174 protein-coding genes and 15 pseudogenes are annotated in these 219,597 nt (G+C 69.9%); 119 read left to right on the plus strand and 70 right to left on the minus strand.

What is annotated here, in order from left to right; translation table 11 throughout:
- Positions 1 to 151: 151 nt before the first annotated feature.
- The 5 genes from ABT232_RS12085 to ABT232_RS12105 form a co-directional block, all read right to left on the minus strand.
- Positions 152 to 1,171, minus strand: a complete 1,020-nt coding sequence (locus ABT232_RS12085) for a pectate lyase family protein (protein ID WP_351839263.1) — start codon at positions 1,169 to 1,171, stop codon at positions 152 to 154.
- Positions 1,172 to 1,186: 15 nt separating this feature from the next.
- Positions 1,187 to 2,224, minus strand: coding sequence for a pectate lyase family protein (locus ABT232_RS12090; RefSeq protein ID WP_351839265.1), 1,038 nt, complete (start codon positions 2,222 to 2,224; stop codon positions 1,187 to 1,189).
- Between the two features lie 11 nt (positions 2,225 to 2,235).
- Positions 2,236 to 3,252: a pectate lyase family protein gene (locus tag ABT232_RS12095; RefSeq protein WP_351839267.1), complete on the minus strand. Its 1,017-nt coding sequence runs from the start codon at positions 3,250 to 3,252 to the stop codon at positions 2,236 to 2,238.
- Between the two features lie 15 nt (positions 3,253 to 3,267).
- Positions 3,268 to 4,311 carry a pectate lyase family protein gene (locus ABT232_RS12100; RefSeq protein ID WP_351839269.1) on the minus strand — a complete coding sequence of 348 codons (1,044 nt, stop codon included), beginning with the start codon at positions 4,309 to 4,311 and terminating at the stop codon, positions 3,268 to 3,270.
- Positions 4,312 to 4,556: 245 nt separating this feature from the next.
- Entirely contained in the window at positions 4,557 to 6,137 is a 1,581-nt protein-coding gene (locus ABT232_RS12105; protein WP_351839271.1) for an FAD-dependent monooxygenase, read from the minus strand.
- Positions 6,138 to 6,729: 592 nt separating this feature from the next.
- Between ABT232_RS12105 and ABT232_RS12110 the strand changes: the two are divergent.
- The 3 genes and pseudogenes from ABT232_RS12110 to ABT232_RS12120 form a co-directional block, all read left to right on the plus strand.
- Positions 6,730 to 7,083 (plus strand): annotated as a pseudogene (locus ABT232_RS12110) (transposase); the annotation flags it as partial.
- A 405-nt stretch (positions 7,084 to 7,488) separates the two neighbouring features.
- Positions 7,489 to 9,087 (plus strand): phospholipase A2, encoded by a 1,599-nt coding sequence (locus tag ABT232_RS12115; protein ID WP_351839273.1) that lies wholly within the window; start codon positions 7,489 to 7,491, stop codon positions 9,085 to 9,087.
- A gap of 271 nt (positions 9,088 to 9,358) precedes the next feature.
- Positions 9,359 to 11,716, plus strand: coding sequence for a proprotein convertase P-domain-containing protein (locus ABT232_RS12120; RefSeq protein WP_351839275.1), 2,358 nt, complete (start codon positions 9,359 to 9,361; stop codon positions 11,714 to 11,716).
- A 444-nt stretch (positions 11,717 to 12,160) separates the two neighbouring features.
- Here ABT232_RS12120 and ABT232_RS12125 read toward each other — a convergent pair whose 3' ends face one another.
- Positions 12,161 to 12,988: a DUF6585 family protein gene (locus ABT232_RS12125; protein ID WP_351839277.1), complete on the minus strand. Its 828-nt coding sequence runs from the start codon at positions 12,986 to 12,988 to the stop codon at positions 12,161 to 12,163.
- A gap of 49 nt (positions 12,989 to 13,037) precedes the next feature.
- Here ABT232_RS12125 and ABT232_RS12130 point away from each other — a divergent pair.
- Positions 13,038 to 13,182, plus strand: a pseudogene (locus ABT232_RS12130) (HNH endonuclease); the annotation flags it as partial.
- On the opposite strand, the pseudogene ABT232_RS12135 reads toward ABT232_RS12130, so the two are convergent.
- Positions 13,171 to 13,643 (minus strand): annotated as a pseudogene (locus ABT232_RS12135) (transposase); the annotation flags it as partial. The pseudogenes ABT232_RS12130 and ABT232_RS12135 overlap by 12 nt on opposite strands.
- A 77-nt stretch (positions 13,644 to 13,720) precedes the next feature.
- Here ABT232_RS12135 and ABT232_RS12140 point away from each other — a divergent pair.
- Both ABT232_RS12140 and ABT232_RS12145 read left to right on the plus strand, forming a co-directional pair.
- Positions 13,721 to 14,872: an SMI1/KNR4 family protein gene (locus ABT232_RS12140; RefSeq protein WP_351839279.1), complete on the plus strand. Its 1,152-nt coding sequence runs from the start codon at positions 13,721 to 13,723 to the stop codon at positions 14,870 to 14,872.
- Positions 14,873 to 15,263: 391 nt separating this feature from the next.
- A complete protein-coding gene (locus ABT232_RS12145; protein WP_351839281.1) occupies positions 15,264 to 15,752 on the plus strand; it encodes a DUF6882 domain-containing protein in 489 nt (162 codons plus the stop codon).
- A gap of 514 nt (positions 15,753 to 16,266) precedes the next feature.
- Here the strand turns inward: ABT232_RS12145 and ABT232_RS12150 are convergent.
- From ABT232_RS12150 to ABT232_RS12160, 3 genes and pseudogenes are all read right to left on the minus strand, one after another.
- Positions 16,267 to 16,353, minus strand: a pseudogene (locus ABT232_RS12150) (hypothetical protein); the annotation flags it as partial.
- A 92-nt stretch (positions 16,354 to 16,445) separates the two neighbouring features.
- Positions 16,446 to 16,502 (minus strand): annotated as a pseudogene (locus ABT232_RS12155) (hypothetical protein); the annotation flags it as partial.
- 347 nt (positions 16,503 to 16,849) lie between these two features.
- A complete protein-coding gene (locus tag ABT232_RS12160) occupies positions 16,850 to 17,608 on the minus strand; it encodes an SCO4225 family membrane protein (protein ID WP_351839283.1) in 759 nt (252 codons plus the stop codon).
- 406 nt (positions 17,609 to 18,014) lie between these two features.
- On the opposite strand from ABT232_RS12160, the gene ABT232_RS12165 reads away from it, so the two are divergent.
- Positions 18,015 to 18,737, plus strand: a complete 723-nt coding sequence (locus ABT232_RS12165) for a hypothetical protein (protein ID WP_351839285.1) — start codon at positions 18,015 to 18,017, stop codon at positions 18,735 to 18,737.
- A gap of 1,051 nt (positions 18,738 to 19,788) precedes the next feature.
- On the plus strand, positions 19,789 to 20,325 hold the full coding sequence (locus ABT232_RS12170; protein WP_351839572.1) for a relaxase domain-containing protein: 537 nt from the start codon (positions 19,789 to 19,791) through the stop codon (positions 20,323 to 20,325).
- A 41-nt stretch (positions 20,326 to 20,366) separates the two neighbouring features.
- On the opposite strand, the gene ABT232_RS12175 is transcribed toward ABT232_RS12170, so the two are convergent.
- The gene (locus ABT232_RS12175; protein WP_351839286.1) at positions 20,367 to 20,924 is read right to left on the minus strand and encodes a TetR/AcrR family transcriptional regulator; all 558 of its coding nucleotides are present in this window, start codon (positions 20,922 to 20,924) and stop codon (positions 20,367 to 20,369) included.
- A gap of 73 nt (positions 20,925 to 20,997) precedes the next feature.
- On the opposite strand from ABT232_RS12175, the gene ABT232_RS12180 reads away from it, so the two are divergent.
- Complete coding sequence (locus ABT232_RS12180; protein WP_351839288.1) at positions 20,998 to 22,185, plus strand: FAD-dependent monooxygenase; 1,188 nt, start codon at positions 20,998 to 21,000, stop codon at positions 22,183 to 22,185.
- Between the two features lie 120 nt (positions 22,186 to 22,305).
- Here the strand turns inward: ABT232_RS12180 and ABT232_RS12185 are convergent, their stop codons facing one another.
- The 3 genes from ABT232_RS12185 to ABT232_RS12195 form a co-directional block, all read right to left on the minus strand.
- The gene (locus tag ABT232_RS12185; RefSeq protein WP_351839290.1) at positions 22,306 to 22,686 is read right to left on the minus strand and encodes a hypothetical protein; all 381 of its coding nucleotides are present in this window, start codon (positions 22,684 to 22,686) and stop codon (positions 22,306 to 22,308) included.
- Between the two features lie 1,057 nt (positions 22,687 to 23,743).
- Entirely contained in the window at positions 23,744 to 24,427 is a 684-nt protein-coding gene (locus tag ABT232_RS12190; RefSeq protein WP_351839292.1) for an HAD family hydrolase, read from the minus strand.
- Positions 24,424 to 25,356 (minus strand): FkbM family methyltransferase, encoded by a 933-nt coding sequence (locus tag ABT232_RS12195; RefSeq protein ID WP_351839294.1) that lies wholly within the window; start codon positions 25,354 to 25,356, stop codon positions 24,424 to 24,426. Before ABT232_RS12195 ends, ABT232_RS12190 begins: the two co-directional genes overlap by 4 nt.
- Positions 25,357 to 26,278: 922 nt before the next feature.
- On the opposite strand from ABT232_RS12195, the gene ABT232_RS12200 reads away from it, so the two are divergent.
- The 7 genes from ABT232_RS12200 (at position 26,279) to ABT232_RS12230 (ending at position 32,976) form a co-directional block, all read left to right on the plus strand.
- A complete protein-coding gene (locus ABT232_RS12200) occupies positions 26,279 to 26,857 on the plus strand; it encodes a TetR/AcrR family transcriptional regulator (RefSeq protein ID WP_351839296.1) in 579 nt (192 codons plus the stop codon).
- A 47-nt stretch (positions 26,858 to 26,904) separates the two neighbouring features.
- Positions 26,905 to 27,576: an enoyl-CoA hydratase-related protein gene (locus tag ABT232_RS12205; RefSeq protein WP_351839298.1), complete on the plus strand. Its 672-nt coding sequence runs from the start codon at positions 26,905 to 26,907 to the stop codon at positions 27,574 to 27,576.
- A gap of 448 nt (positions 27,577 to 28,024) precedes the next feature.
- Positions 28,025 to 28,507: a hypothetical protein gene (locus ABT232_RS12210; RefSeq protein WP_351839300.1), complete on the plus strand. Its 483-nt coding sequence runs from the start codon at positions 28,025 to 28,027 to the stop codon at positions 28,505 to 28,507.
- A 148-nt stretch (positions 28,508 to 28,655) separates the two neighbouring features.
- Positions 28,656 to 29,930 carry a M23 family metallopeptidase gene (locus ABT232_RS12215; RefSeq protein WP_351839302.1) on the plus strand — a complete coding sequence of 425 codons (1,275 nt, stop codon included), beginning with the start codon at positions 28,656 to 28,658 and terminating at the stop codon, positions 29,928 to 29,930.
- 836 nt (positions 29,931 to 30,766) lie between these two features.
- Positions 30,767 to 31,558 (plus strand): GNAT family N-acetyltransferase, encoded by a 792-nt coding sequence (locus tag ABT232_RS12220; protein ID WP_351839304.1) that lies wholly within the window; start codon positions 30,767 to 30,769, stop codon positions 31,556 to 31,558.
- Positions 31,555 to 31,779, plus strand: a complete 225-nt coding sequence (infA, locus tag ABT232_RS12225; protein WP_351839306.1) for a translation initiation factor IF-1 — start codon at positions 31,555 to 31,557, stop codon at positions 31,777 to 31,779. Before ABT232_RS12220 ends, infA begins: the two co-directional genes overlap by 4 nt.
- Before the next feature lie 642 nt (positions 31,780 to 32,421).
- A complete protein-coding gene (locus ABT232_RS12230) occupies positions 32,422 to 32,976 on the plus strand; it encodes a DEAD/DEAH box helicase family protein (RefSeq protein WP_351839308.1) in 555 nt (184 codons plus the stop codon).
- Here the strand turns inward: ABT232_RS12230 and ABT232_RS12235 are convergent.
- Complete coding sequence (locus ABT232_RS12235; protein ID WP_351839310.1) at positions 32,971 to 33,414, minus strand: hypothetical protein; 444 nt, start codon at positions 33,412 to 33,414, stop codon at positions 32,971 to 32,973. The two genes, ABT232_RS12230 and ABT232_RS12235, sit on opposite strands and share 6 nt — an antisense overlap.
- Before the next feature lie 725 nt (positions 33,415 to 34,139).
- On the opposite strand from ABT232_RS12235, the gene ABT232_RS12240 reads away from it, so the two are divergent.
- The 5 genes from ABT232_RS12240 (at position 34,140) to ABT232_RS12260 (ending at position 39,602) form a co-directional block, all read left to right on the plus strand.
- Entirely contained in the window at positions 34,140 to 35,552 is a 1,413-nt protein-coding gene (locus ABT232_RS12240; RefSeq protein ID WP_351839312.1) for a family 2B encapsulin nanocompartment shell protein, read from the plus strand.
- A gap of 77 nt (positions 35,553 to 35,629) precedes the next feature.
- Positions 35,630 to 36,940 (plus strand): 2-methylisoborneol synthase, encoded by a 1,311-nt coding sequence (gene tcp / locus ABT232_RS12245; protein ID WP_351839314.1) that lies wholly within the window; start codon positions 35,630 to 35,632, stop codon positions 36,938 to 36,940.
- Positions 36,941 to 36,954: 14 nt separating this feature from the next.
- Positions 36,955 to 37,830: a geranyl diphosphate 2-C-methyltransferase gene (locus ABT232_RS12250; protein WP_351839316.1), complete on the plus strand. Its 876-nt coding sequence runs from the start codon at positions 36,955 to 36,957 to the stop codon at positions 37,828 to 37,830.
- 996 nt (positions 37,831 to 38,826) lie between these two features.
- Positions 38,827 to 39,120: a hypothetical protein gene (locus ABT232_RS12255; protein ID WP_351839318.1), complete on the plus strand. Its 294-nt coding sequence runs from the start codon at positions 38,827 to 38,829 to the stop codon at positions 39,118 to 39,120.
- A gap of 197 nt (positions 39,121 to 39,317) precedes the next feature.
- On the plus strand, positions 39,318 to 39,602 hold the full coding sequence (locus tag ABT232_RS12260; RefSeq protein ID WP_351839320.1) for a hypothetical protein: 285 nt from the start codon (positions 39,318 to 39,320) through the stop codon (positions 39,600 to 39,602).
- Positions 39,603 to 40,156: 554 nt separating this feature from the next.
- Here ABT232_RS12260 and ABT232_RS12265 read toward each other — a convergent pair.
- The 4 genes from ABT232_RS12265 to ABT232_RS12280 form a co-directional block, all read right to left on the minus strand.
- Entirely contained in the window at positions 40,157 to 40,984 is an 828-nt protein-coding gene (locus ABT232_RS12265) for a tetratricopeptide repeat-containing protein (RefSeq protein WP_351839322.1), read from the minus strand.
- Between the two features lie 809 nt (positions 40,985 to 41,793).
- Complete coding sequence (locus ABT232_RS12270) at positions 41,794 to 42,261, minus strand: IS701 family transposase (protein WP_450871974.1); 468 nt, start codon at positions 42,259 to 42,261, stop codon at positions 41,794 to 41,796.
- Between the two features lie 650 nt (positions 42,262 to 42,911).
- A complete protein-coding gene (locus tag ABT232_RS12275; protein ID WP_351839324.1) occupies positions 42,912 to 44,261 on the minus strand; it encodes a glycoside hydrolase family 6 protein in 1,350 nt (449 codons plus the stop codon).
- 153 nt (positions 44,262 to 44,414) lie between these two features.
- Positions 44,415 to 45,380, minus strand: a complete 966-nt coding sequence (locus ABT232_RS12280) for a glycoside hydrolase family 6 protein (protein ID WP_351839326.1) — start codon at positions 45,378 to 45,380, stop codon at positions 44,415 to 44,417.
- Between the two features lie 427 nt (positions 45,381 to 45,807).
- Between ABT232_RS12280 and ABT232_RS12285 the strand changes: the two genes are divergently transcribed.
- The 6 genes and pseudogenes from ABT232_RS12285 to ABT232_RS12315 all read left to right on the plus strand — a co-directional run.
- Positions 45,808 to 46,821, plus strand: coding sequence for a LacI family DNA-binding transcriptional regulator (locus ABT232_RS12285; protein ID WP_351839327.1), 1,014 nt, complete (start codon positions 45,808 to 45,810; stop codon positions 46,819 to 46,821).
- Between the two features lie 674 nt (positions 46,822 to 47,495).
- On the plus strand, positions 47,496 to 47,891 hold the full coding sequence (locus ABT232_RS12295; protein ID WP_351839582.1) for a hypothetical protein: 396 nt from the start codon (positions 47,496 to 47,498) through the stop codon (positions 47,889 to 47,891).
- Between the two features lie 1,496 nt (positions 47,892 to 49,387).
- Positions 49,388 to 49,909 carry a hypothetical protein gene (locus tag ABT232_RS12300; protein WP_351839329.1) on the plus strand — a complete coding sequence of 174 codons (522 nt, stop codon included), beginning with the start codon at positions 49,388 to 49,390 and terminating at the stop codon, positions 49,907 to 49,909.
- A gap of 313 nt (positions 49,910 to 50,222) precedes the next feature.
- Complete coding sequence (locus tag ABT232_RS12305) at positions 50,223 to 51,551, plus strand: helix-turn-helix domain-containing protein (RefSeq protein ID WP_351839331.1); 1,329 nt, start codon at positions 50,223 to 50,225, stop codon at positions 51,549 to 51,551.
- A 38-nt stretch (positions 51,552 to 51,589) separates the two neighbouring features.
- Positions 51,590 to 51,850 carry a transposase gene (locus ABT232_RS12310; protein ID WP_351839333.1) on the plus strand — a complete coding sequence of 87 codons (261 nt, stop codon included), beginning with the start codon at positions 51,590 to 51,592 and terminating at the stop codon, positions 51,848 to 51,850.
- A gap of 323 nt (positions 51,851 to 52,173) precedes the next feature.
- Positions 52,174 to 52,272 (plus strand): annotated as a pseudogene (locus tag ABT232_RS12315) (IS5/IS1182 family transposase); the annotation flags it as partial.
- Positions 52,273 to 53,270: 998 nt separating this feature from the next.
- On the opposite strand, the gene ABT232_RS12320 reads toward ABT232_RS12315, so the two are convergent.
- The gene (locus ABT232_RS12320) at positions 53,271 to 53,699 is read right to left on the minus strand and encodes a hypothetical protein (RefSeq protein WP_351839335.1); all 429 of its coding nucleotides are present in this window, start codon (positions 53,697 to 53,699) and stop codon (positions 53,271 to 53,273) included.
- Positions 53,700 to 53,886: 187 nt separating this feature from the next.
- On the opposite strand from ABT232_RS12320, the pseudogene mobF (ABT232_RS12325) reads away from it, so the two are divergent.
- Positions 53,887 to 54,684: pseudogene (gene mobF / locus ABT232_RS12325) on the plus strand (MobF family relaxase); the annotation flags it as partial.
- A 12-nt stretch (positions 54,685 to 54,696) separates the two neighbouring features.
- On the opposite strand, the gene ABT232_RS12330 reads toward mobF (ABT232_RS12325), so the two are convergent.
- Positions 54,697 to 54,900 carry a cold-shock protein gene (locus ABT232_RS12330; protein ID WP_351839574.1) on the minus strand — a complete coding sequence of 68 codons (204 nt, stop codon included), beginning with the start codon at positions 54,898 to 54,900 and terminating at the stop codon, positions 54,697 to 54,699.
- Between the two features lie 350 nt (positions 54,901 to 55,250).
- On the opposite strand from ABT232_RS12330, the gene ABT232_RS12335 reads away from it, so the two are divergent.
- On the plus strand, positions 55,251 to 55,937 hold the full coding sequence (locus ABT232_RS12335; protein ID WP_351839337.1) for a hypothetical protein: 687 nt from the start codon (positions 55,251 to 55,253) through the stop codon (positions 55,935 to 55,937).
- Between the two features lie 182 nt (positions 55,938 to 56,119).
- Positions 56,120 to 56,629 (plus strand): AlbA family DNA-binding domain-containing protein, encoded by a 510-nt coding sequence (locus tag ABT232_RS12340; protein WP_351839339.1) that lies wholly within the window; start codon positions 56,120 to 56,122, stop codon positions 56,627 to 56,629.
- Between the two features lie 747 nt (positions 56,630 to 57,376).
- Here ABT232_RS12340 and ABT232_RS12345 read toward each other — a convergent pair.
- Both ABT232_RS12345 and ABT232_RS12350 read right to left on the minus strand, forming a co-directional pair.
- Complete coding sequence (locus tag ABT232_RS12345) at positions 57,377 to 57,877, minus strand: GNAT family N-acetyltransferase (RefSeq protein ID WP_351839341.1); 501 nt, start codon at positions 57,875 to 57,877, stop codon at positions 57,377 to 57,379.
- Positions 57,878 to 57,995: 118 nt separating this feature from the next.
- On the minus strand, positions 57,996 to 58,217 hold the full coding sequence (locus ABT232_RS12350) for a hypothetical protein (protein WP_351839343.1): 222 nt from the start codon (positions 58,215 to 58,217) through the stop codon (positions 57,996 to 57,998).
- 257 nt (positions 58,218 to 58,474) lie between these two features.
- On the opposite strand from ABT232_RS12350, the pseudogene ABT232_RS12355 reads away from it, so the two are divergent.
- From ABT232_RS12355 to ABT232_RS12365, 3 genes and pseudogenes are all read left to right on the plus strand, one after another.
- Positions 58,475 to 58,858 (plus strand): annotated as a pseudogene (locus tag ABT232_RS12355) (DUF4265 domain-containing protein); the annotation flags it as partial.
- Entirely contained in the window at positions 58,858 to 59,187 is a 330-nt protein-coding gene (locus ABT232_RS12360) for a hypothetical protein (RefSeq protein ID WP_351839584.1), read from the plus strand. The pseudogene ABT232_RS12355 and the gene ABT232_RS12360, both read left to right, overlap by 1 nt.
- A gap of 22 nt (positions 59,188 to 59,209) precedes the next feature.
- A complete protein-coding gene (locus ABT232_RS12365; protein WP_351839345.1) occupies positions 59,210 to 59,857 on the plus strand; it encodes a histidine phosphatase family protein in 648 nt (215 codons plus the stop codon).
- Positions 59,858 to 59,894: 37 nt separating this feature from the next.
- On the opposite strand, the gene ABT232_RS12370 is transcribed toward ABT232_RS12365, so the two are convergent.
- Positions 59,895 to 60,509 (minus strand): TetR/AcrR family transcriptional regulator, encoded by a 615-nt coding sequence (locus ABT232_RS12370; RefSeq protein ID WP_351839347.1) that lies wholly within the window; start codon positions 60,507 to 60,509, stop codon positions 59,895 to 59,897.
- Positions 60,510 to 60,605: 96 nt separating this feature from the next.
- On the opposite strand from ABT232_RS12370, the gene ABT232_RS12375 reads away from it, so the two are divergent.
- Positions 60,606 to 61,856: an NADH:flavin oxidoreductase/NADH oxidase family protein gene (locus ABT232_RS12375; RefSeq protein ID WP_351839349.1), complete on the plus strand. Its 1,251-nt coding sequence runs from the start codon at positions 60,606 to 60,608 to the stop codon at positions 61,854 to 61,856.
- A gap of 175 nt (positions 61,857 to 62,031) precedes the next feature.
- Here ABT232_RS12375 and ABT232_RS12380 read toward each other — a convergent pair whose 3' ends face one another.
- From ABT232_RS12380 to ABT232_RS12395, 4 genes are all read right to left on the minus strand, one after another.
- Positions 62,032 to 63,630 carry a succinic semialdehyde dehydrogenase gene (locus ABT232_RS12380; RefSeq protein WP_351839351.1) on the minus strand — a complete coding sequence of 533 codons (1,599 nt, stop codon included), beginning with the start codon at positions 63,628 to 63,630 and terminating at the stop codon, positions 62,032 to 62,034.
- A gap of 15 nt (positions 63,631 to 63,645) precedes the next feature.
- Positions 63,646 to 64,566 (minus strand): acetoacetate decarboxylase family protein, encoded by a 921-nt coding sequence (locus ABT232_RS12385; RefSeq protein ID WP_351839353.1) that lies wholly within the window; start codon positions 64,564 to 64,566, stop codon positions 63,646 to 63,648.
- Positions 64,567 to 65,202: 636 nt separating this feature from the next.
- On the minus strand, positions 65,203 to 66,447 hold the full coding sequence (locus tag ABT232_RS12390) for an NADH:flavin oxidoreductase/NADH oxidase family protein (RefSeq protein WP_351839355.1): 1,245 nt from the start codon (positions 66,445 to 66,447) through the stop codon (positions 65,203 to 65,205).
- Between the two features lie 226 nt (positions 66,448 to 66,673).
- Positions 66,674 to 67,276 (minus strand): TetR family transcriptional regulator, encoded by a 603-nt coding sequence (locus tag ABT232_RS12395; RefSeq protein WP_351839357.1) that lies wholly within the window; start codon positions 67,274 to 67,276, stop codon positions 66,674 to 66,676.
- A 210-nt stretch (positions 67,277 to 67,486) separates the two neighbouring features.
- Here ABT232_RS12395 and ABT232_RS12400 point away from each other — a divergent pair, with 210 nt between their 5' ends.
- The 8 genes from ABT232_RS12400 (at position 67,487) to ABT232_RS12435 (ending at position 72,772) form a co-directional block, all read left to right on the plus strand.
- Positions 67,487 to 68,203 (plus strand): type 1 glutamine amidotransferase domain-containing protein, encoded by a 717-nt coding sequence (locus ABT232_RS12400; protein WP_351839359.1) that lies wholly within the window; start codon positions 67,487 to 67,489, stop codon positions 68,201 to 68,203.
- A 57-nt stretch (positions 68,204 to 68,260) separates the two neighbouring features.
- Positions 68,261 to 69,697, plus strand: coding sequence for an aldehyde dehydrogenase family protein (locus ABT232_RS12405; protein WP_351839361.1), 1,437 nt, complete (start codon positions 68,261 to 68,263; stop codon positions 69,695 to 69,697).
- Positions 69,694 to 69,879 (plus strand): hypothetical protein, encoded by a 186-nt coding sequence (locus ABT232_RS12410; protein ID WP_351839363.1) that lies wholly within the window; start codon positions 69,694 to 69,696, stop codon positions 69,877 to 69,879. Before ABT232_RS12405 ends, ABT232_RS12410 begins: the two co-directional genes overlap by 4 nt.
- 182 nt (positions 69,880 to 70,061) lie before the next feature.
- Entirely contained in the window at positions 70,062 to 70,799 is a 738-nt protein-coding gene (locus tag ABT232_RS12415) for a saccharopine dehydrogenase family protein (protein WP_351839365.1), read from the plus strand.
- A 182-nt stretch (positions 70,800 to 70,981) separates the two neighbouring features.
- Positions 70,982 to 71,149 (plus strand): hypothetical protein, encoded by a 168-nt coding sequence (locus tag ABT232_RS12420; RefSeq protein WP_351839367.1) that lies wholly within the window; start codon positions 70,982 to 70,984, stop codon positions 71,147 to 71,149.
- Positions 71,150 to 71,153: 4 nt separating this feature from the next.
- On the plus strand, positions 71,154 to 71,753 hold the full coding sequence (locus tag ABT232_RS12425; RefSeq protein WP_351839369.1) for a sulfite oxidase-like oxidoreductase: 600 nt from the start codon (positions 71,154 to 71,156) through the stop codon (positions 71,751 to 71,753).
- Positions 71,753 to 72,454 (plus strand): FAD-binding oxidoreductase, encoded by a 702-nt coding sequence (locus tag ABT232_RS12430; protein WP_351839371.1) that lies wholly within the window; start codon positions 71,753 to 71,755, stop codon positions 72,452 to 72,454. Before ABT232_RS12425 ends, ABT232_RS12430 begins: the two co-directional genes overlap by 1 nt.
- Before the next feature lie 33 nt (positions 72,455 to 72,487).
- Complete coding sequence (locus ABT232_RS12435) at positions 72,488 to 72,772, plus strand: DUF6510 family protein (RefSeq protein ID WP_351839373.1); 285 nt, start codon at positions 72,488 to 72,490, stop codon at positions 72,770 to 72,772.
- Between the two features lie 87 nt (positions 72,773 to 72,859).
- Here ABT232_RS12435 and ABT232_RS12440 read toward each other — a convergent pair whose 3' ends face one another.
- The 4 genes and pseudogenes from ABT232_RS12440 to ABT232_RS12455 form a co-directional block, all read right to left on the minus strand.
- Positions 72,860 to 73,027, minus strand: a complete 168-nt coding sequence (locus ABT232_RS12440; RefSeq protein WP_351839375.1) for a hypothetical protein — start codon at positions 73,025 to 73,027, stop codon at positions 72,860 to 72,862.
- Positions 73,028 to 73,112: 85 nt separating this feature from the next.
- Positions 73,113 to 73,997 (minus strand): annotated as a pseudogene (locus tag ABT232_RS12445) (MFS transporter); the annotation flags it as partial.
- A gap of 244 nt (positions 73,998 to 74,241) precedes the next feature.
- On the minus strand, positions 74,242 to 75,342 hold the full coding sequence (locus tag ABT232_RS12450) for a phosphotransferase family protein (RefSeq protein ID WP_351839377.1): 1,101 nt from the start codon (positions 75,340 to 75,342) through the stop codon (positions 74,242 to 74,244).
- Entirely contained in the window at positions 75,342 to 76,472 is a 1,131-nt protein-coding gene (locus ABT232_RS12455; protein ID WP_351839379.1) for an acyl-CoA dehydrogenase family protein, read from the minus strand. Before ABT232_RS12455 ends, ABT232_RS12450 begins: the two co-directional genes overlap by 1 nt.
- Before the next feature lie 170 nt (positions 76,473 to 76,642).
- On the opposite strand from ABT232_RS12455, the gene ABT232_RS12460 reads away from it, so the two are divergent.
- The 5 genes from ABT232_RS12460 to ABT232_RS12480 all read left to right on the plus strand — a co-directional run bounded on the left by ABT232_RS12460 (position 76,643) and on the right by ABT232_RS12480 (position 84,475).
- A complete protein-coding gene (locus ABT232_RS12460) occupies positions 76,643 to 78,331 on the plus strand; it encodes an MMPL family transporter (RefSeq protein WP_351839381.1) in 1,689 nt (562 codons plus the stop codon).
- Positions 78,332 to 78,742: 411 nt separating this feature from the next.
- Positions 78,743 to 79,711 carry an NAD(P)H-quinone oxidoreductase gene (locus tag ABT232_RS12465; RefSeq protein WP_351839382.1) on the plus strand — a complete coding sequence of 323 codons (969 nt, stop codon included), beginning with the start codon at positions 78,743 to 78,745 and terminating at the stop codon, positions 79,709 to 79,711.
- Between the two features lie 359 nt (positions 79,712 to 80,070).
- The gene (locus tag ABT232_RS12470) at positions 80,071 to 81,558 is read left to right on the plus strand and encodes a long-chain-fatty-acid--CoA ligase (protein ID WP_351839384.1); all 1,488 of its coding nucleotides are present in this window, start codon (positions 80,071 to 80,073) and stop codon (positions 81,556 to 81,558) included.
- Positions 81,559 to 81,713: 155 nt separating this feature from the next.
- Positions 81,714 to 82,685 carry an alpha/beta hydrolase gene (locus ABT232_RS12475; RefSeq protein ID WP_351839386.1) on the plus strand — a complete coding sequence of 324 codons (972 nt, stop codon included), beginning with the start codon at positions 81,714 to 81,716 and terminating at the stop codon, positions 82,683 to 82,685.
- Positions 82,686 to 83,647: 962 nt separating this feature from the next.
- A complete protein-coding gene (locus ABT232_RS12480) occupies positions 83,648 to 84,475 on the plus strand; it encodes a glycoside hydrolase domain-containing protein (RefSeq protein ID WP_351839388.1) in 828 nt (275 codons plus the stop codon).
- A gap of 108 nt (positions 84,476 to 84,583) precedes the next feature.
- On the opposite strand, the gene ABT232_RS12485 is transcribed toward ABT232_RS12480, so the two are convergent.
- Positions 84,584 to 85,258, minus strand: coding sequence for a GNAT family N-acetyltransferase (locus tag ABT232_RS12485; RefSeq protein ID WP_351839390.1), 675 nt, complete (start codon positions 85,256 to 85,258; stop codon positions 84,584 to 84,586).
- Positions 85,259 to 85,489: 231 nt separating this feature from the next.
- On the opposite strand from ABT232_RS12485, the gene ABT232_RS12490 reads away from it, so the two are divergent.
- Both ABT232_RS12490 and ABT232_RS12495 read left to right on the plus strand, forming a co-directional pair.
- Positions 85,490 to 86,755: a glycosyltransferase family 4 protein gene (locus ABT232_RS12490; protein ID WP_351839392.1), complete on the plus strand. Its 1,266-nt coding sequence runs from the start codon at positions 85,490 to 85,492 to the stop codon at positions 86,753 to 86,755.
- Between the two features lie 62 nt (positions 86,756 to 86,817).
- Positions 86,818 to 87,675 (plus strand): transferase, encoded by an 858-nt coding sequence (locus tag ABT232_RS12495; RefSeq protein WP_351839394.1) that lies wholly within the window; start codon positions 86,818 to 86,820, stop codon positions 87,673 to 87,675.
- Between the two features lie 386 nt (positions 87,676 to 88,061).
- Here ABT232_RS12495 and ABT232_RS12500 read toward each other — a convergent pair whose 3' ends face one another.
- On the minus strand, positions 88,062 to 88,964 hold the full coding sequence (locus ABT232_RS12500; protein ID WP_351839396.1) for a helix-turn-helix transcriptional regulator: 903 nt from the start codon (positions 88,962 to 88,964) through the stop codon (positions 88,062 to 88,064).
- Positions 88,965 to 89,174: 210 nt separating this feature from the next.
- Between ABT232_RS12500 and ABT232_RS12505 the strand changes: the two genes are divergently transcribed.
- The gene (locus tag ABT232_RS12505) at positions 89,175 to 90,578 is read left to right on the plus strand and encodes an amidohydrolase family protein (RefSeq protein ID WP_351839398.1); all 1,404 of its coding nucleotides are present in this window, start codon (positions 89,175 to 89,177) and stop codon (positions 90,576 to 90,578) included.
- A 351-nt stretch (positions 90,579 to 90,929) separates the two neighbouring features.
- On the opposite strand, the pseudogene ABT232_RS12510 reads toward ABT232_RS12505, so the two are convergent.
- Both ABT232_RS12510 and ABT232_RS12515 read right to left on the minus strand, forming a co-directional pair.
- A pseudogene (locus tag ABT232_RS12510) lies at positions 90,930 to 91,897 on the minus strand (pirin family protein).
- Between the two features lie 4 nt (positions 91,898 to 91,901).
- Entirely contained in the window at positions 91,902 to 92,207 is a 306-nt protein-coding gene (locus ABT232_RS12515; protein ID WP_351839400.1) for a GNAT family N-acetyltransferase, read from the minus strand.
- A gap of 655 nt (positions 92,208 to 92,862) precedes the next feature.
- Between ABT232_RS12515 and ABT232_RS12520 the strand changes: the two genes are divergently transcribed.
- The 3 genes from ABT232_RS12520 (at position 92,863) to ABT232_RS12530 (ending at position 97,173) form a co-directional block, all read left to right on the plus strand.
- Positions 92,863 to 93,150, plus strand: coding sequence for an Atu4866 domain-containing protein (locus ABT232_RS12520; RefSeq protein WP_351839402.1), 288 nt, complete (start codon positions 92,863 to 92,865; stop codon positions 93,148 to 93,150).
- A 338-nt stretch (positions 93,151 to 93,488) separates the two neighbouring features.
- Positions 93,489 to 93,995: a hypothetical protein gene (locus tag ABT232_RS12525; protein WP_351839404.1), complete on the plus strand. Its 507-nt coding sequence runs from the start codon at positions 93,489 to 93,491 to the stop codon at positions 93,993 to 93,995.
- A 250-nt stretch (positions 93,996 to 94,245) separates the two neighbouring features.
- Complete coding sequence (locus ABT232_RS12530; protein WP_351839406.1) at positions 94,246 to 97,173, plus strand: AfsR/SARP family transcriptional regulator; 2,928 nt, start codon at positions 94,246 to 94,248, stop codon at positions 97,171 to 97,173.
- A gap of 264 nt (positions 97,174 to 97,437) precedes the next feature.
- Here ABT232_RS12530 and ABT232_RS12535 read toward each other — a convergent pair whose 3' ends face one another.
- The 10 genes and pseudogenes from ABT232_RS12535 to ABT232_RS12580 all read right to left on the minus strand — a co-directional run.
- Positions 97,438 to 97,725, minus strand: coding sequence for a DUF1330 domain-containing protein (locus ABT232_RS12535; RefSeq protein WP_351839408.1), 288 nt, complete (start codon positions 97,723 to 97,725; stop codon positions 97,438 to 97,440).
- A gap of 209 nt (positions 97,726 to 97,934) precedes the next feature.
- A complete protein-coding gene (locus ABT232_RS12540; protein WP_450871730.1) occupies positions 97,935 to 98,714 on the minus strand; it encodes an SDR family oxidoreductase in 780 nt (259 codons plus the stop codon).
- Between the two features lie 135 nt (positions 98,715 to 98,849).
- Positions 98,850 to 99,689, minus strand: coding sequence for an SDR family NAD(P)-dependent oxidoreductase (locus ABT232_RS12545; RefSeq protein WP_351839410.1), 840 nt, complete (start codon positions 99,687 to 99,689; stop codon positions 98,850 to 98,852).
- Between the two features lie 541 nt (positions 99,690 to 100,230).
- Entirely contained in the window at positions 100,231 to 100,872 is a 642-nt protein-coding gene (locus ABT232_RS12550) for a hypothetical protein (RefSeq protein ID WP_351839412.1), read from the minus strand.
- Positions 100,873 to 100,968: 96 nt separating this feature from the next.
- Positions 100,969 to 101,400 carry an ester cyclase gene (locus tag ABT232_RS12555; RefSeq protein WP_351839414.1) on the minus strand — a complete coding sequence of 144 codons (432 nt, stop codon included), beginning with the start codon at positions 101,398 to 101,400 and terminating at the stop codon, positions 100,969 to 100,971.
- 41 nt (positions 101,401 to 101,441) lie between these two features.
- Positions 101,442 to 102,233, minus strand: a complete 792-nt coding sequence (locus ABT232_RS12560; RefSeq protein WP_351839415.1) for an SDR family NAD(P)-dependent oxidoreductase — start codon at positions 102,231 to 102,233, stop codon at positions 101,442 to 101,444.
- Entirely contained in the window at positions 102,230 to 102,793 is a 564-nt protein-coding gene (locus ABT232_RS12565) for an NADPH-dependent FMN reductase (protein ID WP_351839417.1), read from the minus strand. The genes ABT232_RS12560 and ABT232_RS12565 overlap by 4 nt, the downstream gene beginning before the upstream one ends.
- Positions 102,794 to 102,882: 89 nt before the next feature.
- On the minus strand, positions 102,883 to 103,431 hold the full coding sequence (locus ABT232_RS12570; protein WP_351839419.1) for an NADPH-dependent F420 reductase: 549 nt from the start codon (positions 103,429 to 103,431) through the stop codon (positions 102,883 to 102,885).
- Positions 103,432 to 103,504: 73 nt separating this feature from the next.
- Entirely contained in the window at positions 103,505 to 103,681 is a 177-nt protein-coding gene (locus tag ABT232_RS12575; RefSeq protein ID WP_351839421.1) for a hypothetical protein, read from the minus strand.
- Positions 103,682 to 103,711: 30 nt separating this feature from the next.
- A pseudogene (locus tag ABT232_RS12580) lies at positions 103,712 to 103,795 on the minus strand (hydrolase); the annotation flags it as partial.
- Positions 103,796 to 104,562: 767 nt separating this feature from the next.
- On the opposite strand from ABT232_RS12580, the gene ABT232_RS12585 reads away from it, so the two are divergent.
- The 5 genes from ABT232_RS12585 (at position 104,563) to ABT232_RS12605 (ending at position 111,175) form a co-directional block, all read left to right on the plus strand.
- Positions 104,563 to 107,469: a helix-turn-helix transcriptional regulator gene (locus ABT232_RS12585; protein WP_351839423.1), complete on the plus strand. Its 2,907-nt coding sequence runs from the start codon at positions 104,563 to 104,565 to the stop codon at positions 107,467 to 107,469.
- 463 nt (positions 107,470 to 107,932) lie between these two features.
- Positions 107,933 to 108,502 (plus strand): DUF3152 domain-containing protein, encoded by a 570-nt coding sequence (locus ABT232_RS12590; protein WP_351839424.1) that lies wholly within the window; start codon positions 107,933 to 107,935, stop codon positions 108,500 to 108,502.
- 78 nt (positions 108,503 to 108,580) lie between these two features.
- Entirely contained in the window at positions 108,581 to 109,057 is a 477-nt protein-coding gene (locus ABT232_RS12595; RefSeq protein ID WP_351839425.1) for a MarR family winged helix-turn-helix transcriptional regulator, read from the plus strand.
- Between the two features lie 196 nt (positions 109,058 to 109,253).
- Positions 109,254 to 109,544 carry an Atu4866 domain-containing protein gene (locus ABT232_RS12600; protein WP_351839427.1) on the plus strand — a complete coding sequence of 97 codons (291 nt, stop codon included), beginning with the start codon at positions 109,254 to 109,256 and terminating at the stop codon, positions 109,542 to 109,544.
- A 14-nt stretch (positions 109,545 to 109,558) separates the two neighbouring features.
- A complete protein-coding gene (locus ABT232_RS12605) occupies positions 109,559 to 111,175 on the plus strand; it encodes a Na+/H+ antiporter (RefSeq protein WP_351839429.1) in 1,617 nt (538 codons plus the stop codon).
- Positions 111,176 to 111,798: 623 nt separating this feature from the next.
- Here ABT232_RS12605 and ABT232_RS12610 read toward each other — a convergent pair.
- From ABT232_RS12610 to ABT232_RS12620, 3 genes are all read right to left on the minus strand, one after another.
- Positions 111,799 to 112,716 (minus strand): CU044_5270 family protein, encoded by a 918-nt coding sequence (locus ABT232_RS12610; protein ID WP_351839431.1) that lies wholly within the window; start codon positions 112,714 to 112,716, stop codon positions 111,799 to 111,801.
- A complete protein-coding gene (locus ABT232_RS12615; protein ID WP_351839433.1) occupies positions 112,716 to 113,432 on the minus strand; it encodes an RNA polymerase sigma factor in 717 nt (238 codons plus the stop codon). Before ABT232_RS12615 ends, ABT232_RS12610 begins: the two co-directional genes overlap by 1 nt.
- Before the next feature lie 63 nt (positions 113,433 to 113,495).
- Positions 113,496 to 114,383: an acyl-CoA dehydrogenase family protein gene (locus ABT232_RS12620; RefSeq protein WP_351839435.1), complete on the minus strand. Its 888-nt coding sequence runs from the start codon at positions 114,381 to 114,383 to the stop codon at positions 113,496 to 113,498.
- Positions 114,384 to 115,138: 755 nt separating this feature from the next.
- On the opposite strand from ABT232_RS12620, the gene ABT232_RS12625 reads away from it, so the two are divergent.
- The 3 genes from ABT232_RS12625 to ABT232_RS12635 all read left to right on the plus strand — a co-directional run bounded on the left by ABT232_RS12625 (position 115,139) and on the right by ABT232_RS12635 (position 121,459).
- Positions 115,139 to 118,057, plus strand: coding sequence for an AfsR/SARP family transcriptional regulator (locus ABT232_RS12625; protein WP_351839437.1), 2,919 nt, complete (start codon positions 115,139 to 115,141; stop codon positions 118,055 to 118,057).
- Between the two features lie 42 nt (positions 118,058 to 118,099).
- Positions 118,100 to 120,832 carry an ATP-binding protein gene (locus tag ABT232_RS12630; RefSeq protein ID WP_351839439.1) on the plus strand — a complete coding sequence of 911 codons (2,733 nt, stop codon included), beginning with the start codon at positions 118,100 to 118,102 and terminating at the stop codon, positions 120,830 to 120,832.
- 459 nt (positions 120,833 to 121,291) lie between these two features.
- Positions 121,292 to 121,459, plus strand: a complete 168-nt coding sequence (locus tag ABT232_RS12635; RefSeq protein WP_450871901.1) for a hypothetical protein — start codon at positions 121,292 to 121,294, stop codon at positions 121,457 to 121,459.
- Between the two features lie 99 nt (positions 121,460 to 121,558).
- Here ABT232_RS12635 and ABT232_RS12640 read toward each other — a convergent pair whose 3' ends face one another.
- Positions 121,559 to 121,954, minus strand: a complete 396-nt coding sequence (locus ABT232_RS12640) for a DUF2255 family protein (RefSeq protein ID WP_351839441.1) — start codon at positions 121,952 to 121,954, stop codon at positions 121,559 to 121,561.
- 245 nt (positions 121,955 to 122,199) lie between these two features.
- On the opposite strand from ABT232_RS12640, the gene ABT232_RS12645 reads away from it, so the two are divergent.
- The 9 genes and pseudogenes from ABT232_RS12645 to ABT232_RS38445 all read left to right on the plus strand — a co-directional run bounded on the left by ABT232_RS12645 (position 122,200) and on the right by ABT232_RS38445 (position 127,859).
- Positions 122,200 to 122,541, plus strand: coding sequence for an ArsR/SmtB family transcription factor (locus ABT232_RS12645; RefSeq protein WP_351839443.1), 342 nt, complete (start codon positions 122,200 to 122,202; stop codon positions 122,539 to 122,541).
- A gap of 258 nt (positions 122,542 to 122,799) precedes the next feature.
- Entirely contained in the window at positions 122,800 to 122,970 is a 171-nt protein-coding gene (locus ABT232_RS12650; RefSeq protein WP_351839444.1) for a hypothetical protein, read from the plus strand.
- A gap of 511 nt (positions 122,971 to 123,481) precedes the next feature.
- A complete protein-coding gene (locus tag ABT232_RS12655) occupies positions 123,482 to 124,240 on the plus strand; it encodes a DUF3592 domain-containing protein (protein ID WP_351839446.1) in 759 nt (252 codons plus the stop codon).
- A gap of 90 nt (positions 124,241 to 124,330) precedes the next feature.
- Positions 124,331 to 124,594, plus strand: a pseudogene (locus ABT232_RS12660) (IS5/IS1182 family transposase); the annotation flags it as partial.
- A gap of 262 nt (positions 124,595 to 124,856) precedes the next feature.
- Positions 124,857 to 125,174 (plus strand): GNAT family N-acetyltransferase, encoded by a 318-nt coding sequence (locus tag ABT232_RS12665; protein WP_351839448.1) that lies wholly within the window; start codon positions 124,857 to 124,859, stop codon positions 125,172 to 125,174.
- A gap of 143 nt (positions 125,175 to 125,317) precedes the next feature.
- Entirely contained in the window at positions 125,318 to 126,250 is a 933-nt protein-coding gene (locus ABT232_RS12670) for an NADP-dependent oxidoreductase (RefSeq protein ID WP_351839450.1), read from the plus strand.
- Positions 126,251 to 126,355: 105 nt separating this feature from the next.
- On the plus strand, positions 126,356 to 127,120 hold the full coding sequence (locus ABT232_RS12675; protein ID WP_351839452.1) for an SDR family NAD(P)-dependent oxidoreductase: 765 nt from the start codon (positions 126,356 to 126,358) through the stop codon (positions 127,118 to 127,120).
- Positions 127,121 to 127,301: 181 nt separating this feature from the next.
- A pseudogene (locus ABT232_RS38440) lies at positions 127,302 to 127,478 on the plus strand (antibiotic biosynthesis monooxygenase); the annotation flags it as partial.
- 60 nt (positions 127,479 to 127,538) lie between these two features.
- Complete coding sequence (locus tag ABT232_RS38445) at positions 127,539 to 127,859, plus strand: hypothetical protein (RefSeq protein WP_502975386.1); 321 nt, start codon at positions 127,539 to 127,541, stop codon at positions 127,857 to 127,859.
- 145 nt (positions 127,860 to 128,004) lie between these two features.
- On the opposite strand, the gene ABT232_RS12685 is transcribed toward ABT232_RS38445, so the two are convergent.
- The 3 genes from ABT232_RS12685 to ABT232_RS12695 all read right to left on the minus strand — a co-directional run bounded on the left by ABT232_RS12685 (position 128,005) and on the right by ABT232_RS12695 (position 130,471).
- Positions 128,005 to 128,271, minus strand: a complete 267-nt coding sequence (locus ABT232_RS12685) for a hypothetical protein (RefSeq protein WP_351839454.1) — start codon at positions 128,269 to 128,271, stop codon at positions 128,005 to 128,007.
- 454 nt (positions 128,272 to 128,725) lie between these two features.
- A complete protein-coding gene (locus ABT232_RS12690; protein WP_351839456.1) occupies positions 128,726 to 129,712 on the minus strand; it encodes an alpha/beta hydrolase in 987 nt (328 codons plus the stop codon).
- 105 nt (positions 129,713 to 129,817) lie between these two features.
- Positions 129,818 to 130,471, minus strand: coding sequence for a hydrolase (locus ABT232_RS12695; protein ID WP_351839458.1), 654 nt, complete (start codon positions 130,469 to 130,471; stop codon positions 129,818 to 129,820).
- 354 nt (positions 130,472 to 130,825) lie between these two features.
- Between ABT232_RS12695 and ABT232_RS12700 the strand changes: the two genes are divergently transcribed.
- The gene (locus ABT232_RS12700) at positions 130,826 to 132,244 is read left to right on the plus strand and encodes an FAD-dependent oxidoreductase (RefSeq protein ID WP_351839460.1); all 1,419 of its coding nucleotides are present in this window, start codon (positions 130,826 to 130,828) and stop codon (positions 132,242 to 132,244) included.
- A 409-nt stretch (positions 132,245 to 132,653) separates the two neighbouring features.
- Here the strand turns inward: ABT232_RS12700 and ABT232_RS12705 are convergent, their stop codons facing one another.
- Entirely contained in the window at positions 132,654 to 133,529 is an 876-nt protein-coding gene (locus ABT232_RS12705; RefSeq protein WP_351839462.1) for a helix-turn-helix transcriptional regulator, read from the minus strand.
- A 257-nt stretch (positions 133,530 to 133,786) separates the two neighbouring features.
- Between ABT232_RS12705 and ABT232_RS12710 the strand changes: the two genes are divergently transcribed.
- The 14 genes from ABT232_RS12710 (at position 133,787) to dpgD (ending at position 156,071) form a co-directional block, all read left to right on the plus strand.
- Positions 133,787 to 134,659 carry a helix-turn-helix transcriptional regulator gene (locus tag ABT232_RS12710; protein ID WP_351839464.1) on the plus strand — a complete coding sequence of 291 codons (873 nt, stop codon included), beginning with the start codon at positions 133,787 to 133,789 and terminating at the stop codon, positions 134,657 to 134,659.
- Positions 134,660 to 134,877: 218 nt separating this feature from the next.
- Positions 134,878 to 135,444, plus strand: coding sequence for a flavin reductase family protein (locus ABT232_RS12715; RefSeq protein WP_351839466.1), 567 nt, complete (start codon positions 134,878 to 134,880; stop codon positions 135,442 to 135,444).
- An 86-nt stretch (positions 135,445 to 135,530) separates the two neighbouring features.
- Positions 135,531 to 136,499 (plus strand): NADP-dependent oxidoreductase, encoded by a 969-nt coding sequence (locus ABT232_RS12720; protein ID WP_351839468.1) that lies wholly within the window; start codon positions 135,531 to 135,533, stop codon positions 136,497 to 136,499.
- A 275-nt stretch (positions 136,500 to 136,774) separates the two neighbouring features.
- The gene (locus tag ABT232_RS12725; RefSeq protein ID WP_351839470.1) at positions 136,775 to 137,560 is read left to right on the plus strand and encodes an Atu4866 domain-containing protein; all 786 of its coding nucleotides are present in this window, start codon (positions 136,775 to 136,777) and stop codon (positions 137,558 to 137,560) included.
- Positions 137,561 to 137,976: 416 nt separating this feature from the next.
- Positions 137,977 to 139,983: an acyltransferase family protein gene (locus ABT232_RS12730; protein ID WP_351839471.1), complete on the plus strand. Its 2,007-nt coding sequence runs from the start codon at positions 137,977 to 137,979 to the stop codon at positions 139,981 to 139,983.
- A gap of 64 nt (positions 139,984 to 140,047) precedes the next feature.
- The gene (locus tag ABT232_RS12735; protein ID WP_351839473.1) at positions 140,048 to 141,076 is read left to right on the plus strand and encodes an LLM class flavin-dependent oxidoreductase; all 1,029 of its coding nucleotides are present in this window, start codon (positions 140,048 to 140,050) and stop codon (positions 141,074 to 141,076) included.
- Between the two features lie 18 nt (positions 141,077 to 141,094).
- Positions 141,095 to 141,547 carry an HAD-IA family hydrolase gene (locus ABT232_RS12740; protein WP_351839578.1) on the plus strand — a complete coding sequence of 151 codons (453 nt, stop codon included), beginning with the start codon at positions 141,095 to 141,097 and terminating at the stop codon, positions 141,545 to 141,547.
- Between the two features lie 137 nt (positions 141,548 to 141,684).
- Positions 141,685 to 141,903, plus strand: a complete 219-nt coding sequence (locus ABT232_RS12745) for a hypothetical protein (RefSeq protein ID WP_351839475.1) — start codon at positions 141,685 to 141,687, stop codon at positions 141,901 to 141,903.
- Positions 141,904 to 142,036: 133 nt separating this feature from the next.
- Positions 142,037 to 142,243 carry a hypothetical protein gene (locus ABT232_RS12750; RefSeq protein WP_351839477.1) on the plus strand — a complete coding sequence of 69 codons (207 nt, stop codon included), beginning with the start codon at positions 142,037 to 142,039 and terminating at the stop codon, positions 142,241 to 142,243.
- 226 nt (positions 142,244 to 142,469) lie between these two features.
- Complete coding sequence (locus ABT232_RS12755) at positions 142,470 to 142,706, plus strand: MbtH family protein (protein ID WP_351839479.1); 237 nt, start codon at positions 142,470 to 142,472, stop codon at positions 142,704 to 142,706.
- Between the two features lie 96 nt (positions 142,707 to 142,802).
- Positions 142,803 to 148,490 (plus strand): non-ribosomal peptide synthetase, encoded by a 5,688-nt coding sequence (locus tag ABT232_RS12760; RefSeq protein ID WP_351839480.1) that lies wholly within the window; start codon positions 142,803 to 142,805, stop codon positions 148,488 to 148,490.
- A 114-nt stretch (positions 148,491 to 148,604) separates the two neighbouring features.
- Positions 148,605 to 152,321: a non-ribosomal peptide synthetase gene (locus ABT232_RS12765; protein ID WP_351839482.1), complete on the plus strand. Its 3,717-nt coding sequence runs from the start codon at positions 148,605 to 148,607 to the stop codon at positions 152,319 to 152,321.
- A gap of 135 nt (positions 152,322 to 152,456) precedes the next feature.
- Positions 152,457 to 155,036: an amino acid adenylation domain-containing protein gene (locus ABT232_RS12770; RefSeq protein ID WP_351839484.1), complete on the plus strand. Its 2,580-nt coding sequence runs from the start codon at positions 152,457 to 152,459 to the stop codon at positions 155,034 to 155,036.
- Between the two features lie 213 nt (positions 155,037 to 155,249).
- The gene (dpgD, locus tag ABT232_RS12775) at positions 155,250 to 156,071 is read left to right on the plus strand and encodes an enoyl-CoA-hydratase DpgD (RefSeq protein ID WP_351839486.1); all 822 of its coding nucleotides are present in this window, start codon (positions 155,250 to 155,252) and stop codon (positions 156,069 to 156,071) included.
- A gap of 34 nt (positions 156,072 to 156,105) precedes the next feature.
- Here dpgD and ABT232_RS12780 read toward each other — a convergent pair whose 3' ends face one another.
- Positions 156,106 to 157,389 (minus strand): amidohydrolase family protein, encoded by a 1,284-nt coding sequence (locus ABT232_RS12780; protein WP_351839487.1) that lies wholly within the window; start codon positions 157,387 to 157,389, stop codon positions 156,106 to 156,108.
- 671 nt (positions 157,390 to 158,060) lie between these two features.
- Between ABT232_RS12780 and ABT232_RS12785 the strand changes: the two genes are divergently transcribed.
- The 15 genes from ABT232_RS12785 to ABT232_RS12855 all read left to right on the plus strand — a co-directional run bounded on the left by ABT232_RS12785 (position 158,061) and on the right by ABT232_RS12855 (position 178,338).
- Positions 158,061 to 159,377 (plus strand): helix-turn-helix domain-containing protein, encoded by a 1,317-nt coding sequence (locus ABT232_RS12785; RefSeq protein ID WP_351839489.1) that lies wholly within the window; start codon positions 158,061 to 158,063, stop codon positions 159,375 to 159,377.
- Positions 159,378 to 159,429: 52 nt separating this feature from the next.
- Positions 159,430 to 160,539 carry a 3,5-dihydroxyphenylacetyl-CoA synthase DpgA gene (gene dpgA, locus ABT232_RS12790; RefSeq protein WP_351839491.1) on the plus strand — a complete coding sequence of 370 codons (1,110 nt, stop codon included), beginning with the start codon at positions 159,430 to 159,432 and terminating at the stop codon, positions 160,537 to 160,539.
- Between the two features lie 20 nt (positions 160,540 to 160,559).
- Entirely contained in the window at positions 160,560 to 161,294 is a 735-nt protein-coding gene (gene dpgB, locus ABT232_RS12795) for an enoyl-CoA-hydratase DpgB (protein WP_351839493.1), read from the plus strand.
- The gene (gene dpgC / locus ABT232_RS12800) at positions 161,291 to 162,649 is read left to right on the plus strand and encodes a (3,5-dihydroxyphenyl)acetyl-CoA 1,2-dioxygenase DpgC (protein WP_351839495.1); all 1,359 of its coding nucleotides are present in this window, start codon (positions 161,291 to 161,293) and stop codon (positions 162,647 to 162,649) included. The genes dpgB and dpgC overlap by 4 nt, the downstream gene beginning before the upstream one ends.
- A gap of 13 nt (positions 162,650 to 162,662) precedes the next feature.
- On the plus strand, positions 162,663 to 163,976 hold the full coding sequence (locus tag ABT232_RS12805; RefSeq protein ID WP_351839497.1) for an aminotransferase-like domain-containing protein: 1,314 nt from the start codon (positions 162,663 to 162,665) through the stop codon (positions 163,974 to 163,976).
- 116 nt (positions 163,977 to 164,092) lie between these two features.
- The gene (locus ABT232_RS12810) at positions 164,093 to 169,255 is read left to right on the plus strand and encodes a non-ribosomal peptide synthetase (protein ID WP_351839499.1); all 5,163 of its coding nucleotides are present in this window, start codon (positions 164,093 to 164,095) and stop codon (positions 169,253 to 169,255) included.
- Positions 169,256 to 169,563: 308 nt separating this feature from the next.
- Positions 169,564 to 170,418, plus strand: coding sequence for an aspartyl/asparaginyl beta-hydroxylase domain-containing protein (locus tag ABT232_RS12815; protein WP_351839501.1), 855 nt, complete (start codon positions 169,564 to 169,566; stop codon positions 170,416 to 170,418).
- Between the two features lie 131 nt (positions 170,419 to 170,549).
- On the plus strand, positions 170,550 to 170,999 hold the full coding sequence (locus ABT232_RS12820; RefSeq protein WP_351839503.1) for a VOC family protein: 450 nt from the start codon (positions 170,550 to 170,552) through the stop codon (positions 170,997 to 170,999).
- Positions 170,996 to 171,976, plus strand: a complete 981-nt coding sequence (locus tag ABT232_RS12825) for a 3-methyl-L-tyrosine peroxygenase-related protein (RefSeq protein WP_351839505.1) — start codon at positions 170,996 to 170,998, stop codon at positions 171,974 to 171,976. The genes ABT232_RS12820 and ABT232_RS12825 overlap by 4 nt, the downstream gene beginning before the upstream one ends.
- A 14-nt stretch (positions 171,977 to 171,990) precedes the next feature.
- Positions 171,991 to 172,875: an LLM class flavin-dependent oxidoreductase gene (locus tag ABT232_RS12830; RefSeq protein WP_351839507.1), complete on the plus strand. Its 885-nt coding sequence runs from the start codon at positions 171,991 to 171,993 to the stop codon at positions 172,873 to 172,875.
- A gap of 72 nt (positions 172,876 to 172,947) precedes the next feature.
- Entirely contained in the window at positions 172,948 to 174,273 is a 1,326-nt protein-coding gene (locus ABT232_RS12835) for an MFS transporter (protein ID WP_351839509.1), read from the plus strand.
- Positions 174,274 to 174,339: 66 nt separating this feature from the next.
- Positions 174,340 to 174,762, plus strand: coding sequence for a cobalamin B12-binding domain-containing protein (locus ABT232_RS12840; RefSeq protein WP_351839511.1), 423 nt, complete (start codon positions 174,340 to 174,342; stop codon positions 174,760 to 174,762).
- The gene (locus ABT232_RS12845) at positions 174,759 to 176,069 is read left to right on the plus strand and encodes a methylaspartate mutase (protein WP_351839513.1); all 1,311 of its coding nucleotides are present in this window, start codon (positions 174,759 to 174,761) and stop codon (positions 176,067 to 176,069) included. Before ABT232_RS12840 ends, ABT232_RS12845 begins: the two co-directional genes overlap by 4 nt.
- The gene (locus tag ABT232_RS12850) at positions 176,066 to 177,046 is read left to right on the plus strand and encodes an asparagine synthetase A (protein ID WP_351839515.1); all 981 of its coding nucleotides are present in this window, start codon (positions 176,066 to 176,068) and stop codon (positions 177,044 to 177,046) included. The genes ABT232_RS12845 and ABT232_RS12850 overlap by 4 nt, the downstream gene beginning before the upstream one ends.
- The gene (locus tag ABT232_RS12855; protein ID WP_351839517.1) at positions 177,043 to 178,338 is read left to right on the plus strand and encodes a glutamate synthase-related protein; all 1,296 of its coding nucleotides are present in this window, start codon (positions 177,043 to 177,045) and stop codon (positions 178,336 to 178,338) included. The genes ABT232_RS12850 and ABT232_RS12855 overlap by 4 nt, the downstream gene beginning before the upstream one ends.
- A 103-nt stretch (positions 178,339 to 178,441) precedes the next feature.
- Here the strand turns inward: ABT232_RS12855 and ABT232_RS12860 are convergent, their stop codons facing one another.
- The 5 genes from ABT232_RS12860 to ABT232_RS12880 all read right to left on the minus strand — a co-directional run bounded on the left by ABT232_RS12860 (position 178,442) and on the right by ABT232_RS12880 (position 184,024).
- Entirely contained in the window at positions 178,442 to 180,364 is a 1,923-nt protein-coding gene (locus tag ABT232_RS12860) for an FAD/NAD(P)-binding protein (RefSeq protein WP_351839519.1), read from the minus strand.
- 96 nt (positions 180,365 to 180,460) lie between these two features.
- The gene (locus ABT232_RS12865; protein WP_351839521.1) at positions 180,461 to 181,381 is read right to left on the minus strand and encodes an MBL fold metallo-hydrolase; all 921 of its coding nucleotides are present in this window, start codon (positions 181,379 to 181,381) and stop codon (positions 180,461 to 180,463) included.
- The gene (locus tag ABT232_RS12870) at positions 181,378 to 182,382 is read right to left on the minus strand and encodes an ornithine cyclodeaminase family protein (protein WP_351839523.1); all 1,005 of its coding nucleotides are present in this window, start codon (positions 182,380 to 182,382) and stop codon (positions 181,378 to 181,380) included. Before ABT232_RS12870 ends, ABT232_RS12865 begins: the two co-directional genes overlap by 4 nt.
- 18 nt (positions 182,383 to 182,400) lie before the next feature.
- Positions 182,401 to 183,225: a thioesterase II family protein gene (locus tag ABT232_RS12875; RefSeq protein ID WP_351839525.1), complete on the minus strand. Its 825-nt coding sequence runs from the start codon at positions 183,223 to 183,225 to the stop codon at positions 182,401 to 182,403.
- A gap of 1 nt (position 183,226) precedes the next feature.
- Complete coding sequence (locus ABT232_RS12880) at positions 183,227 to 184,024, minus strand: FkbM family methyltransferase (protein WP_351839527.1); 798 nt, start codon at positions 184,022 to 184,024, stop codon at positions 183,227 to 183,229.
- A 232-nt stretch (positions 184,025 to 184,256) separates the two neighbouring features.
- Between ABT232_RS12880 and ABT232_RS12885 the strand changes: the two genes are divergently transcribed.
- From ABT232_RS12885 to ABT232_RS12905, 5 genes are all read left to right on the plus strand, one after another.
- Positions 184,257 to 186,980, plus strand: a complete 2,724-nt coding sequence (locus ABT232_RS12885) for a non-ribosomal peptide synthetase (RefSeq protein WP_351839529.1) — start codon at positions 184,257 to 184,259, stop codon at positions 186,978 to 186,980.
- Positions 186,981 to 187,858: 878 nt separating this feature from the next.
- The gene (locus ABT232_RS12890; protein ID WP_351839531.1) at positions 187,859 to 188,221 is read left to right on the plus strand and encodes a hypothetical protein; all 363 of its coding nucleotides are present in this window, start codon (positions 187,859 to 187,861) and stop codon (positions 188,219 to 188,221) included.
- A gap of 336 nt (positions 188,222 to 188,557) precedes the next feature.
- Positions 188,558 to 188,791, plus strand: coding sequence for a helix-turn-helix domain-containing protein (locus ABT232_RS12895; protein ID WP_351839533.1), 234 nt, complete (start codon positions 188,558 to 188,560; stop codon positions 188,789 to 188,791).
- A 603-nt stretch (positions 188,792 to 189,394) separates the two neighbouring features.
- Entirely contained in the window at positions 189,395 to 189,712 is a 318-nt protein-coding gene (locus ABT232_RS12900) for a hypothetical protein (protein ID WP_351839535.1), read from the plus strand.
- 90 nt (positions 189,713 to 189,802) lie between these two features.
- On the plus strand, positions 189,803 to 190,177 hold the full coding sequence (locus ABT232_RS12905) for a hypothetical protein (RefSeq protein WP_351839537.1): 375 nt from the start codon (positions 189,803 to 189,805) through the stop codon (positions 190,175 to 190,177).
- On the opposite strand, the gene ABT232_RS12910 is transcribed toward ABT232_RS12905, so the two are convergent.
- A complete protein-coding gene (locus ABT232_RS12910) occupies positions 190,174 to 190,362 on the minus strand; it encodes a hypothetical protein (protein WP_351839539.1) in 189 nt (62 codons plus the stop codon). The two genes, ABT232_RS12905 and ABT232_RS12910, sit on opposite strands and share 4 nt — an antisense overlap.
- A gap of 375 nt (positions 190,363 to 190,737) precedes the next feature.
- Here ABT232_RS12910 and ABT232_RS12915 point away from each other — a divergent pair, with 375 nt between their 5' ends.
- Both ABT232_RS12915 and ABT232_RS12920 read left to right on the plus strand, forming a co-directional pair.
- Positions 190,738 to 191,310: a GmrSD restriction endonuclease domain-containing protein gene (locus tag ABT232_RS12915; RefSeq protein ID WP_351839540.1), complete on the plus strand. Its 573-nt coding sequence runs from the start codon at positions 190,738 to 190,740 to the stop codon at positions 191,308 to 191,310.
- Positions 191,199 to 191,438, plus strand: a pseudogene (locus tag ABT232_RS12920) (transposase); the annotation flags it as partial. The gene ABT232_RS12915 and the pseudogene ABT232_RS12920, both read left to right, overlap by 112 nt.
- A 16-nt stretch (positions 191,439 to 191,454) precedes the next feature.
- Here ABT232_RS12920 and ABT232_RS12925 read toward each other — a convergent pair.
- Both ABT232_RS12925 and ABT232_RS12930 read right to left on the minus strand, forming a co-directional pair.
- Positions 191,455 to 192,087, minus strand: coding sequence for a chloramphenicol phosphotransferase CPT family protein (locus tag ABT232_RS12925; protein ID WP_351839542.1), 633 nt, complete (start codon positions 192,085 to 192,087; stop codon positions 191,455 to 191,457).
- Between the two features lie 310 nt (positions 192,088 to 192,397).
- The gene (locus ABT232_RS12930; RefSeq protein ID WP_351839544.1) at positions 192,398 to 192,604 is read right to left on the minus strand and encodes a hypothetical protein; all 207 of its coding nucleotides are present in this window, start codon (positions 192,602 to 192,604) and stop codon (positions 192,398 to 192,400) included.
- A gap of 338 nt (positions 192,605 to 192,942) precedes the next feature.
- Between ABT232_RS12930 and mobF (ABT232_RS12935) the strand changes: the two are divergent.
- Both mobF (ABT232_RS12935) and ABT232_RS12940 read left to right on the plus strand, forming a co-directional pair.
- A pseudogene (gene mobF / locus ABT232_RS12935) lies at positions 192,943 to 193,857 on the plus strand (MobF family relaxase); the annotation flags it as partial.
- A gap of 70 nt (positions 193,858 to 193,927) precedes the next feature.
- The gene (locus ABT232_RS12940) at positions 193,928 to 194,836 is read left to right on the plus strand and encodes a hypothetical protein (RefSeq protein WP_351839546.1); all 909 of its coding nucleotides are present in this window, start codon (positions 193,928 to 193,930) and stop codon (positions 194,834 to 194,836) included.
- Between the two features lie 483 nt (positions 194,837 to 195,319).
- Here ABT232_RS12940 and ABT232_RS12945 read toward each other — a convergent pair whose 3' ends face one another.
- A complete protein-coding gene (locus tag ABT232_RS12945; RefSeq protein WP_351839548.1) occupies positions 195,320 to 195,754 on the minus strand; it encodes a hypothetical protein in 435 nt (144 codons plus the stop codon).
- A gap of 665 nt (positions 195,755 to 196,419) precedes the next feature.
- Here ABT232_RS12945 and ABT232_RS12950 point away from each other — a divergent pair.
- The 4 genes from ABT232_RS12950 (at position 196,420) to ABT232_RS12965 (ending at position 200,631) form a co-directional block, all read left to right on the plus strand.
- On the plus strand, positions 196,420 to 197,817 hold the full coding sequence (locus ABT232_RS12950) for a replication-relaxation family protein (RefSeq protein WP_351839550.1): 1,398 nt from the start codon (positions 196,420 to 196,422) through the stop codon (positions 197,815 to 197,817).
- A gap of 210 nt (positions 197,818 to 198,027) precedes the next feature.
- Positions 198,028 to 199,167, plus strand: a complete 1,140-nt coding sequence (locus tag ABT232_RS12955) for a hypothetical protein (protein WP_351839551.1) — start codon at positions 198,028 to 198,030, stop codon at positions 199,165 to 199,167.
- A 28-nt stretch (positions 199,168 to 199,195) separates the two neighbouring features.
- Entirely contained in the window at positions 199,196 to 199,444 is a 249-nt protein-coding gene (locus tag ABT232_RS12960) for a hypothetical protein (RefSeq protein WP_030793427.1), read from the plus strand.
- 119 nt (positions 199,445 to 199,563) lie between these two features.
- A complete protein-coding gene (locus tag ABT232_RS12965) occupies positions 199,564 to 200,631 on the plus strand; it encodes a hypothetical protein (protein ID WP_351839553.1) in 1,068 nt (355 codons plus the stop codon).
- A 108-nt stretch (positions 200,632 to 200,739) separates the two neighbouring features.
- Here ABT232_RS12965 and ABT232_RS12970 read toward each other — a convergent pair whose 3' ends face one another.
- Entirely contained in the window at positions 200,740 to 200,931 is a 192-nt protein-coding gene (locus tag ABT232_RS12970; protein ID WP_351839555.1) for a hypothetical protein, read from the minus strand.
- A gap of 885 nt (positions 200,932 to 201,816) precedes the next feature.
- On the minus strand, positions 201,817 to 203,211 hold the full coding sequence (locus tag ABT232_RS12975) for a helicase associated domain-containing protein (protein WP_450872098.1): 1,395 nt from the start codon (positions 203,209 to 203,211) through the stop codon (positions 201,817 to 201,819).
- Between the two features lie 270 nt (positions 203,212 to 203,481).
- Between ABT232_RS12975 and ABT232_RS12980 the strand changes: the two genes are divergently transcribed.
- Both ABT232_RS12980 and ABT232_RS12985 read left to right on the plus strand, forming a co-directional pair.
- The gene (locus ABT232_RS12980; RefSeq protein WP_351839557.1) at positions 203,482 to 203,682 is read left to right on the plus strand and encodes a hypothetical protein; all 201 of its coding nucleotides are present in this window, start codon (positions 203,482 to 203,484) and stop codon (positions 203,680 to 203,682) included.
- Between the two features lie 94 nt (positions 203,683 to 203,776).
- Positions 203,777 to 204,268 carry a hypothetical protein gene (locus ABT232_RS12985; protein WP_351839559.1) on the plus strand — a complete coding sequence of 164 codons (492 nt, stop codon included), beginning with the start codon at positions 203,777 to 203,779 and terminating at the stop codon, positions 204,266 to 204,268.
- Between the two features lie 343 nt (positions 204,269 to 204,611).
- On the opposite strand, the gene ABT232_RS12990 is transcribed toward ABT232_RS12985, so the two are convergent.
- The 3 genes from ABT232_RS12990 to ABT232_RS13000 all read right to left on the minus strand — a co-directional run bounded on the left by ABT232_RS12990 (position 204,612) and on the right by ABT232_RS13000 (position 211,279).
- Positions 204,612 to 206,969: a hypothetical protein gene (locus ABT232_RS12990; RefSeq protein WP_351839561.1), complete on the minus strand. Its 2,358-nt coding sequence runs from the start codon at positions 206,967 to 206,969 to the stop codon at positions 204,612 to 204,614.
- Between the two features lie 162 nt (positions 206,970 to 207,131).
- The gene (locus ABT232_RS12995) at positions 207,132 to 210,443 is read right to left on the minus strand and encodes a hypothetical protein (protein ID WP_351839563.1); all 3,312 of its coding nucleotides are present in this window, start codon (positions 210,441 to 210,443) and stop codon (positions 207,132 to 207,134) included.
- Positions 210,440 to 211,279 carry a hypothetical protein gene (locus ABT232_RS13000; protein ID WP_351839565.1) on the minus strand — a complete coding sequence of 280 codons (840 nt, stop codon included), beginning with the start codon at positions 211,277 to 211,279 and terminating at the stop codon, positions 210,440 to 210,442. Before ABT232_RS13000 ends, ABT232_RS12995 begins: the two co-directional genes overlap by 4 nt.
- Before the next feature lie 344 nt (positions 211,280 to 211,623).
- Between ABT232_RS13000 and ABT232_RS13005 the strand changes: the two genes are divergently transcribed.
- The 3 genes from ABT232_RS13005 to ABT232_RS13015 all read left to right on the plus strand — a co-directional run bounded on the left by ABT232_RS13005 (position 211,624) and on the right by ABT232_RS13015 (position 215,773).
- The gene (locus tag ABT232_RS13005) at positions 211,624 to 212,721 is read left to right on the plus strand and encodes a tyrosine-type recombinase/integrase (protein WP_351839567.1); all 1,098 of its coding nucleotides are present in this window, start codon (positions 211,624 to 211,626) and stop codon (positions 212,719 to 212,721) included.
- A gap of 590 nt (positions 212,722 to 213,311) precedes the next feature.
- Complete coding sequence (locus tag ABT232_RS13010; RefSeq protein ID WP_351839568.1) at positions 213,312 to 215,213, plus strand: tyrosine-type recombinase/integrase; 1,902 nt, start codon at positions 213,312 to 213,314, stop codon at positions 215,211 to 215,213.
- Positions 215,210 to 215,773 (plus strand): hypothetical protein, encoded by a 564-nt coding sequence (locus ABT232_RS13015; protein ID WP_351839570.1) that lies wholly within the window; start codon positions 215,210 to 215,212, stop codon positions 215,771 to 215,773. Before ABT232_RS13010 ends, ABT232_RS13015 begins: the two co-directional genes overlap by 4 nt.
- Positions 215,774 to 215,807: 34 nt before the next feature.
- Here ABT232_RS13015 and ABT232_RS13020 read toward each other — a convergent pair whose 3' ends face one another.
- Entirely contained in the window at positions 215,808 to 218,327 is a 2,520-nt protein-coding gene (locus tag ABT232_RS13020) for a DEAD/DEAH box helicase (protein ID WP_351839580.1), read from the minus strand.
- 679 nt (positions 218,328 to 219,006) lie between these two features.
- Between ABT232_RS13020 and ABT232_RS13025 the strand changes: the two genes are divergently transcribed.
- Positions 219,007 to 219,174, plus strand: coding sequence for a hypothetical protein (locus tag ABT232_RS13025; protein ID WP_167551655.1), 168 nt, complete (start codon positions 219,007 to 219,009; stop codon positions 219,172 to 219,174).
- The last annotated feature ends 423 nt before the right edge of the window (positions 219,175 to 219,597 follow it).

The following is a 219,597-nucleotide window of genomic DNA, read 5'->3' on the forward strand; positions in this document are numbered from 1 at the left end:
CCCTCCCCGCGCCCCCGGGCCTCACCCCCGTGCCGGGGGGGGGGGGGGGGGCCGGCCCGGCGGGCCCGCCCCCCCCCCCCCCCGCCCCGGACGGAACATGGCAGTGGCGCGGCCGCTCAGCAGGGCGTGCCTGCCGGCTGCGCGCCGATCGTCACAGGCCGATGGTGCCCGGACCGGCCCCGCGCATCACGGTGTCCTTGACCGCCTGCGGATCGTCGACCACGTAGTCGTAGTAGTCCGCCGGGTCTTCGACGCTTCCGCCCGTGACGGGTTCGCCGGTGTCACCGACGAAGACGTTGTTGCGTTCGACGAGGTTGCCCTCCGGGCCCGAGTAGCTGTTGGTCATGGGCTCTTCGACGTCGTCGAAGTAGTTGCCCTCGACGAAGCAGCCGGAGTCCGCGTTGCAGGCCGGGCCGGTGTCGCTGTTGTCGAGGAAGTAGTTGTTGTAGATGTGCACCGGGTCGCCGAAGCGGGTGCGCGGATTGCGCTGCGGGGTGCGGTCGTACCAGTTGTGGTGGTAGGTCACCTTCAGCCGGCCGATGTCCTGGGCTCCGTTCTTGTCGGAGTGGCCCAGCAGCATGTTCTTGGTGTGGTGGTGGGTGTGGTTCCAGGACACGGTGATGTAGCTGGATCCCCGCTTGATGTCGATCAGGCCGTCGTAGCCGGCGGACAGGTCGTTGTGATCGATCCAGATGTGGTGCGAGAACATCTGGACGTTGATGGAGTCGTCACTGGCGTTCTTGAACGTCAGGTTGCGGATGATCACGTTGTGCACGGCGTTCGCGGGCGGCGAGGTCACGCTGTCGCTCGCGGGGAGGCCGATGTTCAGGCCGCCGCCGGAGATGCCGGACGCCGCGCCGACCCCGACGATCGTCTTGTCCGAGCTGACGTCGTACATCCCGGCGGGCAGGGTGATCATGCCGTTGACGCGTACGGTCCTCGGGCCCTCCGCCTTGATGGCGGCGATGAGGTCGGCGGCGGTGGAGACGGTCACGGTCGGACCTCCCGCGCCGCCGGTCGTGCCGTTCTGGCCCCACGCGTCGACGCTCGCGAAACCGGTGGGCGCCGACTCGACCAGTGCGGCCGGCACGGCCGGGGCGGGAGCGGGGGCGGCGGCCGTGACGGACAGCGCGGCCAGGGCCGTGAGGAGCAGGGTGTGTGAGCGGTGCATCCAGGCCTCCGGGGCTCAGGCGATCCTGCCGACGCCGACGCCGGCCGCAACGGTGGTGGGGACGGTCGACGGGGCGTCGAGCGTGTACGCGTAGTAGGTGCGCGGCTCGATCACCGTGCCCAGGGTCTGCGGCGCCCCGGAGTTGACGTACAGGTTGTCGCGTTCGACCACCCGGCCGGGTCCGCTGTCGTCGTAGCCGGAGTAGATCGGGTGGGCGACGTTCTCGAAGTAGTTGCCCTCCACGAGCACGCCCGCGTTCTCCGTGGAGGCCACGCCGTAGAGCCGGTTGTTCCGGTAGTGGTTGTTGTAGACGTGCACCGGCTCGGCGAACCGGACACGGGGGTGGCGCTGGTCGGTGCCGTCGAAGAAGTTGTGGTGGTACGTCACGCGCAGTTTGCCCCGGTCGGCGGTGTAGCTGTCGCTGTGGCCGAGCAGGCACGTCTTGCTGTGGTCGTGGAAGTGGTTCCAGGAGACGGTGACGTAGTCCGACTCCCGCTTGATGTCGAGCAGTCCGTCATAGCCCTGCGAGAAGTCGCAGTGGTCGATCCACACGTGGTGGGCGCGGTTGGTGACGCTGACGGAGTCGTCCGAGGCCCGAGTGAAGCGGAGATTGCGGATGATGACGTTGTTGCCGGGCCTGGTCGTGGAGCCGAGCTGGAGTCCGCCGCCGGTGATCTCGGCGGTGGAGCCGACGCCGAGGATCGACTTGTCCGCCACCACGGTGATCATGCCGCCGAGCTGGAGGCGGCCGGAGACGAGGATGACGTACGGCGAGTTGCGGCCGGCGTAGTCGGCGAGCTGTGCGCCGGTGGTCACCGTCACGGTCGGCCCGGCGACACCGCCCGTGGTGCCGTTCAGGTCGAGCGCGCTGACGGACGCGAAGCCGTCGGCGCTCTGCGCGGCCACCGCGGCGGCGCGCTGGACCTGGGAGGCGACGGCCCGGGCGCGCGGGGCCGCGCCGACGGTCAGGGAGGCGGCGGCCACGGTCGCGGCGGTGCCCGCCAGCAGGCTCCGGCGGGTGACGGGGGGAATTCTGGGGGGAACTTCGGTCACGGGAGGCTCCTTCAGATCCGGCCGGCTCCGGCACCGGCGGGAACGGTGACGGGCAGGCTCGCGGGGGCGTCGAGGGTGTACGCGTAGAAGACGCGTGGTTCGATGACCGTGCCGAGCGTCTCGGGCTTGCCGCAGTTCACGTAGACGTTGTCGCGTTCGATCACCCGGCCGGGTCCGCTCTCGTCGTAGCCGGAGTAGATCGGGTGGGCGACCTTCTCGAAGTAGTTGCCCTCCACGAGCACGCCCGCGTCCTCGGTCGACGCCACGCCGTAGAGGGTGTTGTTCCGGTAGTAGTTGTTGTAGACGTGCACGGGCTCGCCGAAGCGGACACGGGGGTGGCGCTGGGCCGTGCCGTCGAAGAAGTTGTGGTGGAAGCTCACCCGCAGCCTGCCGCGGTCCTGGCTGCCGTTGGCGTCCGAGTGGCCGATCAGCATGGTCTTGCTGTGGTCGCGGAAGTGGTTCCAGGAGACGGTGACGTAGTCCGCGCCGCGCACGATGTCGATCAGGCCGTCCGCGCCCGTGCTGAAGGTGCAGTGGTCGATCCAGATGTGGTGCGAGGACTGCTGGATGCTGATCGAGTCGTCCTCGGCGTCCGTGAACCGCAGGTTCCTTATGATCACATTCTGTCTGCGGTACATGTCGAGTCCGCCGCCGGTGATCTCCGCGTCGGTGCCCAGTCCGAGGATCGTCTTGTTGGAGCGCACCCCCTGCTTGCTGGTGATGCGCAGGGTGCCCGAGACCTGGATGACGTAGGGCTCGTCACGGTCGCAGTAGTCCAGGAACGTCTCGGCGTCGGTGACGGTGACCACGGGGCCGCCGGCGCCGCCGGTGGTGCCGGACAGACCCAGTGCGGGCACGGACGCGAAGCCGTCGGCGGGCTGCGCGGCCGCCGCGGCGGCCGGCTGGGCCGGGGAGGCGGCGGCCCGGGCCTGCGGGGCCGGGCCGATGGCCGGCAGGGTGGCGGCGGCCACGGTCGCGGCGCTGCCCGCGAGCAGCCCGCGCCGGGTGACGGAGGGGAAATTCCTCATCGTCGTCTCGTCTCCTCAGATCTTCCCGACGCCGGCTCCGGCCGGGACCACGGCAGGGATGTCGGCCGCCCGGTGCGGGGCGTAGGCGTAGTACGTACGCGGGTCGACGACCGAACCCCGGGTCTCGATGGCGTGGTTGCACTCGACGAGGACGTTGTCGCGTGCGACCAGGCGGCCGAGGTCGCCGCTGAAGTCCACGCGGGCGGGGTTGTTGACGCTGTGGAAGTAGTTGTCCTCCAGCACCACTCCGGCGTCCATGGCGGAGGCGACGCCGTAACTGTTGTCCCGGTAGTAGTTGTTGTAGACGTGCACCGGCTCGGCGAACCGGACCCGCGGATTGCGCTGGTCGGAGGCGTCGAAGTAGTTGTGGTGGTAGGTGACGCGCAGCCGCCCGCGGTCCTGTGCGGCGTTGTCGTCGTCGTGCCCCAGGAGCAGGGTCTTGTCGTGGTCGTGGAAGCGGTTCCAGGACACGGTGACGAAGTCCGAGCCCCGCTTGATGTCCACGGCGCCGTCGTCCCCGTTGGAGAAGTCGTTGTGGTCGATCCAGATGTGGTGCGAGAACATCTGGATGTTGATCAGGTCGTCCGTGGCCCCGTCGAGCGACAGGTTGCGGATGATGATGTTGTGCACCGCGTCAGCGGGCGGGGCGGTGACGTCCTCACGCACCGGGAGACCGATGTGCAGCCCGCCGCCGGTCAGCCGCGCGGTGCTGCCCAGACCGACGATGGTCTTGTCGGAGGCGACGGGGTGCATGCCGTCGCTGGACCCGGTGGGCAGTGCGATCGTGCCGCTGACCTGGACGATCAAGGGCCCGGGCCGGGAGATGTAGTCCAGGAACTGCGCGGTGGTGGAAGCGGTGACCACCGGCCCTCCGGCCCCACCGGTGGTGCCGTTCTGCCCGAGCGCGTCGACCGAGGCGAAGCCGTCGGCGATCACGGCGGAAGCCGAGGGGGAGGGGGACGGGGAGGGGGCGGTACGAGGCGTGGCGGCTGGTGTCGGAGATGCGGAGAACAGGAAGGCGGCGAGCAGCGCCGTGGTCATCGCCGCTGCTCGTGACACGCGGTGTCTGTGTAATCGCATGTGGGAGAGCCCTTTCTCTATCTGCGTACAGGCATGACGAAGAGGGTCTCTTGCGGGGCGCTGTACTGAGCGAATGGAGTCCCGGTTGGTCAGCAAGCGCTTTCTGCCGAAAGTAGGAGCGTGCCGCGGACACGTCAACAGGGATCTCTTGACGAAAAGCAAGGCTTTTCAACAGAAGCGAACAGTGGCTGCGCCCGCGGTCAGTCAGCAGAGTGAGTTGGGGATCAGCCAGGCGTCACCGCGCCCTCCGGCAGTCCGAACCACTCCTCCAGCGCCTCCGCCAGCCCGGCCGCCGACGCCGGCGTCGACGCCGGCCACTGCGCTCCCGCGTCCGCCGCCCAGGCCGTGAAGCCGTCCGGACGGACGAGGACCGCGGCAAGTTCCGGGCGGGACGGGCAGCCGAGCCTCAGGACGTCGACGCGGCCGGCATACCTCGCCGCGAGGGCCCGGAGGTGCGGGTCGTCGGTGAGGTCGAGCAGGAGCGCCCGGCCGGCGTGGAGGTGGTCCGCGAGGCGACTGCCGTCGGCGAGTTCGAGGTCCGGGGCGCTGCGGCCGGTCAGCGCGTGCTCGCCCGGCAGCTCGTAGCGCACCCCGGCGCTGTTGAGCCGCGCGGTGAGGTACGTGGTGCCCGCGACCGTCTCCGCCAGGCCGCTGACGATCTCGCGCAGGGCCCGGGACTGCGGGTCCGGGCGCATGGCCGCGACCTGGGAACGGGTCCAGTCGAGAATCCCCGCGCCGACCGGGTGCCGTTCGGCGGTGTAGGTGTCCAGCAGCCCTTCCGGCGCCCGGCCGCCGATCACCGCGGCGAGCTTCCAGCCGAGGTTCATGGCGTCCCCGATCCCCAGGCTCAGCCCTTGGCTGCCGAACGCGGAGTGCACGTGCGCCGCGTCGCCCGCCAGCAGCACCCGGCCCTTGCGGTACTCGGTGACCTGGCGGGCGTGGTCGGTGAAGCGGGTTGCGGTCTGCACTCCGGTGATCGTGACGTCCACGCCGGAGACGCGGCGCAGCCTCGCCTGGAGGTCCTCCGCGGTGACCGGCGCGTCCCGGTCGGCCGGCGGGCCGTCGAACTCCACGGTGACGATGCGGCCCGGCATCGGTCCGTGGGCGTAGACCCCGGTGTCCGTGGCGGCCCAGCCGACCGCCAGGTCCTCGGCGCCGGTCATCTCCACGACCGCCTGGTGACAGGTGATCTCCGGGTCCGTGCCGGGGAACGCGAACCCCGCGAGCTTGCGGACCGTGCTGCGGCCGCCGTCACAGCCCACGAGCCAGCCGGCGCGTATGGCCCCGTGGCTGGTCCGCACCGTGACGGCCCCGTCGTCCGCGTCGAATCCGGTCAGCTCCACTCCCCGGCGCACGTCGACGCCGAGTTCGTCCGCCCGCTCGCCGAGCAGCCGCTCGATGTCCTGCTGCGCGACGAAAGCGATCTCGGCTGCGGGTCCGGCGTCGCCGAGGCCCGGCTCCGTACGGTCGACCAGGTCGGCGCGCAGCATGATCCCGGCGAAGTGCCCGACGTAACCGAGCCCTTGGCCCGCGGCCCCGCCTGCGCCCCCGCCGTTTCGTTCGCGGACGAATGCCTGGAAGCGTTCCATCGCCTGCCGCTGCACCTCGGCCAGCGCGGGCAGCATGCCCCGGCGGTAAAGTGCCTCGGCGCTGGGCGTGGTGATCGCCCCGCCCTTGATCGTCGGGTCCACTTCGGCGAGGCGTTCCAGGACGGCCACCCGCGCGCCTCCGAGCCGCAGCTCGCAGGCCAGCATCAGCCCGACCGGGCCGCCTCCGGCCACCACTGCGTCTTCGTCATAGTTCATGGCGCCGACTATGAACGAGGGCCGAGAAGGCCAAAAAGGCGCCGCGGTGTCAAGGAGCCGGCCCCGCGAGGAGGGACGGGAAGCGGGTCGGCTCGGCACCGCCTGGACGGAGGTGGGCCATACCTGGCCGGGCACGACCTGGTGCATCGGCGAGGCATCGGAGATCGGGTTCGTACTGCCGCAGTGGAAGGAGCGGGTGCAGGGGCTGTGGCGGTCACTGCCGGCTGAGCGGGCCGCGTCGTCTCAGTTCCACCCTGTATCGACGGCAGTGCCGGGACCCCAGTCGCACCGGTCGGCGATCTCTTCGAGGGTGAGCGTGCCGTCCGTGTGGCCGAGCAGAGCAAGCTGCCGGATCGACGGGCTGTGACGCCCGTCCAGGACGACTGACGTTGGCGTTGATGTACTCCGGGTCGGCCGGCAGACGGCCGGAGGAGGTCATGTCCACCACCAGATGCGCTTGGCGGCTTGGTACAGGGCGGTGAGTTCGGGGCGGCGAACTCGCCGGTGCCGATGAACAGTTGGTCCAGGCGCGATCCGGACAGGCAGTCCAGTGCTTCTTCGGGACGTTCGATCAGGGGCATCCCGCGGACACACCCGGCTCGTCGTCACCGGCTGCCGGACACTGCCCGGTAACCGCAACGACTGCGAGGCATCGGAGCTCTCCGGTGCCAAGGCCGCCGTCGGCAGAACCACAGTGATCGCCGACGGCGGCTACCGGGGCACCAGCCTGGTCATCCCACACCGCCGCGAACCCGGCCAGGCCGAACTCCCGGCCTGGAAACAGAAACACAATGCCTCCCACCGCAAAGTCCGCGCCCGCGTCGAGCACGCCTTCGCCCGCATGAAGACCTGGAAGATCCTCCGTGACTGCCGCCTCAAGGGAGACGGCGTACACCACGCCATGCTCGGCATCGCCCGCCTGCACAGCCTCACCCTCGCCGGGTGACGAAGAAGCGGGCAGGTCAACGAGCGCGTAGTAGATCATTTACGGGACAACGCTTATAGGGTGGCAGCCGCAAGGACGCGCTTGCGATGCGCGAAAGCACCGAGCGAGGCGGGAATACGCGTCATGCGCGTATTCTCCGGTCCGCGCACTCCATCCCGCACGAGTACGCGTAATCATGTGCGGCGGCGCCAGGGAAGTAGCTGGTCGGCCTTTTTCTGCCGCGCGAAAACGGGTGTATACCTTCCGTTTTCCGGGTCTTGTGCGGGAGATCAGGCGTGACCTAATCTCCGTGCGGTTCCATAAAAGGGTATTCCATAATTCCGGCATAAGGGGGAACTCGTGCGCAGAATTGCGCTGCCCGTGTTAACCGCATTGTCCTTATCCCTGCTGCTTTCACCGCAGGCGATGGCGGGGGTGGCCCCCACGGACGCAACGCTCGCCGGGACGGCCACTACCGTCGATCCACCGCTGGCGGACGGCGAGATCCAGCAGGTCGGCCCCGGTCTGTACTCGACAGCGGACAACTCCTTCAAGATCTACGAGACCGATGTGGCCGAAGGCCTCATGAGCCGCAGCCACACGGTCAGTGCCCTGCCGGGCGATGTCGCCAAACCGGAGTCCGCACCCGCGTCCCGCGCGGACATGGGTGTCTTCGGGCCCGGCTGGGAAGCCGAGTTCGTCGGCGGCCGGCTCAACCGCAAGCTGGAACAGAAGGCCGGCTCCGTCGTCGTCACCGACCTCACCACGAACGTCCCGGTCACCTACACCCTGAAGAGCAGCGTCGACTACCCGAGCGGTGGCGGCGTCCGCAAGTACGCGACCGCCGAGGGCGACACGCTCACCGAGACCACCAGGTTCGACGAGGCGACCGGCACGTGGGTGTCCACGGCCGTCGAGAGCGTCAGCGTGGCCGCGTCGGCCGCGGACGCGGACCAGTCCGCCGACACCGACGCCGACGCCTCCGTCGGCATCGACAAGCTGACCCCCACCTACACCTGGAAGCAGGTCGTCCCGGGTGCCGACACCTGGCGCGTCACCGCCGTCGGCACCGCTGCCGACAGCAGCCTCACCACCGTCGGCTACGACACCCAGGGCCGGGTCTCCACCGTCACGGAGGCCACCGTCGGAGAGACACCGGCACGGTCGCTCCAGGTGAGCTACTCGACCGCCACCACGGCCACCGGGACGACCCTCGGTGCGTTCGAGGGCCGGGCCAAGGAGATCAGCGTCACCACCGGTGCGACGACGCAGACGCTCGCACGGTACTCCTACGACACGTCAGGCCTGCTGCGTTCGGTCACCAACCCGGTCGAGGGGACCGAACTGGTCTCCTCGTACGCCTACGACTCCATCGGACGCGTCTCCGACGTCAGCTCGCCGTCGAACGGCGACTGGGACCTGTCGTTCACGGCCGACTCGGCCGCCCCGGACGTCGAGCCTGTCGGCCCCGCGCCGCCCACCGCGGAGTCGCCCCTCACGGGTGCGGCCGGCATCTCCGACGGTGCCGCCACCGCCCCGCCCGCGACGGACTTCGTCAACGGCGAGATCACCGACCCGCAGGCCTATCCCCGCCAGTGCGCCAGCGCGGTGGACTGGCTGCTGTACCTCAAGACCGGCTGCGCCGCGTGGGCCGCGCACTACGGCTGGCACCAGCCGTGGTTCAAGACCACGAAGAGCAACCACCGGGTCGTGGGCATCAACAACGACGGTTGCAGCACCCCCGGCCCCAACATCAGCCGTCCGCAAGGTTTCGACTTCCGACCCGCGTGCGACATGCACGACTACGGCTATGGCCTGATCGGCAACACCTACAAGGGATACAAGTACTACCTTGACCGCAGCCAGAAGGCGAACGTCGACTCCACCTTCTACGCCGTGCTGAAGGCGTACGTCTGCAAGGCGTACTCCATCTGGAGACAGGGCTCGTGCCTCAGCATCGCCTACACCTACTACAAGGCCGTGGGTCTGGCGGGCAACCCGAAGAACGGCGCCAACGCGACCTGACGGCGGCAGCGGCGCCCACTTCAGGCCGCGCAGCGCGACATCACGACCGATGATCCCGACGGGCACGTCAGGGCCGGGTGATGCGGACCGCTCGCCGCCCGGCCCTCCCCCCCCCGCAGGCCCGTACCGCACATCTCAGCACCACGCCGCTGCTCCCCACACATCGCTCCGGGCTGAGTCGCGTCCGCCTCCCCACGGGCCGATCCGAGACAAGCCCCCGGCACACCGAGGCATTATGAAGAGAACGAGCCGGATGACAGTCGTCACCTTGATGACGGCCATCTCCCTCGGCGCTGCGATACCGGCCCAGGCGTCCGCGCCACCGGACCCCGTGACAGCCATGGAGGCCACCTCCGGCGCCATCGATCCACCGCTCTACGACAAGACCGCGAACGGAGCGAAAGTCCGCGTCAACGTCCTCACCAAGCAGCGTGCTGACCTGTCCGCCGCGGCCGGGGCCGGCAAGACACTCCAGAGCTTCGACACCCTGCCGCTGGTCACGGTCAAGGTGGACAAGGCAGGCCTGGACGAACTGGCCGCCCAGAGCAATGTCATCAGCGTCACCGAGGACATCCCGGTGCCGCCGTCACTGGACCAGAGCGTCCCCCTCATCGGCGCGGACGCGCCCGCGGCAGCGGGCCTGACCGGTGCGGGCACGGCGATCGCCGTCCTGGACACGGGGGTGGCCACCCAACACCCGTTCCTCAAGGGGCGGGTCGTCGCCGAGGCGTGCTTCTCACCGATCGACGCCGACTACTCCGCCACCAGTCTGTGCCCCGACGGCACCGCGGAGCAGGAGGGCACCGGCACGGCCGACTCCGAGACCGGGCCGTGCGCGACCATCGCCGGATGCGACCACGGGACCCATGTGGCCGGCATCGCCGCGGGCAACGGCAAGGGCATCGCCGGAGCACCCGCTCGCGGTGTCGCTCCCGGTGCGGACATCGTCGCCATCCAGATCTTCAGCAAGTTCTCCTCGGAGGACTACTGCGGGGCGGGCGCCGCGCCGTGCGTCCTGAGCTTCGCGAGCGCCCAGCTCTCGGCGCTCGAGAAAGTACAGCAACTCGCGCAGTCCGGAATCCCGCTCGTCGCGGCCAACCTCAGCCTCGGCGGCGGCCGGTACACCAGCGCCTGCGAGGACGACCCACGCAAGGTGGTGATCGACGGCCTGCTCGACGCCGGTGTCGCCACCGTGGTCGCGGCCGGGAACAACGGGAACACCGACGCGGTCAGCTCACCCGCCTGTATCTCCTCCGCTGTCACAGTGGGCGCCACGACCGACGACGATCAACTGTCCGCCTTCACCAACCGCGGCCCGCTGCTCGACGTCCTCGCACCCGGCACCGGCATCACCTCTTCCGTCGCGGGCGGCGGTTACTCCGCCAAGAACGGAACGTCCATGGCCGCCCCGCACGTGGCCGGCGCCCTCTCGCTCCTCCGGCAGGCGTTCCCCGCGAAAAGCATCGCGTCTCTCGAATCGCTCCTGGAGGCCACGGGCAAGACCCTCACGTACACCGGTGCCAGCACCCCGCGTATCGACGTCGGGAAGGCGATCGGCGATTCGGCCCCCGACCCCGATCCGGTGGCGAAGCCCCGTCCGTCCAGGATCATCAACGACACCGTCCTCGGCATCCCCGACCCGGGATCGGTCCATTCACCGATCACGGTGTCCGGTGTCTCCGGCAACGCCCCCGAGGCGCTGCGGGTCTCGGTGCTCGTCAAGCACGGCTGGCTCGGTGACGTACAGGTCGACCTCATCGACCCGAACGGCAGGGAGTACACGCTGAAACTGCCCAACGACACCGACTCCGGCGGCACGTTGAACAGGACGTACACGGTGGACGCGAGCGGTTCCCCGGCCGAGGGCACCTGGCTGCTGGAGGTCGAGGACCAGTGGGTGGGCAATACCGGCACCCTCGACTCCTGGTCCCTGACGTTCCCCACGGCGTTCGAGAGGTCCGGTGCCTTCCCGATCCCCGACCCCGGCACGCTCACCTCCGACATCGCGGTCTCCGGCGTCTCCGGCTACGCGCCGGGCGCGCTGCAGGTCGCGGTGAACCTCACCCACGGCTGGCTCGGTGACGTGCAGCTCGATCTCCTCGGCCCGGACGGCAAGGTGTACGCGTTGAAAGCGGTCAACGAGACCGGGATCGAACCCTCCGGCACGTTGAACAAGACGTACACGGTGGATGCGAGCGGTTCCCCGGCCGGCGGCACCTGGAAACTGAGGGTCGACGATCAGTGGGTGGGCAGTACCGGCACCCTCAACTCGTGGTCCCTGACGTTCCCGTCGTTCGAGAACCAGACCACGTACACCGTGCCCGACCCGGGCTCCGTCCAGTCGCTGATCCCGGTGTCCGGTGTCTCCGGCAACGCCCCCAAGGCGCTGCGGGTCTCCGTGGACGTCACCCACGGCTGGTTCGGCGACGTGCAGGTCGAGCTCGTCGACCCGAACGGCAAGGTGTACGTGCTGTATGAGGTCAACGGCGCCGATCCCGGCGGCACGCTGCGAGAGACGTACACGGTGGATGCGAGCGGTTCCCCGGCCGGCGGCACATGGAAGCTGAGGGTCGAAGACCTGTGGGTGGGGAGTTCCGGCACCATCAACTCCTGGACGCTGACGTACTGAGATTACGCCTTCCTCGCCTGCGCGACCCGTCTTGCCGACGCCCGGCTCGCAGGCACTTGTAGCCCTGGACCACCGGGGATGCCGCCGACCGGCATCGGTGGCATCCCCGTCCGGAGTGCTGTCCCCGCTACCCGGCCGAGCCGCTGTTCCGCTCCTGAGCGTGTGATTCTGGTGTTGGCCGGTTTCTGGAAAATCCCAGGAGCCGGCCCGCGCGATCAAGGAGCAATTCGCCGGAAAGGCGTCTTCTGCGGGAATCGGTGGGTCTGTACTGCGCCGGGTTGCCGGGTTCCTTCCCTTCCAGGGCCTCCCGTCTCGTTGAGATTCACCGGTTCGTAGCCGATCGACAACGCACGCCCCGGCGCACCCGGCATCCCCGAACACACCCTGAATGGCCGGCGCGGTGATCGGGGAGCGCCGGCGCCTCTCCACCGCGCGCAGTTACTCCTAGATCCGCCGGTGACCGGGGTCGCCCGCCGCCGGGCCACCCTCCAGTACCGGGCGCTGGCGCAGGCGTACGGCGTTCAGTATGTGCTCACCCAGTGGATCGGATTCCAGGCTGGGATGGGCGTCGATGCGCAGCCGGTGCCCGTCACGGGTGATCACGTGGTAGGCGACCACCTTGCCGCCGAAGAGATTGGCCCCGTGGGCCTGTCGTGAGAGCACTAGGCGGTCGACGTCGTCCCAGGTGACGGCGCGAGGGCGGCCGTAGGAGGTGTACACCAGCCCGCCCGCGTACAGATGCGTGCGAACGAATCCCTTGGGCATTCTCCACAACAGCACCGGAAGCGCGATGATCACCAGGACGAGCGCCGCGAGCAGACAGAGCACCACCGTGGTCACCAGCTTCTTCAGGCCGGGGATGTCGCTCCCGGTCTCGCCGAGAACCCAGTTCACGCCCCACAGGGCTCCCACGATCACAGCGCCGATGGTCACTGTGCCGGCCACGATCTCCAGCGGGCTGGTGTTCTTGCGGGTGAAGACGTGCTCGCCCAGCGAACGCTCGGCCGCCAGGCGGGTGACGCGTGCCGACGGGGCGTATCCCTTCATCTGCACGGCATTGGGGAATCGCTTGATGACGGCGACACCCAGGACCGAGGCGGCCAGCCCCGCGAGGAGGACGGTGATGGCGGACGAGGCCGGGGTGTCGCCGAAGATCAGCACTCCCAGGCCGTACAGCATCGTCGCCAGGCCGCCGAAGACCACCAGCAACATCAGGCAGCCCCAGTTCAACAGCGGCCCGGGCTCGGCGTGTTGCTGCGGTTCATCTGTCATGGCGTCCCCCAGGAGTCGTGGTTGGCGACGCCGAATCTAGCCGTTTCGAATCACCGTCACTACTCCCGCCCACGCCGTGGAGACGCTCCCTCTCGACGAGGCCGTCAGCCGGCTGCCGGTGGGCACCGAGTCCCGTGACGGCTACCACCGGGGACGCCTTCCGCCACTGGAATGCCGGGGACGATCCGGCTGACGACGACCCAGCGGAAGGTGCCCGGACCGGTGCCGTGCGGCTGGCCGCATTCGGCGATCAGCGGGCGGATGCCCCGCACGCGAAGAAGCCGACGGCACTTGTCGTGATCGTAGCCGCGGTCCGCGAAGAGCATGTCCGGGCGATGCAGGGGCCGGCCGACCACCCCGGCGACCGCTGGGAACTTGTCGAGCAGTGGGAGCGGTTGGGTGACGTCGTTGCGGTCGCCGCCGGTCAGGCACACCGCGAGCGGGATGCCCTGGCCGTCGGTGAGCACATGGTGCTTGCTGCCCGGACGTGCGCGGTCGACCGGGCTGGGCCCGCTGTCGGGCCTCGCCGAGCTGCTCTGACGTGCGAGGAGTCGATCACCGCCAGCTACCAGTCCAGCTGGTTCTTCGACCGCGGCTTGTTCAGCAACTGCTGGTGCAGCCGGCCCCAGACGCCGGTCTCGTTCCAGGCCGCCAGGTGCGGCCGGCCCGAGCGACCAAGCGGACAGTCACATGATCAACCCGCTGTTCTCGGGGCCAGTTAGGGTCGGCCCCATGACAGAAGACCTGGTCCAGGATTCGTGGAACCGTATCGACGAGTGGCTGCGCGAGCACGCCCCTCGTACCTTCGCAACGCTCGGACCGCCCGCGAGGCATGAGGAGATAGCTGCGGCGCAGGAGGAACTGGGCCTCACCTTCCCTCCGGACCTGGTCGCGTCACTGCTGCGGCACAACGGGGCGATGGACGGGGCGGAGGCTTTCCGGTTCAGCACGCACGACCGGCTGCTCGAAGTGGCGGGGATCCTCGAGGACACCAGGTTCATGCGCAACATCGCCGAAGACCTCGACGAGGATGAGGCCGAGTCCTACTGGCACCACGGCTACGTGAAGTTCGGCTCCTACGGGGTGACGTCCGACGGTCTCGTGATCGACTGCCGCCCCGAGCAGGACTCCTTCGGCGCGATCGGACGGTTCTTCGACGAGACCGGCACCGCCTTCGGGAAGGCCGACTCACTGGGCGGATACCTGGCAGAGCTGGCTGGCTTGCTCGAGCGCGGCCGGGACGCTGGTGTCGTCACCTTCAACGGCCGACTGCTCTGGGAGTGGGCTGTGCCCGCCTGCCCGGAGTGGGGCAGTGCCGACGATCCTCTTCCCGCACCGCATGAGCAGCTGCCGGAGCTGGACCTCTCCTGCAGTCCCACCGACCTCCTCCATGCGAGCCACCTGGACGGACTGGAGGAGCTCGGTGCCCTGCTCGCGGTCCTGCCGCGGGAGCGGGTGGCTGAGGCCGCCCGGAAGCAGCTGCGCAGACTGGCGGTCGAAACGGGCCTGGACAAGTACCCGGAGATCAAGTCGGCCCTGGACGCGCTGGAGCGGGGTGAAGCCCCCTCAAGGCCGGGCCCGACCCACCCGCTCGTGCTGCGACTGCGCGCGGTGCTCGTGCAGGCGGACGCACACCGAGACCACACTCGCAGGTGGGCCGCGGAGAAGATGGCACACGGGATCTGGGGCTCGCCCTACAGGTCCGTGTGCGAGAGCGCGGGGATCCGGAGTCGCCTCACTGTCGACTGGCGCGCGGATCTGCACGCGGATCTGGGCAACCCGCCACTGCCACCGATACCTGACGATCGCTTCTGGGGGACCCTGCGCAACCCCGCCATCGACTCCAGCTGGTACGCGGCCCAGCACGCCCAAGAACAGGGCTGACCCCGGGGCTCCCCTTCCGCGTGAGCGCTTCGTCTGACGGACCCCGCCGGATGAAGCGCTCGATCACACTGGGGCCGACGGCCAACACGGGGTGCAGGATCGATCGCGCGGGGCGCTGGGTGGCTCAAGCGGCTGCGGAGCCTCGAGAACGGGTGTCATCGACCCTGCTTCACTCAGGGGCAATGACAGGCAGCGTGCCGCATCGGCGACAACCGCCATGCTTCGTCCAGCTGAAGTTCGTATCCGGTCGGCCCGAGACGGGCTGGGGTGCTGGTCTTCGCCCGCGGGTTCCCGAACCCACGACGGACCCAGGCAGGCAAGTCCAGGCCGGGCAGTCCTGGCCACAGGCGGGTGGCAGGATCTTGCCGACAGTTCTGCACGAGGAGGCGACGTGGACGACCGATCACAGCATGACCACTCCGGCTGGGAGGCAGTCGTGCTCGCGGCTCGGGAACGTGCCCGCTCGCGGCAAGCACTCATGGTCGAGCGCTTCGGCCTGTCCGGAGACGTGCAATACGACTGGTCGATGGACGACGCGCGGATCACGTGGTCGCGCGACGGCAAGGTGTTCCTCACCGGCCGACTCACAGTGATCGGCAGCGTCAGCGTTGCCCAGCAGACCTGGCTGTGGTCCTGGGCGAACGAGTCACTCCCGCACGCCGCCCTGGGCGAGATGGAGAGAGTGCGGCAGTTCGGCGAGGAGAACGACTACCCCGTCCTTCCTTGGCCGGGCTTCAAGTACGACCCTGAGCTCGTCGCTGAGGCACGGATGGTCGCGGCTGCCGTGCTCGACGCCGAGGGACTGTGGGCGGAGTCGACGGACGACGTGCAACTCCACTTCATGATCCATGACCTGGCGCTCGCTGCCGAGCGACAGTGACGGTTGCACGGATTCCCAGGCTGCTGCTGGCCGCTGGCCGCTGACCGCTGGACGTTGAACGGCAAGCTGAGTGCCTGCTCTCGATCCCTGCCGGTGAAACGCCTGGCGGCTCCTGCCGTGAGGCACGTGACAAAGTCACAGTCCGCTTTGGCAGGGCGGGGAGAACACGATGGTACGGCGCGCGATCAACAATGCTTGATTCATGGCAATCTACGGACCGGCAGGATGACTTGGAGCCCGGAGGCGGCACGGACCTGCTCGGCGGGGGCCACCGCGGGCGGGATCTCCAGATGGTCGACCGCGCAGACGAGGGTGCGGGTGCGCACTGTTGTCATCTGGGAGGGCAGCAGTTCAACCATCTGGTGCTCGGGTGCGGGCTGTTCGTGGGTGGGGCTGGGGCGTAGGCGACGATGTCGTGGCCACTCGGGGTGAGACGGCAGGCCCACCGCCCGCCAGCACGGCCTTCGATCAGTACCGGATGCCCGCAGAGGAAACGGTCGCGGGGCACGCTTGGTCATTCGGCAGGTGCCTGCTCGGTGCGGAGTTGCTGGTGCAGGTCGTGGTAGAGGCGCAGTCGTATCCCGAGCTGGCCGGGTTCGAGGGTGGTGCGGTCGGCTGGCGCGGTCGCCCAGCGCGCGGCGACCGCGTCCTGGAGACGAGCGCCGTCTCGTCGTCGGCGGCCGCGGCCTCCACCACGACGAGCCCTGGCTCGGCCACGTGCAGTGCGTTGACCGGCCCGGTGCCGGGCATGACGTGCTGACCGGCGTCGGTGTTTCCCGGCCGCGGCGGATTCGCCCGGTTGTGTTCACCTCAGCCACGCTGTGGTCCGGCCGTTGATGAGGATCTGTGACGGTCAGCCAGCGGCGCTCTGTGTTCCACGGGCGGTTGCGGTCGGCAACGAGAAGCCTCCCAGCGGCATTCATCCGACGAAAGGGAGCTTGCGAGGTGACGGAGTGCACTGACAGGGTCGGGGCCGGGCGGCTGCCGCGGGTTCGTCGGCATTCGCGCACTGCTCGTGGATCCCCCGGACTCCGCGGCGGTATGCGCCTCTTCAGCCGGCACGCCTTGGGGCTCGGCCGGCTGATCCGGCGCTTCCCTCAGGTTGCCGGGTGCGGTCTGCTCGCCCGCAGCCTGCGGGCGAGCAGACCGAGCAGCACAGCGTTGACCAGGGCGGACAGCGCCACCCCGATGGAGAAGACCAACGGGCTCAGCCAGGCGGTCGAGGAGTGGTACGCAACGGGCGACGACACCGCCATCGCGAGGATGCTGAACGGCGCTGTGGTCATGAGCGGCCAGATCCCGGCGAACCCGGGGTCGGGCAGCACGAATTCGGCGTACAGGAAGAAGCCCAGCGCCACCGCGACCACGGCGAGGTATCCACGCGCGAGCCAGTTGTCCACCGCGGGCGTCAGCAAGGCCCGAACTCGCCGCGGGCGGGTGCGCGCAGGCGCCGTCATGTCTGTTCTCTTCTGCTCAGCCGGGTCCGCGACGTGGGGGAGGGGTTCACGTGCGCCGGTCGGTGTGGCAGTCGCGGTCCTCGTCACGAGGGCGCCGAGCGCGGCAGCGTTCACCAGGGCGCACAGGAGGAGCCACACGGCGAAGACCATGACCGCTGTCACGTCGGCCGTCCCGTGGATGTCGGTGCCGGGGTCGAGAGGGAGGAACACGCACAGGAAGGAGAGGGGCGCCGTCAGCAGCAGAGGACTCCCGGCGAGGGCGTTCTCCGGGAAGAGCAGCATGAGCGTGAAGGAGACGGCGAATACCGCCAGATAGCCCCGGGCGGGCCAGCTGCCCGAAGCAAGCGCAAGGAGCCGGCGCAGGCGCGGGACGCGGCGGGGGTGGGACGCAGTCGGCATCGGTTGTTTCCTCGGGTCGCTCCGTTGTTGATCTCCACGGTGGACCATGCGTCGCGCCCGGACATGAGTACGGGTACTCATCGGCAGGGCCGCAGGATGCGCACGTGTCCGCGCAGGATGCTCACTCTTCGGTGGCCGGGTCTCAGCAGGTCCGCGGGTTCCGTTGCCGGTGCTGTACATGGCGGAGAAGCTGCGCTCGAAGGGCACGGAAGAGGAACTGAGCCATCTGCGGGGCAAGTCCGCTGTCACTCGCTCGCACACGGCGTCCCTGGGCTTCGGGTGGTGCACCATCCCCGGCCCGGCCGCACCCCCCGGCGCCTGGCTTTGCCGTTCTCGCCCCGAATGTCAGTGTCAGACCGCACCATAGACCCAAGAAAACGCCCAACACCGGCTTCGGAGGCCAGTAGTGGACGAACCCAACCTCGACAACCTCGACGATCGCCAGTTCGAACAGCTCGCCGTGAGCCACGCCCACCCCAAGCATCGCGACCCCGACACGTGGGCGCTCCTCAGCAGCCCCCAGCACATCGACCGCACCCGTGCCGCCCTCACCAACGTCCACCAGCGCACCGCCGCGGCACTCCGCCGCCGCAAGACCGAACGAGACGCCTTCCAGCAGGAGTGCCACGCCCGCGGCGCCGCCGGCAAGAAGGAATGGTTCGAGTCCCGGCCTGAGTACGAGCGCTGGCGCCGCGGCACGGCCGGCTTCCATCAGATGGTGCAGTCCGCGATCTCCGAGCTCAGCAGGACCAAGCGCGTCCAGAACCACCGGATGACGACCCAGCAGAGCGGCCAGGCCGCCCGCGAGGCCCTGCGGAAGCTCTCCATCGCCGTGCAACGCCACCAAGCCATGCACGCCAAGACCGGCACGATCGCCGCCCAGGAGGACTACGAGCTGTGGCAACTCCTGGACCAACTCACCGTCCCCTGCGGCCCGAACCAGGAAGCCACCACTCTGCGCACGATGCTCGACTTCTACTGGACCGACGTCGACGTCGTCGCGGACGCGGACGAGGCTCGCGCCCAAGCGGAACGGGCGATGCGGCAGGCGCCGGCCGGTAGGTCCTCTGAGTACGCCGGTATCCCGAGGGCCCGCCACGTCGGCAACGACAAGGGCCTGGCGAATTGAGGTCGCGCCGACAGTTCACGCCCGGACGCCGATCTCGGTCTCGGGACCACCGGGGACGCTACGCGCGGTCTCTGCCGTCCCGAGCACCGAGGTGGGCGCCAGCCGTCGTCCTTGCTGCCGCCGTCCCTCTCGTGGCCCTTTCGAACCTCTGAACCGTCAGCGTCACTCGCCCGGCCGCACCCTTCGGCCGGGCGTCCCTTGTCCGGGCGGAGCGCTCCGAAACACCCGCTTCCATACCGGTAGATCGACTCTTTCCCCTATGCCTTCTATCAACTGCACCGTCCAGCCCTACTCGCAGGCACCCGCAGGCAACCGCAGGCACCCGATTGGCCATCACTGGCCGCCACGGCCACACACAGACCGAGGAACTGGTCTTGGACGCCGAGCCCACGAACAATGGCCGGACCTGTACCGGCGGGGTGAGGTCACCGTCCTTTGGGCCGTCACCACACCGGCTCTCATGAGCATTTCCGTGGCCGCTCCCTTCACGAGCCCTGCCACGGGACCCGCAGCTGCTGAAACTGTTCGCTCCCACGAGCAGGAGGCCTTCCTCACGCACTACAAGACCCCGTCGACGCCGACACTGGGGAGCCGATCAACTGGCTGCGCCGTCAGGTGCTGGATCGCGGATGGAACAGCGAGCGGGCTGACAAGGGCGGTTTCATCCAGGAAGCCACGGGCTGGAAGCCGTGCCCTTTGCAGCACACGATGGACGTCATATAGGTCGGGCGGGCCACCGGCTTGCACATGCCCAGTCTCCCTTGACGGCGCCGTCCGGCACCTGACATCGCCGCCTGCGCGCGCCGGGCCCTGCCAGCGCTTCCGCCGCGTGCTCAGGCGGTTGTCGTCCTCATTCGACCTCGCCGGGGTCTCCCATCGGCCGTGTCAGGCCGTCTTCCGCGGCTGTGCGTCGGTCGCGCTCGGTCTCGTCCAGCTCAAAGTGGTGCCGACACTCCTCACGTCGCACCCCGTCCACCGTAGGCGGAACGCCTGGCGGTGCTACGCACGTGGGGTGGCCTTCGGAGACGGCCACCGCCCGGCCGGCGTGTCGATGAAGCCCGGCCTGGAGCAGGCCGCCCGCCCGACGTGTGGATGGGGCCGCGGTCCGGCCGCACTCGGGCTCACCACCGGGGGAGACGGTGAGCCGGCGGCAGGGGGAGCCGGTGTTCGGGCATGGCCGGCATCCGGACGCCGACCGCACCGAGCGCGAGCTCTTGGACGACGGCGCCGATGCGGAGACGGCACGGCTGGCCACCGTCCTCGGCCAGCCGATCGAGGAGATCGAGAAACGCATGCTGGTCCGGCTGCTCGCACTCGACTTCACCTTCCGGCCCAAGGCGTCCCTGATCGTGCGGTGGGCACTGGGGGACGACAGGAGGCACGTCGGATCATCGAGCCGGCACACAAGCGGGCCGTCGCCACCGTGCTGCGTCGGCTGGATGACGAGGTCGCGGAGACCCGGTGGCAATCCGGCCGCCAGCGCGCGAAGACCCCAACCCTGGTCGTCGCGGCGTTCCGGCACATGGACAACCGGGACGGCTTACCCCTACTCCATGACCACCTCCCTGGGGGCGGCAGATGCGGATGAGGCCGCGGGCCGGTTCGAAGTGGCTCGTGGATGCCCGGGATCTAACGCAGGGCGGCGGCGACCAAGCCTTCGAGGGCCTCGCGCGGTACTTCGCCGCCGCTCACCAGCCGGTCGAAGACCAGTCCGTCGATGCAGGTCAGCAGAGTGTGACTGCGATTCTCGACGTCCGTCACGCCGTGCGCCGCGAGGAACAGCCGGACGGCGTCGCGGCCGGCGTTCTCACGGGGTACGAGGATCTCGCGCAGCTCACGGTCACGCACGCTCTCGACGGCGCAGGCGTAGCGAGCGAGCGAGCGGCGGCGGCCCTCGCCGGTGAGTCGCTGTCGGGCGAGCAGCATCATGCCGTCCACCAGTTCCTCGACGGTGCGCAGAGGTGACAGCTCTTCGGCCATTGTCTGAAGTTCCGCCTGGTCGAGTTGGACCAGGCGTGTGACCAGTCCGGTGAGCAGCGCGGCTCGGGTGCGGAAGTAGGCCGATGTGGTGCCGGGCGGCATGGCCGCTCTGCGGTCCACCGCACGGTGGGTCAGGCCGCGGACCCCTTCGTCGGCGAGTACGTCGAGAGCCGCGTCCGCGAGGAGAGTGCGCCGATCGGTAGCCATAACTCCTTTCTACACCTGTAGAGCCTCGGGTAAGGTAATCCTTCTACATCTGTAGAAAGGCGAGGGCTTCGGCATGGGCAACACGGCAGTGGTGGTCGGAGGGGGCATCGGCGGGCTGGCCGCCGCGATCGGACTGCGCCGCATCGGATGGGAAGTAACGGTCGTCGAGCGTGCCTCCACGCTCGAGGATGCGGGGGCGGGCATCTCACTCGCCGCCAACGGCCTGCGGGCACTGGATGAACTCGGCGTCGGCGACGCCGTACGGGCTGCCTCGCGAGGCCAGTACAACGGCGGCACTCGCACACCACCGGGCGGTTGGCTGGCCCGGATGGACGGCGCGGCACTGGAGAAGGCGATGGGCACACCGATCATGGGCATCCCTCGCTCCACCTTGCACCGACTGCTTCGCGACGCCCTGCCCGCCGAGGCACTGCTGACCGGCTCCGAGGCGGACCGGGTCGAGCAGCCCGGCCCTGGGACGGTGCGAGTCGGCTGCGGCGAGACGGTCCTGGACGCCGATCTGGTAGTGGCGGCCGACGGCATAGGCAGCAAAGTGCGCAGCCGTCTCTTCCCAACCCACCCCGGTCCGGTCTACAGCGGCTCGACGGTGCTGCGCGCCATCACCGAGCACGCGGTCGACCTGCGCACCGACTTCGAGCTGACCTGGGGGCACGGCGCCGAGTTCGGGCACATCGCCTTCCGCGACGGGCGGGCCGAGTGGCACGCCGTTCTCAACCTCCCCGTCGGGACACGGTTCCTCGACCCACTGGACGAACTGCGCAGGCGATTCCACACCTGGCACGACCCGATCCCCGCCCTGCTCGACGCGACCCGGCCCGCCGCCGTGCTGCACCACGACGTCAACGAACTCCGCACACCGCTCCCCTCGTACACGATCGGCCGGACCGCGCTGCTCGGCGACGCCGCACACGCGATGACCCCCAACCTCGGACAGGGCGCCTGCCAGGCGCTGGAGGACGCGGTCACCCTGGCCGCCGCGCTCGCCACCGAGCCCACCGTGGAGGCCGCGCTCGCCACCGAGCCCACCGTGGAGGCCGCGCTCGCCCGCTACGACGCCGAGCGCCGTCCGCGCAGCCAGGCCGTAGCGAGGGCCGCCCGGCAGGCCGGGCGGATGGGCCAACAGCTCTCCCACCCACTGGCCGTCGCCCTGCGGAACACGGCGATGCGGCTGACACCCTCCCGCGCCGCAACGCACATGCTCCTTCGGCACCACGCCTGGATCCCGCCACAACTGAGCTGATCCGATTCGACGACGCCAGCGGCTGGTACCACGACGGGCCCATGCTCGACCCCGAGTTTCCGCTCCTCTACAAGCGCGACCCGTGCGCGACCCGTGGTGCTGGTCACCCGAGCGGGGCCTTCATCGCTCGCACACCTCAGGCGTCCCGCACCGCCTGACGGGCCTCACGGGCGCGAAGTTCGCCGCAACAAGGGCATGCAGATATGCCAGGCCCTCCGGCCCGGCGCGCGCTTGGGCATCAGCGGCGAACCGCGCGACGACGGCCACTGGACCGAACAGACCTGGCGTGCCTTCGAAGCCGTCGACCACCTGTGGAGAGAAGACCTGGAGCCGGTCGCTCGGCTCGGCCGACTGGTCGGCCGCGACGTCGACGGCGGCGGCCAGACCCGCAGCGCCGACAACGACGCCGTCCTCACCGGACGGTTCCGTGACACAGTCCTCGCGTTCCTGCCCCACCCCGGCCTCGGCGAAGGCAACGACGTCCTGCTGCGCGCCTGCCACGGCCAAGGAAGCACCACCGTCGGGTGGTCCGGCTACCGGACCGCGAGCCGTTTCGCCTCCACGAGAGCCGCCTCGGCCGCGGCCTCCTGCCCCGCGATTTCGCGGATGCGCTCCCGTCGCTGCTCGGCGTTCAGCTCTTCCACGCCATGCGGGGGAACTGCTTGACGATGCCGGTGATGGTCTTCCGGCTGACCCTGTCGCGGCCGATCGCCTCGGCCACCGTCCGGTACGCCTCGGCAGGGGCGTCGTCCCCGTAGTCCTCGCGGACGGGGGCAGACTCTCGGCCGCGCGCTGGCTGATCACGTAGGCCCGCACGCGGTCCGAGTTCCGTATGCGGGACGGATCGCTCGAACGAAAGAGAACGGTGAGTCCCGTATGCGGGACTCACCGTTCTGGAAGAGAGAGCTCGGTGGCTGCTACAGGAGGCCGACGGCAAGGGGGAGTGGTGCCACGACGGAGCGGCCGGCGGGGAGGAAATGGCTGTTGCCGCGGGCCTCGCCCGGCATTGCCGAGGAGTTGGCGGCCAACGCCGAGGCCCAGGCCGTGCAGGATGCTGTTGAGATCGGTCCCGTCGGCCGGAACGGTCCCGTTGTGGCTGTTGGCCGTCGCGGCCTCGGCGTGGGCATCTCCTGACTCATGGCCAGACTGTCAGCGCGGCATCCGCGGCGGTGCGCACCAGGGGGACCACCCTGTGGCAGAGCACCGTTCAGCATTGAGGCCGACATTGTGGTCACCCGGGACCGGGCCGGATGCCGTCATCCTTGGGGCAGCGGTGGACCCAGGCGGGAGCTGGCCGTAGCAGCGGCTGCGGATCCGGATTCTCTGCGCGGGGCACGAAGTCGGTCAGAAGACCGGCGAAGTGTCGGGGAGCATCGGTGGGCGCTGGCTCTTGACCCCCTGGCACGGGAGTCTCGGCGCCGGCGACCTTCGTGCCCAGCGGCAACGGACCGGTCAATGGCTCCGGGCATGCACAGCCCCGTTGCCGCATTCGGCATTGCCCCCAGGTGCAGGCGCCGGGTGAGGAGGAACGACACGTCGTCGACCACGCGAGCCCGGGTCAGCGTACGGTGATCGGAGCTGGGGCCAGGCGGGTCCGCGTCAGGTCCTGCACCCACCAGTGCACCTGTTCAGCAGGGACGCCGGGTCCGACACCGAGGACCGGCAGTCCGGCTGCGAGCGCGGCTCGTACGCCGGGGAGGGAGTCCTCCACGGCGAGGGCGTCCTCGGGGCTCACGTCGAGGGCCGCGCAGGCCGCCAGATACAGGTCGGGCGCTGGTTTCGGCGAGGCCACCTCGTCGGCGGCGACGCTGACGTGTGCCAGGCCTTCCATCCCGCCGTGAGAGAGGGTGACCTGAAGCAGAGCCCGGTCGGAATTGCTGGCGATGGCTACGGGAAGGCGGGCGGCCGTCGCGCGCAGCAGCTCCAGAGCGCCGGGCAGTGGTCGCGCCACAAGTGGTACGGCACCGACGAGGGCGGTGAGCAGTTCGTCGGCGACAGCTCCGGCGGATTCGCCCCACAGATCGCCGAGGAGAGCGGCTTGGTCAGAGCGGGCGAGCCCGGTGACCCGCGCGTACACGGACGGGTCGTAGGGACGGTCACGCGCGGCGAACAGGGCCCGGAGCGCATGGTCGACGCACGGGTGCGTATCCATCAGGGTGCCGTCGCAGTCGAAGACCACAGCACGCACCTGACGGTCCGGGACCGGGAGTCGGCTGGGGGCGGGCGAGGGTGTGCCGGTCATGGGGCGCCCTGGCCTCGGACGTACAGTTCGACCGGGTTGAAGCCCGCCGGCTGCGGAACCCGCGGCGGTACCTGCCGGAAGCCGGCGGATCGAAGAGTGCGGCGGACCAGGCCGCCGTCGATGTACTTGTCGTGGACCTCGAGGACGATGCGGTCCACCTGCTGCATCCATGGTTGTGGCGCGGCGAAGATGTCGCGTTCGCTGCCTTCCACGTCCACCTTCAGCAGGTCGACGTGCTCGATCCCGTGGTCGCTGAGGAGCTGGTTCACGGTGGTGGCGGGGAGGCTTCGGTGTGGCAGGGCCAGGTGGTTCTCCAGCCGGTACGGGCGGGTGCGGCGCAGCTCTTCCACCTCACGTACGGCGGTGCAGGTGTCCCAGAAACCACTGACGGCGAACTCCATGTCCTCCTCGCCGCCGGAGACGGCACGAGGGTCGATCAGCCAGCCTGTGCCGGCCAGCGCCGCGTTGCGTTCGAGGACGGCGCGGCTCTCGGCGATCGGCTCCACGGTGAGCAGGGTCCGTGGCCGGTAACGGGCGTCGAGGTAGGCGGCGGCGAGACCGGTGTTACCTCCGAGGTCGACGATCGTGTCGAGAGTGCCGACCGCGCGGTCGAGGTGGTAGACCACGTCGAGCTCGTAGAAGCGGCACAGGAAGATCTGCCAAAGGATCAGCAGGTCCGACTGATTCTTGCGGACGCATACCTTCGCCGGCCGGTCGAGCGTGCCGAAGGTGAAGTGCACCAGAGCGCTGTCGTCCAGGGGGCGTCCGGCCGCGCCGGCGAAGCGGCGGGCCATCCAGTACGGGGCGAGCAGCCGGCTGCTGCCCCTGCCCCGCCGGGCGGCGACCGTCATGTCCCGGATCGCGCCGGCCGTCTCCCGCAGCAGCACCGTCGGCCAGCCGGTACCGAACGTACGGTCAGCGTCAGACATCAGGTAGGCAAGTGGCACCGCTCAACGTCTCCTTCGCCACAGAGGGCCTTCACCGCAGACGGACAGATGCGTCCGCGGCTCGTAAACGAGCACAGTGCGGGACGGTAACGGCGCCGCACGAGACTCGGCGGCGCCTGGACGACCCGGCGGCTCACGCCGGCACTGGGGGTACACGCGCTCCGCCGACTCAGGGGCACTGGGCCACTCAACTCGTAGCGATGGGGGCGAATGACGAAGTACTTCGGTGTCCCGACGGCATCCGCGGTCGGCGACGGCGCCCTCTCCGTCCTGGCGTCGGCCGATCCCGCGCCGGAGGCACTGTTCTGACCGGCGCCGCGCTCTGCGGTGCTCGACGCATGGCTGACGGCCCTGTCCACGTGGGCACGCGTCGGCACAGCGTGGGCGGAGCCGGGAACGCGCTCGGCGGAGCGTAGCGTCGCGACGAACCGCTCGCCCGCCACCACCAGCGTGGTGCCCGCTCACCCTGTGGCCGCCTCCTTCTCGCGTTGTGCGGCCTTGGCCTCGGCGGCGAGCGCCGGCCTTGCACCGGAGGCGCAGTGCCTGTCGGTCGAGCTGGGTGCCGTCACCGGCCGGCCCTGACGCTCGCCACATCGACGGCCACCTCCCTCACCGCCGCAGGTCCCACCAGGACGACATCGAGGGTGCGTTGCGTTCCCCAGCCCACGGATTCTCTGTCGAGTGCAGCGAGTTGTGCCGAGCGAACTCAGAGGCACCGCCACAGCTGTCGCGCAGATCGGCAGGCGGTGCCATCCCTGCCGATCCGACGACCGCTCGCACTCCCTCTTGCATGCTCTATGGCATATCCCATAAGTTACTCGCAGGTAGCTCGCTCTGAGGGCTGTAACGCCATGGGGAAGGTGGTGAGGGAATGAGCCCGCGCAGAAGTGAAAGCCGTGACCGGATGATTCTCAGTGCTGCCGCTCTGCTGCGTGAGTACGGTGCGAGCGCGACCAGCATCGACCGGGTGCTCGCCCACAGCGGGGCCCCTCGGGGCTCGGTGTACCACCACTTCCCCGGCGGTCGGGCGCAGCTCATCGACGAGGCGGTGGCGCTGGCGGGAGACTTCATCGCGGGGCTGATCGACGCTGCCATGCAGGCGGATGACCCGGTGGAGGCGGTAGACGCGTTCTTCATGCTGTGGCGTGACCGGCTGGAGGAGAGCGGCTTCCGGGCCGGCTGCCCGATCGTGGCGGTGGCCGTCGAGACCAACGACGACGCACCCCAGCTCGCACGCTCCGCCGCAGCGGTCTTCGCGCGCTGGCAGGAGGCCCTCGCGGCCCTCCTCCTGAGACACGGCCTGCCCGAGGAACGCAGTCGAAGGCTCGGTGCCTTCATCATCGCCGCGGTGGAAGGCGCGGTGATCATGTGCCGGGCCGAGCGGAGCACCGCCCCGATCGAGGCCGCCGCTGCCGAGATCCACGGCCTGCTCCTCTACGCCCTGCGTGACCGTCCCGGTGCCGAATCCGGTCCCCGGCCGTAGCCCGCAGCCGCCCAGCCGCTTCATCCACGTAGCTCGAAGGAGTCGCCATGCCCTCGCTCGACCGTCAGGACAACGTCTTCGTCCTCGACCTCGGAGACGGTGAGAACCGCTTCCACCCCGACTGGCTCGCCGCCGTCGGCGCCGCCCTCGACGAGGTGGAGAAGGCGGAAGGTCCCCGCGCCCTGGTCACCGCCGCCACGGGGAAGTTCTACTCCAACGGCCTCGACCTGGACTGGCTGTTCGCCCACGCCGACCAGCACCAGGACTACGTCGTCTCCGTCCACGAGCTGTTCGCGCGGATGCTGTCGCTGCCGGTCGTCACGGTGGCCGCCTTGCAGGGGCACACCTTCGCGGCCGGCGCGATGTTCTCCCTCGCCCACGACTTCCGTGTCATGCGCGCCGACCGCGGCTTCTGGTGCCTGCCCGAGGCGGACATCAACATCCCCTTCACCCCCGGCATGGCCGCGCTCATCCAGTCCCGGCTTGCTCCCGAGACCGCCCACGAGGCCATGGTCACCGCCCGCCGCTACGGCGGCACCGACGCCGCGGCCACCGGCATCGTCGACCACGCGGTCGCCGAGGACCTCGTACGCTCCACCGCGATCGAGATCGCCCAGGCCCAGGTGAACAAGGCCGGCGACACCCTCGGCACCATCAAGGCCCGCATGTACGCCCCGGCCCTGTCCACCCTGCGCGAGACCACCGCCCCGCTCGGCTGACCAGCACCTCACCGACCGCACATCCCGCGCCCCGGACGCTTTCACCCGAGGCGCGGCATTGCTTGCCAGCCGCCCACCGCACAAGGAGACACGGTTCGACGACGACCGCCACCACCTGGCACAAGAGCGCCTGCATCCTGTGCGAGAACAACTGAGGCATCCAGATCCGGACCGGCGGCCGCCGCATCGCCAAGAACCGTGGCGGGCAAGGAGCACAGGCCAGTGCGGCGGGAGACGGACGGCAGCTTCACCCCCGTCGGCACGACCGCCGGTGAGATGGGCGTCGACGTGTCCCTCGCCGGTCTTCTCCTGGGCGAGGGGATTGGAGCGGTAGCAGGCTCCTAGGGTGCGCAGCGGGGCGCCGCTTCAGGCGCTGCCGAGGTGGTTGCCCTGGCCGCTGCCGTAGACACACCACCGCCTTCGCCGTCTCGCGTACGAGGACCTGGGGGTGCAGCAGGGCCCCCACAGCACGCTGGTGTCCTGCCTCAACAAGCTGACGTGGCTGTTGACCGGGAACTTTGCCAAGCCCGGCGCCATGCAGCCGCACTTATGGATCGCGCCGCTGGCCCGCTACTCCACCAGCCCGCGCCGCACCCCCGTCACCGGCGCGCGGATGCCCGGTGGCCTGGTGCCCTGCAACGTCATCACCGGCGGACTGGAACTGACCGGCCGAGGCGATCCTCTCGGCGCCGGCCTGCTCCGCACACTGGCCCGGACCCGGGCCCGAGCCGGCGCGCTCGACGACGAGCTCCGTCTCGAGGCAGCCGACGACCTGACCGACATGCACGATCCGCGCGGAGCCGACCTGCTCCACGCACTCGCACGCGCCCCGGGTCCAGGTCTCTTCACCCGCACCACCTCGCACCGTGCGAGCAGCCTCGTATCCTCCGCCAGTGCCTCACCAGGCCTCCGTTGGGGGAGGACCCGGTAGCCGATAGGGCTGGACGGGTGCAGTTCGGCACCTGACTCCGGCGCCCTGCGCCCGGAGCGGCCCGCCGCCGGATTACATGGGCCTGCGCCTCGGCGCGGGGCGTGCCGGCGCCCTTCGCGGCGCCGGACCCGACGAATGAAAGAGCGCAATGGCAAAGCGCGATCCCCGCAACCGCACCGGCCGCAACCCGCTCCTCCGCGGGCTCGCCGCTGCCGTGCTCGCGGCGGGCATGCTGGTGGTCTCAGCGGGATCCGGACACGGTACCGACGCCGCCACTCCGGCACCCGGTGCACAGTTCACGCCGCTGACGGCGGCGGTGATGACCGAACCGGCGCCGTTCGTCGCCACGGACGTCAAGACACACCTCTCGTACGAACTGCTCGTCACGAGTGCCCTGCCCACCAGCACCCCGTTGCGGCTCGACCGTGTCGACGTCCAGGACGCCCGCACGCACCGGGTCGTCGGCTCGCTGAGCGGGCAGGCGCTGGCCGAGGCCGCCCATCCGGTGGGCGACCCCCTGCCGGGTGCGGACGCGTACACACCGGCGCCACCGGCACCGACGCCGACCGTCATCCAGGGCTCCCAGCAGTGGATCATCTGGCTCGACCTGGTTCTCGACCGCGGTCGGCCGGCGCCCAAGGCCCTCGAACACCATCTCGAGGGTGCTGTCCTGGCACCTTCCGGCCCCTCCGCCTTCGAAGAGACGGTGCAGGTCACCCGGACGTCCGGCATCCCGCCGTTGAACCTGAACCCGCCCGTCCGCCCCGGCACCTGGTACTCCAGCGAGTCGTGCTGCGGCAACACACACCACCGGCGCGGCCTCGCCCCGATCAACGGCCGCTTCTACGTGCCGCAGCGCTTCGCGATCGACTGGTACCGGGTCGGCAAGCGGGGGCAGACCTGGGAGGGCAACCCCGCACGTCTCTCCAGCTACCTGAGCTACCGTCAGCCGGTCGTGGCCTCGGCCGGCGGCAGGGTGGTGGAGGTCCAGGACGGTATCCCGGACAACGCGCCGCCGGTCGCACCGCCCGTCCCGCCGATCGAGGAGACCGTGGGCAACCACGTCACCGTGGAAGTCGCGCCGGGGCGCTATCTCCTCTACGCCCACCTGAAGCCCGGCTCGCTCAAGGTCCGGGAGGGCGACCGCGTGGAATCCGGAGATGTCCTCGGGTTGATCGGCAACAGCGGCAACTCGACCACGCCGCACTTGCACTTCCAGGTGATGACCACGCCCCAGTTCTTCCCGACGGACAGCCCGCCGTTCACCTTCCGGCGGTTCCGCGTCGTCGGGCAGGTGGAACCCCGGATCTGGGACGACAACCTGGGCCTGCAGCCGACGGGCGTGCTGCCGATCACGCCCTCGCCGTACGACGGCCCTCACCGGGCCCGGTATCCCCTCGACCGCGAGGTGCTGGAGTTCTGACCGGAACCGGAACCGGAACCGGGCTCCGGACAGGCCGTTGTCCTGGCCTCTGTCCGGTGCGTGGACACGCACCACAGTGCACGCCCGTTCAGGCGAGCCGCCTGAACGGGCGCGTGAACATCCACGGATGGCCCGGAACGGCCCTGCGAACAGCCGGGAAGCGGGTTGAGTCCCGAGTTCCCGAGCACAGAGCCCCTGACATGTGGCCGCCGGACGCACGACAGTCGTCGGCCTGACCTACCTCTGGCCGAAGGCAGCATACGGACGACGGTCACTTCCCGCGGCCAGGATCCGCCACCGGACGGCATCGCAACGCCCGCGTTCACCTCGACGCCCGACGACCACCGATGACGCGCGGGTGGTCCCCGCCCTCCGAACCCGGCCACACCTACCTCGGCCGTCCCCGGCGACAGGCCGGTGTACGCCCTGGAACTCACCGTCGGTACCCTCACCACCCGCCCGGGAGCGCCCTGGCACCTGCTGCTTCAGCCGCCGGAGCGACCTCCGACCCGGTGACGCCAGAAGCTGTCGGCGAGGACTTCAAGGACTTACTGGCAGGACCGGTCTTCAGGGGCGGCTTCGCCGCTACCGGACCGTTACGGCACCGGCGTTGGCCGAGGTGACTTCCGGGCGACGAGGCGAGCCGTGAAAAAAGGGATGGAGCGAGGCGGCGGCCCGCTGTTACTTTCATGCCGGACCGTGAAGTCGTCGTGTGGAGGTGAGTCCCGTGAACACAGTCACCCATGGGTGCTCCCTCGATCCGTCACGGTCCGGCGGCTGACCTTCGGTGTCGCCAGGAGCGCCTGTGATCGAGGCACTCCTGGAAAGAGACTCCGATGAACACAAAGCCTCTCCCGTCCGGTCCGAGCGAGTTCGCGGTGATGATCACACGCGTGGCGGCCCGGCAATGGCATGCACTGGATGACGATCTGGTCGTCGGCCGCGGGCACGCGGAACACCGGCCCGACGGACGCCTGTTCGTCTGCATCGACGCCTGGCACGACGCCGCCTTCGACCGGCTCGCCGAGGCGATGCTGGCCGATCTGCCGACGCCGCTGTACACGGTGGTCGATGAAGCCGACATCGAGCTGACGGCCGGCTGGCGGCGGGCCGGGTTCACGATCCGGCGCCGCGAGGGGGAGTACGTCGTACCGACCGACCCGCGAGAGAGGGGGCTCGACGCGGTGCGGCCGCCTTCGGGCGTGACGATCGTGCCCGCCGGTCAGGCGGACGAGAGTCTGCTGCGTGTGGTGGACCGTGCGATCCGCGACGAGGTCCAGACGACCGCCGGATGGCGGTCGATGCCCGCGGAGCTGATCGTCCGCCCCGAAGGCGACACCGTCGTCGACCCGTCGAAGTACGCGGTGGCCGCGGCGCAGGACCGCTACCTGGGGCTGGTCCGCGTCGTGACGGCGAAGCGGCCGCGCATCGGGCTGGTCGCCGTGCGGGCCGGCGAACAGCGTCGCGGCATCGCTCGGGCGCTGTTGGCCCACGCGCTGGTGACACTGCACCGCTCCGGCTACTCCGCGGCCTGGGCCGAGATCCACGAGTCCAACCGAGCGGCCTCGGCGCTGTTCGAGGGCATCGGCGCCCGACCGGTGGGCAGCAACCTGGAGCTGGTGCGATGACGAAGAACAAGAACGTGATCGAAGTCGAGGGCACGGTGGTCGAGTGCCTGCGCAGCGCCATGTTCACCGTGGAACTGGAGAACGGCCACAAGGTGCTCGCGCACATCAGCGGGAAGATCCGCAAGAACTACATCAAGATCGTGCTTCAGGACCGGGTGCTGGTGGAGCTCCCGCCGTACGACCTGACGCGCGGCCGGATCGTGTTCCGGTACCGGAACTAGCGGAGCCCGGCACCCTCCGCGGTAGTTGATGCCCGGTCTCGGTCACGGCGTTTGTCATGACCGAGATCGAGACCGAGACCGGGCCCGTAACAGCTCATGGCCGCAAGCCGCGGGGCCGGCACCCTCCGCCCCCGTCTCAGTCTGGGTCTCGGTCTGGGTCTCGGTCTGTCCCGCATACGGTCCAGCCAGCGTTCGTACCAGGAACTCCTCCAGCGGCAGCAGACCGCAGAAGGGGCCGGCACCGCTGTCCCCGAGCTCGACCAGGAACGCGCGGTCCTCTCCTCTCGTCCGCGGCCAGGTCGTGCGGCGCATTCCACTGGCCCCCGCATGGGACGTCACCTGATGTCTCCCGCCGGGACACCCATGACGTGATCGTGATCGGCGCCTACGCCTCCGGACCGGCCGGGGCCACCGCCCTGCTGCCCGTCGGCCTCGACATGCTCTGGGACGAGGTGTCCGCACATGCCGACGATCAGAGAGGCGACGGTGTACCGGCGGAACCGGCGACGTTCCTGCGGCATCCCTCTATTGCTCCGCGGACTCGGAGCTCAGGCAGCACTGCAAGGATGGCCGGGGCCGGAATGTGGTGACCGGATCGATATGGGATCGCGTGAGGTGGGTGGATGCTGGCAGGCTGCCTTCATGGTTGACGCGGAGGTGCTGCTCATCGGAGGGCGGGCTGGTGTCGGCAAGACGACGGTGGGGTGGGAGGTTTCGGCGCTGCTGCGCACCGGGGCGGTCGCTCACGCGGTCATCGACGGTGACTTCATGGGGCAGGTACATCCGGCTCCGGAGGGAGACCCTGACCGCGCGGAGATCACCGAGGCCAATCTGACGGCTGTCTGGGCGAACTTCGCCCGGCGCGGCTACCGGCGTCTGGTCTATACGAACACGGTGAGTGTGCTGCCGGAGGCGACGGGCATGTTCGAGCGTGCCATGGGGGCCGGAGTGGGGATCGTGCGAGTCCTGCTCATCGCCTCCGACGAGACCGCGCGCGATCGGCTGGTGAGGCGAGAACTCGGCTCGGAGCTGGCGCGGGAGCTGGAAGGAAGTGCCCGCAAGGCACGGCTTCTGGACGAGCGGGCGCCAGGGGAGACTGTGCGTGTGGCGACGGACGGACGGCTCGTCGTCGACATCGCGCGGGAGGTGGTTGCCGCCACCGGTTGGATGGAACCTCACTCCGCTGACAGATCATGACCGTGCTGACGGTGGATTGTCAGCGTGTGAGGAGACCGACACCGCCTGGATGTTTCCACCCGCTGACCGACACTCCTCGCTGAGAGGAACCCTGGCCGTACGCCGGCCCGGGTTCTTCTCAGGCCGGCTGCCGCCATGGCGGCTCAGCGCCTTCTCGGATGTGCCATCGGGTGGCGAGACGCGGGACGTCGCAAAGCTGTCATCGGTTCTGTCGACAGAGGTGATGCGTGTCGTTCTCGTCGGGTGCTGCACAGAGCCGTGACCGCAGCGCATGCCAGGTGCGCGCGCCCTCTGCTCGGGGGCGACGCGGGTGAAGACCGCGATGTCCTCGACGTGGTCCGCGATCTCCGGCTCGTCCATCCGGGCCAGTTCGGCGCCGGTGACGACCTCGCCGGTGATGTCCAGCTCGCGGGCGATGGGGAGCGGCGGTGTCGGCATGATCCCCCGTGATCATCTGTACTCGCATACCGTCGGGCGGTTCTCGGGAGCGGTTCGCCTGCGACGAACTCATCGCGCCGTTCACTCTGTGCCTCGGCACCACCGATCGGGCAGCGGCGCAGGAGTGGCTGGCCGGCTTGGGGCGCGGCCGGCATGGAGGGGGCATGGGCAAGGCCATGGACCTGCCCGACCTGTCGGGCAGAAGGGCATGGATCAAGGTCCGTTCCTGCGCAGCGCTGCGCAGCGTTGCGCTGCGCTTGGGCGGCTGTTCGGCTCGGTGGCCAACGCCAGTCCGGGCAGAGGGCTTCCGCTCGACGACACGGCTTCGGGGCGTGGCGGCAGCACCGGCCAGAACGGCGGCGCGCATCAGAATGGGATCAGCGGTGCGCATCGCGTGGGCCCCACTCCGGACGCACCATCCAGTGGGGGAGTACCGGTCCCCTGACATTCGGTGCTCTCGGTGCGGTTCATCGGGTGCACCGGTTCGGTGCCGACGATGCCGTCCGGGTATCACCTGACGGGCTGTTAAACCGTCGGCGACCCATTGTCACCGCTTCGAGGTAAGCCTCGCATCCATCCTGTGGATGTGTGCCCTTCGGCCGCTAACTTGCTGGTGGTGGGCGAAGTCCCTCACCCCTACCGCTCGTGGCCCACTCCTCCCTGTCTCCCGGTCGGCGCATCTTTGTGTGCCGGGCGCCCCGTCGTGCAAGGAGAAGCTCCTCTCGATGACCGTCGACAGCAGTCCGGAAACTCAGACCACAGCACCGCAGCAGTCCCTGAGTACCGCCGCGGCCCGCAACCTCGCCACGACCACCAAGTCCGTCCCGCAGATGCAGGAGATCACCTCCCGGTGGCTGCTGCGGATGCTTCCCTGGGTCGAGACAACGGGAGGCGCTTACCGGGTGAACCGACGGCTGCGCCATACCGTCGGCGACGGACGCATCGAGTTCGTGCAGGAGGGCGCCACGGTCCGGGTGATCCCGAGGGAGCTCGGCGAACTGGCCCTGCTGCGCGGATTCGATGACACCGACGTCCTCACCGCCCTGGCCGAGCGCTGCACGCAGCACGATTTCGCGGCAGGCGATGTCCTCGCCGAGCGCGGCAGCGCCGCCGACCGGATCCACCTGATCGCTCACGGCCGTATCAGCCAGACCGCCGTGGGAAAGTACGGCGAGGAGACCGCCATCGCGGTGCTCGCCGACGGCGAGCACTTCGGGGCGGGCGCCTCCCTGCTGGACCCCGACGCTCGCCACGACTGCACCTTCACCGCACAGACCGCAGGCACCTTGCTCACGCTCGCGCGCACCGACTTCGCCGCCGTTCACGCCTCCGCGCCCCAGCTGCAGAGGCACGTCGAGGAGTTCCGCTCGCGCGGTCGGCAGCGGCAGAACAAGCACGGTGAGGCCGAGATCGCCGTGTCGGCCGGCCATGCCGGCGAAGTCGATCTGCCGGGCACCTTCGTCGATTACGAGCTGCAGCCGCGCGAGTACGAACTCTCCGTCGCCCAGACCGTGCTGAGGATTCACACGCGCGTCGCCGATCTCTACAACGGGCCGATGGACCAGACCGAGCAGCAACTGCGGCTGACCGTCCAGGCCCTGCGTGAGCGACAGGAACACGAACTGGTCAACAACCGCGAGTTCGGGCTGCTGCACAACGCCGACTTCAAGCAGCGCATTCAGCCCCGCTCCGGTCGGCCGACGCCGGACGACATGGACGACCTGCTCTGCCGCCGGCGCGGCACCAAGCTCTTCCTCGCGCACCCCAGGACCATCGCGGCCATCGGCCGTGGTTTCAACGCCTGCGGTCTGTACCCGGACCATGTCGACCTCGGCGGGCAACAGGTCCCGGCCTGGCGCGGGGTCCCCATCCTGCCGTGCAACAAGATCCCGATCAGCAAGGAACAGACCAGCTCCATCATCGCCATGCGTACGGGTGAGGAGAACCAGGGCGTCATCGGTCTGCGGCAAACCGGCCTGACCGACGAGTACGAACCGGGCTTGTCCGTGCGGTTCGCGGGCATCAACGAGCAGGCGATCATCTCCTACCTCGTCACCACCTACTACTCCGCCGCGGTCCTCCTGCCCGACGCCCTCGGCGTCATGGAGAACGTGCAGATCGCCGCCCAGCCGCACTGAATCCGGCATCGCGCGACCCCGCGCGCCCTCGGCCGACCGCATTCCAGCGCCCGCCTCACCGCACCAAGGAGCCGCCGATGCCCGACTCCGGGCCCCTCGGACCGATCCCTCGCCCACAGCGGCCGACACCGCCGACAGCCGTGTCGGACGCCGAAGCCCTCACAGCCGCACACCCGGCCCGGCCGTCCGCCTCCGACTTCCTGGCGGCATTGCATCCGCCCGTCGCGGTCCCCACGCCGTCATCGTCCCCGGCGGCCGTCCCCGGCGGCACGTCCGAGGCCACGCCCTCAGCGCTGCAGCGGATCCTGCGCGGGCCGACCGGACTCGGCACGAGCGCCCTGTCCCCGATCCCAAGAGGCGAACCCCCGCTGCCGGATCCGGCACTCCCGGGGGCCGTGCCACCCGCCGAGGGACAAGCCGTCCCCGGCCTCTACCACCACCCCATCCCGGAGCCCGACCCCGTACGAGTCGAGGAGGTGAGCCGACGGATCAAGCGCTGGGCCGAGGACGAAGTTCAGCTCTACCCCGAGGAATGGGAAGGGCAGTTCGACGGCTTCTCCGTGGGCCGCTACATGGTCGGCTGCCACCCCGACGCACCCACGGTCGACCACCTGATGCTCGCCACCCGGCTGATGGTCGCCGAGAACGCCCTGGACGACTGCTACTGCGAGGACCACGGGGGATCACCCGTCGGTCTCGGCGGGCGCATCCTCCTGGCTCACACCGCGATCGACCACCTCCACACCACGGCCGAGTACACGCCGGCCTGGCAGGAGTCCCTCACCTCGGATGCCCCGCGTCGGGCCTACCGCAGCGCGATGGACTACTTCGTCGGTACCGCCACGCCCTCCCAGGCCGATCGTTACCGGCACGACATGGCCCGGCTGCACATGGGATACCTCGCCGAGGCGGCGTGGGCGGAAACGGATCACGTCCCGGAGGTGTGGGAGTACCTGGCGATGCGCCAGTTCAACAACTTCCGGCCCTGCCCCACGATCACCGACGCCGTCGGTGGCTACGAACTGCCCGCCGATCTGCACGCCCGCCCCGACCTGCAGCGCGTCATCGCGCTCGCCGGCAACGCCACCACCATCGTCAACGACCTCTACTCGTACACCAAGGAACTCAACAGCCCTGGCCGACATCTGAACCTGCCGGTGGTCATCGCGGAACGTGAGCAGCTCTCCGACCGCGATGCCTATCTGAAGGCCGTCGAGGTCCACAACGAACTGATGCATGCCTTCGAGGCCGCCGCGGACGACCTTGCCAGGGCATGTCCCGTGCCCACCGTGCTGCGCTTCCTCAGAGGCGTGGCCGCCTGGGTCGACGGCAACCACGACTGGCACCGCACCAATACCTACCGCTACAGCCTGCCCGACTTCTGGTAAGGAACGGACGACCTGTGACCACTGAAACCACCAGCACTGCCGCTCCGAAGATCCCGGCCCCGGCGACGCCCTACCAAAGGGACATCGCCCGCTACTGGAACAACGAGGCGCGACCGGTCAATCTCCGCCTCGGTGACGTCGACGGGCTCTACCACCACCACTACGGCATCGGTGCCGTGGACCACGACGCACTCGGCGACCCGGCTCACAGCGCGTACGAGAAGAAGCTCGTCGCGGAGCTGCACCGGTTGGAGTCCGCGCAGGCAGAGCTGCTTCTGGACCACCTGGGTCCCCTTCAGTCCGGTGACACCCTCGTCGACGCCGGCTGCGGGCGCGGCGGAACCATGGTGATGGCCCACCACCGCTTCGGCTGCAAGGTCGAGGGCGTCACCCTGTCCACCGCCCAGGCCGACTTCGGCAACCGGCGCGCGCGGGAACTGGGCATCGCAGACCGCGTCCGCTCTCGCGTGTGCAACATGCTCGACACACCGTTCGACAAGGGCAGCGTCGCCGCCTCGTGGAACAACGAGTCGACCATGTACGTCGACCTGCACGACCTGTTCGCCGAGCACTCCCGCTTCCTGAGGGTGGGGGGCCGCTACGTGACGATCACCGGCTGCTGGAACCCCCGCTACGGCCAGCCGTCCAAGTGGGTGTCCCAGATCAACGCCCACTTCGAGTGCAACATCCACTCGCGCCGCGAGTACCTGCGGGCCATGGCCGACAACCGGCTCGTCCCGCAGGCCATCGTCGACCTCACCCCCGACACACTGCCCTATTGGGAGCTCCGGGCCACGTCATCGCTGGTCACGGGGATCGAGGAGGCGTTCATCGAGTCGTACCGGGACGGCTCCTTCCAGTACGTGCTGATCGCGGCCGACCGCGTGTGATCCGGGACCACGGAGCCGCTGTCCATCCCGGCCACGGCCGGGCCGGTGGTCGACGGGCACAGCGTGAGCGGCGCCCCCAGACAGGTGGTGCGAGATCAGCGGCTCAACGGCCGCGCGCCGCCGCTCGCATGGCCAGCCGGTCAGGTCACTTTCGCCTTCGTGGCTCAGGCTGAACACCACGTACGCTCGGCCGTTCCCGCTCGCTCCTCGCCGCGCCGGCACCGCCGGGCGCGGGGAGCAGGAATCGGGGTTCTCGTGGCGACGGCGGCGACCACCGGGGGCGCCGGCAGCACATGGGGATCAGCCTCGCACCTCGTGCCGGTCGATCACGGCAACCCGTTCCGATCCGGACGGCCACCTTCAGTCCGCGCGGATACCGAGGAACGCCGATGCCGCACGGCGGCCCATGATGTCCCAGCGCTCCACAGGCCCGACTCGGGCCCAGGTCGTCGGTGCGGTCCGGCGGCCCGAGTGCATGTCCCGCAAGGTGGCCTCATGCGTGCGGGTGCCTGGGGAAGGTGGACGAGGAACTCGCGCCGCTGGTCGAGAAGGCCCGATGAGACAGCGAGGTCGTACCAGTCGTCAGCCAGGTCTTACCAGTCGTCGTCGAGACTTTCGACGAGCCGTGAGATCTCGTACCGGTGAGTGAAGCCACCGACAACATCCTCGGGACCGTATCCGTGGACGAGCGGCAACGTGCCGTTCGGCACCGGGTCTGAGACACGACGGCGGTGGGTCCCGTCATCCCCGGTTCGCCGCCGACGGCAACGGACCGGGCAAGTTTCACGCATCCACCCGCGCCGCACCCACAGCAACCTGAGCCGCGCTGAAGTCACGCCCCGCGGTCAAGCCGCCGGGGAGCCGTTCGTCAAGGCGTGCCGAAGCCAGCGCGACGGGACTTCGAAGGACGCACGCGGCAGCAGGAGCAGAAGTGAGGGAACGTCAGGAAGAGAACACGCGCTGCTAAACCGTATGCCCCGGGGTACACGGGGCGCCATGACACCCAAGACTGATCGCGTCACGCCCCTGCGGGCCGTGCGTCAGCTGCGCCGGGTCCGCGCCTTCTACCTGGGAGGCGTCCTGCTGTGGGCGGTCCTGACAGCATGGACAGGCTGGCAGTCGCCCGGCAGCCGGCAGATGTGGGTCTCCGCCCTCCTCCTGACCGTCTTCAGCGGCCTCCTGCTCACAGCCTCCCTGTGGTTGCAACGCCTCCAAGCCGACGGCACCCGCGGCCCCGCGCACCATGCCGCACCACGGAACGCCACCGCTGCGCGTCACGTGCACGCCTGACCCGCCGCCAGCAGGCCGCACCACCCGTCGGCCGGAACCCCGTCTCATCACGTTCTCTGCTCCTCGACATCCAGCCGTAAGTCATGCCCCCTCCCGGCCCTCCCCCGGAGCGCCTGCGAAGCCGGTGAAGACGTCCGTTTTCAGCCTTCTGCCAGAAGCCGGAAGGCAGGGGGTGGGGAGGGGGTAGGCGGATAGTCATGGATGGCACACGATTCCGGCAGGGCGAGCACAGTTCACAGGAAACCCGCGCCCAGGGAACGATGCGGATCTGGCAGTGGGCCCGATGGGCGGCACTTGTTCTCGCGGTTGGCTGGGCGGTCAGCTGGGTCGGCAGTCTCATCGAGGGCGAGGGAGGATGGGACCTGTGGTGGCCTCTGGTCAGTGCCGTCATCTGGACCGGACTGGCCGTGAACGGCTTCGCGACCTACCGCCGGATCAAGACGACGACCCCGCCCACCCGTGTCGGCCGCCCGTCTGCCTGACCGCCTCGGCCGGCCCATTCTCCAGCACCCCCTCGGCTTCTGGACCGAGAATCCCGTCGTGCATGGCTCCATGGCCACGTCGGTGTTCGGGCGTGCCCGGCGAGACCTCCAAGTGGGTGCCGTCTGTAACCATCCGTACCCGCCTCATGTCAGACGGAGGATGAGGACCAAGCCGAGCCGATCGTCCGCTGCACCCGTGCCGCGATCGAAGGCGTACAGACCGGCCGTGTCTTCAGGGAACGGGGGCGCTGACCGGCGCGGTGCGGACGGCTGCCGCGGTGGCCCCAGGACGTCCCAGCCGTCGATCCGCCCACAACGGGTCCCGCCCGAGCCGCAGACGCGCGCTCAGCAGACCTCCGTCCGACTGGTTCTCGGCCCCCGGCGGGCGCCGCCCTGCGGTAGAACGGGCCGGGCGGATTCCTGAGCTGGCGCCGGATCAGTCCCGCCGCGCAGGGATACGTGCGGCGGCCGGTCGGAGTCCGGTCGGAGTCCGGGCCTGTGCTGGTCGCTGGAGTCTTCCCGGTGCATCGGTGACAGGGCCGTTCGGCAGCGGCTCAGCCAGTGGGGGGCAGCGGCGGGTCGGCCCGGCCCCTCCACTGGCCGAGCAGACGCTGGGTGTTTGCGGTTGTCGGATGGTCAGCGCCCAGGGCGCGCTCCATGTCCGCCGCGACGGAAATCAGTTCGTCCATCGCGGCGGCCTTGTCAGCGGGGGTGCCGCCCGGGCGTTCGTGGCGCAATATCGCGAGGGAGCTGCGGGCGATGAGGGTGATGTCGCGGTCGCGGCCGACATGCTCAGTGGCTTTGGCGACGAGCTCGGTGAACGCCGTTTCGGCTTCGTCGGTGCGGCCGTCCTGGGAGAGCCATTCCGCGCGGGTGTACTGGGCGGCGAGAGTGTCGGGGTGGCCCGCGCCAAGGACCTGGGTCACGTCCTCGATCAGGTTTGTCACCTCCGCATGACGGTCCATCAGGTCGCCGTGCTCACCGCGTATCTGCAGATTCAAGCTCCGTGCCGCGAGGGTGTCGGGGTGCTGCGCGCCCAGGACCCGTGTCAGGTCGGGCAGCGCGCTCTTGAGCCGGTGGACGGCCAGGCCCGGCTGCCCCTGCTGGAGTGCCATCGCGGCTGACATGACCCGGGCGCGCAGCACATCCGGGTGGTCGCCGCCGAGCCTCCACTGCGCCAGGGCTACCGGGAAGGGTGTTTCGCGGTGCGCCATGCGCAGGAGTGTGACCACCGCGCCCAGCGCCAGGAGGAGGTGCAGCCACAACAGCCCGCCGATCGGTACGAACAGGGCGCCCACGGTGGAGATCACCAACCCCCATACGGGCCAGCGCCATGCCGTGGAGAGTCGCCGTGCGCGCTTCACATTCTGCACATCACTCATACGAACATCATCGTGCCGGGGTGATCGGAGGGGAAGGCTTGTCAACTACCCCTCCGGCTCCGCCCGTTGTGGGATCGCAGGTTGTCGGGAGGAGGTGGTCACGGCGGCGCTCTGCTGGACGCAATTCGGGCCGGCAGAGGCACGGTCGGGCAGTCGGAGGTGGACGGCTCGCCGGAGAGCCGGTTGGCCGCCGCAGTCGGCGACCGGGCCCGTGAGGCACCGACGAGGGCGTGCCGATCGCTGCCCGGCCTGCGCCAGTGAGCATTGCGGCGCGTGCTGACCCGAGCGGCCGTGGTCACGCCACGTGCCGGTGCTTGCAGGGCGGCAATGAACTCGCGGCGCTGACGGGTGAGACGGCGGGGGCGGCAGCGGGCTGGTGCCGTTCGGCCCGGTCGGGCGGATCCGCGGTCGGTCGATGAGGCGTTCGGCTGACCCAGCCCGGTGTGCGGTCGGCGGACCACCGGAAAGCGCACGTGACAGTCGGCACTCTCACGGGGCGGCGAAGGGAGGTACGAACCTGCTCGGGCCACTCGGCGCGGGCGGAGGCGCACGCGGGTCAGGGGAGGGTGGACCGAACCTCCGCGTCCGCGGTGAGGAAGAACGTCAGTTGCGGACGGTCCCAGGGCACGGCGGGCGGCCGTGCGGGTGCCGTGCCGCTCGGCACCGCCCTGACGCTGCGGTAGCCATGGCCAGGGTCATGTGGCGGTGCCAGCCGGGATAGCGACGGACCTGGTAGTCGTCCAGGCCGAACTCCTGCTTCGCGGTCTGGAAACACTCCTCAACAGCTCATCGGCTGCCCGCGATGCGGATCAGCTCGTCCAGCGTGGTGCCGGCGGGGCAGTAAGCGATGTAGTGACGTTTTCCGCTTCGGCCGCGGCAGGCCGGGAAACAGGTCGTGGAGGGGTGGTCAAGTGCCCTGCGGCTGACGACTGTGTCGTGCCGGTGGTGGCCATGACGTGGAAGACATCCGCCTGCTCCTGCTCGAAGCGCCAACCCCTGCTGAAGCCGTAAGCGGCGTCCGCCATCACCCACCTGAACGGAATCCGGTCGGCGATCGCCCGGCGGACCATCGTCTTGGCCATGGCCACCTTCGTCTCAAAGGGGACGGTGTCGTCGATGCCCGCCCGCCGGCACCGTTCCCGGTCGTCCGTCCAGGACGTGGGCAGATACAGACGGCGGTCTACCAGCGTGCGTCCGCGGTCGGAGGCGTAGGCGAGGAACACGCCGATCTGGCAGTTCTCCGTGCGTCCCGCGGTGCCCGAGTACTGCCGCTGCACCCGGCCGAACGACGCCCTTCTTCAAGAAGCCGGTGTATGGCTCTTCCCCGGCCGCCGGTCCGGACCGGCGAAGCTGGGAGCCCTGCGGTTCCGAGAGCCTGAGCGCGCATGAGTGCTTGCTCCGGGGCCCCGGGGAGGGCCGCCTCTGGCGGAAGAATTCCTGCACGTCGGCAGCGACAGCCGCCAGCTCGGCCGCCGGCGGCCTCCGGTGATGTGGTCATCAGGGGAATACCGATGGACGTACCGCACGCCGCACCACAGCCTCGTCGGACTCCCGCAGCCTGCGGACCGTCGCCGGCGAACTGATCATTGCCGGGTGCGGGCGTTCCGCTCGGTCCCCTGGGCAGGTCCATCAGCGGCGCCTTGGCGTCCCGGTCGGCCGTGACAGCAGGTGCGTCCCCAGCCGGAGAGCCCCCATCAGCACCGGATCGCGGCGCCTGGGAGGGGCCGGCACCGAAGCGCCTCACTGCTCCCCTGCACCTGCTCAGGGGGCGCAGTCGTGTGACGGTGCTGTCCCGGCAGGTGAGGAGGAGCCGCCCCCGCCCGCATGGAGCCCGCCGAGGTTCACGCCGATGGTCGAGATGCGGTGGTGCCGTACGACGCGACGCGCAGGGTGCGGGTGCTGCGGGTGCTGCGGGTTCAAGCCGGCCTCAGTGGTTGAACGTCAGGCGAGGGGCCGCGTTGCGGGCGAGGCCGTGGACGTAGTCGGGCCACCAGGTGCCGGCGGGCGGGTCGACGATGCCGTACTCGGGGTCGATGGTGCCGCCGGTGCTGCGGGTGCAGCTGCCGTCGGACTCACCGGGGACCTTGATCCAGAGATAGGCGTCGACGAGCGGGGTCCCGGTGTCGGAGGTGGGCCGGGGGCCGATGCCGCGGCCGGGAGCGTTGCACCAGGGCTCCGCGTCGCCGCTGTACTTGCCGGGCGGAGGGGTCCAGGCGCCCAGGCCGTTGCGGCTGGTGTCGATGACGACGTGCTCGAGTTCGTCGGCCGGGGCGTTGCCGGCGTTCTGGTCGAACCAGGCGTCGGTCCAGCGCCAGGTGGAGGGGTCGGTGGAGGAGACGGAGCCGCCGGGGGTGCCGTCGTTGGGGGCGGCGGAGGAGTAGTACTGGTTGGCGCACGAGTCGGCGTGCCCGCGCGCCCAGTCGGGGCCCTTGGTGGCGAACCACATGCACTTGGATATCCAGGCGCCGTAGCGGGCGTTGTGGTCGGTGGGGTGGGTGTTGGACACGTTGAGGGCGAAGCCGTCGCTCTGCTGGACGCCGGCGTCGAGCAGACGCTGTGCCATGTCGCCGACGAGGCGCCACTGGACGTTGCCGGCGTCGAGGTAGACAGCGGTGCGGGGCTTGGCCTTGAGGGCCTTGACCGCATATTCGAGATCGGCGATCCGGGCGGCGGTCAGTTCGCCGGTGGGGTCGGTCGTGGGCCCGCAGTCGCTGGGCAGGAGGGCCAGGCCGTCGGGTTCGACGATGACGACGGCCTCGCTGTTGCCGATACCGGCGGCGAAGGCGTCGATCCACTGCCGGTAGGCGGCCGACGAGGCCGCACCGCCGCTGGAGTACTGCGTGCAGTCCCGGCCGGGCACGTTGTAGGCCACCATGACGGGGGTGGTGCCTACGGCCCGGGCCCTGCGCGCGAGCTTGTTCACCTCGGCACGCACCTGGGTGGGTGTCCCTTCGGTGAACCACTGCGCCTGGGGCCAGCTGGCGAGCTTGGCCATGTCGGCGGCGTTCGCGAGGTCGCCGTTGCGCAGGTCGGTGACGGCCTGAGCGGCGGCCTTGCTGTGCGGGTCCACGTAGAAGTCGGTGGTCGGAGTGATCATGCTTGGTGTGATCACGTCCGTCGCCGTCGCCGTCGCCGTCGCCGTCGCCGTCGCCGTTGCCGTTGCCGTCGTCGGCTCAGGCCCGGGGGTGGCCTGTGCCTGGGTCGAGGTGAGGGCGGCGCAGACGCCGAATGCGGCGATGGCGGCGCCGGTGCGGCGCATGAGGAGGAGTGATTCCATTGCTGCTCCTAGCCGAGGGAGGGGTCGAGGAGGGTCCGCCGAAGGGCGGGCCGACGGGGTGTGGTGAACGGATGCGAGGCCCGGGTGGCGGGCAGCGCGTGGGGCCCGGTCGCGGGGCGTGGGCCGGCCGGGCCCCGTACTCTGAGTCCGGGGTCAGTAGCCGTAGATCATCTTGTAGGCCACTTCGGGGAGGAACTGTCCGGCCGAGGAGCCGGAGCCGACGCCGCAGTTGCCGTCGGACTCTCCAGGAGTCTTGATCCACAGGAGCATCTCGGCGCCTCCCCCCTTCTGGGTGGGGGTGCCGGTGCGGCGGCCCGCCGGGTTGCACCACTGGCCGTTGGAGCCGTTGCCGTTGCGGCTGGTGTCGACGACGAACGGCCTGGTGTAGCCGTAGCGGGCGCTGAGCTCGGCGTTGACGGCGTTGCCGAAGGCGGTGTTCTCGGCGGTCGTGTAGTAGTTGGAGACGTTCAGCGAGAAGCCGCGGGCCTGCCTCAGGCCGGCGCCGTGCAGACGCTGGGCGGTGGTTGCCGGACTGCCCCAGCCGGGGTTGCCGGCGTCGAGATAGACCCATGTGTTCGGCGCCTGGCGGCTGAATTCCGCGAGGGCGCCGGTGATCATGCCCTCGCGCTCACGGATCTGCGTCTGGTTCATGCAGTCGTAGTCACCCAACGAGTCGGGTTCGAGGATGACGACGGCCGGCCGCTGGCCGATCCCGCCGGCGAACCCGGCGATCCAGGTCGCGTAGGCGGAGGGCGAGGCGGCGCCACCGGCGGAGTGCCCGCCGCAGTAGTCGCGGTGGTAGATGTTGTACGCGACGAGCACGGGCAGCTTGTCCCAGTAATCGGCCGCTCCCGCATACGCGCCGGTTGCGGTGCCGATCGTGCCGCTCCAGGAGCCGAACCACCGAGCCATCGGCGTGTTGGCTATGGACGCGCTGATCGCGGGGGCGCGGCCGTCGGCGGGGTTCGCCGCGACCCATTGCCTCGCGCTGGAGTTCGGGTCGACGTAGAACCCGCTGGTCATTGTCGTGGGGTCGGCGGCGTGCGCGGGCGGGGCGATGGCGAGCGCCAGCGGCAGCGAGCACAGGGCTGCCGTGAGGGCGCGGATCTGGCGGCGCATCGTTGTACCTCGGTTTCCTGGCGGGGGTACGCCGCACGCTCTCGTCCAGAGCGTGCGGCGCGCGGAGGAAGTGCGGTCGTACGCGTCCCCGGCAACCGGGGCCTCCCGGCGGGGGACGAACACCTCAAGCGAAGGGATGGGTATGGGAGCGCTCCCATTGGAAGCGCTCCCAGTCGGCTGCGGACACTTTGGGGTTGGCCGGTATCGTGTGGCCAGCAGTGCAGGCTGTCAAGTGGTGCTGCACAATCGGCAGTTCACATCACTTCATGCCACTTCACATCGAGGCCATGAGGCTTTACAGTCCTGAAACTGGAAGCGCTCCCAGTCCGGATACCACGGTTCGTGCCCACTGCTCAGGAGGCAGGGGGAGTGCGGTCCGGGTGGTGCGATGGCGCTCCCGCTCGACGCGAGGAAAGGCCCAGGGTCCATGGCGAAGAATGTGGCGCGCCGGCAGCTCACGCTCGACGAGGTGGCCGAGCGCGCCGGTGTCTCCCGTTCCGTGGCGTCCCGTGTGCTCAACAACGCCCCGCACGTCAGCCGGGCCAAGCGAGAGGCGGTCGAACGGGCCGTTCTCCAGCTCGGATACGTCCCCAATCCGACCGCCCGCGCGCTGGCCACACGGCAGACCGGGGCGGCGGCCCTGATCGTCTCGGGGGAGGATCCGTCGATCTTCGCGGACCCCTTCTTCGCCCAGGTGATCGTGGGGGCGACCAGCGCTCTGGAGGAGGCCGACCTGCATCTGATGCTGTGCCTGGCCGCCTCCGACCGGGGCCGCGAGCGCGTGCAACAGCTCCTGCGGTCCAAGGGGGCCGACGGCGTCATGCTCATGGCCCTGCGCGAGGACGACCCACTGGCCCGCATGGCCCAGGAAGCGGAGATGCCGGTCGTCTTCGGCGGGCGGCCCGTCGGTCTGGACCCGCGGTGGTACGTGGACGTCGACAACGTCGGCGGTGCCCGCGAGGCGACCGAGTACCTGATCGCGAAGGGCCGGACACGCATAGCCACGATCTGCGGACGCCTGGACACCGAGGTCGGGCGTGCCCGTCACCGCGGTTACCGTGACGCCATGCTCGCGGCGGGCCTCGAACCGTACCCGCCGCACGAGGGGGACTTCACCGAGCCCAGCGGAGCCACCGCCATGGCCGCACTGCTGGACGACCACCCCGACCTCGACGGAGTGTTCGCCGCCAACGACAACATGGGAGCCGGAGCACTCCGCGCCCTGCGCCGGGCCGGTCGGGGCGTCCCGGCCGACGTCGCCGTGATCGGCTTCGACGACCTGGTCGTCGCCCAGATCGCCGATCCGCCGCTCACCACCGTTCACCAGCCCATACAGGCGCTCGGACGCGAGATGGCGCGGATGCTCGCCGCGCTCATCGACGGGCAGGACCCGAGCCCGCTGATCCTGCCGACCCGCCTGGTCACCCGCTCCACGGCCTGAAGGAGCCGCCGGCCGGGAAACTCCTGGCGGACGCCGCCCTCACCAGCCGCCGAGCCCGACGACAACGACACCCCGACGCGTTCGGCGGCCGCGACACGCACGACGCGGCCGGCACGTCCACCACTCGGTGCGCACCACCGTGCGCATCATCGCGATCGCGTCTCTTCCCGGCCTGGCGCGCCGCCGTGCCGCAGACACCACGGCGCCACGCGAGCGGAACCCGCCCTCGCCGGAAATCACCGAGGAAACTCACCGCGGCGCCCGCCGACCGCCTCGGACTGACGCGCGGCCGATGGGCGGTGCCCACCGGTGTTGCTGCCGCGTCAGCGGGACTGACTGACCGCCGGTGAGATGGCCCGCCGGCCGTCGGCCGGAGGTATCCACCCCGTCGTGGTGAGCGGCACCGGGGCGACAACCATGGCCGTCGCCCCGGTGCCGCTCCGAGCGCGGTCGGCCCGGCGCGTTCGCGCTGTTGCCAGGCTTCCGTACCGAGTTCGCCGGGCCCGACCACGACGAGGACCTGGCCTTGCCGAGGCGCTGCCCTCACCAGCGGCACCGGCGGCCGGGACTGGACCTGCGAGCAAGCCTTCGCAAGCGGCCGGCCGTGGTGGCGTGGGCCCGGTGCCGGCCGGAGAATCGTAAGTGGACGGACTCCTCTGTCCTGCGGAGGTGCCATGACCGACCCGCGAACGATTCTGTGGCAGGCCCGCCGGGGGCCGGTGCCGCCGGACTGGCGGGTGTTCACCACGAGGCGGGGCAAGCTGACCGGCTTCTTCCACGGAGCGTCGGACGATCCGGACCCGCTGCTGGTGCTCACACCTGACGTCGCCGTCGAGTACGTCAGTGAACGCAAACCGCTGACCACCGTCGTCTTCCATGATCTGGCCGGCATGAAGCTGCGCGTGGCGAGTTCCAGTTCGTCGGCCGCCGTCTCCACCTGGGTGGACCTGCGCTACCGCGACGGCAGCAAGGCGAAGTGGCGGTCCGCGACCTTCTCCAACGACTTGGAGGCGATACAAGGCTTCCTCGAGGCCTACGGTGCCCACAAAGCGCTTCGCGGCCATGTGTAGGAGACGAGCGAGCAGGCCGCGGTGGGCTCGACCGCGGGATCAGTCCCAGACGTTGCCGTACATCTTCCCGAAGACGGCTCCGGGCAGGCACCGTGATCGTGCCTTGGACGATGGGGCTGAGCGTCTCTGACGGCTCGTCCGAGAGTCTGCTGACGGCAAGGTCGCGATGCCGACGATCGGCATGCCCAATCAGGGCTCGGTATCGGCGACCGCCCCGGATAGCAGGGGCTTTTACGTCTTCTTACGTCAACCGCGTCCCCGTCGGCGCAGGTTGTCTCGTGCGACTCAGGGGTCTTCCTCCGGTGGGATCAGGAAGTGACGTTCACGGACCGTGGGCGTCTCTTCCTCCGGTGGATCCAGAAGTCACGTTCACGGACCGTGGGTGAAGATCGTGCGATCCCGTGCCGCAGTCGACTCCGATCATCCATAACGGTGAAACACTGCCGAACGGCGGCCTCGGCGTCGAAGCGGCCACCGAGCTCCGGCTCCTCGCCATCGGGCGCGCACCGCTCGACGAGCCACGAGGGCAGCGGGCGCCCCACCGCTCGTGCGCTTGCCGGTCGTCCTCCCGCCCGGTCACACGATTCAGCACGGCACGCGCTTCGACGACGACCCGAACGGTCGCCCCTGCGGTGCACCGCATTGCGCCGGTGTCTTCGTGAGCGCCGCCGTCGGAGTGTGGGCGGGCGGCCGGCGACGAGGCGGTCGTCCCCGTACGTCGAGCCCCACATCCGCTCGCTCCGCTTCCAGTTCCTGGCTCTGCCTCCCGAGACCGCGCCGCGTCGTACGCCCCAGCCATGACCTGGGCGCCACGATCCCCGACGCAGCGCCTCGTCAGGAGCAACGCATCGAGCGGGACCGCTGAGACAGGCGGTGGTGCGGGCCCGGACACCGGGGGAGGGGCACTCCAACCGACGCGTGAGCGATTCGGTGGCGCCGAGATCCGGTGGCGCCCGACCACACGGCATCACACCCAGCGATGCGCCTCGTCGGCGACGCCGGTTCGGTTGGCAAGCCGGTTCGGCGAGCCCGGTCGGCGAGCCCGGTCGGCGAGCCCGGTCGGCGAGCCTGGCCGGTAAGCCGCGACGAGGGCCACGGGGTCAGGAGGCCGCCGCGGCGGTCTCGTGGAAGGCCCGCGCGAAAAGTGGCGCGGCGGCATCCCAGTGCATCCCAGACACCATCGTTTCCGCAGCTCACCATGGGTGGAACCGTTCCGCCGTCGCACAGGTGGCGGCAGCCGTTGCGTGGCTTCCCCGCTGTCCTCGAAGCTCTGGTCGTCGCACCGGCCGGGGTCGAACAGTCGCCCGGCTGCAACATGGCGACGACCCCCGTCCTGACCCGAGTACCGGGACACCCGCGTACGCGGCCATCCGAAACCGCGGCGTTCGGCGAGTCCCGGCGCACGCGGTCGCGGCGGCGACACGGCAGGCCCCTTCGGCTCCGACGCCAGGACCCGCCGAGAGCAACCACATACCGATCAGAGAAGGAACACGCTCATGAGCAGCAAGTCCACCGCACACCGTCGTCCGGGCCTCCGCGCGGCGGCCGTCGGCCTGGTCCTGGCCGTCGGACTGGGTGTGCCGGCGCAGGTGTCGGCACAGGCGTCCGTCACGTCTGCCGCGAAGGCGTCCAGCGCCGCGTCGCAGCCGGTCACCGGCACGCCCGGCCAGGCGGTGACCCGGGTCGCCGACTTCTACGGCGCGTACATCGACGCCAAGGGCGACTACGCCGACCCGGACGCCACGCTGGCCGCGGCGCTCCGCGCGCACTACCTGACGCCCGACTTCGCCGAGCTGCTTGCGGACTGGGAGGAGGAGAACGGGACGGACGGCGTCCTGCGTGCCCAGAACGTCCCGGCGCGGTGGACGGTGTCCGACAACGGCATCGAGGGGCACAGCCGCAGGGTCACCGTCACCCTGATCTTCGGCAGCGGGAAGACAGCGCAGAAGACCGAACTTGCCGTGCTGGTGGAGCGGTACAACCGCATCGCCGACATCGACACGACGAACATCGGCTGACGAGGGAACCGCTCCGGGGTTGCCGTGGGCGAGGAGTTCGCGGAGCACCTCGCCCGCGCCTACACCGTCCGGCCGCTCTCCTCGCCTTCCGGCCGGGCGGAGCGGCCGGACCCGCGCGCGGGGTGCCGTTCGCGGGGGTGCCGTTCGGGGAGCGGACAGGCGTGGGCGGTGGGCTCCGCCGGGGAACTGCCCGGACTGTCGATGTGCCTGCCGCCTGCGATGGAACCATTCCAGCGCACCTGGCGTGAGGAATACCGTCCGGTACAGATCCTGGGATACCCGATCGCAGGCGGACGACAGGGGACTGGTGTCGATGCGGGACGAGGTCGAGGAACTGGCGGTGCGACTGCGCCGGCTGAAGGACCGCACCGACCGTAGCTACGGCTCCCTGGCGCGCCGCCTCAACATGAACACCTCCACACTGCACCGCTACTGCGCGGGCGAGGCGGTGCCGCAGGACTTCGCCCCCGTCGAGCGGCTCGCGGCGTTCTGCGGGGCGACACCGCAGGAGCGGCTCGAACTGCACCGGCTGTGGCTGTCGGCAGTGGCGGCCCGGCAGCGGGTGGGTACGGCCGATACAGCGCAGGGACCGACCACGACACCGACCCCGACCCCGACCTCGGCCCCGATCCCGACCTCGGTCCCAGCCCCGACCCCGGCCCTGGCCCCGGCCCCGGCCCCGGCACCAGGCACGGGCCGGGCGCGCGTCGAGGAGAGCGGCGGTTCCGAGGTGGTGTCCGGCGACGGTCCCGACCCGGGCGAAGTCCCTCCCCGTTGCTCTCCCCGCTCCGTTCGACGCCCCTGGTACCGCCGCCGAAGCATCCTGGCGTCCACCGCGGTCGCCTGCGTGCTGCTCGCCGCCTTCGGTGGAATGTCCGCCCTGCCTGACCACCGTTCCGCCGGCGCGGACGCCGCCCGCTCCGCGGCGCGCGGCCGAACCGCCGCCGAGTCGCCGGACCGCTCCGCGACCGCGCCGGCCGTCGGCAGTGCTCCCACATCGGCCGCGCAACCAGCCGCCGGCCCGCCCCTCGCCTGGAGCGTCGACTCCTTGGTCTGGGACAACGGATGCGACCACGACTACGTCATCGACAAGCCCCCTGCGCGAGTGCCTGCGCCGCCGTCGGAGCAGGACGCCGGGGCGTGGGCGGCGGCGCAGGGCGCGGTACACGGGCGGCAGACGAAGGTGCGGATCGCGGTGCAGGGGCGGTCTTCCACGGCCGTAGTCCTGGAAGCGCTCCGCGTCCGCGTCGTCAGCCGCGGCACCCCGCGTGCCGGAAGCGCGTACGCCATGGGCCAAGGCTGCGGCAGCGATCTCACTCCCCGCCGCTTCGCGGTGAACCTCGACCGGGACCGCCCCGTCGCACACCCGAAGGACGGTGCCGACGGCGAACGCACCGTTCCGGCCGTGCACTTCCCGTACCGCGTCTCAGCCGAGGACCCCGAGGTGCTGCTTGTCGACGCGACGACGCAGAGCCACGACACCCGTTGGTACCTCGAACTCGACTGGTCCTCTCAGGGACGCACCGGCACGGTTCGTATCGACGACCACGGCCGCCCGTTCCGCACCACCGGTATCAAGGGGATGCCGTACTACTGGTACGGCACGAACGACGCCGGAGCGCGCGCCTGGGTCACGCCCTAAGAGGGCATAGGATCTGAGTAGTTGATGCTCTGGGCTGTTTGTGTGACTGCCGCCGTTGGCGGTCGTCGCATGACGAGATCGTCAACGGGATCCTCTACGTCAACCGCACAGGCAAGCCGTGGGAGTACCTGCCACACGACTTCCCGCCCTACGAGACCGTCTACGACTACTGCGCGAAGTGGGAAACAGACGGCAGGCACCCCTTAGCAGGTCCACGAGCTGTTACGCGACAAGACCCGCCAGGCCCCACGGCCGCAGCGCAGAGCCCACAGTTGCCGGTGCCGACGCGCAAAGCGTGAAGGCCTCGGCAAACGATGCCTAGACCAGCCGGGGCATCGAAGCCGCTGGAAGACACCTCGGACTACTCCAACTCACCAACAGGATCATCTGCTTGCGACGACTCCGAACCTCATTCTGAAATGATCAGTTGGAGAGATCCGCGGTGGACCAGGGGAATCGCGTCCAGCAGGGACATGAGCTGGGTGACATCGTGACGGCCTCCGCTGGTCAACGACACCGCAAGGAGCCTTCCGCGCCGGTCGTCGCAGTCGTGGCCGCGGTCGGCGAAGAGTCGCCCGCAATCGGTGACGTGACCTGCCCACCAGGCCTCGGATGCGGCAAGTACCGACTGCTCCTCCGCGCTCGCGGCATCACGCCGAAGATCGCCCCCGAGGGAACCGCCCACGGCTCCGGCCTGGACGAGACCCGCTGGGTCGTCGAGGGAGCCGTGAGCTCGGTTCGCATCAGGAGATCGCGATCGTTTTGACCGCGAGTCCCGTGGTTCCCGTGATGCGCGGTGGCGCGAGAACGAGCTGGCAGAGGTTTTCGGGGCACGATCGCTATCACCGCGCGAATCTTCTGCTGTATGGCGACGTGCTCTTCGTAATGTTCGGGGCGGCACTGCCGTCTCTTTGGTGGCGCTCATGGCCATCTGCGGCCTGGTACGCGATCGGTTTGTATCTCCTGCTCATCGGGACCGGCGCACTCCGCCGCAGGCGGCATCGTCGGAAGCAGAGGAGCCAAGTGAGAGAAAGCACTGCTCGCGGCAGCCTCTGATCGGCTATCGCGACGGTCAGGACGGCACCTGCACCGGCAGCGGGCTGCTGCGGGAGGTGCGGGGACGGGCGGCTGGCCGCGCGCGGGAACGTTGTCCCGGGTCATGATGCTGCTCCCTTGAGCAGAAGAACGGGGACTGAGGCCACCTGTCGTGTCGTCCGCGTGGGGGCGGTGAGGGCCTCGCGGTCGCCGGTCCTGCGGCTCTCTGCAGAAGAGCGTCCCTGTGGGGTTTCGGCCCTGGCTCAGGGTGGCGTGCTCAGCGCAGCGGCGATTGACGCGTTTGTTGCCCTGGGCGTCTGGCGGGTGGTCATCGGTACGACGTCTGCCGTGAGTTCGACATGGCGAGCGGGACAGTGACAGGACTGAGGATCTTGCGTCCCGTCCTGGCGGGCGCGGCTCCCCGCCCCCTAGGAAGCGGTCGGAGATCGTCGCTGGCGAGGACGACGCCCAACGGCGTGGTGGCAGCTTCTTTAACCGGCTGATTGTCACAGCAGGCGGGCGGGAGGACCAAGGGGTCTTGAGACTGGGCGGGCGGCCGCATCCGCAGGTTGGTTCGCCCTAAGCCCGCTGGCGCACAGCACGTTTGTGACGGTGCAGACCGCGACCGGCTGCCGGTCACAGGGATCGGCAGCCGACGCTCGCCACGGCCGGCGGGCGGACGGGTCAGGAGGCGCTTTCGTGCAACCAGCCCGAGCACCCGTTCATGTCGTATGTTTTGGTGCCGTATTCACCGAGGCAGACCCGGTACTCGACCCAACCCGACTCCGGAAGGTTCATGTTGATGTCGAGCCGGGATCCCTGCCCATAATGGTTCCAGTCCTTGATCAGCGTGTCGCTGTTGTCGGACCGGTAGTACATGACCATCACCGATTTGCCGTCGGCGTTGTTGTCCCAGACCAGCAGGTGGTCGCCGTCACGGACGAACGACGCCGACCCGTCACAGTAATTCGGCTCATCAGTGCACAGGTCGCCGGCGTGGAGGCCGGGGTAGGTGACGGTGTAGGTGGAGGCGGAGGCGGGGGCGGCCACCGCGAGTACGGCCAGCGTGCCTGCGGCAGCGGCGCCTATGAGCTTGGAGTGCTTCTTCATCATGGTGACCTTCGGATTGACGTGCCACACCTGCGGCCGGCGCGTGCAGCATCGACGGCCGCAGGTGAAGCGGGAGTGAACGGATGCTAGCGAACAGGTTGATCTTGGGCCAGGGGTCCGGAGCCGCTTCCTGATCAGCATGTCGCCAGTTCGCCCGGGGGCCGGGTGGCGCTACCTCTTCCGCGGTGTGATGGTCGGCGACGGCCACCGCCCTGCGGGCATGGCGTCGCGAGCCGCCCAGGACGAAGCTGGTGTCCCGCCCGGTGTGTGGAAGGGCCGGGGCCTGTCCGCGCTCGGCCTGACGGTCGGGGACGTGGTGAGCGAGCGGCAGGCCGACTGCTCCTGGGGAGGGCGGGCACCCGGATGCCGACCGGATCGAGCGCGAGCTCCTGGCGCAGGGCAAGAGCCCGGCGCACGCGAGGCGGGCGACCGTGCTGGACAGGCCCTGCGAGCACAACCGCTCACCGAAGACCGACAAGGCCGGGGAGCGCACCCCCTGGCTGGCCTTCGACCTGGTCTTCCGGCCCCCGCCGACGGTGCACCTCGCGTGCGCTCTGATGGACGACCGGCACCGCCGGGTGCTGGAGCTGTGCGACGACGTCGCTCGCGACAAGACGCTGGTGCGGCTGAAGGAGTCGGTCGCACAGGTCCGCTCGAAGGCCGGCGGCAAGCAGCGCGCCCGGGTCAAGGGGGGGGGGCTGATCGTCGCGGTGTTCCGGCACTACGAGTCCAGGGCCACAGAATCGTGGCCCCTTCTTCACGCCCACGCGGTCCTGTCAGTCCGTGCCCGGCGGCCGCACGATGGGAAGTGGGACAACCTGTCGGCGGACTCATGCTCGCCAACATCGTCGCCGCCGACACCCTCTACACCCTCCTGTTCATGGAGGAGGTGACGGCGCGGTTCGGGTGGGCGTGGGAGCCGCGTGAGGTGACGCCCGGCCGCCGCCCGGTCATGGACATCGCGGGGATCGACCGGCGGCTGATCGGGCCTCGTGCTGTTCTACAGGGGAACGACGTCGCCCGCCTCCGGCCCCTTTTGCCCCTGGGTGACGATGTACTCGACCTTCTGGCCTTCCATCAGGCTCTTGAAGCCGTTCCCCTTGATCGACCGGAAGTGGACGAACACGTCCGGACCACCATCGTCCTGCTGGATGAAGCCGAAACCCTTCGCGTCGTTGAACCACTTCACAGTGCCGGTTGCCATGCACTTCTCCTACAAGATCCGAATGCCGCCAGGTCAGCCGAGAACAGCCCCTGCACAGCACACATACGGACGGTACGAACTGGCCGAGCTGGGGCGGACCAAGTCGATTGTGGCAACCAGGATGTGCATCCTGTAGATGATCTGCCCCTGGTAAGGACAGGTTCACACTGTGTCGGTGAGTTCGCGATTACCTGATCCAGCTTCACTCTTCACTGACAAGCGATCCGACTTCATTGACACGGGACACGACTGCCCTGCGACGTTGGATGACCAATTCTGTCACTCGTATGGGGGGGTGATGCCTGTCGGAAGCGCCTCGGCTGCTGTCGGACAGCCGATACTGCCCCGCTGTGACTACTTCACCGACACCTCCGGGCCGACGCCAGGTGCTTCGCCAGGCGGCCGCTGCCGCCCTTGCCGGCACGGGACTGCTGCTGACCAGCGGGCCGAACGCCCAAGCGACTCAGCGCCGAGCCGCCGCGCTGCTGCCGGCCATCGGGCAGACCTTCACCATGGCGATGAGTGCCTTCGGCACCACTTTGGTGGTGCCGCTGCCTCCGCCCCTTCCCCATTTGGACCTCATCGGCGGAATCTCGGTCAAGGTCCTTGCGGGAGGCGCGGACTTCGTCCGACTGCAGACCCTGGACTTCAGCATGGTGGCCGAGCACACGCTGTTCGGGAGGGTCCGGCTCACCCTTCCCGCCCTAGAAGTTTCGCCCCCGAGCACCCTGCAGGAGGGGCCGGGCGGCCTTGTGCACACGTGGCTGCAGTCGATGACCATGACCTTCGATCGGTGGGGTGACCTGACCGGTCCGTTCACCTTGGAGACGTCGCAGCCGGTGAAGGCAAGCGGCGATCTACCTCAGTTCCCGCCCCCGCCCTTGAGTGCCAACCCCAACGGGTCGCCTACCGGCGGAGCCTTCCTGACAGCGGCGGGGCCCATCCACTTCACGGGCGGTCCGCCTGAAGACGGCCTGCCGGACCTGTCTGCCGTCCAGTTGCAGTGGGACGGCATCTACGAAGGACAGCCCACCTAGCGACCGGCCGCCCGGCCACACGAAGAACTGCCCGCACTGCAACCGTGGGTGCGGGCAGTTCGGGATACAGGCGACCGGCAGCGGAGCGCCCTCTTCGAACCCTGAGCATCGCCTTCGGCCGGCCGGCGTTGTCAGTGCCACACCCTAGGGTGCCGGCATGGCTCGTCCCTGGACACGACTGCATGAGCACCTCGGGGGCTGCGCCCGGCCCGTTGGGCGTCGACATAGTTGCCAAGGCTGCTGGCGACCGGCTGGCGGAGTCCGACGACCTGGACTGGAAGGAACAGCTCCCTCAACCCCCGTGCGAGGGCCGCTGGAACGAACTGGCCAAGGACGTCGCCGCGATGGCCAACACCCGCGGCGGCCTGATCATCTTCGGTGTGAGGGACACCACGTGCGAACTGGTCGGCATCACCCCCGGCGACGTGAACACCGAGCAGTACGCCCGGTCGCAACCACGTCCAGCCCTACCTGTCCGACCTCACCTTCGGGGTCCTCACCTCAGCAAAGCCGACCAGGACCCGGCGCTGTGGCTGCCGACCTTTGCGTCCTACTACTGCCAGTACCTCGCCGACTGGGTCGCCATCAAGCTGCGCCGGCAGCTCGCCGTCGACCCCGCCGAACGCGACACCCTCACCCAGGCCACCGCAGCCTGCCCGAACGCCCCGGTAGAGGTCACCTTCGCCCGGTAGCCGCAGCAGACACAGCAGCCGCGCAGGGGCGGGAGGGCGCGCCCGCCCCTGCGCGGCGTTCGATTCTTCGCTCGAGGCAGCCGCTGCCAGCCGCCGAGAAGAGGAACTGGCTCTTTCCACAAGAACGGGTTCTGGTCCAATTTCTGTGGAGCGGTGACGCTCAGCGTTGTCAGACGGCTCCGTACATGGTGATGTGCCACCGCAACCGACCGTGGTGTCGGTGGGCCGGTCGATGATGTCGGGAACCCGGACACTGCCCGCGGTCACTTCGAACGAGTCCTTCGAGAGGATCCGCTGGCCCCGTGGATGGTTGAAGCCCAGGAGAAGACACGTGAGCTTCACGCGATCGCGGCAGATCGCGACGCCGTGACCGCCTGGGTCACACGGGCCGTCGACTCATGCCGGAGCAAGCTGGGCCTGGACCCTGTTCCGCTCCCGATCAGCTGATATTCCATGCTTGACGAGGCTGGCGTCCGGGCTGGGAGGAGGTCGTCGGGCGCAGCATCGAGTCCGTCAATCCATTGCACCATCCCGGACAAGGCCCCAGGCGCGCAACGGCAGGGAACTCGGCTCCCGCGGCGGCCGGTCATCGCACTTCGACCCCGTCGACCACAGCGAGCGTCATGCCGTCGAGTGCGGGATCACCGCCTCAGGAGGAGCCGTGCCGTCGCCACGAGATAGACGAACTCGCGGTCCGCTATGGAGCGACAGTCCTTGCCGCGGCCACCAGCGAATGGTTGTGACCACTCACGCAGCGCGCTGCATGCAAACCAGTTGATCCCGCTCATCCCATGGCTGGGTGACGGTGAAGCCGAGTCGTTCGTACAGGGCAATGGCTCCGGTCCGCCATTCCCACACGGAGAGCCGGATGGTGTCCACGCCGGACTCCGCAGCATGAGCGAGCGCGGTGCTGAGCAAGGCGGAGGCAACACCCCGGCCACGGAACTCAGGGTCGGTCCAGAGCCTCTTGATTTCCAGCTGCCCATTGACCGGAGAGGTCACCACCAGACAGCCCACCACGGCGTCCCCCAGGCTAGCCACCAGCACGACATCGTCGGCGAATGCGGTCCGAGGGTCGGTGATCTCTGCCCGGTAGCGTTTCGGCAGCCCGTCCACATCGGCAACCGGCTTGCCCTTCTCGGCCTCAGTCCGCAGATGGTAGGCCGCCAGCAAGGTGGCCAAGCCGTCCTCGGCAGGAGGAGTCTGGTCTGGCCAACGGACGATGGCAATGTTGCGGTGATCAGTCATGACACCAGGATCACACGATGAAGACCGCGTTCCGCGAGAGCTATGGAGGAGCACTTCCGACACACGCCCTACTAGCGAGCAGCGCGTCACCGTAGGGTGCGCTGCCCTTGTAAACGGGCTACGGCGGGAAGTCGATGTCGGAGGTCGGCAGACTGCACCGTCCGTTGAAGGCAGCGTCACCCTTCACGGTGGTACCGCTGGTCAGTCCCCAGCCGCCCAACATGCGGATCGTGATCTGGTGGCCCCACGGAGCCGGCGTCGGGTCGCTGTAGACGTCCTCGCTCGTCTGGTAGTAGGTCTCACCGACGAGGGCTCCAGTGGATGTGTTGATGACCTCCACGGAGAGGGTGTCGATCGAGCAGGCGCCGGTCCGGTTCCGCCGGCTGACCTCAAGCGGTCGCTCCGGTGCTGATGGCCGCCTTGAGAACGCGCGAGATGACTGAGGTACAGGTGCTCGACTAGGACCTCGCGGGTACGGGCGCGGAGTTCGCGGGCCGAAAACTCGATGTGTTGGATGCCCTTTTTCCGTACTGGGGCAACCGGGCCTCCGTTCGAGGTTTGCGGGGTGAGTGCGGGATCATCTGGATCGTGACTTCTATGAACCCGTCCGAGCCCAGCGCTACTGAGAGCAATCGGATCAAGGTGTGGTACCGGTTTGTGCCGCGTGAAGGCTGGCTCCCCCACGACACTGAAGGGCTCTGGGCCACTCGCCTGAGCAGAGACACCGCCAGGGTGGACAACGTCCCCTTCTTGCAAGACGGGGTGGCTGAGGGTGAGGTCGTGCGGTTCGTGACAGACGCTGACGGACTTCACTGGGCGAGGGAACGGGTGGAGGCATCAGGTAACTGCACAGTCCGGGTCTTGCCAGTTCCCTCCGGCCCACTGGGGAGAAGTGCTCGGGCTGTGCACGAGCGGCTGTCTCCGTTCGGCTTGGGCGGTGAGGTTTTCAGCGAGGAGTTCCCGTTGGTCGCCCTCACCGTATGGACCTCGGCAGCGCCCTCGCGTACTGGGTGCAGGCCGACGACGACCGCATCGCGCGCGCCACGCGCCGCCAGCCAAGTCATCTGCCAGGCATGCTCACCCGGGCCGAGATCGTCGAGCGGTACTGCGACCGGACGGGCCTGCCCGCCGACAACTGGCCCTTCTACGAGACCTTCGGCCTGTTCCGGCTCGCGGTGATCGTCCAGCAGATCTACTACCGCTACCACCACAAGCAGACCCGTAACCCGGCCTTCCGCAACCTCTGGCTGGCCGTCAACTACCTCGACCACCGCTGCCGGTCGGTCATCCGCCGCAGCGCCGGGAACTGACGAAAGGGGCGGGAGTACCGCCATGCCACTGATATGCCTCGTCCGTCACGGCCAGGCCTCCTCCGAGGCGGAGGACTACGACGTCCTGTCCGATCTCGGCCGCGCCCAGGCCACCGCCGTCGGCCGGGAACTCGCCCGCCGTGGCCTGCGGGACCCGCACCTCGTCTCGGGCACCCTGAACCGTCAGCGTGACACGGCTCGTCTCCTCGCGGACGCGGCCGGATTCGAGCGGCCGCTCCACCAGGACGCGCGCTGGAACGAGTACGACCACCTCGACCTGATCGCCCGCTACGCCCCCGCTTCCCGGCGGACCGCTTCGATGCAGGATCTGCTCGACCACGCCCTGCTGGGATGGATGCGCGATCCCGGCGTGACCGACGGCGAAACGTGGGCCGCCTTCTCCGGGCGCGCCGCGGCCGGACTGGCCGAGCTGCCCGCCGCGCTCGGCCGGGGCCGCGACGCGGTCGTCGTCACCTCGGGCGGTGTCCTCGCCGCGCTGTGCGGCGCACTGCTCTCACTGCCCCGTGAGGGAGTTGTCGCCCTCAACCGAGTCACCGTCAACGCCTCCGTCACCGCTTTTGCGGCGGGCGCGTCCGGGACCACTCTGCTGACCTTCAACGAGCACGCCCATTTCGCCGGCGACCGGCGCCACATGCTCACCTACCGCTGAGCGCGCCCTCGGCGGGGACCATGCCGGTGCCGGCGGCTCAGACCGCTGTCCGTGCGGCCGCCGCCGTTGCGGACAGCGCCGGGGAGGCGTTGAACAGCGCGTGGACGGCGGCGGTGACCTGGGCGGCGACCACCTCGGGCGTGGAGGTGTCGAGCTTGCCGTCGAGGTGCAGGAAGGCCAGGCCGTGGACGAGGGCCCACACCGTGGTCGACAGGGCGTCCGCGTCCACGCCGGGGAAGGTGGCGTGCACGATGCCGCGCACGTACTCCGAGATGGCGGCGGTCGCGGCGACCCGTTCCTCGCTGGTCGGGTCGCAGGGCTCGGCGAACATCGCGCGGAACAGGGCGGGGTGCTCCAGGGCGAACCGTACGTAGGCGACGGCGACCGCGGCGAGCTCGTCGGGGGTCGCGGGCGCGGGGTGGGCCGCGGCCAGGTGTCCGGCGAGTTCACGGTAGCCCTCGGCGGCGACGGCGGAGACGAGCGCGTCGCGGTCGGCGTAGTGGCGGTAAGGGGCGGTGGCCGACACGCCGGCGCGTCGGGCGACGGCGCGCAGCGAGAGGCCCGCGCTGCCGTCCTCCTCGAGCAGTTCGCGCGCGGCGCGCAGGCAGGCGGCGCGCAGATCGCCGTGATGGTACGTGCCGGTCTGAGGCATAGGTCACACATCCTTAATGTTTACAGTGCTCACATTCCCTCTCTAATGTGAACGCCGTATACATCGTAAGTGATCGAAAAGGAAGAGGGAACCGGGATGACCAGCGAGCTGTTCTCACCACTGCTTCTTCGCTCCGGTCAGGTGCTGAGGAACCGGATCGCGAAAGCGGCCATGGAGGAGAACATGGCCGGTGACGGCCAGCTTCCCGACGAGCGGATCCTCACCCTCTACCGGCGCTGGGCCGCAGGCGGTGCCGGTCTGCTGATCACCGGCAACGTGATGGTCCACGCCGAGGCGCTGACCGCGCCCGCCGGTGTCGTGCTCGACGAGCGCTCGCCCTTGAAGCCCTTCGCCGAATGGGCGGCGGCGGGCAAGTCCGGTGGTGGTGTCGTATGGATGCAGATCAACCACCCCGGCCGCCAGGTGGCCGCGGACATGCCCGGTGTCGTCTGGGGTCCCTCCGACATCGGCCTCAACATGGGCAGGCACAGCCGCCGCTTCGGCCGGCCGACCGCCATGACCCCGCAGCAGATCGACGACACCCTGACCCGGTTCGCCGTCACGGCCCACCGGGCCGAGAAGGCTGGCTTCGACGGTGTGGAGATCCATGCCGCGCACGGCTACCTCCTCTCCCAGTTCCTCTCTCCGCTGGTCAACAAGCGCACCGATCGGTGGGGCGGCTTGCTGGAGAACCGCGCCCGGCTGCTGCTCGACATCGTCCGCGCCGTCCGCGCCGCCGTCTCGCCGTCCTTCGCGGTCGCCGTCAAGCTCAACTCCGCCGACTTCCAGCGCGGCGGATTCGACGCCGACGACGCCCGCCAGGTCATCGAGATGCTCGAACCCCTCGGCGTCGACCTGGTCGAACTCTCCGGCGGCAGCTACGAGAGCCCCGCCATGACCGGCCGCCGGGCAGACGCCAGCACCCAGGCCCGTGAGGCGTACTTCCTCGACCTCACCAAGGACCTCGTCAGGACCAGCCCGCTGCCACTGATGCTCACCGGCGGCATCAACCTGCGTGTCACCGCAGAGCGCGTCCTCTACAACGGTGTGGCGCTCGTCGGCATGGGAACCGCCCTCACCCTCACTCCCGACCTCCCTCAGCGCTGGCTCGACCACCGCGAGGCCGACCGCGTCATGGAGCCGGTGACCTGGTCCGACAAGGCCCTCGCCGCCGCCGCCGGCATGGCCAGAGTGCGCCATCAGATGCGCCGCCTCGCCCGCGGCCGCGACACGAAGCCCGGCACCAGCCCAGTGCTCGCCCTGCTCTCCGAACGGCGCAAGCAGCGCAAGGCCCTGCGCGGCTACCGCGCCTGGCTTTCCAGGACACGCGGCACCACGAACCCGTGAACCCGCCTCTGTGGCGATGCCCCGATGACGTCGGGTGCCCGTGATCGTGATCGGCCGGGGTGGGGCGTGCCTCGGCAGGAGACCGCGCGAGGAGGGCGGACCCGCCCTGTGGACGGGTCCGCCCTCCTCGCGCGGCGCGGCCCGATGGGGGCCGCCGCCGTACGGCAGCCGCTGGTCAGCGGACGCCGACCGCCTTCAGGGCCTTGAGCGCTCCGGTCAGGAGGGTGGCCCAGGTCTCGGGGCTGATCCGGGCGGGCGGAGTGAAGCCCTGAAGGCGCTGGTGGGCGACGGTCTGGGCTTCGGTGTACTTGAGGATGCCGTCGGCGCCGTGGCGGCGGCCGAGTCCGGAGTCGCCCATGCCGCCCATGGGAGCGTCGACGCTTCCCCACGCGGCGGCGAAGGCCTCGTTGACGTTGACGGTGCCGGCGTGCACGCGGGCGGCGACGGCCCGGCCGCGGGCTCCGTCACGGCTCCAGACGCTGCCGTTGAGGCCGTAGGCGGTGGCGTTGGCCAGGCTGATGGCCTCGTCGACGTCGCGGTAGGTGTAGAGGGAGACGACGGGTCCGAAGGTCTCGTGGTCGTACAGCGTCATGTCGGGGGTGACATCGCCGAGGATGGTCGGCTCGTAGAACAACGGGCCGAGGTCGGGGCGTGCCTTGCCGCCGGCGAGGACGGTGGCGCCCTTGGCGACGGCGTCGGCGACGTGTTCGGTGACGGTCTTCAGCTGGGAGGGAGTGGTGAGACTGCCGACGTCGACGCTGTAGTCGTAAGCGGCGCCGATCTTGAGCCTTCGGGTGCGGGCGACGAACGCGGCGACGAACTCGTCACGGATGGACTCGGCCACGTACAGGCGCTCGATGGAGACGCACAGCTGCCCGGCGGAGGGGAAGCAGGCGGCGACGGCGCCGTCGGCGGCCTTCTCGATGTCGGCGTCGTCGAGGACGATCATGGCGTTCTTGCCGCCGAGTTCCAGGGAGGCACCGATCAGGCGCTTGCCGGCATCGCTCGCGATCTGCCGTCCGGTGGCGGTGGAGCCCGTGAACATCATGTAGTCGGCGTTGTCCATCAGCGCGCCGCCGATGGAACTGCCGCTGCCGATGACCATCTGCCACACGTCCTCCGGCAGCCCGGCCTCGTACATGAGGTCCATCGACCACAGCGCGGTCAGAGCGGTCTGGGTGTCCGGCTTCTGCACGACGGCGTTGCCGGCCATGAGGGCGGCGATGGTGTCGCTGGCGGCCATGCTCAGCGGGTAGTTCCACGGCGAGATGACGGTGACGACGCCCTTGGGGTGGCGCAGCTCGGTGGTGTGGGTGAGCAGCGGGATCGCGCCGCGGCGGCGCTTGGGGCTGAGGTACTTGGCGGCGTTGCGGGCGTAGTAGCGCGAGACGATGCCGATGTCGACCACTTCGAGGAAGGCGTCGCGGCGGGTCTTGCCGTTCTCGGCCTGCATCAGGTCCAGCGCCTGGTCCTGACGGGCCAGGACCAGGTCGTGGTAGCGCAGGAGGATCCGCTTGCGCTCCGCGATCGGCGTGGCGGCCCAGGACTTCTGCGCGGTCCGGGCGCGGACGAACGCGGCCTCGACGTCCTCCGGGGTGGAGACCGGGACGTCGGCCAGGGGAACGCCGGTGTAGGGGGCGGTGGTGGTGACGCGCGCGGCGTTCGGAGCGGCCGAGACCCGAGTGGTCAGCCGCTGGAGGAAGGACGGGGTGAGGGACGAGGGAAGACCCGGACCGCGGGCGGTGGTGGTCGGGCCGGCGGATACGGTGGCCATGGCGGGGCTCCTTTGTTACTGGCTGCGGCTCTGGACCGAGGTGGGGACCGGCATGTGCAGGGCCGCCTGGCCTTCGGTCATGACGTCGAACTGGATGGTCCGCTTCGGCTTGAGGGAACGCAGGTCGTCGGACATGTGGCCCTCGCCGAGCTGGAGGCTGACGCCGCTGGTGCCGCGCGTCGTACCGGCGTTCAGCACATTCGTCTGGTTGAGAGTGGAGTGCCAGGCACCGTCGATCGTCGTGTACGAGGTGAGCGAGCCGACGCGCTCACCGCTCGGGTAGGCGGTCTGCTTCGGCGTGGCCGCCAGGAGCGCGAGGTCGACGCCGCCGGAGTCGTTGGCCACGCGGGCTGTCGTCCGGTGGTCGTCGATGTCGACGTCGAGCTCGGTGACCCACTTGGGGAAGCCGTAGCCGTCGTGGCCGCGGACCTGCGCGATCTCCGAGCTCACCGGAAGGGACAGCACATAGGAGTGGAGGTGCTCGTTCTTCAGGCCGGAGACGAGGTCGAAGAAGCCGAGCTTGCCGTGCCTGGCGGGCTTGACGGCGATACCGACGGCGGCCTCGGTGTAGAAGTCGATGTCGCACACGTCGTAGCGGAAGAACATGACCGAGATCAAGCCGAGCCCGGGCACTACCTCCAGCGGCGAGAGCTCGCCGGGCAGGCGGCTGCGGATCGCGCGGGACGGCGCGAGCATCGTGAGCCGGGCGGTCGAGACGGTGTAGTAGAAATTCGGGGTCAGCGTGGGGCCGATCGGGGAGTCGACCTTGATCTTGGGGAGCGGCCGGAAGAAGTCCACGCCGCTGACGCGGGGGTCGCGGGCGATCGCGTCGAGGTCGGGGTTCATGCGGTAGCGGTCGTACAGGCCGCCCTTGGGGACGGTGACCTCGCGGCCTCCCAGGTCGACCTTGACGATGTCGTTCTGAGTCGAAGACATGGGGGAGTTCCTCACTCTGATGTAAGCGGTGTACACATGACTGTAGGGTTGCTATGTATGCAGCGTCAACACTTAGGGGCGGGAGTTCTCCGGAGGGGTTCCGGCGGCCATGAGCCGAGGTCAGGCGGCCATGAGCGAGGGTGCCGGGAAGGACGCCGCCGCCCTTCTCGGGCGTCGCTCGTCATTTCCTTCCGAGCCGCCAGTGCGCGGTGGAGAGGATGCTGGACCACACTGTGGCCACGGCTCCGAGCGAGGCCGCGGGCTCGCCCGCGTTCCCTCCGTCGAACTCGGCGGACGACGCCTCCGCCCGCGAACTCCCGTCGTTCTCAGTGCTGTTGGCGGGCTGTACCGGATCCGCCACCCTTGAACTCCCTGTGTCGGTGCGGACTGCCGGGCACTGGCCGTGCCCGGCAGGCATGCGTTGCGCGGCTCGGCCGTGTCACCGCCCCGCAGGCGTTCTCGCGTTCGACCCCTAAGGGGTGTCCGCAAAGTCGCGCCCGCTCCGCGACGCCTGGCGCGCTCCCCCTGGCTCTTCGAGCTGGGGGACCCCCACTCGCCGCACCGGGCGCCCCGTTCGGGCCGGGCTGATCCGAACGACAGGGCCTGGGTGGAGTGACGCCGTCCGGGCGGTGCCGCTCAGGCGGCACTCCGGGACTGCGACAGCCAGGCACGGTAGCTGCGCAGGGCCTTGCGCTGCTTGCGCTGCTCGGAGATGAGGGCGATCGCCGGGTGGGTGCCGGGCCTGGGGCTGCTTCCGCGGGCCAGGCGGCGCATCTGGTGGCGCACCAGAGCCATGCCGGCGGCGGAGGCGAGGGCCTTGTCGGACCAGGTCACCCGCCGAATCTGCCGGTCCGCCTCGCGGCGCTCACGCCAGCGATCGGGCAGGTCGGGGGTGACGGCGAGGGCGGTGCCCATACCGATGACCGCCACACCGCTGTCGAGAACCTTCTCCGCGGTCGCGCGCCGGGTGATGCCCCCGGTGAGCATGAGGGGCAGTGGGCTGGTCCCGACCAGGTCCTTGGCGAGGTCGAGGAAGTACGCCTCACGGGCCTGGGTGCGGGCGTCGGCGGAGCGGCCGGTCATCGCCGGGCTCTCGTAGCTGCCGCCGGAGAGTTCGACCAGGTCGACGCCGAGGGGTTCGAGCATCTCGATGACCTGGCGGGCGTCGTCGGCGTCGAATCCGCCGCGCTGGAAGTCGGCGGAGTTGAGCTTGACGGCGACCGCGAAGGACGGCGAGACGGCGGCGCGGACGGCGCGGACGATGTCGAGCAGCATCCGGGCGCGGTTCTCCAGCGAGCCGCCCCACTGGTCGGTGCGCTTGTTGACCAGGGGAGAGAGGAACTGGGAGAGGAGGTAGCCGTGCGCGGCGTGGACCTCGACACCGTCGAAGCCGGCCTGCTCGGCGCGGCGCGCGGTCACCGCGTACCGTGCGACGGTCTCCTCGATCTGCTGCGGGGTCATGGCGGTCGGGCGGCCGAAGCGGCTGCTGTGCTTGCCCAGGCTGACGCCGATGTCGGAGGGACCCCAGACGACACCGGGCATGTCGGAGGCCACTTGGCGGCCGGGGTGGTTGATCTGCATCCATACCGCACCGCCACCGGACTTGGCGGCCTTCGCCCACTCGATGAACGGTTCCAGTGGGGCGTTCTCGTCGAGCACGACACCTCCGGGGCCGGTCAGCGCCTGCGCGTGGACCATGACATTCCCGGTGATCAGCAGTCCCGTTCCGCCGGTGGCCCAGCGCCGGTACAGCGTGAACAGCCGCTCGTCGGGAAGCTGGCCGTCACCGGCCATGTTCTCCTCCATCGCCGCCTTCGCGATCCGGTTCCTCAGTACCTGGCCGGAGCGCAGGTGCAGTGGTGAGAACAGCTCGCTGGTCATGTAGGGGTCCCTCTTCCTGCGTGATCGCTTGCGATGTGTGCACCACTCACATTAGCGCGGCAATGTAATCAACGTAAACATTGAGGGCTGTGGGATGCGTCGCAGGTGAGTGACTCGCGAGCCGGTCAGTGATTCATGCCGGCGGCGGTCCGGATCTTCCCGCGTGCGCGTGCCCGCCGCGGGGCGGCCGGGGGTGAGGGTGCGGGGCCCGGGTGGGGCCGGCCGGTCAGGCGTGGGGGATCTGCACGAACCCGAACACGTCGTCGACGAGTGCGGCGAGGGGGCGGTCCGTGCCGCTGTCGGCCCAGCGCATCAGGGCGACGTCGAAGCAGCCCAGCGCGGTGTTGATCATCGTGTGGGCCCTGAGATCCGCGTCGGGGCCGTCGCTGCCGATCCGCGACGCTATCTCCGGTACGAGGACATCGGTCCAGGCCAGGTGCTTTTCGAGGTAGCGCGCGCGCAGGCCCGGCGTGTGGCAGATGAGGCGGGTCGCCCGCTTCCAGCGGTCCTTGTCGGCGTCCATCTGGAGGGCTGCCGTCCGGAACGTGGCGCGCAGCGCGTCCCACGCGGGCGTGTTGTCGAGGTGCCGGAGCAGCTCGTCCCGGACCTCCTCGGCGGAAGGGATGCGGTCGCCGAAGACGACGTCCTCCTTGCTGCTGAAGTACCGGAAGAAGCTGCGCTGGGAGATGCCCGCCGCCGCGACGATGTCGGCCACGGTGACCTGGTCGAAGCCGGTGCTGTCGAAGAGGTCCAGGGCCGTGTCGGCCAGCGCCTCGGTCACGGCCTGACGGGCCTTCATGCGCAGGCCGGGCGCTGGCGTCTCTCTCATGGCAGAAGGCTATCAGTGCCAGACTTGGCACAGTGTGTCAGGCGTGGCATCCTGTGTCACAGGCGCCGAAGCGAGATGTGAGGCCGCGGCCGTGACCGGTCGCCCGCGCTCAGTCAGGGGCAGATGATGGTTTGAGCCCTTTGCTAAGACTTCGGCTGATACGTCCGTCGGAACGTCGATGAATCCGTTCCGACAGGAGGAAGGTCTGTTATGACCAGGGTGTTGTTCGTTGTGTCCGCGGCTGATCGGTGGACGTTGCGGGACGGAGAGGTGCATCCGTCGGGGTTCTGGGGTGAGGAACTGGCGATGCCGCACAAGATCTTCTCCCGGGCAGGATGGGAGATCACGATCGTGACGCCGGGCGGGAAGGCCCCGACGCTCGATCGGCTGAGCATGTCGAGGACGGCGGGGTGGCCGTCCAAGCTGCGTGAGGTGGCTGCGTATCTGGACGCGATCCAGGGCGACTTGAACAGTCCGCGGTCACTGGACGAGATCGATCCGGACGACTTCGACGTGGTGTTCTACCCGGGTGGGCACGGTCCCATGGAGGACCTGTCGGTCGACCCGGTCTCCGGCGCCCTGCTGACCCGGGTCCTCGCGTCGGGCAAGCCACTGGCGCTGCTGTGCCATGCGCCGGCGGCGGCGTTCGCGGCGCGGAACGAGGACGGGTCGTGGCCGTTCACCGGGTATCGGATGACAGGGCTGTCGAACCTGGAGGAGAAGTTCAACAGCTTCGGCCGTAAGGCCGTCTGGTTGCTGGAGGACCGGCTGCGGGAGAGCGGCGCGGAGTACTCCAAGGCACGCCTGCCGCTGCGGCCGTACGTGGTGGTCGACCGCAACCTCTACACGGGGCAGAACCCGCCGTCGTCCGAACGCCTCGCCGAACGCATCGTCGCCGACGTCGCCGCGACGGCGAAGGCCCGCTAGCCGGCAGTCCCCGCCACCACACCGCCCCTGACCTCTCGCCTGGAAGGCCCACGCCCCATGACCGGCACCGCCGCCCCACCCGCGGCACAGCAGGATCAGGACATCCCGGGGACCGTCATACGGCTCCGGGCCACCTTCGACTCGGGCGTCACCCGGCCGGCGGCCTGGCGCCGACGCCAGCTCCACGCCCTACGACGCCTGCTCAGGAACCACACCCCGGCCATCGAGGAAGCCCTCTACGACGACCTGCGCAAGGGGCGCACCGAGTCGCACCTCACCGAGATCGGCGGAGTGCTGGCCGAGATCGAACACGCACTGCGCCACCTCGACCGCTGGATGAGGCCCCGCCGGGTCGCCGTACCGATGAACATCAAGCCGGCCACGGCCCGCATCCACCCCGAACCCCTGGGCGTCTGCCTGATCATCGCGCCCTGGAACTATCCGCTGACGCTCACACTGAACCCCCTGGTCGGCGCCCTGGCCGCAGGCAACGCGACCGTCGTCAAACCCAGCGAACTCGCACCCGCCACCAGCCGGCTGCTCGCCGACCTCCTGCCCCGCCACCTGGAGGCCGTCGCCGTCGTCGAAGGAGCGGTCGAGGAGACCACCCTGCTGCTCGCACAGCGCTTCGACCACATCTTCTACACCGGGAACGGCACCGTCGGCCGCATCGTCGCGGCGGCGGCGGCGAAGAACCTGACGCCTGTCACCCTCGAACTCGGCGGCAAATCACCCGTCTTCATCGACGAGACGGCCGACATGACCGTCACCGCGCGCCGGCTGGCCTGGGGCAAGTTCACCAACGCCGGCCAGACCTGCGTGGCACCCGACTACGTCCTCGTCACCGACGCCGCCCGCGACTCCCTGCTGGCCGCACTGCCGAAAGCCATCCACCAGATGTTCGGCACCAACCCCCGCACCAGCGCCGACTACGGACGGATCGTCAACGACCGCCACTTCCAGCGACTGACCGGCCTCGCGGCGCAGGGCGACCTCCTCACCGGAGGCGTCTTCGACGCCGGTGAACGCTACATCGCCCCCGCCGTGCTGACCGACGTACCGCCCGAGGCCCCCGTGATGACCGAGGAGATCTTCGGCCCGATCCTCCCGGTCCTGACCGTACGCGACGTCCACGAGGCCATCGACTTCATCACCGCCCGGGACAAACCCCTCTCCCTGTACGCGTTCACCCGCGACAAGGCGGCCCGGCAGGCCCTGGTGGAGAAGACCTCGTCCGGCGCGGTCGTCCACAACGCGCCGATGATCCACCTCGGCGTACCGAACCTGCCGTTCGGCGGCGTCGGGGAGTCCGGCATGGGCGCCTATCACGGCAAGACGTCCTTCGACACCTTCAGCCACCGCAAGCCGGTCCTCTCCAAGCCCACCAGGCCCGACACCCTGCGCCTCATCTACGCCCCGCACACCTCCCGCTCCTTCAGCCTCATCGCCAAGGCCGTGTCCCGGACCCACCCGCTCCTCGGAAGGAAGCGATGACCAGCCGCATCATCCTGCTCGGCGCCACCGGCTACGCGGGCGACCTCGTCCTCGACGCCCTCCTCCGCAGAGGCGTCAGGCCGACGGTGGCCGGACGCAACCCCGCCGCACTGGAGGCACTGGCCGCGCGCTCCGGCGGACTCGACCACCTGGTCGTCGACGCCGCCACCCCGACGACCTGAGGAAGCACCTGCGGCACGGTGACGTACTGATCACCACCGTCGGGCCCTTCGAGCGCTTCGGCTTCCCCGTCGCGCGGGCCGCGGCCGACGCGGGTGCCCACTACCTCGATTCCAGCGGCGAGGTCGGGTTCGTCCGCGCCCTGCACGCCCGGCACCACCGACGCGCCCGCGAGACCGGCGCGGTGATGCTGCCCGCCTTCGGGTACGACTACGTGCCGGGCATCCTCGCCGCGGCCCTCGCCCTCCAGCAGGCAGGACCGATCGCCCGCGCCGTCGACATCGGCTACTTCGCCACCGGCCCCATCTGGCGCGGCATCAGTCAGGGCACACGCACCACCATGCGCGACGGCATGACCCTGCCCTCGGCGCGCCGGCACCGGCACCGGCTCGTCGACGAACGCACCGCCTCCCGCGTCCGCCGGTTCACCGTGCGGGGCCGCCGCAAGTCGGCGTTCCTCGTCTCCGGCACCGAAGTGCTGTTCCTGCCGGAGGAGTTCCCGTCCCTCGACGACATCACCGTCTACAACGGCTGGTTCCCCGGCCTCAGCCGCGCCCTGTCCCTCTACTCGGCCCTGGTCAACGCCAGTACCCGTCTTCCCGCGGGCCGCAAGCTGACCGACGCGCTGACCCGTCCGCTTCTCCTCGGCCCACCGGGCGGCCCCGACGAGGCCCTGCGCGAACGGATCCCCTCCCACGTCGTCGCCGTCGCCTCCTCGGGCGTCAAGGGGCAGGCCCCGCTCGCGGAGGTCCATCTCGAAGGCCCCAACCCCTACAGCCTCACCGGCGAACTCATCGCCTGGGCCGCCGACCGCCTCACCACCCGCCCCGGTGCCACGCCCGGTGTCGTGGGGCCCACCGCCGCCTTCGGACTCGACACCCTCCGCCAGGGCTGTGCCGAGCTCGGACTCCGCACGGTCTGACCAGCGGGCGGCCGGACTCCCGGCGGAACTCCTCCGCGACGGGACCCCAGGACCCCGGGTTGCACGCGTATGGCAGGCGGGGACCATGGGAGGGAGAAACGAGGAGCGGTGCGCACCGGGAGGACCGCCCTGTCCGCCGGCCGGCGGCGCACGGGGCCCCTCCAGCCCACCGGGAGGCTCCCATGAACGAACCCGGCGACCCCCTCGCCCCCTGGACGGACCGTCTGCTCCGACTCGGCCCCGGCATCCCTCCCGAGGACGCCCGCAGGTTCGTGCACGACCTGTACACCCGGGCCCAGGCCGACAGCGACGAAGAGCGGGCGGAAGCGGACTTCGAGCGAGAGGAATGAACCCATGGGCGACCTGTCACCGGGGTTCCACGGGAAGGCCCGCGACCTCGTGTCCCGGCTGCCTCCGGGGCAGTATCCGACCGAGTCGTTTCCCGTCCTGTCCGCCGGTCCCACGCCGCACATACCCACCGACCGGTGGTCGTTCACCGTGACCAGCGAGACCGGTGAGAGCCGTTCGTGGACGTGGCAGGAAATGATGGCGCTCCCGCAGGAGGAGCCCACCGTCGACATCCACTGCGTGACCCGCTGGTCGAAGTTCGACACCCGCTGGCGCGGCGTCCCCCTCGACGTCTTCCTCGACGAGGTCGAGACCGCCGCCGACTTCGTCGTCGCCGAGTCCTTCGACGGCTACACCACCAACCTTCCGCTGGAGGACGTCACCGACGGCAAGGCCTGGCTGGCGCACTCCTTCGACGGCTACGCGCTCTCCCCGGACCACGGCGGCCCGGCCCGGCTCGTGATCCCCCACCTGTACTTCTGGAAGTCGGCCAAGTGGGTCAAGGGCCTCATCCTCACGCTGGACAGCGAACCCGGCTTCTGGGAGTCAGCCGGCTACCACGACTACGGCGACCCCTGGCGCGAGCAGCGCTACTGGAGCGACTGATGCGCGGGTGGCGACGGGCCCGCCTCACGGAGCGGACGAAACAGACCGCGACCGGCCGCACGCTGGAGTTCGAGGTGCCTCACTGGCCGGGACACCTGCCTGGTCAGCACGTCGACGTACGGCTGACCGCCGACAACGGCTACCAGGCCGTGCGCAGTTACTCGCTCGCCGCTCCCGCCGACACCGACAGGATCGAACTGGGAATCCAGGCGGCGCTCGGAGGCGAGGTCTCCCCGTACCTGGCCGACGATCTTCCCGTGGGCGCCGAGATCGAGGTCAAGGGACCGCTCGGAGGCTGGTTCGTGTGGACGCCGCAGGACCGCGGCCCTCTCCTGCTGATCGCCGGGGGCTCCGGTGTCGTGCCTCTGATGGCGATGCTGCGCGCACGGCTCGCGTCGGTGTCGGACGACCCCTGTGCGCTCCTGTACTCCGTACGCGGCCCGGACGACGTCTGGTACGCCACGGAACTCGACGCCGCCGCTGACGTCGTCGGCGTTCGCCTCCTCTACACCCGCACCGCGCCGGACGGCTCCGAACGCCCCGCGGGACGCCTGACGGAGCGGGACCTGCCGGTCCTGCCGTCCCCGGCCGCGGCCCGCTGCTACGTCTGCGGCCCGACCGGATTCGTCGAGCACGCCGCAGCCCTGCTCCTGGCCGCCGGACACGCACCCGACCAGATCCGTACCGAACGCTTCGGCTGACCCATCCGTGCCGCACGGTGAGGAACCCCTGCCATGAACGAGCACCCCTTGTACCTCGACGGCAACGCCCTGGCCGGCCCGCTCGGAGAGGTCTTCGCCGTCGACCCGACCACCGCGTGGCGGCTGTGCCCCTCCTGCCGTCTGCCCGCGACCGTGGCCCAGTTGCACGTCTACGGCCCCGAGCCCGGCCTGACCGCCCGCTGTCCCGGCTGCGCCGCCGTCGCCCTGCGCGTCGTGGCCCAGCCCAGGTATCTCTGGCTCCAACTCGGCGGCGCGGCGGGTGCTTTCCGCTTCGCCCTTCCCCCCACCGCGCCATGAGCCGCGACGGCGCGGCCCTCGTGAAGGAGGCCGCGCCGCACGCCGAAGGGCAGCGGTCCCGGACGGTGGACCGGGTCAGGCGTCGTGTCAGGCGTCCTTCAGCTGGATCCCCCTGGTCTCCCGCATGAGGTAGCACGCGACGCCCGTGAACGAGCACAGCAGCATGATGTAGAAGCTGGAGAGCCGGGCCACACCCCACTCGACGAAGAGCTGGTTCAGGTACGGTGCGCTGCCTCCGAAGACGGCGACGGACACGGAGTACGCGAACCCGATGCCCTGGGTGTGTCGGGAAGTTCTCCGACATCGTGGCCGACAGGAGTGCTCCGGGGATGGCCACGACCGCCAGCGCGACCGACGACGCCACCAGGAGCGTCCAGCCCTCCGAGCCGATCAGTCCGGTGAGCGGGATCTGCAGAGTGATCATCAGCACCGCGAACGCGATCATCATCGGACGCCGGCCGATCCTGTCGGAGAGGTGCCCCCACAGCGGCAGGGTGGTCAGGGCGAGGCATTGCGCCGCGACGGAACACCAGTAGGCGACACCGGCGTCCATCCCCATCCTGGTGATGGCGTACGTGGACACGTACGAGGTCCAGGTGTAGTGGGCCGCGGTGATCCCCGAAGTCATGGTGATGACGAGCAGGACGGCGCGAACCACCTGCTTGCGGGGCAGCGGCCGGGCCCCGTCGCCCGACTGCTCGGCCGCGAACACCTCACTCTCGTCCATGCCGCGGCGCAGGTACAGAGCGGCCAGGGCCAGGAAGGCGCCGAAGAGGAACGGGAGGCGCCACCCCCACTGGGCGACGGCGCTGTCGGACAGCACGGACGTCACCGCCCCGCCCACCGAGTAGGCGACGGCCGAACCGCCGAAGATCGCGACGAACACGATGCTTCCCCACAGGCCGCGGCGCTCGCTCGGCGCGATCTCCGCGACGTAGGTGTTGGCCGTCGCGGACTCGCCGCCGTGGGCGAACCCCTGCGCCATGCTGGCGAGCAGGAGGATCAGCGAGGCCCAGGCCCCGACCGAGGCGTAGGTGGGCATGAGGCCGATGACGAGGCTTCCGCCGGCCATCATCAACATGGTGGTGACCAGCACGAACTTGCGTCCTCGCCGGTCGGCGATCCGTCCGAAGACGATGCCGCCCAGCGGACGCATGAGGAAGCCGACGGCGAAGACGGCCAGGGTGGACAGCAGCGCCGACACCTGATCGGACGGGTTGAACATGACGGTGGCGATGAAGGCGCGAACACCGCGTAGGCGCTCCACTCGTACCACTCGAGAACGTTGCCGACCGTGCTGGCGAAGAGGGACCGGCGCCTCGACCGCAGGGTGGGGACGGGACAGGTTCTCTCCCCGGCCGCCCCGGTTCCTGTCTTCGCGTTGCTCATGGCTGCTCCTTCACTGTTTTCGGGCAGGCGGGAGTGACGTTCGGTACTGGTGGGGGGTGGGGTGGTGACGCGGTGGGGCGTCAGGCGCGGGGAGTCGCGATCAGGCCGGCGTACTGTGCCGCCATGGTCAGCAGACGGGGGACTCCCGTCTCGAGGGACGGAGCGAAGTCCGTGTCGTCCGGGCGTTCACCACGCCGCCAGCGGGTGTAGATCGCCTCGCAGAAGATCGCTGCCTTCCACAGCGCGAGGGCCTGGTACCAGGGGAGCGCCGTGAGGTCGAGGCCCGTGTGGGACCTGTAGCGTTCGGCCAGTTGAAGCCTGGTGAAGTAGCCCGGTGCCAGGGTCACCGGTGTCAGTTCCAGGGGGGTGCCGGGCACGCCGGCCTCCGAGTAGGTGGCGGTCAGGTAGCCCAGGTCCGCCAGCGGGTCGCCGAGGGTGGCCATCTCCCAGTCCAGGATCGCCATGACCGACGCGGGCGACCGCGGAGCGAACATGAGGTTGCCCATGCGGTAGTCGCCGTGGACCACCGCGGCGGCCTGGCTCGCCGGCAGGTTGCGGCCGAGCCAGTCCGCGATGCGCTCCACCGCGGGAAGACCGCGCGAGGCGTTGACCTCCCACAGGCCGCTGAAACGGTCGACCTGGCGGCGGAGGTATCCGTCGGGGGAACCCAAGGAGGCGAGTTCGCCCTCGGTCACGTCGATGCGGTGCAGTGCGACCAGAGCGTCGACGACCGCCACGCTGGTGGCACCGCGCTGTTCGAGCGAGGAGAGGTGGGCCGGCACCGTGTCGGTGACGACCGTCCCGTCGAGGTGGGACATGAGGTAGAACGGCACGCCCAGGAGCGATACGTCCTCGCAGACGGCGACGATCTCCGGCACCGGCACCCCGTGCCCGCGCAGGGCCTTCTGGACGCGGGCCTCGCGCACCATGTCGTGCGTCGACCTCGGTAGCGGCGGGCGAGGACCGCGACGCAGGACGACACGGTCGCCGCCGCGCTCGATCAGATAGGTGATGTTGGAGTGCCCGTCTCCGATGCGCTGCCACGTGATCGGACCGTGCCCGACACCGTGCGTGTCCAGGAAGGCGGTGACCGCGTCGACGATGAGAAGGGGAGGGCTTTCGAGGTGCCTGGCCGCCTCCCGGCTCGCGACGACCTCCACTCCGTCGGGGACGGTGTGCATCACGCGCCCCCGTCCCGTCCGGCGACCGTGTCGCCCCGGTACGGTTCACCGGCCCGGACCGTGGCACTCCGGCCGGCCGAGGCCCGACGGGCGATGGCCCACTTGTGGGTCTCGTTGGGGCCGTCGTAGATGCGGAACGGGCGGACCTCGTTCAGGTACTGCGCCAGCGGGAGCCCGTCGGAGACTCCGTCCCCGCCACAGATCTGGATCGCGCGGTCGACCACCCGGAAGATCGCCTCCGAGCAGTGCACCTTCGCGATCGAGGACATCGCCGATCCGGCCTTGGGATCGGTGTGGAGCAGCGCCGCGGTCCTGGTGATGATCGCGTCGGAGGTCTCGATGTCGATCACCGACTCGGCGATCAGGTTCTGCGCGAGGCCGAGCGAGTCGATCGGACCGCCGAACAGCTCCCGCCGCCCGGCCCGGTCCAGCGCGATGTCGAGCGCCCGCCGCGCAAGCCCCAGCCACCGCATGCAGTGGGTGAGACGTGCCGGACCGAGCCGCACCTGGGCGTACCGGAAGCCGAGTCCGACCTCGCCGAGCACCGCGTCGTCGGGGACGTGACAGTCCTCGATGTACAGGTGCGGATGGCCGCCGTCGATGGAGCGGTCGACGGTGTGGATCGCCTCGCCGACCCGGACACCGGGGTTCGTCATGTCGACCAGGAACATGGTGGCCCCTTCGGGGGAACCGTTCACGGCCGGGGTCCGCGCCATCACGATGCAGTACGCGGCGCCGACGGCACCGCTGGTGAACCGCTTGTGGCCGTCGATGATCCAGCCGCCCTCGGTACGGGCGGCCTTGGTGCGCAGCGCGGCCGGGTCGGAGCCCGCTCCCGGATGTGGCTCGGTCATGCCGAAGCAGGACCGGATCTCTCCCGCTGCCAGCGGTGCCAGGTACCGCTTCTTCTGCTCCTCGGTCGCGATCAGGTTGAGCATGTGCATGTTGCCCTCGTCGGGTGCCATGCAGTTGAGTGCGCTGGGGCCGATGGGTGAGTAGCCGGCCAGCATCACGGACCCGGCGCGGCAGAAGGCGCTCGACGGTGTCCTGGACGAGGCGGCGCGAGTGGAGGGCGTCGTCGACGTCTCCCGGCCGGCCGAGACCGGCACGGTGTCGTCCGGCCGGACCATCGCCTACTCCGACGTCCGGTTCACCGAGGAGGCCCCCGAGGTGCCCGAGGAGGCCAAGGAGGAGCTGGCCACCGCGGTGCAGCCACTCCGCGATGCGGGGATGCAGGTCGAGCTGGGCGGCTCCGCCATGCTTCCGCAGGCCGAGGCGGGAGGCCCGGCCGAACTGGTCGGTGTCGTCATCGTTCGTGGTCCTCGCCGTCGCGCTCGGCTCCCTCGTCGCGGCCGGACTGCCGCTGCTGACCGCGCTCCTGGGCGTCGCCGTCGGCGTGCTCGGCACGATGTTCGTCTCCCGCTTCGTGGAGATGACGGGCACCGCCACCGTGCTGGCCCTGATGATCGGCCTGGCGGTCGGCATCGACTACGCGCTGTTCGTCATCTCCCGGCACCGCGAGCAGCTCGCCGACCCCGACACCGACTGGGAGGAGTCGATCGCACGCGCCACCGCCACGGCCGGCAGCGCGGTCGTCTTCGCCGGCGCCACGGTCGTCATCGCGCTCGCCGCACTGGCCGTCACCGGCATCCCGTTCCTCACGATCATGGGCCTGGCCGGTGCCGTGACCGTACTGATCGCCGTCCTCGTCGCCGTCAGCCTGCTCCCGGCCGTACTCGGCGTGTTCGGCGAGCGGATGCGCCGGCGCCGTCCCGGGCCGAAGGGCCGGCGCGAGAACCGGACCGCCGGTTCCTGGGGCCTGGCCTGGGCCCGTGTCGTCACCCGTGCGCCGGCCGTGGTCCTGCTCGCCGGCGTCCTCGGCCTCCTGGCGCTCGCCCTGCCCGCCCGCGAGCTGCGCCTCGGTCTGCCCAGCTACGCCTCACAGCCCGAGGCCAGCACCCAGCACAAGAGCTACGACCTGCTCACCGAGGGCTTCGGCCCCGGCTTCAACGCCACCCTCATCACCGTGGTGGACACCGAGCACATCCCGCAGGACCGGCGGCAGCCCACCGTGACCCAGCTGCGTGGCGAACTGGTCGCCGACGAGAACGTGGCCGCCGTCTCGCCCCCGGTGGCCAGCCCCTCCGGCGGCGTCGTGGTCATGTCCGTGGTGCCGAAGTCGAGCCCCGACGCCCAGGCCACCACCGACCTGGTCCACCGCATGCGTGACCAGGCGGGCGAGGTGGCCGGTACCGGCGGATCCCTCTACGTCACCGGACAGACGGCCATGGCCATCGACGTCGCCGGCAAATGCGGGGACGCACGGCCCCTGTTCATCGGTGTCATCGTCGTCCTGGCGCTGATCCTGCTGGCCATCGCCTTCCGGTCGGTGCTGGTGCCGCTCAAGGCGGCACTGGGCTTCCTGCTCTCGGTCGGCGCGAGCCTGGGCGCCTCGGTCTGGGTCTTCCAGCAGGGCCACCTGAACGGCCTGCTCGACGTGGCCGCCGTCGGACCGGTCACCAGCTTCCTCCCGATCCTGCTCACCGGCGTCCTCTTCGGCCTCGCCATGGACTACGAGGTGTTCCTCGTCAGCCGGATGCGCGAACACTACGAACACAGCAAGGATCCGGCCGAGGCGATTGCCCAGGGCGTCTCCAGCAGCGCACGGGTCGTCGTGGCCGCCGCGCTGATCATGATCGCGGTCTTCGGCGGATTCATCTTCAACGAGGACCCGATCATCAAGTCCATCGGTTTCGCACTCGCCTTCGGCGTGTTCATCGACGCCTTCGTCGTCCGGATGACGCTCGTACCCGCCGCCATGGCCCTGCTCGGACGACGTGCCTGGAGCATGCCCCGCCGGCTCGACCGGCTGCTCCCGGACGTCGACATCGAAGGCGCACGACTGCCCGAGCCCGCTCCGGCTGAACCTGCCGCGCACCAGGAGGCCGAGCGGAAGCCCCCGCACGGCAAGACGAGCGCCCGGGTCTGACAGCCCGGGTCAGGCTCCGATGCCGTCGACGTCCGTGGGGGGCGACGACGGCATCGGATCTCACCCTGCACCTCCCGCACGGCAAGGGGAGGTGCAGGGTGTATTCGCGTCTCGCGTCTCGTGCCTCGCGTTTCGCGGCTACGGCCTGCGGGCTTCGGCCTGGCGATGCCGACGGGTCCACCTCCTGTGCGGCGATCTCAATGTTGACACTGCACACTCCGCCACGCAATGTATGTACTGTAAACATTCTGCCTCTCGGGTGCGCGGACGAAAGCGGGTATAAGCCCCCTTTCTCGGTATCGTGTTCGCGGCGCGCCGGCATCGGCCGACCTCCAGTAGGGACGGTCAAGGGTGCGCTGTCCCCAAGACCCCGCAGAAGCCCTTCATCTCAGTTGTGGGAACGGAGTCGTCGTGAAGGCTGTGTCGATCAGGGAGTCCGGTGGTCCTGAGGTCCTGGAGTGGATCGAGGTCGAAGACCCGACGCCCGCCGCCGGCGAGGTCGTCGTCGACGTCGTGGCCAGTGCTCTGAACCGGGCGGACGTCATGCAGCGCTGGGGGCTCTACCCCTTGCAGCCGGGTTGGTCGCCGTATCCGGGCCTGGAGGTCTCCGGCCGCATCAGCGCCGTCGGCGAGGGGGTCACCGGCTGGCAGGTGGGCGACGAGGTGTGCGCCCTGCTGACCGGTGGCGGTTACGCGCAGAAGGTCGCCGTTCCGGCAGGGCAGCTGCTCACGATTCCGAAGGGTGTCGGGCTGGCAGAGGCGGCGGGTCTTCCGGAGGTGACGGCGACCGTGTGGTCGAACATCGTCATGACCGCGGGCCTGAAGGCAGGGGAGACCCTTCTGGTGCACGGCGGTGCCGGCGGCGTCGGCACGATGGCTATCCAGATCGCCAAGGCCCTGGGCGCCCGCGTCGTCACCACGGTCGGCGGCGCCGAGAAGGCCGCCCAGGCCCGGGAGCTCGGCGCCGACGTGGCGATCGACTACCGCACCGAGGACTTCACCGAGCACGGCCCCTACGACGTGATCCTCGACGTCGTGGGCGGTGACTACCTGGAGCGCAACGTCCAGTCGCTCGCCGCTGACGGCCGGCTGGTGGTGATCGGTCTGCAGAAGGGGCTGGAGGGCCGGCTCAACCTCGCGGAGATCGTGTTCAAGCGGGCCTCCGTGCATGGCACCACGCTGCGGACCCGGTCCAAGGAGCACAAGGCCGAGATCGTGGCGCAGGTCCAGGAGAACGTCTGGCCCATGATCGAGAACGGGACCGTGAAGCTGGTCGTCGACCAGACCGTCCCCATGGCCGACGCCGCCGAAGGGCACCGCCTCATGGAAGCCGGCGGCCACCTCGGCAAGATCCTGCTCGTGAACGACGAAAACGCGTGACGCCGGACCGGCCTCACATGTGAGCCGACTCGCGCCGGAAGTGACGGGGTCACGGATCGTCGGCGTTCCGGGTGGGTGCAGGTTCGCCGCCTCGACGCCCCCGTCGGCAGTCGTTCCGAGCCGATGCCGTACGCGCGGCGAGGGGCCGGCCAACGTGACGCCGCCCGGTTCCGCTCGACCGGGGCGCCCCGCTCGCCATGCCCGACCCGCTCGCCATGCCCGGCCCGCCCCGGTGTTTTGTCGCTGTGAACAATCCAAGGGCCCTTACTGCTGTCATGCGGCCCATAGGACGCGCCGGTGGACGGCGACAAGATGTCAGCGATGTAAACATTCAGTGATCTCGTTAACGGAGGCGGGTCATGGCCAATCTGGCAGAGTTCCTCGTGGAGACGGCCGGGCGACTGCCCGAACGCCCCGCGCTGCGCCTTGGGGAGCGTGTCCTCACCTACGCGGAGCTGGACGAACACAGCGCCCGCGCCGCCGCCCTGCTCAGGTCGGATGGCATACAGCCGGGCGACCGGGTCGCCCTGATGCTGCCCAACGTTCCCGAGTTCGTCGTCCTGTACTACGGAGTCCTGCGTGCGGGAGCGGTCGTCGTTCCGATGAACCCGCTCCTGAAGACCAGGGAGACCGAGTTCCACCTCACCGACTCCGGCGCGGTGCGACTCTTCGAATGGCACCAGGCGCCGGGCGAGGGCGCGAAGGGAGCCGCCGCGGCGGGAGTGCGGCACACCGCTGTCGACCCCGCCGCGTTCGCCGCGGCGCTGGCCGGGCACGAGCCGCTGTCCGACGTCGCCCACGCGGACGGCGAGGACATGGCCGTGCTGCTGTACACCTCCGGCACCACCGGCCGCCCCAAGGGCGCCGTCCTCACCCACGCCGGCCTGCGGCACAACACCGAGGTCAACAGCATCCACATCCAGCGGATGACACCCGAGGATGTGGTGGTGGGCTGCCTGCCGCTGTTCCACATCTTCGGACAGATCTGCACCATGAGCGCGGCCGTCCGCAGCGGTGCCTCCCTCGTCCTGATCCCCCGCTTCGAGCCGGGGGCCGTCCTGGACGCCATCGCCCGCGAGCGGGCCACCGTCTTCGAGGGCGTCCCGACCATGTACGCCGCGCTGCTCCAGCACCCGTCCGGGGCGGACGTGTCGACGCTGCGGATGTGCATCTCCGGCGGCGCCTCGCTGCCGGTGGAGATACTCCGCGGCTTCGAGCAGCGGTTCGGCTGTCCGGTCCTCGAAGGCTTCGGCATGTCCGAGACCAGTCCGGTGGTCACGTTCAACCACCCGGACCGCCCGCGCAAGGCCGGCTCCATCGGCACCCCCATCCGGGATGTCGAGGTGCGGCTGGTGGACGACAGGGGGCAGGAGGTGACTCCGGGCGAGATCGGCGAGCTGGCCGTCCGGGGGCCGAACGTGATGAAGGGCTACTGGAACCGTCCCCAGGAGACCGAGGCCGCCGTACCCGACGGCTGGCTGCGCACCGGCGACCTTGCCCGGGCGGACGAGGACGGCTACCTGTACATCGTCGACCGCAAGAAGGACATGACCATCCGCGGCGGCTACAACGTCTACCCGCGCGAGCTCGAGGAGGTCCTCCACGAGCACCCCGATGTCGCTCTGGCCGCGGTGGTGGGCGTCCCGCACGCCGAGCTGGGGGAGGAGGTCGCGGCCGCGGTCGTACTCCGCCCTGCCGGTCGGGCCACGCCCGAGGAACTGCGGCATTACGTCAAGGAGCGGGTGGCGGCCTACAAGTACCCGCGCCAGGTGTGGCTCGTGGACAAGCTGCCGCTGGGGCCGAGCGGCAAGATCCTCAAGAGGGAGATCACCCTGCCGGCGGTGTGAGGACCGGCCCCCTCATGGCGCTCCGGGTTGCGATGGGCGAAGTGGGCCCAAACGATGAAACCAGGCGCTACTGCGCCCGGGCAGGCGTACGCGACAGGCGCGGCCGGTGAGGTCGCGCGAACAGGGCACCTGCGTGCCCGTGACATGGAGCGGACATGACCGATCTTCCTCCTCCGATCACCCCCTATCTCGAACCGGCCGCGAAGGAGCTGTGTGAGGCCACCGACCCGCACCCGCGGATCTACGAGGTGCCGCCGGAAAAGGGCCGCGACATCCTGCTCGGCCTGCAGAGCGACGAGAGCGTGCCCCGCCCCGAGGTCGACGAGGAGTGGGTCGACGTGGACGCGGGCGAGTGGGGCACGGTCCGCACCCGCATCATCCGGCCCAAGGGCTCGTCGGGACCGCTGCCGGTGGTGTTCTACATCCACGGCGCCGGCTGGGTCTTCGGCGACGAGAAGACGCACGACCGGCTCTTCCGCGAGCTCGTGGTCGGCGCCGGGGCGGCGGGCGTCTTCCCCGTCTACGACCGCGCGCCCGAGGCGAAGTACCCCACTCAGGTCGAGCAGAACTACGCGGTGGGGCAGTGGGTCCTGGAGCACGGTGCGGAGCACGGCCTGGACACCTCGCGGATCGCCGTCACCGGAGAGTCGGTGGGCGGCTGCATGTCGGCGGTGTTCGCGCTGATGAACAAGGAGCGCGGCGGGATCGACCTCAAGGCGCAGGTCCTGCTCTACCCGGTGACGAACGCCGACTTCGACACCCCGTCCTACCTCCAGTTCGCCGAGGGCTACTACCTCACCCGCGACGGCATGAAGTGGTTCTGGGACCACTACTCCGAGCCGAGCCAGCGCACGGAGGTCTACGCCTCCCCGCTCCAGGCCTCCCTGGACCAGCTCAAGGGCCTGCCCACCACCCTGGTCATCACCGACGAGGCCGACGTGCTGCGCGACGAGGGCGAGCAGTACGCCAACAAGCTGCGCGAGGCCGGCGTGGACGTCACCTCCGTCCGGGTGGCGGGCATGGTCCACGACTTCCTCCTCCTGGACAGCCTGCGCGACACCCGCGCCGCCAACGTCGCCCGCAAACTCGCCGTCGACGCCCTGCGCACGGCTCTCCACGAGAGCTGAGGCACCAGCACGCCCGACCTGGCACTCCTGCGTGCCACGCACGTGGTCCGGGCCCGTGCACCTGTCTGCGAGGCAGGGCGGGCCCGGCCGCACTCACACGGTCCGGGCCCTTCACGGTCTGACACAGTCTCAGCTCCAGCGACGCAGGGACACGCTGGACATGCCGGCGGCCGCGTCGGTACACGAGGCCGGGAAGAATTGAGCCTCCGAGCAGACCCTTCCTGGCCCTCTTCGCGTTGTTGACCATGTTCTCGGTGACCTGCTGGCCGGGACTCGCTTCAGCGACCTCTTCGAGCAGCCCCTTGAGGGGCCTCGGCGACGTCGTCGGGCAGCTGCTGGGAAGGAGTAGCCATACCTGGCTCCCGTCGTTCATGCCGCGCCGCGTCTCGGCGCGGCGGATACCAGTCGTCTGTCCGACTCGGAGACGGACACGCGGCCGAAGAGCGCTGTCCACACGGACTGATGAATTTTCGAGGGGTCCGAAGGCTCCGCCCTGACTGGGCCTCAGAAGTGCTGCCAGGAGTTCTTGATCAAGACCGTCGGCCGGCAAGCACCACGTCCTCACCGACGCCCAGGGCATCCCGCTCACGGTGTCGCTGACCGAGGTGATCCTGTCAGGACCTCTCAGGGTGTGCATCGGGAAAGTCGGATGAGGAGTGCGCAAAGCTGGGGGCCGGCCATCTGCCCTTGACCGACGAGTGGGGAGGACGAGGACGGAACCGGCGAGACCAGGTGCACACCGCTCACCGTGCGGACGCGGAACGCGGTCGGCTGACGGACAGTCGGAACCCGGTTGTGAACCTTGGATAGAGTGCGGAGCGCTCCGGCTGCCGAGCTGAGCCGCGCCGCCTCGGCGGCGCCGAGACCCGCAGCCGCGTCGAAGGGTGTGGGACCGCGCTCGCAGACCTGCCGCCGGTGCACCAGTGGCGGCCGCGGCCGCGATCCGAAAATTGGGGTGGGAGATGTCCAGTCACCGATTGTCCAGAAAAGGCCGTTACATCGCGTGGGCCACGACAGGCGTCATCGTCGTTGCCGGAGCCGGGATCGCGGCGCAGACTTCGATGGCCACAACGACCTGGCCGGCGCAGAAGACGTACACGGGCCGGGCGTTCGACACCTGCACGGCACCCTCTCTCGCCGCGATGAAAGCCTGGAACACCGGCTTCTACGGAGCAGCTGCGGTCTACATCGGCGGCAAGAACCGCGGCTGCGCCCAGCCCAACCTCACCGCGTCCTGGGTGAAGTCGGTCAGCGCCTCGGGCTGGAAGCTCATACCCCTCTACGTCGGCGCCCAGCCGCCCTGCCAGACCAGCAGGAACCCGGAGAGGTTCACCGCCACCACGGCAGCCGGTGTCGGGGTGCGCAACGCCAAGGACGCGATCGCCAAGGCGTCCGCACTCGGCATGAAGCCCGGCAGCGCCATCTACCTCAACATGGAGTCGTACGACATCACGAACAAGGCGTGCAACGACGCCACCCTGACGTACGTGCGCTCTTTCACCAAGACCCTGCGGGCCAACACGTACCGCGCCGGGTACTACGGCTTCGCCGGCTCCAGCGCCAAGGCCATCGCCACCGCCAAGGACCGGACCGACCTCCCGGGCAACCTCTGGTACGCGCTGTGGAACAAGAAGAACACCACCACCGCCGACTGGCCATGGGATCCCGAGCTGTACACCGACCACAGTCGCGCCCACCAGTACATGGTCGACAGCAGGGAGTCCCGCGGCGGACACACCGTCACCGTCGACCGCAACGCCTGGGACGCCCCGGTCGCCGTCATCGGATAGGAGCTGCGTCTCCTGGTGGCGCCGCAGCACCTTCAATGCCGGCCCTGGCCGGAGAGGTTCGCGCGGGGCGTGGGCCGGTGACGATGTCGTCGCAGGCGGCCGGATCGGTCACACCTCGGTAGGTCGGTGAGGTGTTCCGGGAACCTCCGGCGGAACGTCGCGGATCAGGCCGGTCAGCGGACCGTGGGTGCGCCAGCCCAGCGACTCGTACAGGGCCCGCCCCTCGGTCGTCGCGCCGAGCACCGCCGCCGAGGAGCCGGCGTCGACGGCGGCGTTGGCCAGCGTCCGCATGACTGTGCTGCCGAGTCCTCTGCGGCGGTGGGCCGGAGAAGTCTCGACCTGGTCGACGACGGCGGTGCGGCCGGGGCCGGGTACGGCGACCTGACCGCGGGCGGCGAACGCGCCCTCCTCGGTCAGGGCGAGTACGCGTATGACGCCGCCCCGCTCCCAGGTGCGTACCCGGTATCCGCGGGGCGCCTCGGCCGGGGCCGGGTGCAGCGGTGTGGACATCAGGAAGCCGTCGCTGTCGAAGCGCCAGCCGGGGGCGACCCATGGTGCGACGGTCCGCGGCGGCAGGAAGAGCTTCAGCCAGGTTCCCGGCGCGGTGGCCGTCTCGGTCAGCTTGCGTATCAGCGACTCGTCGGCGTCGGGCAGCACGTGTCGGGTCACCTGGCCCGTCAGGCCCACCTCGCAGGTGAAGCCCCAGGGCTGGGTCACCGGCGGTGCGGCTCCGCGTGAGACGACCCAGCCCTCCACCCATGAACGAACGAGTTCCGCGTCCATGCCGCTCCTCACGTAATAGGTGCAACGGGTGCGTGACTATTACATGGCTGGTGGGTCTGCCGCTGTGATGGGCGCGGACAGCGGCCCGCCCTGGTGTGAGGCGCGAGTGCTCGCCGTTCCCTTCGGCCCTCCTCCGCTCGCCGCGAGCACGTCCTGGCCGCCGACCCGCCGCCCAGTCACGGAGTGATAACGGCGAACAACTGTCCGGGAGTTGGCGCGGTCTAGTCCACCATGAAGATCTCTTTCCTGATCCACAACGCCTATGGAATCGGGGGCACGATCACCACCACGTTCAACCTGGCCGGAGCGCTGGCCGAACGTCACGACGTGGAGATCGTCTCCGCGTTGCGCCACCGCGAGCGCCCCAACCTCACCCCCCACCCGCGCGTACGGCTGCGCGCCTTGGTGGACCTGCGCACGGAGGCGGACCATCCGCTGCACCGGCGGCCGGCGAAGGTGTTCCCGGCGGCCGAGTACCGCCACAGCCAGTACAGCGAGCTCACCGACCAGCGCATCGGCGAGCACCTCCAGGCGCTCGACGCCGACGTCGTCATCGGCACCCGCCCGGGACTCAACGTGCACATCGCACGCCAGGCCCCGCAGCACGTCCTGCGTGTCGGGCAGGAGCACCTGACCCTCGACAACCACTCACCGCGGCTGCGTACCGCCCTGCGGCGCGCCTACCGCCGGCTCGACGTGGTCACCACCGTCACGGAAGCGGACGCTGCCGCCTACCGGCGCAAGATGTGGCTGCCGGGCGTCCTCGTGGAAGCCCTCCCCAACAGTGTCCCCGACCCCGTCCTGCCACCCTCGGACAGCAGCGCCAAGGTTGTCGTCGCCGCCGGTCGGCTGGTCCCGGTCAAGCGCTACGACCTGCTCATCGAGGCCTTCGCCCAGGTCGCCGCCGCCCACCCGGACTGGCAGCTCCGTATCTACGGCAAGGGAGAGGAACAGCCCCGGCTGCGCGAGCTGATCGAGCGGCTCGGTCTGTGGAACAACGTCTTCCTGATGGGGGCCGCCACCCCCATGGAGGCCGAATGGGCCAAGGCGTCGATCGGCGCGGCCGCGTCCAACTTCGAGCCTTTCGGCATGACGATCGTCGAGGCGATGCGCTGCGGACTGCCCGTCGTCAGCACCGACTGCCCCTACGGCCCGGGCGAGATCATCGCGGACGGCACCGACGGACGCCTGGTGCCGGTCGGAGACCGCGACGCCCTCGCCGCGGCCCTCTTGGAACTCGTCGGAGATGCCGAACTCCGCCGCCGCATGAGCCGCGCCGCCTTGGACAACGCTCGCCGCTTCGCCCCCGGCCCCGTCGTCGCCCAGGCCGAACGCCTCCTGGAAGCCGCCGCCGCGGCCAGGACCGGGCGGGGGCGGACCGCTTCGTCGGCCCGCCCGGCCGCGAACGCCCTGACCGGCCGTGGCCATGCCGCCCGCGACGCGGCCCATGCCGCTGCGGTCGGCGTGCTCCGCTCGATCCGGGGAGGCCACGGATGAGCACCGCGGAACGCCCGACAGGCGCGGCGCAACGTACGACGGCCCCGACGGAAGACATGACGATGAGCACGCAGCAGGAGACCCGGCCGCGCGCCGGGTGCACGATCGACACGGACGGGCGGATCACCTTCCGCCTTCCGCCGGTTCCGGCGGACAACCCCCGGCTGCTCCTGCGGCTGCGGCCCAAGAAGGGCCGGCCCGAGACGGCCCTCCACTTCCTCGAACTGGAACCCGACGGGCCCGACGGTCGTCTCCGCGCCGCGCTCGGACCACAGCCGGTCCTCGACGAAGGCCGCTGGGACGTGTATCTGGTGCCGGAACCGGAGGCCGAACGGCAGCGGCTGCGCCCCGGCCCGCGCGACCTGCGCGCCCTGGTGGACGGTCACCTCCGCGACCGCACCTCACCGGTCGCCGTCAGAATCCCTTACGTGACGAAGGACGGCTTCCTGGCCCTCAGGTCGTGGCTTCGCCCGATCCACGCGGAGGCCGGTGCCGTGGACGTCGCCGACGGGACGATCACTGTCTCCGCGCGGCTGCACGGCGCCGCACTCGGCGAAGACGCCACCGTCCGCCTGCGCCTGCGCGGCAGCACCACGGTGCGCAGTCTGCGGCCGCGGATCGACGACGACGGCCGAGGGTTCTCCTTCACCGCCGGACCGGACCAACTGGTCGACGGCCACGGCGACGGCCACGGCGACGGCAACAGCGACGGCGGAGCGGGCCGTGTATGGGACGTCTTCGTGCGGCCCGCCGCCGACGCTTCCGCGGTCAGGATCGCGCGGCTGCTCGACGACGTGGCCGACCGCAAGCACGTCTACGTCTACCCGGCGATCACCGCGAAGGGCTCCACCCTGCGCCCTTACTACACGGTCGACAACGACCTCTCCATCGAAGTGGTCCGCGGTCGTGTGAGGGCCTGAACCGTTTTCGCCGGACGGACGGACGGAGCCGGACGGACGAACGGCCGGCCGGCCCGGCACAGTCCCGCCGGCCCGACGCACCCCACCGGAGGTGGCCGGGTGGCGGACCGGCAGGTGAGCGACCACCCGTCGGACGATGCCACCATGAGCCGGCGGGAAGAAACGGTCGAACCGGCGCGCCTCCCCGAGATCGGCGCTGACCGCCCCGTCCGACCGGTGAGCGCGTCCGGCGCCGCCGCATCAGGTCACGCGCCTCTCCGGGCGCCCGGTGGACCGCCGTACGTCCGCCATTCCCCTCGCCGTTGCCCCGCGCGCAGGGGCTGTACCGGTCGACTCGGCGGCCGGCAACCCGGATCGGGCACGTGGGCCGCCGGCTCGGTTGCCGGTCAGGTGACCGCGCTGCCCCACCGGAGCGCCGAACCGCTGTCCCGTGCCCGGCCGAGGTCCACGGACGACTTCCAGGTGGCCAGCAGGCGCAGGGCCGTCTCGTCCGCGGTGCCGGACTCCGTCGTGTAGACGAAGAGGGTCTGGTCCGCCCGCCCCGCCAGGGCCATGGCCTGGTAGGAGACGGTGAGGTCACCGACGACCGGATGGTGGTACGCCTTGGTGCCCCAGGTCCGCTCGACCACCCGCTGGTCGGCCCACAGGGCGCGAAAGTCGTCGCTGCGCACGGACAGTTCACCGATCAGATCACCGAGTTCCCGGTCTCCGGGCCGCCGGCCCGCTTCCATGCGGAGCATCGCGGCGGTGTCGGCGGCGACCGTGTGCCAGTCGCCGTACAGTTCCCGGGCGTAGGGGTCGAGGAAGACGAAGCGGGCCTGGTTGCGCTCTTGTGGAGCGAGTGCGGCGAAGTCGGTGATCAGCGCGCACGCGAGGCGGTTGCCCGCCAGGACGTCCGTATGGCGGCCCAGCACGAAGGCGGGACTGCAGGCGCTGTCCAGCGTCTCCAGGAGCCGGTGCACCGTGGGGTCGACCTGCTCTCGTGTGCGGCCGGGATCGTCGTCGGGCGGCCGGCGATCGGCGGCGAGGTCGAAGAGGTGGGCGCGCTCGGCGCCGTCCAGCCGCAGGGCGGCGGCCAGCGAGTCAAGCACCGCCTGGGAGGCCGTACGGCTGCGGCCCTGCTCCAGGCGTGTGTAGTAGTCGACGCTCATGCCGGCGAGCTGGGCCAGTTCCTCGCGCCGCAGACCGGACACCCGCCGGCGCCCGGTACGGGGCACACCGACCTCGTCCGGGACGAGCCGGGAACGGCATGACCTCAGGAACTCTCCGAGAGTGACGAGTCGATCCATGTGCTCCATGGTGCGCAACGGACGGGCCGGTCGGCGAGGCGTGAGGGTGGCCGTGTTCTTCCTACCCTGCCGCTGGTCCGGGCGGTTCCTGGGAGTGGCACTCCCAGGTACACGGCGGCCTGGTGCCGGGCGCGGCGTGCGGCGACGGTGGTCGCAGCGCCGGGCCGTTCGGGGCCGGCGATGTCCCTCCTGACGATGTGGGTGTGTGCCATGTACTTCGACGACTCCGTACGCAAGGACCTGCTGGACCGGCTGCGTTCCTCGGCCGGCGACCGTGACCGGCGCGTCCTGCTCACGGGTGCCACGGTGGTCACGATGGATCCGGCCCTGGGCGTGCTGCCACGGGGCGACGTCCTGATCCAGGGCGAGGTGATCGCAGCGGTGGGCGTGGATCTGCGGGCGCAGGGCGCCGCGACGGACGCGGTGGTGATCGACGCGGCGGGCTGCGTCGTGGCGCCGGGCTTCGTGGACACGCACCGGCACGCCTGGGAGGCGCAGCTGCGCCGCGTGATGCCGGACGTGGACGACCTGGGCGGCTACGTCACCACCACGCTCCTGGGGTACGCGCCGGTGTACCGCCCGCACGACATGTACGTGGGCACCCGGCTGGCGGCTCTCACCGCGCTGGACAGCGGCATCACCACGATGCTCGACTTCTCCCACAACTCCCGTACGGCCGCGCACTCCGACGCGGCGGCGCAGGCGCTGGTGGACACCGGGATCCGGGGCGTGCACGCCGCGATGGCCCCGCACTTCGGCGACTGGGACAAGCAGTGGCCCGCGGACGTGGCGCGGCTGCGGAAGGAGTACGGCAGCGGTCTGCTCACCTTCCGGGTGGCCGCGCTGGCGACGGACGAGATCGCGGGCCCGGAACTCGCGTACGGGCCGCGGCTGGCCGCGGCGGCCCGCGAGCTGGGTGTCGGGGTGAGCGTGGACGCGGTCTTCGGGCTGCCGTCGTCGCAGGCGATCCTCGAGTGGGAGCGGCAGGGACTGCTGGGTCCGGACCTGACGCTGATCCACTCCACGGGCCTGACCCCGGACGCGTGGCGGGCCATCGGCGACAGCGGGACGACGATCGCGCTGGCACCGACGTCGGAGGCGCAGATCGGTCTGGAGTCGGCGATCCCGGCGGTGGACGAGGCACTGGCGGTGGGGGTGCGGCCGGGGCTGAGCATCGACGTGGAAGTCGCGCTGGCCAGCGACATGTTCACGCAGATGCGGGCCCTGCACGCCATCCAGCGGATGCGCGCGGTCAACGCCGCCTACGGCACCGATGCCGAGCCGCGCCGGATCAGCGCCCTCGACGTGCTGGACTTCGCCACCCTGCAAGGGGCCCGGACGAACGGGCTGGGTGAGGTGACCGGATCGCTGACGCCGGGCAAGCAGGCCGACGTGCTGGTCGTCCGCGCCGAGGACATCAACAACATGCCGTTGAACGACGCGGTGGGCACGCTGGTACTGGGCGCCGACGCCCGCAACGTCGACACCGTCTTCGTCGCCGGACAGGTCCGCAAGTGGGGCGGGCGCCTGCTCGACGTCGACCTCGCGGCCCTGCGTGACGACGTCGCCGCCTCCCGCGACCACATCCTCGACGCCGCCGGCACCACCGGCTGAACCTCGCGCGCACACACGTGCGCGGACGGCGCCACCGCACCGGGTGGCGCCGTCCGCGCGTGTCCGGGCGGGCCCAGGGACCGGCCCGGCCCGACGGTCCGTGCGCGTCCCGGCCCTCGGTGAGACCCGCCGAGGCGGGCACGCCCGGTGACCGGAGGCCGGCCGTCGGCTGTGCGGGGCCACGACAGGTGCCGCCGCCGTACCGGTTCACCCGCGGCCCCGCCGCCGTACCGGTTCACCCGCGGCCCCGCCGCCGGCCGATCGGCCGACGCACAAGCGCCGCGGCGGCCGAACCGCGCGTGCGGCAGCGTGTGCGTGCGCGTGTGCGTGCGTGCGTGCGTGTGCGGGCACTCAGCGCTCCCGGCCACGGGCTCTGAGACGGGCCTCGGGCAGATCCGGGGCGGGCGTGGGAGCCCCGTCGAAGCCCTGGACGGTGCCGAAACGCCGCCCGGCGTTCCAGTCCGCGCGGGCCTCGGCGATCTCCTCACCGCTGCGGCCGATGAAGTTCCACCACATGACGATCTTCTCGTCGAACGGCTCACCGCCCAGCAGCATCAGTCCGCTGTCGGCGGCGGCCCGCAGGGGAAGCTCCCGGCGCCCGCAGCCCAGGTACAGCATGGAGCCGGGTTCGAGCCGTACGCCGTCGACGTCCGTCGAGCCGGACATGGCCAGCACCGCGTACTCGAAGTCGGGTTCCAGCGGCAGTCTCACGTCCGTGCCCGCGGCCAGCGAGAGGTCCGCCCCGACCAGGGGCGAGTAGGTGGGCCGGGGGAGGCGGCGCTGTCGATCTCGCCGAGGATGACGGTGGCCCGCAGTCCGGTCCGCGAGGTGACCAGCGGGAGGTCTGTGTGGTGCTCGAAGGCGGGGCTGACGTGGCGGTGCGCGTCGGGGAGGGCGACCCAGAGCTGTGCCCCGTGCAGCAGTGGCGCGTGCGCGCGGGGGGACTGCTCGGCGTGGGCGATGGCCCGGCCCGCGGTCATCAGTCCGAGCTCGCGGGGGCGGATGGTCCGCAGGCTGCCGAGACTGTCGCGGTGCAGGACGTCCCCGTCGTGCAGCCAGCTGACGGTCTGCAGGCCGGTGTGCGGGTGGGGTGGAACCCACATGCCGGGCTCGTCGGCGATGTCGTCGGGACCGTAGTGGTCGACGAAGCACCAGGCGCCGACCATCCTGCGTCCGAGGTTGGGCAGCAGCCGGCGTACGACGGTGCTTTCGCCGAGCGGGGTGATCCGGGGCCGGAGCAGTTCGCGGACGGGGCGGGCGGAGACCTCCCCGCGGCCTCCCCGGCGCAGGACGGGCGGCGTGGTGTCGAGGTTGCTCATCGCGTCACAGCCCGAACCGGGCGCGGTCCTGCTGCGGGACCAGCTCGACATAGTCCGGGTGCCGGGTGATCCAGCCGCGGACGAAGGGGCAGTAGGGCAGCACCTCGAGGCCGCGCTCCCGGGCCGCGTCGAGGGCGCCCTTGATGAGCAGGCCGGCGAGGCCGCGGCCCTCGAACCGCTGGTCGATCTCGGTGTGCAGGAAGGCGATCTCGTCCTTGTACGCGTGGTACTGGGCGAAACCGGCCAGATCCGCACCCTCGTGGATCTCGAAGCGGGACCGGGACGGGTCGTCGGTCACCTGCGGTTCCATGAACTCTCCTGTGGTGATGCGGAGTAGATGCCGACGGTCGTACGGAACAGGGACCGTGATGCGGCGGCGATGCTCATCGTGCCCTTCGGGCTGCCGCGTGACGGGCGGACCGTGTACGGCTGCACCGACCCTGGCACGGCACGCCGCCGCCGCGCGTCGGCAGCAACTGCCTACCTCGCGGCACGCCGATGTTCGTTCAGGCCGGTGAAATCCGCCCGGCCGGGCTTCGCAGTGCCGCACGTGCGTCCGCCATGACGTCGTCGCCGTTCCCGCCACACCGCTGGAGCGGCCGGCCCCGGCACGGCATGGTCTCGGCTTCGCACCAGATCAGGCGGATGGACAGGCGTGGTCGTCGCCCGCGAGCCGTACGCGGAGGACGTCCGCGGTTCCATGGTCCGGCTCGAACCGGCCGGGCGGAAGGAGGTCGAGGGAGCGGCGCCCCGGCATGCTGGACGACGGTGCGGCGGCTCTTCTTCGCCCCCTTCACGGACCGGGAGGCCCGCCTCCTCGGCGAGTTCCCCGACCGGCCCTGACGCAGGTCGACGCGGAGGCGGCGGACCCGGCTTGAGCACCACCCGCCGCTGATCCTGGGTGGAGCGCACCCAGGAAACTCGCGGCCTGGAACCCGCCGGTGCCGCGGGCGACGGTGGATGCCATGAACACCGACGACACCACTTCCCCCGCCCCGCACCCCTACGTCGGCATGTGGGTCACCGCCGACGGACACATCCGCCAGGAGCTCCTGCCCGACGGCCGCTACGACGAGGCCCGCGGCACGCGGCGGAGCGCGTACACCGGCAGGTACACCGTCACCGGTGACCACATCGACTACGTCGACGACACCGGATTCACCGCCACCGGAGACGTCCGCGACGGCGTCCTCTACCACGAACACCTGGTCCTGTACCGCGAGGGCGAGGTGCCGGCCCGCGACCGCCGCTGACCAGGCTGTCCCGCCCTGTGCGAGGGCGGGACAGGCACTGGCCCTCGTGCTGGGCGCCATGCTCGCGCCGACCGCCGACCGCCGACCGCCGACCGCCGACCGCTGACCGCCGACCGCTGACCGCTGACCGCTGACCGCCGTCTCGTTGGGGCGTGTGGTCAGCGGACGCACCGTCAAGTGGGCGTCGTCGACGCACAGCTGAGGCCCCACCGCCTCCTCGGGAGATGTTGTTGACGCGTCATCAAAACTAGGTTAGATTTCAACTATCGCCCGAGGGGGCGGGGTGCCGGGAAACAGCCCGGTCCGCACGCCTCCCGGAAGCTGACCGGAGGATCGTCATGAACAAGCAGTCCCTCATGCCGCGTGTCGCCGTGGTGCTCGCGGCCCTGGGTGCCGTCACAGCCGGTTCCGCCCTCTCGGCGCACGCCACGAGCTCGCCGGTCCCGGCGGCGGCTCCCATCGTCACGGCGGAGAGCCAGGGCGAACTCTTCCCCGAGTTGAACGGCCTGCGCATCAAGGCGGCCGGCTCCGGCGACGTCTACCTCGTCCTGGACGGCCAACGGCACCTGATCCCCAGCTCCGTCACCTACAACGCGCTCTTCCGTGACACCGACGGCGTTCGCCTGGTCCTCACCACCGCGAACATCGCCGACGGTGGACCCCTCAGTGCCTACGCCTACCTGGCCCGCAGCACCGACGACGCCACCGTCTACCTGGTCTCCAACGGCTACAAGCGCGAGATCACCCCTGCGGCCCTGGACAAGTTCGGCTTCGACGCGACGGCGGTCCGCAAGACCTACCCGTCCGTGCTGGCCGCCCTCCCCACCGCCGCTCCACTCACCTGACCGGCACCGAGCCGGGCCGCCTGGCCGTGCCGCTCCCGCCGACCAGTCGACTGCGGTGCGTCGTTCCGCCGTACGGAGAGCGGCTCGACGCGCCGCCCGGTCGGCGCCGCGGGCTCCCTCGCGAGATGAAATCGCAGCTCAAGGCCTCCTGTGTGGCATCATTACGTCACTTCGCCTAAACGTAAACATACGAACTATTGGCGGCGGGCCGTCCGAGCGGTGCGCCGTCTCCGACACGATGAGGTTCACCATGGGGGGAACGGACACGTCACGCCTTCACTTCGCGGTGCTCGGCCGTCTCAGGGCGAACCGCGACGGCAGGGAGCTGGATCTCGGCTCTCCGCAGCAGCGGGTGGTGGCCGCGGTCCTGATCCTCCGGCACGGCCGGGCCGTGAGCAGGGACGACCTCGTGAGCGCCCTGTGGGACACCCCACCCCGGCGCCCGGAGGTCGTGGTGCGCACGTACGTATGGCGGCTGCGCAATCTCCTGGAGCCCGGTCACGCGCCGGACGAGCCATGGCGGATCCTGCGGTCGGTGCCCGGCGGCTACTCACTGCGCCTGTCCGAGGGCACCCTGGACTGGGAGCTGTTCGAACAGCAGGTGGCCGAGGCGCGGATCCGGGGCGCGGCCGGTGACACGGCGGGAGCCCGGCACCTGCTCGACAAGGCCCTGGCACTGTGGCGGGAACCGGCCCTGGCGGGGATACCCGGCCCCTTCGCGGAAGCCGAACGCTCCCGACTGGAAGAACGCCGCCTGGACGCAGTCGAGGCCCGCCTGGAGGCGCTGGTCGAGCTCGGCGAGTGCGCCGACGCCGCCACCGAACTCACCACCCTCGCCGAGACCCACCCCCTGCGCGAAGGCCTGCACTATCTGCTGATGCAGGCGCTGCACCGCACCGGCCGGCAGGGCGAGGCGCTGGCGGCCTACCGTCGGGCGCACCGCCTGCTGGGACGCGAACTGGGCATCGAACCCCACGCCCGCCTGCAACAGCTGCACGCCGACATCCTCGACCGTACGGCTACGGCTACGGCTGCGTCCGTACCCGTCCCGCAGCCCGAGGTCGTCTCCCGCCAGGAACGGGCACCTCGTCAGCTCCCGCACGCCGTGGCCGACTTCACCGGCCGCGCCGAGGAGACCGAACGCATCAGAAGCGCGCTGTCCGACCCCCGGGCGCGGGCACTGCGCATCGTGCTGGTGACCGGCATGGGAGGTGCCGGGAAGACCTCCCTGGTCATGCACAGTGTGCAGAGCGTGCTCGCCGACTACCCGGACGGGCAGCTCTACGCCGATCTGCGCGGAGCCGACGGAACGCCCGCCGACCCCGGCACCGTCCTTGCGTCCTTCCTGCGCGCCCTGGGCGAGCGCGACTCCTACATCCCCACGGACCTCGGCGAGAGGGCCGCCCTGTACCGCTCCCGGCTGGCCCAGCAGCGTGTGCTGATCGTGCTGGACAACGCCGCCGACATGGAGCAGGTGACCCCACTGCTGCCCGGCGCCGCCACCTGCGCCGTCGTCGTCACCAGTCGAAGCGGCCTGGCGACCCTCCCGGTCAGCCTGCGGATCGTCCTCGGCGCGCTGCCTTCCGGGGAGGCGCTGCGGCTGTTCACCCGCCTCGTCGGAGCCGCCCGCGTCGAGGCGGAACCGCGCACCGCGCACCGTATCCTCGCGGCCTGCGGGGGGCTGCCGCTGGCCGTGCGGATCATCGGATCCCGGCTGGCCGCCCGTCCCGAGTGGACCCTCGCCGAGCTGGCCGAGCGCCTCGCCGACGAACAGCACCGGCTGTCCGAACTCACCGTGGACACGGTCACCGTCGAATCCAGTTTCGCCCTCGGATACGGCCAGCTCGACGACCTCACGCGTCAGACCCTGCGGCTGCTCGCCCTGCCCGACCACGGTGTGTACGACCTGTCCACCGCGAGCGCCGTCCTCGACAGTCCGGCGGAGACCGCCAAGACCCTGCTGGAACGGCTGGTCGGCGTCGGGCTGCTGGAGTCGCCCGCGCTGGAGCGCTACCGGTGTCACGACCTGGTCCGCCTGTTCGCCCGGCGCCTGGCCGCGGAGACGGACCCCGAACAGGTCCGCCACGCCGCGCTGGGACGCCTCCTGGACCTGCATCTGGTCGCCGCCGCCGAGTCCTACCGTGTCATCCGGCCCGGTCACACGGTGGCGCGCACGGCAGTGCCGGTCGTGCCGGGAGGGACGCGCTTCGCCGGCGTCAACGAGGTGCTCGCCTGGAGCGCCTCCAGTCTCGACGACATCCTGATGCTCCTGACGCAGACGGCGGCCACGCACACCGACCGCGCCGCGACGCTGCTGCTGATGCTGGACGCCGTGCTGATGAACGCCCACCTGTGGCACCAGATCATCCCGGTGGCCACCCTCGTCGCCGACGCGGCCGCTCACGCGCACGACACGCGCTCCGAGAGCCGTGCCCGCTACATCCTGAGCGGAGCGCTGGCCCAGGTCGGGCGGTTGAGCGAGGCGGAGAGCCAGGTGGCCCGGGCACTTCAGGCGTCGTGCGAGGGTGATGAGGACGTCCGCGCCATGGCACTGAACGTTCAGGCCGTGGTCGTCGGTCACCGCGACCCGGTTCCCGCCGTCCGTCTGTTCCGAGAGGCCGCCGCCCTGGCCGGACGGCGAGGCAATCGGTCTCTGGAGGCGATGGTGCTGGGCAACGCGGTCCAGACCCGGCTGCGCAGCGAGGGCATCGACGAGCAGACCGTGGCCGAATCAGAGCGTCAGACCGAGCTGTTCCGGCAGCTCGGAGACCGGCAGGGAGAAGCCCTGTCGAACTATCGCCGGGGACAGGTGCTGGTCCGCCAGGGCTTGCTCGATGACGCGATCGGCGTCTACCAGCACGTCCTGGAGCTGCTGGACGAAGGGGAACAGGACTTCGTACGCGCGGGCACCCTCATCCGCCTCAGTGAGGCGTACGGCGAGGCGAACCGCCTCCACCTGGCCGTACGGTGTGCCGAACAAGGCCTGCGGCTGACCAGGGCGATCCGGCATGAGCAGCTGGAGGCTCTGTCCCTGCGCGCGCTCGGCGACGCGCTGGCCGCGATGGGCCGAACCGAGGAAGGAAAGGCGCACTGGCGAAAAGCCCTGGCCATCCTGCGCCATCTCGGTTTCCGGAGCGACGCCGCAACCGTGGAGAGACGCCTCGCCGCAGCCCCATGACATCGCCTCGAACCCGCGGCCCCTCCGCCGCTCGGACCTGTGACCTCCGAGCGGCGGCAGGTGTGGGCCGCGCCGGCGCGTCAGTTGCGCCGCCCGGCTGTCGTGCGGTTCGCCGCAGCGCGGCCACGGCTCGTCGGCGGGTCACAGCAGCGGCCCGCCGACGGAGCTGTCGTGCACCGTCGGTGCCCCGGCCTGGGTGCAGCCGGGTCGCCGCCCGCGCCCGTCCCGGTCGGCCTCGCTGGGCCAGGACGAGCCCGGCCGGGTTCAGACGGAGTCGACCACGAGCGCGCTCGCGGTCGCGAAGGTGTGCCGGAACTCCTTGAGGGGGGCGTAGTCCTCGGAGTGGTAGAAGTCGAGGACGGCCTGCTTGTCGGGGAACTCCAGGATCACTCCGATGCCGGGACGCTCCTCGGCCTCCAGGACGAAGCACTCGGTGTCCCGGGCGATGGGCCTGCCGCCGTAGCGGGAGACCACGTCGAGCGTCCGGGACTCGTAGTCCCGCATCTTCTCGTCGTCCCGGGGGGTGACGCTGATGACCATGTAGGCACTCACTGTCGCATCCTTCGTTCGTTAGTTCGCAAGTACGCGAACTATTTAACTGCGAGATCAGGGGCAACGCCAAACGCCGAGCCTGTGAACCGGACCACACCGCATCGACGCCCCACGAGGCGTCCGGCTCGGGGCGCTGAGCCACCCGGTCCGCACGCGCGAAGGGCCGCACCGGGAGGGGCGGCCCTTCGCGCGTCAGGGGTGGAGCGGGGTCAGATGGCTTGAGCGGTGGGGAGGATGGTGATTTCGGTGAGGTTGACGTGGCGGGGGACGGCGGCCATGAAGGCGACGGTTTCGGCGATGTCGGCGCTCTGGAGGACGTCGATGTCGTGGATGAGGTCGGCCATGAGCGTGGAGGCGTCCGGGTCGGTGACGTGGTCGGGGAGTTCGGTGTCGACCATGCCGGGTTCGATGGTGGCCACGCGGACCATCTTGCGGCCGAGTTCGACGCGCAGGAGGCGGGTGAGGTGGCTGATGTAGGCCTTGGTGCCGGAGTAGACGGAGAACTTCTCCAGGATGCGGGTCGCGGCGATCGAGGAGGTGTTGACGAGGTCGGCCGGCTTGCCCTGGGCCGCGGCATTCGTGAGGTGCGGCAGGAAGGCGGCGATGACGTTCATCAGGCCGGTGATGTTGAGGTCGATCTGGCGCTGCCAGTCGTCGACCTTGAGTTCCTCGATGCCGGAGATGAGCTGGACGCCGGCGTTGTTGAAGACGAGGTCGGCGTTGCCGAAGGTGGCGGCGACCTGGTCGGCGGCGTCCTGCACCGCGGTTCGGTCCGTGACGTCGACGGCGAGGGCGAGGGCGGTGCCGCCCGCCTGCTCGATGGTCTTGACGAGCTGGTCGAGCCTGTCCTTGCGGCGAGCGAGGACGACGACGGTGGCGCCGAGGGCGGCGAGGCGTTCGGCGGTGGCGGCGCCGATGCCGCTGGACGCGCCGGAGACGACGGCGACACGGCCCGACAGCGGGGTACCGGAGAGAACGGCAGCGGACATGATGGTTACCTCTTCGAATTCGCGGGTTCTATCGGGCACGGGCACTTCGGAGACGGAGCCCGGTGGGGGAGGGCAGCTTGGCGGCGGCATCGGCTTGGGGCCGGCGGCATCGCCTTCGTGCCGGCGGCTCGCTGCTCAGGCGGCGTCGTCGTGGGCGGTGGCGGCGGACTTGTCGCGCCAGGGAGTGAGATCGTCGTGGATCTGCCGGATCTTGACGTCGAGGCGTTCGAGGGTGTCGCGGCCGAGGTAGAGGTGGGTGGGGAGCTTGTCGGTGCTGGTGACTTCCACGATGAGGGCGGCGCCCTTGACGGGGTCGCCGAGCTGGGCGTGGTTGGCCTGGTCGATCCAGTCGAGGGTGACGTGGGCGGGGGTGTCGTCGTAGTCGGGGATGCGGTTGGTGGTGACGGAGAGGGAGCTCGAGTCGAGGAAGTCGGTGCGGAAGACGCCGGGTTCGACGACCATGGACTGGATGCCGAAGGGCGCGAGTTCGACGGAGAGGGCTTCGCTGATCCCGGCGACGGCGAACTTGGAGGCGGAGTAGAGGCTGACGCCGGGTTCACCTTCGAAGCCGGAGCGGGAGCCGATGTGGACCAGCTTGCCGGAGCCCTGCTCGCGCATATGGGGCAGGACGGCGCGGGTGACGTTGATGAGGCCGAAGACGTTGAGGTCGAACAGGGAGCGGGCCTCGGCGTCGGTGATCTCTTCGAGGGCGCCGAGGAGGCCGCGGCCGGCGTTGTTGACGAGGACGTCGATGCGGCCGAAGCGGTCGACGGCGGCCTGGACGGCGGAGGGGATGCTGTCGTTGTCGGTGACGTCCAGGGCGACGGGGAGGACGGTGTCGGAGGCCTGGAGGTCCTCGGGCACTCGTTCCGGGTTGCGGACGGCGACCACGACGTTGTTGCCGTCCTTGAGGGCGGCACGGGCGATCTCCGCGCCGATACCGCGGGACGCGCCGGTCACGAACCACGTAGCCATGAGATGGCCTTCTTTCCTTGCTTGTTCCCCCTGTGATCCAGGGAGAAAGTTCCTTTCTTTCCCTTGCGAATTCGAGTGTGCCCGTCGGGAGATTCCGGATGAAGGGCGTCCTTTTCCTGGGTGTTCCATTCCTAGGAACCGGGCGGCCGCAAGACCCGTCCCGGTGCCACGGCGGCGTCACGGCCGGCCCGGAACAGCGGGTGCTCGATCGGCGAGTTCGGCCGGGCGGGCCGACCGTCGTCGAGGCAGGCGTCCGATCACGCAGAATCGATATGAGAGCAGCACCTCTCGTGCCAACACCGCGAAAACGGTAGGAAATGCTGGGACCGGCAGCTGCATCGGCAGCTGTATCGGGGACCACATCCGGAATCAGGAAACCGGCATGGATTCCTGCCTGGATTGCTGCCTGGATCAGGTGATCAAGCGTTAGGGGCGAGATGCCCGACATCGCGGCCGGGGTCACCGACCGTGCACGACAGCTCCGTCTGCGGGCGCTGCTGTGCACCCGAGGGTGGGATCTCGGGAACGGGGTCTGCCCGCCTCAGTCCAGCGTCGCCCGCTCCAGGAGCGGAGCGAGGGCGAGGCGTGCCTGCTCCGGGGTCACTACGTCCTCAGGTGCGAGCTTCTCGTAGGAGTAGCTGGCCGCGTCGGCGTAGATGCGTTCGCCGATCAGCTTGGCGTCCGTGGTGTAGGCGAAGATCTGGAAGATGTTGTAGTTCATCAGGTAGTGCGCGTCGGTGTCGGCGTCCGGGAGGTGGCCCTGGTCGACGAGGTACCGGCCAGGAACCACATGGGCCCAGTACGCCTCGGTGGTCACCCCGAAGTCCTCCACGCACATGTTCATGGTGCGTGCGCCCATGACGTTGACCCGCGCCTCATAGGTCTCGCGGTAGAAGTTCTCCACCGCTTCCTTGCCGTTCAGCACGGCGACGGTGTCATGGTCCGCCACCCGGTAGGCGGGCTCGTCGACGGTCAGCTCCGGGACGATGATCTGGTCCCAGTAGCCGGACAGTTCCAGCAGCAGGTGGCGGTAGTAGTTCTTGAGTATGGCGCGATGGAGCGGTTTCGTCGTGTTCCGCAGGTATTCCTCCACGCGGAGCGGCCAGTGCGTGACGTCGAAGCGCGGCGGGACAGCCGGCAATGTCATCGCGTCATGCGTGGAGAGGGAGGTGACACCGGTCACGAGAGGCTCCTGGTGATGGAAAGGGACAGGGGACGTCAGTCCGGTCCGGCGCCGTGCGCGGGCCGCGTGGGCCACCAGCACACGGCGCCGGGTGGGTCACGGAGCGGCCGGCTGCGCGCCGAGCTGCTCCATGAGTGAGAAGAGGTTGGCCACACCCCAGTGCTCGGTGATCCGGCCGTCGACGACGCGCATGGCATCCACGGTTTCGAAGTGGATCTCACGCCCGGTGGGCGCGATGCCGAAGAACTCGCCCTTGTGCGTGCCGTGGTAGGTCTTGTAGGTCGTGATGAGGTTGCCCTCGGCGGCCTGCCAGTGGATCACGGCGTGGAAGTCGGGGAAGGCGGCGCGCAGAGTCTGGTACAGCTCCAGAGCGCCTGCCTTGTCCGGGGTACGGCCGGGCTGCGGGGTGTGGTCGACGAAGTCGTCCGAGAACAGTTCGTCGTACAGGGCCCAGTCACCGCCGCCCTGAACCTCTTCGGTGTTGCGCCGGATCACCGCTTTCGCGGCTTCGCTGATGTCGGTGCTCATGGCTGGCTCCTTGGAGAGATGCTGCTGGGAAAAAAGGTGTGTCAGATGACGGCGGTGAGGCCGCCGTCGACGACCAGTACGGTGCCGGTGACGTAGCTGGACAGGTCGGAGCCGAGGTAGGCGACGGCGTCGCCGACTTCCGAGGGAGCGCCGAGCCGACGCAACGGGGTCCGCTGCCGGAAGCCTTCGGCGGCCGCGCCGATGTCGGGTGTCTCGCGCAGCAGAGCGGTGTCTATGGTGCCCGGGGCGACGGCGTTGACGCGGATGCCGTCGGGACCGAGGGCATCCGCCAGCGCCTTGGCCATCAAGGTCACGGCGCCCTTGCTGGTGGAGTAGGCGACGGTGATTCCCGCACCGACGATGCCGCCCATGCTGCCCATGAGCACGATGCTGCCGGTCTTGCCATGTGCCTTCATCTGGCTCGCCGCGGCTTGCGCGCCGAACAGCACCCCGTCGACGTTGACGGACATCAGCCGGTGGAAGTCGTCGGCGGTGACGTCGGCTCCGTCATGGCGCAGGGTGATGCCGGCGTTGCAGACCATGACGTCGACGCCGCCGAATTCGCCGGCCGCCGCGACCAGACGGTCCACCTGCTCCCGGCTGGAGACGTCGGTGGTGACGAAGCGGGCAGCGACACCCAGCTTGGTGATCGCCTCGGCGGTGAGCTCACCGCCTTCGCGGGGTGTCTCCCGGATGTCGGCCGCGATGACCGCTCTGGCGCCGTGTACGGCGGCGCGGATCGCGATGGTGCGTCCGATGCCGCTCGCGGCCCCCGTGACGACGACGACCTTGCCTTCGAGGATGTTGCTCACGATGCCCGGTACCGTCGTCACGCGGCGGCACGCAGCTGGGCGAGGGCGCCGCTCCAGGCGACGACCTGGTCGAGGACGGCGGTGACGGCGCCCTCCTGGTGGGCGGCGGGGTGGAACTCGCTGAAGTTCTCGAAGTCGGTGAACAGGGAGAGGGCCACCTGGTTGCGGACATCGGCGACTTGGAGCTCGGCCATGACCAGGCGCAGGTGCTCGACGGCGCGGGTGCCACCGACGCTGCCGTAGCTGACGAAGCCGGCGGCCTTGTTGTTCCACTCGCCGTAGAGGAAGTCGATGGCGTTCTTCAGGGCGCCGGAGGTGGAGTGGTTGTACTCGGGGGTGACGAAGACGAAGCCGTCGAAGGAGGCGACCTTCTCGGCCCACGCCTTGGTGTGGGGCTGGGTGTACTGACCGAGGGAGGGCGGCGCGACCTCGTCGAGGTGGGGAAGCTTGAAGTCGGCGATGTCGACGAGTTCGTACTCGGCGTCGGTGCGCTGCTTCGCGATGTCCAGCACCCAGTTGGCCACGGCTTCGCCGTTGCGGCCGGGGCGGGTGCTGCCGAGGATGATGGCGATGCGGGTCATGACGGGTGTCTCCTTGAGCAAGTGTGCTGGACGCGCTGGATGCGCTGGATGTGCTGTGCGGGGGAGGAGGAGATGGCGCCGACTGGGCTTCAGAGTTCGCCAGGGCGGCCGTAGCGGTAGAAGAAGGGGCCGATCCGGGCGGCGATCGCACGCGTGAGCGGTGAGCTGTCCTCGAGGAGGCGGGCGCCGGGCGTGAGGTCACCGATGTGGAGCGGGTCGAAGCCGGCGTCCCGGATGAGCTGTTCGGTGAGGTCCTTCGCGCCGGGTTCGGCCGCGTAGAGGCTGGTGGGGGTGACCCGCTGGGTGGTGATGTCGTCGTAGGCGGCGGCGAACACCGTGGAGAACGACTTGGCGGTGGGGCCGCCGATGATCGCCTTGATGTGGTGGGAGAGGGACAGGTAGGTGTCGTCCCTCTCCGTGTAGAGGTTGGTGGTGTCGATGGTCACCTGGCCGTCGAGGCCTGTGACCTTCGACAGCGCGTCGGCGATGGCGTTGCCGGGGACGGACACGACGACGACATCGGCGGTGGCGGCGTCGCCGCCGTCCCGGCCGATCGTGGTCACCTGGTGGCCGGCCTTCCGCCAGAGGCGGGCCAGACCGCCTCCGACATTTCCGTTGCCGATGACTGTGATGTTCACGCGTGACTCCTTGTTGATGTGTCAAAGGACGCCAACAGGCCCACCGTCACGACCCGTCGGAAGTGAACGGGTGTCAGCCCTTGTTCTGGTCGAGGAGCAGGAGTTCCCAGGCGAGGCTGGTGCCGAAGCTGCCGCCGTGTTCGAGGAGGATGTCGGTCATGCCGGGGACGGTCTCCTCGCGGGCCCAGTCGCGTTGCCACTCGGAGATGACGGTGCCGGAGCAGGTCGGGATGACGCCGGCCTGGATCATGCGCTGGATGCCGCGTTCGTGGGCTTCGGTGGTGGTGGCGCCGGAGGCGTCGGTGACGGCGAAGACGCGGTAGCCGTCGGCGAGGGCGTGGATGGCGGGCCAGGCGAGGCAGATGTCGGTCCACCGGTGGCGTCCATGCTGCGCATGCCGGCGAACTGGGCGCCCTGGTGGTCGATCAGCAGCAGTACCGACTTCTGTGGGGTCGGGAGGGCGTCGAGGCCGGTGTAGGTGATGTCCTTGGCTGCCATGTCATCTCCGATGATCGTGATGGGCCGACGACCCTGGATGCGGCCGCCTCGATCAACATCGCACCGGTGGATCAAACCGCGCATCGGCGACAAGTACGTACGTCATGTGCGCGCCTGCCGAGGGGACATGTGCGCGCCTGCTGAGGGGACATGTGCGCGCCTGCTGAGGGGACATGTGCGCGCCTGCTGAGGAGAACTGTCCGACGGCGGTGGCAACGAAGACCAGGCGCGCACCGGACCCGGCCCAGGACGAGGAGCCTGGCGGTGTGCCACGCACGGCCGGCGTGCGCATGATGAGCAACGCCATGCCGGAGTTCCTGTTCTGCGACGCACCCGTGGATTGCGGCGGCGATCCGGAGAGCTGGACGTCCTGCGGGACCACGCGCGACACGTGGCCTTCGGCCGCGGGATCCACTACGGCTGGCTGACCTCCGTGACGGACCCGGTGTGCGCTCGCCCGACCGCGTACCGGTCTCATCGCCACACCTCCCCACCGCCGGCGAGGCAGCCGTAGACGCCTCATAGACGCCTCATAGACGGGGCTGATCGAGGATCAGATCCGTACCTGCCCGCCGAGGGCGATGCGGACATACATGTGGGAAGTGAGCTGGGGGTACGACCATGGGGGTTGACATGCTGGGCGCTCGGCCGGCGCGGGCGCCGCACGCCAAGGCCTTGCTGGGCCGCGGCACGGAGATCGCTGCCCTGAGGCAGCTTGTCGCGCAAGCGTGCGCCGGAATCGGGGGAGTGCTTGTCCTGCACGGCGAGGCAGGCATCGGCAAAACCGCACTGCTCGACAGCGTGTGCGCGGAGCACACCGCGGCGCTGCGGATCGTGAGAGTGGAGAGCACGCAGGCCGAGTCCGAGTTGGCGTTCGCGGGGCTGCAGCACCTGACGAACGAGCTGATGGGCCACTTCGGCACCTTGCCCAAGCCGCAGCGCGAGGCCCTGGGCGTGGCCCTGGGGCGGCGTCCCGGGCCTGCTCCCGACCACCTGCATCTGGGCCTGGCGGTCATGGGCCTGCTGTCGGCCGCGGCCGAGGAGCTGCCGGTCGTCTGTGTGATCGATGACGCGCAGTGGATGGATCGCGGGTCCCTCGCCGTGCTCGCCTTCGTCGCGCGACGGGTCGGCGCACGGCGCATCGCCGTCATCGTCGCCGCCGAGGACATGGGTGGTCTTGCCGAACTGACGGGACTGCCGGCTCACGCGGTCAGGCCTCTCGGAGACCGTGACGCACGCGAACTGCTGGAAAGCGCGGTTCGGGCGCCGCTCGACCGCAGGGTGCGGGAAAGGGTGCTGACGGAGGCACACGGCAATCCGCTGGCCCTCATCCATCTGCCCCGCTGGATCGGACCGACGGAGATGACCGCCCGGCTGACCAGCGCGAACGTGAGAGCTCCCAAACGGCTGGAAGAAACCTTCCGGGCCAGGCTCTCCAAGCTCCCGCCCGAGGTGAGACGGTTCCTCCTCCTCGCCGCAGCGGAACCGGACGGCGATCCGTTCCTGGTCCGTCAGGCGGCGGCGCTGGTGGACGTCGGTGAGGATGCCGCCGCGGTGGCGGAGGCGGCAGGCATCCTCGACATCTCCGGTACACGCATGTGCTTCCGGCACCCCCTCCTGAGATCCATGGTCTACGCGGCGGCTCCCGCGGCCGAACGGCGACGCGCCCACACCGCCCTGGCCGAGTGCTGCGACGCCGTGCGGGATCAGGACCGGCATGCCTGGCACCAGGGACAGGCAGCGGCGGGCTTCGACGAGACCGCCGCCGGCCGACTCGAGACCGCCGCTCGTACCGCTGCCGAACGAGCGGGCGCAGCCGTCGCCGGAGGCCTGTGGGAGCTTGCCGCCTCCCTCACGGCCGACCGCCTGACACGGGCATCGCGCTTGCTCTCGGCGGCAAGAGCGAAGCAGGAGACGGGGGCCTTCGCCGAAGCCCTCGCCCTGCTGTCCGCCCTGAGACATGAACCATTGCCCGAACCGGAACGCGTCCACGCGCGGCTGATGCACGCCCGGGTCGCCTACGCCGTCCACCGCGACGAAGAAGCGGTCCTCCTGCTCCTGGACGCGGTGCTCCTCGTCGGGGACCGCGACCCCGCACAGAGCCGGAATCTGTTACTGGACGCGTTCAACGCCCTCCTCTTCACCGGGCAGCACCTGGCCCAGGACCGACTGCGGGACATCGTCGCCGGGGTGCGGCGGCTCGACGTGCGCACCGAAGCCGACGACCGCGGAGGCATGCTGCTGAAGGCAATGGCCACCCGGTTCACGGCAGGGCAGGCGGCGGCCGCGACCGCGATGTCCCGGGCGGTCGAACGCTGCCTCACCGACACCGACACCGACACCGACACCGACACCGACACCGATACGGATACGGATACGGATACCGACACCGATAGAGATACAGATACAGATACAGATACCGACACCGGCATCGACAGTGGCGCGGAGTTGCGTGGCGAGCCGTCCGTGACGCGGCTCGCCACCAGCGCCGCTCTGCAGATGGGCGACGCGCATTCCTGGAGGCGACTGGCCCACCGCCAGGTGCGAGAAGCCCGCGCGGAAAGCGACTTCGACGCCCTGCCCGTAGGACTGCACCACCTTGCCCTGTCGCACATCCACGCCGGTGACCTGGCGGCCGCCGAGGAGCGCGTGTCGGAAGCCCACCACATCACCGAGGCGATGGGCACCGCACCACTGCGCTATGCCGATCTGGCACTCGCCGCCTGGCGAGGCGACGAGCCGAGAGCGGCCTCACTCGTCGACCTCGCCGTACGTGAGGCCACCGAACGCCGCGAAGGACCACTGCTCACAGCGGCAGCCCACGCCCAAGGCGTCCTGTACAACGGAGTCGGCAGACCCGAGGCGGCTCTTGCCGCCACGCAACGAGTCAGCGACGGCATCGACGGCATCGACGCGGGCTACCGAGGGCTGCTCGCGGCAGAGCGCGTGGAGGCGGCTGTGGCCTGCGGCCACCCGGCATGGGCGCGTTCCGCGTCCGACACGGCCAAGCAGCACGCCCAAGTGTGCGGTACCCCGTGGGCAGAAGGGCTCTACCTGCGGACCGCGGCACTTCTCGAACGCGGCCTCGGCGCGGAGGCGCTGTTCCAGCGGTCCACGGAGCACCTCACCGAAGCCGGCGCCGTCCTCCAGGCAGCACGTACCAGACTGCTCTGGGGCGAATGGCTTCTGTCGACAGGACGGCGTACCCAGGCCCGGGTCCCACTGCGGCACGCCCGTGCGACGTTCTCGGCCGCCGGCGCGCACGCCTTCGAGGTCAGGGCCGCCGTCAAGCTCAGCGCTGCCGGTGAACGGACCGTACGGCCCAGCACGGGAGTGCACACCCTCACCGCCCAGGAGCTACGGGTGGCACGGATGGTGGCGCGCGGCGAGACGTCCCGGGAGATCGGAACGGCCCTGTTCGTGAGCCCTCGCACGGTGGACGCTCACGTACGGAGCATCCTGCGCAAACTCGATGTGTCCTCACGCCGCCGGCTGCGTCACGTCGAAGGGCTGCGGGTGTCCGACCGCGCCGGAACCTGACCCGGCACGAGGCCGGATCGGTGGGCATAGGTACTTCCCGCCGACGCGAGAGCCCGTGCCTCCTACGCACACTCGACCGTGCATCGAGAGCTCCGAATCCGGACTCCCGTCGAGCACGTCAGTGACGGCCGACATCATGCTGCCGGTCCGTGCAGCGGAACAGGACAGACCATGCCCCTGGGCACGAGACGCTCGACCCGGCGCAGACGCCGGCAACTCCCTCTCCGCCGTCTGCTGGCACTGGCATCTCTCTCTGCTGCTCCTGGCTGCCGGCCTCGCCCACCACCTCACCTCGCACGGATCGGAGGGAAGCCCGAAGAGCTCCGCGAAGCGCCCCGTGCCGACCGGGACGGCAGCCTCGGAACGGGCGCCGGCGAAGCCCACCGAGCCCGCCCGATCCGCTCCGGACGCGGCCCCGTCGGCTCACAGAACCAGCCGATCGCATGGCGATGCGGGCCGCGACGTGCCAGAGAGCGGCAGTGGTACCTTCGTCGCCGCCGACATCGTTGTCGCCCCCACGGGTACGGGCCCCGACGTCGGCTACGCGGTGATGGCGGAGACCGACAGCCGCCTCGACGTCCGAGCCACGGCTCGCGAGATCGGCGCCATCCTCTCCGACCCCCGCGGCTGGGCAGCCCACGGGCGCGGGACGTTCCATCAGACCGATCCTGCGGAGGCGGACCTGATCATCAAGATAGCCACGCCCTCGACAGCCGACCGGCTGTGTGCCGAGCACGGTCTCGACACCGGTGGCGAACTGAACTGCGAGACACCGGACGGCATCGTGGTCAACCTGCGTCGCTGGCTGACGGGATCGCCTCAGTTCGACGGCACAGCCGAGGAGTACCGGCCACTCATCGTGAACCACGAGGTGGGTCACTTCATCGGGTTGACACAACACCTCGGCTGCCCGGGCCCCGGCATGCCGGCACCCGTGATGATGCAGCAGATCAAAGGGCTGCACGGCTGTCTGTCCAACGCATGGCCCTACGACGACAGCGGGAACTACCTGGATGGTCCGCCGGCCCCTTGAACTCCGAGAGCGGCCGGCACGGCGTAGGCACCACCACCATTTTAGGTGATGTGTCAACAAGATGGTAGGGTTGTCGTCATGACCGAACCGCCGTGGCTGAACGCCGAAGAGGCCGACGTCTGGACGAAGTACCGGCGTCTGCGCCGCGAACTGCACCGGGCGCAGGAGCGTCAGCTCATGCGTGACTCGGGCCTGTCCGCGGCGGACTACGCGCTCCTGGCGCCCCTGTCGGAGGCTCCCGAAGGTCTGCTGCGGGCCAGAGAGCTGGGCGCCGAGGTGGACTGGGAGCGCAGCCGCCTCTCGCACCAGATCAGCCGGATGGAGAAGCGCGGCCTCGTCACGCGCGAGGCATGCGCCGATGACGCTCGTGGTTCCATGGTCAGGCTCACCCCCGCCGGCCGACAGGCCATCGAGGAGGCCGCGCCCCGCCACGCACAGACGGTGCGCCGACTCTTCTTCGACCCGTTGACCAAGGACGAGGTGAGGCTCCTCGGTGATTTCCTCGACCGGATCCTCACCCAGGTGGACGCCGAAGCGACGGACGCGCCCGCGTAGAGAGCGCGCCGATCATGCGGCCGCCGCTCAAGGCTCCGGCTCGAAGGAGTGGTGGTGATGCGCTGCGTGGCGCCGGCATCACGGGCAGGCGTGAAACCGAGGGTGCCGACCGGCGGGTGACCGCAAGAGTGGGTGGCACGCACCCAGGAGAGACGCGGCCTGGTACCCCGTCGCGACCTGGGACAGCGTGGATGCCATGAACACCGACGAAACCCAAACCCCCTCCGCCACCCCGCACCCCTACGTCGGCATGTGGGTGACCGCGGACGGCCATATCCGCCAGGAACTGCTGGCCGACGGGCGCTACGACGAGGCGCGCGGCACCCGGCGGAGTGCCTACACCGGCAGCTACACCGTCACCGGCAACCACATCGACCACGTCGACGACAGCGGCTTCACCGCCACCGGTGACGTGCGCGACGGGGTGCTCCACCACGAACACCTGGTCCTGTACCGCGAGGACGCAGCGCCGCGCGACGGCCGCTGACCAGGCATACGCTCGTGGAAAGCCTCGAACTGATCGTCGCCGTCGCGACGGCCGTGCTCGTCGCCGGCTGGATCGCCCGCCGCACCGGACTGAGCGAACCACTCGTCCTGCTCGGAGCCGGCTGCCTCACAGGCCTGACGCCGATGTTCGACGACATCACCCTCGCCCCCGAAGTGGTACTCCTGCTCTTCCTCCCCGCACTGCTGTACTGGGAGGCGCTGACCTCATCGGTGCGGGAGATCCGCCACAACCTGCGCAGCATCGCCCTGCAGTCGACCGCTCTGGTACTGGTCACCGCACTCGCCGTGGCCGTCGTGGCCCACGCCTTCGGCTACCCGTGGCCGATCGCGCTCGTGCTCGGAGCGGTCCTCGCGCCCACCGATGCCGCCGCCGTGGCCGCCGTCGCACGCGCCATGCCCCGGCGCATCCTGACCGTGCTGCGCACCGAAAGCCTCCTCAACGACGGCACGGCCTTGGTGCTGCTCGCCGTCACCATCGAAGTGGTGGCCGAGGACGCCCCCTTCAGCTGGGCGGAGACCTCACTGCGCTTCCTTCAGTCCTACGCGGGAGGCATCGCCATCGGCGCCGCCGTCGCCCTGCTGCTGAAACGGGTGAGGCGCCGGCTCGAGGACCCGCTGCTGCACAGCGTCCTCAGCGTCGCCACGCCGTTCTTCGCGTTCCTGCCCGCCGAACTCGTACACGTCTCAGGGGTGCTGGCCGTCGTCACCTGCGGATTGGTCAGCAGTCGCTACGGCCCTCGGGTGATCAGCCCCGACGCCCGCGTCCAGGCCACGGCCTTCTGGGAGGTCACAAGTCACCTCCTCAACAGCGCGCTGTTCGTACTCGTGGGCGTGCAACTGCCCGCCGCAGTCAGGGCCGTGACGTCCGCGGACCTCCTGCGAGCCGTGGCGGTGGCGGCCGCCGTGAGCGCCGCGGTCGCCGGATCCCGCTTCCTGTGGTTCTACACGGTTCCCTATGTGGTGCGCTTCGTGGACCGGCGGCCCGCGCAGAAGGAGCGCCGGATCGGGGCGGCGCAGCGTCTGCCGCTGGCCTGGGCGGGGATGCGCGGCGCTATCTCCCTGGCGGCGGCCCTGACCCTCCCGGCCACGACCGCGCAGGGGCAAGCCGTGGAGCACCGGGACGCCGTGGTGTTCATCACGGCGGTGGTCATCGTCATCACTCTCACCGTGCTGGGCCCCACTCTCCCCGCCGTCGTCCGGCGCGCCCGGTTCGACGTCGACGAGGAGCAGGCGGCCGAGGCGGAGCTGGCCCACCGGCACCTCAGCGCCGCGGCCCTGCGCGAGCTGCCCGTACTCGCCCGCCGCTACTCCGTGGCACCCGCTGCGGCGGCGTACCTGGAACGCGACATCCGCGACCGCCTTGCCGGAAGCGAGGAGGCGGCCCGGCGCAGCCGCGGGGCCCACCAGCTGGAGACCGCGTTGCTGCGAGTCAAACGGCAGGCCCTGGCGGAGCTGCGGGACGCGGGACGCATCGACGACATCGTGCTGCGCAGCGTCCAGGACGTACTGGACGCCGAGAATGTGCGGCTGTCACTCAAGGCTGCCCGGATGCCGGGCGCCGAGGCCCTGCCTGCCGGTCCGCCCGCGCGGGACGACTTGTCACCGCGGTAGCGGCGGCTGCGCACTCGGCAATGCGCAGCCCGAGCGGATGGACGGCGAGCGTCCTCGATCCCGGCGTGGGCGCCTGCACCTGTTCCCGGGATTCGTACACGCGCCAGTGGTGAAGGCCCGTGTCGGCCCGCCATGGACAGGCGGGCCGACACCACCGCCTCGTCAGCGCAACAGGTAGGCGCGTTCGATCGTCTGCCGCGCGTGTTGCCCTGACCGTCGGTCAGGCCGACCCGCAGGGACACCGAACCGGGGGCCGCAGGATGGCCGAGGACCAGCCTGCCGTGCCTGGTCCGGGGCACCGGGCGCCATGTGCCGGCTTCGTCGTACGAGACCTCGAACCTCAGCTCCCGCACACGCCGTCGGGGGCGCGTGCCGTCCGGACTGCCTCCGGGGAAGTGCGCGAGAGCGGCGGCACGCCGGTTCGGCGTACGGCGCGGGCATCTCCTCCGTCTCCCGTCCTGTCCGCTCGCCGCGGGCGTCAGCGTGATGCGTGTCACGGTCCGAGGGCCGGCCGGGGTGCGGACGGAAACCAGTGCGGGCCAGTCCTCGGAGGGATTCCCGAGGACTGGCCCGGGTCGCCGCCGGTCACCTGGCGGCGTGCGGCTCCCTCAGCCCGGCACGTCTCAACTCCGCACCGGGACACCGGCCTTGTCGACCACGCCGATATCGAGCAGTGCCACCTCCTCGGTGCCGAGATAGTTCAGGCCGCTCTTCCCGAAGACCCACACCTCACGTTCCCGTCCGTCACCGAAGGACAGGCCGACGCCCGTGCGGCCGGCCGCGTCCTCGGCGTGCTCCACCACGGTCACCCCGGGGATCCTGGCGGCGGCGCGATAGAGGGCGGCGTCCACCTCGGGCAGCAGCGTGGCGCCCCGGAGCATGGATCCGATCGCCTCCAGCGCGGCCTCCTCGTGCGTCGGCCCCTGGCCTTCCGTCGCCTCCCACACCCGCTCGTACAACTGGTCCGGATCGGTGGGCAGTTCCTGGAGTTCCCTGTACGTGGTGTGGTTGGGGTCGGCCTCCAGAGCCATGTCCCTGGTGCCCTTGCCCGACGGGCCGGACAGCACGGTGATGCGGGCGAGGCCGTCCCGCCGGCCGTCGACGGCATGCCAGTCCGCCCGCCGGAAGACGTCGGTCCCCACGTCCGTGATCTCCTGCGTGCCCTGGGTCAGGGTGTAGACGTACTGGTCGTCCCGCACGGTCGGGGCGTCTTGGGTGGCGGCGACGGCGGCGATGCGGTGGAGCAGGTCCACCGCTTCAGGGCTGGCGGACGGGCGCTCCCCGGCACCGGGCCCGAGGGTGAGAACCGCCGCGCATGCCGCGGCCGCCAAGCCGGCGGGCATGGCCAGGGAGACGAGGCGGCGGCGCGGCCGCTTCGGTGCGGTGGCGCCGCCCGGGCGGCTGGTGCGGTGCGCCTGCTCGTCGAGGGCGATCTCTCGCATGAGGTGGGTCTCCAGCCGCACCAGGCGTTCAGCCGGCAGGACCGGCGCATCCGGGGTCGGCAGTAGCCTGGCCAGTTCTTCGCGTTCCGTGGGGTGCATCAGTGGCTCTCCTGGTTCAACGGGGGTGTTCTGACGGGGACAACCGGCTGCTGTCCGCTGCGGGAGGGGCCTCCCGGGCCTTCGTCGGCGGCCGGACGCCGTCCAGGTGGCCCGGGGTGGTGCGCGAGTTCCGCTTCGGCCAGGCGGCGCAGTCGCTGCCGGGCACGGGAGAGCCGGGAGCGCACCGTGCTCTCGGGCACACCGAGAGCGGCAGCGGCAGCCGCGTAGCTGAGCTCCGACCAGACGCACAGGGTGAACACCTCCCGCTCCCGCGGGCGCAGTTTCCGCAAGGCCGCGCGGGCGGCGGCGAGCCGTTCGGTGTCCTCCATGCGGCCTGTCAGCGCCTCGGCGAAGTCGACCACGATCGCCTCCTCGCCGGGGGTCCGCGTGAGGCGGTCGAGCGCTGCCCGGTGCCGCCGGGCGGATCGCCGTGAGTTGCGCAGCACATTGGTCGCGATGCCGAACAGCCAGGCCCGCAGACCGTCGTCCGCCCCGCCCTCCGGACGATCCGGCGCGGTGTACTCACCATCCGGCAGCAGCCGCTCGCGCAGTCGCCAGGCTTCCAGGAAGGTCAGCGAGACGACGTCCTCGGCCGCGCTCGCGTCTCCCAGCAACCGCGTGGCGTAGCCGTACACGGAGGGCGCGTGGGAGCGGAACAACTGCGCGAACGCCTGGGCGTCGCCCGCCCGGATCCGGGCACGTAGAGAATCTTCCACGTCGGTCCCTGTCCGCTTCCCGCGCACTGTCGCAGTGATGCCCATCACACCGGTTGGGGAGTCCTACAGCAGGAGGGAGACCGGGGACTCGACGCCGACGATCAGCCGGCCGTAATCCTCGCGGGTGAGGAAGGGGTTGAACTGCACGTGCCGGCTTCCGGTCTCCATGTCGCGCCAGTAGCGCTGCAGAGGATGGGTCCACGAGAACCCCGACGTGCCGTTGAGATCGAGCAGTCTGCTCATGGCCGCACGGGAGTGCTCGATCGCCGCGACCATGTCCGTCCTGAGCGCGGACCGTTCCCGCAACGAGAGCGGATCGCCGGTCAGCGCGTCGTCGGCGGCGTCGGCCGCCGACTCGATGAGCCGGACCGCGCGGTCGATGAGACGGTCCGCCTCCCCGAACCACATCTGCGCCGACGGAGACGCGCCGGCGTCCCGGTAGACGGAGGCGATGATCCCCCGCCCGGACGCGAGAGTGTCACGCACGGTGTCCAGTCCGCCCAGCGCGGCGCCGATCACCGGTGCCAGGAGGTTGAGCGCGGCGCCGATCTTCAGAGCAGCCGGAAAGCCGGAGCCGGCGCTGCCGCTCGGGGCGACGGCCGCACCGATGACACGGTGCCCAGGCACCAGGACGCGGTCCGCCACCAGGCTCTGACTGCCCGTTCCCCGCATCCCCGCGACGTCCCAGGTGTCCTTCACCTCCAAGTCCTCCAGCGGCACCAGCACCGTTGCCGCGGAGGGCGGGCCACCCGCCGCGTCCGGCAGCGGAATGCCGAGCAGCGCCCAGCGGGCGTCCTCGCAGCCGGAGGCCGCCGCCCACGTGCCCGAGAAACGCACACCGTCGTCCGTACGGACCGCCTCGCCGTGGACACTGGCCACGGAGCAGACCGTCACGTCGGGCCCCGCCCCGTAGAACTCGTCGCGAGCGGTCTCCGACAGCATCAGTGTCATCGGCTCCACGCCGTTGTAGATGCCGGCGACCCAGGCTGTGGACGGGCAGGCGCGCCCCAGGGCGACCCCGAAACCTCCACCTGCGTACGGATGGAGGCCCCGAAACCACCGCGCCCCTTCGGCGTCGTCAGGCGCAGCAGGCCCGCGGCCCTCAGGGCGTCGAGGTTCTCCGGCGCGACGCGGCGGTGTCGCTCCGTCCTTTCGGCGTTCGCCCGCAGAAGAGGGCCGAGAGACAGGGCGCGGGCGACGAGCTCCGCCCGCGAGGGGACGGCGTCCGGGACGTGTGCGGTTCCGGCCGGTTGCTGAGGCGCTGACATGGAGGTGATCTCCTGATCGTTGTGATCGTTCCGGTCCTCCACACTCACAGTGCCGGCTTCGCCCGGCATCGGTGGTCGGCGCCTAGGGCCTGTCTGACAATTCCCGCCTGCTCCGCGGCGCCTGGCACGCGCGCTCGCCGCGTTGCCGAATCACCCACGTGGCTCCGCCACGAGGGCGCTCCGGCGCCTTGCGATCGCACGCACCAGGCGCCGCGGAGCCCGCCCTCCGGGAGGACGACGGGAATTGTCAGACAGGCCCTAGAGCGGTCGGCAGACCCGGGACGCCCGACCACCCGACCCAGGACGTCAGAACCGGCCACGGATGTACTGCGAGTGCACAAACCGCAGCTCACAGCTGCCTGGGCAGGGCGACGTGACATAGCTTTCGAGAGCTCGGCAGGCGGGCCCGGCGGGCTCTGGGACACGTTGAAGGTGACCATGGAGGCAGCGAAGACACCGGCCATTCACTTCTCGGTACTCGGCCGGTTCCTGGCGCGCCGAGGAGACACGGACATCGACCTCGGCTCCCCCCAGCAGCGCGCGGTGGCCGCGGTGCTGGTCATGCGCCACGGCCGGGCCGTGAGCATCGACGACCTGGCGGCCGCGCTCTGGGAGACCCCGCCGCGACGACCGGAGCCCGTCCTTCGCACCTATGTCTGGCGGCTACGGCATCTCCTGGAGCCCGCACGCGATCCGGGCCGACCGTGGCAGATGCTCCAGTCCGTCCCCGGCGGGTACTCGTTCCGCCTGGCCGAAGGAGCGCTCGACCGGGAGCTGTTCGAGCAGCACGTCGCCGAGGCCCGGGCCCGCAAGGCGGCCGGAGAGGTGGCGGCCGCACGGAACCTCTTCGACGCGGCCCTGTCCCTGTGGCGTGACACGACGCTCCTGGGCGTGCCCGGACCGTTCGCCAATGCCGAGCGCGCCCGCCTGGAGGAGCGCCGCCTCGACGTGGTCGAAGCACGGCTGGAGACCATGGTGGAACTCGGCGACTGCGCGGACGCCGCCACCGAACTCACCACCCTCGCCGAGACCCACCCGCTGCGCGAAGGGCTGCACTTCCTGCTGATGCGGGCCCTCCACCGGACCGGACGGCAAGGAGAGGCCCTCGCCGTCTACCGACGAGCCCACCGTCTGCTGGCGCGGGAACTGGGCATCGAGCCCAACGCCCGCCTCCAGCAACTCCACGCCGACATCCTCCAGGACACCGCTCCGTCCGTCCCGCGCCCGGAGATCGTCACCCGGCAGGAACGCGCGCCCCGCCAGATCCCCCACGCGACGGCCGACTTCACCGGCCGGACCCAGGAGACCCGGCTCATCCGGGAGACCCTGCTGCACCCATCGGCCGAGGCGGTGCCGATCGTCCTGGTCACCGGCATGGGAGGCACAGGAAAGACCTCCCTGGTCATGCACAGCGTGCAGAGCGTGCTCTCCACCTACCCCGACGGCCAGCTGTACGTCGACCTGCGCGGCGCCGACGGCACACCCGCCGACCCCGCCACCGTACTGACGTCGTTCCTGCGCGCACTGGGAGAGCGGGACGCCTACATCCCGGCAGAGCTGTACGAACGCGCGGCGCTGTACCGCTCCAGGCTCGCCCAGCGGCGCGTACTCATCGTCCTGGACAACGCCGCCGACATGGACCAGGTGACACCCCTGCTGCCCGGCGGCCCCACCTGCGCCGTGGTCATCACCAGCCGCAACGGTCTGGCGACCCTCCCGGTCAGCGCGCGCGTCATCCTCGGCGCCATGCCCGACGAAGACGCGATGCGGCTGCTCACCCGGCTCATCGGAGCCTCCCGCGTCGACGCCGAGCCGCACACCGCCCGCAGCATCGTCACCGCCTGCGGCGGACTGCCGCTCGCGGTGCGCATCATCGGATCCCGTCTGGCCGCCCGCCCGGAGTGGACCCTGGCCGACCTGGCGGCACGCCTCACCGACGAACAGCACCGGCTCGCCGAACTCACCGTGGACACGGTGACCGTGGAAGCCAGCTTCGCGCTGGGCTACGGCCAGCTGAACCAGTCGACGCGGCAGAGCCTGCGGCTGCTCGCCCTGCCCGCCCACAGCGTGTACGACCTGCGCACGGCCAGTACCGTGCTCGCCGTTCCGGCGCAGAGCGCGAGAGTCCTCCTGGAGCGGCTGGTCGCTGTCGGACTCCTCGAATCACCGGCCCTGGACCGCTACCGCTACCACGACCTGGTCCGCCTCTTCGCCCGGCGCCTGGCCCTGGAGACGGACCCCGACCGCACCCGGCACGCCGCGCTGGGGCGTCTCCTCGACCTGCACCTCGTCGCTGCCGCCGAGTCCTACCGCGTCATACGTCCCGGGCACACGGTGGCGCTCGCAGCGCTGCCCGTGGTGCCGGGCACGGAGGTATGTTTCGACAGCGTCAACGAGGCGCTCAACTGGAGCGCCTCCGCCCTCGACGACATCCTGCTGCTTCTGACGCAGACCGCCGCCTCACACACGGACCGTGCCGCGACACTCCTGCTCATGCTGGACGCCGTCCTGCACAACGCCCACCTGTGGCATCAGGTCATCCCCGTCGCCACCGTCGTCGCCGACGCGGCCTCCCGCGCAGGCGACCGGCGCTCCGAAGGCCGTGCCCGTTACATCCTCGGCGGAGCGCTGGCCGAGGTGGGCCGAACGGAGCAGGCGAGTGATCAGCTGGCGCGAGCGCTGGAGGCGTCGCGTGACCGCGACGACGATGTCCAGGCCATGTGCCTGAACGCTCAGGGCTTCGTCATCCGTGTTCCGGACTCCGCCCTCCAAGTGCACCGAGAAGCCGCGGACCTGGCACAGCGACTGAACAACCGCTCCCTCGAGGCGCTGGTGCTGGGCAACGCGGTCCAGGTCCGGCTGACCACCGAGGGCATGGACGAACGAACCGTGGCGGAATCGCTCCGGCACATCGAGCTGTACCGGCTCCTGCGCGACCGGCAAGGCCAAGCGCTGTCGCTGTACCGCCATGGCCAGGTACTGGTCCGCCAGGGCCTGCCGGCCGACGCGATCGCCGACTATCAGCAGGCCTTGCGTCTCATCGAGGACGGCGAGATCGACTTCGTGCGTGCCGCATGCCTGGTCCGTCTCAGCGAGGCGTACACCCAGGTGGGCCGGCTCGAATCGGCCGTGAAGCGGGCTGAGGAAGGCCTGCTGCTGGCCAGAGCGGTGCGCCACGGAGTCGGGGAGGCCCATGCGCTGCGCGCACTCGGCGACGCCCTGCTCGCGATGGACCAGCGCACGGAAGCGGTGAGGGTGTGGCGCGATTCGCTGGCCATCTTTGAGCATCTCGGTGCCGAGGTGGCCGCCGCGGCGGTGGAGAAACGTCTCGCCGGCGTCGTCTCCCCGCTCGTATGACGCAGCCCCGGGCCTGCCGTCCCGCCGTGCGATGCTCTGCGCATGATCAGTCAGCCGCATGGATCCCAGGGCCTGCTGGCCCGCGAACGGGAGCTGGAGAGGGTCCGCACCGTGCTGGCCGAGGCCCGTCAGGGCAACGGCAGCGCGCTGGTGCTCCACGGCGACCCCGGAATCGGCAAGACGGCCCTGCTGCGGCATGTCTGCGCCCCGTCCGACGGCGAGCACATACTCCGGGCGACCGGGTTCGAATTCGAGGCCGCCTTCGGCCATGCCGCACTGCACACGCTCTGCGCGCCGCTGATGCCAGGCCTGGAGCGACTTCCCGAGCCGCAGCGCGAAGCCCTGGAAGTGGTGTTCGGACTGGCGAAGGGTGCCGTTCCTGACCGCTTCCTGGTGGGGCTGGCAGTCATGGGACTGCTGTCCGACGCCGCGCTCGAACGGCCTGTGCTGTGCGTCGTCGACGACGCACAGTGGCTTGACAGGGCGTCCGCCCAGACACTCGGGTTCGTCGCGCACCGGCTGGAGAGCGAGCGCATCGCCATGGTCTTCGCGCTGCGAGAGCCGGACAGCGTCCCCGAACTCGTCGGCCTACCCCGCCTGCCCCTCGCCGGTCTGCCGCGTGAGGCGGCCCGCACCCTGCTCGCCGCCGAGTTCCGCGCCCCCTTGGACGAACGGATCCGTGAGCGGATCCTGTCCGAGGCACAAGGCAACCCCCTGGCACTGCTGCAACTGCCGCGTATGGTGGGCCCGAGCCGAGCCGCCGGGGGTTTCGGCCTTCCTCAGGCGGTTCCACTGTCCCGCCGTATCGAGGAGAGTTTCGAAGGGCGTCTTGGGGCGTTGCCGGAAGCGACCCGCACGCTGCTCCTGATCATCGCCATCGAGGCCACCGGCGACTCCACTCTGGTGTGGGCCGCAGCCGACCGCTGCGGGGTGGGTGCCGAGGCACTGGCCCCGGCCGAGGCCGCCGGCCTGACCGCCTCGGACGGTACCGCGCGCTTCCATCACCCCCTGGTGGGCTCCGTGGTCCACCGCATGGCATCGCCCGCCCAGCGACGCCGGGTACACGAGATCTTGTCCCGAGCCATCCCGCCGGGCATGGACGAGGACCGGCGGGCCTGGCACAGGGCACAGTCCGTAGTGCGCCCGGACGAAGGCATCGCGGCGGAACTGGAGCGGCTGGCATCGCGTGCCGGTGCGCGCGGGGGAGCGGCAGCGGCAGCCGCGTTCCTGGACCGGGCCGCGATCCTCACCCCTGACGCCGGGACACGGGCGAGGCGCACGCTGGACGCGGCGCGAGCCGCCCATGGGGCGGGTGACTACGCGAAGGCCGAGCGCCTGGCCGCCGAGGCCCAGGCCGGCCCTCCGGACGAGTCGCGCGACGCGCAGGCGGACCTCGTCCGGGCGCAGGTGGCCTTCGCCCAACGACGGATCCGCGACGCACCCCGGCTCCTGCTGAACGTCGCCCGGCGGGTCGCGCCCCTCGCAGCCGGACTCGCCGGGCAGTGCCTGGTGGATGCCCTGGCGACGGGCGCGCTCATCGACCGGCACAGTGAGGAGATGCGCGAGGCGATCGAGGGCGCACGGCAGGCGTACCCGCCGTCACAGCCGTCCGGGACCATCGACCTCTTACTCGAAGGACTGCCGGCGCTGTTCCAGGGAGACACTCACAAGGCCGTGCCACCGCTGCGCAAGGCCCTCGCGGACGTGGGCGATCCGGTGTGGCTTCAGCGTCCGGCGCTGGCGTCACTCGTCGCCGTGGAACTGTGGGAGGACGAGGCCTACGTAGCACTGACCCGCGCGCAGGTACGCGAAGCGCGCCGCACCGGGGCGCTGGGCAGTCTGTGCGTCGGGCTCGCCATGTCCGCGGCCGTGGCCGCGCAGGCAGGCGAGAGCAGGGAGGCCGTCTCACTGATCGCCGAGGAGGAGGCCCTGGCCGAGGTCATCGGCGCCACCCCGCTGCCCTACCCAAGGTTGCACCTCGAATCGGTGCGCGGCCGGGCTTCCGCGGAGACCTTCCTGAACCGGACGCTGCGCGGAGCCGTCGAACGCGACGACGGCCAAGCGACGGCCACGGCGCACTGGGCGCTGGCGGTTCTGCACAACGGGCTGGCGAACTACCCGGCGGCACTGGAATCGGCGCGGGCCGCCGCGGGGCGCGACGAGCCCGCCATCACCGGACTGGCGTTGATCGAGCTGGTCGAGGCCGCTGTCCGGTGCGGGGAGCACCAGGAGGCCACCGAAGCACTCGGCAGGCTGCTGCAGCGGACCGGGCCGGCGGTCACCGACTGGGCCAGAGGCGTGGAGGCCCACTGCACGGCGCTCGTCCTCGGCGACGACGAGCGGGCCGAAAGCCACTTCGAGGAGGCCATCAGCCGTCTGGAAGGATGCCGCGTGGTTCTCCACCCCGCGCGGGCACGCCTGGTGTTCGGGCAGTGGCTACGGCGTGCCGGACGCCGTCGGGAGGCGCGAGAGCATCTGAGAGCCGCACTCGAGACGTTCTCGGCGATGGGCGCGGAGGCTTTCGCCGCACTGGCGTCGCGGGAGCTGAGGGCGACCGGCGAACACGCACGGCGCGGGGCGAACGACGCGTCGGAGCAGTTGACGGAACGCGAACTCCACATCGCTCGACTGGTCGCGACGGGCGGGACGTCCAGGGAGATCGGCATCCGGCTCTTCCTGAGCCCGCGTACCGTCGACGCCCACTTGCGCAGCATCTTCCGCAAGCTCGACATCACCTCACGCCGTCAGCTGCGTGACCGGAAGGGGATCGGCTGAACCAGGGGACGCTGACCGCGGCGCGCCGGCTTCGACCGAGACGGCGCCGCCACCCCGAGCGGGTGGCGGCGCCGTCTCGCGGCTGTTGCCGGACGGCTGGAGCAGGTTGACGGCGGTCTCGTGTCCCGCTGCGTCGAGGATGACCGCGGTGCCGACCATCCCGCCGTGCAGCGCATGACATCCGGGGCAACCCAAGCAACCGGGCGTTGCTGGAACTCGGCTACTGCGGGTGGCTGCCCGGTGGCTGCTCATAGGTGACGATCACCGACGTCAGGCGGGCCGGCGGCTGCCGGCATTCGACGTGGCCGGGGCGTGGCCGAGGCTCCCCCGTCGGTAGGTACGCTCCGGCCGCTCACTGGCCGTCTCCAGGGCAGCCACGACGGCACGCGAACGCGCTCCCGCCCATTCCGCGCGGCTCGGCCGGGCGTGTCCCGGGGTGCCGCTTTCCTGAACGACGCCGTGGGCACGCTCGTGCTCGGAAGCGACGCCCGCAACGTGGACACCGTGGTCATCGCCGGGCAGGTGCGTAAGCGGGACGGCCGTCTTCTCGACGTCGACCTCGCCGCCCTGCGCGACGAGGTCGCCGCCTCCCGCGACCACATCCTCAGCACCGGCACCGCCGCCTGAGCGTCGGCGGCTGCACAGGGAGGCTGCTGCACAAGGAGGCGGCTGCACAAGGAGCAGGGGGCGTCGTTGTGACATGGCGCCCCCTCCTCCTTCCTGTCCTCACATGGCTTGCTCGGCTGCGGAGGACCCACCGTCCTGCGACAGTACGACCACGCGCAGCGTGGCCGTGCGGGCTCTGGACGCGGTGATGAATCCGACGGGCCCCGGCCAGCCGATTCCGTACTTGTCCGTGTAGGCGGTGTCGATCCGGTCGAGCAGGACCGGATCGTCGACCGGTTCGAAGCGTGCCTCGACGATGCCGTCGTCACACCACAACTGGGCGCGGGAGGCTGTGGCCTGCCGGTACCAGCGTGAGCCGACGCCGGTCAGGGACCGCAGGTAGGCATCACCGTCGACTTGTACGATCCACAGTTCCCAGGTCCGTGGCTCCTCGCTCGCCACCTTCACGTGCAAGGTGACCTGAGTCTGATCTCCCAGGTGAAACGCCGGTTCCACGTGCGCCCTCCTCACGACCCGTCCGGCGCACCGGGCGGATCCCGGTGGCGGTGGCCGGAGTGCGCGGGCGGGGCGGCGGGACCGTGAGGGTGAGGCCCTTCCGCCGCTTCGCGCACGGGGTGTCACTGTGCCCTGACGGAGGGCGCTGTCGCTTCGGTGATTCTCGCCTAGGAGCGGAGCTGCCGTCGAGGTGTGAGGCGCGGCACAACTGTTGGATCGTTTGCGAGGTCGCGTACCATCGAAGTGTGAAAGCGTTGACACATCCCAGCCGCGCGGACCTGCGTATCGAGTCCGTACTGGATGCGATGGCCAATCCCACCCGGCTGAGGATCATCGAGCGTCTGGCTCACGGGGAGGAGCTGACCTGCTCGACGACACTGCCCGACGTATCTCCGTCGACCGCCAGCCGGCACTGGAACGTGCTCCGCGAGGCCGGTGTCCTGCGCGCCCGGCGCGAGGGCCGCATCATCCTGCACAGCCTGCGCCGTGAGGACCTGGACGCGCGCTTCCCCGGACTCCTCGACAGCGTCCTGACAGCGGTCCGGAACGCTCCGGCCGCTCACGCGGCCGACGGCGGCAGCTCCTGAGGCGTGCGCTGGAGCCGCCCGACCTCGAGGCGACGGCCCTGTCGTCCTACAGGCCAAGAAAGCCGCCCCACTTGCCCCGAGCAGGCTCTGCCGCGCAGGAGCGCCGAGCAGGCGGGTGGCGGGTCACGTGCGCAGAACTCGCCGAAGGCCCGTTCCGACCGCGTCCCGCTCCTGGCAGCGGCGGCAGTGGAGGCTGCCGCCATCACCGTGATCGCTGTGCTCCTGGCAGCGGCGGCCGCAGCAGCCACACTGATCGCCATGGCCGGCACCGCCGTCTCGGTCACCGGAACACCCGCGGTGGGTGTGCCGTGGGCTCTGGCCGCAGTGCTCGCGACCGTCTGCCTGCTGGTCACCACCCTGACCAGCGTGGCCGCGGCATGGATCGCCACCAGGCGCAGCCCGGTCTCGCTGCTGGCGGCCCGCGAGTGAGTGCCGGCGATCCGGCGCCATGCGAGGACTGGGACAGCGACCGCCGCACGCGTGACTCCTCGCCGCACCATCGGAGTCTGCCGAGGCCGGCTGGGCGGCCTGGACGAGGTTGTGCCGACGAGCCCTGCCGAGCACGGTGTCGTGAACGCCTTCGCCTCGCCGTCGGCCGTCTCACTGACGCTGTCGCGCTGGTAGCCCCTGCCGCCAGGTGATGCACCGGCTCAAGTGGCCTGCGGGCGCGGGCCCGTGGCCGCACGACTCACCCGTTCGTCGGCCGCTCCCGGGCGGGCACCGCATCGGGTCAGTGGGCATGTACGCCGACCGGGCGGGCGGGACGGCTTTGTGTGCCGCCAGTGAGGTGGGCCGGCCGATGACAGTGGAGGGCCGGCGCACCTAAAATCCGTCGTGATCGAACAGACGGGGGCGGGGCGATGGGTAAGCGCGTTGCGGGGAACATCCGCCGGGGTTCGATATGACGACGCCTGGTCTCGTGTTGCGGGGTGGCGGCGTGGTGGCGCGGCTGGTTCACGACGGCGTGTTGTTGGAGCGGGCCGGCGAGGAGGTGGCCATACCGCTCGCGGCGATCGAACGGGTCACGGTGGACGGGCGCCGTGCCGCGATCGAACTGACCGTGCCGGACGGCAGCGCGCCGCACGTCCACTGTGTGGAGGACGCGAGCGTGGCCGCGGTCACCGCGTTCGCCGACGGCGTCAACCGGCTGCTGCCGCGCAGGGAGGGCGAGCCGCGCATCGACGGCTCCACGCTCGTCGGAATCCGCTCCCTGGCGGTCCAGGACCGGCGGATGACAGCGAGTGGCGCGGTCCTGATCATCCTGCTTCTCGCGGCCGCAGCTGTGATGGCGGCCGTGGGTGTGGCCGGGGGAGCGCGCTACTCGGCGATGCTCGTGCCCGCGTTCATCGGCATCCTCATCGGTTGGCTGACGGCCTACCTGCCGGCCAGGAGCCTGTACCGGTCGCGGCGGCTGCGCAGACACGGCATCACGGTGATCGCGCAGTTCTCGCACAACGCGGACGGGATGAGGGCGTACCGCTACACGGACACCAGCGGGGAGAGCCGCTTCATCACCACCACCAGTCACGAACGGCGGATCGAGGTCACTTACGATCCGGCGGATCCTTCCCGCGCCGTGGTCCGCGAGTCCTTCGCCATGCGCAGCATGACGGCTGTCCTGGCGCTTGTGGGGCTCGCCGCCCTCGGCGGCACTCTCTGGTACGCGTACACCGTGATCAGCGACGCGTTCATCGGCTGAAGACCGGCGCCCGAGCATCGACCTCCGGTGGGAGGGGTCAGGTCAGTGGGCAGCTCCAGGACTGCTGATCACAAGTGAGATGATCTCGCTGTGGCCGGTGTGGTCACGGCGTCGTGACCTTCCTGGACAGCCCCGACACCGGGTCGCGTCCGCGGCAGTCCGGCAAGCGGGGTTCTGCTGGACGACGCCCACTGACGCCAATTGACTCCGCGGCAGCTCGCGCTGCTGTTCGGCATCTCGAAGTCGGCGGCCGGCCGCGTCGTCGACCATCTCGGGCCGTCGATGGCGTCGCGGCCGCGCATGCCGTTCTGCGAAGACACCGTGCTGATCGTGAACGGCGCTCCGGTGCCCACAAATCCTGCGCGCCTGCCGCTCGAAAGGGGACGGCGTCCACCACGCCCGTTCTTGGCATCGCCGGCCTGTACAACCTCGCTCTCGCCGGATGAGTGGGCCGGCACGGGCGCGACGGTGTCCAGCCGGCTCACAGATCGACCACGGGACGTCCCATAGGCGGTGATCGCCGATGTGCGACCAGCGGGGTGCCTGGCAACGTGGCGCACGGTGCATGCCGTCCGTTTCCGTCGTGACGCCATGGCCGCTCGGAACGGAGAGAGCAATGGAGCACAAGAACCCTTCCGTCACGATCACCAGGGTGGACGAGAGCAACCGCCTCGAGGCGTACGTGGACGGACAACTCGCGGGGCTGGTCGAGTACATCCCCGCCAAGGGCGTACTCGCATTCGTGCACACAGAGGTGCTGCCCGAGCGCGAAGGGCAGGGCATCGGCTCCGCCTTGGCGAGGGCCTCGTTGGAGATGGTCAGGCGGGCCGATGTGAAGTTCCTGCCCGTCTGCCCGTTCATCGCCGCCTGGGCAGACAGGCATCCCGAGTTCGAGCCGTGGCGCTACCACTCGGTCAGCCGCGTCTCCGACTGAGACGCACACCCAAAGATGTTGACGCATCAACATAACGCGGTATTGTTGTCACGTCATCAAATGGGCCGGAGGGACTCCGGACCCATCCGCACCGGCCGCGGCGCCCCTTCCACGGCTGATCCACACGTCTCAGGAGCAAGATCATGAAGGCGCTCATCGCCCGGTCGTACGGGCCACTGGAAGACCTCGAGTTCGCGGACCTGCCCACCCCCGTGCCCGGCCCCGGTCAGCTGCTGGTCCGGCTGCAGGCCACCTCCCTGAACGCGGTCGACAAGGTGCTCGTCACGGGCGCCATGCGTGACGCCCTGCCCGTCCGCCACCCCTTCGTCCCAGGCGTGGACGTCAGCGGAGTGGTCGAAGCGGTCGGCGAGAACGTCACCCGCTTCTCCGTCGGTGACGCCGTCATCTCCTGGAACAGCGTGACCGCCGGAGCTCTCGCCGAGTACATCGTCATCAACGACGCCCCCTCCGCGGCACGACGGCCGGCCGGACTCACCCCGGCCCAGGGCGCCGCCCTGCCCACCGGCGCGCTCACCGCCGCCGCCCTGCTGGATGCCGTCCGGTTCCAGGAGGGCGACACCGTCCTGATCGTGGGCGCCGCAGGTGGCGTCGGCTCCTTCACCGTCCAGCTCGCCAAGCAGGCAGGGCTGACCGTAGTGGCCACCGGACGCCCGGACGACGAGGAATTCCTGCGCCGCCTCGGCGCCGACCACTTCATCGACTACACGAGGGGCGCCATCGCTCAGGAGGCGCACCGACTGGTCCCCGGCGGCGTCGACGCGGTGATCGACCTGGCCAATGCCGGACCGGCACTCGCGACGACGGCGCACGCCGCCAGGGCCGAAGGACAGCTGGTGTCCCCCCTCGGCGGCCCGCCCTCCTTCGAACGCGGCGTCACCGCCGTCTACACCGGCACCCGTACCCCCCAGGGCCGGCTGGAAGAGCTCGCCGAGAAGGCCGCCGACGGCCGGCTGCGCATCGAGATCGGCGCCGACTACGCCTTCGGCCAGGCCGACCAGGCGCTGGTCGACTTCGCCGGCCGGCACCTCCGCGGCAAGGTGACCGTCACCTTCTGACACTCGAGCCGCCCCCGACCGGGTAGCCCGCCCGACAGCGCCCGGCCCGGGACGCCCAGGCCCACCGGCCACACGCCTCGAATCACCCGACAGGAGCTGGAGACCGTGACAGAGCAATACTTCGACTTCACAGGCAAGGTCGTGCTGGTGACCGGCGGCGCCACCGGCATCGGCCGGGCGGTGTCCCTGGCCTTCGCCCGGCAGGGCGCCACCGTGGTCATCGGTGACGTCGACGAACGCAGCAGCGAGACCGTGAACCTCATCGAGAAGGAAGGCGGCCGGGGCCTGTTCGTCCCCACCGACGTCACCGTCGCCCACGAGGTCTCCCGCCTCGTCGCCACGACCGTCGACACCTTCGGCGACCTCCACATCGCGTTCAACAACGCCGGTGTGTTCGTCCCGCCCGCCCCGCTGGCCCAGCAGACCGAGAAGGACTGGGACAAGGCCATCGCCGTCGACCTCAAGGGCGTCTTCCTCTCCCTCAAGTACGAGATCGCGCACATGGTGTCCGCCGGTGGCGGCGCCATCATCAACACCGCCTCGATCGCCGGCCTCATCGGCGACCCCGACATGGCCCCCTACGTCGCTGCCAAACACGGAGTCATCGGGCTGACCAAAGCCGCCGCCGTCGACTACGCCAAGGCCGGCATCAGAGTCAACGCGCTGGCACCAGGCCTGACCCGGACCGCCATGACCCAGGCCTGGCTCGACGACCCCGTCAAGCGCGAGATCGTCATGGCCGGTCCTCAGCTCGGCCGCGCCGCCGAGCCCGAGGAGATCGTCGGCATGGTGCTCTACCTCGCCTCCTCCGCGGCCTCGTTCACCACCGGCGGGGTGTTCGTGGTCGACGGCGGACAGACCACCCACTGAACATCCCGCACGGTCGGCCGCCGGCCGCATCACCCGCACGGGCACGGCACGCAGCCTTGCCATCCGCTCCGCGCCGAAGGAGGCAGCAGCCATGACGAGAGCCGTCGAGGCCGAGCGGCGATCGGCCCTCGTTCCGACCGGAGAAGTAGGCCTGCTCATAGCCCGCTAAGTAGACCCCGGCCACGAGGAGGAGTTCGAGAAGTGGGCCCACGGCGTGCTGGAAGCGGCCTCCGCCTTCCCTGGGCACCTCGGTTACGGCCTGTTCCGGCCCAGCCGGCCGGGTGAGCCCTGGTATCTGGTGCACCGCTTCCGCGACGCCGAGTCCCACGCCCGCTGGGACGCCTCTCCTGAGCGCGCCGCCTGGTTCCGCCGCGCCGACGAACACCATCGCGAGATCACCCGACGCCGGCTGAGCGGCATCGAAGGCTGGTTCGTCCCGCCAGGCAGCCCCCATCACACCGCTCCGCCCCGCTGGAAGATGATGCTCACCGCGATACTCGGCATCTTCCCGATCTCCCTCTTCGCGGGCGTCGCCGTACAGCCCCACCTGACCGACCTGCCGTTGCTGCTGCGCACGGCACTGGTGGCCGTACTCTTCAGCGCTCTCATGTCCTACGCCGTCATGCCCGCCCTGACACTGCTGCTGAAGAGGTGGCTCACACCGGTCGGCGCGGCGCCCGCGACCCCGAAGGCACCCGATCCCGTCCCGGAGCGTGAGTCGGGCAGGCCGGCGCCGTAGCGCGCGCGGGGCGTGTGCGCCGCGTTCACCCCTCGGCACACCGCACAGGGCTGAGCCACCTCGCGACGACGGGCTCCGCGCGCTCGCCTGCCCGCAGCCGGCCCCGGTCGCCGCACAGCGGACCTCGACCCGGACCCGAACCGCTCTACGGCTGCCCGACACTGTCGTCCCGCACCGCTTCCACGCCGTCCACCGCCACGGCAACGGTCTCGTGGCCGCCGGCCGAGCCACGCTCGACGACGGTCGGTTCGGGAACGACGAGCCGATCCGAGCAGCCGGAGAGTTCCAGCAGCAGGTGGCGGTAGAAGTTCCGCAGCATGGCACGATGCGCCGGGTTCCTCGAATTCCTCAGGTACGCCTCCACACGCAGCGGCCATTCGGTGGGATCCGTGTCGGTCACTTCACTGGTCATGGCCGGTCCACCTCAGGAGTGGGGATACCCTGGCGAATTCGTCGGACGCCAGGGCTCTGGGCACGCTGTCGCAAGGCGCGACTTCGAGCGCATCCTGCACCGGGACCGGTGACATCGCTGACCGGCTGCCGGAACCCGACGGCAACCCGTCGGACGCCACGAGCCGGACGCCACGAGCCGGACGCCACGAGCCGGACCCACGAGCCGGACCCACGAGCCGGACGCATACGCGGACGGCGAGCCGGATGTGCGACGGGCCCGACGGGCCACCGCACCCACCGGCAGCGCGATCGAGGAGCGCCCGGCTCCGGCGCCGCGTACGCCGGCCCGGATCGCGATGAAGGCGGTCGACGCCGCCGGCATCCGCCGTGACGACGACCGTGCTTGCGGCGACGACGACCTCTGTGGTCATCAAGCCAGTTCCGGCCTGCTGCCACGGCCACGACTCCCGCCGTTATCCGAGCCGAAGCGTCCGCCGCAGCCAGTTCACTCTCGCCGCTCGGGCCCGCTTCGACAGCTCGGCTTCGGGAGCCAGTGCGTCGAAGCCGTGGAAACCGCCCGGCCAGACATGCAACTCCGCCACGCCGCCGGCCTGCCAGATCCGAGCGGCATAGGCGACGACCTCATCACGGAACGTCTCCGCGGAACCGACGTCGATGAAGGCGGGAGGCAGCCCGGACAGGTCCTCGGCGCGCGCGGGCGCCGCGTAAGCAGTGACGTCGGGGCCACCGCGCCGCCTTCCCAGCAGCGCGGTCCAGCCCGTGTCGTTGGAGGTGCGGTCCCATGCGCCGACACCCGTCATCTGACGGGCGGACGGGCTGTCGTTGCGGTCGTCCAGCATCGGGCAGACCAGCAGTTGCCCGATCGGGGTGGGGCCGTCGAGATCCCGCGCGAGCAGTGTCACCGCCGCCGTCAGGCCGCCGCCCGCACTGGGCCCCGACACGACCAGCCGTCCGGGATCGATCCCCAGTTCGCCGGCGTGGTCGGTCGTCCACCGCAGTCCGGCGTACACATCCTCGAGCGCTGCGGGGAAGGGGTGTTCCGGGGCGAGACGGTATTCCACGGACACCAGGACGATCCCGAGATGCTGGACCCAGTCGAGCATCTCCCCGATGAGATTGCGGTTGTCCCCGAGGATCATGCCACCGCCGTGTGTGAAATAGACCCCCGGCCGCGGCCCGGCACTCTCGGCCGGACGGCAGATCAGCAGGGAGATCTCAGGGGCACCGGCGGGACCCGGAACCCTTCGCTCCTCGAACTCGATGGCGCCTTCCCGGCGGAGGTCTTCGTCACTCGGCGCCGCTGCCGCCATGAAATCACGCAGCGCCGGGATCATCTCCGGCAGGATGGCTGGAGGCATGGACTGGGCCAAGGACTCCAGAGCGGGCACGAGTTCGGGATCGAAGGGCGGCGGCGGCCCGATGGGAGAAGCGTCGGTCATGTATGTGTCCTGTGTTTCTGTCGTACGGAACGAGCGAGCCGCGGGCGGTACGACATGAAGCCGGTGCCGTACCGCCCGCGGCCGTTCGACGCGGGAAGGGAGGTGTCAGCCCTTGTTCTGGCCGAGGAGCTGGAGTTCCCAGGCGAGGCTGGTGCCGAAGCTGCCGCCGTGTTCGAGGAGGATGTCGGTCATGCCGGGGACGGTCTCCTCACGGGCCCAGTCGCGTTGCCACTCGGAGATGACGGTGCCGGAGCAGGTCGGGATCACGCCGGCCTGGATCATGCGCTGGATGCCGCGTTCGTGGGCCTCGGTGGTGGTGGCGCCGGAGGCGTCGGTGACGGCGAAGACGCGGTAGCCGTCGGCGAGGGCGTGGATGGCGGGCCAGGCGAGGCAGATGTCGGTCCACAGCCCGGCGATGACGAGGTCCTTGCGGCCGGTGGCGGCGACGGCGTCGACGACGCGCTGGTCCTCCCAGGTGTTGATCGTGGTGCGGTCGATCGGGGTCTGGTCGGGGAAGACTTCCTGGAGCTGGTGGATGATGTGGCCGCCGCGGTCCTCGACGACGGTGGTGAGGATGGTGGGTACGTCGAAGAGTCTGGCGCCCTTGGCCAGTGCGGTGACGTTGTTGACGACGACGGTGGCGTCCATGCTGCGCATGCCGGCGAACTGGGCGCCCTGGTGGTCGATCAGCAGCAGTACCGACTTCTGTGGGGTCAGGAGGGCGTCGAGACCGGTGTAGGTGATGTCCTTGGCTGCCATGTCATCTCCGATGATCGTGATGGGCCGACGACCCTGGATGCGGCCGCCTCGATCAACATCGCACCGGTGGATCAAACCGCGCATCGGCGACAAGTACGTACGTCATCGGTGCTGCTGTCATCGGATCGGCAGCTCTTCGGTGAGGACCTCACCTCTCCGCGGTGTCCGCGGTCCGCTGACCGCCTGCCCCTCTCGGCCCACCTCATGCCGCTGACGCGTCCGCGCGCACGATGATCCACACCTTTCGCCGATGCCACACATACCCGCCCGCGACGAGACTGCGGAACGACAGGCGTACCAGCGGGCGGAACCGTACGCGAACGCCTGCCGGACGGAGCACGAAGGGAAGCACGGATGACACGAATCGCGGTCATAGGCGGCGGCATCGCCGGGATGGCCACAGCACTCCTCCTGGCGCGCGGTGCGCACGATGTCACGATCTTCGAGCAGGACGACATCGGCCCGAGCATCCCCTTGGACGCGGACTTCTTCGGCAGGCCGCGCCCGCGGGTCCCTCAGGCGATCCAGCCGCACGCTCTGCTCGGCCCGGCGCGCGCTGTCCTCAGAAGGTGGATTCCCGACGTGTACGCGCACATGATCCGCTTGGGGGCGTGGGAACAGCACGAGTTCGACTGGTTCCCCGGCCACCCGCCGTATCGACCGGGAGACGAGGACCTGGTACTGGTACGGATGCGGCGCATCGTCCTGGAGACGGCGCTGCGCGCGGCGGTGCGCGCCCAGAGGAACATCCGAAGAGAAGCCGGTACGGCGGCTGAGGGCCTCGTTGTCGCACCCGGCACAGGCGGCATACCGCAGGTGACCGGCGTGCGGTCCGCCGACCGTCAGGTGGACGCGGATCTGGTCATCGACGCGGCGGGACGCCGCTCGCCGGTCGTCGACTGGCTCACCGCTGCCGGTGCCCGCCCGCCGGAGACCGAGACACATCGAGTCGGCCTCGCCTACGCCTGCCGCTGGTACCGGACGACATCCAGCATCACGACGAGCATGCCCCGTGTCCCCTACACCTCGGCGACGCCGTACGCACTGAGCATCGCCTTTCCCTCCGACAACGATCTGCTCGGCGCGGCTCTGGTGTGCACCGTCAAGGAACCGACACTTCCCGCGCTGCGGGATGCCCGTACCTTCGACGCGCTCGCCCGCCTCTTTCCCTCCACGGGCGCATGGTTGTCCGCCGATCCCCATCCCGTCGGTGACGTTCACATCATGGCCGGCCTCGACAACCGCTGGAGCCCTACGGCCGACGCGTCGGGCCCGATAGCCAGCGGCCTCGTCCGGGTGGGCGACGCCCTCGTGCACACCAACCCCACCATGACACAAGGAATCTCCCTCGCGCTGTGGGCCGCGGAACGCGTCGCGAGCACGGCCCGGCGCGCGAAACACCATGACGAATTCGCCCGGTCCTACGACCGATGGACCCGTGACGTGCTCAAGCCCTGGTTCGACCTGCAGGTGTCGGCGGACCGCGAGAACGAGAACCGCCTGTCGGGGACGGTGCCGCCCACCGCGGACGACGAGGCACGGCGACGCGCCGCCCGGTTCCCGTGCGCCCTTGAGGACCCGGAGGTCATGCGTGCCTGGGCGCGAGCACGGCACATGATGCAGACGCCTGCCGAAGCGTTCGGACATGAGGACGTCCGGCAGCGCATCGAGCAGTGGCTGAGAACCCGCCCGCGGACACCTCAGCCCGCCGTAGTCCCATCACGCAGCGCATGGCAGGCAGTGGTGGCCACTGACCGCGGACGGGATGCGTGAAGGGGAACGTGCACCACACGGCCCCGGCCCGTGGACAGGACGGGGGCAGGCGGCAAGTCGTCGTCCATGATGGCGTCGACCAACTCGATGACGTCAGGCCGGGACGGACGGTGTCGGCGCGGACGCCGTGCTTCCCCTCGTCGCAGGCGACGGAGCGGGTGAGATTGGTGACGGCCGCCTTGACGGCGTTGCAGCCGGCGTGCGACCAGCCGCCCTTTTCCTTTTCCTTCGGGCTCTGTATGAGCGGCCGTCCCGGATTTCTCCGGGTGCCGAGAAAAGGGTGGCCGTCGGCCTGGCGAGGAAGTAGGCCGCGAATTACCTGGGAGAGGCGTTCCTGGAATTCGACCGCAGGCTCACTGCGGCATTCCGGGCAGGCGCCTTCAGGTGCCTGCCCGGAGATCGCGCATCCTCAGCTCTCGGCGCCGGGACCATGGGCCCGAGGGAGCGCCGGCGCGGCGATGGAGCCGAGCAGGGCGAGTGCGTCGGCCGAGGACGAGCCGGGTTCCGCTTGCAGGATGATGAGCTGCTGACCGGGGGCACTGCGGATGTTGAGTGCTTCATGCCGCAACTCCAGTTCGCCCACCGACGAGTGGTGCATCTGCTTGACCTCGTACGGCGGCACTCGTGTGTACTCCCGCGCCCACAGGGAGCGGAAGTCGCCACTGCGCACGGCCAGTTCCCCGACGAGTTCGAGGATGCGCGGATCGTCCGGCGTCTGGGCGGCTGTCTGCTGCAGATCGGCCACGGCGCGGTGTCTGGCTCGCTCGGGGTTGCGGTAGAAGGCCTTGGCCGCGGGATCGAGGAAGAGCATGCGCAGGACGTTGTCCCGTTGGCCGAAGTCGCAGTACAGGGCCGCCGCGAGGTCGTTCATGGCCAGGATGTCCTGAGCGTGACCGATGATGAATGCCGGTGTCTTGTTCCAGGTCGTGATCAGGTGGAGCAGAGGAGGACTGGCGTGCTCGACTCGTGCGGGGGACTTCATCCGCCGTGTCGACGGCTGCGCCATCCGGAACAGGCGCAGCCGTTCGTCGTCACCGAGTTGCAGGACCCGGGCCACGGCTTCCAGAACCCGCCGTGAGGGGTTGAGTTCGCGGCCCTGTTCCAGTCGCATGTAGTAGCTGGCGCTGACGCCCGCCAGCGCTGCCACTTCGTCTCGCCGCAGGCCTGGCACCCGTCGGCGTCCCGTGCTGGGCAGGCCCACGGCCGCGGGGGTGAGCTGTTCCCGTCGGGAGCGAAGAAACCGGCCCAGCCCTTCCGTCGAGTCAGGGTGCTTGTCCTTGTTCATGTCATCGAGGCTAGAGGGAAGTGCCCGCGAAAGGACCCGCGGAACGTGGGTGCATCACACCCAGGATCGCGAAGAGCGAGAGCGGCGATGAGATCCGGGAGAGGCCTCGGATCCGGCTGGAGGGAACTAAGGAGCTTTGACCGCGGCGAATCCCAGGAACCAAGACGGTCCACTACGCAGCGTAAGGGGTAAGTGCCGTCGCGCCATATTACCTGTACGACACTCGAATCCAGCCACGTTCGGTCTAATCTGGGGCAATGAGCAATGGGACGCCTTTGGGCGAATTTCTCAGAGCCCGCCGTGAGGCATTGAAACCGCATGACGTCGGTCTGCCCGAGCATGGGCGGCGCCGCGTCCCGGGGTTGCGCAGGGAGGAAGTCGCGCTCCTGGCCGGGGTGAGCTCTGACTACTACATCAGGCTGGAGCAGGGGCGCGAGAGCAGTCCTTCTCCGCAGGTCGTGGAAGCGGTCGCGCAGGCGCTCAAGCTGAACCCGGAGGCGACCGACCATCTCAACCGACTGTGTCTGGCCGCTTCGCAGCGTCGCCGTGCCCATGGGGACGCCGAGGTGAGCGGGCAGCTTCTGCGGCTCATGGACGGATGGGAGCACACACCTGCCTTCGTGCTCGGCCCGGCCCTCGATGTCCTCGCCGCGAACTCCCTGGCCACCGCGCTGCACGGCGGCTTCGACGCGTTCGACAACCTGGCGAGGATGGTGTTCGTGGATCCCGCGGGCCGCGACTTCTACCAGGAGTGGGAGCGGGCGGCGCACTCCTGTGTGGCCGAGATCCGGGCTGCCTACGGACATGATCCGGACTCCGCCCGTATCGCCGAGGTGGTGGAGGAACTCTCCGCGGCGAGCGCGGAGTTCGCCGAGCTCTGGCAGCTCCACGAGGTCAAGAGCAAGTCCCAGGAGGGCAAGCACCTCAGGCATCCCGACGTCGGGGACCTGCACATCGCGTTTGCCGCCTTCACCGTCAACGGCGCGCCGCACCAGCAACTGGTGGCCTATCAAGCGGAGCCGGCCAGCCCGACGGCCGCGGCCTTCCAGACGCTTCGCGCCCTGGCCACGCCGCCGAAGGAGGCCCCGAACGTCACATCGGCATCCGTGCTGACGGCGGACAGCGCGTAACGGGCCGAGGCCGTCCCGCCACGCCGCACGCATCGGTCCTCCGCGCGCGGCGTGACGGGGCGGCCGGGAGCCGTGATCAGCGCTGATACGCAGCCTGGCAGTGGTGCACCCAGGAGCAGTCCAGCCTTCCCCGCCCCGCGCTCCCGACCGACCATCGAGAGGTGAGAGGCCGCGCCCGTGGATTCGGCGGGTGCGTCACGCAGAGCGAAGGAGCGGACATGATCACCGTCGACGATCTCCAGGCCCATCCCCTGGACCGAGTGCACCGGCTGATCGAACCCGGCCCAGTCATCCTCATCAGTACGCGGCAGCACGGAACGCCCAACGTCATGACCAACGGGTTCAACATGATGATGCGCCATGCCCCGCCGATCATCGCCTGTACCGTCGGGCCCTGGGACCACAGCTACCAGGCGCTCCTGGAGACCGGCGAATGCGTGATCTCGGTTCCCGCGGCGGACATGGCCGCCACTGTTGTCGACATCGGCAACTGCTCGGGCAGCGAGGTCGACAAGTTCCGGGAATTCGGCCTCACGGCGGTGGCCGGCGAGAAGGTGCAGGCGCCGCTCATCGCCGAGTGTCATGCCAACATCGAATGCCGGGTGGCTGACGCGAGCCTGGTCGACGCATACAACCTCTTCCTCCTGGAGCCGGTCAGGGCGTGGACCGATCCCTCACAGCCTGATCCGCGTCTGCTCCACCACCGCGGCGACGGGACATTCACGGTCGACGGGCCGGTGATGGACCTCAAGGCCCGCATGACCAAGTGGCAGTACCTGCTGTAAGCACCCCCCGCTTTGTTGATGGGTCAACAAAGGGCTACAGTGGCAACCGGTCACGGCCAGTCCACTCGCGGACCCAGGAGACGAGCATGCCCAGAGCAGTGAAGTTCTCGCAGTACGGCGGTCCCGAGGTGCTCGGCATCCATGACGTGCCGCGGCCCGACCCGGGCCCCGGAGAGGTCCTCGTCCGTGTCGTCGTCGCCCCGGTCAACCCGGGAGAGGCCGGCATCAGGCAAGGCGTCTTCGCCGACATCTGGCCGGCCCGCTTCCCCGAGGGCCAGGGCAACGACTTCGCCGGATGGGTCGTCGCCCTGGGGGAGGGGGTGAGCGAGTTCGCGGTCGGGGACGAGGTCATCGGTTACCGGCCCCGGGCCGCGCAGGCCGACTACGTCGTCTCACCGGCTGCCGGCCTCACACCGAAACCCGCCGACATCTCATGGGAAGCCGCGGCACCGCTGTCCGCGGTGGGAGTGACCGCCTGGGCGGCGGTCGACGCCGTCGCTCCGCGACCCGGCGAAACCGTCGTCGTGTCCGCGGCAGCCGGAGGAGTGGGCTCCCTCGCCGCCCAACTGGCGCACGTGCGCGGAGCCACCGTCATCGGCACAGCCGGCCCCCACAACGCCGAATTCCTTCGAACCCTCGGCGTCATCCCCGTACAGCACGGCCCAGGGCTCGCCGAGCGACTGCGCGGTCTCGCCCCTCAGGGCATCGACGCCTACATCGACACCTTCGGGCAGGGCAACGTCGACACCGCCATCACCCTGGGAGTGCCGCCACACCGCATCAACACCATCGCCGACGGACGCGCCGTACGCCGCTACGGCGTCCTCAGCGAAGCCCAGGAAGGCGCCTTCTCTCCCGAGGTCGTCACCGAGCTGGCCGCACTGGTCTCCCAGGGACTGCTGACGGTTCCCATCAGCGCCGTCTACCCACTGGAACGCGTCCAGGACGCCTACCGTCAGGTCGAGCGGCGGCACACCCGGGGAAAGATCATTCTGAGCCTCGTTCCAGAAGCGGAACGCCACGCCATGGCCGAGCGGATCAGAACCTTGGCCTGACCGGTCGCGCACGGCGGGACCGGTGCGTCGTACCCCAGGAAACCCACCTCCATGCCCCCTCGTGCCCTCACGAGCCGTCCATGCGCGTACGACACACCCCCTAGCCGCTGCCTGGGTGGCCCGCACCTAGGCACAGCCCGGCCTGGCTCGGGCAGCGCCGCGTGGCGATGCTCTTGTCCAGCAGCCATGCGGAGCTGCACACCACGGTCATCACCGGCCCGGACGGAAAGCGCCAGGAACCTGGTCGGGAGGGACCCTTTTGCGAGGAGCAAGCGATGCGCGCCAACGCCAACGCCAACGCCACCGCCACCGCCACCGCCACGGACAGGGTGAGGTGGAACCCGAAGGCCTTCGACGAGATCGTGCACAACAGCACAGGCCGCCCCGTGCTGTTCACCAACGCCCGTGTGATCACCATGGACCCCCTGATCGGGACGATGACCGAGGCGGACGTCCTGCTGGTCGGCTCCACGGTCGTCGGCGTCGGTCCAGGCATCATCACCGCGGCTCAGGACGACAACGCCATCGTCGTCGACTGCGCCGGGACGAGTGTCGTCCCCGCCGTGGTGGATGCCGTCGCCCTGGCCGGAGGGCGCCGCCGGCGGTCGGGGTACGTAGCGACGCTGACGCCGGGAAACACCGCCGACCTGCTGATCGTGCCCACCGAGTGCGCCGAGGACGTGCCGGGCGCCATGGCGACGCTCTTCTCCGAGCCCGAGCAGGTCCGTGCCTTGCTCGCTGCAGGCGAACCGGTGCTGTGGGCCGGCACCGACGCCCCGGACCGAGCCACGCCGCCCACCACGGGCATTCCCGCCCCGCAGGACCTCACCGGCAGCCCGCGCGTCGGCGTCTGGATCGACCGCGAGGACTTCCTCCACCAGCAGCTCACGGCCGACGGCCGCTACGACGAGACCAGGGGTGGCCGACCGCACGCCTACCGGGGCCGGTACTGGGTCGACGGCGATCGCATCGACTACCTGGACGACCTCGGTTTCTGGGCGTTCGGCGAGTTCCGCGGCGATGAACTGCACCACGCGGGTTATGTCATGAAGCTCGGCTGAGCGGGAGCGGTGACGCCGGGGCCCGTGCGTACCGATGCCGGGGCGGCGGCAGGCGGCGGCCGCCCCACCCGTCACGGGCGACGCTGCTCGCGGGTGCCGAAGCCTCAGCCGTCACCGCCGGCGCAGCTCGTGCGGGCCGAAGCCTCAGCCGTCACCGGCAGCCCTGCTGGCGCGGGCCAAGTCACGGCGGCTCAGGCCCACTTGCCCGCCGTGTGACCCGTCTCACCGGGACACCCCTCTTCCTGTGGACAGCCCGCGGTGTGAAATACAGCGCCATCGTCTCCCGCGCCGATCGGGAGGAAACACCAGACCGAAGTCCCCGAGATGCGCGGCCCCGCCCGCTCCGTACCGTCAGCCGGCCACACCCCGGTTTCCGACGCGACATCCAGGGCCTGCGCGCCCTGGCCGTCACCCTCGTGGTGCTGGCCCACGCCGGGGTTCCGTATGTTGCCGGCGGCTATGTCGGGGTCGATGTCTTCTTCGTCATCTCCGGCTTCCTGATCACCTCTGGCCTGCTGCGGGAGGCCAACCGGTCCGGATCGTTCGCGCTGCGGCGCTTCTACGGCAGACGCGCCGTCCGCATCCTCCCCCTCGCGACCCTGGTCTGCCTGGTCACCCTCACCGGCTGCCGGCTCTTCGCCTCCAAGCTGCGCTATGACGAGTTCCTTCACGACGCGCTGGCTGCCGCCCTGTACGTCATGAACGTCGACCTGGCCACCGCGGGCATCGACTATCTCAACGAGGGTGATGCGCCGTCACCGTTCCGGCAGTACTGGTCGCTGTCGGTGGAGGAGCAGTTCTACCTGCTGTGGCCGGTGCTCCTTGTGTCGACCTGGAAGGTGCTGCGGCGCCCCTGGCTGAGGGTCTTGCCCCTGGGCGCGCTGTGCCTGGCCTCGTACGTCCTGGCCGTGGACGCGACGGCGACCTCCTCCTCGTGGGCGTACTTCGGTCCCCACACGAGGCTTTGGGAACTGGGCGTCGGCGGCCTGCTGGCCTTCTGCGCCGGGGCGCTCGCGCGGCTGCCGCGCCCGGTGTCCGCGGCGGGCGTGTGGCTCGGACTGTCCGCCATCGTGATGTCGTCCGTGCTGTACGACGACAGCACTCCGTTTCCCGGTCACTTCGCGCTGCCGCCCGTACTCGGAGCGGCGCTGGTGATCGCGGGCGGAGGTCGTCCGCGCCCCACCCGTGCCTCACGGCTGCTCGCCGTACGTCCCGCGACCTGGATCGGGGATGTGTCGTACGGCTGGTACTTGTGGCACTGGCCGCTGCTGGTGCTCGGCCCGGCCGCCTTGAACCGCACGGCCACTCCCCAACTGCTGCTCGGCATGGCTGTGGTCGCCCTGCTCCTGGCGCGGGTGACCTTGAGCCTGGTGGAGAACCCGCTCCGCCTCCACGGCGGGCTGCGCCGTCGGCCCGGTGCGGCGATGGCCTTCGGTCTGGCCCTGTCGGCGGGCGTCATGGGCGTCACCCTGGTGGCGGCCTCCTTCCCGCCGGCGATCAGTTCCGGTGCGCGGGCGCCGCGGCTGAGCGAGACCCTCGCCTCGGCCCAGGACCCGCGGGCCCGGCTGGCCGAGCTTCTCAGCAGGCCGGTGACGGGACTGCCGGCGAACCTCTCGCCGTCGCTGCCTGGCATCAAGGACAAGCGGTCGGCCGTCTACCGGGACAGCTGTCACGTGAGCTACGCCGCCACGCGGTCGCCGGAGTGCGTCTACGGGGACCGGACCTCCGACACGGTCGTCGTCCTCTTCGGTGACTCCCACGCGGCGCAGTGGTTTCCCGCGCTGGACCGGATCAGCAGGGAGAACGGGTGGAAGCTGGTGTCGCTGACGAAGGCGTCCTGCAAGACCGCGGACATCCCGATCGTCGCCGACGGCGGGCCCTACACGGCGTGTGACACCTGGAAGGAGAGGGCGTTTCGGCGGATCTCGCAGCTGCGGCCCATGCTGGTCGTCGCCTCGTCCTCCGAGTCCGCCAGGCCGGTGGGCCGTATGGACGATCCGCTGCGGGAGTGGACGGCGGGTTACGAGCGTCTCTACCGGCGGCTGAGCCGGGACGCCGACCGCGTGGCCGTGCTGCTCGACAATCCCTGGCCGAAGGGTGATGCCGTCGAGTGCGCGGCTCGTCATCCCCTGGACCTGGGGGAGTGCGAGGCGGGCCGAGACGAGGCGGTGAGGTCCCCGACCCTGCGCGAGGCCGGCCGGACCGCGGCCCGACGTGCCGGTGCCGCAGTCGTCGATCCCGAGCCCTGGCTGTGCCCGACGGCGGGCAGATGCCCGGCGGTCGTGGAGGACACCTTCGTCTACCGCGACGAGAGCCATGTGGCCGAGTCCTACGCGGAGGCGCTGACGCCGGTGTTCCGGGCGGAACTGCGGCGCCTGGGGATCACCGGCGGCCCGCACGGGTCCGCGCGACCCCTCCCTTGATTGTTGACGCATCAGCAAAGCGAGGTATGGTTCAAGCATCAACAACTTCAGGAGGGTGACTCCCATGGCAGACCTCGTCCTGGGCCTCGACACATTCGGCGACGTCCCCGAGAACTCCGGCCTCGCCGTCTCCCACGCTGCCGCGATCCGGCAGGTCGTGGACGAAGCCGTGCTCGCCGACGAACTCGGCGTCGACGTCATCGCCGTGGGGGAGCACCACCGGCCGGAGTACTCGATCTCCGCCCCGGAGACCGTGCTCGCCGCGATCGCCACCCGCACCTCGCGCATCAAGCTCGCCTCCGGCGTCACCGTGCTCAGCTCCGACGACCCCGTCCGCGTCTTCCAGCGCTTCGCGACCGTGGACGCCGTCTCGAACGGCCGGGCCCAGGTGATCCTCGGCCGCGGCTCGTTCACCGAGTCCTTCCCCCTGTTCGGCTACGACCTGAGCGACTACGACATCCTGTTCGAGGAGAAACTCGATCTCTTCGTGAAACTGCTCGACGAAAAGCCCGTCACCTGGAGCGGCACCACCCGCGCCGCCCTCGAGGACGCCGACGTCTTCCCGAAGACCGAGACCGGACGCCTGGACACCTGGGTCGGCGTCGGCGGCTCACCGCAATCCGTCGTACGCACCGCACGACACGGGCTGCCCCTCATGCTCGCGATCATCGGCGGCAGCCCCGCGCGCTTCGGGCCGTACGTCGACCTCTACCGACGCGCCACCGAGCAACTCGGCACGGTCGCACACCCCGTCGGCATGCACTCGCCCGGATTCGTGGCGGACACCGACGAAGAGGCCAAGGAACTGTTCTACCCGGCCTACAAAGTGATCCGGGACCGGATCGGGGCGCTGCGCGGCTGGCCGCCCCTGCGCCGAGCCGAGTTCGACGCCGAGGTCGAGAGCGGATCCCTCTACATCGGCGCGCCGGAGACGGTCGCCCGCAAGATCGCTGGTGCCGTCAAGACGCTCGGCGTCGGACGCTTCGACATGATCTACAGCGCCGGACCCCAACCTGCCGCGGCCCGTGTCCGCGCCGTCGAACTCTTCGGCGCGAAGGTGGCACCCATGGTCCGCGACATCCTGGCGGGCTGAGCCACGACCACCCTCGGCATTCTCGGCGCCGGCAAGCTCGGCACCGTGCTCGCTCGGCCGGCCGTCCGCGCGGGCTACGACGTCCTGATCGCCGGCTCCGGCGACCCGGCGAAGACCGCCCTCATCGTCGAAGTCGTCACGCCCGGCGCGACCGCGGTGACCGCGGTCGAGGCCGCCGAACGGACGGACATCGCGCTTTATCACTTCGATGAGCTGGTGGAGCAGATCGTCTACTCGCACGAGATCGGCATCGAGAAGCCCGACGTGCGTGCCTTCGAGGCCGCATGCGCCAGCTTGGACGTGCGTCCGGAGAACTGCCTGTTCATCGACGACGCCGCAGTCAACATTGAGGCCGCCCAGGCGGCGGGCGTGCAGGCGCATCTGTTCGAGGACAACGCCCGGACCGTCACGCGCATCGCAGCTCATCTGGATGCCAGGCCGCTGGCCGCAGGGCGGGTCCCGCTCGAATGACGTCGGCCTGGCCGGTCTCTCACGGTTACCGACCAGGTGATCAGCCCGCTTCTGCGTGTTCGGCTCGGCCCCGGGTGCCGGCAGAGGCGTGAGGAGTCGGTGCCGGTCCCGACGATCACAACCCTGAGGTGGAGGCCGTGCCGGTGATGCTGAACCCCAGCCGGGTCGGCGACGTCAAGGTCACCGCGGGGCCCGGCATGCGCGTCGTCACCCCGGCCATGTTTAAGAGACTGAAGCAAGCCGTGACGGCTTACGCACTGGGCACGCCGGTGCGCGGCGCCGGGGAATGTCCGCCGGGCGCCGGGCGCCGGGCGGGGGTGGAGGGGCGTACGGTCGCGGCAAAGCGCCGCCGGTGACCCTGCACGACCACTGAGGAGCGGGGCTCGGCCAGGAAGCGGCCGAGCCCGCGAGGGAGATCACCGGCATTCCGGAGACCGTCGAGGTGGTGCTCGCCGCCTTCCACGAAGCGCACGTGGGTGAAGTGCTGCGGTGCTGATTGGTGCCGACGTCCGCGTCGGGATCGGCTCGTCCATCACCGTCGCCGCCACCGCCTCCGCCCAGATCCCTGAGCCCGGAAGTGTCCTCACCGTCGGACCCGGGCTGGTGACCGGCTGGCTCGCCCAGCTCCCGGTCCAGGCCCTGCACGGCATCGGCCCCCCGCCAGGCCGCAGTACTGCGCGACTACGGCATCCATAGCGCCGGCCTGCTCGCCGCCGTCCCGTCCGACACCGTCCAGCGCGTGATCGGCGGCCGCGCCGGCCGCCTCGCCTCCGTCCTCGCCCACGTCAAGACGCTGCACGGTCAGGCCTGGTCGGAACTGCCCCCAGAGCGCCGCCCACGCTGCCGATCCGGCGCCCGACGTTCTCCTACCGTGGTGCCCCGACATGATCAGGCAAGCACGGCATGCGCGAGGTGGAGATCTGTGAGCGCTCTGTTCGACGATGCGGACGGCGAATTCCTCGTGCTGGTGAACGGCGAGGGGCAGCATTCGCTCTGGCCCGCGGTCATCGACGTCCCTGCGGGCTGGACGGCGGTGCACGGCGCGGACACCCGGCAGAACTGCCTGGAGTACATCGACACGCACTGGACGGACATGCGGCCGGCCTCTCTCGTCGAGGCCATGGAGCGGGCGGACCGGGCCGGGGCCGCGCGGGCGTAGGCAGCGCCGTCTCTCCGGCGCTGCCGGGAACGGCGCGGCAACCCGCTCCCGCCGCTCGACGCACCCCCGCCCCGCCCGAGGAAATTGGAGCCCAGATTGTTCGCACCCTCCGTCAGACAGCAGGGCCTGTGGTTTCTGAGCCGGCAGGAGGACCGGTCGCCGACCTACAACGTGCCGGCCGCCCTGAGGCTGGAAGGAGAGCTGGACCGAGAGGCTCTCCAGCTCGCGCTGAGCGATGTGGCGGCCCGCCACGAGAGCCTGCGCACCGTCTTCGAGGTCGTCGACGACGCTCTGTGCCAGCGGGTGCTCGACCCTGAGGACGGCGGAGCGGCACTGCCGGAGACACAGGTCGCCGAGGCGGACCTTGACGCGACGCTGGTCCGGCTCGCCCGCGCACCCTTCGACCTCGGCCAGGACCGCCCGTTCCGGCCCCACCTGCTCACCGTCGGCGCGCGCACCCACGTACTGCTGCTGTCGATGCACCACATCGCCACCGACGGCGCTTCTCAACGGCCACTGTGGCGGGATCTGGGCGAGGCGTACCGGGCTCGCCTGGAGGGCCGGGCACCCGACTGGGATCCGCTGCCCGTGCAGTACCGCGACTACGCCGCCTGGCAGCGCGACGTGCTCGGCAGCCGCTCGGACCCGGAGAGCGAGGCGGCCAGGCAACTGGCCTACTGGCGCCAGGCACTGGCAGGTCTGCCGGAGGAGGCGCTGATCCGGCCGGACCGCGCTCGGCCCACCACCCCGACGCACCGCAGCGTGGCCCACACCGTCGACTGTCCCGCAGAGCTCCACACCCGGCTGCTGGAGGTCGCCCAGGAGACCGGCAGCACCCTGTTCATGGTGCTGCACGCGGCGGTCGCCATCCTGCTGGCCCGCACCGGCGCGGGTGAGGACGTCCCGATCGGCGTGCCGGTCGAGGGCCGGGACGACGAGGCGCTGGAGGACCTCGTCGGCTTCTTCGTCAACACGGTCGTCCTGCGCACCGACGTCACGGGCAACCCCTCCTTCCGCGAGCTGCTCCAGCGCGTCCGTGAGGCGGACCTCGCCGCCTGGTCCCACCAGGACGTCCCGTTCGACTGGGTGGTCGAGGAGCTGAATCCGGCGCGCTCCAGCAAGCGCAATCCGCTCTTCCAGGTGCTGATGACCCTGGCCGACGGTGACGCGTCGCCACCCCGGATGCCCCGGCTCCGCACACGCGTCCATGCCGTGGACATCGGCAGCGCGAAGCTCGACCTCGCGTTCGGCTTCGGCGCGCGCCGCGGAGACGACGGAACGCCAGGCCCGCTCGTGGTGACGGTCGAGGGCAGCGCCGACCTCTACGAGGAGGCCACGGTACGGGCCGGCGCCGAGCGTCTGGTCCGGGTGCTGAGCGCCGTGGCCGCCGATCCGGGCATCGCGATCCAGGACATCGACCTGCTCGACTGGCCGGAGCGTGATCTGCTGCTCACCGACTGGGCGGGCACGCTCGGCGACCCTCCCACCACCCATCTGACCGCGCTGTTCGAGGCGCAGGTCGCCTGCCGCCCGGAAGCCGTCGCGGTGGTGGACGGCGCGGCGCGGCACACCTATGCGGAGGTCAACGCCCGCGCCAACCGGCTCGCGCGGCTGCTGCGTGACGGCGGAGCGGGCCCGGAGGACCGGATCGCCGTGCTCCTGCACCGCTCCGCGGACCTGGCCGTCGCGCTGCTCGCCGTCCTGAAGACCGGAGCGGCCTATCTGCCGGTCGACCCGAGCCATCCGGCCGAGCGCATCGCCGTCCTCCTGGAGGAGGCGCGGCCCAGCCAAGTGATCACGTCCGAGTCCGCGGGCGCCGCACTGCCCGAGTGGCCGGCGGCGTGCATCCGGCTCGGCGAGCCCACCACCGAGGCGCAACTCGCCGCCCAGGACCCCGCCGACCTCACCGACGCCGACCGGAGCACCGCGTTGGACGCCCGCCATCCGGCGTACGTGATCTATACCTCCGGCTCCACGGGACGTCCCAAGGGCGTCGCGGTCGCACACGCAGCCGTGGTGGCACTTCTGAACGCCACCCGTCAGCACTTCGCCTTCGGCCCCGACGACGTGTGGTCCTGGTTCCACTCGTACGCCTTCGACGTGGCCGTCTGGGAGATGTGGGGAGCCCTCGCCCACGGAGGCACCCTGGTCACCATCCCCTACGACGTGTCCCGGTCGCCCCTGGACTTCCTGATGCTGCTGGCCGAGGAACGGGTGACCGTGTTGTGCCAGACGCCGTCCGCCTTCTACCCGCTGGCCCAGGAGGACGCCCGAAGGACGCCCGAACTGTCCCTGCGCACCGTGATCTTCGCCGGGGAGGCCCTTGACCTCGCGCAGCTCGGCGCCTGGTACGAACGGCATCCGGACGACCGCGTGACGCTGGTCAACATGTACGGCATCACGGAGACGACGGTGCACAGCACTCATCTGGCGCTCGACGCTGGCATGGCGGCCGAGGCCGCGGGCCGCAGTCCGGTCGGACGGCCCCTCGCGGGACTGCGAGCGTTCGTGCTGGACCAAGGGCTGAAGCCGGTTCCGGTCGGCGTCGTCGGCGAGCTGTACCTGGCAGGACCCCAGCTGGCCCGCGGCTACCTCAACCGGCCCGCGCTGACAGCGGAACGCTTCGTGGCCTGCCCCTTCGAAGGCACCGGCGAACGGATGTACCGAAGCGGAGACCTGGTCCGCTGGACGCGCCACGGCGGCCTGGAGTACGTGGGCCGAGCCGATCAGCAGGTCAAGCTCCGCGGCTTCCGGGTGGAACTGGGTGAGATCAGGTCCGCCCTCGCCCAGCACCCCGGCGTCGTGCGCAGCGCCGTCGTCGTCCGCGAGGACAGGCCGGGGGACAAGCGGCTGGTCGCCTATGTCGTGGCCGGCGAAACCGGTGTGTCCCCGAGCGAACTGCGCAGTCGTCTTCAGCAGGCGCTTCCCCCGTACATGGTGCCGACGGTCGTGCTCGTCGACGACCTCCCGCTGACGGTGAACGGCAAGCTCGACGTCCGGTCCCTGCCCGCGCCCGGCGGCAGCGCCCGGCCGGGCGGACAGGCCCCGATCTCGACCCGCGAGCAGATCCTCTGCGACCTGTTCGCCGAGGTGCTCTGTGTGCCACTGGTGAATCCCGGAGACGGCTTCTTCGAACTCGGAGGCCACTCGCTGCTCGCCACCCAGCTGGTGAACCGCGCGCGCTCGGTGCTCGGCGTGGAGCTGCACGTGCGGGACGTGTTCGAGCACCCGACACCTGCCGATCTGGCCCGAGTGGCCCGCGAGGCGTCCGCCGACCGTCCCGCGCTCGTCCCCGTCGCCCGCCCGGAGCGCGTCCCGCTCGCCTTCCAGCAGCACGGACTCGCCTTCGTCCAGAGGTTCAACGGACTCACCAGCGCCTTCAACAACCCCTACGCCGTGCGGCTGTCCGGCGCCCTGGTCCCCGAGACACTGCGCCTCGCCCTCCAGGACGTCATCGACCGGCACGAACCGCTGCGCACGGTCTACCGGACCGCCGACGGCGAACCGCACCAGGTCCTGCTGGACCACCGCACCTGGCAGCCGGGTTTCTGGGAGGTCCGGGACTGCGAACCCGACCGCCTGGACGAGCAGCTGCGAGCGGAGGCGGACCGTCCCTTCGATCTCTCCGCCGAGCTTCCGCTGCGTGCCCTGCTGCTGCGCACCGGGGCCGAGGAGCACGTGCTCATGCTGAACTTCCACCACATCGCGGCCGACGGATGGTCGGTGGATCTGCTCTTCTCCGACCTGGCCACCGCCTTCGCCGCCCGCTCCGCCGGGCAGTCGCCGGACTGGCCGCCACTGCCCGTCCAGTACGCCGACTATGCGCTGTGGCAGCGGTCCTTGTTCGCCGCGGACGACGTCACCGGCCGGATACGCGACGAGCACCTCGACTACTGGGTCGAGACCCTGCGCGATCTGCCCGGACCGCCGGGGTCGGACACCGGCCGGCCGCGACCGGAGGACGCCGGCCGGCACGGCGCCCGCGTCACCGTCGGCATCGACGCCGACCTCCACGCCCGGCTCGTCGAACTGGCGCAGAGCCACCAGGCCACCCTGTTCATGGTGCTGCACGCCGCCTTCGTCAGCCTGCTGCACCGCAACGGCGCCGGAACCGACATCCCGATCGGCATCAACGCCTCGGGCCGCGACGACGACGCTCTGCGCCACCTCGTCGGTATGTTCGTCAACACTCTCGTCCTGCGTGTCGACGCCAGTGGCGAGCCGACCTTCCGCGAGCTGCTCGGCCGGGTGCGGGAGACCGACCTCGAAGCGACCATGCACCAGGACGTCCCGTTCGAGCTGGTCGTCCGCGCGGTCAACCCGCCGCGCACGATCGCCCCGAACCCGCTCTTCCAGGTCATGTTCAGCGTCGCCACCTCGCATGCGGCCCTCCGGACCGAACTGGCAGGGCTGCGCACGGAGGTGACCGCGCTGGAGACCTCCGCGCCCACCTTCGACCTCACCCTGAACCTGACCCAGCACCGGACCGCCGACGGCAGGCCCGGCGGCATCACCGGAGCGCTGGAGTACGACACGGCCCTGTTCGACCACGGCACCGCCCGCGCCATGGCCGAGGAGTTCGCCGCGCTGGTGGCCGAGTTCGCGGCGGACCCCGCCCGGCGGATCACCGGAGAGCGCGTGGACGAGGAGCACGGGGCGGGCAGCCCGGCCGGCCTCCCGCACCAGCCGGAGCGCGGCCGGACCGAGGGCGACCGAAACCCCGGGGCGCCCGAGGACGCGGCGGTCGGCCGGTACACGGAGGCGGTCGCGGCGGTCTTCGCGAAGGTTCTGGGAGTTCCGTCCGTCGGCCCGGAGGACAACTTCTTCGATCTCGGCGGGTACTCGCTGCTCGCCGCCGAACTGGTGGAGGAACTGCGGTCGTCCCTGGGCGTCCAGGTCGCGGTGAGAGACCTCTTCCGAGCCCCTACCGTGACCGGCCTGATCCGGCAGACGCGGATGGCCGAACGGGAGAGGAACCTGACGCTCCTGCCCCTGCGGACCACCGGCGAGCGGCCTCCGCTGTTCTTCGTCCACCCCGCGATGGGCCTCAGCTGGTGCTACTCGCACTTCCTCCGCCACGTCCCCGCGGACCGGCCCGTGTACGGTCTCCAGGCCGACGGGGAACCGCCGCGGCCGGCGACCGTCGAGGCCATGGCCGACGGCTACCTGGCCGCGATCCGCAAGGTGCAGCCCCACGGTCCGTACCACCTCCTGGGATGGTCCTTCGGCGGGCTGGTGGCGCATGCCATGGCGACACAGCTGCTCCAGGACGGTGACGACGTCGGTCTCCTCGCCCTCCTGGACTCCTACCCGGTGCCGCCGGGCGACGCCGAGCCGCCCGACCTCCACAAGGCGGTGTCCTCGCTTCTGCACGACATCTCCCGGCTGACGGCCGACCACCGGCTGCGGGACGTCGAGGACGCTGTGCGGTTCCTGCGCACCGAGGACCTGATCCTGGGCGAGTTCGACGAGAGCACGATCCGCGCCGCCCTCGCCGCAACCACCCACCACATCGACCTCGCCAACCGCTTCGTCCCAGGCCCGTACAGCGGGGACGTCCACTTCTTCCGCGCCATGGGCGACGCGGGCGAACTGCCGTCACCGAAGCTGTGGAAGGAGTTCGTCGACGGCCGGTTCCTGGTGCACGACATGCCGTGCGGGCACCAGGAGATGGCCGATCCGGAAACGGCCGCCCGGATCGGCGCCGTGGTCACCGAGGCATTGTCCGGGAACCGCCCGGAGCGGCCTGCGACCGGTCGGCAGGACGACGGCGCGCAGGGCTGATGCCTTCGGTCTGCCGCTCGTACCGCCGGTCCCGGCGCGCCGCGCCGATAGCGTGGATCTACCGAACAGATGTTCCTGGCCTGCCGGAACTCCCGACAAGTGGTGATGGTGAGCGTGGACGACAAGACTCGGCCGGGTATGCGCGAGGTGTTCGCGGACGTCCTGGGTGTGGCATCGGTGGAGGCGGAGGATTCTTTCCTCACACTGGGGGGTGACTCGCTGACGGCGATGCGGCTGGTCGACCGCCTCCGAGCGGAGTTCGGTGCCCGGCTGGACCTGCGGGACGTCTTCGACGCGCCGACCCCCGCCGCCCTGGACGCCCTGCTGGACGCCCGGCCGGCGCCGGCGGGCGACAGCCCGCGGGCCCCCCGGCCGGCCACCGCTCCGTCGGGGGACCGTGCACCGTTGTCGGACGCGCAGCGAGGGGTGTGGTTCCTGGAGCGGCTCCACGGGCCGGGCCCCGGCCGCACCCTGCCGCTGGCAGTGCGGCTCGGCGGCCCGCTGGACCGGGAGTCGCTACGGGCCGCGGTCGACGACGTGGTCCTCCGGCACGAGGCGCTGCGCACCGTCTGCGTCGACGGTGGATCGGCGTTGAAGCTGATCGAGGCCCGTGCGGCCTTCCACGTCGAACGGGTCGCGCGGAGCGAGCTGGACACGAGACTCGCGGACCTCTCCTCGTACGCCTTCGACCTCAGCCGGGAGACTCCGCTGCGCGCGTGGCTCCTCGAAGTCACGCCGGAGGAGCACACGCTGCTCCTGCTGACGCACAGGATCGCCGTGGACGAGCCCTCCCTCGCACTCCTGGCCAGGGACATCGGCACGGCCTACACGGCGAGGCGGAACGGGACCGCCCTGTCATGGCGCCGGCCGCTGCCCGGCTCCTTCGGCCTCGCCCGTCGGCAAGAGGCGGATCGCCCGGAACCGTTCGACCCGGGGCGCCTTGAGGCACGCCGGAAGGCACTTGCGGGAATGCCCGACGAACTCGGCCTCCCGCACGACCGCACCCGGCCGGGAAATCCGTCGCATGACACCGGTGAGATCCGGTTCCGTGTCCGGGCCGCCGAGCATCGCGCACTCGCCGCGGTGGCCCGGGCCGGGCAGGGCACGATGTTCATGGTCCTCCAGGCCGCGGTGGCCGTTCTGCTCGGCAGACTCGGCGGCGGTGACGACATACCCCTGGGCACCCGGGCCGAGAACCGGCCCGAGGGCGCACCGGACGAGGCGATCGGCCAGTTCTCCAACCTGCTGGTCCTGCGCACGGACATCTCCGGCGATCCGGCCTTCGAGGATCTGGTGGCGCGGGTCCGCGAGGCGAACCTCGACGCGTACGCCGACCGGGATCTGCCCTTCCGGCGACTGGTGGAGACGATCAACCCGCCGCGCTCGCTCTCCCGGCACCCGCTCTTCCAAGTCCTTCTCACCATGCGGACGTGCCTCCCGCCGCTCGGCCTGGCCGGCCTCGAAGCACGGCTGCACGAAGACCCGCCCGTCCCCACCGGATACGACCTCACCTTCGAGTTCGGCGAGCGCCGTGCCGGGGACGGCACCCTCGACGGCATCGACGTGCGCGTCGGATACAGCCGCGACCTCTTCGACGCGGCGACCGCGCGAGAAGTGGGGGAGCGGCTGTCGCGAGTGCTCTCCGCCGTGGCCGAGGACCCCCGGCGCAGGATCGGCCGGATCGACATCCTCCATGCGGCCGAGCGGCACAGACTTCTCGTCGAGTGGAACGACACCTCGTTCGACGTCCCCGCCCTCACCCTGCCCGACATGCTGGAGGCCCGGGTCGCCCGCACCCCCGACCTGCCCGCGGTCCAGATGGGCGACACCGTCCTCACCTACGCCGAACTCAACGCGCGTGCCAACCAGCTGGCCCGCCACCTGATCAGCCACGGTGTCGGTGCGGAGAGCGTGGTGGCACTGGCGATGCCGCGCTCGGTCGACGTCATCGTGGCGCTCTGGGCGACGCTCAAGGCCGGCGGCGCCTACCTGCCCATCGACCCGGGCTACCCCGGCGAACGCATCCAGTACATGCTCCAGGACGCCCGGCCGGTCCTGACCCTGACAGAACCCGTCGATGTCGCGCACCTGCCGGCGACGGACATCACCGATGCCGACCGGGTGCGGCCACTGCTGCCCGGGCATCCCGTCTACGTCATCTACACCTCGGGCTCGACCGGCCGCCCCAAGGCGGTGGTGATGCCAGGCGCTTCCCTGGTGTCCCTGCTGACCTGGTACGAGACGACGCTGACGCCCGGGCGGATGGCGCAGTTCTCCTCCCTTAGCTTCGACACGTCCGCGTTCGAGGTGCTCTTCGCCACCACCAGCGGTGGCTGCCTCGTCGTGCCGCCCGAGGAGGTGCGGCGCGACGTCGAGCTCTTCGCCCAGTGGCTGGCCGACCATCGGGTCCACGACATGAATCTGCCGAATCTGGTGCTGGACGCGCTCTGCGAGGTGTCCGAGCGCACCGGTGCCGAGTTCCCCGAACTACGGATGATCGCGCAGGGCGGCGAGGCCCTGACTCTCTCGCCACGCCTCAAGACCTTCTTCACACCCCCGCGCCGTCGGCTCGACAACTACTACGGACCCACCGAGACCCATCTGGCGATCGCCCAGTCCTTCCCGCCGAACGTGGACGACTGGCCGGACGAACCGCTCCTCGGCAGGCCGATCGGCAACATGCGGGGCTACGTCCTCGACGGGCGCCTGCAACCCGTACCGGTGGGTGTGGTCGGCGAGCTGTACCTGGCCGGTGAACAGCTCTCCCGCGGATACCTGAACCGCCCGTCCCCGACCGCCTCCCGCTTCGTCGCCAACCCGTTCGACGCTCCAGGGACCCGGATGTACCGCACCGGGGACCTGGTGCGCCGACGCAAGGACGGCAGCCTCGTCTTCCTGGGCCGCGTCGACCACCAGGTGAAGATCCGCGGGTTCCGGGTGGAGCTGGGCGAGATCGAGACTGTGCTGCGGCGCCACCCGAGCGTGGCCCGGACCGCCGTGCTCGCCGTCGAGGACCGTCCCGGGACCAAGCGCCTGGTCGCCTACGTCGTCTCGCAGTCCGGTCCCCTGGACGTGGCCGCGCTGCGCGCGCATGTCGCCGAGGCGCTGCCCGACTACATGGTGCCGTGGGCCTTCGTGCAGCTCGACGAGATGCCGCTCAACCCCAACCGGAAACTGGATCGAGCGGCGTTGCCCCGGCCCACCCGCGACGCCGTGCGCCGTGCGCCGCGCACTGCATTGGAGAAGTCGCTGTGCGAGATCTACGCCGAGGTGCTCGGCGTACCCGACGTGACCGTCGACGACAGCTTCTTCCACCTCGGAGGCGGCTCCCTGACCGCCCTCCGGCTGACCCGGCGCATCGAGGCCCTGCTGGGCGTCGAGCCGCCCGTGCGGCTGCTGTTCGACAACCCCACGCCGGCCGGACTCACACAGCTGCTCACCACCGACGGCGCCACCTTCGGTGCCCACGAGCCGGACCGCCCGCCCGCCGTCGAGCCTCCCGCGGGCGGGGCGTCGAACGCAGCCGGCTCGGGTGGCGGGACGCCCAGGCAGCCGGCCCCCGAAGTGCGGGTGCGGTGGCTGTGCGACCTCTTCGCCGACATCCTCGAATGCGATCAGGTCTCCGCCGACGACGACTTCTTCGCTCTGGGAGGCCACTCGCTGCACGCCAGCCGGCTGGTGAACCGCATCAGGGACACCTTCGGTGTGGAAGTGCGGCTGTCCGCCCTGTTCGACAGTCCGACACCCGCAGGGATCGCCGGACTCATCGACAGCGGACGCCCGGCCCGCCCGTCGCTGTCGGCCTCCCGCGAGGGACACGGGGCCCACTGAGGGCCGCGGGCCCTTCCCCGGGGCGGAACCGACCCGTGGGCCTTCGGCTGTGTTCGCTCGGTTCGCCGCCGGTTACGGAACACGCCCGCGCCGCGCCGGCCGGTACGGGCGGAACGACTTGGAAGAGGTGTGGACATGTTCTTCACGTTGGTGTGCCTGCCGTTCGCGGGGAGCGGAGCGGGGTTCTACCGCCCCTGGGACCGTCTGGGAGTGCCCGGCGTCCGTGTGGTGGCTCCCCAGCTGCCGGGACGCGAGGAACTCTTCAACGAGGACCCGTACACCGATGTGCGGCACGCGGCGCGGCACGCGGCGGTGGAGACGATCCTGCTGATGGAGGACGACACCAGCCCGGTCGCGCTCTTCGGACACAGTCTGGGTGCCGTCCTGGCGTACGAGACCGCGCGGGAACTGCGGGCCCGGAAGTTCGACCGGCTGGTGCATCTGTTCGTCAGCGGAGCGGCCGGCCCCTGGGACCAGAGCCCGCCGGACAGCGCGCTCGACGACGACGCGCTCGCCGCTCATGTCGAAGAGATCACCGGTTACCGCCACGGCGCCTTCGACAATCCCGAACTCCGTTCCCTGCTGGTGCCGCTGCTGCGGGCCGACACCGTGATGCACGAGCGCTACCGGCCCCCCACCGGTGACCTCCGGCTGCCGATACCGGTCACCGCGCTGCGCGGCACCGACGACCTCCTCATCTCACGCGACCGGCTGGAGCAGTGGAGCGCGGTGACCCACGGCGATTTCGCGACGGCGGAGCTGCCCGGCGGCCACATGTATCTGACCGAACGCCCGGCGTCGCTCCTGGAGGAGATCGCCGCACGGGTCGGCGCCCCGGCGGACCGCCGCCCGACGCGCCCGACGCCGGCCGACCGCCCGGCGGCAGCGAGCACCGGGCGCGACGGGGCCGACTGGTCCCGGACGGTGGCGGAGTGGAACTCGACTGCCCGGCCGATCCCGTCAGGGACTCTGCTCGATCTGTTCGGCGCGTGGGTCGACCGTGCGCCGACCGCTGCCGCCGTGCGCAGCGGCTCCGATGTGCTGACCTACGCCGAACTGGACGCGCGCGCGAACCGGCTGGCCCGGTATCTGACGAGCCTCGGTGTCGGTCCGGAGACCAGGTGCGGGCTGTGCCTGCCACGCGGGGTCGACATGGTGGTGGCGATCCTGGCGGTGTGGAAGGCGGGTGGCGCCTATGTGCCGCTCGACCCGGAGTACCCCGTCGAACGGCTGGGCTACATGGTCGGCGACAGCGGTGCCGCGGTGGTGCTGGGCACGGCCGCGACCGTCGAGGGCATGCCACTGGACGGTGCTCGGATCATCCTGCTGGACGAGGCCGCGGAGGCTGTCGCGGCCGAGTCCGCCGAACCGCCGGACACCGTCCTCGATCCGCGCCAGCTCGCCTACGTCATCTACACCTCCGGCTCGACGGGACGCCCCAAGGGAGTGGCCATCGCCCACCACGGGGTGGTGAACCTGGCCGAGGCGATGCGTCCGGTGCTCGGGGTCTTCGAAGGTGTCGTCGCCCTCCAGTTCGCCTCGTTCAGCTTCGATGCGGCGGTGCTGGACCTGGCGGTCACGCTCGCGGCCGGCGGCACGCTGGCGATCGCCTCCCGCGAGGAACGCTCCGAACCGGAGGCCCTCGCGAAGATGGTCCACTCCGCCGGGGTGAGCGTGGCGAGCGTCGTCCCCTCCCTGCTCGGTGTCCTGGAGCCGTCCTCCGTACCGGGCGTCAAGAACTGGGTGCTCGGAGCGGAACGCCTCAACGCGGCCCTGGCGAGCCGCTGGACCGCACAGGCACAGGTGTGGAACACCTACGGTCCCACCGAGGCGACCGTGATCACCACCGCGGAAGTGGTCGACCCGGCCATCACCCCCGAGGACCAGCCGCCGGCCATCGGCCGACCGCTCAGCAACGCCCAGGTGTACGTCCTCGACGACGCCCTCCGGCTCGCGGCGCCCGGCGAGACGGGCGAGCTGTACGTCGCCGGCCCGGGGCTGGCGCGTGGCTATGTGGGCCGTCCGGGCCTGACCGCCGAGCGGTTCGTCCCGTGCCCCTTCGGCGACGGCGCCAGGATGTACCGTTCCGGCGACCTCGCCCGCCTGACCGAGGACGGCCGGCTGCTGTTCGTCGGCCGGGTGGACGAACAGGTCAAGATCCGCGGCTTCCGGGTGGAGCCGGGTGAGATCGAGGCGGTGATCGCGGCCCACGACAGCGTGGCACAGGTCGCGGTCGTGGTCCGCGAGGACCGGCCGGGCGACCGGCGCCTGGTCGCCTACGTCGTTCCCGCCGCCGGTCGTGCGGCGGACCCCGCGGCCCTGAGGGCCTTCGCCGAGGCCCGCCTGCCCGACTACATGCTGCCAGCCATCGTGGTCCTGGAGGCGCTGCCGCTCACCGTGAACGGCAAGCTCGACAAGGCCGCCCTGCCCGCCCCCGGCCTCGGAGCGGGCGGGGAGCGAGCGGCGCGGACGCCCGCCGAGGCGGTGCTGTGCACCGTGTTCGCGGACGTGCTCGGAGTGGAGAGCGTTGGTGCCGACGACTCTTTCTTCGCGCTCGGCGGCGACTCGCTCATGGCGATGCGGGTGGTGTCCGGTGCCCGCGAGGCGGGCCTCCTCCTCACCGCTCGCCAGGTCTTCGAGGAGCAGAGCCCCGCCGCGCTGGCCGTCGTGGCCGTGGCCGACGGCAGCGCGCGGCCGGCCCCGGCGATGCGTTAATCGGCAACCGGCTAACAGGACATACGCAAGTAGATATAGGCCGACCACACGAGGTTGGTGTCGTCCTGGCCGTCCCCGTCCTTCACGGGGGCGGCCGGCTCATTGCACTGTCCGGGTCGTCGATTCGGCTGATCGGCTTCGGCGTGATGCTCGGAAGGCTCCATGGACAAAGCCTTCCACGACCCGGCACCTCGCACAAGATTGTGAGAATCAATGGAGTTCGAGAATTCTGCACCACAGCTGTCGAGAGTGCGTTACGAAAAGAAGGACCACATTGCCCGGATAACGCTCGACAGGCCGGAGGTGCTCAATGCCATGGATGTGCGCATGCACGAGGAACTGGCTGAAGTGTGGGACGATTTCGAGTCTGATGACGACATGTGGGTCGCCGTTCTTTCCGGGGCGGGTTCCCGGGCGTTCTCCGTCGGCCAGGACTTGAAGGAACTGGCCTCCCGAGACCAGGACGGCACATCCGGACCAGCCACTTTCGGCAGTCGCGGAAAACCCGGCTGGCCGCGACTGACGGAACGCTTCGACCTCGTCAAGCCCGTGGTCGCCAAAGTCCAGGGATACGCGCTGGGCGGCGGATTCGAGCTCGTCCTGGCATGCGACATCGTCGTCGCCTCCGAGGGCGCGACCTTCGCCCTGCCCGAGGCCAGACTCGGCCTCATGGCGGGCGCGGGCGGCGTCTTCCGGCTGACCCGGCAGCTGCCCTGGAAGACCGCCATGGGACACCTGCTGACCGGCCGGTCGATGGACGCCCGCCGCGCCTGGGAACTCGGACTGGTCAACGAGGTCGTGCCGGCCGCCGAGCTCGACGCCTGTGTCGAGGGGTGGGTCGCCGACCTCAGGCGCTGCGCGCCGCTCTCCGTTCGCGCCATCAAGGAGGCGGCCGCCAAGTCGGCCGCCCTGTCCCTGGAGGCCGCCTTCGCCACCCGCTATCCCTGGGAGGAGCGCCGTATGCACAGCGCGGACGCCGTCGAAGGCCCGCGGGCCTTCGCCGAGAAGCGGGAACCTCGCTGGCAGGCGCGCTAGCCGTGGCCGATCGGTCGCGGACGACGCCGAGCGGTCATCGGCTCCCGTCGTCCGCGGCCAGCACATGCGTCCGGGCCGCCTCGATCAGCTCGGCGGGCCGTCCGTCGTGGCACAGCCGGCCATTCCGCTTGACGACCCGTCCGCCCACCATGACCGTGTCGACGTCCTGGGCTCCGCTCTGCAGCAGTACGGCGGCGGCGGCATCGCTCAGCGACGCGCCGAACGCCGATTCGCGCAGGATCACCAGGTCGGCCTGTTTTCCCGGCGTCAGTGAGCCGATGCGCTCGCCGAGTCCGATGGCCCGGGCGGCGTCGATCGTGGCGGATCGCAGCACGTCGGACGGGGTGAGGGTGGGAACGCCTGGGCGCCGCCGCCCGGAACGCCCCTCGGCCCGCTCCAGAAGGCCGTCCAGGCACCCCTGCACGTGATAGGCGAGGCGCATCTGGGCCAGCAGGTCCGCGTTGGTGAAGCTCGGGATGTCACATCCCCAGGTCACCCGCACACCGCGGCGCAGGGCCCGGCCGAGCATGGTGAACGGTGAGCCGAAGGCCAGTTCGAGACCGGGAGTGACCGACATCGTCGTGCCGGTGCTCGCCATCAGGTCGAGTTCCTCGTCCGTCACCACATTGCAGTGCACCAGGAGCAGGTCCTCCCCGAGGAGCCCCGCCCGGTGCAGCGCGGTGACCTGTCCGGGAGTGTTCGCGTGCATGGTGATGCCGAGCCCGAGGGTGCGGGCGTGTGCCACCTCACGGGCGGTGGTCTCGATGTCGACGGTTCCGACGTCGCTGATCGCGACCATCAGGCCGATGCGCCCCTTGCCCCGTCCGGGGATCTCGGCGCACAACCGCGCCGCGTCGGCCAGCCGGTCCTCCGGAGCCGCGAAGGTGCCGGGCGCGTTCGCCCGCACGCTGTAGGCGTGCAGGCCGCGCAGACCCGACTCGGCCATGCCCGCGACGGCGGCATCGGCATGCCGGGGGGAGCCGACGCAGTCGCAGAAGTCCACCGCCGTCGTCACGCCGTTGGACAGCAGCTCCAGCCCGCCCGCCAGACCGCCGGCGTACACGTCCTCGGGTCTGAACCGTGGACGGTGGGGCAGGACCCGCTCGAAGTACTCGCCCGTCCACAGTCCGGAGGCCATGCCCCGCAGCACGGTCTGCCACAGGTGGATGTGAGTGTCGATCAGTCCGGGCAGCACGATCCCGCCGGTGGCGTCGATCACCTCGTCGGTGGTCGCCCGCGTCCGTTCCCGGACGGCCACGATGGTGTTGCCCTCGATGAGCACCTCGCCCGCCGCCAGATCGCCGAGTGTGCCGTCCATCGTGACGACGCGACCTCCCCGGACGAGCAGACGCCGTTGGTCGACCATGGTCACTCCGATGTTCTCCGACCGCCGTGACTGCGGATCGCCCATGACGGGCAGCACCGTCCGCGATTCGGAGACTATGCAGGGCCGCCGAGAGCGACCGGCACTTTGTGGGGCAGTATTGCGGCGCGATCATGCCACCGGCGCTCCTGCCGAGCGGGCCGTGAAGGCCGCAAATGGAAATGTGCGACGTGCCGTCCCAAACCGCACGTACGGTAAATTACGGAGCCGTAGGTTCGGGGAGATTTTGACATCTTCGGGTGCGGTCGGAAGTTTGGGTGCCGCCGTCTTGGGGAGTGGGACGGTCGATGGTTACCCCTTTGAAACCGACGCGATGGTGTGCTGTGATGTTGAGCCACGGCACAAGTGGTCCAAACCAGTTGGAACCCAGCCGCGAGAGGTAAAGACCCGGAGCGTCGAGCGGACCATTGGACAAGAGGTGGATCTGCTGATGCTCGGCCATCATTGCGCTTCGGGGAATTACGTCGCATCCTTGATCACCGATGCGCCTCAAAGTTCGGATGGCGCGTGATAAGACAGAAAGGGGGACGCGACACGTCGATTTCCAGTCGAGTGAGGCAACGCATTTCGATTGAGCCAAGCGTGATGGATGGGGGAGCTGGCACATGAGCGCCAACCACGTGCCGAACACACGATTCAGTCTCATTTTGCGTAATGCGCGTAAGCGGGCGGGGATGACTCAAAGACAGCTCGCTGAACTCTCCACCATCAGTGTGCGAGCGATTCGTGACCTTGAACTTGCGTACACCGGAACTCCGCGTACCCAGACCATCCGACTGCTGGCCGACGCCCTGCGGCTGAGCAAAGCGCGACGAGTGGAGCTGGAAGCCGCGGCCGGCCTGGTGCCCGGACATGCTTTGTACGACGAACTCCCCGCGCCGCAGGCGCCGCTGAGTCCGCTCATCGCTCGTGAGCGTGAGACGGCCACCCTGGTCCGGCTGCTCAGATCGCCCGATCACCGGCTGGTCAAGGTGGCGGGGATGCCCGGGACGGGCAAGAGCTCACTGATCCGGAAAGTGGTCAGCGACCTGCACCGGACGGAGTTCGTGCCGGTGATCTGCCTGGAGCGGGCGAGCGACTCGACCGCCGGCCGCCCGGTCGCGCGGAGCGGGCTGATCCGGCGCGTCGCCGAACTGATCCGATGCGAGCCGACCCTGGACGACGTCGCCGGCACCCTCGCCCGCAACGAGGTCCTTCTCACCGTGGACGGGCGCGACCTCGACGACCGGGACCGCCAGGACCTGACCGTGCTCGTGCAGTGCTGCCAAGGGCTCCGCGTGCTGTACGAGACCTGCGAGACCGCGGCGAACTCGATCGGGGAGTCGGTGCTCTCCATGGCGCCGCTGGGCGTTCCGGACTGGAGCCGCCGGGGCACGGACAGCACGGCCATCCATGACTGTCCCGCGGTGCGCTACATGACGTCGCGCTGTGCCCAGTTCCATCCGGAAGCGATGGCGCACCCGGAGGCGTTGACCGCGATCGCCGGAATATGCTGGTATCTCGACGGGATACCGGCGGCGCTCGACTCGGCCGCCTCGTGGCTGCTCATCTACGAACCGGCGGAACTCCTGGAGATGGCCGAGACCTCACCGGTCCGGCTGACGGCCTCGCCCTCGGGAGAGAGCAACCCGCTCATCGCATGGCTGCGTCGCGCCCTCGAATCCCTCCTGACCCCCGAGTTCGACGCGCTGCGCTGGCTGGCCTCGGCCCAGCCCTGGACCCTGGCCGACGCCGCCGGTCTGCTGGGCGGCTCCGCAGCCGACGCGCAGAGCGTCATCCACGCGCTCTACGCGCGCGGACTCGTCCGCCGTGTCAAGTCCGTACCGGGCGAGCCGACGCGCTTCGTGGTGCTCAACCTGGTGCGCGACCTGTACCGGTCGGAGTACTCCGACATGGAGTCCAGGGTTTCGCTCGGGGCCTGAACGGCGGCGGACAACAGTGCAGTGTGCGCAACACGCCGATCTACGGGAAGAGTTGAGCGTGAAACTGCTTGAGACTGCGGCACCCAGGATCACGGGTGTGGGAACTGCGGTGCCGACCACCACGTACACCCAGCAGGAACTGCTGGACGAGTTCGACATCACTGATCCGCGGATACGGTCGGTGTTCCTGAACAGCGCCATCGAGCGGCGCGGACTGACGCTTCCTCCGCTGCTCCCGGACGGGTCGAGAGGCACGGAGAGCCAGGGGGATCTGCTGCGCAAGCACCTCTCCCACGGACTGTCCATGGGCCGGGAGGCGGTGGAAGCCTGTCTGAAGGCCGCGAACGCGACGGTCGCGGACGTGCGTTACCTGTGCTGCGTCACGACGACCGGTCTGCTCACCCCGGGCTTCTCGGCACTGCTCATCAAGGATCTGGGCATCGACCGGCACTGCTCACGCCTGGATGTCGTGGGCATGGGCTGCAACGCCGGCCTGAACGCACTGACGGCGGTGGCCGGCTGGGCGAATGCGCACCCCGGTGAGCTGGCGCTGATGGTGTGTGTCGAGGTCTGCTCGGCCGTCTACGTCTTCGACGGAACGATGCGGTCGTCCGTGGTCAACAGTCTGTTCGGGGACGGTGCGGCGGCTGTCGCGGTGCTGTCACCCGGTCACGCCTCACAGAGCGCGCAGGAGAGCCGGCCGCTGCCCGGCGGTGTGACCGGACCGGGACTGCTGCGGTTCTCCAGCTGCATCATTCCCGAGGCCGTCGACGCGATGCGCTACGACTGGGACGACAGCCACGGGAAGTACAGCTTCTATCTGGACCCCGAGGTTCCGTACGTCGTGGGCGCGCACGCCGGGATGTCGCTGGACCGGCTGCTGGACGGTACGGGTCTGCGGCCTTCCGACATCAACCACTGGGTGGTGCACTCCGGTGGGAAGAAGGTCATCGACTCGGTACGTCTGAACCTGGGACTGACGCGTCATGACGTACGGCACACGACCGGTGTGCTCCGCGATCACGGGAACCTCTCCAGCGGTTCCTTCCTGTTCTCCTACGAGCGCTTGATCGCTGACGGCTGCGTCAGCCCCGGGGACTTCGGTGTCCTCATGACCATGGGGCCCGGATCCACTGTCGAAATGGCCCTGGTTCGCTGGTGACGAAAGGAAACCCTGGCGCAGTGCAAACCACACCCCGGCTCGCGGAGCCGTCGTACGGAAGCGGCCCGGTGGCCACGATCGACCTCACCCGACCCCTGGCGGAGCTGACCGGCGTCGTCAACTCGGTGTGCGACCAGGCCGAGAGTCACCCGGAACCGGCCCCGGTGGTCCTGGACGTCGGAGATCCCGGGCACACGCCGTCGCCCGACTGGCCCGGACCGATCGACATCCAGGCGGTGAACCGCTGGGAGCGGGCGGTCCGCAGGCTGGAGCGCCTCACCGCGGTCACCGTTGTCGCCGCGCGCGGCACCTGCCGAGGCCCGGCCCTGGACCTCCTGCTCGCCACCGACGTCCGGATCGGCGCCACCGGCCTCCGACTGGAGCTGCCGGTCAACGACGGACACATCTGGCCCGGCATGTCGCTGTACCGCCTGGTGCGGCACCTGGGACTCGGACAAGCCCGCCGGCTGGTGCTGGGCGATGCCGCCCTGTCCGCGCGGCGAGCCTGTGAACTCGGGCTGCTCGACCAGGTCGACGACGATGTGCACGGGGTCGTGCGCGCGGCGACGGCGCGGCTCGGGCGGCTGTCGGGCCGCGAGATCACCGTCCGCAGGCAGCTGTTGCTCGAAGCCGCGACCGCCGAGTACGACGACGCGCTGGGGCTCCACCTCGCCGCCTGCGACCGTGAGCTGCGCCGTCTGCGGGAGAGCGGCGCGCCCACCGCACCGGAGCCGGCGGGGAGGTCGCGGGCATGACCTTCGGCGAGACACCCGACCCGGGCCCGGTGTGGCCGGCTCCGCCGCCGCGCTTCGACGGCGCCCTCCACAGCGACGCGGCGGCCCTGGCCGAGTACGCGGCCCTCGGTGAGGCGGTACTGGCCGGGCTGCCTCCCAGACCCGAACGCGACGCCGCTCAGCAGCGCTCCGTCGAGGCGGCCCACGCTGCGGCCAGGACGGCGCGGCGCCGCTTCCTGGGGCGGCACACCGACGCCGTCTACGACGTCCTGACGGACGGCCGCTCCCGACACCTGCGGCTTCCGGAACTGCTGGAGGCCGCGGCGGAGCGCTTCCCCGGCCTGGTCCCGTCCCGGGAGCTGCTGGAGTCGGACCGGGCGTTCATCCAGGCGGAGCGGGACGGCCGGGAGATCGACCAGGGAATCTTCTGTGGCGCCGTCCTGCGCTCGCCTCTCGCCGGTCCTCACCTCGTGGACGCGATGCTGCTGCCCACGGCTCGCGCGCGGGAGCTGCTGGACGATTTCCGGGCGACCGGGCGGGCCGAGCTGAAGTCGGTGCTGCTGGAGCGTCGCGGACACGCCGCGCATGTGACCTTCCGCAACGCCCACTGTCTCAACGCCGAGGACGATCAGCTGATAGCCGACCTGGAGACAGCCGTCGACCTGGCGCTCCTCGACGACGACGTACGCGTCGGAGTGCTGCGGGGCGGGGCGGTCGACCACCCCCGCTACCAGGGCAGACGAGTGTTCAGCGCGGGCATCAACCTCAAGGACCTCCGCAACGGCGACATCTCCTTCGTGGACTTCCTGATGGGCCGCGAACTGGGCTACATCAACAAGATGTTCCGCGGCCTGCTGAGCGATCCGTCGGCCGGTCTGTGGGCCGACCGTGTCATCCAGAAGTCTTGGGTCGCCGCCGTGGACACCTTCGCCATCGGCGGCGGTATGCAGCTCCTCCTCGTCATGGACCGGGTCATCGCCGAGGAGAACGCCTATGTCAGCCTGCCCGCCGCGGAGGAGGGGATCGTGCCCGGACTCGGGAATCTGCGGCTCACCCGGCTGACCGGCGCTCGCTTCGCACGGCAGGTGATCCTCGGCGGTCGCCGGATCGCGATGAGCGATCCCGACGCCCGTCTGGTGTGCGACGAGGTGGTGCCCGCCGAGGACATGGACACGGCCGTCGAGCGCGCGGTCCACGAACTGGGCGCACCGGCGGTGAGCGCGAACCGGCGGATGCTGAACCTCGCCGAGGAACCGCTGGACACCTTCCGCGAGTACCTGGCCGAGTTCGCGGTCACTCAGGTGGCCAGGGCGTACAGCGATGACGTCCTGGCCAAGGTGGAGAAGCGCTGGCAGCGCTCGCGGGCCCGGACGTAGACGGCGCGGACCGATGAGACTGCACCCCTCCTCGCTGCACGATTCGTTGCAGGACCCGGTCCTCGGTGCGATCGGGTTCCTCAACGAGGTCATGGGCCGCTTCCCGGAAGCGATCTCCTTCGCGCCCGGTGCACCGCATCCGGACACGCTGGACGACCTCGACATCGAGAAGTACGTCAGCGCGTTCACGGATCACCTCGTCCGCGGCGGGCGGAGCCCGAAGCAGGCGCGCCGACTGCTTCTTGAGTACGGCCCGAGCCGGGGGATCATCAACGGCATCGTCGCCGACGCCCTGCACCGGGACCACGGGATCGACGTCGCTCCGAACGCCCTGGTGGTGACCGTCGGCGCCCAGGAGGCGATGCTGCTCGTGCTGCGCGCCCTCTTCCGGTCGCCGGCACAGGGCGTGCTCGCGGTCGCCCACCCCTGTTTCGTCGGCATCATCGGGGCGGCCCGGCTCCTGGACGTCGAGGTGGTCGCGGTCGACGAGACGGAGGGCGGCATCGATCTCGACGGCCTGGCCCGGACGTGCGGTGCCGCCCGGGCGGCCGGCCGACCGGTCCGCGCCCTGTACGTCGCACCCGACTTCTCCAATCCGGGCGCGGCCCGCATGTCACTGGAGTGCCGCCGCCGGCTCCTCGACCTCGCCGGACGCGAGGGCTTCCTCGTCATCGAGGACAACGCCTACGGCTTCACCGCGGCGTCCGGGGCCGAGCTGCCGCCGCTCAAAGCGCTGGACGCCGCCCGGAGCGTGGTCCACATCGGCACCTTCGCCAAAGTGGCCTTCCCGGGAGCGAGGGTCGGCTACGTGATCGCCGATCAGCCGGTCGGCTCCGCGAGCGGCACGACCGTACTCGCGGACGAGCTGGCCGCGGTGAAGAGCATGGTCACCGTCAACACCTCCCCGCTGAACCAGGCCGTCATCGGCGGCATGCTGCTCGAACACGGCGGATCGGTCGCCGCGCTGGGCCGCGAAAAGGCCGCGATCTACCAGCGGAACCTGACCTGTCTGCTGGACGCGCTGGACCGCCGTCTCGGCGACGGATCGCACACCGGAGTCCGCTGGAACCGCCCGCGGGGCGGCTTCTTCGTCCGGATGACACTGCCCGTTCCCGTCGACGCCGCGCTGCTGGAGGTCTCCGCCGCCGAGCACGGCGTGCTGTGGACACCGATGCGCCAGTTTTATCTCGACCGCACCGGCGATCGCCAGCTGCGGCTCTCGTGCAGCTATCTCGATCCCGGGCAGATCGAGGAAGGAGTGCGGCGCCTCGCCGCCTTCCTGACGAGCGTGACCGGGCGCCGCCCGGACAGCGGCGAGACCGACTGACGGGGGCCGCCCCGCTTCTGCCCCTCAGGCTGCCGCCGACGCCGGGAACCGACGCCTAGTGTGCGTCTGCCGACCCTCTGGCGCGGTGCCGGCTCCCTACGCATTGGAGGCGATTCGTGGTCCCCGTATCGTTCGGTCAGCACCGGCTGTGGGTGCTCAGCCAGTACGAGCGCACCGGGTGGACGTACAACATCGTCGTACGGGCGGCCGTCTCGGGCCCCCTCGACGTTCCGGCCCTGGACGCGGCGGTCGCGGACGTGATCGAGCGCCACGAGAGCTTGCGGACGAGCTTCCCGGAGGTCGACGGCACCCCGGTCCAGCGGATCGGTCCGCCACCCGGCCGGGGCGCACTCCATGTCGTGGACGTGCCGGACGCCGACCCGGCGGAGCTGCTGGAGACGAGCGGCCGCCGCGTGTTCGACCTGACGCGCGAGGCGCCCGTGCGTGTGGAGCTGTTCCGCACCGCGCCGCAGGAATCCGTCCTCCACATGGTCTTCCACCACATCGTGGTGGACGGCTGGTCGGTCCGACCCCTGATGCGGGACCTGGCCCACGCCTACGCGGCCCGGCTCGACGGCGCGGTACCGGCCTGGGAGCCACTGCCGGCGCAGTTCGCGGATTACGCCGTGTGGCAGCGCGAGGTCCTCGGCTCGGCCGACGACCCGGCGTCCCTGCTCGCCGAGCAACTGGACTTCTGGCGGACGGCGCTGCGCGGAATCCCGGCGGAGATCGCCCTGCCCGTCGACCGGCCCCGCCCTGAGCAGCCCGCGTACCGGGGCGGATCCGTTCCCCTCGGCATCTCCGCCGAACTGCACTCGGGTCTGCGCCGCATCGCCCGGGAGAGCGGCGCGAGCCTCTTCATCGTCCTCCACGCCGCCCTGGCCGCCCTGCTGCACCGCCTCGGCGCCGGCGACGACATACCGATCGGTACCGGAACCGCCGGCCGCTCCGACGATGCCCTCTCCGATCTCGTCGGCTTCTTCGTGAACACCGTTCCGCTGCGGACGGACCTCTCCGGCGACCCGACCTGGCGCCTGCTCATCGACCGGGTGCGCGCCTTTGATCTGGACGCCTTCGACCACCAGGACGCCCCCTTCGACGCGATCGTCCAGGCCGTCGCACCGCGCCGCAGGCCCGGACGGCATCCGCTGTTCCAGACCATGCTGGCGCTCCAGAGTCACGACAGCGCGCGGCCGGACTTCCCCGGACTGAACGTGCGCATGGAGTCCGCGGAGACGGTCGAGGGCCACTCCGCGAAGTTCGACCTCTATCTGGACCTGTCGGAGACCTTCGACCACGACGGAGCGGCGGCCGGGATCCACGGTTTCCTCAACTACGCCCGCGACCTGTGGAACGCCGATTCGGCCGAACTCCTGGCCCGGCGCTTCGTCCGTGTGCTGGAGGCCCTCGTCACCACTCCCGACGCCCCTGTCTCCGACGCGGATCTGCGTCTGCCGGGCGAGGAGGAGCGGCTCACCGCTGTCCCCGAGGTGGCGCCTGGCTGCCTTGTGGTCCCCGCCGGCCGTTTGGACGAGCTGGTGGATCACGGCCGCGGCGGCACCGGCCTCCATCTGACCGGCGGCCTTCCGAGCGTGACCGCGCTCGACGCCTTCCATCGCGACCACCCCGAGGTACGCCCCACCGTCAGCAGCCGTCTGACCGTCCTCGACCCGGCGGGCAGGCCGTGTCTCCTCGGCGTACCGGGCACTCTGCCCACCGGTCACCGTGCCCGGCGGCGACCGGACGGCCACCTCGAACTCCTGCCCGAAGCGGAGGGGTCCGTCGCGGACGTCACCACCGGCACCCCGGCCGACGGCGCGGCCGAACCCCGCACTCCGGCCCAGGAGATCCTCTGCGGCATCTTCGCCGACGTCCTCGGCCTCGACACCGTCGGCCTGCATGACGACTTCTTCGATCTGGGCGGGCAGTCCCTCCTCGCCGTCCGCGTCGCCGGCCGCATCCGCAAGGTGTTCGGCATCGAAGCCGACCTCTCGGCCGTCTTCCGGGCACCGCGGGTCGCCGCACTCGACGCCTACATCCAGCAGTCGGTCCGGGCGCTGTCCGCACCGCGGCCGGTCGTGCCGCGACCCGACCCGCTGCCCCCGTCGCCGGCCCAGCGGCGCCTGTGGACGGTCGACCAGATCCTGGGCCCCAGCGCGTCCTACAACATCCCGTACGCGTACCGGTTGCACGGCGCCGTCGATGCCGGCGCCCTGGAGCACGCGATCAACGACGTCGTGGAACGTCACGAGGCCCTGCGGACCGTCCTCGCAGACACGGACGGCGAGGTCCACCAGAGGGTGCTGGACCCGGCCGAGGCACGTGTCCCGCTGCACCGCACCGACTGCGCGCCAGGCGACCTCCCCGACGTGCTCGCCGCACATGGCGCGTACGTCTTCGACCTCGGCACCGGGCCCCTGCTCCGCGCGCACCTGATCGGCCTCGGCGCCGACGAGCAGGTGCTGCTCCTGGTCGTCCACCACACCGTCTGCGACGGCTGGTCGCTCCGGCCGCTGATGAGCGACCTGTCGGACGCCTACCGTGCCCGGCTCACAGGTGCGCGGCCGCAGTGGCGCGACCTGCCGGTGCAGTACGCCGACTACGCGCTGTGGCACAGCGACGTCCTCGGCGACGACACGGACCCGGACAGCCTCGCCGCGAGGCAGCTCGACCACTGGAGGCGGACACTCGACGGGCTGCCCGAACAGATCGCCCTCCCGGCCGACCGGCCGCGGCCGGAGACACCCAGCCTCTCGGGGGCATCGGTTCCGGTCGAGGTCGAAGCAGACCTGTACCGGGCACTCGTCGCCCTGGGCCGACGCCTTGGTGTGACCCCGTTCATGGTGATGCACGCGGGGCTGGCCGCGCTGCTGTCACGACTCGGAGCCGGCACCGACGTGCCCATCGGGACCGTGGTGGCCGGCCGGGAGTACGAGGAACTGGACGACCTCGTGGGGTTCTTCGTCAACACCCTGGTCCTGCGCACGGACCTCACGGGCAATCCGACCTTCCGCGAACTGCTGGAACGCGCGCGGGAGACGGATCTCGCCGCCTTCGAGCATCAGAGCGTGCCGTTCGAGCGGGTGGTCGAGCAGCAGAACCCGGTGCGATCGACCGCCCGGCAGCCGCTCTTCCAGACCATGCTCGTGATGCAGAACAACGAGCACGCGGCCCTCGACCTGCCGGGCGTCCGCGCGACACCGGAGGCATTGACCACCACGACGGCGAAATTCGACCTCACGCTGTTCCTGGAGGAGACCGGGGACGGCATGAAGGGCCACTTCGAGTACGCCACCGACCTGTTCGACCGCGACACCGTCACACTGCTCACCGCGCGGCTGTTGCGCGTCCTCGAAACGATGGTGCGGGAGCCGGAAGCCCGGCTGAGCAGCGTGGAACTGCTGGCCGCCGGAGAAAAGCGGCAGCTGGAGGCGTGGAGTGGCACGACCGCCCCGCTGCCGGCCGACCCCCGGCTGCACCGCATGGTCGAGGCCCAGGCACGGACACGCCCCGACGCCGTCGCACTCGTGTTCGGCGCGGAGCGCCTCACCTACCGGGAGCTGAACACCCGCGCCAACCGGCTGGCCCACCACCTGGTGGAGCGCGGTGTCGCCACGGGAGCCCTGGTCGGCGTCCACCTTGAGCGCACGACAGCGATGGTCGTGGCCCTGCTGGCGGTGCTCAAGGCGGGTGCCGGCTACACGCTGCTGGACCCGGAATTCCCCGCCGAGCGGATTCACTCCGTCGTCGACGAGACGGACATCACCCTGGTGATCACCTCCGCGGCCCTCCGGGCCGGTCTGCGGACCACCGCGGCCCTGTGCTGCCTGGACGAGGAGCGTGTGGACATCGCCGCCCGCCCGGCGGACGACCTCGACACCGAGGTGCGGCCGCAGGACGTGGCCTGCGTGATGTTCACCTCGGGTTCGACCGGGCGGCCGAAGGGCATCGCCACCTCGCATCTCGCCCTGGTGGGCACCTACATCGCGCAGGACTACTGCGCCTTCGGGCCGGACGAGGTCTACCTCCAGTGCTCCCCGGTCTCCTGGGACGCCTTCGCCCTGGAGCTCTTCGGAGCACTGCTGCACGGCGGGACCTGCGTCCTCCAGGCCGGGCAGAACCCCGAGCCCGCCGAGATCGAGCACCTCGTGGGCGCGCACGATGTGACGATGCTCCAACTGTCGGCGAGCCTGTTCAACCATCTGATCGATGAGCATCCGGCGGCTTTCCAGGGCGTGCGGTTCGCGATGACCGGCGGCGAGCCCGCGTCGGTCGCGCATGTGGCGAAGGCGCTGCGCACACATCCCGGCCTGCGGGTGGTCAACGGCTACGGCCCCGCCGAGAGCATGGGCTTCACCACCTGCCACCTCGTCGAGCCGTCCGATCTGGCCGCACCCGCCCTGCCGATCGGGGTCCCGGTCACCAACAAGCGGGCCTATGTGCTCGGTCCTGCCCTGGATCTCCTTCCCACCGGAGTGATCGGTGAGCTGTACGTGGCCGGCGTCGGCATCGCGCACGGTTACGTGGGCCGGCCCGGTCTGAGCGCGGAGCGCTTCGTCGCCGATCCGTACGGCGCCCCCGGCAGCCGGATGTACCGGACCGGAGACCTGGTCCGGCGGCGCCCGGACGGACTGCTCGACTACATCGGCCGTATCGACCAGCAGGTCAAGATCCGCGGCTTCCGGGTCGAGCCGGCCGAGGTCGAGGCCGTGCTGGCTCGCGACGAGTCGGTCGCCCAGGTCGCCGTGCTGGCCCGCGAGGCGCGGCCGGGGGACTGGCGGCTGGTCGCCTATGTGGTGACCGTTGCGGACGGGGTCTTCGACGAGCAGCGACTGCGGTCGGCCGCCGCGCACGCACTGCCGGACCATCTCGTCCCGTCCGCGTTCGTGCCGTTGGAGACACTGCCGATGACCGCGAACGGCAAGCTCGACCGTAAAGCCCTGCCCGCACCGGTGTTCATCGCGCGCGCGGGCGGCAGAGCGCCGGCCACCGAGCGGGAGAAGGTGCTGTGCGACCTGTTCGCCGAGCTGCTCGAAGTCCCCGGGGCCGGGCCCGACGACGACTTCTTCCAGCTGGGCGGGCACTCGCTGCACGCGGCCCGGCTGGTGGCGCGCATCCGCAGCCGGCTGGGCGTGAAGCTCTCCGTCGCCGACGTGTTCGCGTCCCCGACCCCGGCCGGTCTCGCCGAACGCATGGAGCGCGCTCCCCAGGCCGGACCCGCACTCGGGCTCCGGCGCGTGCTGCGCGCGGATGCGGGCGCCACCCCGGTCACCGGCTGACCGTCTCGCCTCCGACGCCTCAGGGCCCGGCCCGTCGATCGCCGACGGTCCGGGCTCGTCGCGTCGGCACCGCACACCGGGCCGGCTGCACACCGGGGCGGAGGGCGCGGCAGCTGCCTCCGGCTTGCCTCCGATGCTGCCCGTCGATGCGAGGCAGGCCTCTTAAGGTTTTCGTCACAGAGGTGAGTTGCCGACATCCGGGCAGCGCGATTCCTCGCATTTCTCCTGGGCGATTCTCCGTCGGCGCCGCACGGCCGCGCCCGGCGATCGCATCTCTCTGGGTCCATGAACGAGTCAAGGAGTGAGTCATGCGCACGCAGTTGATCGGGAAGCTCGACCTCGACCGGACGCGACTGTCGGAAGACCTGGAGGCGACTTTCGGCATCAACTTCGCCGAGCCGTACGACGAGTTCGTCTGCGGCCGCCCCTGGAAGAGCGCGATGCTGATGGCGCCGGGCGGTGGCGAAGGCAGTCTGCTCTCGCAGTTCGACCCGTCCACGCCGGCCGAATTCACGGCCGACGGCGAGCGCCTGCCCTATGTGCAGGAACTGATCCGCACGCACTTCGCGACCGAGCACATCACGTTCGTCCGCCTGATCGCGCTGAGCAAGAGTGTGCTGGTCCCGCACTGCGACTACGTGGAACTGTCCGACGAGGTCTCCAAGGAGCGGATCGCGCACCGGGTGCACATCGTGCTCTCCACCGGCGAGGACGCGATGTTCAACGAATCGGACTCGGTCTACCGGATGAAGGAGGGAGAGGTCTGGTTCATCGACGTCACCAAGCCGCACAGCGCTGGCGTCATCGGTGAGACCCGCCGCGTCCACCTGCTCATCGATGTCGCCGATGTCGCCGACGTCAAGGACCTCTTCAAGTTCGACCACGAGCTGTCCGGTGGGATTCCGCAGTCGAATCTCTGCGTTCGTCCAGAGCTGACCGAAGGCGAGCGCGAAGGCCTTCACGCACTCTCCGGGATCATCGACGAGGAGAACATCATGGATGTCCTCGGCCTCGTCATCAAGAAGCACTACCGGAAGGACGGCGGCGCGAACTTCGTCTGGAGCACCATGAAGGAGATCGCCCGGCTGAGCAATGACGAGCGGATCGTCAAGAAGGTGGCGGACCTCTACCGCCACACGAACCTGGAGCGCATCGAGAAGTAGGGCGTGCCCGGTAGCGGGGAAATTCCTACCGGCGAAGCGGGCCGGCGGGCGGCCGGAACCTCATCAGCAGGGTTTCGGCCGCCGGTCCGGCACACCGCTCCATGAATCGGGCGAGACGACGGGATGCATCAATGACGGTCCACCATCACATCGGCATCCAGACCGCTGATCTGGACAACTGCCTGGCCTGGTACGCCGACTATCTCGGGGCCCGCGAGACCTGGACCCTGGAGAAGTTCTCCGAACTGACGCTCAGCCGGCTGCCCGGCATCACCCGGCTCACCGAAATCCTCGTCGGGGACACTCGGTTCCACCTGTTCGAGCAGGCCGGCCAGGACGACCGGCTGCCCGGCGGCAACACCGTTCAGTTCCAGCACACCTGCCTGGCGGTGGACTCGCCCGAGGAGCTCCAGCGGCGGCGCAGCCACTGGGTGGAGCTGTACGACTCCGGCCGCTACCGCTTCGCCCGCCCGGATCAGCCGAGCGAGATCGTGATCGACGCGGACGGTGTGCAGAGCTTCTACACCTACGACGTCAACGGACTCGAATTCGAGTTCACCTATGTGCCGGACGGTTCATGAACACCACCTTTGAAGCGATGGCCGCCAAGCTGTCCGCTCCCGAGGGCTGGACCTACTCCGACGGGCCCTACGGCATCGAACCACTGATCCTGCCCCCGGCAGCCGCACCCGGCGAGGAGATCGAACGGCTCCGCCTGGACACCGAGCCGGGCCCCGGAGCGACAGCGTTCTGCCCCACCCTGCTGGCGCACGGACAGGCTCCCCAGCCGCTGGACGCCCCCGCCGCCCGGCAGGCGGCACATCCCAGGGTCTACTGGTTCCGCTGGATCACCGGCCACCAGATCTCTTTCGTGCTGTGGCGTCTGATTCTCCAGGAGATGCGGACCGCGGCTCTCACCGACGGCGGCCGGCAGGCCCGGGCCGTCGCCGCGATGACCGCGTACGTGCGGGGCTACTGCTCGATGCTGCTCTACACCGCCTCCTGCCCGCGCGACATCTACGAGTCGCTGATCCGGCCCTCGATGTTCCTCGCGCACCCCGGCTTCAGCGGCACCTGGGCACCCGACTTCGCGGCCGTCCGCCAGGTCTTCCGCGGCCGGCGGCCGGAATGGTCCGGCAGCACGGACGAAGCGGTCACCCTGCGCCGTACCGTCGAGCTGTACCGGCACATCCACGCGGGGGTCGCCGCCAAGCTGGTGCCGGCCGGCGGCTCGCTGCTCCAGGAAGCGCCGTCCTACGGCACGTTGTCCCCCGAGCTGCTCGGCACCCTCTTCGACACCTACTTCCTGACCGCGCGGTCACCCGAGTGCGCGGACAGAGCCGTTCCGCAGCTGCTGCGCCGCCTGGAGGCGGTGACGCTCGACCTGGCCGAGCACGGTCTGACAGCACCTGGGGACGAGGCGGAGCGGCCCGCGGAACTGCGCGGCGAGGAGGTCCTCGACATCGAGGGCGACCTGATCGGAATCATACTGCGGGTGGCCGAACTGGCCGCCGGGATGGACCCCAGCGATCTCGACCTGCGACCGCAGTTCGTCTGACAGGGAGTGACCCGATGCGATACGGCGTGCTGATCCTCCCCGACCGGCGCTGGGCCGCGGCCCGGCGGCGCTGGGAGCGAGCCGAGGAACTCGGCTTCGACCACGCGTGGACCTACGACCACCTGATGTGGCGATGGCTGCGCGAGAAGGACTGGTTCGGAGCCGTCCCCACGCTCGCCGCGGCCGCCTCCGCCACCTCGCGCATCCGGTTGGGCACGATGGTGGCCGGTCCGACCTTCCGTCACCCGGTCACGTTCGCCAAGGAACTCATGGCCCTGGACGACCTGTCGGACGGACGGATCGTGGCCGGGCTGGGCGCGGGCGCCGGCGTCTACGACGACGAGGCGATGGGAGGTAAGTCGCCGAGTCCCGGCGAACGCGCTGATCGGTTCGCCGAGTTCGTGGCACTGACCGACAGCCTGCTGCGCTCGCCCACGACGTCCCACCAGGGCACCTGGTTCAGCGCCCACGAGGTGCACATGCGCCCGGGCTGCGTGCAGCGCCCCCGGCTGCCCATCGCCGTCGCGGCGACCGGACCACGCGGTATGCGGCTGGCCGCGGAGTACGGAGACCTGTGGGTGACCGCCGGAAAGGCCGGCAACTTCGACCGGCAGCCCTATGAGGACCTGCTCCCGCTGTTCCGCAAGCAGTCGGAGGCACTGGACCGTGCCTGCGAGGCGGCGGGCCGTGATCCGGCGACCATCGACCGGGTGCTGCTCACCGGGGGAATGGTGGACGGCACCATGGAGTCGGCCGACGCCTTCTTCGACGCCGCGGAGCTCTATGCGGGCATCGGCTTCACCGACATGGTGGTCCACTGGCCCAGGGAGGAATTCCCCTACGAAGGGCGGCAAGAGGTCGTGGAGGAGATCGCGGCCCGCCTGCCGGCCAACGTCTGAGGACGGACCGCCTGAGCGCGTGGTGCGCTCATCCGTCAACGACCTAGCGGCGAACGGGCGACTGGAGGAAGCATGACCGACGAGAGCGTCGACGCCGGTGGAACGAAGCGGCGAGGAGCCCGCGGCGGACTCCTGCGGCATCGGGATTTCCGGCTGCTCTGGATCGGTGAGACGACGAGCAAGCTCGGCAGCAGCGTCTCCCGCATCGCCATCCCGCTGGTGGCGCTGGTCACCCTGGACGCCGGCACTTTCCTGGTCAGTGTGCTGGCCGCGATGACCTGGCTGCCCTGGCTGCTGGTCGGCCTGCCGGCCGGGGCCTGGGTCGACCGCCTGCCCAGCCGCCGGGTGATGCTGGTGTGCAACGGAGTGTCGCTGATCAGCTTCCTGAGCGTGCCGGTCGCGGCCTGGCTGGACGTGCTGACCATCGGGCAGATGATGTTCGTCGCCCTGGCCGCCGGAACCGCGGCCGTGTTCTTCGAGACCGCCTACCAGGTCTACCTCCCCTCGCTGGTCGGCCAGAAGGATCTGGCCGAGGGCAACGCCAAGCTCCAGGGCAGCGCCGCCGCCGCGGACATCGCCGGTCCCGGTCTCGGAGGATTGATCACACAGACGGTCGGAGCGGTGTGGGGGATGTTCGCCGACGCGCTGTCCTTCCTCGTGTCCTCCATCTGCCTGCTCTCCATCAGACAGGATGAGGAACGGCGAAGCGCCTCCGCGCGGAGCAACAGCGGGCTGCGCCAGGAGATCGCCGAAGGACTGCGCTTCGTCATCCGCGACCGTTACCTGCGCGTCTTCACCCTGTACGGAGCGGCGGCCAATCTGGCGCTCAACGGGTTCACCGCCGTACTGGTGGTGTTCCTCGTGCGTGAGCTGGGAGTCGGTGCCGGCGCGGCAGGTGTCGCGATGGCCGGGATCAGCGTGGGCGGTGTGCTGGGGGCGGCCGTCGCCCCGTGGGTCATCCGCCGGTTCGGCAGCGCCCACGGCCTGCTCATCGGCCAGACGGCGATGCCGTTCGCGCTGCTGATCCCGATGGGCGGTCCGGGGTTCGGGCTCCTCCTCGTGGTGGTGGGAGGGCTGATGATCTCGCTGGGCGTGATGGTCGGCAACGTCATCAAGGGCAGTTTCCGCCAGTCGTACTGCCCCCGGCCGATGCTTGGCCGAGTCGTCGTCAGCATGCAGTTCCTCAACTACGGCGCCATTCCGGTCGGCGCGGTGCTCGGGGGTGTGATGAGCACGGCGTTCGGACTGCGCGCCACGGTCTGGGTGACGGCGAGCGCGTTCGCGCTGACCAGTCTCATCCTGGTGTTCAGCCCCATCCGCCGGCACCGCGATCTGCCCACCGCTCCCGCCGATCAGTTGCCGTCGGCACTGCCGGTTCGGACCGACCCCGTCTCATAGAGTCGTCGCGTTGGCCGGGCAAGCACTCGGTGTGCCGCGAGTCACCGAGCTCTCGGGAGGGAATCGATGCAACGACTCAACGTGGTACTCACAGCAACGGCATCCGACTCCCACACCTGGAACCTGACGTACCTGGAACTGCTGCTACGGGAGTGGGGGCACAGGGTGACCAACCTCGGCCCGTGCGTACCCCACGAACTGCTGCTGCGGCGCTGCCGGGAACTCTCACCGGACCTGGTCGTCGTCAGCAGCGTCAACGGACTCGGCTTCGGCGAAGGCCCGGTGATCGGCCGGCTGATCCGAGGCAGTGCCGAACTGGCCCGCACACCGTTGGTCATCGGCGGCAAGCTCGGCACCGGCGTGGAGGACCAGGCGGCCGAGTCGGAGCGGCTGCGTGCGGCAGGCTTCGACCTCGTCGTCACCGACTCCGACGGGCTCGGCCCCTTCCGCGACTTCGTGGCGTCGATGTCCATGAAGGCAACGCGTTGACCCCAGCACCGAAGAACGCGTTCGGCGCCTACGTCGCACAGGCCGAGCGGGACGGGCACCTGGTGGTCCAGCCCCGAATGGGCTTCGCCGATCCGGCGATCATGCGGTCGGGACTCCTCGCCGTCCGCGCAGCGGCGGCGACCACCGTCGGAACGCTGACCATCGACAGCTTCACCCGGGTCGGTCTGCACCAGGCGGCCCGGCAAGCCCTGGACGACGGCCGGCCGCTCAACGGCTATCCGATCGCCACGCACCCCGCGGCCGTGAACCGCGCCGTCCTGGACGGCGTGCTCGGGCCCGACTTCCCGGTCCAGGTGCGGCACGGTTCGGCCCGCCCGCAGGCCATCATCAGCGCGCTCACCCGCGCCGGCCTGGATGCCACCGAGGGCGGCCCGGTCTCCTACTGCCTGCCGTACGGCAGGACACCGCTGCGCGAGTCCGTCAGGAACTGGCGGGAGAGCTGCGCACTCCTCACCGAGGTCCGCCGGCGTGGGGCGGAGCCGCACCTGGAGACCTTCGGCGGCTGTGTGATGGGCCAGCTGTGCCCGCCGAGCCTGCTGGTCGCGCTCAGCGTCCTCGAAGCGCTCTTCTTCCGTCAGCTGGGCCTGCGCAGCCTGTCGTTGAGCTACGCCCAGCAGACCGACGCCGAACAGGACGGGCAGGCCATCCGCGCGCTGCGGACCCTGGCCGCCGAACTGCTCCTTGATGTGGACTGGCACGTCGTCCTGTACGCCTACATGGGCGTCTACCCGCGCACCCGGCGGGGAGCGCTGCTGCTGCTGGAGGAGGCGGCGGCACTGGCGGTGCGGACCGGCGCGGCACGCCTCATCGTCAAGACCGCCTACGAGGCGCACCGGCTGCCGACGGTGGCGGAGAACGTCGAGGCACTGGAGATCGCCTCGCTCATGGCGCGCACGTCGGCCCATGTGCCCGGCACCGGGAGCGACGACGGGGACAACGAGGTGCTGGCCGAGGCCCGGCGGTTGGTCGAGTGCGTCCTCGAACTGCACGAGGACATCGGTCAGGCCCTGATCGACGCCTTCGCCCGCGGCCTGCTCGACGTGCCGTACTGCCTGCATCCCGACAACAGGGGCGACAGCGGCAGCTACATCGACGCCGGCGGCCGGCTGCGCTGGACGAGCGTGGGCACGATGCCCATCCCCTCGTCCGCGGTCGCCGGCCGACGCCACGCGCTCACCTCCGACGGCCTGCTCACCTCACTCACCCACGTACAGCGGAAGTTCGACGCGCTCGCCCACGCGAGCGGATGCCCGGCCCGCGAACCGAAAGGAACGGATTTCTCATGACCGAGCTGCCGGACAGCCCGCGCGGACACCTGGAACGGCCGGCCACCAGGGCGGCACTGGTGATCCAGCACGAGATTCTCAGGGCCGTGCGCGCATACCTGGGCGAGAGCGGTTTCACCGAGCTGCTGCCGCCGGTCATCGGCCCCGTGACCGACCCCGGCAGCCGGGGCGCCAAGCAGGTCGACATCGACTACTACGGCCACAAGTACAAGCTGATGACCAGTGCCATCCTGTACAAGCAGGCCGCGCTGCTGACCTTCGACAAGATTTTCTACATCGCGCCCAACGTCCGTCTGGAGCCGCCGGAGACATCCGCGACCCATCGACATCTGACGGAGTTTCACCAGATCGACGTGGAGATCGCCGGTGCCTCCCGGGAGGACGCCATGGCGGTCGCCGAGGACATCGTCCGGCACGCGGTACGCGGGGCGCTCGGACGAGCCGGCGCGGAGATGGCGGCGCTCGGACGGACCGCGGACGCCTTCGTCGACTTGTCGTCCGGCCCCTTCGACCGGGTCACGCACACGGACGCCGTCGCCGACCTGCACCGGCTCGGCGTGCCGCAGAGCCCGGATGCGGAGATCAACTGGGAGGCGGAGGAGCAGCTGTCGCGGAAGGCGAGCCGCCCGTTCTTCGTGACCGACTACCCCAAGGGCTCGCGCGGATTCTACGACCGTGAGGACCCGGCCGACCCGGGCCGGCTGCGCAACTTCGACTTGCTGGCCCCGGAAGGCTTCGGCGAGCTGGCCAGCGGCAGCGAGCGGGAGTTCCGGTACGCCAACCTCATCTCCCGGATGCGGGAGACCGGTGAGAACCCGGCCAAGTACGCCTGGTACGTCGAGATGGCCCGGGACGGCATCCCCGCCAGCGCCGGATTCGGCATCGGCGCCCAGCGGCTGACCCGCTACATCGCCGGCCTGGACGCGATCTGGCAGGCCACCGCCTACCCGAAGCTTCCCGGAGTGGTGGCGCCATGACCCTACGAGCCCCCGGCTTTCCCGAGGCGCAGGTCCGGGACCGAGCACGCCGCGGGCCGCGCGCCGCGTTCCCGGCGGTCGAGGAGTACGGAAGCACGCTGTTCGGCGGCGGCTCCCTCGCCGGTGACGAGCTGGACCGGATGCGTCTCGTACCGCCCGTCTTCACACCGTTCCGGTGGGAGAAGCTGCTGGAGCTGGGACGTGAGCCGGTCCACGAGGACGTCCGTCTCGAGGCGGACGTCGGCGGGCTGCGGTCGACGCTGCCGGTGTACGTCTCGGCGTTCGGCTCGACGAGGGCGGCGGCCACCGATCTCGGTGTCGCGGTGAGCCGCCAGGCCGGACGACTGGGCATCCCCATGGTGATCGGCGAGAACATCGTGCCGGTCAACGGCTACGGCCGCACCGGGCACGACGGTGACAGCCTGCTGCGCCGCGTCCACGCCTACGTCGAGGCGGCACGCCGCGACGAGGGAGGGATCGTCGTGCAGCAGAGCACCGAGGACGCCGACTCCGAGGTGTGGAACCTCGTCTACAGCGACCCCGCGGTCCAGCCGCTGGTCGAGACCGGTCGCCTCGCCTTCGAGCTCAAAGCGGGTCAGGGCGCCAAGCCGGGACTCGGCGGCATGACCGTGCTCGGGCGGGCGCGCGCCGCGCGGCTCGCCGGACAGTACACACTGATCCCTCTCCCGGACGGTGACCAGGTGCTCCGCTGCGGTACGCCGGGCACCTTCACCGAAGAGATCCTGCGGCAGCAGGTGCGGATGATGCGGAACAACTATCCGCGCGCCCGCACCTGGGTGAAGCTGCCGCCGGCCCGGGACGTGGCACCGGCCGCCGAGACGGCCTGGCAGGCCGGCGCGCACGCGGTCACCGTGGACGGCCAGGCCGGCGGCACCGGCTGGGCGCCCACCGCCTTCCTCGACCACGTCGGCCTGCCCCTGGCCGAATGCCTGCGCCGGATCGTGGCACACCCGCACAGCCTGCTGGTCAGCAGCGGGATGTGGGAGGGCACGCGCGTGGTCAAGAGCCTGGCGCTGGGCGCCCGTGCGGTCGGTCTCGGCCGAGCGGCGCTGCTGGCCGCGGACGAGGATCCCGAGGCGGGCCTGGTGAACCTGGTCGAGTGTCTGGCCCTCGAACTGCGGTTGCTGATCAGCGCGCTCGGCAAATACCACCCGGACCAGCTCGGCGTGGAGGATGTGTGGATGCCCGGCGACGCCCGGACGCCGGTCGAAGGGCGCGGTGCGGGCCAGGGGCGACGGCCCGCTGAGGACGGCCCGCTGAGGACGCACTGACCCGCAACCGCCGGTCGGCGCGTCCCGCCGCCCCGGCCCCGTCGGCCATGGCGGCCGTGGCGGGACCGGGGCGGCACACCGGGACAGTGACCGGAGGGACCGCTCAGCCGTCGAGGGCGTGTGCCGCGATGGCGTCGGCGTCCCGGACGAAGTCGCCCCAGGGGCCGGGCCGGGCGAACCCGACCTGGGTGAACCAGCGGGTGTTCTCCGTGGGAATGCCGAGGACGTACAGTCCGGCGTCCGGAGCCCCGTCACGATTCAGGGGGTGGAACGGCGCACGGGTGACCGCTACTCCGCCGGTGGCGAACGTGTCGCCGTCGGCGCGATGGACGAACTCGGTCCACACACCGCGTTCCCGCAGATTCCGGGTCAGCTCGGCCGGATCGCGCCCGAGGTCCGTGCCGGGAACCCTCGCGTCGACGACGGTGTCCACCAGGACACGCGATCCCGCGACGCGCGGAGAGAACATGGCGAACCGGCCGCTGCCGGGATCGGCCGCGGCGCTCGCCTCCGGCCCCACCACCCGCACCAGTCCGCACGCCATCAGGGCCAGCAGTTGCCGTATGCGGACCGGAGGCGGTCCGGCCAGCAGCACGTTGGAGGACGGGATGAAGCGGCCCAGGAAGTCGTCCCGGTGCGCGGCAGGGCGCAGAGCGCCGAAGTCGACGCACGAGCGAAGCACCCAGCGGGTGTCCCGGACCACGTCGAGCGCCGCCATCAGCGGCGAGTCCACGTTGCCCCGCTCGGCCTCCCGGACGCCGGTGCGGAGCACCTCGACCAGGTGGTCGTCGAACGCCTTCGGACCGTCGAATTCGAGGCCGGCGAAGGGCCGGGCCAGCGCCTCCAGGTCGACCGGGGGCAGCTCGGGCCCGCTGTGCCGCGCCGCGGCCGAGCGGACGTCCGGGACGCCGCCGGCCGCGGACCGGATCACCTCGTCGGTGAAGGCGGACGCCGCCCGCTCACCTCGGACCTGCCGCAGCGCGGTGCCGTGGTAGACGAGTTCCACCTCGGCCGTCAGCCAGGGCAGGACGTCGGTCGCGAAGTCCAGCAGCGGCCCGCGGGCGTGATCCCGCACGCGCTGCGGGGTGAAGAGGACCGGCCGGTGGCTGAAGCCGGGCGGCCTGCGGTTGTCGCCCTTGGCCATCAGCGGGAGACCGCCGCGGGAACCGGCCACCAGAACGGGCTCGGCACCGCTCGGCTGGTACCGCAGGTCGCCGTCGGCGCCCTGGGCGAAACGTCCACCGCGACCGAGGGTGCAGGCGGCCATGATGTCGAAGAAGGACAGACCGAGCCCCAGCACGCCGACGGCGGCGCCCGCCGGGAGCGAGTCGAGCGGCATGTCGGCGGGGGAGTCGCCCGGGATGTGGCGCAGTCCTGGACGTCGGGCTGCGGCCCGAGCGAGGTCCGTCCGCGCGCCCTGTGCCGCAGGCCGCGGATGGCCGGTGGCCAGGACCACCCGATCCGACTCCCACTGTGCCCCGTCCGCCAGCAGGAGCCGGTATCCGCCCCCGGCCGGCCGCAGGTCCCGGACGGACGAGTGGACGCGGTGCAGCCGGACATGCGGCGGCAGGCCCCGCGCCACGGCGTCCAGGGCGAAGCGCAGGTAGCGGCCGTAGACCGCGCGGGGCGCATACCCTTCCGGGCCGGGGTAGCCGGGCGGTCCGGCGGACCACCACTGGGCGAACGCCGGACCGGCGCCGGCCCGTGCGGGCCCGTCGTCGGGTGGCCCCGAGAAGGCGGTGATCATGCCGACCGGGGTGTTCATCAGGAGCCACGCCGGTTGGTCGGTGCGGTAGATGCGGCCGCAGCCCACCTCCACCTCGTCGATCAGGCACAGCTCCACCGGCCGCCCGGCGGGCTGTCCGGCGAGCCGGGCGGCGAGCCTCTCGGTCACCATGAGTCCGCGAGGGCCGCTGCCGACGACGGTGACGCGCCAGGGCCGTGTCACAAGGATGCCCTCTCGCCGTGGGGCGAGCGGGATGGAGTGCCGCGGCCCGTCCCGCCGGCGGTGGTGCGCCGGTGACACGGAGCCGGTCCGAGGGGTCGCGAGGAGTGCAGCATGAGCATGCCCGATTCCTTGTCGTTGCCCATCGCGCGGGCGGTGGCGTCGGTGAAAGTGTGGTCAGGCGTGGGTGGTCAGCGGACGTCCGCCGTTGTAGGCCACCATGTCCCGGTAGGCCGCGGCCGTGTCGATCCGGGCACCCGGAGCGGCGCCGTCGAGTTCGGCGTACGCGCGGTGCAGATTTCCCACGATGCGCTCGGCGTCCAGCAGATCCGCGAAGCGGCCGAGGCCGGCCTCGCGGGCCGCCTCCAGAGGCGTCAGCCCGGCCTCACGGGCCCGGCGGGCGAGATCTTCCACGAAGCGCAGGTAGCCGAGCATGTCGTCGATGACCTCGGGCCCGCCCACCGGACCGTGCCCTGACACGATGGTCCGTGCGCCGAGCGGCCGTATCACCTTCTCCAGCACCTCGATCGCGCCGCTCAGCGACCCCATGAGGACGAAAGGGGTGCCTCCGGGGAACAGCAGGTCGCCGGCGAACAGCACGGAATGCTCGGGAAGATGGACGAGCGAGTCGTTCGTCGTGTGCGCCGGCATGCCCACGTACCGCACGTCGCAGCGGAGGTCGTCGGCCCACAGCGTGACCCCGGTGGTATAGGTGAGGAACGGCGGTGCGGGCTCGAACTCGCCCCACTCCACGTCGTTCCACACGCCCCGGTTCACCTGCCGCCCGAACGCCATGACCTCCGCCCGGGTCTGCTCGTGCCCCACGACCGTCGCTCCGGGCAGCAGGAAGTTGCCGTACGTGTGATCGGCATGATGATGCGTATTGACCAGCGTGCGGACCGGGAGGCGTGTCACCGTGGCGATGGAGTCGAGATAGGCACGGGTCCGCCGTTCCGTGGCGCAGGTGTCGACGCTGATGACACCCTGCCGACCGGTGATGAAACCGGTGTTGTTGACGAACCAACTGCCGTCGGGCTGCACATAGGCGTAGACGCCGTCGCTGATCTCGATGGTCTCCGAGCGCGACGTGAAGTTCACCGAGGGCTCCGCTGGCCGCCGGTCAGCACGGGAACGCTGCCCTTGACGGACGGGAACCCGTCCAGCCGGGTGCCCAGTCCCAGGGCCTTCGCGCTCCGGTAGGCGTACGCGGCCACCGCGACGTCCTGCAAAGGCGAGCCCACCGACTTGAAGAGCGTGCGCCGCGGAGTGTTCCCGGCGAGGCCACGGCCGCACAGCTCGGCCAGCGTCATCACCCGGCCGGTGTCGAGGGCCCCGGTCCGGGCCGCCACGAGGGCGTCTCCCGACTCGTCCAGAGCCTGGAGTCGGTCCACGACGATCAGTTCGGGGACCCGCCACACCTCCGAGTCCAGCTCCCGCTCCTCGGGCAGGGTCGATCCGGTGGAACTGATGTGTGCGGCGTCCGGGGTCCAGTCCGCGAAGAAGGCCGGCCCGCTGCCTCCGGTGTTCGTGGCGACCATGATGAGATCGGCGTCCGCGACGGCGTCGGCCCCGCTCGCGCACGGCTCGATGTCCAGGCCGAGACGGGCGGAGAGGTCCGCGGCGAAGAGATCGCGCCGCTCCCTGCGCGGGCTGTGGACGGACATCCGTTTGATGTCGAGCAGCTCACTCAGCACCGTCGCCTGCATACGTGCCTCTGCTCCGGATCCGATGATGCCCACCACCGAGGCGTCGGGAGCCAGGCGGGACGCGGCGAGCGCCGCGGTCGAGGCCGTGCGCAGCACGGTGAGGTGATTGCCGTCCACGGCGGCGAGGAACTCACCGGTGCGCAGGTCGAAGAGATTGACCTGAAAGGTCACCGCACTGCCGACCAGGTGGAACTCCTTGTAGCCGACGACCCCCAGGCCGGGCAGGGCCGCGGCCATCAGGCGCAGCCACCCCGTCTCGAACCGCAGGTTCACCCGCTCGGTGATCGTCGCCTGCCCCGCGTACTCCTCGCGGTAGGCCGCGTCGAGCGCATCGAGTACGCCCTGGATGTCCGTTGCCCGCTGTACGTCGTCGTTCGTCAGGACGATGGCCATGTGTAGATCTCCTTCAGGTCACACCGGTTGGTGGTCGCGGGCCTGCCGGCCACCGCCGCCCCGGCCCGCCCGGCGCAGTAGGACGGGCAGGGCGTCCGTGATCTGTTCCATCACCTGGTCCAGCACGAAGTGGCCGGCGTCGACGTGGTGCAGCGAGAACGCCTCGCTCGTCGCTTCCCGCCATGCCGAGAGGCCGTCGAAGGTCACGAAGGGATCGCTGCGGCCGCCGACCGCGACGATCGGCACCGGCAGGGGCTCCTCGGACACGTGCCGGCTCTCCTCCACCAGCCGGAAGTCGGCGCGCAGGGTGGCCTCGAAGACGTCCATGACCTCGGGATCGGCGAGTACGGCGGAGTCGATACCGCCGTACTGCGCGACGCGATCGAAGAACGCCTCGCGCGGCAGCAGATGGATCGCCTCCGATGTACGCCGGGCGGGGCCTGCGATGGAGGACACGAACAGCGCTGCCGGGAGCGCACGGCCGTTGCCGCGTAGACGGTGCGCCAGTTCCAGCGCGACGACACTGCCGGAGCAGTGCCCGGCGAGCACGAACGGCCGGTCGATGAGCGGGACGATCGCCTGCTCCAGCGCGGTGATCAGCGACGGCAGGTCCTCGAAAGGAGTTTCGTCGATACGATTCTCCCGGCCCGGGAAGCGGATCGCGCACAGTTCGGCGTCCGGGAGCAGATGGCCGGCCCAGGGGGTGAAGGCCGCCGCGCCGGCTCCGGCGTGCGGAAGGCAGAAGACCCTGAGCCCTGGGTCGGCGACGCGCCGGGGACGCACCACCCACCGCTTCGACGCCAGCAGCCCACGCGGATCGAGTGCCGGGGAGAAGCCGGCCATCTCACACCACCCGCCAGGCGAAGACGGTGTAGAGGTCGGTCTTCCGGTATTCGGCGGCCTGTCGCACGGAGGTCCGCATGCCGTGGGCCTCAAGGAGGGAGACCACCGCGTCCAGCGCCCCGGCGCGGTCGGCGACCTCGACGGCGGCGTTGCCGATGGCCGGCCACAGACGGTCGCCGATGCCCCGCAGCACAGGTACCTCGAACCCCTCGACATCCACTTTCAGGAGGTCGATGCGGTCCACGCCCGCCTGTGCGGCGAAGGTCTCCAGGCGCTGCACGTCGCAGCTGACCAGCCGCCGCTCGTCGAGGCAGTCCTCGACAAGTCCCTGGACCTCCTGGACGAACGCCTCCCGGAGCTCGTCGTCCAGAGACTCCGCGGTGCTGCTGACGAACGCCGCGGCGAGCATCCTGTCGACCGCCGGATCGGCGTCGAAGCCCGACATCATCGTGTAGTTGGGGTAGTAGGTCAGCTCGCGCGTCTGGTCGACGTCTCCCAGGGCGATGTTGTGCGGATGTACGCCGGCCAGCTGCCCGGTGTTGCGCCGAAGGGCGTCGAAGACGTCGGGAACCGGCTCGAAGGAGAACACCCGGGCGCTGGGCCACCTCTCGACCGCGAAGAGGGTGAACAGCCCGATGTTGGCCCCTACGTCGAAGACGACCGGCCGCGCCGGCATGTTCCATCCCTGGGGAGGCAGGTAGGACTCGTCGTGGAAGATCTCTCGGTACAGGTAGTCCGTCTCATTGCCGTTGAGGCTGAAGACGGACGTTCCGTTGGGAAGTGTTCTCTGGACCGCCACCGGGGGAGCTCCTTCACCTGACGCCATCGCCCCGAGGCTAGGGAGCCGGTGCCGCGGACACCGGCAGTACCGGAGGCGACCGGAAGGCGGATTCCTCGCGGCGGACACCGACCGCGCGAGGCCGGAGTGAGAGGCGGACCCACTGCCGACGAGCCGCCGCCGATACTGCCGGTCCCCGGGTGGAGGCGCTCGTACCGTACGTGCTCATCCGGCAAACTGGAGGAGCGCGTATATGGCGGGGGCACTGAACCACGCGGTGCGGGTTCGACTGAGCGACCCGGCGCAGGTGGAGGTCCTGACGCGGCGGTTCGGCGCCGGCGAGGTGCCGTACCTCACGGCGGTGGACGTGTCGTTCGCGTCCGGTGACGCTCGGGCGCAGGAGGCATGCCGCCAGGCGGCGGCCGCGGCGCCCGGCGCCATTCACGCCTACCTGTTCCGCCACCCGGACGGACCGGCCGACCTCATGGTCGTGGCGTCCCGCGGGCTGCTGGACACGACGGAACTCCGCCGCCTGACGCGCCGGGCCGCGGGTGCCGGCTGGGACACCGTGCGCGCGGAGTTCGAACGCTTCGGCGCCGCATCCGCGCAGTCGACGGCGGCACCGGTCGGCCCGCCACCGGACTGGGGTCTGGCCCGCGGCGCCGGGCACCGGTTCGCCACGGCCTGGGCCGCTCTTGCGCCCGGTACCCCCGCCGACGAAGCGACCCTGCGGGCCGCGCTCGCCGTGACCCTTGCGCGCTACGAGCCCGACGGGCCGGACGAGGTCGTCGTCGGCAGCGGTCAGGGCCCGGTCGAGGTGCGGGTGAGCGGCACCCTGGACGATGTGCTCCGGCGGCCGCATCCGCCGGCGGGACGCCCGGTGCAAGCGGGGACGCTGCCGGGCGTCGACGAGGAGCCGCTGGGCGATGACGAGGAGTACCTTCCCTCCCTCCTGCCGGCCTTCCCCCTCACCTTCTCGGTCGTCCGCCGGGTGGACGGCCGGTCCTGGCTGCGCTGCGACCACCTGCTGAGCCATGTCTGCGCTCCGATCGCCGAGCAGTTCACCCGGCACCTGGCACATGTGTACCGGCAGGTGCGGGAAGCTCCGCACGCTCTCGCCGCCGACGTCTCGCTCCTCGACGACGAGGAGCGCCGCAGGGTCGTCGCCCTGGGCAGCTCGGCCGCCGCCCTGGCCCCTGAGGCGAGCACCGTGCACGAGGCGTTCGCCCGGGTCGCCGCTTCCGCCTCCGACGCCGTCGCGGTGTGCGACGACGACGTCGAGCTGACCTACGGGCAACTGGACCAGCTCGCCGAGGTCCTCGCCGCCGGCCTGCGGGCCCGCGGCGTCCGCGCCGGCGACCGGGTCGGCGTGTGTCTGGAGCGCTCCGCGGAACTGGTCGTCGTGCTCCTCGGAGTGCTGAAGGCGGGAGCGGCCTATGTGCCGATCGACCCCGCCTACCCGGCCGAACGGCTCGCCTACACCGCGGACAACGCGGCGGTGCGCCTGCTGGTGACCCGGCTCGCGGGTTTCCCCGGGCAGGACCGGTACCGGGCGGTGACTCCGGAGGAACTGCTGGCCGACGACTCCTTCGACGCCGACGCCGACGCCGACGCCGACACCGACGTGCCCGGCACCGACGGCGAGGCCGGCGGCCGGAGCACGGCGTATGTGATCCACACGTCCGGTTCCACCGGCCGGCCCAAGGGCGTCGCCGTACCGCACCGGAACGTGCTGAGCCTGATCCAGGCCACCCGCGCGGACTTCGGGCTCGGGGCGGCGGACGTATGGACGCTGTTCCATTCCAGCGCCTTCGACTTCTCCGTATGGGAGATGTGGGGCTGCCTGCTGACGGGAGGCCGCCTGGTGGTGGTGCCTCACTTCACCTCCCGCGACCCCGAGCAGTTCCGCGATCTGCTGGTGCGGCACGGGGTCACCGTCCTGAATCAGACGCCCTCGGCGCTCGGCAACCTCCTCTCCGTGGACCACGCCGACGTTCCCGTGCGGCTGGTGATCCTCGGCGGAGAGCCGCTGGACGCCAGGATGCTGCTGCCCTGGTTCGACCGGCACCCGGAGGACCGCTGCCGGGTGGTGAACATGTTCGGCATCACCGAGACCACCGTGCATGTCACCGCGCAGACCGTCACCCGGGAACTCGCGCAGGCGGCCACGCGCTCGGTCGGCACGCCGCTTCGAGGCTGGCATCTCTACGTCATGGACCCCGCGGGCCGGCTCCTGCCACCGGGGGTGGCGGGGGAGATCCACGTTGGCGGGGCCGGTGTCGCCGAGTGCTACGTCGGCCGGCCGGACCTCACCGACGAGCGGTTCCTGCCCGACCCGTACCGCGAGGGCAGGATGTACCGCAGTGGTGACCGGGGCCGGCTCCGGCCGGACGGCGCCCTGGAGCACCTGGGGCGTCTCGACAACCAGGTGAAGGTCCGGGGATTCCGCATCGAGCTGGACGAGATTCGGACCGTGCTGCTCGAACACGCCGCGGTGCGGGCCGCTGCCGTGGTCGTGCGCCCGGCGAGCGACGACGGCCCGGCCGAAGTGCGTCTCGACGCCTACGTCGTGCTGGACGGCGACGACGCCACGGAGGTGCGCGCCTACGCCGCGGCCGTCCTGCCCGACTACATGGTCCCCGCGACGGTCACGCCGGTCGGCGCGCTTCCGCTGACCACCAGCGGAAAGGTCGACGTGGCGAGGCTGCCCGCGCCGCGCCACCCGGCGCGGGCAGCCGACAGCGGCGTTCCCACGGCGGACGACGCGATGGCCGCCCGGTTGGTGGAGCTGTGGTCCGAACTCCTGGGTGTTCCCGTGGGACTCGACGACGACTTCTTCGAGGCCGGCGGTAACTCGGTGACCGCCGTGAAGAGCTTCGCCGCCATGCGGGCGGAGGGCATGCCCACGCTCCGCCTGCGCCAGCTCTACCGCCACCCGACGGTCCGCGAGGTGGTGGCGGCCCTGGCCGGTTCGTGAGTCCCGCAACATCGTTGGTGCTGCACCCCGTGATGAAACCGGTCTTGGTCGTACCTGCCGGACGACCTGCGGTGACAGGGCGGCACGGTCCGCACGCGGTGGCTGGGGAAGCGGCTCTGGGGAGGACGTGCTCCGCTGCATCGCGGCCCCCGATCGTCTCGGTACGGTCGCAGCGCGGGAGCACGAGCGGTGCCGGAGGAAGACTCCAGCTCGGGCGGACAGCGGCCCGCTGCTGCCTGCTGCGTCCGGCCGGACCCAGCAGGCAGGCGTCGTCAAAATTGGAGAAGGGACCCGCATCGGGCCTGGGGCGCCGCCTGGTGCAGGCCGCCGACGACGTGTAGCACAAGGTGGTCGGCGCAGCGGAGCGGTCAGCACGACGGTCGCCCCGGCGGCAAGTGTCTCCGCGCGTCTGAGGGCGAGGGCGAAATCCTGACAGCCGTCGGTGATAGCCCACTGCAGTAGCACAGCGGCCGACACCGGTGTTCACCAGCCACAGCACCAGCAACGCCCGTAGCTATGGAGAAGGCCAAGGCGTGGCCGAAGGGCTGGTCGTGATCGGCGACGCCCTCGCGACCGTCAGCCCGCTTCACGGCGAGGGAATGTCTATCGCGGCGCTGGGCGCGAAAACCCTCGCGGACACCGTGCGGAAGCAGTGGGGGCACCTGGGCGGCAGGGCCCGTACGCGGACCGTGTCCAGATCTTGTCCTCCGCCCGTGTCCACAGCTCCGTCCGGTCCGGTAATCAAAACTCATGGGACCGATGTCGGACCCATGCGGTAGAGAGCCCATCAGTCGCGGCGCACACCATAGGCATGTGGGGGACCGCGGTTCCGTTCTCGACCAACCCTGGGGGGACTTGTGTCCAGAAGACCGGCGGCTTTGGCCGCCATCGGTACTGTTGTGCTCCTGCTGGCCGGCGCTTCGGCGGCGAAGGCCGTGGAGGGGCAAGCTCCTGACGTTCGGTGGGCGAACAGCGTCTCCGACGACCTCGGCACACTCGCTGTCAGTGCCGGCTCCGACAGCGCCATCACGGAGATCAGGGCTCATATCGTCTCCGCCGCCACGCAGCAGGAGGTCGCCGTCGTGGAGAGCGACGCGTTCGTCCTCGTCTCCGGCACGCCGGAGGACGGTGAGTGGCACACCAAGCAGCCGCTGGACCTCGCGGATCTGGGCAGCTACACCGTCCGGGTCGAGGCCGCGGACGCCGACGGCGACCCGGCGATGCGGAGGGGTTCGCGGTAGTAGGAGGCCAGCAGCTCCGAGCGGTCGTCGTGTCAGCCGTTGTCAGGAGTAGGTCATCGGGCAGCCGTTCCGCACGGAGTGCTGTGCGGCGCGCAGGCAGAGCGCGACGTAGAAGGCCGTGTCCCGGTCCTCGGCCCATGGTCCCGGCCGCATCCGGGCGGTCGGCTCCGCCTCGCCCTCCAGGAACCACAGGCTCTCCCGCCGACGCCGTGCAGCCCAGCAGCCGGGCCACCGTTGCCGCCGCCCGGCCATGGCCGCCGGGACGCTCAGTTCGCGAGGTGTTAGCAGCCTCCAGGGTGAAGAACCGACCGTGCTGCCCTGGCAGACGCCGGAGCGGTGATCTCGGCCGGCAAGATGTCCCACCTGTGGTCCGGACGACCGCTGACCGTGCACCTGGCCGACCTCGACATCATTTGCGAGGTGCTCGACTGCACGACCTCCGACCTTCTCATCCCGGAGAAGGTCAGCGGCCGGCAGGAGACCGCGACCTTGGAGGCGGAGAAGCAGGTCGTCGGCGGCAGCCCGATCATGCACCAGAGCCGACCGGGTCGATCTGGGCCGCCGCTATGAGCACGCCCGTCCGGCGATCACGACCCTGGGCCACCCGCAGTTACCGGGATTGCTTTGGATGGGGCTGGATCGACCGACCTCGCTGCAAAGCGTGCTGGGGCTTCACCTCGAAAGCCACCAGCCACCGCTGCGACGTCTGCAGACGCGAAGTCGCCGCGTTGGACGGGATCTGCCGCCTCTGTCGCCGACAGGCCAGTCTGATCGCCGGACCGGACAACAAGACCCGCGTCGACCTGACAGTAGCCGCCCACAGGACACCAGCTCTTCATCATCGGCACCCTGCGACCACGCGGAGGTCCCCAGCCTCAGCCTGTTCCGCCGGAACCACAGTCACAGCGGCCGGATCGTGTTCCAGCACGCTGGACGGAGCTGTTGCTGTTCGAAATGCCGCGCGAGCTTCGCGGAGTCAGCAGCAAAGCGCCACCACTCGATCCTCAGCTGTCCGCATCTTTGAGTGCCCGGGCCGACCGGATCGCGGAACTGCGCGGCTGGCCGCCCCGCACTCTCGGCTCAGTGTGACGCGGCATCCGCATTCTCTGCGCGGTCCACCGACCAGGGGAGCGAATCCGGGCCTCGACCATCACCCAGCTCACCCACACAGCAGTGCCGGCCAACCACGTCCTGGAGGTGTTCGAGGAACTCGACATCTTCCTCGACGATCGGCCTGACGCGCTCGACGCCTGGTGCGAGGAGCACCTGGCGTTCCTTGCCCTAGATGTCCACACTGAGCTGGACGTTTGGATCGGCATCTTGAGACACGGGGCTCCGTGCCGTCGGCCTCGTGCCCGCGCAACGGTCATCACGAACCTGAGGAGCATCCTGCCGTTCCTGACCGAGTACGCCGGAAAGTACACAACCCTGCGGCAGGCCACCCGCGACGACATCACCAGCTGGCTCGCCGACCGGCCCTATCGCGCATAGGACGCCAGTGCCCTGCGTTCGCTGTTCAGCACGCTCAAGGCCGAGCGGCTGATCTTCGCCAACCCGATGCGAGGCATCAAGGGAGGCAAGGTGGCGATCAAGATCCCCGCATCACTCACTGCTGACGAGGTGGAATCCGTCGCAGTCGCCGCACTGCAGAATCCGGCCCTTCGAGTGGTCGTAGCCCTGTCCGGCATCCATGCGCTGCCCGCCCGCCACATTCGCTCGATGCTGGCCGAGCATGTGGACCTGCCCGGACGGCGACTGGACCCCGAGGGCTTGAATCGTCCCCTGGACGACTACACCGCCGAGGCGATCAGCCAGTATCTCGCCTACCGCCACCGCCGGTGGCCGAACAGCACCAACCCACATCTGCTCATCACCAGGAACACCGCCACCACCACGGCCGTGGGCACGTTCTGGATGGACAAACTGCTCAAGGAATTATCCGTGGGCGTCGACTAGGGTCCGTCCTCACGGTTGGTGACTCGAGCGGCGTCGAGCTCTTGTTGGCGTTCGTCGAGCAGGCGCGTGAGTTCCACGGTTTGTTGCTCAAGTTCGGTGATGCGGCGCTTGAGCTGCTCAATGTCGTCCAGTGCGCCCAGGCCGGACTGCCTCCAGGCTTGTTCGCCGAGCAGTCCGCTGAGCAACGCGCAGTTCGCCGTCGCAGCCCTGTTCAACGACGCACGGGCGGGGATCGACGCCGCGGGCGTGGTCGGAGGCCAGGCGGCCCGAGGCGCTGGGCCCGTTCCAGTCCTGCCGTGGGAAGCAGGTCGTGCCGGTCGACGAGCCAGCCGGCCTCCGCCTGCTGCTGCTCCAGCGTGGCCAGCACCGCGATCACGGCCGCCCTGCCTCTCATCCGCCCTCCCCGTTGCCGTGGTAGTCCCCGCACCGTAGACCGCCGGTCGGCGCAGCACGCCCCGCGTGGTCCGACTATCCATGCGCGCGGGTGAACGCACCACGGCATGGCCTGTCCCGCTACGAAGATCACGACCAGTCGGATCTTCCTGGAAGGGGCCCGCCCCGTGCGTCTCCTCGCCACCCTCGCGGCCGCCACCGCCGCCGTCGCCGCTCTCATCACGCCCGCCCACGCCGCCGGACCGCTCGGCGAGGCGGGCGGTACCCTCGCCCTGCCGCTGCACGACGCGGTCAAGATCCTCCCCACCGACGAGGAAAGCCGGGCTGGTTACCAGCGCAGCAGCTTCCGGCACTGGGTGGACGCCGACAAGGACGGCTGCTCCACCCGCAACGAGGTCCTGAAGGCGGAGGCGTTCATTACCCCGGAGCAGGCCGCGGGCTGCAAGCTCAGCGGCGGCGAGTGGTACAGCCCGTACGACAACCTCTACATCAGCAGCCCTGGGGGCCTCGACGTCGACCACCTGGTCCCGCTCGCCGAGGCCTGGGACTCCGGCGCCTCGCAGTGGACGGCGAAGGAGCGCGAGGCCTACGCCAACGACCTCGGCGACGAGCGGTCCCTGATCGCGGTCAGCGGCAGGGTGAGCTTCTCCCGGACTGGCTCGACGCCGTCCGGCAGGACGACCTGTCCAGCCTGCACACCCTCGCCGCCGGTATCGACCGAGACCGGGACGCCGTCATAGCCGGCCTCACCCTGCCCTGGAACTCAGGTGTCGTCGAAGGCCATGTCAGCCGGATCAAGATGCTCAAGCGCCGGATGTTCGGCTGCGCGGGCTGTGCACTCCTGCGGAAACGCGTTCTGATGTCATGACACTGCCGTGGGCCTGTCAGTCGGCGGCCGGCAGGTCTGGGCGCAGCTTGGTTCGAAGCTGCTGGAACGCGGTCGGAACCGGCCGTTGCGGAAGGAAGGCGCTGATCTGCCGTGCACAGTCCAGAGCACTGGCTGTAGTGGTATCGCATTCGAGGTCATACAGTCCATGCGCATGGACCTGCTGGAGTTGCCGGGCCGCGAGGCCCAGCGGGCGATCGTCACGCGCTAGTTCGCGCCGCTCCAGTTCTTCCAGTGAACATCGCACACCGACCAGGACGACATTCCTGGGGCAGAAGAGCCCGAGGCAGTCCAGCAGACGCCATTCCTCGCTCAGCACATGGTCCACCACGACGTTGTTGCCAGCCGCAGCCATGCCCGCGACTGCCCGGTGGTATCCCATCCACGTGCGTCGCAGAATTTCGGGCAGCTCCTCCGTACTGACCTCTCCGCGAGAGCGCATTGCGTGGAAGGAATCCACAGGCATATGGAAGGACGGCTCGTCCAAGATCAGGAGCAGTGCTTTCGCGATGCTGGATTTACCCGAGCTGGACGTCCCATTCAGGAAGATGATCCGGCCACTGGCGGCCGGAGCGGGGACACCGCCGCAGTCAGCCGCCTCAGCAGTTCCGTCATCACCAGGTCTGGGCATGTGGGAAGCTCCTTCACGATCACCAGTCGAACCGGATCATCATCGTCCGTCGGCGGGAGCAACGGCAGGTCACCCTCAGAACCCAGCCCTCTCCCGGGATACGTTGAGTAACCGATCACGGAAGTTGAGCCAGAACCCAAACTCGTGAACAAAGCCAGCACGCTTTTCCTGCAAGGCGCCGATAGCGCCGGACGCCGCTCCGTTCACCCGGAACGCGCGTGCTCGTGCGGCACGGCCCCGAGCTTGACGGGTCGCAGAAGCGCTCAGGTGAGGGCTGGCAGCTCTGGCGCCTCCGCGCGCCGCTGTTCCGTCATGCAGCAGCAGCGCGGGTCGGTGCCGGCTGCGTCCGGCATGGGCCCCGTTCCATCTCCTCTCTTGAAGCCGGGCGGAAGTGGTGGCCGGTGCGCAGGTCGGGGACGAAGGCGTCCAGGACGACGCGGCGGAAGCACCGGCGCTGGGCGGGGGTGAGGTGCTGGGGGTCGGTGGTGAAGCGGGGGAGGGTCTCGAAGGTGGGCACGGTGGTCTCCTCCGGGCAGCACGACGAAGCCCCTGGCGGGCGCCGGGGGTTGCTGTAGCGGGGGCTTCTTTGGCGGTGCTCGTTCCGTGGCGTGTGGTGATGCTCAGTGGTGCTTGTCGGTGGCGTTCGGGTCAGGGCTGTGGGGGCTGCCTGACCTGAGAGCGATGACATTTGCGTTTGGCCTGGGGCCGCTTTCCGCCTGGCGGGCACCTGAGAAGAAAGTTCGGCTGCTGCTCCCGTCTGGCGGGAGGTGGTGCTGATCGGCCTTGTTTTGCAGGTCAGGGCTGTGTGGCGTGGTCTGCATGACAGTGGATGTCAGGGTGGTCCGGGCCGGTCAGATGTACCGCTACTACCTGCGTGAGACCGTTGTCGGTGACGGTCGCCGCCCGGCCCGCATGCCGCTGCGCGCCGGCCAGGAGCAGGCCGGTGTTCCGGTCGGGCGATGGATGGGCCGTGGTCTTGCCGGGCTCGGGCTCGCACCGGGTGAGGAGGTCACCGAGGCGCAGCTGTGGAACCTGTTCGGTGAGCGGGGCCGGCACCCGTACGCGGACCGGATCGAGGCCGACCGGCTCGCGAAGGGCGACTCTGCGAAGAAGGTGTATCGGGCCGGCGCTCTCGGACGCCGGGTGATGGTGACCGGTGTTGATTTCGTGTTCCGGCCGCAGCCGACGGTCTACCTGCTGTGGGCGCTGGGGATTGAGGCGACGCGGCGGGTGATCGAGGCTGCGCACGAGCGGGCGATCGTACGGGTGCTGGAGTGGATCGAGGACGAGGTGGCGGTGATCCGGTACGGCAAGGACGGCATCTACCGGGTGAGGCCGCCCGGCGGTCTGGTCGCCGCCAGCTTCCGCCACTACGAGGCGCGTTCCGGCCGGCCCTTGCTTCATGACCATCTGCTTTTGAGCGTGAAGGGGCAGCGCCCGGACGGGAAGTGGGGCTCGATCCACACCACGGCCCTGTACGAGAACACGGTCGTGGCTTCCGCGCTCTGCAACGAGTTGGTGGCCGCTGAGGTCTGCGAGGCGATGGGGCTGGCGACCGAGCCGCGCACGGTCACCCCGGGGCGCCGGCCGGTGATGGAAATTGCCGGGGTGCCGCACGAGCCGATCCGCTGGACCGCCCGGCGCAGCGACCAGATCGCCGCCTGCCTCAAGGACCTGGAGCACGAGTACGTCACCGCCGTCGACGACGACGGCACCCCGCGGTTCCTGCCCGTAGTCTCCGAGCGGGCCCGCGCCGAGCTGAAGCAGATCGCCGCCCGCAAGACCCGCCCGCCCAAGCAGAAGACCCAGCCGCTCGCGCAGCTGCGGCGCCTGGTGGAAGGTGAGCGCGATCCTCACCTCCAAGGTCGCCGCCGACGTCATCAACTCCCTCCTCGAGCAGGCCCGCGCCGCAGCCGCGGCGATCCGGGCCCGCATCGCTGCCGCGGTCGACGTCGCCCTGGCGGCTGCCGACGTCACCGCGACGGTGTTCGTGATGAACGACGGCGGCCGCTTCCACCGCCGGCACCTGCTCGCCGAAGCCCGCCGCCACCTCGCCCTCGTCCTGCGAGGCCGCCGCCGCGACCCCGGCCTGGACGAGGAGATCGTGGCCGCCGCCATCTCCGCCCACTGCCTGGACATCAGCGAGCCGAAGAACGTGCGTGGTCTGGAGGCCGGCTACCGCCTCTACACCGCCCGGTGGGCCCGGTCCGACATCCCCGCCCTCCGCCGCCCTCCGACTCCGGTGCCAGACCCGGACCGGCAGCCCCCGGCAGATCCCGGCGAGCCGGCTGCTCTCCGGTCGCCGGGACAGGATGCGGGGGAGTGGGAGGTGCCCCGCATCCCGCTCCAGTACGAGCGCGCCGTCCTCGCCGGTGCGGTGGTGCGGGAGAAGCTGCGCACCACCACCGCCGTGCGGGGCCGGGCGTACGACGTCGTCGCCCATCAGCAGGCGGCGATGCCCGAGCAGCTGCTCGCGCCCGGGCCGGCCGACCCCGAACACGACGACCAGGAGCAGGAGGCCGGGCGCCCAGAGGCGATCGACATGACGGTGCTGCGGGCCCTGCGGGAATCCCGCACGGACGTCGAAGCCCTCGATCTCGCCGCCGACCGGCTGCGCCGCATCCAGGAGGCAGCCAACAAGATGATCAACGACTCCCGCGCCCGCGCGCACCGCCACACCGCACAGGCCGACGCCGACGCGGTGCGCCCAGTGCGCCCGGACGACCAGCAGGCGCACCACCCACAGTAACCCGGACCGCACCGCGGCCGGGAGGCCGGCCACTGAGTGGACCCGATGGCGCGCACCCGGTGCGGTGGTGCGCACCGACGACCCCGGCTCCACTCCACCGAGTGGAGTCCACCGCCCGGGAGTGGACGCCACCGTGCTCGTCATCCACTTCACCGAGTGGAGGCCACCGGGTGGGAGTGGACGCCATCGACGGGAGTGGGGCCGCGCATCCACCCGGTGCGTTTCTCCTTGACCTCGGCTCAGGTCAAGGAGAAACGCACCGCCTCCACCGTCTCCACCCGGGCCCACTTCACCGCACCACCATCCACCCGGTGCGCACCACTCCCGCGCGCCGGCGCCGCACCGGTGCGCGCACCGCCCACCGAGTGGAGCGCACCGGATGGACGGTGGTGCGCATCGTGGTGCGCACCGGATGGACTCGGTGCGCACCGGGTGGGTGCGCTCCACCGCACCGGTGCGCACCCACCCGGTGCGGTGGAGCGGTCAGCGGTGCAGGGCCACCACGTTCTCCACCACCGTGCGGGCCCGCGCCACCTGTTCGGCGCGCAGCTCCCGCAGGGTGCGGACGGTGTCGGTCGGGGCGTCGGAGAGGACCTGGCCGACGAAGTGCGCGATGGTGCGGGCGATTCCCGGCGCGGCCGTCGCGGGGGCGTGCGTGGCCCACTCGCGGATCGCCATCAGGTAGAGGACGCCGACCTCGTCCAAGACGAACGAGTCGGCGCAGGCGTCGGTGTCGTCGGACAGCGCGATCACGGGGAAGACGACCCGTTCCGCGATGGCCGGCAGCAGCCCCGGCAGCTGCTCCATCTCGGGCGCGAGCCGGGCCGCCGTGGCGTCGTTGCCGGTCTCCACGGCCAGGACGTAGTCGAAGCCGAGCTGGACCAGGCGCAGGGGCAGCGAGGGAACGATGGGGGACATGGAGAGCTCCTGACGTACGGGCGCCATGCCGATCACGGCGACGTCCCAGCAGGCTCGGCCCGCCAGCCTGTGGAACTCTCCCCCGAGCCGAAACCGGCGAATCGGGTCTGCAAGGGTCAAACCGGGCCCCCTTGTCCATGGTGGTCGGGCCGACCACGAGCCCGACCCTGACCCCTTGTCCACCTCTGCTACCGCCCTGACCATCGCCGTGTTTCTCCTTGACCTGGCCACGGTTAGACCGCGGACAAGGGGGTCGGTTGCACGCTGCTCCCTCGAGTCCCGCTCACCAGGGCGGCCCGAAGCGAAGGAGCCACTGCGATGACCACGCACCGATCCCCGGCGGGCGCCCGGCGCGCTCGCCCCGACCACGGGCCCGACCACCGGCGGGCGAGCCGTCCCGGCCTCCTGCGGCACGCACTTGGGAGGCCACTGTGGAACCCACTTTGGTGCCCGGCACCGAGCCGAACGGAGAAAGCCCAGGTCAGCACACAAATACGGGCGCGCGCCGCGTTGTCACAACCCTCTTATCTACTCCTGAACTTCTGGGTGATGTCCGTGGCGGAGGAGATCATCGGGTTCGGGGGCCGGGTGCCCTTGGCGGCCGGGCGCGGCCGGCGCGCGGCAGGCGGGCGCGCGTGCCAGACGACGGGGAAGGAGCGCAGCTGATGGCGGGGAAGCGTGAGGAGAACCCGGCGAGGTCGTCGAACAACCTGCGCGGTGACGTGCTGCGGGTGCTCGGAGTGCTGAAGGTCGCGACGGTCGAACAGATCCAGCAGATCTCAGCGCCGCACCTGAGCTACCGGCACACCGACAAGCCGACCCCGTCGAAGCGGAAGCAGGCCCGCACCGCCTCACACACCGGGGCGCTGTCCGATCTGCGCAAGCACGGCCTGGCGGAGAACGGCGGGCAGCTCCCGGGCGGGGACACGCTGCGCAACCTCACCCCGATGGGCCTGAAGGCCGCCGCCCGCGAGCTGGGGCGGCCGGTGGGGGAGATGGGCAACCCGGCCCGCGGCGCGGGCCGCACCGGGGCCTCCCACCCGATGACGGTCAACGAAGCCGTGCTCGCCCTGCTGCGCCCGAAGCCGGACCTCACCCAGCTCGCCAAGGAGCCGGCAGACATCCGCGCCGCCGCCCAGACCGCCGTCGACGCGCCCGCCGGGCTGGGCACCATCGCCTCCTACGCGACCGAGGTGGCGCTGCCCGCGACTGGCACCTGGGCCAACCCGAGCAAGGGCGGTGCCCAGGCGGACATCGTCATCACCGCGCCCGAGGACGGGGTGCCGCTGCTGTTCGTGGAGATCGACAACTGCTTCGAGTCCGCGAAGGTCCTCGCCGGGAAGATCGACAAGTACATGCGGTTCTGCCAGCGGAAGGTGAAGGACGTCGACGGCCGTGGGCGGCCGATGTGGCGCACCCGCTGGTGGGTGCCCGACGGACGCCACGGCGACCGGCCGCACCCGCCGCTGCTGCTCGTCTTCAACCGGATCGGCCCGCGCAACCCCGACACCGTCATCGCGCAGCTGGCTGAGCTGACCGAGCGGCACTGGAAGGGCACCGCGTACGACGGGGGCTTCCACATGTACGAGGGAAAGCTGCCCATCGTGGTCACCGGCATGAAGCAGCTCCAGGAGCATGGCCCGGCGGGAGCGGTCTTCCGGCGCTTCGGCCGACCGCACAAGCAGACGCTCCTCGAGGCGATCGGCAACCCGCGCCGCGAAGCGGCCGACGCCCGCCAGCGAGCCGAGTACGCCGCCCGCCAGCGCGAGCACCAGGAGGAACTGCGCCGCATCGCCGCACAGCACCGGGCCGAGCGGGAGGCCCGCCGTCCCGTGTGCGCCGACTGCGGCACCCGGTTCACCGACGAACGGTGGAAGGCCATCGAGCCCGCCGGGTGGGACGCCCCACGCGAGACTCACCCGCACTTGTGCGACGACTGCAGGCAGCGCGCCATCACCGCCGAACGCCAAGCCGAGCAGGCCGGGCCTGAGCACCAGGAGCACGACCAGGCCGTGCCCGAGCAGAAGGCCGGCGGCACCTGGCTCTCCCGCTTCCGCAGGTAAGGCACCGGACCGGGCTGCCAGCGGCAGCCGCTAGGCCGAACGGATGGACCGTAAGGACGAGTAGCTGCTATGGCGCCGACCACGGCCACCCGGGCCGCAGCCGGACCAGGATTTCGTGAGGCGTTAATAAGGCGCCCCTCCCCGGGCCGGGTGCGCCTTGTGGTTTCGGTGCTCAGGCGTCGGGCTCTTGCCGGAAGTAGTCGGGGCGAGGTGCCGGAGCCGGTCGTCTTCCTCAGTGACCGGTTCGAGGAAGATGTGCAGGCCGTTATCGAAGTCGCCGTGGTGGTCGTAGCTGAACCAGGAGTCCACCACCCTGTAGCGGTCGCCGCGAAGGAGCACGGGACGGAAAGCGCTACTTCTTGGTCGGAGCCGTCTGGCAGGGTGTGGCGTGTGACAAGCGAAGGCGATACGAGCAAGGACAGCGAGGCGTGGGCGATGGATATCCTCGTCCAGCTGCGCCAAGGCAGGCAGGAGGCACATGCGCGTCGCGACGCGCTTGCGGCAGCGGTCGACGAAATAGCCGACGGTTTCACGCAACTGGGCCTCAAGCCTTGGAAATCGAAGCGTAAGAGCCCGGCGCGAGAGGACATGAAGGTCCCGGACGTCATGCTCGGTGACCGCGCCGAACCAGCCGCAACGGTTCTCCGGTATGAATCAGCGGTCAACATCCTCAGCGCCGCCGATCAGCTTCGGGGTTTCGCCGTCCTGCTTCGTGCAGAGAAATCGCTGATGGGCGCGGTCTCGGTCGCGCGTGGCGTCTTCGAGGCGTGTCTGTGGGCCACAGCGGTAATCGACCCGACCATCAGCACTGACGAGCGCCTGCAACGTGCCCTGACGCGTCGCCTCGCACGACTCTCGGCAGGTATCCGTCTCAGGAAAATGCTAGGCGGCGATACCGATGCCAACCAGCTCGTTGAGAACGACGCCGATGTGGATGACGCGCACAGGACCAACCGCGATCCTGCGAAGGACATCAGCGACATCTTGGCTTACGCCAAGGACCGGGGCTGGCCTGTGAAGAGGGGCCGTCGCACCTCCGAGATCACACCCCTTTCGATTGACTGGCTCAGCGAAAACCTTGAGCGCCGTATCGGCATCGAGGGGTACGCCTGGACGAGCGGCTCGTCGATGGCTCACGGCGAGCATGCTGCCGACACGGCGGTGTGGGTTGAACTGTCCCAGGACATCGGCACAGCTCCGGCATGGTTGATCCAATTGTGGTCGAACGGTGCTTGGGCGGGACCGCGTCTCTTCCTTGCAACGCACGCCGCCTACACAGGGGAGGGCAGCCTGCGCCGCGAGTATCAGCGGTTCGAAGAGTTGTTCTTGAGCGGGGTCGGCAAGAGCTGAGGCCCGGAGATCCATACAGCATGCCCTCATGCGCTACGCCCGCCGACCTCGCCGCACCGAGTGCAAGGCAGCGTTCACGTACGAGCGGTGGCAAGCGGTGGGGTGCACCGGCTGGGACGCCCTCCCTCCGGAGGCCCGTCCGACCCTGTGCGGGGACTGCGACCAGCGACACGGGACCGACTGGGAGGAAGCCTGGCCGGACGCGACGCGCGAGGAGCAGGAGCCGGCCGTGCCGGAGCAGAAGGCCACCGGCTGGCTCTCGCGCCTGCGCCGCTGAGCTGGGCACGCCTCCCGACCAGCAGCGCTTCTCCTCCTGGCAAGGACCAGCCCGGCGAATTGGATGGATACGCCGGAGAAGGCACGTCACGCTGGAAGCGATCGATGCGAGGGGGAAGCGTGAGCCGCGGGCAGACGGAGACTCTTGACGAGAAGCACCAGCGCTTGCTGGAAGCCTTTGTGTTGAGGGCCCGCAGGGTGGAGGAGCACTCGCTGGCCGCCGACTGGGACGCCCTTGTCGAGCTGACCCGCATGAGCATCAACGTCCGTGTCGACCGCAGCGTGGTCCGGATCTCGTACGAGTTCCCGCCCGAGGAAGTGGTCGAGTCTGCGGCAGCGCGTATCAGGCCAATTCTGATGGAGCAGGAGGACTGCTTTCACATGAAGGCGCTCTCAGCTCTGGGCTACACCTGTCGAGCAGCGCCACAAGATGCGGCGTGGATACGTGCCGCACGCGCTGAGTGGCGGACACGGGCAAGCCCCTCCACGCGCGACGAATCCGGCTATTGGGTCATGGTCGCTGACACGTCCACGGGCGAAGAGCGTGACCTCGATGCGCATGGGCTGGCCATGGCCTGGATCTACGGAGACGTGGTGCATCACGATCCCCAGCGACGCAAGGAAGGGGACATCTTCGGACTGCGCGATCGGTTTCGCGCCGCTGTGCCCCTGGTGGCCTGGGCGATGGTCGGCACAATCGAACTCCTTAATTTTGTCTGGGCACTGAACGAAGCCGGGATGCTGAAACTTCGACAAGAAGTGTTCGACGAGCAGGTCGCCTTGAAGTCGACCGTGTGGGAAGAACGTGCCGAGATGTACTACGCGCCCGTCGGCCCTCAACCTCCCTTGCTTGCGAGCTCTCCCATGCCCGACGGGTGGCTCCCTCTGAGCAAGGCATCTGACCTCTCGGTCTTTCGTCACCGCATTGCGGGACAACTCTTGAACACGGAACGCTCACCATCCATGACGTACCTGCCCTCACCCGAAGAGATCGAAGCCGCTCGCACGCCTGCCGGCGGTTGGAAGCGAGACCAGCTCGCCGCTTGGGGCGTGCCGTGGCCTCCACCGAAGGGCTGGAAGGACGAGCTGGCCGAACGCTGGAAGGCTGCCCGCCAGGACGGCCCGCCGGCGCCCTCGCCCACCCCGGCGCCGACCGACTTCTCCCAGGAGACGTTCGACTTCGGCTGACCGACGACAGCGGGGCCGGACAGGATCACCCTGTCCGGCCCCTCTGCTGGGTCCGGGCTGAGGCGGATGCGCGGTCTCCCCACGCGAACTCAAGATCGTCTCAGCGCGTTACCGGCAGTGCGAGGCGGGCCTGCCGCCCGGCCCGTACGCGTGCAGCAGCTCCTCCAGGCGTGCGCTGTGCTGCTCCACGAAAGCCTCCAGGCGCTCGATGTACCCCTGGCGTTCCTCGGTGCGCACCGCGCTCAGCGCGACGTCCAGGAACGCCCCGTCCGGCCAGTGCCGCTCGCACGGTGCGGCCAAGGGCCCACGGGAAGCGTTCCGCGGCCGCCAGGACGTCCTTCGCGTCCAGTGTCAGAGCCGGGCCTGGGTCCTCCACCGAAGCCTTCTGCGGGGCGGGGGAGGCGGGCTGCTGGAGGTGGGCGACCAACGTGGCGCTGGAGGCGGCGCGGCCGCGCCCGGTGGCGGCGGTGGTGTCGGCGATGCGCAGCAGGTAGGTGGCGACGTCGCGGACTCCTGCGTGCCAGCCGTCCTGGAAGTGCTGCTCGGATCCGTGCGGGGCGCTGCTCTCGGAGATCCAGGTGTGGGCGCCGGCCACCGCCCCAGCCTCTAGCTTCGACACGATGTCGTCGGCCTGCTCGTGTCCGATTCCGACGGCGGCCAGGGCCTGGAACACGGTGAACCGCGCCTCGGTGGCCTCGTGCTGGTGGTGGCTGATGCGGGCCAGCTCCTGGCCGTACGCGTCGCGTCGTGCTGCTCGGTGCTCACGCGGTGCCTCCCTTGTCTGCCCGGGTGTGGTGGGCGACCCATTCCGGATCGCGTACGGGCTTCGGCGCTAGCGTCTGGGTGGCTGGGGTGCGCATGATGCGCCAGCTGGTGTGCGGCGCGGTGACGACGTGGACCAGGTGTCGACGACGGCCTGCCGCACGGCGTCGTCGTCCCGGGTCAGGCCGGGGCGGCCTGCTTCGCCAGCGCAGCGAGCGGGGAGCGACGGCCTTTCTTCACCGCGCACAGCTGCTCCCAGTCGATTGCGTCGACGGACGCCGTGGTGTAGAGCGCGACGTCGACCCGGGGAAGCCGTAGGCCTGAGGCCCCTCTGGCGCTAGTCGCCCAGGCGACGCCACGGACGCAGCCGTCCGAGCAGATAGCCGGCCGCGAGCGCGACGACCGCGGTGACGGCGACGTCTATCACGTCCATCGCATCCCGATCGCGGACAGCAGCTCCACCCGCTCCGGAGACAGCGTCGCGGCTCGGCTGCGCTGATTCCCGATCCATGCACCAAGGCGAAGCTCCCGAACCTCCTGGTCCTCGCCGCTGCCGCCACTCCCATCGCCGCCGACGGCGATCCACTCGACGTGCTTCCTCGGCACCCGAAGGTGCCCCTCGCGCTCGAAGAACTGCTTGGCGGCCTCGTAGTTCATCGCCCACTTATCGGCCTGCGTACGGCGCGGGGGCGGCTTCTCGTCCTCGGCCGCGGGCTCGATCCCAAGGACCTGCTCACACATCCACTGCTGCACGGTGCTGAGCTTGTCCCACTCGAGCCGGACCGAGCGCACCCACCGTCCGAGGTCCTCGCCCTGGTGCACGACCTCGCCGGGCTCGGTCGGCAGTTCGCCGCCGGCCTCCAGGTGCAGCCGGACGAGGTGGAAGCAGCGCTGCCACTCCACCGGCCAGGCCGGGCACCAGGAGGGGTCGATGTCCTCCAGCTGCTCGCGCCGCTCGTCCGACAGCGCCCCGGCCGCCGACTCCACCGGCAGGCCCTCGGCACGCCGCTGCTCGATCTCCTGCGCCTTCCGAGCGGCAGCCCGCGCGTTCTTCAACCAGATGCCCACCCGATAGCCCTGGTAGGTGGCGTCCAGCGGCGCCAGGAGGTGGCCCGCCTCAGCCGCCCACCCGCGCGCCGCCGCGAGACCTTCCTCCCACGCGACGTCGAAGTGGCTCCAGACCATGCCCAGCTTCTCCAGCTGCTCGACGCGGTCCTCGTCCATGTCCCCGCGGGCGTAGAACCGCCTGGCGTCGGCGATCCATTGCCCCAGCGGGAAATCGGCGAGCGCGGCTGGCCACCCCTCGCCTTCGGCCTCTGGGTCATCGCGGCCGGGCACCCGGAACGTGAACGGCACCTTCAAATCACCGTGCTCGCGGACGTAGATGACGGCCGCCTCCACCCCGCGCCTCCAGTGCTCGTGCTCCGGGTTGAGAACCCGCAGGTTGATGAACGCCGCCAGCTGCGCCGGATCCCGCGGCGTGGAGAACTTCAGCAGCTGGCGAGCGGACGTCGACGGCCCGCCGGACCCGTTGCCCTCGCCCCGGCTCTCCTGGCCCCCGCTGCGGCTCTGAACGCCCCTGACACGACTCTGCGCCTGCTGCTCGGCGAGCTGCTCCACCACCCGGGCATCGTGCGCCCTGAGCGCCTCAAGGAGCTTCGCGAGCCCGCCGAACGCCCTGGAGGTGAGCATGTTGTCCGCCGTCTCGCCCTGCCCCAGCAGAACCGGTACGACCAGGCTGGCCACCTTCCCCTCGCCCGGCTGCATGCGCAGCGCCCGGCCGACGGCCTGGACGAGATCCGGCATCGAGCCGCGCACGTCGGCCCAGTAGACGGAGTCGCAGTTCTTGGTGTCGATTATCTAGGGGTGGTGGGGGAGTTGGGTGTGTTTGTTGTTGACCTGACCTGCTGATATTCCGCTGCCCGGGTGACTCGTGAAGCCCTCCAGCAGGTCTCGATCTTCGTGCGAGACGGACTGGTCGGCGTTGTAACCGGGCCCTCAAATCGCCGCCTTGCCAGAAGCAAGGGTTGCTAGTAGGTTGCTCGGGATTATCTCTTGACACGAGCAAGGTTTGGGGGTGGTATCGACATGGCAAATCGGATGGACGTGCTTCTCGCGGCGCTGGACCGTCAGGGATTCAAGAGCTGGCAGAGCCTGGAGGGATCTTGGTTCTTCTCCCGGGACGGCAACGTGACCACGATCGATCACGAGCCGGGCAACACGGGTGAGTGGCTCGATCTGATCTCGACGCTGCGAGATATGGGCCTGGTCCTCCCGGACGAGGACTAGCCAGGTATGGAAGGGGGCCAGAAGGCCTGGCCCCCTGTACCTGTCCATCCGCGCACACCGCAGAACGAAACAGATGGAAGGAGAGGAGAGAAGCATGGAACAGGAATGGCGGGCGTCTGCGACTGCGGATGCTGTTCGCGCCCTTCGGGATGAGCAGTTCGAAGAGATGCACCGGCACTTTGCTGGTGTCATCAGGTATGAGGCTGACAGCCGGCGTCTTTACATTCTGTGGCGTCTGAGGGCGTCCAGCTTGGTAGAGGCTGCGCAGAAGGCTCTTCATACAGTGGCTGAGGGACTTGAGGCTGCGCTGGGCCACAAGCCTCAGCTGATCGACCTGCGTGTGGTTACCGCTGAGCAGGCAGCTGCGGAGCGTGACTACCCCAAGGAACAGAAGCTCATGGGGTACAGGGAAGCGGCTGAGGAACTGGGTGTTTCCCGTCAGCGGGTGGCTCAGTTGGACGGTAACCATCCTGACTTCCCGCGGCCGATTGGCCGCACTGGTGCTGGCCCGGTCTTCACTGCTGAGTCCATCCGGTCTTTTGGCGCCAGGTGGGACCGGAGTCCGGGGCGGAGGAAGAGCGCTTAGGCAACTGCGTTTGAGTGAGTAGTCCCCACTGGCTGCTGGCCTTCAGCAGCCAGCGGGGCCTGCTTCTCGCAGTGTCTGCCTTCGTGTATATGGCAGCGGGCCTGGTCACGAGGCCGTTGCAGCCCCTTGGGTTGTGCCGGCGTCGTGGTAGGGATCCGCTATCGCGTTGCAAGCCGCCGTATGGGGTTTGCTCGCTGCCTTGGTTGCCAGCTTCCTTGCTGTGCCTGTCGGTTGGGAGAGGGCGAGTCTGCAGGAGAGTGTCCGCGTGCAGTGCCGCCCCAGGCAGTGTCTATAGGCGGTCTTGCTTGGTTTGGAGTGCTTATCTCGCCGGGTGTGTAGAGGGCTACTCGACTGCGAAGGGTGTGCCGTCGAGTGTGGTGAGCGTTGGTGTAGTTCCCAGCGTGGTGAGGAGCACGACCTGTGGGGTGTTTTTGCCTGCGCGGAGGTCTCCGTGTATTTGCTCCTTGACGGCCGCGAGCATGGTCTCCTTCCAGGCGGGGGCGGCTGTTGCCAGCACCAGATGCGTAGCCGCCAACTGGCGGCTGCCGTCCAGGAGTTTGTTGAACTCTCTCTTGGTGGCTCTTGCGTTTGCTGCCAGAGCGTTGCGTTTCTTGGCCTCACCGACGTACAAGGCGTCGAGGGTGGCCACGGCGAAGTGGAACTCGACATAAGCCTCACCCTGGGCTACCAGCTCGAATTCGTCGGTGACGAGGGCCGAGCGTGCAGGGGCCTGCGAGCGCAGGTGGCGTGTAGCGAGCAGCGGATAGTTGCCGTCGTTCGTCAGTAGCTCCGCTACAGCGGGATGCAACTCGTAGTACCACTGAGGCTCTTCGAGAGGAAGCTTCCAGCGCTGTTGCTCAAGCACGTTGCTGCTGCCGCAGCGTCTGCAGGCGTAGTGCTGACGGATCTCGTCCAGAGGGTAGAACTCGTAGATAGGGCACGATGCGCAGCCGAGCACGAGACCACGGCGCAGTACGCCTTGCGCTGTCCAGGCATCGACCTGAGCACGTCGATCCTCCAGGGACCATGCGGGAGCCTGGCAGGCAGCGATGCCTGTCCAGGAAAGGACTGCCCCGGTCTTCAGCTCCCACCAGCCGTGCTCTGGCAGGGTTTCCCGCTCGGGGCCCGGAAGCCAATGGCGAAGCAGCTCCCAGCGCTCGGTTGCCGCCATGTCCTCCAGTTCCGTGCGCGAGCCCAGCAGCCTCCGGGCAACTCGGGCGCGTTTACCGGCAGGGCTCGGCTGGACCAGGTGCGGTTCTGCGGCTGTCGACAGGATCGCGGTGAGCGAGGGCCAGGACAGCCGCGGGCCTGCGAGACTGCCGGCGAGCGAAGCGCCGGCGGGTACGAAGTCCCACCGGTGCGACCAGTACGTAATGCCGCCGTCGGCTGTGCGGACGAACGTCTCATATTCGTTCTGCTTCGGTGCCAGCAGGGCCTTGGCGAAGAGGCAGCGGTGGGGCGGCAGAGGATGCGGCGCCGTGAGGCAGACCTGCCAGCGGTGGCGTGCCGAGTTCAGCCCTGCGGGCACCTCAGGCTGCATCCTCAGGGATGCGGTCAGTGAGCCATCCTGTGACTCTTCCACCGGAATAGGCTTGGGCTGGTCCCACGCACTGCTGAGAACGACGAGTGACCGTCCCGGCGTCGACAAGTCTGCCGGGGCAGTGATTTCGTAGGGGCGGTGCTCTTCCGCCGGATCATTCATCACCCAGCCACGGCTGTCCCAGCAGGCGTCCATCCGCGCCCGCAGAGCATCAGGTGCCAACGAGGCGCTGGTCACCCTGACACTGTCCTGTAGATGGCCGCCGAGGCGTTGCTGCACTGCAGACACCTGATGCCAGTGCAGCTCGTCCCAGGGCAGCCAGACGGTGCTCCCGTGCACTTGGTGGCTGAGTTGCGCGAGAGCGAAATCTTCCGGCTGGTCGCCCAGAACGATGACGGGCGTCTCCTGGTATCGGCCTCTGCTGATCCGGATGCACAAGCCGGTAGCCGGATTTAGCAAAGGCGTGACGCTCTCGGGAAGGTCGGGACGCAGGAGGGCCTTCTCGCCAGCCACAGTGGCCCTGCGCCATTCGGCTTCGCTGTGAGCAGCGCTGTCCTCGCTGGGTTCTCCCCCCACTTGCTCTACACCGACCTGTATGGCGAAGGACAGGGCAGCAGGGGAACCGACCTGTAGGAGCGGAACGCCCCAACTGGGTTGGTCCGTCACAGCAGAGAGCGATGTCAGCAGTGATTGTGCCGCATCGTCCGAGATTGAAGCGCATTGAACGTGGTTCTCGCGGTCAATCCTGTTAACTCCGTACCGGCTGCGCAGCCGGGCAACGGCTTCTTTGACCTGTGCGTCATCGAGGGTTGGCCAGTAGTGGGTGCGGAGTTCTTCAACGCCGTGAGCATGGGAGCTGGCATCAATGCCTTGCCTGGCCAGAACTCGTTCGATGGCCCCTGGGAAGAGGGCGTCAATAGTGGCGCCCGTGGGCTGGTACGCGACGATGTGATCAGGCTGGAGTTTGTCCAGGACAGCCCTGAGTGCAGGATGCCCGACGGTGCCGACGGGCAGTGTCGTGCTGGCACAGCCACCCCAGACTTGGCTGAGTGCACCGAGTGCAGCAGCTGAACAGCGGATCCAGTCGGTGTCCTGAGGCGCGATGACGAGCAGCCTCGGCGGGCGGACGAACGAGTGAAGATCGAGAAAAGCGCTAGTCAAGGCTGCTCCGTGCCCTACCCAAAGGGTTCATGACCTCTCCTGCCTCCGGCTCTTCTCTCTCTTGCGCTTGCAGATCGATTATCTATAGGTGGGGAGTGCGAGGGACCTTTGCTCTGCTTGCCCCAGCAGGCGGTAGTGGCTCCCATTGTCGACGCTGTGCAATTAGCTTTCAGTAGTGCGGTTGTTGAGACGTCGAATGGTGTCTGCGGCTGTACCGCCGAGGCCAGGGTGGTCGCGGTAGAGGGCGAGCAGTTGGAGGGAGGAATGATCTCCTACGCGAGCGAGTAGGCGCAGTACGGTGGCGGTGCGGTCGTCGGGCTGGGGGTGCGGGAAGAGCGAGGTGAGATGCTCCGGGGCGCTCAGACCATGGTGCAGAACGGTGCGGATGTGGCCGGGGAAGGAATCGACGATGAGGCCGAGCGCACTCGTACGGATGTCTTGGGCGAACATGGCAACAGACTGAAACTGCTGGAGCGGGTCAACGGCGGCGTCCAGGAGAGAGGTGGTGAGCTGCTCCCACAGCGGTATGCAGCGTGCGTATCGGTCATCTGAGTTGAGGTTCGGGCGGTGAAGCCAGAACAAGATCTGCCCGTAGCAGCGCCATGCTTCTGCGTCGGCGCCTTTGCGGCTGCCCAGCATCGGGGGAGGGATCTCCAGGTGTGCGGCGCAGCCTTCGATGCCGAGCAAGTGGCAACTGATCGCATTCTGGCGGAATGGATCGGGCACGTTCATATGTGACGCCCAGTAGCGGAAAGCTGGCAGTGCGGCCGGGTCCTTCGCGCGTATGAGCTCCTTGAGGACAACGTCTGTGAACAGGCTGGCGTCCCCTTCCCGCACTGCGAGGATAAGCAGCGTGCGGCGTGCGGCCGGCTCAAGAGCATCGATTGCCTCGATAAACGGCGCAGAGATCACTTCCTCGAACTGGCTCTCCACGATTCTTTGAGCACGGGAATGGGCGTTGGGCTGCTTGGGACTGGCAAGGAGAGAAGAGATCTCCGCGGTGATGTCGTCAACGACGTAGGGCGAAGTGAGCTGACCGTAGACGTGTAAGGCGTCGACGAGCATCGTGGAAACCCACACGCTGTCCGTGTGCACGTCGTTCAGCAGCTCGATGACTCGGGTCTCGGTGACCTCGTCCACGGTGGTGCGGATGGAGGTGAGCAGGTCGAGGCCTGCGAACCGCAGTTGGCTGGCCTTGGTGGCCCACGCGTGGCTGAACAGCGCTGGCGCCAGTGCAGCTACTTCGCTGTCGTCTGTCCAGCGCAGGAGGAGGCACAGCAGCATGGCCAGCCCGATGTCGTCGGCCTCCAGCGAAGCGGCCCATCTCTGGAGATCGGCTGCTCCTGCCGACTGATGCCGGTTGTGCCCTCGCCTCGGCCACGCCAGCCGGAGCGCATGCGTGATCACCGCCGCAGGCAGCCGTGTACCGCCCTTCGACGCGATTGGCCCGTTCAAAGCCTCAGCAATCAGCCCAGCTACGCGAGAGCGCGATGGGATCCATCCCGTGCCGCGTCGGAAGGCCTGGTCATTCTCGCGCATGAGCTGGGCCAGCGCCCCCAACAGCCGCCCGTCGCGGGCGGTGGTGCCGAGGGCCGTGAACACCGCCTGCTCGTACTCGCTCCAGCAGCGGCTCGGCTCAATGGCGTACCTGAAGTCGGAAGTGCATTCGACCCTGCTGGCGGCCATTGCCTCGACTGCCTCTTCCAGGCAGCGCTGGGCCTCTGCCAATGCGACGCCGTCGGCCACCGGTCCCAATCGCCCGCACAGCGCTTCGATGAGCACCTCTGTGTCGGGCAGTGCCTGCAGCAGGCTGCGTACTTCGTCCGGGTCGCTGAGCAGTGCAACGGCCCAGACTGCCAGCTCGCGGCGATGCGGTCGCCGCAGCTCACCGGCCAGCTCCATAGCGCTCTCACGGGACCACATCAGGGCTTCGGCGGCGAGCAGCTGGGCGTACCACTCATGCCGGAACTCGACCCGCCGATGGCGAACCTGCACCACAGGCGATCTCAACGCCTCGTCCACCACGCCCACCGCGCCACCGAGCGCAACCAGTACCTGGGCGGCGCTGCGCTGGGCTTCTGCCAGCGGCAACCATCCCGCCAGCCGCTCGTCCATCAGCATCGCCCAGCGGTGCAGCACCTGCCGCAGAGCCGTCGGCTGCGACGCCCGCTGCAGCTGTTCACCCAGGTAGGCGTCCAAGAGGGCAGCGCGTCCCGCGCCTATCGGTAGGCGCCGTGTCAGCTGCGCTGCCATCGACAGCTCGAAGGCGGTTTCGAACGCTTTGCACTCTTCCTCGACGACTTCTTCCTGTTGAGGACCTACCCCGTAGCACCGCAATAGCGCCGCGCGCTGCTGTGAGGTTGGATCGACCGTCCTCAGCTGTGCACCGCCGATCACTGCGGGCACGTTGACGAACTCGTGGCTGGTGGACACCAAAGTGGCCTCGGCGCGGCGACACCACGAACTGAGCTGCAGCATCAGCCGATCCTGAAACCGGCTGGGACATTCGTTGATCGCATCCACGAGCAAGACGACCGGAAGCCCCTCCAACCGAGCGGCCCCCACCAGGCGGTCCGCGGATTGCGAGGTGAACGGGGCCACGCTCTCGTCGAGGCTGTCCTCCAGCCGTCCTTCGTATACGCCCGCTCGCAGCAGGATGGGCAGCCAGCCGACCTGCGCCAACCCCAGGGCGGTGTGAGCCAGGGTATGGCTCTTGCCCGTGCCCGAGCTGCCGACCACCTGGACGTGACGCCCGGGCCGCAGCCAGGCTGCCAACTCCGTTGACAGCACACCTTCTGCCCCGTTTTGCTCTTCCAGCGTCAGCCCAACCAGGCCATGTAACCCCTCGCTCAGGTACGAACCGAAGTGGGCTAGGTAATCCTCCAGCGCCTGCCCCTTGGACACGTCGCGGATGTCGGCCTGCATCTCCCGGTCGAGCATGGGACGGCAGAAGACTCGCATCGTGTCCTCGCCGAAGAACCGTCGTACCAGGTCCGGCAGCACAAACAGCATGTCGGACAACTGCTGCCGGCCCCACAGGTCAACGACCAGATCCTGGTGCTGTTCGCGTAGCTGCGTCAGCTCCAGGTCGACCTTTGTGTCGCGAACGTCCGCCGTGGTGACGATCACCAGACGGTGAGCATCGAAGGGTCGGCTTCCATCGGCATATGCAGCCACTGCCTTGCGGAGATCGGCAGCGGTGAACTTCTCGTACCTCTTGGCCTGATACACCGCAGGTGGCTGGGAGGTGAAGAAGGCGACCACGTCGACCCCGTCCTGGGCCTGGCCACCACGCCCGAAAGGTCGGGACTCCAGAGCATGGTCGGCCTGGACCGCCAATGCCACCACGAGATGCTCCAGAGCCTCCCAAGACAGCTCATGCGTACGAAGCAGCAAAGGCGCCGTGACCGTCAAGGGCGGCTGCCCCGGCACTTCCCTAGCCTGCTCCCCGCCGCCCTGGCCTGCGCTGCTCATGCGTCGTCTTTGCTGCCGTTGTCCTCGTCGGCGTCATAATCGGCGAGCGCGGTCATGGCTTCCCACATGGCCTCATCGTCGTAATCCGGCACCACCAGGTCAGGTGTCAGGTCGTTGCTGTCGGGGTCCAGGTTCTCGGACTGGGCCAGCACCTCGACCAGGAACCGTCGCGCGGCCTTCAGCAGGCCGGGATCATCCAGCCACAGCCCGAACTCCAAGCTGCGGCGGGAGCTCCCCGTGCCGTTGGCGCTGCCTAGCCACAGTCGGTGCGGCGTGAAGCCGGTGACATCTGCCACGCCTCCCAGAGCGTCCTCGTCATGCCACCACAGCTCACCTAGCAACAGCATCTTGGTGTGGAGTATCGGGACGAGATGGTTTCCGGCCTTGCGATAGCCCAGGGTGCGTAGTGCCGGGAGCCGGACGCGTTCCTGCGGCGAGCCAGGGCCCAGCACTGGTGCCTTGCCGTCCTGGTGGAAGCGCAGCTCCTCCAGTTCGGAGAAAGCCCAGGTTGGGAGGCCAGCCGCGTCTTTCACAGCCTCGGCGACCTTCCGCAACCGCTCTGCGTGGTACTTGCCCCGTGGCTGCTTGCTCACCACCACGCACGCGGCGGGGAACTCGGCGATGCGCTGCAGCAGCTCGGCATCGTCCACCCACAAAAAGGCCCCGAGCATCGCAGGCCCCAGGCTTCTCGACCGCCGCTGCTGTTCCAGATCACGCCGGAACTCGTCAATCCCCTCGATGAGACCTGCCAGCACGTTCGTCCCGAACTGGACAGGACGCTTCCCGTCCTCCAGGACTGCCTGCACGTCGAACTGCTTGGAAAACGACGGATCCATTTGCCCCCCTGCTGTCGCCAGCATTATGACGCGACACCACAGATTGCCGGGTGCTGAGCGGCAGCGGGGAGCGTGGTGGCCCCTGGTCCCTTCAGTCCACGCCGACCTGCCCTGGCCGCGCCGACGCGTACCTGACCGGCGCCAAGACGTCGGCTGCAGGGGCGCCGATTATCCATAGGTGCACGGACTTGCGTGGTGTGTTCGGTGTGGTTCCCACCTGGTCGTGTGGTCTGTTTCGGGAAGCGGTGCTGGCTGGGGGTGGGGTTGGTTGTGTTTGGTGGGTGGAGCAGAGCTTTGTGGCTGAGCGTTCGATATCTCCGTCGACGGGTGTGGAGCGGTGGGTGGTGGCCGACACACGCACCTACGACCTGCATGTCGAGGCGTGTGCGTTTTTAGCCGGGTTGCGCAGCAAGGGCCGCTCACCGAACACGGAACGGGTCTACGCGGGCCGTCTCGCCCTCTATCTGAACTACTGCGCCGAGCGCCGTATCGAGTGGTCACGTCCGAGTTTCATGGCTCTGTCCGGGCTGCAGCAGTGGCTGGTCACCTCGCCGCTGCCGGCCCGCAGCCGCCGCTCCCCGGCAACGGCTGCGCCCCGCTACCGTTCGCAGGGCACGGCGAACGCGGTGATGACGGCGGTTGCGGACTTCTTACGCTTCGGCGCACTGCACGGCTGGGTCCCCGCGCAGACGGCCGGCTTGCTGTCGGAGCCGAAGTTCCTGCGGTTCTTGCCGGCCGGTTACGACGCCGGCGAGCGCGGCCAGTGGCGCCAGGTTCAGGTATCGGCCTTCCGTTTCCAGGTCAGCGAACCCGGACACGAGGACCTGTCCCCGCAGCAGATCCGCCGCATGATCGCGGATACGCCCCGGGCGCGGGACCGTTTCCTCATCGCGCTGCTCGCCGCGACCGGCCTGCGGATCGGGGAGGCCCTGGGCCTGCGCCAGGAAGATCTGCATTTCCTGGCCTCGTCACGTTCCCTTGGCTGCCCCGTGGAGGGCCCGCATCTTCATGTGCGCCGCCGCACCGACAACCCGAATGGGGCCCTGGCCAAGTCCAGACACTCCCGCTGCCTCCCCGTCACCCCCGACATCGTCTCCCTCTACACCGACTACCAGCACGAACGGAACCCGGTGGCCCAGGCGGCCGACACAGGCATGGTGTTTGTGAACCTCTTCCGCCCGCCGCTGGGCCGTGCCATGACCTACCCGAACGCCAAGAACGTCTTCGACCGTCTGGCCCGCCGCGCCGGGCATCCGGCACGGCCGCACATGCTGCGCCACTCCGCGGCCACCCACTGGCTGCGCGAGGGAGTGGACCGGGACGTGGTCCAAAAGCTTCTGGGCCACGCCTCGCCGCTGTCCATGGACCGCTACCGCCACGTCGATGAGTCCGAGACCCGGGCGGCTGTCGACCGGGCCCAGTCATGGCGGGAGAACCAGTGAGCACCGCTACCGCGCCCGTGACCGCACTGGAGGCGCCGACGAGGGGCACGAAGAAGTCGTGGGAGAGGTGGCTGCGTGCCCACATCGATCCCGCGTGGCGGCCGGGGGAGTGGGACAGCGTCAGATGGCTGTTCACCGGAGACCTCGACAACCCGCGCACCTCGTCCTCCCGGTGCCGCACCCGCCGCTGCGACGTGATCGTGCGTGCTCAGGAGACGTTCTGTACGTACTGCTCAGACCAGCGCAGAAAGAGCGGCCTGCCGCGGGAAGAGTTCGCCGCTACCTTCACTCCCGCGCGCTCCAAATCCCTGCCTCTGGCGGTCGTAGGCCCGTGCACGCTCACCCGTGATGGCGCGCGGTGCGTACGGCCCCAGGTGTCGGGAGGCCTGTGCGCTGCCCACCACAACTCCCGCAAGTACCACAAGGCAAGGGGTACGTTCGAACGCTGGCTCCGTGAGCGCGCTATGCCCTTCGCTGACGTGCCCGTCTGCATGGTCACCGACTGTGTCGGCGCATCCATGAATTCCCGCGGGCTGTGCAATTATCATTGGCGTGCCTGGAGGGCAGACTGCCGTTCCAGTACCGCTCCCATGTCTGTTGCCCAGTGGGCGCCGGGGCAGCCGCTGTATCTGCTGGCGCACCAGTTCCATCTCGCCCCGTTGCCCGAGCTGCTGCGCTGTGAAGTGCTGTACGCCGTGCAGCAGATGGACCAGTGGGTACGGGCCCTGGAACCTCACTGGATCCGCGGCGTGATCAGCCACCTCACCACGGCCGACACCCTTCTGGACGCCACCAACGCGGCCCGGCTCACCAAGCCGCATCAGTCTGCCGTCCGCACATTGGAGAACCTGCAGTCCGCCGCCCGCGCCGGATACAGCGAGTTCTCCGGGATCACCCTCATCGACCAGGACGTTATCGATCTGCGCGTCCTCGGGCTGCGCCACAGCGCCTCCGGCAAGCGCCGGCATCTGCCCGGCCGTGTCGATCTCCGCACAGTCCGCCAGTCCTGGCTGCGCCAGGCGCTGCGTCATTGGGTGACCACCGCCCGACCCACCACGGAAGACTTCAAGCGCACGTTCCACGCGACGACCATCGCCTCCACGGCTCTCGCCCAGCGTGCCGACGCCGGCGACGATCCCGCCGCCCTCACGTTCGCCGATGCCACCTTGGCCGTCGACGCTTTCCGTGCCGCACGCAAACGAGACGGTACCCCCTACTCCTCCTCCTTCCGACGCAGCCTGCTGGGGATGTTCTTCCAGCTCATCGCCTACGGCCGTCGCTGCGGCACCCTCGATGACCTGGCCGGCACCTTCACCCGCGTGCCCGTCGAGCACGTCATCTCCGTGGAAGAACCCAATGAGGACTTCATCGGCAAGGCCATCCCCGAGTCCGTCATCCGGCAACTGGACGCCCACCTCGACACCCTGGGCACCGGAAACACCTACGGCTGCCGCGACATCGCCCCAGACGCCCGGCAGCTGCTGTACCGCACGATGTACACCGTCCTGCGCGACACCGGGCGCCGCCCGCTCGAGATCGTCTCCCTGGCCCGTGACTGCCTGGAAACCCACAATGGCCAGCCCACCTTGATCTGGGACAACCACAAGAGGAAACGCCACCGCCGGCGTCTGCCGATCACAACCTCCACTGCCGACGCCATCCGAACTTGGCAAGCCTGCCGTGACCAGCTGCACCTCCCCGCCAAAGGAGACCGATACCTCTTTCCATCCCTCACCCCCCTGAGCGACGCCCCCCACATCTCCAGCAACTACCTCAGCGACGCCCTCAGGCTCTGGGCAGACGCCCTGCCCCCGCTTCACGCCGAGGGCACCGACTCAAGAGGACAACGCCTGCTCTTCGACCGGTCTCTGATCTACCCCTACGCCTTCCGCCACTCCTACGCACAGCGCCACGCAGACGCCGGCACCCCCGTCGATGTGCTGCGCGAGCTGATGGACCACAAATCCATCGCCATGACGCAGCGCTACTACACCGTCTCCCTCAAGCGGAAGAGCGAAGCCGTGGCCAAACTCAGTGCACATGTCCTCGACCAACACGGCCATCCCAGCCCCAGCTCGAGCACTGCCTACGAGATGCGCTCCGTCGCCGTTCCCTACGGCGGCTGCACCGAGCCGTCAAACGTCAAAGCCGGAGGCCAGGCCTGTCCCATCCGCTTCCAGTGCGCCGGCTGCGGCTTCTACCGCCCCGACCCCTCCTACCTGCCCGCCATCGAACAGCACATCAACGAACTACGAGCAGACCGCGAAACCGCACTCGCCATTGGCGCAGCCGAGTTCATCACCACCGCCCTCACCGCACAAATCACCGCCTACCAGCGCGTCATCGACCGCATGAACACACACCTGGCATCCCTCCCCGCTTCCGAACGCGCCCAGATCGAAGAAGCCAGCACCGTGCTGCGAAAAGCACGAGCAGGCGACAACCACACCCTCCTGCCCCTCACCACCGCCCGGCCGAAAGACCCGCGATGAACCCCCGCGGCAACTCCGCCCCCCTCGCCGAAGCCAGACGCCGTCACAGCCTCGACAAGCGAGCCCGTGTCCTCACCGTCCTCGCCACACTCGAGAAACAGGGAAAGCCGCTCACCTTCGCCGCAGTCGCCCGCGCCGCCCGAGTCTCCACCTGGCTCACCTACGCCTCCGGCGTACGTGAGCACATCGAGGCAGCCCAACTACGCCAAGCCCACAGCCCCCCACCATCTGCTGCCACGGCAAGCCCGCCCTCCGCGCTCAGCCTGCGCACCGAACTCGAAATCGCCCGGCAAGAAATCAAGGACCTCCGCGACGAGCGCGACCGGCTCCAGGCAGCCCTGCGTCACCAACTCGGCTATCAGCTCGATGCCATCCACGCCGCTGACGCAGCGACCAGAGCAGACGAACTGACCGCCCGGAATCAGGACCTCACCCGCCAGCTCCAGGAGGCCTCCGCAGAGAACGTCACATGCCGCGCCCGCATCACCGCCCTCGAAGACGACCTGACCGCCGCCCGCACCAGCCTCCGCAGGATGATCCGTGACGAAAACCTTCGGTGAGCGATCACGGCAGCACCGCTGACCCAGGACGGAATCATGTCCAGCGCATGCCGATGTGGGAGAGCTGCTCGATGCGCTCGGGGGAGAGTGTCGTGGCCCTGCTGCGCTGGTTGCCGACCCACGCCCCGAGCCGGAGCTCCCGCTCCTCCTGGTCCTCGCCGTCCCCATCGCCGACGACGATCGTCTCGATGTGTTTTCTGGGCACCTTCAGGTGTCCTTCGCGCTGGTAGTACTGGCGGGCGGCGGCGTAATTCATGGCCCATTTGTCGGCTTGGCGGGTCCGCGGTTTGGGTTTCTCGTGCTCGGTGGCGGGTTGGATGCCGAGGATGTGTTCGCACATCCACTGCTGCACGGTCGTCAGCTTGTCCCAGCCCAGCCGGACCGAGCGCACCCATCGCCCAAGGTCTTCGCCCTGGTGTACGCACTCGCCCGGCAACATGGGCAGCGTGCCGCCGGCTTCTAGGTGCTGTCGGGTGAGGTGGAAGGCGCGTTGCCATTCCACGGGCCAGGTGGGGCACCAGGACGGGTCGATGTCCTCGAGCTGCTCGCGTCGTTCCTCCGACAGTGCGCCAGCCGACGACGGAACGGGCAGGCCCTCGGCACGCCGCTGCTCGATCTCCGTAGCCCTCCGGGCGGCGGCGCGCGCGTTCTTCAGCCAGATGCCCACCCGGTACCCCTGGAACGTGGCGTCCAGCGGGGCCAGGAGGTGGCCCGCCTCGGCTGCCCACCCGCGTGCCGCTGCGAGTCCTTCTTCCCATGCGACGTCGAAGTGCGACCACACCATGCCCAGCTTCTCCAGCTGTGCGATGCGGTCGACGTCCATGTCCCTGCGGGCGTAGAAGCGCCGGTTGTCGGCGATCCACTGCCCAAGTGGAAATCCGGCGAGCGAGGCTGGCCACCCCTCGGGTTCCGCCTCCTGGTTCCCGCGCTCGGGGACGCGGTAGGTGAACGGCACTTTCAGGTCGCCGTGGAGCCGGTTGTAGATGATGGCGGCTTCAATGCCGCGCCGCCAGTGCTGGTGTTCGGGGTTGAGAACCCGCAGGTTGATGAACGCCGCCAGCTGCGTAGGGTCACGCGGCGTGCTGAACTTCAGCAGCTCCCGGGCCGGCACCGACAGCCGGTCGCTTCGGTCGCTCTCGGCTTCCTCACCTTCCACCCCGCTGCGGCTCTGAACACCCGTGACACGGCTCTGCGCCTGCGGCTCGGCCAATGCCTCCACGATGCGGGTGTCGTGTGCTCTGAGCGCTTCCAAAAGCCTGGCCAGTCCGCCGTACGCCCGGCTGGTGAGCATGTTGTCGGCGCTCTCTCCGGGCCCGAGCAGGACGGGCACGACGAGGGAGGCGGTCTTGCCTTCGCCGGGTTGCATGCGCAGGGCGCGGCCGACGGCCTGGACGAGGTCGGGCATGGAGCCGCGTACGTCGGCGAAGTACACGGAGTCACAGTGGGATGTATCGACGCCTTCGCCGAGCACGCGAACGGACCCGAGGAACGTCTTCTCCACCACGGTGCCGTCAGCGGCGATTCCTCTGGAGAACTCGTCCAGGATGCGGCGCCGGTGGAGCGGCTTGTGCTCGCCGCACAGCCAGTTGGCCCAGATGGTCCTTGGGTACAGCTTGGGGTCGGTGGCGTGCAGCCGCTTGGCGACGTCGCCAAGGCCGGCCGCGAAAGCCTCGGCCTCCTTCACGACGTGGTGGAAGACCAGCGTGCGGCGGAAGCCTTCTTCGGCCGATGCCTTCACCAGGGCGGTCTGCAGGGCGGCGAGCCGGGCCCCGCGGACCTGCTCGGACCGTGCGTCCTCACCGAGCAGCTGGGCGGCCTGGAGTTGGGTGTCGGTGATGTCCGCGCACACCACCTGGTAGGGGGCACAGATCCCGCGGTCGATGGCCTCCGACAGCGTCAACGTGAACGCCCTGCTGCCGAACGGCCCATCCGGGTCGTCTTCCATCGAGGCCACCAGCTCGCCCGGCGCGCCCTGCTCGGAGTCCTCGTCCAGCTGCCACAGCCGGGGTGTGGCGGTCATGTAGAGGCGTCGCAGGGCGGGGATGCGGGTGTTGTCGTGGACGACCGCCCACGGCTTCCCGATCCGGCCCGAAACCCGGTGTGCCTCGTCCACGACGATCAGCGACCATCCCGGAAGGCCGGCGGCGTGCGCGCGTTCCAGCGTGCCGAGCCCGAGCGAGGCGTAGGTGGCGAACACGGTGACCTTGTCGAGCGGTCGCACCCAGTCGACCAGCTCGCCCACGTCCGTGGTGTTAGGGAAGGAAGCCTCCCCACCGCGCAGGGACGAGACCCCGATCATCGGGCCTGTGCGGCCCCCCTCGCGCCACGCGGCCTCGGTCTGGGCGAGCAGGTCCAGCGAGGGCACGAGGACGAGCACCCGACCCGCGTGTAGTTCCTCCGCACTGCGGACAGCGACGAGGCTCTTGCCCGATCCGGTCGCCATGATCACCTGAGTGCGGAGCCCCCGCTCGGGCACAGTAGATCTTGCAGGCAATTCGAGTGCCTGGAGTACCGCGTCCACGGCTTCCCGCTGGTGGGGACGGAGTTTCTTCATCACCAATCCGGTCTGCCTTCTCATGCAAGCTGGACGAAGGGCTGCACCCCGCATGACGCCAGAACGCCCCTGCAGGCCCCACAAGGCGGACCGAGGCCTCTGCGCCGAGATCCCGGATCTACATTCCTGATCCAGAACGGAAGATCACACGCAGAGAGCTCCTGATGCCTGTAGACATGGACCCATCTGATTCCAGAGTCTATCGCACTACAAAAACGAAGCATCTCTCCTCCGCAATCGTGCATCAACACTGGCGAATCAGCGCCGAGCAGATGGGTACTCCGTTCTTTTCATTGCCTGCCTACCTTGGAGCGTCATGACACAGAAGACTGAAGGCGAGATGGGTAACCGGTTCTGCAAAGCATGCGGTACGCCGGCCGAAGACGGGAGGCTGTGCAAGGGCTGCGGCACCATTTTGGACCTTCCTGACGAGGCGGGTCTGGTGGAAGACCAAGGTGCGGGAGTGCGACGTGATTTCGAGGGACGGACCGGGGCGCGAGACCAAGGGTGACCCCGGACCAGCCGGTACGCATGCCGTGCGCGCCCTCCTCCTGGCAGCTTCGCGGCCTCTTCTCGCCACCGGCTTCGGACAACGCGAAGCGCGAGCTGCGCCCCCGTCCATGTCTGTGGGGGCGGAGGCGGGGCATACGGGCTTCACCCCTACGAGAGGAGCGTGTTCATGCTCGGCATAGTCGCGGCAGTCTTGTTCTTCGTAGCGTTCTTGATCAATGCGGCCGACCTCAGCACGAATGATGTGTTCTCCTCGACAAACGTCATGCTGCTGGGTCTGATGGCGCTGGCACTACATGTGGCCGGAGTCGGTACTGGCTTGGCCCGGAGACGTTGACCTCCGGCCCTGCAGGCCTCGTGACAGTTCGTCATCAGTCCTGCAGGGCCGGTCCGAGCAAGGTTGCTGCCCCCTGCAGCCAGCCCGGCTCGCGCTAGCGGGCCGCAACAGCCCTGGAGGCGGAGCCGGAAGGACCGCCAGGCGGGGGAGCGCAGCGGACCCGCCGGCCCGGGCTGGAGCAAAGCGGAAGCCCGATAGCGGGACGAAGTCCCGCCGCTCCGGGAGCGCAGCGAACGAAGCGTCAACCAGACTGCGCAGCAGTCTGGTTGGAGGGATGCGCAGCATCCCTCCAACGCTCCCGCGGAGCGGGAGCGCAACCACCGCGCGCAGCGCGGTGGTTCGCTTGCATATCGCGCAGCGATATGGTACTGGCCGCCGGGCGGCGCCTGGGCCGGGCGGGGGCCGTCGGCGGGGCGGCCGGGG

The organism is Streptomyces sp. NPDC001532, assembly GCF_040298625.1.
Classification (GTDB): domain Bacteria; phylum Actinomycetota; class Actinomycetes; order Streptomycetales; family Streptomycetaceae; genus Streptomyces.

Bases quoted from the DNA above. Each gene is read 5' to 3' on its own strand.
- ABT232_RS12085 (WP_351839263.1), bottom strand. From the start codon at position 1,171: ATGCACCGCTCACACACCCTGCTCCTCACGGCCCTGGCCGCGCTGTCC.
- ABT232_RS12095 (WP_351839267.1), bottom strand. From the start codon at position 3,252: ATGAGGAATTTCCCCTCCGTCACCCGGCGCGGGCTGCTCGCGGGCAGC.
- ABT232_RS12105 (WP_351839271.1), bottom strand. From the start codon at position 6,137: ATGAACTATGACGAAGACGCAGTGGTGGCCGGAGGCGGCCCGGTCGGG.
- ABT232_RS12115 (WP_351839273.1), top strand. From the start codon at position 7,489: ATGGCGGGGGTGGCCCCCACGGACGCAACGCTCGCCGGGACGGCCACT.
- ABT232_RS12120 (WP_351839275.1), top strand. From the start codon at position 9,359: ATGACGGCCATCTCCCTCGGCGCTGCGATACCGGCCCAGGCGTCCGCG.
- ABT232_RS12125 (WP_351839277.1), bottom strand. From the start codon at position 12,988: ATGACAGATGAACCGCAGCAACACGCCGAGCCCGGGCCGCTGTTGAAC.
- ABT232_RS12140 (WP_351839279.1), top strand. From the start codon at position 13,721: ATGACAGAAGACCTGGTCCAGGATTCGTGGAACCGTATCGACGAGTGG.
- ABT232_RS12160 (WP_351839283.1), bottom strand. From the start codon at position 17,608: ATGCCGACTGCGTCCCACCCCCGCCGCGTCCCGCGCCTGCGCCGGCTC.
- ABT232_RS12170 (WP_351839572.1), top strand. From the start codon at position 19,789: ATGAAGCCCGGCCTGGAGCAGGCCGCCCGCCCGACGTGTGGATGGGGC.
- ABT232_RS12175 (WP_351839286.1), bottom strand. From the start codon at position 20,924: ATGGCTACCGATCGGCGCACTCTCCTCGCGGACGCGGCTCTCGACGTA.
- ABT232_RS12180 (WP_351839288.1), top strand. From the start codon at position 20,998: ATGGGCAACACGGCAGTGGTGGTCGGAGGGGGCATCGGCGGGCTGGCC.
- ABT232_RS12190 (WP_351839292.1), bottom strand. From the start codon at position 24,427: ATGACCGGCACACCCTCGCCCGCCCCCAGCCGACTCCCGGTCCCGGAC.
- ABT232_RS12195 (WP_351839294.1), bottom strand. From the start codon at position 25,356: ATGTCTGACGCTGACCGTACGTTCGGTACCGGCTGGCCGACGGTGCTG.
- ABT232_RS12200 (WP_351839296.1), top strand. From the start codon at position 26,279: ATGATTCTCAGTGCTGCCGCTCTGCTGCGTGAGTACGGTGCGAGCGCG.
- ABT232_RS12205 (WP_351839298.1), top strand. From the start codon at position 26,905: ATGCCCTCGCTCGACCGTCAGGACAACGTCTTCGTCCTCGACCTCGGA.
- ABT232_RS12215 (WP_351839302.1), top strand. From the start codon at position 28,656: ATGGCAAAGCGCGATCCCCGCAACCGCACCGGCCGCAACCCGCTCCTC.
- ABT232_RS12220 (WP_351839304.1), top strand. From the start codon at position 30,767: ATGAACACAAAGCCTCTCCCGTCCGGTCCGAGCGAGTTCGCGGTGATG.
- infA (WP_351839306.1), top strand. From the start codon at position 31,555: ATGACGAAGAACAAGAACGTGATCGAAGTCGAGGGCACGGTGGTCGAG.
- ABT232_RS12230 (WP_351839308.1), top strand. From the start codon at position 32,422: ATGGTTGACGCGGAGGTGCTGCTCATCGGAGGGCGGGCTGGTGTCGGC.
- ABT232_RS12235 (WP_351839310.1), bottom strand. From the start codon at position 33,414: ATGCCGACACCGCCGCTCCCCATCGCCCGCGAGCTGGACATCACCGGC.
- ABT232_RS12240 (WP_351839312.1), top strand. From the start codon at position 34,140: ATGACCGTCGACAGCAGTCCGGAAACTCAGACCACAGCACCGCAGCAG.
- tcp (WP_351839314.1), top strand. From the start codon at position 35,630: ATGCCCGACTCCGGGCCCCTCGGACCGATCCCTCGCCCACAGCGGCCG.
- ABT232_RS12255 (WP_351839318.1), top strand. From the start codon at position 38,827: ATGACACCCAAGACTGATCGCGTCACGCCCCTGCGGGCCGTGCGTCAG.
- ABT232_RS12260 (WP_351839320.1), top strand. From the start codon at position 39,318: ATGGATGGCACACGATTCCGGCAGGGCGAGCACAGTTCACAGGAAACC.
- ABT232_RS12265 (WP_351839322.1), bottom strand. From the start codon at position 40,984: ATGAGTGATGTGCAGAATGTGAAGCGCGCACGGCGACTCTCCACGGCA.
- ABT232_RS12275 (WP_351839324.1), bottom strand. From the start codon at position 44,261: ATGGAATCACTCCTCCTCATGCGCCGCACCGGCGCCGCCATCGCCGCA.
- ABT232_RS12280 (WP_351839326.1), bottom strand. From the start codon at position 45,380: ATGCGCCGCCAGATCCGCGCCCTCACGGCAGCCCTGTGCTCGCTGCCG.
- ABT232_RS12285 (WP_351839327.1), top strand. From the start codon at position 45,808: ATGGCGAAGAATGTGGCGCGCCGGCAGCTCACGCTCGACGAGGTGGCC.
- ABT232_RS12295 (WP_351839582.1), top strand. From the start codon at position 47,496: ATGACCGACCCGCGAACGATTCTGTGGCAGGCCCGCCGGGGGCCGGTG.
- ABT232_RS12300 (WP_351839329.1), top strand. From the start codon at position 49,388: ATGAGCAGCAAGTCCACCGCACACCGTCGTCCGGGCCTCCGCGCGGCG.
- ABT232_RS12305 (WP_351839331.1), top strand. From the start codon at position 50,223: ATGCGGGACGAGGTCGAGGAACTGGCGGTGCGACTGCGCCGGCTGAAG.
- ABT232_RS12320 (WP_351839335.1), bottom strand. From the start codon at position 53,699: ATGATGAAGAAGCACTCCAAGCTCATAGGCGCCGCTGCCGCAGGCACG.
- ABT232_RS12330 (WP_351839574.1), bottom strand. From the start codon at position 54,900: ATGGCAACCGGCACTGTGAAGTGGTTCAACGACGCGAAGGGTTTCGGC.
- ABT232_RS12340 (WP_351839339.1), top strand. From the start codon at position 56,120: ATGAGCACCTCGGGGGCTGCGCCCGGCCCGTTGGGCGTCGACATAGTT.
- ABT232_RS12345 (WP_351839341.1), bottom strand. From the start codon at position 57,877: ATGACTGATCACCGCAACATTGCCATCGTCCGTTGGCCAGACCAGACT.
- ABT232_RS12360 (WP_351839584.1), top strand. From the start codon at position 58,858: ATGGACCTCGGCAGCGCCCTCGCGTACTGGGTGCAGGCCGACGACGAC.
- ABT232_RS12365 (WP_351839345.1), top strand. From the start codon at position 59,210: ATGCCACTGATATGCCTCGTCCGTCACGGCCAGGCCTCCTCCGAGGCG.
- ABT232_RS12370 (WP_351839347.1), bottom strand. From the start codon at position 60,509: ATGCCTCAGACCGGCACGTACCATCACGGCGATCTGCGCGCCGCCTGC.
- ABT232_RS12375 (WP_351839349.1), top strand. From the start codon at position 60,606: ATGACCAGCGAGCTGTTCTCACCACTGCTTCTTCGCTCCGGTCAGGTG.
- ABT232_RS12380 (WP_351839351.1), bottom strand. From the start codon at position 63,630: ATGGCCACCGTATCCGCCGGCCCGACCACCACCGCCCGCGGTCCGGGT.
- ABT232_RS12385 (WP_351839353.1), bottom strand. From the start codon at position 64,566: ATGTCTTCGACTCAGAACGACATCGTCAAGGTCGACCTGGGAGGCCGC.
- ABT232_RS12390 (WP_351839355.1), bottom strand. From the start codon at position 66,447: ATGACCAGCGAGCTGTTCTCACCACTGCACCTGCGCTCCGGCCAGGTA.
- ABT232_RS12395 (WP_351839357.1), bottom strand. From the start codon at position 67,276: ATGAGAGAGACGCCAGCGCCCGGCCTGCGCATGAAGGCCCGTCAGGCC.
- ABT232_RS12400 (WP_351839359.1), top strand. From the start codon at position 67,487: ATGACCAGGGTGTTGTTCGTTGTGTCCGCGGCTGATCGGTGGACGTTG.
- ABT232_RS12405 (WP_351839361.1), top strand. From the start codon at position 68,261: ATGACCGGCACCGCCGCCCCACCCGCGGCACAGCAGGATCAGGACATC.
- ABT232_RS12410 (WP_351839363.1), top strand. From the start codon at position 69,694: ATGACCAGCCGCATCATCCTGCTCGGCGCCACCGGCTACGCGGGCGAC.
- ABT232_RS12420 (WP_351839367.1), top strand. From the start codon at position 70,982: ATGAACGAACCCGGCGACCCCCTCGCCCCCTGGACGGACCGTCTGCTC.
- ABT232_RS12425 (WP_351839369.1), top strand. From the start codon at position 71,154: ATGGGCGACCTGTCACCGGGGTTCCACGGGAAGGCCCGCGACCTCGTG.
- ABT232_RS12430 (WP_351839371.1), top strand. From the start codon at position 71,753: ATGCGCGGGTGGCGACGGGCCCGCCTCACGGAGCGGACGAAACAGACC.
- ABT232_RS12435 (WP_351839373.1), top strand. From the start codon at position 72,488: ATGAACGAGCACCCCTTGTACCTCGACGGCAACGCCCTGGCCGGCCCG.
- ABT232_RS12450 (WP_351839377.1), bottom strand. From the start codon at position 75,342: ATGCACACCGTCCCCGACGGAGTGGAGGTCGTCGCGAGCCGGGAGGCG.
- ABT232_RS12455 (WP_351839379.1), bottom strand. From the start codon at position 76,472: ATGGTCCGGCCGGACGACACCGTGCCGGTCTCGGCCGGCCGGGAGACG.
- ABT232_RS12470 (WP_351839384.1), top strand. From the start codon at position 80,071: ATGGCCAATCTGGCAGAGTTCCTCGTGGAGACGGCCGGGCGACTGCCC.
- ABT232_RS12475 (WP_351839386.1), top strand. From the start codon at position 81,714: ATGACCGATCTTCCTCCTCCGATCACCCCCTATCTCGAACCGGCCGCG.
- ABT232_RS12480 (WP_351839388.1), top strand. From the start codon at position 83,648: ATGTCCAGTCACCGATTGTCCAGAAAAGGCCGTTACATCGCGTGGGCC.
- ABT232_RS12485 (WP_351839390.1), bottom strand. From the start codon at position 85,258: ATGGACGCGGAACTCGTTCGTTCATGGGTGGAGGGCTGGGTCGTCTCA.
- ABT232_RS12490 (WP_351839392.1), top strand. From the start codon at position 85,490: ATGAAGATCTCTTTCCTGATCCACAACGCCTATGGAATCGGGGGCACG.
- ABT232_RS12495 (WP_351839394.1), top strand. From the start codon at position 86,818: ATGAGCACGCAGCAGGAGACCCGGCCGCGCGCCGGGTGCACGATCGAC.
- ABT232_RS12500 (WP_351839396.1), bottom strand. From the start codon at position 88,964: ATGGATCGACTCGTCACTCTCGGAGAGTTCCTGAGGTCATGCCGTTCC.
- ABT232_RS12505 (WP_351839398.1), top strand. From the start codon at position 89,175: ATGTACTTCGACGACTCCGTACGCAAGGACCTGCTGGACCGGCTGCGT.
- ABT232_RS12515 (WP_351839400.1), bottom strand. From the start codon at position 92,207: ATGGAACCGCAGGTGACCGACGACCCGTCCCGGTCCCGCTTCGAGATC.
- ABT232_RS12520 (WP_351839402.1), top strand. From the start codon at position 92,863: ATGAACACCGACGACACCACTTCCCCCGCCCCGCACCCCTACGTCGGC.
- ABT232_RS12525 (WP_351839404.1), top strand. From the start codon at position 93,489: ATGAACAAGCAGTCCCTCATGCCGCGTGTCGCCGTGGTGCTCGCGGCC.
- ABT232_RS12530 (WP_351839406.1), top strand. From the start codon at position 94,246: ATGGGGGGAACGGACACGTCACGCCTTCACTTCGCGGTGCTCGGCCGT.
- ABT232_RS12540 (WP_450871730.1), bottom strand. From the start codon at position 98,714: ATGTCCGCTGCCGTTCTCTCCGGTACCCCGCTGTCGGGCCGTGTCGCC.
- ABT232_RS12545 (WP_351839410.1), bottom strand. From the start codon at position 99,689: ATGGCTACGTGGTTCGTGACCGGCGCGTCCCGCGGTATCGGCGCGGAG.
- ABT232_RS12555 (WP_351839414.1), bottom strand. From the start codon at position 101,400: ATGAGCACCGACATCAGCGAAGCCGCGAAAGCGGTGATCCGGCGCAAC.
- ABT232_RS12565 (WP_351839417.1), bottom strand. From the start codon at position 102,793: ATGACCCGCATCGCCATCATCCTCGGCAGCACCCGCCCCGGCCGCAAC.
- ABT232_RS12575 (WP_351839421.1), bottom strand. From the start codon at position 103,681: ATGATCCAGGCCGGCGTCATCCCGACCTGCTCCGGCACCGTCATCTCC.
- ABT232_RS12585 (WP_351839423.1), top strand. From the start codon at position 104,563: ATGCTGGGCGCTCGGCCGGCGCGGGCGCCGCACGCCAAGGCCTTGCTG.
- ABT232_RS12595 (WP_351839425.1), top strand. From the start codon at position 108,581: ATGACCGAACCGCCGTGGCTGAACGCCGAAGAGGCCGACGTCTGGACG.
- ABT232_RS12600 (WP_351839427.1), top strand. From the start codon at position 109,254: ATGAACACCGACGAAACCCAAACCCCCTCCGCCACCCCGCACCCCTAC.
- ABT232_RS12610 (WP_351839431.1), bottom strand. From the start codon at position 112,716: ATGCACCCCACGGAACGCGAAGAACTGGCCAGGCTACTGCCGACCCCG.
- ABT232_RS12620 (WP_351839435.1), bottom strand. From the start codon at position 114,383: ATGACACTGATGCTGTCGGAGACCGCTCGCGACGAGTTCTACGGGGCG.
- ABT232_RS12625 (WP_351839437.1), top strand. From the start codon at position 115,139: ATGGAGGCAGCGAAGACACCGGCCATTCACTTCTCGGTACTCGGCCGG.
- ABT232_RS12630 (WP_351839439.1), top strand. From the start codon at position 118,100: ATGATCAGTCAGCCGCATGGATCCCAGGGCCTGCTGGCCCGCGAACGG.
- ABT232_RS12650 (WP_351839444.1), top strand. From the start codon at position 122,800: ATGGCCGGCACCGCCGTCTCGGTCACCGGAACACCCGCGGTGGGTGTG.
- ABT232_RS12665 (WP_351839448.1), top strand. From the start codon at position 124,857: ATGGAGCACAAGAACCCTTCCGTCACGATCACCAGGGTGGACGAGAGC.
- ABT232_RS12670 (WP_351839450.1), top strand. From the start codon at position 125,318: ATGAAGGCGCTCATCGCCCGGTCGTACGGGCCACTGGAAGACCTCGAG.
- ABT232_RS12685 (WP_351839454.1), bottom strand. From the start codon at position 128,271: ATGACCAGTGAAGTGACCGACACGGATCCCACCGAATGGCCGCTGCGT.
- ABT232_RS12690 (WP_351839456.1), bottom strand. From the start codon at position 129,712: ATGACCGACGCTTCTCCCATCGGGCCGCCGCCGCCCTTCGATCCCGAA.
- ABT232_RS12695 (WP_351839458.1), bottom strand. From the start codon at position 130,471: ATGGCAGCCAAGGACATCACCTACACCGGTCTCGACGCCCTCCTGACC.
- ABT232_RS12700 (WP_351839460.1), top strand. From the start codon at position 130,826: ATGACACGAATCGCGGTCATAGGCGGCGGCATCGCCGGGATGGCCACA.
- ABT232_RS12705 (WP_351839462.1), bottom strand. From the start codon at position 133,529: ATGAACAAGGACAAGCACCCTGACTCGACGGAAGGGCTGGGCCGGTTT.
- ABT232_RS12710 (WP_351839464.1), top strand. From the start codon at position 133,787: ATGAGCAATGGGACGCCTTTGGGCGAATTTCTCAGAGCCCGCCGTGAG.
- ABT232_RS12715 (WP_351839466.1), top strand. From the start codon at position 134,878: ATGATCACCGTCGACGATCTCCAGGCCCATCCCCTGGACCGAGTGCAC.
- ABT232_RS12720 (WP_351839468.1), top strand. From the start codon at position 135,531: ATGCCCAGAGCAGTGAAGTTCTCGCAGTACGGCGGTCCCGAGGTGCTC.
- ABT232_RS12725 (WP_351839470.1), top strand. From the start codon at position 136,775: ATGCGCGCCAACGCCAACGCCAACGCCACCGCCACCGCCACCGCCACG.
- ABT232_RS12735 (WP_351839473.1), top strand. From the start codon at position 140,048: ATGGCAGACCTCGTCCTGGGCCTCGACACATTCGGCGACGTCCCCGAG.
- ABT232_RS12770 (WP_351839484.1), top strand. From the start codon at position 152,457: ATGTTCTTCACGTTGGTGTGCCTGCCGTTCGCGGGGAGCGGAGCGGGG.
- dpgD (WP_351839486.1), top strand. From the start codon at position 155,250: ATGGAGTTCGAGAATTCTGCACCACAGCTGTCGAGAGTGCGTTACGAA.
- ABT232_RS12780 (WP_351839487.1), bottom strand. From the start codon at position 157,389: ATGGACGGCACACTCGGCGATCTGGCGGCGGGCGAGGTGCTCATCGAG.
- ABT232_RS12785 (WP_351839489.1), top strand. From the start codon at position 158,061: ATGAGCGCCAACCACGTGCCGAACACACGATTCAGTCTCATTTTGCGT.
- dpgC (WP_351839495.1), top strand. From the start codon at position 161,291: ATGACCTTCGGCGAGACACCCGACCCGGGCCCGGTGTGGCCGGCTCCG.
- ABT232_RS12805 (WP_351839497.1), top strand. From the start codon at position 162,663: ATGAGACTGCACCCCTCCTCGCTGCACGATTCGTTGCAGGACCCGGTC.
- ABT232_RS12815 (WP_351839501.1), top strand. From the start codon at position 169,564: ATGCGCACGCAGTTGATCGGGAAGCTCGACCTCGACCGGACGCGACTG.
- ABT232_RS12820 (WP_351839503.1), top strand. From the start codon at position 170,550: ATGACGGTCCACCATCACATCGGCATCCAGACCGCTGATCTGGACAAC.
- ABT232_RS12825 (WP_351839505.1), top strand. From the start codon at position 170,996: ATGAACACCACCTTTGAAGCGATGGCCGCCAAGCTGTCCGCTCCCGAG.
- ABT232_RS12830 (WP_351839507.1), top strand. From the start codon at position 171,991: ATGCGATACGGCGTGCTGATCCTCCCCGACCGGCGCTGGGCCGCGGCC.
- ABT232_RS12835 (WP_351839509.1), top strand. From the start codon at position 172,948: ATGACCGACGAGAGCGTCGACGCCGGTGGAACGAAGCGGCGAGGAGCC.
- ABT232_RS12840 (WP_351839511.1), top strand. From the start codon at position 174,340: ATGCAACGACTCAACGTGGTACTCACAGCAACGGCATCCGACTCCCAC.
- ABT232_RS12850 (WP_351839515.1), top strand. From the start codon at position 176,066: ATGACCGAGCTGCCGGACAGCCCGCGCGGACACCTGGAACGGCCGGCC.
- ABT232_RS12855 (WP_351839517.1), top strand. From the start codon at position 177,043: ATGACCCTACGAGCCCCCGGCTTTCCCGAGGCGCAGGTCCGGGACCGA.
- ABT232_RS12870 (WP_351839523.1), bottom strand. From the start codon at position 182,382: ATGGCCATCGTCCTGACGAACGACGACGTACAGCGGGCAACGGACATC.
- ABT232_RS12875 (WP_351839525.1), bottom strand. From the start codon at position 183,225: ATGGCCGGCTTCTCCCCGGCACTCGATCCGCGTGGGCTGCTGGCGTCG.
- ABT232_RS12885 (WP_351839529.1), top strand. From the start codon at position 184,257: ATGGCGGGGGCACTGAACCACGCGGTGCGGGTTCGACTGAGCGACCCG.
- ABT232_RS12925 (WP_351839542.1), bottom strand. From the start codon at position 192,087: ATGCCCAGACCTGGTGATGACGGAACTGCTGAGGCGGCTGACTGCGGC.
- ABT232_RS12945 (WP_351839548.1), bottom strand. From the start codon at position 195,754: ATGTCCCCCATCGTTCCCTCGCTGCCCCTGCGCCTGGTCCAGCTCGGC.
- ABT232_RS12950 (WP_351839550.1), top strand. From the start codon at position 196,420: ATGGCGGGGAAGCGTGAGGAGAACCCGGCGAGGTCGTCGAACAACCTG.
- ABT232_RS12960 (WP_030793427.1), top strand. From the start codon at position 199,196: ATGCGCTACGCCCGCCGACCTCGCCGCACCGAGTGCAAGGCAGCGTTC.
- ABT232_RS12980 (WP_351839557.1), top strand. From the start codon at position 203,482: ATGGCAAATCGGATGGACGTGCTTCTCGCGGCGCTGGACCGTCAGGGA.
- ABT232_RS12985 (WP_351839559.1), top strand. From the start codon at position 203,777: ATGGAACAGGAATGGCGGGCGTCTGCGACTGCGGATGCTGTTCGCGCC.
- ABT232_RS12995 (WP_351839563.1), bottom strand. From the start codon at position 210,443: ATGAGCAGCGCAGGCCAGGGCGGCGGGGAGCAGGCTAGGGAAGTGCCG.
- ABT232_RS13000 (WP_351839565.1), bottom strand. From the start codon at position 211,279: ATGGATCCGTCGTTTTCCAAGCAGTTCGACGTGCAGGCAGTCCTGGAG.
- ABT232_RS13010 (WP_351839568.1), top strand. From the start codon at position 213,312: ATGTCTGTTGCCCAGTGGGCGCCGGGGCAGCCGCTGTATCTGCTGGCG.
- ABT232_RS13015 (WP_351839570.1), top strand. From the start codon at position 215,210: ATGAACCCCCGCGGCAACTCCGCCCCCCTCGCCGAAGCCAGACGCCGT.
- ABT232_RS13020 (WP_351839580.1), bottom strand. From the start codon at position 218,327: ATGAAGAAACTCCGTCCCCACCAGCGGGAAGCCGTGGACGCGGTACTC.
- ABT232_RS13025 (WP_167551655.1), top strand. From the start codon at position 219,007: ATGCTCGGCATAGTCGCGGCAGTCTTGTTCTTCGTAGCGTTCTTGATC.